Origin of the sequence: Streptomyces sp. NBC_00846 (genome assembly GCF_045207325.1) — a bacterium.
Taxonomy (GTDB): Bacteria; Actinomycetota; Actinomycetes; order Streptomycetales; family Streptomycetaceae; genus Streptomyces.
Map to the genome: position 1 here is coordinate 170366 of NZ_CP108846.1, position 230686 is coordinate 401051.

The following is a 230686-nucleotide window of genomic DNA, read 5'->3' on the forward strand; positions in this document are numbered from 1 at the left end:
ATGCATGAACGTCTCCAACTCTTCGCGAGAAAGAAGTACTTGCTGCATTCGACAGATACTTTCGGGCCCTGAGCGGACCGAGGCAACTGATTGGCAGTGGCGGATCTCCTCCATGTCGCAAACCCGCCAACGCAATCGGCGGGAAAGCTGGCGGAGGGACGTCAAAGTATTCGCAGCCGGCGAAAGCCACCTGCGTCGATGTCGGTAAGGCGGAGCTGCACCGGAGCTGCCGTGCAGCAAGCGAACCGGTGCGGACGTCAGAAACATCGGTTGTGCACCAACTATTCGGGGTTGTTGCCGATTTCGGTAATACGGAGGAGCAGCAAGGTATTTGGTTTCCGGCACAACGGGGTGCGCCCCTGGCGCAAGGGCGTGCCTTGTGCCAGGGGCGCGGTCAGGGAAGGGATGCCGTGCGGGTCAGCGTACGGCGTATGCCTTGATCAGGGTCTGCTCGATCTTGCTGCCGTTGGTGTCCTGTGCCTTGACGCGCAGGGACACGTAGCCCGACGCCGGGTTGTTCACGGATACCTTGTAGCTGCCGTCGCTCTTGCTCTTGACCTTCGCGGGCTGCCAGGTGGCACCGTCGACGGCGGACGCCTCCACCTCGACCCCGTCGATGTCCGGGGTGGCGCCGTTCTGGAGGACGAAGGTCAGGTCGAAGTGGTAGGTGTTGCCGCCCTGGGTGGTGTTCTCCGCGTCCAGGCCCAGGCCGTACCTCGGCCAGAGCAGCGCCAGGTCCTCCTTGCCGTTCGCCGGCCGGGCGGACGTGAACGTCCACACGGTGCTGGCCTTCGTAAACAGCGGGAACCACGCCGGGTGCTCGGTGTCCATGGTGATCCGGTAGGTCGCCGGGTCGAGGCCGACCGGCAGCGTCGTGAGCGTGAACCAGCCCTGCTCCTTGAGGAGTTTGCCGCCCTGGGACAACTGCACCGTCGTCGCGGCGCCGTCATCGCCCTGAAAGTAGGCGCAGTGCACGGGCTGCCTGTCGTCCAACGCCATCATGTTGAGGGTGGCCTTGTCACCGTCGCGGAACGCGCAGATGGTCTCCGCTCCGGACCTCCCGACTCACCATCTTCACCGGCATGGTTGAGGACCTTGCCGATGTACAGATCGGCGCCCGGCGCCACACCCTTGCCGCCCGACGCGGCACCCGAGCCTGCGATGGTCGAGGCGACACGCGTGCCGTGACCGTGGTGGTCGCGCGCGGGAGCGTCGGTGAAGTTCTGCGTCTTCTTCACCTGCCCTGCCATATCAGGTGGTTGGGGTCGACACCGGTGTCGAGGATGGCCACCTTGGTGCCGTGTGCCGTCGTAGCCGGCCGCCCACGCTTCCGGAGCGCCGATCTGCGGCACACTCTGGTCCAGAGCGACATGCACCGGCTTGTCGAGCCAGAGCTTGTCGATGCCGCCGGCGAGCTTCGGTGCCTTCGTCGCGGCGGTGCTGTCGTAGTCAACCGCCTCGCAGAACGTCGCCGCCGGATGCTGGACAAGGACCCGTACTGGGTGAACTTCCCCCAATTCGCCCCCTGGGGCCGGATGTACGACCTATCCCGCCGCTGGCAGCGGGATGACACCTATAGTCGGGTCGCCCGGGGGAGTTTCGCCCCTGGGCTCCCACGGAACCGTACGTGACAGTCTCCCGTCATACGGCTCTTGTCGTCCTGGTCGTCGACCCCGCCGGGGCAGTCCAGGTCCAGTGAGCGAAGTATTTCGGACGCAGCGTGTGGCCTTGGGCCAGCCGCCGCAGGGCCTGTTTCATCCCGACCCGGTACTTCTTCTGAATCCACCGCAGCAGGTAGGCGTTGATACGGTCGAACAGCGGATACAGCGCCGAGCGGTAGAAGCGCCCGTAGTAGTTCATCCATCCCCGGATCACCGGATTGACCATCCGGGCCAGATCGGCTGACTCCTCCGCAGTACGCCTGTGCAGTCGCCAGGACCGCACCGTGGCGGCCTTCAAGCCGCGCCGGTGCTCGCCGTGTCCTCGTGGTCCGCACTGCCGTCGGAGCGGTCCCTGCGCACCGTGCAGTGGAGCGAGTCGTCCAGCACATCGGCGACGATCGTGTCTCCGGGCCCGGCCTCATCGCTGAGCAGCAGTGAGGCGACGCGGTTGTCGAGTTCCGTCTGGATCGTGCGGCGCAGCGGACGGGCGCCGAACTGCGGCTGGTAGCCATGGGCGACCAGCAGTTTCTTTGCCGCTTCGGTGACCTCCAGCTTCATGCCCTGCGCGTGGACGCGGTGCTTGCTCCGGCGCAGGAGGTGCTCGATGATCTCCGACAGGTCTTCCTCGGTGAGACTGTGGAAGACGATGATGTCGTCGATGCGGTTGAGGAACTCGGGCAGGAATCGTCCCCGCAGGTCCTCCATCAACTCGTCCTTGAGGTCGGCCGCGTCGCCCTTGTGGGCGAGGATGCGATGGGCGCCGATGTTGGACGTCATGATGACGACGCAGTGGCGGAAGTCGACCGTGCGGCCCTGTCCGTCCGTGAGACGACCGTCGTCGAGGATCTGGAGCAGTGTGTTGAAGACGTCGGGGTGTGCCTTCTCCACTTCGTCGAACAGCACCACGCTGTACGGGTGGCGCCGAACCTTCTCGGTGAGCTGGCCGGCCTCTTCGTAGCCGATGTATCCGGGGGGCGCTCCGACGAGCCGGGCCACGGTGTGCTTCTCCTGGAACTCGCTCATGTCGAACCGGATCATGCGGTTCTCGTCGCCGAACAGCAACTCGGCGAGTGTCTTGGCGAGTTCGGTCTTGCCGACACCGGTCGGCCCCAGGAAGAGGAACGAACCGACAGGGCGGTTCGGGTCCCCCATGCCCGCTCGATTCCGGCGCACGGCTTCGGACACGGCGGTGACCGCCTCGTTCTGGCCGACGATCCTGGCGTGCATGTCCTCTTCGAGCTTGAGGAGCCTCTCCTTCTCGCCGGCGGTGAGCTGGGAGACCGGAATCCCCGTGCGGCGGGAGACGATGTCGGCGATGTCGGTGGCCGTGACCGAGACGACGCCTTCGCGACGCTCCTCGATTCCCGCGAGCTCGCCCTCCACTTCGGCGATCTGCTCCTTCAGTTCGGAGGCCTTCTCGAACTCCTCGCCGGCGACGGCCTGGTCCTTCTCACGTCGCAGCTTCGCGAGGCGGTCCTCGCGGCTGACGATCTCGGTGGAACGGCTCGCACTGCGCAGCCGCACCCGGGCGCCCGCCTGGTCCATCAGGTCGATGGCCTTGTCGGGCAGGAACCGGTCGCCGATGTAGCGGTCGGAGAGTTCCGCCGCGGCCGTCAGGGCCCCGTCGGCGAAGCGGACCCGGTGGTGGGCCTCGTATGCGTCCCGCAGCCCTTCGAGGATCTGGACCGTCTCCTCGACCGTCGGCTCCGGGATCAGAACGGGTTGGAAGCGGCGTTCGAGAGCGGCGACCTTCTCGACGTGCTTGCGGTACTCGTCGATCGTCGTCGCTCCCACCACGTGGAGCTCGCCGCGTGCGAGTGCGGGCTTGAGCATGTTGCTCGCGTCCATGGAGCCCTCGCCCGTCGCACCGGCGCCGACCACGGTGTGCAGTTCGTCGATGAAGAGGATGATGTCGCCGCTCGCCTCCTGGACGTCCTCGATGACCTTCTTCAGGCGCTCCTCGAACTGTCCGCGGTACTGCGCGCCGGCCACCATGCCGGACAGGTCCAGGGCGACGACCCGCTTGTCCTTCAGCGTGTCGGGCACTTCGCCCGCCACGATGCGCTGGGCCAGTCCCTCCACGATGGCGGTCTTCCCGACACCGGGCTCGCCGATGAGCACGGGGTTGTTCTTGGAGCGCCGCGAGAGGATCTCGACGGTCTGCTCGATCTCCTCGGCCCGGCCGACCACCGGATCGAGCTTCCCCGCCTTCGCTTCCTCGGTCAGGTCCCTGCCTTACTCGTCCAGGGTCGTGGACGGCTGTTTCCCGGCAGCGGGAGCACCACCCGTCGCGCGGGTCGCCCGCTCCGTGAGGCCGCGCAGCTTCTGCACGTCCAGGTCCTCCGCGCGCAGGAAACGGGTGGCACCGGATTCGGGGTCGCCGAGGAGCGCGCCGAGGATGTGCTCGGGGCCGATGTAGGACACCCCTGCCGCCTGCGAATCCGCGTAGGCGGCGGCAAGGGTGCGCTTCGCCGCCGGCGTGAGTCCCGGCTCCGCGGAGGGCTCGCCGGACTCCCGGGGAAGCACTTCGGCGATGTGAGCCGCGAGCGCATCGGGGTCCACGCCCACCTGGGACAGCAGCCTTCGCGCGGGATCGACCTGTGTGGCCGCCCAGAGCAGGTGCTCCGTGTCGAGGTCGGACGTTCCGTCCTCGGCCGCCTTTCGCGTGGCCGTGTTGATAAGTTCGTGCGACGACTCCGTCAGGAGCCGGCCGATGGGTACGCGCTGCACGGCTGGCGGAGACGTTCCGGGCGACATTCCGAAGAAACGATTCAACAGATCGCTGAACGGATCGGCCGAACCGAAGGGTGAACCGAACGCCATCGACATGTGAGCTCCTGATGCGCGAAGGGGGTCCCTCACACTCAAACTCGATGCCCACCGCTCCGCAAACGGAAAGCCACTGTCAGCACCCGACGAGCGGGACGGCATCGGCAGGAATCCCCCACCGGGACGGTGTGGGTGCCGGGCGACGTCGCCCTGCACCCACCACACACACCAGGATCCTGTCCTGCTTCCCTGTCTGCTGACGGGCATGTTCGCACGATGAGGCTTGGGGGTGGAACGGCCCCGGGGAACACGGTCAAGACATCCGATGCAGTTTTCCGTCAAGCGGCCACGGCCATGACGGGGATCTGTGGGGGTGGGAAGGCGGTGGTCTCGTCGTAGGGGACGTTGTTGGTGAGGCAGTGGTGGAGGCAGCCGAGCAGGCGGTTGAACAGGTTGCGTTGGGCGGCGGTGTGCCGTTCTCCGGCTTCGCGTCGGCGGTCGTAGTGGGCTCGTGCGCCGGGTGATGAGAGGGCGGAGAAGGCCCAGAGGTAGCCGGCTGCGGCGAGTCGTTGGTTCTTGACCCGGCGGGCCATGACGGACAGGCTCTTGCCTGACGCCCGGGTGACTGGTGCGGCCCCGGCGAAGGCCTTGAGGCCCTTGGCGTCGGTGAAGCGGGATCGGTCGTCGCCGATCTCGGCGAGCACCCGGGCGCCGGTGAGAGATCCGAGCCCTGGGAAGCTGATGATGATCTCGGCGTCCGGGTGCGTCTCAAAAGACTCCACCGTCGCGGTGGTGAGTTCCTCGACGCTCTCGCAGGTAGCCGCGAGTTGCCGCAGCAGCGCGACGGTTCGCAGGCCCATCGCTTGCTCGACCTGGGGCAGGTGTCTCATCTGCGGGGTGCGGAAGGCTTCGCGGAGGCGGTCCGCTTCGGCGTCGATACCGCGCTTGCGGCCGGCCTTCTTCACCAGGGACCGCAGCTGGCTGCGGGTGAGTCTGGCGGCCTGGGCCGGGGTGGGTGCCGCGGTCAGGACGGTCCGGGCGAGCGGAAGGCATAGTCCTTCGCGGGCGTTTGCGAAGGCGGCGAGGAATCCGGGGAAGTACTCCCGCAGGTGTGAGCGGAGCTTGTTGGCGGCCTGGATCCGGTCCCAGACCGCGTCCTGCTGGGCGCGGGCGAGGATGGCGATGGACTGGACGAGTTCGCTGTCGGCGGGCAGCGGCCGGTGGGCGGCCTTGTCCGTGCGCAGGATGTTCGCCAGGACCATGGCGTCGAGGTGGTCGGACTTCTTGCGGGCGACCGCGTAACGTTCTCGATACCGTGCTGCGGCCATCGGGTTGATGGCGTAGACGGGCCGTCCGGTTGCCCGGAGGCAGGAGACCAGCAGCCCGCGGGAGGTCTCGATGGCCACCGGGATCGGTGTTTCCGCGGTGTCGCCGTGTGTGGTGAGCAGGTCGAGGAGCTGTTGCAGGCCCGTGGCATCGTCGTCGATTCGGGCCCGGCCTAACAGGGTTCCTTCGTGGTCGACCAAGGCGACGTCGTGGTGGTCGCTGGCCCAGTCGATGCCGCAGAACACTTTCATCGTGTGGTTGAGGTCCTCTCGGTCGGGGCGGGTTGCTGCTGGTCGCAGCCGTGCGGGGGCACGCGTCTCCCTAATGGAAGGGCTCGATGGCCCTGCATCCGATTAGCCGTTCGTGACCCCAGCGATCCACAGGGCCCTCGGTCTGTGAGGGAGCTCGTACGGCTCCTGGCTCTTTGAGAGGTGACCCCTGCGAACGGCTCGGACCAAGAACTTCAACGATCCGATCATCGGACTGGATGCGGCGTGGTCGCCGTGGTGGCAGCGGACGGGACCGGAGGCCGGCTCTTGACCAAGGGATCGGATCCCGGGGGTGCCTGACGACTTCCCCGGCACCGACCGCCACCACCACCACGAACACGAGGTGAAGCCGGAGGTCGCACTCTTTTTGTAGACCTCATGGGCCGGGTAACGGGTAGCGATCCACCGGCTTCACCGCCCATTAGGGGTGGGCCTCGCACGCCCCTGCGCGCAGGAGAGGCGACACGCCGACGCCGCGGAGAAGCACCGGTCACTCACGTCGGCCTGCTGTACCGACGCGACCGGCTGCCGTGGTTGCTCACCTCAGTCGTGAGGGACGACGGCGACAGGGCAGCGCGCGTGATGAATGGCGGCTTGGCCCACGGGGCCCAGGTGTGGTGCCAGGGCGGGGCGGTGCTTGCGTCGGCCGACAACCAACAGCCCGGCACCATGAGCGGCCCCTGTAACAGCCCTGGCGGGACTTTCGAGAGCGACGCTGTCGCTCACCTCCACGAGCGGGAACTTGTCACGCCAAGGACGGAGGATCTGGTTGAGGTGCTTCTGCGCGTCCTGAGTGATTTCTTCCGTCACATCGTGATCCACACCCCAGGGCGCGTATGCGACCAGCGGCAGGCTTTGGCCATGGACGGCTCTGAGGGGCACGCCTCGCGCTGCGGCGCTAGCGAAAGCGAATTCGAGCAGGTCGTCGCAGGGGCCGTGCAGTTTCAGTGCGACCACGACGCCGCCCTCCGCAACTGGAGCGGGTCGTGGCCCTTGTCCGCTCGTTTCGGCGCGTACCAGGACCACCGGCCCGTCGGCCCGTACCACGACGGGCATGCTGATGTCTCCGAGAAAATAGCTCTCGACGGGCACCAGTCCGCGCGAACCGAGCACGGTCATCTCGGACTCCGATGCCGCTCGCAGCAGCGCGTGCTGGGCGTCGTCGGCCACCAGGTTGCCGACAATGGGAAGCCCCGGGTGGCGCGCCTGGAGCTCCGCCCGCGCCTTGTGCACGATCCGCCTCGCCCAGTAGTTCTGGTCCATCTCCGCAGGCACGTGGCTCAGTTCCGGAACCAGCAGAGGCCACGCGTGCAGCAGGCGCAGCGTGAGCTTGCGGCGCTCGGCTTCGTCGGCGGCCCAACGGGCAGCGGAAAGGCTCTCGGGTGAGCCGTCGAGGCCCACGGTAACGACTGGCTCCATGGCGACTGCCTCCGTCTCGTAAGCTCGTACAGCCGCGTACAGGTTGGAACGACGGCGGGCGAGTCCGCCTGCGCGGCTTGCCGTCGTCCCTGTGCCCTTGTCTGTACCAGCCAGACGAGGGCACAGAGGCAATCGATGGTGTGCGCATCCGCGCCGACAACGACTTCTTCTCGTTCGAGGAGTACCGCAGATCCCCCGGTGCCGCATGCCGACTCCGCTGTGGCAGAACTCGTAGGGGCGGGAAATCCGCACCCGGCACGAAGAGCCGCTCCCTCCCGCACGGGCCTGCTCCGGGCTCGGTCGGCCTTGCCGTGCGCCGGCGGATTGCGGGGCCCGGATGTCTCACGTGCCGGTGCGGGAAGTCCGGGTGTCGTCGGTCCGGTAGGCGACACGCTCAGCGACGGAGACCACACCGTCACCACTCCGGCACAGCCGTTCGACGATGGGGATCAGGCTCTTGAACTCGACGGATCCGCCGAGGGCGACCTGTCCCTCGCGTACTTCGACCGTCACCTCCGAGGGGGCCAGACCCATCGTCCGCTGCAGGATTTCCCGGTTGATTTCCTCGTGGATGGCGTCGTCACGACGCAGGAAGACCCGCAGCAGGTCACTACGGCTGACGATGCCCAGCAACTTGTCCGTCTCGTCCACGACGGGCAGCCGTTTGACGTTCTGCACCTCCATGAGGCGGGCTGCCTCGACCACGGTCCACTCCGAACGCGCACACACCGCGGGAGCCGACATCAGTTCCTCCGCCCTGGCCCCCTCCGCCTTGGCACGCTCCCACGCCTCCAGATGCGGAATCGGCGTCAGGCCGGACGGATCGGCCTGGTCGGAAGACTTGCGCAGCAGGTCGGCCTCGGACACCACACCCATGGGGCGATCCAGTTCATCGACCACGGGTACCGCTGTGACAGCGTTGTCAGCCAGCAGCTTGACGATCTCTTTGAACGGCAGGTCACGCCGTGCCCGGACGACGTCTCTGGTCATGAGCTCTGCGACTGATCGGTGGTGCATGCGGCTTCTCCCTTCGGAATGTGACGGTCGGTGATGGTCATGTGTCGGCCGGTTCAGGACCCGTCGCCGGGAGTCGCGCAGATGAGCCGGCCAGGCTCGTCGGTGGACCAGTGGGCCCGGTACCAGCCCGCTCGGCCACGCGAAAACACGGCTTCTCATCCCGTGCGGTGACACGCCACGCGTGGCACGTTGGGTACAGCAACATGATGAGGAATTGGCGGCGATCATGCGAGCTCACCTCGGCGATCAGCTTGTTGTCGAAAGCCCGGCCACTGGTGCAGGCAGGCGCGACGGCAAGATTGTCGGACTGCACCACGAGGACGGAACTCCTCCCTACGACGTGCGCTGGTCGGACACCGACCAGGTGACGCTCGTGTTCCCCGGGCCCGACGCGCATATCCGTCACCTTGAGCACAGGCCCGACAGATTCCGCGAGCCGTCCCGGCCTGGCATGGCCGAGGCTGGTGCCGAATCCGCCGGGGTCCGGCTCGATGAGGCACCCAACCCCGGCGACATCGGCCGACGCGTGGCCACGGAACGTGAGCGGCAGGGGCTCAGCCGCGCGGAAACAGCCCGCCGCGCCAGAATGGCGCCGGAGTACCTGGCATACCTCGAACAACAGCCGGCCGACCCGAGTCTGGCGAGTCTCATCAGCCTGGCCGACGCGCTCGGCACCACCGTCGCAGCCCTGCGCGGAGGCGGCATCGATCTGCCCCCCGGGCAGGGCCGGGCGCTCCTGCACCCCCGGCTGCGGGACCTCGACCCCGGCGAATGCCGCGCCCTGCTCTCCACACACGGCGTAGGACGCATCGCGGTGTCAACACCCGATGGCCCGGCAGTCTTCCGGTGAACTACGAGGTCATCGATGACACGATCGCTTTCCGGACCGCGCCTGACTCAGTGCCTGCGACAGCCGGGGGAACAGATGTCGCATTCGAGGTCGACCGCGTTGACGAGGCCATGAGCCAAGGCTGGAGCGTGCTTGCCGTAGGCCCTGCGCGGATTGTCAGAGAGCCCGACGCACTGCGGCGGCTTGCCGATCGCGCCCATACCACGCCCTGGGCAGGGGACGAACGCAATACATGGGTGTCGATCCGTCCCACGCGCCTTACAGGGCGGCGCATCAGCCAGGCTGATCAGTGACCGAGAGCTGACTGCCGCTCGACCGGCGGGCATTCCACGACCACGATCCAGTCCTGACAGCACAGCGGCCCCGACCTCTTTGTCCGACGGGGGGCACGCCGTGCCGGGTCTGCGCGGCGAAGCTCGTTCGGCGCTGACACTTGACTTCGAGCACGGTCTCCTCCATAACGTCATCCCATGTCGGACGAGAAAAGCTCGGGCCAGCGCGGAAAGCTTCCGCGCTCGCTGTACGAGCGGGAGCTGTACCGGCTCCAGACCGAGCTCGTGAAACTCCAGGAATGGGTGCGGGCTGAAGGCGCACGGCTCGTCGTGGTGTTCGAGGGACGTGACGCGGCGGGCAAGGGCAGCACGATCAAGCGCGTCACCGAACACCTGAATCCCCGGGTAGCACGCATCGTCGCGCTGCCGCGGCCCACCGAGCGCGAGCGCGGTCAGTGGTATTTCCAGCGCTACGCCGAGCACCTCCCGGCCGCAGGGGAAGTGGTCCTGCTCGACCGGAGCTGGTACAACCGCGCAGGCGTCGAGCGCGTCATGGGTTTTTGCACCATGGAGGAATACCAGCGATTCCTTCGCCAGTGCCCGATCTTCGAGCGGATGCTGGTGGAGGACGGCATTCTGTTGCGCAAGTACTGGTTCTCGGTGAGTGACTCGGTGCAGGAGGAGCGGTTCCGCCGCAGGCTGCAGGATCCCACCCGTCGGTGGAAACTCTCACCGATGGACCTGGAATCGATCACCCGCTGGGAGGCCTATTCACGGGCGAAGGACGAGATGTTCGTCCATACCGACATCTCGGAGGCTCCTTGGTACGTCGTCGAGAGCGACGACAAGCGCCGGGCCCGGCTGAACATGATCGCCCATCTGCTGTCGACGGTGCCGTACGAAGCGGTCGCCCCGCCGGTGATCGAACTCCCTCGACGGCCTCCGGCCACCGGATACCAACGGCCGCCGAGGGACCTTCAGACGTATGTCCCCGACCATGCGTCTGAACTCAGGAAGTGAGGGGAGGGTGAACAAAAGTTCCCATTTCTTTCAGTGGATATCGGTCATCCTGGGTGAATGACTTGATGTTGTGAAGCTTTCCGAGTGGGCGGCGCGGGCAGGCCAAACGCAACGGTGTTGATCAAAACAACGGGTCTCACACGATCAGGCCGCCAGAGGTACGAGGGCCACCGGACAATCGACATGGTGGAGCAGGACATGGGCAACTCGGCGGTGCTGGTTGCCGCCCGGGCGTCTGGCAGGCTCGCGAGGCGCAGGAAGCCGATAGTGGAGGTAGGGGCGCAGGGTAGTGCGGCTCTCGTGCGCGGGGGCGGGCGACAGTCCCGGAAGGGATGACGCGGCGGGGAAAAGGCGCCGTCGATGTCGAATGCCATGAGCACCGGCCTCGACGAGGTCACGATGGCTCAGTCGTATCTGCGCGAGGGCATGACCCGACGTGTGCGGCCGGCACCCGGATCGGCTTCTCTGCAGATGCCCCCTACCTGGATTCCGCATACAAACTGGTCGACTACGACAGCCGGCCCGTGACGAAACTGTCCTCGGTCAAGGTGACGGCGCCGGGGCGCAAGCAGGTGTTCCGAAGACCGGGATACGCGGATCTCATAGCTCTCGTCGACGAGCAGCCCCCGCCGGACGGCGTCCCCCTGCTGGAGTCGGTCCGGCGGAAGGGGCAACGCGTTTCAGAACGTGCAGAACTGGACACAGCCCGGCAAAGGTTCATGGCCGACCTCGCCGCACTGCCGCCCGGGGCCCGCACCATACGGGCGCCCATCGCGCCACAAGCGGAACTCTCACGACGCCTCGGCTTGCTCACTGCAGATGTCTGCCGATACGTCGAAAGGAACCTGCTGGGGGCACCCACGAAACCGTCTGGTCCGAACTCGCGATCGGACGCAAGGAGTGACTCGGCAGACAGAGCCGCCAAGCGCTCTGAGATCGCAGAGCTTGCCCGCCCGGGGCCGGACGGGACCGCGACAGGGGCCGGTCGGCCCATGTTCGCGAACCGACTGCCCGGCGATGCTGAATCCGAAGGCTACAGAGGAGGCCACCGATGAACGCTTCTGCAACTCGCATCACCGCAGCCCTGCCTGCCCAGTACCGTGCCCGCCTGATGGGGATCGGGCAGGAGGTCAATTTCGCCCAGGGAACCCGTCTCTTCCAAGAAGGAGACCACGCAGACCGCTTCTGGATCCTGCGCTCGGGCACCGTCACACTGGACATCCGCGTACCGGGCGGTTCCCCGGCGGCGATCGAGAGACTCGGCTCCGGCGAACTGGTCAGCTGGGCCTGGCTGTTCGAGCCCTGCATCTGGCACCTCGGAGCAGAGGCGATGACGCCTGTCCGCACCCATGAGTTCGACGCGGCGACCGTACGAACGATGATGGACGCGGATCCCGCCCTCGGTTCAGCCATCGGTCATTGGGTCGGGCAGGTTCTCGCCCACCGCTTGCAGGCCACTCGGATCCGTCTGCTCGATCGCTACGCCCCTCATGGCAGCGGCGGGTTTGTGTGAGTACGCCGTCGTGCCACCACCCATGAGCCACCCCGAGGAGTCTCAATGACGAAGTCAAGCCGCCTGCGCGACCGGCAGGACGGGGGTGAAGACCCGGTCGTCGCGCAGAAGGGCCCACAGAACGCCGGCCCGTCGACGGGCCAGGGCGATGACGGCCTGGACGTGTTTGCAGCCCTCGTCACGCTTCTTGAGCGCCACGGCGTGGAGAGCCGGGCGAGCCGAAACGCTGCGCCCGCACGTAGATCTTGGTCCGCGACGTTCCGAGTGGCTCTTCTTCGTTGTGCCGGAAACACTGGAACGGTTTCTGGGACTGCAGCCGATGGGGGGCCGTGTCCAGGAGGACGCAGATGGCCGCACGACGACAATTCATCAAGGCCGGCCTCGCAGGCGGAACCTGCCTCTTCGTCCCTGCCGGCGGGCCTGCCTCCGCGCCGGCCTGGCCGGGCATCCCCAGCCGCGGTGAGCCCGCGCCGACCGCCGCCTTGTTCCGGGCACTCGTGGCCCGGCCCGGTTGAAGATCGTGCGGCGCCTCGCAGCCGGCGATCGCGGCCCAGCCCCTCGAATGGCCGGACCTGCGATGGCTTCTGCGCGACCCGGCCCACGGCACGGGACACCCGCAGGTGATCATCCGCCTGGGGCAACTCCTCCATCGGTGCGCGCCGTACCGGCGGACCCCACGGGCCGCGCCCCGGTCCTGTGACCCACGCGGTGTTGCACTGTGCACCCTGCCCCGTCGCCGCCGTCCCGGACACCCGCTGAGCGCGGCCGCGACACCGGCCCTCCAGGGGGCGCCTTTCATCAGGGGTGGGGAACGACGACGACCGGGCAGTGCGCGTGGTGCAGGACAGCATGTGTCACGCGGCCGAGCGGAGAACCCATGGAGTGGGAACGCCGACGCGATCCGATGACGATCACGTCGGCGCCGGCGGCCGCTGCCACCAGCACCTCGGAAACGGATCCGGCACGAACGACGTGCTCGGTCACCGTGAGGTCCGGGAACTCCTTGCGCACGAGCTCGACGAGCCGGGCAGTCGCTGTCGCCTGATCCGCGGCGAGCCTGCCCACACCATCGGACATCGCCGCCATGCTGCCGACGTTCTCGAAGAAGACCCATGCGCTCAACACCCGCAGCGAGACGCCCTCGCGCGCGGCCAGACAGGCGGCAACGCGCAGCGTCTCCTTGTCACGCTCGTCCCGTGCCCCGGCCAGGACGACACCTGCTGGTTCACGGTCATCACTGCCGGGCACGACGACAACCGGAACGTGGGAACGCGCGGCCACCCGGAGCGAGTCCGAACCGAGCAGCAAGGATGCGAATCCGCCGCGTCCGCGGGAGCCCACGACGATCGTGGCATCGGGACCGGCTTCACTGAGCAAGCATGCTGTTGTCTCGTCTTCGCACACAGCCGTCGTCACAGCGACGGCGGGAGCAAGCCGACGTGCGAGTGCGGCGGCCTCTTCCAGCACGTCTTCCGCGAAACCGTCGATCTGCTGGATGTCCTCCGGGGAGAGGTACAGCCTTCCGTGGCTCGTCCCGGTGGCGTACACGATCCGCAGCGGCCGGCTGCGGGCAGCCGCCTCGCCCGCAGCCCATCGCACGGCCCGCGTCGCGTGGTCGGAACCATCAGTGCCGACCACGACCGGTCCCGACCCGGTCACGCTTGATCGAGTGCTGTTCATGGTCTCTCCTCGAAGTTGCGAGCGCCGTCTGCCGGCGATTGCGGAACTGCTCGGGCAGCTCGGCTTCCACCCCGTCCCACTCCTTCTCCCACTCCATGCACCTGATGCTGTCCACCAGCTTCGTGAAGACTTTCCACCGGACGATGAAAAGTCCCGCTGCCACTACAAAAGTCCCTGTCGCCGTCATCCATACAGATGCAACGGCCTCACCGGGCGTCGCATTCGCGTGCTCAAGAGCCACGCCGCTCCGACTGGTGGTGGACCCCGAGATCCTCGGCGTGACGCCGCGATGGATCTGCGGCAAGGCCCAAACGCACGATGCCGCAGGTTTTGGCCATCGGTATGCGGCATACCGGCCCAGCATGGATTCCGCATGCCACGCAGCACGGCCGAGCGCCCCTCCAGAAGCGCGCATATCGTTCATAACGGGCGGTCGGGGTACATCGTCAGCCCGGAACGGAGGTTCCATGTCAACGGCCAGGAGTCTGCTCGACGTAATCCCGCCCGAGAGGCGGGCCCGGTTGCTCGACGGGGCAGCCAGCGAAGTGCCGCTGGTCCTCGACGCACGGCTCTTCGAAGAGGGCAGAAGGGCCGACCGGTTCTGGGTCATCCGCTCCGGACAGGTCGAGGTCGACCTCCATGTGCCCGGACGCCGTGCGGCGGTCATCGAGACACTGGGACAGGACGATCTGCTGGGCTGGTCCTGGCTGTTCCCCCCGCACGTGTGGCACCTGGGTGCACATGTGATCCGGGCGGGACGGGCCGTGGAATTCGATGCCGCTGCCGTCCGCTCGCTGTGCGACGCCGATGCGGTGCTGGGCCGGGCAGTCTACAAGTACGTCGCCGAGACAGTAGCGGAACGACTGTACGAGACACGGAAAAGGCTGATGCAGCTGTACGGTCCCGGGGCCGAGGCTCCTGATGACTGAACGGTCCGGAACATGGGACCGTTCGCCCCTGGGATGTTCCTCGATGTTCGCGCCCCACCCCGACGCGCCGTCGTGGCCGCGCAGAGCGGTCGGATCCTCTCCCAGTAACAGCAGGAAGGCCCAACTGGCGGGCAACATCTCCAGGTGCGGTCGGCCTACCTGCGACTCAGTGCGTTGTGGCAAAGGGATCAATGTCCGATGGTCTTGCTTGGATCGCGGATGCCTGGCGGAGCGCGACGCTGAACGCCGGTGACCTGTACATCACCTGCGCCCGCGGCCTGACCCCTGAGCAGCTGGCCGAACGCATGGCCGACCACGAACCTGTCGAGATCGGGCCTGCCCTCACCACTCACGAAGCGTCCCGCATGGTCGACCTCACGCAGATCTACTGCGTCGGACGCGTCGGCCGAAGCGATGACTGGTCGTTCATCGTGGAATGCGGAGGCAGCGAAGGCTGGGTCCTGGACCCGGCAGTCTCCCGCGGCGCCGAAGTCCTGGTCCTCGACCCCCGGCCGGACGATCCGCCCTCCTTCTTCACGTACCTCGCCGACGGGGCGGTACAGCTCCACTTCGAATTGGGGTTCGGCTACGAGTGTGCGCCCCTCCGTCCGGGCACCAATGCAGCACCATGCAACGAGTCCCGGACCCACCCTTCCGCCGGGTGCTTACGCGAATCCATCCAGTGCCGGCTATCCCCGGTATGTGACAACTGAAATCTGTGGTCGCAGCCACTCACCGTCGTACGCGCGGCATCCCCAGGCCGATCCACGAGATGATCTCCCGCTGGATCTCATTGTTGCCACCGCCGAAGGTGAAGATGACGGCGGACCGGTATCCGCGTTCGAGTTCGCCGTGGAGTACGGCGCCCGCCGATCCTTCCTTGAGCGGTCCGGCCGAGCCGACGACCTCCATCAGCCAGGCGTAGGCGTCGCGGCGGGCCTCGGAGCCGTAGACCTTGACGGCGGAGGCGTCCTGCGGGGTGAGGGTTCCGTTCTGGACCGCGGACACCATCTGCCAGTTGAGGAGTTTCATGGCGTCGAGCCTGGTGTGGGTGCGGGCGAGGAGAGTGCGGACCCAGCCGAGGTCGATGACGCGGCGGCCGTCGGCGAGTGCGGTGTCCTTCGCCCAGCGCTGGACGTTGTGGAGGGCGCGGACGGCCATGGTGCCGTGGGCGGCGAGGGTGACGCGTTCATGGTTGAGCTGGTTGGTGATCAGCCGCCAGCCCTTGTTCTCCTCGCCGACGCGGCGCGAGACGGGGACGCGGATGTTCTCGTAGTAGCTGGCGGTGGTGTCGTGCGAGGCGAGGGTGTTGATCAGGGTGCAGGAGTATCCGGGGTCGCTCGTCGGGACGAGCAGCATGGTGATGCCCTTGTGCGGGGGCGCGTCCGGGTCGGTGCGGACGGCGAGCCAGACCCAGTCCGCGGTGTCGCCGTTGGTGGTCCAGATCTTCTGCCCGTTCACGACGTAGTCGTCGCCGTCGCGTACGGCGCGGGTCTTGAGCGCGGCGAGGTCCGTGCCCGCGTCGGGTTCGCTGTAGCCGATCGCGAAGTCGATCTCGCCGGCGAGGACCTTCGGCAGGAAGTAGGCCTTCTGCTCCTCGGTGCCGAACTGCATGATCGTCGGACCGACGGTGTTGAGGGCCATCAACGGCAGCGGTACGCCCGCCTGGGCGGCCTCGTCGAAGAAGATGAACTGTTCCATCGGGGACAGCCCGCGGCCGCCGTACTCCGTCGGCCAGCCGACGCCGAGCCAGCCGTCGGTGCCCAGGCGCCGGATCGTCTCCCGGTAGAAGCTTTTCTGTACGGCGGGGTCGGCATGGCGCGCGTAGGCGTTGTCGGGGACCAGTCCGGCGAAGTACGTACGCAGTTCGGCGCGCAACTGCTGCTGTTCAGGCGTGTATTCGAGGTGCACGGCCCCTCCAGGAGTCTCGCGTTCGCGTCGCCCGTGTGCGGCGGCGCACACAGTAGAACGTGTTGCAAGAATCCGGAAGGGCCGGGGCGTCCCTGGCGGGCGTCAGCTCTTGACGGCGCGCAGGACGACGAACTTCGGGTTGCCCGCGACCGTGGCGCAGTTGCCGAAGGTCCGGCGCAGCTGGGTGTGGTAACCGAGGTGCCGGTTTCCGACGACCCACAACTCACCGCCCGGCCGCAGTGCGGCGCGTGCCGTGTGGAACATGGCGCGGGCCGTCGCGTCGGTGGTGGCCTGGTGGGAGTGGAACGGCGGATTGTTGAGGACCAGGTCCACGCTGGCGGGCGGCAGCCGCGTCAGCCCGTCGCCGACCAGGAACTCGGCCGTGGCGTCCGGGCCGGTGTTGGCCCGGAAGGTCTCCTCGGCGGAGGCGACCGCCTGGTACGACTCGTCGACGAAGGTGACTGTCGCTTCGGGGTTGGCGAGCGCGGCGGACAGACCGACGACGCCATTCCCGCAGCCGAGGTCGACGATCCGGTCGGGGCCGCTGCGCGCGGGGAGGTGGCCGAGGAAGAAGCGGGTGCCGATGTCGAGGCGCTCGGCGCAGAAGATCCCGGCGTGGTTGGTGACGGTCCGGCCGGAGACCGGACCGACGTCCTCGGGCAGGTCGTAGCGGTACGGCCAGGGGCTGGGTGTACGGGGCAGGGCCGGGTCCGGGGTGCAGAAGATGAGCCGGGCCTTCTTGACCGCGAGGGAGGTGCGGGTCGGGCCGATGATCCGCTCGAAGAGCTTGAGGGTAGAAGTGTGGATCTCCTTGACCATGCCGGTGCCAATCACGACGGTGCCCGCGTGGACGGCCGGCGCGAGCCGGTGGAGCTGGTCCTCCAGGAGCGCGAGGCTCTTGGGGACGCGTACCAGCAGGACGTCGATCCGGTCCGGCGGGGTGTCCCTGGCCGACAGGAGGCGTACGGCGTCCGCGGCCGCACCGTTGCGCTCCAGGTTCGCGAGGGTGGCGCGCTGCGCCAGGTAGGAGTCGGTGATCTGTACGGGGCGGTGCGCGGCCAGCACGGTACTCAGGGCGCCCCAGCGGTCGCCCACCACGACCACGGCGCCCGACAGGCCGACCGGTTCCGACCCCTCGCTCCCCTCCAGCCGCCGCAGCAGATACTCATCGGCAGCGTCCCAGGCGCGGAACTGGTCGCGCGGGTCCTCGGGGAAGCGGGCCAGGTCGTACCCGGCCCCTGACGTCGTCAAACGGTTCATTGTGCACCCAGGCTAGCCGAGCCGCGGGGAGTGCCCACACACTCCCCGCGCCGCCCGGACCGCCTGGCCACGGGCTACGGCAGTGCCTTGTCGATCGCGGACCGGCCCTCCTGGGCGAGCCTGCGCTCCGCCCACTGAAGATTCTTCGGGGTCAGGTCCCGCCCGGAGGCGAGTACCAGGTCCTCTGCCGACGGATGGTCGCTCCCGCCGGCGTGCAAGAGGCTGTCGGGAGTCACTCCCCGCAGCGCGGGAGTGACTCCTGGAGCTGCGGATACGGATTCGGGCTCGTCACTCATGCCGCCTCCTCGTCCTTTCGGTCATTCTCGCCCCGTGCCCGGCCCGCCGCATCCGATGCCTCGGCGGTCCACTCCCGGCTCACGGACCAGCCCTCACTTGACCTGCACATGATAGGTACACAGTGTTCACACCGGTGTCACGGTGCGTGTGGAAGGCTCCCGCTGACCACTTACCACACGACCACCGCGGCGCCACCCCCCACCCTGCGACGGCTTCGTGGTGCCCGCATTTTCGGAGAGGACACCCCACATGTCCCGTCGTCACCTGCACTACCGTCGCCCCTTACTGGCAACCCTGGCCGCGTTCGCCGTACTCGCCGGCACCGCGGCCGCCGCACCGGCTGCCACGCCCCGGGCAGCCGAACCCGTGGCCGCGCCGGTCGCCGCGACACCGCTCCGGGCCCTCGACGACACGTACTACGAGAACGCGCTCGGCAAGTCCGGAACCGCGCTCAAGAGCGCACTGCACACGATCATCAGCAACCAGACCAAGATCTCCTACAGCCAGGTCTGGGACGCGCTCAAGGACACGGACGAGGACCCCGCCAACCCCTCGAACGTGCTCCTCCTCTACACCGGGCGCTCCGAGCCCAAGAGCGACAACGGCGGCTCGGTCGGCCAGTGGAACCGCGAACACGTCTGGGCCAAGTCCCACGGCGGCTTCGGCACCGCCACCGGCCCCGGCACCGACATCCACCACCTGCGCCCGGCGGATGTCACCGTCAACTCCATCCGTGGCAACAAGGACTTCGACAACGGCGGCGGCCCGGTCAGCGGCGCACCGGGCAACTACACCGACAGCGACTCCTTCGAACCGCGCGACTCGGTCAAGGGCGATGTGGCCCGCATGATCCTGTACATGGCGGTGCGCTACGAGGGCGACGACGCCTTCCCCGACCTCGAACCGAACGACAAGGTGTCCAACGGCTCCGCACCGTACATCGGCCGCCTCTCGGTGCTGAAGGCGTGGAGCCAGGAGGACCCGCCGGACAGCTTCGAGAAGCGGCGCAACGACGTCATATTCGACAAGTACCAGCACAACCGGAACCCGTTCATCGATCACCCGGAATGGGTCGAGTCGATCTGGTAGACGGTCCGGCCTCGAGCAGGCTCCTCCCCCGCCGTTTCAGCCGGCCGGGCCACTCGCGCACCGGGTCACGGCCTACGGGGGCTGACGGCCGAAGGTCCGCATGCCCCGCCCTGCTCCCCGTCACCGGGGAGCAGGGCGGGGCATGTCCTGCGGCCGTCAGCCGCGTTCGGCCTGCGCGATCCGGGGGAACGTCTTGACTCCGGCCGCCTTGCTGCTGTTGGCGTGCTGACTGACGGTCCGGCCGGGTTGGACGTCCGCGAAGCCGAGCACCACGAAGTCGAGGACCTTGCCGGAGGAGTCGGCGAACTCCACCTTCACGGCGTAGAAGGCTGCCTTGTCCGTGCGGTTGCTGACCCGGACGAGAGCGCTGCGGAACTTCTCGGACTTCTCGACCGGCAGCCCCGTCACCGAGACGTCCTTGACCGCGTTGCCCTGCCCCTGGACACCTTCGAGCTGCCTGACGGCCTTCTGCCGGTCGCGCTCGGCGGCGGCGGCCGAGGCCGCGAACTCCTGCTGGGTGCGCGGGGTGGCGCTCGCGGACCGAGTCAGGGCCGGTTCCGGGGACACCGTACGAGTGCCTCTGGCCGTGCCCGGCGAGGTGGTCCCGGACCCGCCGCAGGCGGCGGTACCGGCGACGATCACCGCGGCCAGCACGGTGAGGGCCGGAATACGGACTGGGCGGCCGCCGAAGGCGTGGCGCAAGGGGCTGGTCGGGTTCACGGACACTCCGTCTGTTCGGAAGCTCGCCGGAATGGCGCGCGGGAGAGATAGGGGAGGCGAGGAGCCGCAGGGCACCTCCTCGGAGCAATAACCAACAACTCGCCCACACTAGGTTCAAACGGTATGAATTAACTCGTTGAATTCACCCGCTTCACTCGGGAGCGGATACCAGCCCCTGGGAGAGAACGATGGACACGGACGCCCTGACCACCGGCCTGTTGAAGGAACTGCGGGCGGCCAGGCCCTATCCGGCCCTGTCCCTGACCATGCCGACGCACCGCCGCGCTCCGGACAACACCCAGGACGCCGTACGGCTGCGCAACCTGGTGGCCGAGGCCGCCGGCCGGCTGGAAGCGGACCCCGCCGTCACCCACGAGGCCGGGAACGCCGTCAAGGAGCAACTCGACCGTGCGGTCACCGAACTGGACCCGCGCCGGGCCCTGGACGCCCTGGTCGTCCTCGTCACCGCCGACGAGCACCAGATCTGGCAGATTCCCCGAACCGCGCCCGAACGGGTGGTGCTCAGCGACACGTATCTGACCCGCAATCTGGTCGCCGCGAAGGCTCAGGCGCAGCCGTTCTGGGCGCTCACCGTCTCGGCCGAGCACGCCGTCCTGTGGAGCGGCGCGCAGGACGTCCTGACCGAGGAGCGGACCGGCGGATTCCCACTGACGGCTCCGCGGGAGGCGCCCAACCCGCAGCGCGAGGAGCAGATCGGTGACACCCCGAGCACCTTCACCGACGAGGAGACGCGCAACTTCCTTCGCACGGTGGACGAGAAGCTGCGCGCGGTACTGGCCGAGGACCCGCGCCCGCTGTACCTGGTCGGCCTCGCGCCCGCGCTCGCCCTTCTGGACGAGGTCGGGGAGAGCACCAAGTCTGCCGTGGGCCGGGTCGCCAAGGGTGTTCCGGCCGACATGACGCCGGGCGACCTGCTGAAGGAACTCCGGCCCGCGCTCGACGAGCGGCGGCAGCGGTTCGCCGCGGAGATCGACGGCAGGCTGGACGAGGCCCGTGGCCGCCGCGCCTTCGCCGGTGGTCTCGACGAGGTGTGGGCCGCGGTACGGGAGGGGCGCGCCGGACTGGTCGCGGTGGAGGAGCACTTCCAGCAGACGGTGCGGGTGGCGGACGAACACCTCGAACCGGTGAGCGGCGAAGCCGCGGACCTCACGGACAGCTCGGTCCGTGAGGACATCGTCGACGAGCTCGTCGAGGCGGCCCTGGACAGCGGCGCCGACGTGGTCTTCCTCGCGGACGACGCGCTCACCGAGTACGGCCGCATCGCGGCGGCCCTGCGCTACTGAGCGGGCCGGGCAACCCGCCGTTCGCCGCACCGGGTACGCGACAGGCGTGCGGGCCCCCGAGGCCGCTGGGACACTGGAGAGAACCCCGATCGGGCCCCAGGGAGAGGAGTGATCGCACCATGCCACGCGGATCCAACCCCAAACGGGAACGGCAGTACGAACACATCAAGGAGAGCGCTCAGGAGCGCGGGGTCAGCGAGGACCGGGCCGAGGAGATCGCGGCCCGTACGGTCAACAAGGAGCGCGCCCGCGCCGGTGAGTCGAAGACCGCGAGCCGCACGTCCATCGAGGACATGTCGTCCTCCCGGCGCGGCGGTCTGCGCTCCCACAGCGGAGCCGGGGGTCCGACGCGCGAGCAGCTCTACGAAGAGGCGAAGGAGAAGAACGTCCACGGGCGGTCGCACATGACGAAGGCCGAGCTGGAACGAGCGCTCGGCCACTGAGCCCTCCCCTCCGACCGGGCCCGGAGTGGTGTCAACCCGCTCCGGGCCCGGGGCACGCGAACCCGGCGTGATCCAAACGAAAGACCCTAGGGTCCGTACCAGACCGTGGTCGCGTTGCAGAACTCGCGGATGCCGTGGCCGGCGAGTTCGCGGCCGTAGCCGGAGCGCTTCACTCCGCCGAAGGGCAGCGCGGGATGGGACGCCGTCATGCCGTTGAAGAAGACACCGCCCGCCTCCAGATCGCGCACGCAGCGGCGGGCCTCCTCCGCGTCGCGGGTCCAGACGTTGGAGCTGAGGCCGAAGGGGCTGTCGTTGGCGAGCTCCACGGCTTCGTCGAGTCCTTCGACGCGGTAGAGCGTGGCGACGGGACCGAAGGTCTCCTCGCGGTGGATGCGCATGGCGGGCGTGATCCCGGTGAGGACGGTAGGGGCGTAGAACCAGCCGCGCTCCAGCTCCGGGCCCAGACCGTCGGGCCGGCCGCCGCCGCACAGCACGCGCGCACCCTGCCGTACCGCGTCGTCCACCAGCTCCTCCAGGTCGGTGCGGCCCTGTTCGCTGGAGAGGGGGCCGACATCGGTGGCTTCCTGGAGCGGGTCGCCGACGGTCAGATCGCGCATGCCCACGGTGAACCGCTCGGCGAACTCGTCGTACACCTCCGTGTGCACGATGAACCGTTTGGCGGCGATGCAGGACTGGCCGTTGTTCTGCACCCGGGCGGTCACGGCGGCACGGGCGGCACTGGCGACGTCCGCCGACGGCAGGACGAGGTACGGGTCGCTGCCGCCCAGTTCCATGACGGTGTGCTTCACCTCGTCGCCGGCGATGGACGCGACCGAGCGCCCGGCCGGTTCGCTGCCGGTGAGGGTGGCGGCGGCGACCCGGCGGTCGCGCAGGATCGACTCGACCGCTCCGGATCCCACCAGCAGGGTCTGGAAGCATCCCGCCGGGTATCCGGCCCGGCGGAACAGGTTCTCCAGGTACATCGCCGTCTGCGGAACGTTGGACGCGTGCTTGAGCAGGCCGACGTTCCCGGCCATCAGCGCGGGTGCGGCGAACCGGATGACCTGCCAGAGTGGGAAGTTCCACGGCATCACGGCGAGGACGGCGCCCAGCGGGCGGTAGTGGACATAGGCCCGGGACGCGCCGGAGTCCCGCACGTCGGCCGCCGACGGGTGCTCGTCCGCGAGGAGTTCCTCGGCGCGGGCCGCGTACCAGCGCATCGCCTTCACGCATTTGGCGGCCTCCGCGCGGGCCGCCTTGACGGGTTTGCCCATTTCGGTGGTCATGGTGCGCGCGATGTCCTGCTGGTCCTCTTCGAGGTGGTCCGCGGCGGCGTTCAGCAGGTGGGCCCGTTCGCCGAATCCAGTGGTGCGGTACTGCCGGAACGCGGTCGCGGCGGCGGCGAGCTTCTGCTCGATCTCGGCCTCCGCGAGCGCGTCGAATGTTCTGAGGGTCTCGCCGTTCGCGGGGTTGACCGTCGCGATGGGCATGGCTCTGCTCTCCTTGCCTCGGTACTGCGACCGTGCCGCGCCGTGCGCCGGGCCGCAAACGCGGGCCCCGCCGGGCGGATACCCGACCGGCGCGGACCGTGCGTGCGGTGTGCACGCCGTCCGCGCCAGGAGGGTGAGCGCTCGGCGGGTTCGAGGGGGTGACCCGCCTCAGACGAGGGCGGGGGCGGTGTCGGACGCCGCCGTCGTCTCGGGAACGGCCGCCTCCGGAACCGCGGCCGGCGGGCAGCGGGACTCCAGTACACCGGGCAGCGGCGCCGTCGGCACCAGCTCGACGGTGCGCGGCTCCTTCGCGTACCGGGTGAACCAGACGACCTTGCCCTCGGAGGTGCGGCAGGTGCCCCAGCTGTCGCTCAGCGCCATGACGCGGCTGAGACCGCCGCCGCCGGTGCTGAGCAGCCGCGGCATCTCGGCACCGTTGTCGGCGACGGAGACCGTGAGATGCCGACCCGACCAGCGGAGTTCGACGACACAGTTGTTGTTGTCACCGACATGCCGGTGGACATTGGTCAGCAGCTCCTCCACACCCCGGCACACCGGCCGGATGTGGAGTTCGAGACTCCAGTGGCGTAGGTGCGCTGCGATTATTCGCCGCAGCTGGCACACACGCTCTGCCGAAACCTGGAGTTCGACCGAGTAGTGCCGGTCGAGTTGAACGGTCATCGTCGAGGCTCCTCACATCGAGGCCCACTCGCTTCGCCTCATTGAACCAACGACCCCCCGAACACGAAGAGTGAGCAGATGTCGCTTCTAGGTCACTCCACAGAGTGACTCGGCAGAGCCGGTTGCGCAACACAAGGGACGGCAAACCGGCCTTACGGAGAGGATCCGCCCAGGTCACAGCAGATACGGCAGCAATGTGTCCGGGGTGATCGGGAGGCTGCGCAACCGGACGCCGGTGGCATGCCGCACCGCGTTGCCGACGGCCGCCGCGGCGCCGACGATGCCGATCTCGCCGATGCCCTTGCTGCCCATCGGGTTGAGATGCGGGTCGATCTCGTCGATCCAGTCCACCTCGATGTCCGGTACGTCGGCACAGACCGGCACATGATAGGAGGCCAGATCGCTCTCGGTGAAGTCACCGAAGGCGGGGTCCATGGTGCTGGACTCGGTCAGGGCCATGCCGATCCCCATGGTCATTCCGCCGGTGAACTGGGAGCGTGCGGTACGGGGGTTGAGGATGCGCCCGGCGGCGAAGACGCCGAGCATCCGCCGCACCCGCACTTCTCCTGTACGGGAGTCGACGGCGACCTCGGCGAAGTGCGCTCCGAACGCGTGCCGGGCGTAGGGGGATTTCGCCGATGTCTCCTGTTCGGTGTCCGCGAAGGCGGTCAGTCCCCCGGCGGGCAGCGGGCCGGTTCGCTCGCGCAGTTGTCGCAGGAGGTCCGTGGACGCCTTGTGCACGGACCAGCCCCAGGAGGCCGTGCCCGAGGAGCCACCGGCCAGCGGGGCGTCGGGCAGTTCGCTGTTGCCGATGTCGATCCGGACGTTCTCGACCGGGGTTTCCAGCACGGAGGCGGCGATCTGCGCGAGTACGGTGCGGGCGCCCGTACCGATGTCGGTGGCGTTGACCCGGATGAGGTACGAGCCGTCGGGTGCCGCGTGCGCCGAGGCGCTCGAGGCCAGGATGTACACGGGGTACGTGGCGGCGGCGACGCCCGTGCCGAGCAGCAGGGGTCCCTCTTCGCGGACCGCGGGGCGGGCATCGCGCTCGTACCAGCCGAATCGTGCGGCGCCCTTCTCCAGGCAGGCCGCGAGGCCGCGGCTGCTGAACGGGCGGCCGGAGTCGGGTTCCGTCACCGGGTCGTTGCGCAGCCGCAGTTCGACGGGGTCCATGCCGAGGGCCGAGGCGAGTTCGTCCATGGCGGATTCCAGCGCGTACAGGCCCGGGGTCTCGCCCGGTGCGCGCATCCAGGAGGGGCTCGGCACGTCCAGGGCGGTCACTCGATGGGCGGTACGGCTGTGGGCGGATCCGTACATGACCCGGGTCGGTACGGCTGCCTGCTCGACGAACTCCTTGATGGTGGAGGTCTGGGTGACGACCTCGTGGGTGACCGAGGTGAGGGTGCCGTCGAGATCGGCGCCGAGCCGGACGTGCTGCACGGTGGGTGCGCGGTGGCCGACCACGGCGGCCATCTGACGGCGGGGCAGGGCGATCTTGACGGGGTGCCCGGTGTGGCGTGCGGCCATGGCGGCGAGGACGGCCTGCGGGCGCGGCGTGCCCTTGGAGCCGAAACCGCCGCCGACGTGTTCGGAGACCACGGTGACCTGCTGCGGGCGGAGTCCGAACGCGATGGCGAGGCTGTCGCGGACCTTGGTGGAGCCCTGGCCGGCGTCGTGGACGGTCAGCCTGCCGTCGTCCGTCCACTGCGCGGTGGAGGCGTGCGGCTCCATGGGGTGGTTGTGCAGGGCGCCGAGGGTGTAGGTGACGTCGACCTGGACGGGTGCGGTGGCGAAGGCCCGGTCGGCGTCGCCGCGTTCGCGGACGGCGGGGTAGTCGCCGTTGACGATCTTCGGGGTGTACAGGCCGGGGTGGTCCTCGGTCAGCAGGACGTCGTGCCCGGCGGGCTCGTAGGAGATCCGCAGCGCCTCGGCCCCGGCGCGGGCCTGCTCGAGCGTGTCGGCCACCACGAGCGCGATGTGCCAGCCCCGGTGCGGGACCCGGTCGTCCTGGAGGACGGCGAGGATCGGGTCGTCGGGCTGCTTGAGCCTCGGGGCGTTCTCGTGGGTGAGGACGGCGCGTACGCCCGGCAGGGCCAGCGCCTCGTCGGTGTGGATGGCGCTGACGCGGCCGCGGGCGATGGTGGCGGGGACGGGCCGGCCGTACAGACAGCCCGGCGGGGTGTGCTCGGCGGCGTAGCGGGCAGTGCCCGTGACCTTGTCCCGGCCCTCGCGGCGAAGGACGGGGGTGCCCAGGGGTGGAGGGGCCTGGCTCATGACGGGGTCCTCACGTCTGCTGGTCGGCGTATCTGCGGTGGCTCAGCTGTCGGCGGCGAGTTCGGTCAGCGCGTCGACGGCCAGGCTGCGGGCGAGGCCCACCTTGAACGCGTTGTCGCGCAGGGGCCGGGCCGTGGCGAGTTCGGCGTCCACGGCGCGGGCGAAGGTCTCGTCGGTGGCCGGTGCGCCCCGGAGCGTGTCCTGTGCGGTGTGTGCGCGCCAGGGCCGGTGGGCGAGCCCGCCGAAGGCCAGTGCCGCATGCTCGATCCGGCCGTCGCGGACGCTCAGCACCGCGGCGACGGATGCGAGAGCGAAGGCGAACGAGGCCCGGTCGCGGGCTTTGCGGTAGAGGGATCCGGCACCGTCGGGGCGCGGCGGGAGGACCACCTCGGTGATGAGTTCGCCCGCCCTGATCTCGGCGTCCAGGTGGGGGCTGTCGCCCGGCAGGCGGTGGAATTCGGCGGCGGGTACGGTCCGTTCGCCGTCCGCCCCGTACAGGTGGACGGTGGCGTCGAGGGCGGCCAGGGCGACGGCCATGTCGGACGGGTGGGTGGCGACGCAGTGCTCGGAGTGGCCGAGTACGGCGAGGTCACGGTGGGCGCCTTCGCGGGCGGGGCAGCCGGTGCCGGGTTCCCGTTTGTTGCACGGTTTGGACGTGTCCTGGAAGTACGGGCAGCGGGTGCGTTGCAACAGGTTGCCGCCGGTCGTGGCGGTGTTGCGGAGCTGCCCGGAGGCGCCGGACAGCAGGGCCTGCGACAGGACGGGGTAGCGGGTGCGTACCGCGGGATGGGCGGCCAGGTCGCTGTTGCGTACGGTCGCGCCGATACGTAGCCCGCCGTCGTCGGTGTCGGCCACCCGGTCCAGGGGCAGCCGGCTGATGTCGATGAGCAGACCGGGGGTTTCCACACCGAGCTTCATCAGGTCGACGAGGTTGGTACCGCCGCCGAGGAACCCGGCGCCGGGTCGGGCGCTGATCTCGCGGACCGCTTCCTCGACGGACCGGGCGCGCAGGTAGGAGAAAGGCTTCATGGCGCCACGTCCTCGATCGCCTCGACGATGCGGGGGTAGGCGCCGCAGCGGCACAGGTTGCCGCTCATCCGCTCGCGGATCTCGGGGGCGTCGAGCGGCACCGGGGCCGCTGCGGGCGCGGTGCGCGCGGTGACTTGGGACGGGAAGCCGTCCGCTGCCTCGCCGAGCATGCCGACGACCGAGCAGATCTGGCCGGGTGTGCAGTAGCCGCACTGCAGGGCGTCGCGGTCCAGGAAGGCTTCCTGGACGGGGTGGAGCCGGTCTCCGTCGGCGAGGCCCTCGACGGTGGTGATGCGGGCGCCGTCGTGGGCGACGGCGAGCAGCAGGCAGCTGTTGGCGCGCCGCCCGTCGACGATGACGGTGCACGCCCCGCACTGTCCGTGGTCGCAGCCCTTCTTGGCGCCAGTGAGGTCGAGGTGTTCGCGCATGGCGTCCAGGACCGTGGTGCGGTGATCGAGCGTCAGGGTCTGCTCGGATCCGTTGATGTGCAGGGTCAGGGTGGAGCGGTCACCGGTTGCTCCCGACTGTCGCGCACCGTCGTCCCGCCCGTGAGAGGGGTCCACTCACTCGCACCTTTCAGAGGTGGCCTTTTGTTCGTTTTCTACCAGATGTGCCCTGCCTTCCCGCTTCATTGCTCCGTCACCGGGCGGTGGCCCGCCGGTCTATCGGCTCCCGCTGTTCCGGTGGCCTTCCAGGCGCAGGCGTACCTCTTCCTCCTGGTCTCCGGAGACCGTGCCGACGACGCGTACGTCGAAGGCGTGCGCCAGACTCCGGCGCAGCCGTTCGACCGCCCAGTAGCCGCCCTGCACATCGATCTTCACGGGTGCGCCGAGTGCGAGCGGTCCGGAGATCACTCTCTCCTCGGTGACGTCGACGGTCGCCACCCATGCCGTGGGGCGCCTCTCCGCGAGCTTCCTCGGTACGTCGACCGAGGCCCGGTCGGTGGTGAAAGCGGCCCGCAGCGCGTCGAAGACCATCCGCGCGTCGCCCGTGTCGCACCCGCTGATGACGACCGTGACCTCCATTCCGTGCAGGCTCTCCTCCGGCTTCCTCTCCTTGATGGTGTTCACCGCGGCTCCTTCCGCTCGGCGTTGTGTGGTTCGTCCCCGCGCTGGGGGCCGACGGTGTGGACGGGGTCCTCGGCGGAGGCGATGCCCGCGGCGAAGATCCCGAAGCGTGTGCGGGCCGAACCCGCGAGCAGCGCGAGCCCGGCTCCTCGGCGGCGGCCGGGGAGCGCCGCGCCCACCGCACCGGCGGCGGTCAGCACGCGGGCGGAGCCCCCGTCGCCGCCGACCCCGTTGTCCGGGTCGTGTCCGTACAGCCGGGCCTTGGCCTCCATCACCCGGGGGACGCCGACGGGGTGGGCCTCGGCGAAGTTGGACTCCTGGAGGTCCTGCATGAAGGTGGTGGCCCCGCCAAGGCTCGCGATACCGAGCGTGCGGGCCGTGCGGACCCCCTCGCGCTCCCACTCCCAGGTCCTGCGCCGGGTCTCGACCTCCCGGTCGGCGACCATGTCCATGGCCTTCTCCAGGTCGAGCGGCTCCCAGTCGCTCGCGTACGGGCGCCGGTACGGCACCTGGTGGCGGCGGGACGGGCCCGTGGTGAGCTGGAGCGTCGCGGATCCCTTGGGGCAGAGCTGCCCGCGGCTGATCGGCGAATCGGGATCACCCTCGATCTGCACGACCCGGTCGTCCTTGACGTACACCTGCTGACCGCAGCCGACCGTGCAGTACGTCCAGACGGACTGCACGACCCGGTCGGACGTGGCCGTGCGGGGCCGGAGACCGGCGGTCGCGGGCGACTTCGCGGCACGCCCTCTGCCCAGCGGATCACCACCGGTCAGTTGCCGGCAGACCGGCCGGCGGCTGATCGGATTCGGCACTCCCATCGCTTCCCTCCAGCGAATTCGGGGATCCTCTCCAGGCTCGCCCCGCTGCCGGGCGACGGCGACACGAGGCCGCCGGCAGGCGGACGGGCCGAGGCGCCGGGCCCGGGGCCGCCGGGTGCCCCGCGCCATCGAAACACTTTTAGTTTTATATCCACTTAAAACATGAATTCGTAGTCATTACCGACTGATGCCTGCCCCTCGGGGTATCCGGGAGGCATGGACGTATCGAACGGAGACCTCGGTTCACTGGCCCTCACCCTCGCCGGCGGGCGCGGCGCGGTCGGCGCGGTGATGGGCATTTTCGGATTGGCGGTCGTGGCCCTGCTGATCGGCGGCTTCTGGCTGGGCAAGAAGCGCCGGGCCCAGGAGCCGCCGCCGCCCCGGCCCGAGGACCAGCCACCGCGGCCGGACCACCGGAGCCACGTCGAGCAACGCGATGTCCACGCCGACGACAGCTTCCCGCCCAATGGCCGGGGGCTGTCCCCCTACGAGCTCGGTGACCGCGGGAACCAGCCCATCCATCGCGACACCGACGAGCAGCGCGACTGATCTCCCGACGGCCGGAAGGCCGGTCCCCGCACCGCGCCGCAGCGCAGTGCGCGGCGCCGCCGCGTGTTGCGGGAGTCGCTGCACGCGGTGAGGCTGGTGAGGCTCCGACGGCCACCGGCACGCGAAGGCCGCAGAACCGATGAAGGCAGTTGGGACCATGACCGGAAGCCATCCCGGGGCGGCGTCGATGCCGGCACCGCTGACCGGATCCGCAGCGCCCTGCTGGGTCAATCTCATGACCCGCGACCTGGGATCGGCGCAGGAGTTCTACGGCGCCGTGCTGGGCTGGACCTTCCGGCCGGGCAAGCTGGGGCAGGAGTTCTCCGTCGCTCGCCGCGGGGATGTACCGGTCGCCGGCATCGGCGCGGTGGCGGCGGCCTACCGGGTGGCCGTCGCCTGGACGCCCTACTTCGCCGTCCCCGACGCCGACGCGGCGGCCTCACGCATCCGTGAGCGCAGCGGCACGGTCGCGGTGGGGCCGCTCGCGCTCGGCAAGGGGCGTGGGGCGTTGGCGGCCGATCTCGACGGCGCGGTGTTCGGTATCTGGGAGCGGACCGAGCCCGCGACGTCGCCCCCGGCGCCGGACGGTTACTCGCACGCCTGGCTGCGGCTGCACACGAGGAACGCCTTCGACGCGGCGATCTTCTACGGTGGGGTGCTCGACTGGGCGAGTGGTCGCCCCGGGTGCTGCGAGGTGTCGTACGAGAAGGACGAGGTCATCGTCGACTGCAACGGGCGCCGGCTCGCCCGGATCAGCTCCGGAGCGGTGGAGGCGGCACCCGATCCGCTGGTCCGTCCGCACTGGCAGGTGCATTTTCCCGTCGCCGATGTGGCGGTCACGGTCGAGGCGGCACGGCGGCACGGCGGCAGCCTGGTCGAGCAGCGTCCGCTCGGGCAGGGCAGCGAGGCGACCCTGCTGGACCCGGACGGCGGGCTCTTCACGGTCACGGACGTCCGGGACCCCACGGCGGGCGATGCGGGCTGATCCGGCCGCCCCGTACAGCGCTGCCCCGCGCAACGGTCATTTCTCGCGTTCACGCGTGGAGCGAGCCAGCGCCCGGGCCGGGATCACGAACCAGCAGACCAGGAACCACAGCGCCATACCGGCGACCAGCACCAGGGCGAGGGAATCGTGCAGGGCCACCCGCAGGATCAGCAGCAGGGTGGAGCACATGGTGCACACCAGCAGGACCAGTCCGAGCACGGTCAGCCGGGCTGCCCAGGTCACCGTCTGCGGCTTGAGCCGCCGTCCGGCGACCAGGCGGTGGTACGAGACGGGCCCGATCAGAGCGGCGACGGTGGCGGCGCCCAGCATCACGGTGACCACGTAGATGATGCGGTCGGTGTCCGACAGTTCGGCGAAGCGCGGCTGGAAGACGACGGCGAGCAGGAAGCCGAACAGGATCTGGACGCCCGTCTGGGCGACCCGCAGTTCCTGGAGCAGTTCCCCCCACCGCCGGTCCGCCCGCTCCTCGGGCGTCTCGTCGCGGCCCGTTCCGGGGTCCCGGCCGCCGGAGTCGTAGGGTGTCGAGGTCACCGTGAGCCTCCGTCCCGATGCGCGGAGTGCGTCGTCTGTTCCACCTCGACCACCGTAGACCTCACGGCGATCACGCGGTGCCCTCGACGAGCCGTCCGGACGCATCTAGGATCTTGAGTACGGCATCGCGCGTCGGTCACCGGCCGGGTGAGGCGTGGAGGTGCCCGTGAGATGCCCGTTGGAGGCATTCCACAGTGTCAGTCGAGTTGAATCACACCATCGTTTCCGCCCGGGACAACCGGGAGTCCGCCGAGTTCCTCGCGGACATACTGGGCCTGGAAGTCGGCACGGAATGGGGCCCGTTCATCCCGGTCGCCACCGCGAACGGCGTCACCCTGGACTTCGCGACCGTTCCCGAAGCGTCGATCGCCCTGCAGCACTACGCCTTCCTCGTCTCGGAGCCCGAGTTCGACAGGGCGTACGCCCGCATCAAGGAGCTCGGGCTCACCTACTACGCGGACCCGCATCGGAAGCATCCGGGCGAGATCAACCACAACGACGGCGGCCGAGGTGTGTACTTCCTCGATCCCGCCGGTCACGCCATGGAGATCATCACGCGTCCGTACGGGGGCTTCCCCTCGTAACTCGGCGTAAGAGAAAGGGGGTTCGGCCGGATACCGCGCACGGGTTCCGGCCGCGCCCTTCTCCCGTCGGTTCAGGCGACCGGCAGCACCAGTTCGGGCCGGTCCCACATCACAACGGGCGGGTCGGCGGCGAGGGTGCCGGTGCGCCGGGCGCCCACACTCCGGTAGAAGCCCTCGGCGGGCGGATGCGAGACGATGCGGACGCCGGTCAGACCGGTGCGCCGCGCCTCCTCGCGCAGATGCCCGATGAGCAGCCGCCCGATGCCGAGGCCCTGTGCGTCGTCGGCGACGAACATGAGGTCGAGTTCCGGCGGATCGAGGATCAACGCGTAGAAGCCGAGGACCCGCTCGGTGCCGGCCCCGACGGCCGCGAAGACCCGGTGGGTCTCGATGTAGTCGGGTCCCACCCGGTATCCGGCGACCATGGCGGCATAGTGACCCTCGTAGGCGCGGGAGGCCCTGACCAGCCGGGTGAGCCGCCGGGCGTCCTGTGCGGTCGCGCGCCTGATCCGTACGTCCTCGCGACGCGCACCGTCACCCGTGCGCGTAATGCCCGATCTCATAGAGGGAGTATTACGCATCCGGTCGTGTGTCCGGGACGTGCACGATCGCTGCGAGGGCTTTGCCCCCGAGCCCCCGGGGACTACGACGAGCGCCGGGCCACGCGCCACTCCTCGACCACCGCGTCGATGTCGAACGGCTCGAGGTTCAGCAGGGGCCCCGGCGGCGGTCGCCGAATGGCCGCCCGGATCTTCTCGTTGACCTCGGCCAGCATGCGCCGCACGTCGGCCTCCGTCCGCGCCCCGGACACGGCCTCACGCACATCCTCCGCCTCCTTGCGCAGGGCCAGGACCGGCGGGAGCACCGACACCCCCTGATGTTGCATCTTCCGCTTGATCCACCAGGTCTCGTCGTACGGCGCGTCAAGGGAGTCGAGCGGCTTTCCGAATCCCGGCAACTGCGAGAAGTCACCGCGCTGCTCGGACTCGCGGATCTGCTTCCAGGTCCAGATGTTTCTACAAACAGTGCCCCTGACCAGCCAGAATGACTGTCCGTAGACCTGGACATGAAACTGCCCCTGGCAGTCAGCACCAGGGGCTCAGCATGGAGGCAGTTGCCGTACCATCATTCTTTCATTCTGTCAACTGCTGCTCCGCTCGCTCCAACCGGCACCCTGCGACGTCGATGACAGCCAGACAGGAGTGAGACAGGAAGAGTAGAGCAGAGATCAACTCCGCCCGGGTGACATCCTTGTCCACTGCCAGGGCCCGCGCTCTGGCCACATCCTCGGCGGCTACCTCTAGCACCTTCTCCTCCGCGGCATAGGCGATCGCTGAGACAAGCCCTCCCGGTTGGCAGTAAGCCGTCTTCCCGCTTCCGTCCACCGGCATCCTCTGTAGCTGCATTGCCTGTCCCCTCTCGGTAGTCCTGGACTCCGAGGCTACGCCACCTTGCTATAGCTCGCTATCCCTCGCCGTAGGTGATCACAGCACGCAGTGTTGACCTATGACAGAGCTTGATCCCACCCGTGCCAAGTGGGTGCAGATGGTGGCCGTGGTTGAGTCCCGTATCAGCGATGGGACCTACCCGCACGGCTCCAAGCTGCCCGGCATCCTCGCCCTGTGCGGTGAGTTCAACGTGGCCCAGGTGACAGCGAGGAAGGCTCTGACGGACCTACGGAACCGGGGCTTGATCCGGACAGAGAACGGTATCGGTTCGTTCGTCGTCTGACTCTCCCTGGTATCCCCATTGAAAGAATGAATGATCTCCTGCCCACTTCTTTCATTCATTCCCTGGCTCATGTCGATCGACAGCCTGCCGCCCGTTATCACTTGGTTCATATGATTGCCGCACCCGGGGTAATGTATATGTACACGATTAAGGAACCCGCCGGGAGGGCACTCCTTCGATCGCGTACGGGTATTGAACTTTACAAAACCGTGACCTGAAACAGAACTCAGAAAACACGAGTAAGCCCCCTGCCTTTCGACAGGGGGCCTAGTCATTTGATCAGTGTTCCCAGTTGTCTCCATAACCCTCAGACTTTGCAGCATGAATACGAGGCTTGTGAGTACGCCAGAATTCGGCCTCAGCCTCTGCCTGCTCATCAACTACCGGAGCCGGCATAACCACGAGACCTTCAACAAGGCCAATTCCTGCAAATCCAAGTTCAGTGGCAGCCTCGGTAGTCAGACGTCCATCCTCTGACAGTTCCCAGTACTCCGCATTGTTGCCGGCGGAGGCACCTTCCAGGGGAAGAGTCTCCACACTGCCCGCAGAGGCACACCAGGTGAACAAGGCCCCGTTACGCTCCAGAGCCTCCCTGGCAGAGACAGCGGCAGCCTCTGCCACCTTCCATGCATCAAGGCACTTCTGAGCAGCCTTAGCAGCCTTCAGGCCCATAGGGACAAGTTCCTCTGTGACAGCCTCTGAGAAGACACTGTGAGCCTGCTTAACAAGGGTCTCCAGTGCCGACACGATACGGTCGTATTCATCAATCTTGGTTTGCACAGTACCGAGGAACACTTCCTTATTGGGGAGTGCCTTACTCTCCCTGACAGCTTCAATTTCCAGTGTCTTAAGTTCTGCCTTGGCATCCTCCAAGGCAGGAGTACTGTAACGGGCCTTGATTTCGCCTACCTGAGAAACGTCTCGGGTACGGTATCGAGCATTCTCCCTGGTGTAATCACCAAGCTTGGTCTTTGAATCCTCGTATGCCTTTCGGAGAGCCTTAACCTTAGGGGAAAGAGGCAGGTCAGCAGGAATGTTGTCAGCAATGAAATTAGCCATGGGAGATCTCCGTCTCGTTGTCTTGGCAGGTCTTGATCCGTTCGAGAAGCCCATTAATAAGTGCAGTGATATGAGCCAGGGTCACTATGATTTCCATTAGGCCACCAACATTCCCTTGTACCGTGCCCCGGTACGGTCACTGACGTTAAACCAAGCAGCCAGAGCAGAAGAGGTCACCTTCTGACCTGTCTTATCCAAGGTGTCCGCGGCTTCACGAATAGCCTGAATAGAAGGCTTGGGACGTCCAATGGGCTTGGGCCGGACAGGAACAGGGATGGCATTGTCAGGGGTACTCACTGAACGAGTACCCTTGTCATCTTCAGACTTATTCTCGATGTCCTGTCCCAGATTCTCGGAAGTGACAGGTACTGGAGCCTTTGCACCGTGTGCCAAATGGAGCATGTGAGCAGCAGCCAGAGCAGGGACAGAAGAGACAGCAGCCACAAGCCAGGGGCCAGACGTCATATAACCAGAGGTGATCAGATGTCCGACTACCTGAGCAGACAGAGCCATACCAAGCGCCACTCCACTACCGACGATGGCAGATGTCCGCCCCTTTGTTCCACGGGGACGGTTGGCAGCAATTACAGCAGATGCAGCAGAGTAAAGGGAGAGGACCAGAGGCATTAGAAGTTCATAGCCACCACTGAAGCCAGAGGCACGGGCTAGCTGTACCTCGGCCGGCATGGATATCAGGAGAGCAGAGATAAGGACAATCTGTCGAGAGACAGCCGCGGTAAGACGTGCATAGAAAGGAGTGTTCATTGTCATGCGTTCCTATCGTTGGGTGTATTAGTCGTTGTTCAGTGCGTAGCGGATGGCACTACGCACGACAGGGTCAACAGAATCGAGTATGTCTACCAGGGGGATGCCAAGCGCCTTGGCAAGCTTGAGCTGATTAGCCAAGGTCGGGTTGATGTCTCCTGCAAACCACTTCTGTGGAATGGAGCGGTAAACGCCACACTCCTTGGCCAGGGTCTCGTAGGTGAGCCCCTTGACCTGTCGGATGGTGGACCAGCTAGCACGGTCCCAGATGGAAACCTTCATGTGTAACCTCCATGGCGCCATGCGGGGAGAAAAGGGGGATGGGTGGCAAATGAAATAGGCCCGATCCCCCCTGGCATGACAAACAAGGGGAACCGGACCTAATCAACCGGGCGTAACCCAACCATGGTGGCCAGACCATGGCTGCTCAGATACCCGGGGCATTGGAGGAGAGAACGAGACAACGTACTGCGGGGAAGTCGAGAGCCTTCTTTGCTCTCTACCTAAGATGTAGTGGCCACAAAGGGGGGTTCTGTGACAGGGATTAGGTCACAAGTAAGTAACGCCTACAGAACCCCAGGTCAGGGAATGGCGTTACGGGACGTCCTGTCCCTGGACCTCTCTACGCCTGCCAGAGAGCCGCGGAACCTCCCAGACGTCCAGAGAAGGCCAGGGAGTAGCAGGCAGAGGCGCACACGGGCACACAGAGCCCTTCTACGTCCCACAGGAGAGCCAGGGTTCCGACCCTCATCAGTAGTGAGGGTTGACCTAGGCAGCTAGAAGCGATTCTTTGGTACCCGGAGAGCCCTGGGTGGGCTCTCCGGGTAAGGAGACCAGGAAGGTACTCCCAGGCCCTCAGAAGGCCGTACAGCAGCCTTGGCGGGGGCGGAACAAGGTATCCGTCGTTGCCACTCCTCCCCACCAATAATTGGTGGGTCTCACTGCCAGTCCCCGAAAAGGGACTGGCTAGTTCGTCTGGTCCCTCTCTCCGTTCGGTCCTGTCGTTCCTTCACTCCGTTCAGTCTCTTGCCTTGGTGTCCTGAATCTCAACTGCTCCTCCTTGGCATCTAGGGAGCCGAGGAGAACTTCCTACTCTCCTATCCCCTTGGCTCATCAGATCGCCAAGGAACCTTCTTCTTACTATTAGTTCTAAAGCTTCCCTACCTCTTTAAGGAGGTAGGGAAGTTAAGTTAGAAGTTAGTGTGCAAGTTCATGCATACACCCCATGCAAGTACGTGCACATAGGTATATGCAAGTACGTGCATACACCCCACCTGACAAGGGGGGTTACTGCGACCCCCCTTGGTTCCGGGTAGTCCCAAGCTTGTAGGTGACAGGCCCGTTGAACACTCGGCTCTGCTCCCGGATGAGATCTGCCTTCCTGAGATCGGCTACACCTTCGGCTACGGTCCTACGCTTCCGCGGGACCATTTCGGCCAAGGTATCGATAGTGGGAAATACGTCCTTGGTGTTCCCTCCACCACCAAAGCTAGCCAGGGCAACCGCAACCCGGACGGCACGATCCGGGATGTCCTGCCGGTTGACAACCTGAATCCATTCGCCGGGGCGCTTAGTCATGTCCTCCCAATTGTCATCCGATGCCGTGGCAGTGTCATTGACCGTGGCCGCAGGTGCTCCCTCTGTCTGCTCCGCCTCGGCACTCGTCTCCCCATAGACTTCTGCCATAATCTGTTCGAGTTCTTCACCGGCGGGGAAAGAGGAATCTTCCTCCGCCGGCTGGGGCTGCTCAGGGATGATCCAGACAGCTTCCTGCTGCTCCTTGGCCACCTTCTTCTTGTATTCCGCAAGCTCATTGCCAAACTCCCAGGCACTGGGAGCACCCCACATGTCATCAGGATCATAACCAAGGGCCCTGATTTCCTCTGCCGTGGCATCTCCGTAAACGTCAGTGTTCAACATGCTTGTCCCCAATCTTCTCTGCAATTCCTGTCATCTCGACAACGGCGCAGTCTCCGAGAATGCCATGGACAATCTCTGTGGCCTCTGTCATCTCCACTTCAAACAGAGCAGCCACAAACCAAATGGCGGCCCTTAGCTCCATGCCGCCGAACCAAACGGCGTATCCAACCTTCTGGACAACCATTTCCTTCTGAGCGTCGGTCATTTCCGCTGTCCTATCCGTTGTCAGACATGGAAAAGGGGCATGTCGTTGATGACATGCCCCTAGGGGTACTGCTGCACTGCGTCACGCAGGTGTTGGCGTAGCGGCGCCACTTGTCAGTTGCGCCTGTCTCTAGCTACATCGTCTGCCATGGCACTGGTATTACAGGGTCATGGTGTGATGTGGATCATGCCTTCTTCATGTAGCCAAGGCGTGTGAGCCTGGCAGTGCGTTCCTGAGGTGTCTCAGGCTCCGGGGTGATGGTGAACGTCTTTCGCCCGATGAGCACCTTGTAACCCGACTTGATGAGTTGGAGCCTCTGCCCCTCCAAGTCCAAGCCGGCCCAAAGCTCTAGGAACGTCTGGCCGGTAGCCTTCTCAGACCATTGACCCTCTACTACCGGTTCTGCTGACAGCTCTGTCTCTCGTGTCCTGAGAGCGTGCATGCGGTCCTTGTACTCCTTGGGGCTGTCATCGAACTCCCCCTCGACGTAGAGGTGTCGCAGACGAGAGATCCTCTTCCTCGTTGACTCAAGTTCCCGGGTGTTGTCAGTGCCGGGCACCCACACCTTTTCAGTGACAGGGTTTGCCCCGTACCGCTGTAGGAACTCAATCTCGATGAACTCCTCTGGTTCCTCGGCACGTACCGAGACGCGACGGCACCTGTCCTCCTTGGGCCAGGCTCCACAGCTGTAGTACCGGTAGTCCACACCAGACGGAGTGTGGTGGGAAGACTTATGGATAGCCTTGCTGCCACACTCCCCGCAGTACACAACTCCATACAGTGGTGAAGTTCCGTTGACTCGACGCACCCTGGTCCGGGTACGTGCTTCAACCGCGGTCTGTAGTACCTGCCATTCATCGTTAGTGAAGATGGGGTCTGCCACCTGGACAGGCAGACCCTGGCTGTCATAGAGCACTTCCCCCTTGTGCTTCTTATGGCCAAGCAAGGCAGGATCACTAAGCAGAGACTTGATGGTTGTCTCACTCCACTGCTCCGGTACGCCTTCTGCTGCGCCCCGTCGGTGTACGGGCTTGCCCTTACGGATACGGGCCCTGTCTCTTGCGGTGTGCTCACCCTTCGCATTAAGGAACTTGGCCACGGCAAAGAAGGATTGACCGGCGACGATCTGACGTCGCATCTCGTGTAGGACAGCTGCCATTGCAGGGTCCTGCTCCAGATACGTGGCTGTCTTGCCCTCCAAGTACCGCTGTACGGGGCGGTAGCCGAACGGAGGGATGCCGCCTGTCCATCGGGTGGTGAACCTACGCCGTTCGTGACTGTCCTTTGTTCGCACCTTGATGCGCTTCAACTCCATAGCGGGCCCAAGGGCCTTGGCATGGAGGAGCAGCAGACCCGTTTCGGTGTGCATCTGCTCATTGAATCCCGGATCGTCCATGACCTGAACAATCTTGTTGTGTTCAATGGCCCAGAAGACGAACAGGAGGAAGTGTTTGTTGTCCCGCGACAACCGGTCCTGAGTTGATACCCAGAGTTCGTCCCACTTGGACAGGTTCTCGTCTGCCAGCCAAGGACCCAGTTCCTTCCTCTGGAACGGGTCAACGTCACCGGACACTGACAGGTCAACCGCGGCCCCAACAACGGTGACGCCTTCTGTCTCGGCACGACGACTTAGTTTGTCGTGCTGACTCTCGATCGAGTCTGACTTCTCGTTACGGTCATCAGAGATGCGCTCTGTGAACAGGACTCTTCTTGTCACGGCCCCTGCCCCTCCCCCGGGGACTCCCTGTCCCCTTGGTTACAAGGGTAGCCGAGTTTTGTCATTCAGTCTGGATCTGCTTGTCGACCCATGATTCGAAGCTGACGCCCGCAGGCTTGCGTTCGGTCAACGTACGCCCCTCTCGGCGGATTCGTATTCCGGGGATTCGCATTCCGGCCCTTTCACCATACCCAGGACCCCGGTAGCGCCGGCCGTGTCCACGGGGTCACGTCGCCGCCGTCGCCGGGCATCCGCGCACGGTTCAGTGCGCGTGCCCGGCGGGTGCCCCGGTCCCGCTCTCGTGCCGGTCGGCGGCACCCTGCCCCGACGCGGGCACCCGGACGGTGAAGGCCGCGGTGCGGACCTTCCCTTCGTGCTGGAAGTCGAGGAAGAGCCGGTACGTGCCCGCGCTGGGCACCGACGCCATGAAGGACACCACGGGCCCCGGCCCGCCCTCGTTCGGGTGGACGTGCAGATAGGCCAGGTCGCCGGAGCGGAGGGCGACCAGGTGCCCGTAAGCGCCGAGGTAGGGCTGCAGGTCGGTGACGGGGCGGCCGTTCCTGCTGACGGTCAGCTTCAGCTCGCCGCTCCGGCCGGCGCGGAGCCGGCCGTCGAGTGCGACGCGGTAGCCGTCCACCTCCGCGACGGCACTCGGAGTCGGCAGAGCCGCGGGACGGTAGGTGCCGGAAACGGCCAGGTCCGCGCCCAGAGTGAGGTTCTCGGCACCCTCGGCCGCGGGGGTGAAGTCGGCGAACGCCCGGTATCCACCGGCCTTGGGCAGGTCGACCGTGGTCGACCAGGTGCCGTCGGCCGCGCGGACGGGATGCAGGTGGCGGAATTCGGTGAGGTCGGTCGAGGCGAGGATGAAATGCAGTTCCTTGCCATGCTCCCGCTGATAGGCCGTGACCTTGCGGCCGGTGTCGTCCACGACGGCGAGCCTGATCGCGGTCCGGGCTCCGGCTCGCACCGTGGGCGTTTCGAGGGCCAGCGTGTAGCCACCGTCGGAGATCTGCAGCCCGGCCACACGGCCTGCCCCACCGGTCGCTCCGCCCTCCTCCCCCTCACCGTGGCCGGCGTGCTGCCCTGCGGGACGGTCCTCCGCGGCCACCAGCGGGTCGACGCCCCTGCCCACGCCGTACGCGGTCCCGAAGGTCGCGGCGAGCGCGGCGGCGAAGGCGGTGATCCTCAGTGCGTTGTTCATGACGGTGTCCTCCATCGGGTCCATCGGAAGGCAGCGCTTCCCGATGAGCCACAACATACCCCCTAGGGGTATCAAGTCAACACGGGAGTGCACCAACTATCGCCGCCTCCATGAGAAACCGGCCGGGGGCGCCGGGGAGGAAACCGGGGGGCCGTTCGACTCAGGCAGACACCATGAGTCCGCCGCGCAGCCGCTCCAGCGCGGCCTCGGGAATCCTCAGTCCGTCGCGCACGTATCCGTCGAGCCCGCCCCACCGCTCGTCCATGGCGTCCAGCGCCATGTCGACATAGCGGGGGCGGACCTCGATGATCGCGGAGGCGATCTCCGGGTCACCGCCCGCGTCCAGAAAGCCCTGTACGTACGGGGCGTAGGCGACCCGCACGACCGGATTCACCGCGAGGAACTCGGTCCGCACCACGTCCCGTTCCGCACCGAGCATCATCAGCAGCAGCGCCGCGGCCCAGCCGGTGCGGTCCTTGCCGGCCGTGCAGTGGAAGAGCACCGGGCGGGCTCGGTCGTCGGCGGCCGTCTCGACGAAGGCCCGGTACGCGGCGGCGGCCCCCGGCGAAAGCACCATCTGGCGGTAGGTCTCGGCGAACATCTCCTCCGCCTTTCCACCGCCCAGCAACTGCTCCGCCTCGACCGGGTCGGCGAGCAGCGCACGCAGCCGGGCGGGCGCCACGCCCGGGTTGTCGCCGAGCACGTCGGCGACGAAGAGCCGAGCGCCCGGAGGCAACCGGTCGGGGGCCGCCTTCCGCTCGTCGGCGGTCCGCAGATCGACGACGGTACGGATGCCGAGCTCGGCAACCGCCATGTCCCGCGCCGCGTCCAGCCCGCTGAGCTGGCCGGAGCGCAGCACGGCGCCCGGCCGGACCTGGTAGCCGGAACCCAGAGAAATGCCGCCCAGATCGCGCAGATTGACGACGGTGGATGCCGGGACGGCCCTGGCGGTCTGCACGATGAACTTCCCCTTTTCCCGACACGTATCCGAATTGATTCGACAGCTGGCCGGATCAAACGTCGCACGCGGTCGGGAATTCGACAAAGTAAAACGCCGCAGGGACGTGGATAGAGGACACCGAGGGAGGCAGCGAGAATGTGAAATCGCCAGCTCTTCTCTTCAGTTCTCCAGTTCTCTCCGGTTCCCTCCGGGTAGGAAATTCTTCTCCAGGCCGGCGGTGCGGGAGCCGGGCGCCTGCCGCGATTCCCGGTATACCGCGACCGGGAACAGTTGCCCGCGCGCGACGGGGCGGTGGTTCTCCCGGGTCCGGCCTCCTGCACGGAGACCGCTTCCGGCGCGGTGATCGCGAGGGCTTGCGGACCGACGTGTACGAGGCGTCGCCCCGCGCCGCCTGCCCGATCGCGCAGGACTGCATGTGCACAAGATATTCGAATGACTCTCGCAGCTGCAATCCATTCGGGTGACTCATGGGGCAAATACCAGCCTCACTGGAGGAAGCACCAAGGAGTGGATCCGGGTCGGCTACGCGACCGTGTGTGAAGGATCAAGTGCGCTCGGAGAGGGCAACGTCACAGACGGAGCGCCTGCTGCTCGTCCGAGACCTGACCTAGCATCTGAGCCATGACGGTCCAGCCTGCCGACGGGCTTTCGTTGGCCGCCGAATTCCCTCACCCCGCCCACGAGCAGTGGCAGAGCCTTGTAGAAGGCGTGCTGCGCAAGTCGGGCAAGGATGTTGCGGGTTCGGCCGCCGAGGAAGCACTGTCCACAACGGTGGAGGACGGGCTCATCACCCGCCCCCTCTACACCTCGCGCGACAGCGCGCCCGATGCCGGATATCCGGGCTTCGCCCCCTTCACCCGCGGCGGCAGGGCCGAGGGCAACGCGGCGGGCGGCTGGGACGTACGACAGCGGCACTCCCTGCCGGATGCCGCCCGCCTCAACGAGGCGGTGCTCGCCGATCTGGAGAACGGTGTCACCTCGTTGTGGCTGACCGTGGGCGGAGCCGGAGGCATTCCGGTGGCCGCTCTGGCGGCGGCGCTGGACGGCGTCTATCTGGATCTCGCTCCCGTGGCACTCGACGCTGGAGGTGAACTCGACGCAGCGGCAACGGAGTTGCTCCGGATCTACGCCGAGCGGGGCGTCGACGCGCAGGCCGCGCGCGGCAACCTCGGCGCCGACCCGCTCGGGCAGGCCGCCCGCAGCGGCGCCGGACCCGACCTCACGGCGGCGGTCCACTGGGCCGGGCGGTGCGCCCGGGAGTATCCCGGCCTGCGGGCGCTGACCGTCGATGCCCTGCCGTACCACGAGGCCGGCGGCTCGGCCGCCGAGGAGCTGGGTGCTTCGCTGGCGACCGGAGTCGCATATCTGCGGGCACTGACGGAGGCCGGGCTCGGCGTCGATGAGGCCTGTGCCCAGCTGGAGTTCCGGTACGCGGCGACGGCCGATCAGTTCCTGACCATCGCCAAGCTGCGGGCGGCGCGGCGGCTGTGGGCCCGGGTCGCCGAGGTGTGCGGGGCCGCCGGGGCGCAGCGCCAGCACGCGGTGACGTCGTCGGTGATGATGACGCGGCGCGACCCGTGGGTGAACATGCTGCGGACCACGCTGGCCTGCCTGGGGGCGGGGGTCGGCGGGGCCGACTCCGTCACCGTGCTGCCGTTCGATCACGCACTGGGTCTGCCGGACGCCTTCGCCCGGCGTATCGCCCGTAATACGTCGACGATCCTGCTGGAGGAGTCGCATCTGGCCCGGGTGATCGACCCGGCGGGCGGTTCCTGGTACGTGGAGCGGCTCACCGCCGAACTCGCCGACGCCGCCTGGGCGTTCTTCCAGGAGATCGAGCGCTCGGGCGGCCAGGCGGCCGCCCTGCGCTCGGGAATGATCGGGGAACGGCTCGCGTCGACCTGGGCGGCCCGCAGCAGGGATCTGGCCCGGCGCAAGGAGCCGGTCACCGGGGTCAGTGAGTTCCCGCAGCCGGCGGAGCGCCCGGTGGAGCGCGAGGCGGCCCCCGCCGACGTGTCCGCCACGGCGCCGGGCGGTCTGCCCCGGGTCCGTCGTGACGAGGCGTTCGAGGCGCTGCGCGCCCGGTCGGACGCCCATCTCGCGGCGACCGGACAGCGTCCGCGGGTGTTCCTCGCCGCGCTCGGCCCGGCCGCGGCGCACACCGCGCGGGCGTCGTTCGCCTCGAACCTGTTCCAGGCGGGCGGGATCGAGCCGGTCCACGACCCGGTCCCGGTCGACGCCGCGACGGCCGCCGACGCGTTCAAGGCGAGTGGGGCCACCGTGGCGTGCCTCTGTTCCAGCGACGCGCTCTACGCCGAGCAGGCCGGGGCGGTCGCCGAGGCCCTGGGCTCGGCGGGCGCGCTGCGGGTGTTCCTCGCCGGCCGGCCCGGCGGGTACACCGGCGTCGACGAGTACGTCTTCGCGGGCTCCGATGTGGTGGCTGTGCTCACTTCCGTCCTCGACCGTATGGGTGTGGCGTAATGCGTATCCCTGACTTCTCCGACATCGGGCTCGGACCGGGCGGCGCCGCCGAGGTGTCCGAGGACCAGTGGCGCGATTCCGTGAAGGAGTCCTCCGGCAGTTCCGACGACGATCTGCTGTGGGAGACCCCGGAAGGCATCACGGTCAAGCCGCTGTACACCGGCCGTGACCTGGAGGGGCTCGATTTCCTCGGTACGTATCCGGGCATCGCCCCGTATCTGCGGGGCCCGTACCCGACGATGTACGTCAACCAGCCCTGGACGATCCGGCAGTACGCCGGGTTCTCCACCGCCGAGGAGTCCAACGCCTTCTACCGCCGCAACCTCGCGGCCGGGCAGAAGGGCCTCTCCGTCGCCTTCGACCTGCCGACCCACCGCGGCTACGACAGCGACCATCCGCGGGTGACCGGCGACGTCGGCATGGCGGGTGTGGCGATCGACTCGATCTACGACATGCGCCGGCTCTTCGACGGCATCCCGCTGGACCGGATGTCGGTGTCGATGACGATGAACGGCGCGGTGCTCCCCGTACTCGCGCTGTACATCGTCGCCGCCGAGGAACAGGGCGTGCCGCCCGAGAAGCTGGCCGGGACCATTCAGAACGACATTCTGAAGGAGTTCATGGTCCGCAACACGTACATCTATCCGCCGAAGCCCTCGATGCGGATCATCTCCGACATCTTCGCGTACACCTCGCAGAAGATGCCGCGCTACAACTCGATCTCCATCTCCGGCTATCACATCCAGGAGGCGGGGGCGACCGCCGATCTGGAGCTGGCGTACACCCTGGCGGACGGGGTGGAGTATCTGCGGGCCGGGCGGGACGCCGGTCTCGACGTGGACGCGTTCGCGCCGCGGCTGTCGTTCTTCTGGGCGATCGGCATGAACTTCTTCATGGAGATCGCGAAGTTGCGGGCGGCCCGCCTGCTGTGGGCCAAGCTGGTCCGGGAGTTCGAACCGAAGAACGCCAAGTCGCTGTCCCTGCGCACCCATTCGCAGACGTCCGGGTGGTCGCTGACCGCGCAGGACGTGTTCAACAACGTCACCCGGACCTGCGTGGAGGCGATGGCTGCCACCCAGGGCCACACCCAGTCGCTGCACACCAACGCGCTCGACGAGGCGCTCGCCCTGCCGACGGACTTCTCGGCGCGCATCGCCCGGAACACCCAGCTGCTGCTTCAGCAGGAGTCGGGCACCGGCCGGGTCATCGACCCGTGGGGCGGCAGTGCGTACGTGGAAAAGCTGACGTACGACCTGGCGCGGCGGGCGTGGCAGCACATCGAGGAGGTCGAGGCGGCGGGCGGTATGGCGCGGGCCATCGACGCGGGCATCCCCAAGCTCCGGGTCGAGGAGGCCGCGGCCCGTACGCAGGCGCGGATCGACTCCGGGCGCCAGCCGGTGATCGGGGTCAACAAGTACCGGGTGGAGACCGACGAGCAGATCGATGTGCTCAAGGTCGACAACTCCTCGGTGCGCACCCAGCAGATCGAGAGGCTGCGCCGGCTGCGCGAGGAGCGCGACGAGTCGGCCTGCCAGGAGGCTCTGCGCGCGCTGACCGTGGCGGCCGGGCAAAACCCCGGACCCGGCCTCGAAGGCAATCTGCTGGCACTCGCCGTCGACGCGGCACGTGCGATGGCGACCGTGGGCGAGATCTCGGACGCCTTGGAGAAGGTGTACGGGAGGCACGCGGGCCAGATCCGTACGATCTCCGGTGTGTACCGCAACGAAGCAGGTGAATCCCCCTCCGTGGACCGTACCCGGGCACTGGTGGAACGGTTCGAGGAGGCCGAGGGGCGGCGGCCGCGCATCCTGGTCGCCAAGATGGGGCAGGACGGCCACGACCGCGGCCAGAAGGTGATCTCGACGGCCTTCGCCGACCTGGGCTTCGACGTCGACGTCGGCCCGCTGTTCCAGACGCCCGCCGAGGTGGCGCGGCAGGCGGTGGAGGCGGATGTGCACATCGTGGGCGTCTCCTCGCTGGCCGCCGGGCACCTCACCCTCGTCCCGGCGCTCCGCGAGGAGCTCGCCGCCGAGGGCCGCGACGACATCATGATCGTGGTGGGCGGGGTGATTCCGCCGCAGGACGTCCAGGCGCTGCACGAGGCGGGGGCGGCGGCCGTGTTCCCGCCCGGCACCGTGATCCCGGATGCCGCGTACGACCTGGTGACGCGGCTCGGTGCCGTGCTCGGCCACGAGCTGTGAGCCGCTGAACCGATGGCTCCGAAGATCGACATCGACAGCTACGCGAAGGGTGTGCTCGACGGAAAGCGGGCGTACATCGCGCGCGCCATCACTCTCGTCGAGTCCACCCGCCCCGATCACCGGTCGCTGGCCCAGCAGTTGCTGCGCGAGCTGCTGCCGCGCTCCGGCCGGGCCCGGCGCATCGGCATCAGCGGCGTGCCCGGGGTCGGGAAGTCCACGTTCATCGACGCCCTCGGCACGATGCTCACCGGGCTCGGCCACCGGGTCGCGGTGCTGGCCGTCGATCCCTCCTCCAGCCGTACCGGCGGCTCCATCCTGGGCGACAAGACCAGGATGGAGCGCCTCGCGGTGGACCCCGCCGCGTTCGTACGTCCCTCCCCCACGGCGGGGACGCTCGGCGGGGTCGCCAAGGCGACCCGGGAGTCCATCGTGGTGATGGAGGCCGCGGGGTACGACGTGGTGCTGGTGGAGACGGTCGGCGTCGGTCAGTCGGAGACGGCGGTCGCCCATATGGTCGACACGTTCCTGCTGCTGACACTGGCCCGTACCGGCGATCAGCTTCAGGGCATCAAGAAGGGCGTCCTGGAGCTGGCGGACGCCATCGCCGTCAACAAGGCGGACGGTCCGCACGAGCGCGACGCGCGCGCGGCCGCCCGCGAACTGGCGGGCGCGCTGCGGCTGATGCACCCGGTGGACGCGGCGTGGACACCTCCGGTCCTCACCTGCAGCGCCCGGGAGTCGACCGGCCTCGACACACTGTGGGAGCGGCTGGAGCAGCACCGTGCGCTGCTCGAATCGACCGGGCGGCTCGCGGCGAAGCGGCGTGCCCAGCAGGTCGACTGGACCTGGACGATGGTGCGGGACGAGCTGCTGGAGAGTCTGCTGGCCCATCCGGAGGTGCGCGCACTCACCCCGGGTCTGGAACAGCGGGTACGGGACGGCGAGTTGACGGCCACGCTGGCGGCCGAGCAGATCCTGGGCGCGTTCCGGGGCACGGTCGCGGTGGCGGAGGCCGGTGACGCCGCGGGCTGACGGGTGACGGCAGTCCGGCGGCCGGCTCCGGCTACAGATCGAGCTGGTATCGAGCGACTTGTGCGTCGGCTCGTAGCCGAGCGCGTCGTTGACGCGCTCGCCGACCAGGCCGGTCTGAGTCTCGCCCGGCTCGCGGTCGCCTGGGTGCTGCAGAATCCCAACGTCTCCGCCGCGATCACCGGGGCCTCCCGGCCCGACCAGGCGACGGAGAACGTCGGGCGGCGGGTGTGACACTCGACGCGGAGCCGCTGAAGAGCATCGACGACATCCTTGAGCCGGTGGCGGAACGGGACCCGGGGCTGACGGTCGGGCACGAGGGCAACGGCTGATGCGGCCGGCCGGGAGTGCGCGCACGGGCCACGCCGCCCCGGAGCGGATGACCGTCCCGATGCCTTCGGTCATGGCGTATCCCGCGTCCTGCCGAGCGGTTACGGGTCAGGTGCCGGTGTGCAGCGAGGCGGTGTGCTGGCGGACCTGTGCCGGGGTGAGGTAGGAGTCCGTGTACTCGAAGTCACGGAGCTTGGCCGGATTCCGGGCCTGGAAACCGGTGCGTACGAAGTCGTCGCCCGCGACGGCGTTGAGCATCCAGTTGGTCATCACCCGCACCTTGGCCACATTGGTGCGCAGCGCCGACCAGTGGTAGCCGCGGGCGACGGCCTGGGCGGCGATTCCGTGCATTTCGAAACCGACCGGCTTGGAGACCGCGTCCTTGCCGCCGAGGTCCACGACCAGGCCGAGGTCCTTGTGGACGTACGGCTTCAGCGGCTGGTGCCGCAGCGTGGCGATGAGGTTGTCGGCGAGCCTGCGGCCCTGGCGCGTGGCGTGCTGCGCGGTGGGCGGACAGACCGCCCCGCCGCCCCTGCTCAGGTCCGGTACGGCCGCGGCGTCACCGAGCGCGAAGATGCCGTCGAAGCCCGGCAGGACCATCTCGGGCGTCACGGCCAGCCGGCCGCGTACCGTCTCCGCGTCGAAGGTGGAGACCAGCGGGCTCGCGGCGACTCCCGCCGTCCAGATCAGGGTGCGGCAGGGCACGACCCGGCCGTCGGTGAAGGTCACCTTCTCCGGTCCGGCCTCGGCGACGGAGACCCCGAGCGACACCTCGATGCCGCGTCCGCGCAGCACCTCCAGGGCGCTCCGGCCGAGTTTGTCCCCGAGTTCCGGCATCAGCTTCGGGGCGATATCGATGAGATGCCACTTGATCAGCTTCGGGTCGAGCCGCGGGTACTGCCTGAGCGCGTTCGTGGTGAGGCGCTGCAGACAGGCGGCCGTCTCTGTGCCGGCGTAGCCACCGCCGACGACCACGAACTGCAGGCGCGAGGCCCGCTCGTTCTCGTCGTGGCTGGCGTCCGCGAGATCGAGCTGCGCGATCACATGGTCTCGTACGAACGCCGCCTCGGCGAGGGTCTTCATGCCACAGGCGTGGTCGAGCAGGCCGGGGATGTCGAAAGTACGGGTGACGCTCCCGGGGCTGAGGACCAGGTAGTCGTACGGCTCGTAGACGACCTCGTCGGTGATCTTCCGAATGATGCAGATCTTCGCCTTGGGGTCCACTCCGATGGAGCCGCCCGGGATGATCCGGGTGCGGTGCTTGCGGCTGCGGCGCAGCGACACCGCGACCGACTGCGGGGTGAGGACTCCTGCCGCCACCTGGGGCAGCAGGGGCAGATAGAGCTGGTACGAGAACGGGGCGACGAGCGCGATCTCCGCCTCGCCCGGGATGAGCCCGCGCTCCAGACGGCGTACGCATTCCACCCCCGCGAATCCGGCGCCGACAACGAGAATCCTGGGTCGTGCCACGGTATTCGTCCCTTCTCGGGCCTGCACGGTCGTCCGTTCGCCTGCCCCGTCGCACGCGCCCGTCATTTCTCATCTTCACGAGCCGCGTGCGACTTCGCCTGCTGAGGACGGCGGACGGACGACGTGACCGGGGTCAGCGCACCAGGAGCGTGACGGCCGTACAGGCGCCGCCGACCGCGCCGACGAGCACGACACCGGCGGCTGCACAGCGCGCCCGCAGTCTGCGATAGCGCGCGTCGTATTCATCGCGCAGTTCGGCGGCGCGGTCACAGATCCGGCAGAGCATGGCCCGCGACGCGGCGACATGGTCCGCGGCGTAGACCCGCTGCACGTCCTCGCGCTGTGCCGTGGTGAGCCAGGGCAACTCGTCGGTGAAGCGGCCCGCCCGCCGTCGTGCCTCCTCGACCTCGGCGTTCCACAGCAGATAGCCCTCCAGTTGTGCCAGGCCGCGGGCAGTGTCCTTGTCGGGGTCCACACGCTCCTCCTCTCCGGGTACCGCTGTGCTCACTGCTGGTCACGGTGGACGGCTTCGTCGAGAGCTCGCACCGTGGGATGGTGCAGGTCGAACGCCGGGGATTCGGAACGGATCCGCGGCAGGGTGAGGAAGTTGTGCCGCGGCGGCGGGCAGGACGTCGCCCACTCCAGCGAACGGCCGTAGCCCCACGGGTCGTCGACCCCGACGTTCTTGCCGTACCTGGCGGTCTTCCACACGTTGTAGAAGAACGGCAGCATCGACAGGCCGAGCAGGAACGAGGAGATCGTCGAGATCGTGTTCAGCGCGGTGAAGCCGTCGGCGGCGAGGTAGTCCGCGTAGCGGCGCGGCATGCCCTCGACACCGAGCCAGTGCTGCACCAGGAACGTTCCGTGGAAGCCCACGAACAGCGTCCAGAACGTGATCTTGCCGAGCCGCTCGTCCAGCATCTTGCCCGTGAACTTCGGCCACCAGAAGTGGAATCCCGCGAACATCGCGAAGACCACGGTGCCGAAGACGACGTAGTGGAAGTGCGCGACGACGAAGTACGAGTCCGAGACGTGGAAGTCCAGCGGGGGCGACGCAAGGATCACACCGGACAGACCGCCGAAGAGGAAGGTGACCAGGAAGCCGATCGACCAGAGCATCGGCGTCTCGAAGGACAACGATCCCTTCCACATCGTGCCGATCCAGTTGAAGAACTTCACCCCGGTGGGCACCGCGATGAGGAAGGACATGAACGAGAAGAACGGCAACAGCACACCGCCGGTGACGAACATGTGGTGCGCCCACACGGTCACCGAGAGGCCTGCGATGGCGATCGTCGCCCCGATCAGACCGAGGTAGCCGAAGACCGGCTTGCGACTGAAGACCGGAAGGATCTCGGTGACGATCCCGAAGAACGGCAGAGCGATGATGTACACCTCCGGGTGGCCGAAGAACCAGAAGAGGTGCTGCCAGAGCAGCGCGCCGCCGTTGGCCGGGGCGAAGACGTGCGCACCGAACTTGCGGTCCGCCTCCAGCACCAGCAGGGCCGCCGCGAGAACCGGGAAGGCCAGCAGGACGAGCACAGCGGTCAGCAGGACGTTCCAGACGAAGATCGGCATGCGGAACATCGTCATGCCGGGGGCGCGCATGCAGATGATCGTGGTGATGAAGTTGACCGAGCCGAGGATCGTGCCGAAGCCGGAGAAGGCCAGGCCCATGATCCACATGTCGCTGCCGATGCCCGGCGAGCGGACCGCGTCGGTCAGCGGGGAGTAGGCGAACCAGCCGAAGTCGGCCGCACCCTGAGGGGTGACGAAGCCGGCCACGACGATGAGCGAGCCGAAGAGGTACAGCCAGTACGCGAACATGTTCAGCCGCGGGAACGCCACATCGGGCGCGCCGATCTGCAGCGGCATGATCCAGTTCGTGAAGCCCGCGAACAGCGGGGTGGCGAACATCAGCAGCATGATCGTGCCGTGGATCGTGAACGCCTGGTTGAACTGCTCGGGCGAAATGATCTGGATACCGGGACGGGCCAGCTCCGCGCGCATGACCAATGCCAGCACACCACCGACGACGAAGAAGGCGAACGACGTGACGAGGTAGAGCGTGCCGATCGTCTTGTGGTCCGTGGTGGTCAGCCACTTGATGACGACGTTGCCCGGTTGCCCGGCGCGAACCGGAATCTCGTTCGCGTACGTCTCCTCTTCGTCGGCTGCCCCTGTTGTGCCCGTCGTCGTCACTGGGACGCTCCTTCGATTGTCATTCGCGGGTGGACCGCGCACCCGCCAGGGCGCCGCCTCCACCGGCCGGCCGACCGGCCGCTCCCGCGCGCGTCACGCCAGATTCCAGGTGCAGCAAATCAGCCGCGGGGCCGCTCTGTGCGGCCCTGCGCCCGCCGTCGCGTGACTTTCACTCGTCAGGGCGCCCTCCGGTCCGGGCCCCAGCTCCGCACGCCCCCGCTCACCTTCGCGCGCTCCCGACGCGGGATTCGGCGGGGGTGACGGACGACGTCATAGTCCGCGGCGCGGGATGCGGAGTTCTCCCGCTCAACCGGCCACGACCGCGCGCCGGTTCACTCCACCGGTTCGCCGCGGCGCCTCGAGGCAACCCGAACTGCCGCACCGGGCAAAGTTGTTACCGGAGAGGGCGGTGAACGCCCGGACCGGTGACCGGTCCGGGCGCCCCGGCGTGCCTCAGACCAGCCCGCCCGTCGCGCGCACGTTCTGGCCGGTGATCCACCGGCCGTCGTGGCCGGCCAGGAAGGCAACCACATCGGCCACGTCCGCGGGTTCGCCCAGTCGGCCGAGGGGGGTCGTACCGGCGACTGCTGCGAGCGCCTCCGGCGGATTGGTGCCGCGCAGCAGCTCGGTGTCGGTCGCGCCGGGCGAGACGGTGTTGACCGTGATCCCGCGTGCTCCGAGTTCGCGGGCGGCGATGGCGGTGAGCTGCTCGACGGCACCCTTGCTGGCGGCGTACGCGGAGATGCCGGGGCCCGGCCGCACGGTGTTCGCGGTGGAGATGTTCACGATGCGGCCGCCGTCCCGCATCCGCACAGCCGCGTGACGGATCGTCATGAAGACCGCTCTGGTGTTGACCGCCATCACCTTGTCGAACACCTCCGGGTCGGTGTCCGCGATGAGGGCCGGGGGGAGACACAGTGCGGCGTTGTTGACCAGGATGTCGAATCCGTCCAGCCGCTCCTCGGCGGCTTCCATCAGCTGCCGGGCCCCGTCCGGGTCCGCGAGGTCGAGACGGATGGCCATGGCCGTACCGCCGTTGTCCCGCACCGTGCGGACGACCTCCTCGGCCGCTTCGTCGCTGGTGGCGTAGTTGAAGACCACGTGCGCCCCGTCGCGGCACAGGCGCTCGACGATCGCGCGGCCGATACCCCGCGATCCTCCGGTGACCACCGCGTTCTTTCCTGCCGGCACGGTCTCTCCCCCTCGACGAGCAGTTGATCCGGTCATTCGAACCTACCGGGGCGGCGGCTCGTCGTACGCGATTACGCGGAGAACGAACCGCCGCGTACGCGACAGCGAAGGCGCTCGTCCGGCGCCGGACGAGCGCCTTCGGCCGTTCCGGCCCCCAACACGCGACCGCCCCGGCCGGGCGTGATGCCGGCCGGGGCGGAAGGGGCGAGAGGTGAGGGGTGAGGGGCGCCGGGACGCCCCCTCCCGTACCGGTCTCGTCAGCTCAGGCCGGCGATGGCCTGGGTGAACGTCGCCGACGGACGCATGACGGCCGACGCCTTGGCCGGGTCGGGCTGGTAGTAGCCGCCGATGTCGACCGGCGAGCCCTGCACCGCGATCAACTCGTCGACGATGGTCTGCTCCTGCTCGCCCAGCGTCTTCGCCAGCCCGGCGAACGCCTGCGCCAGCTGCGCGTCGTCGGTCTGCGCCGCCAGCTCCTGGGCCCAGTAGAGGGCCAGGTAGAAGTGGCTGCCGCGGTTGTCGATGCCGCCCAGCTTGCGGCTCGGCGACTTGTCCTCGTTGAGGAAGGTGCCGGTCGCGCGGTCGAGCGTGTCGGCGAGGACCTGGGCACGCGCGTTGCCCGTGGTCTTCGCCAGGTGCTCGAAGCTGGCAGCGAGCGCGAAGAACTCGCCCAGGCTGTCCCAGCGCAGGTAGTTCTCCTTGACGAGCTGCTGGACGTGCTTGGGCGCGGAACCGCCTGCGCCGGTCTCGAACAGGCCGCCGCCGTTCATGAGCGGCACGACGGAGAGCATCTTCGCGCTCGTGCCCAGCTCGAGGATCGGGAACAGGTCGGTCAGGTAGTCACGCAGCACGTTGCCGGTGACCGAGATCGTGTCCTCGCCGCGGCGGATGCGCTCCAGTGAGAACGCGGTCGCCTTCTCCGGCGACATGATCTCGATCTGCAGGCCGTCCGTGTCGTGGTCGGCGAGGTACGTCTTGACCTTGGCGATCAGCTGCGCGTCGTGGGCACGGTCCTCGTCGAGCCAGAACACGGCCGGGACGCCCGTGGCGCGGGCGCGGGTGACGGCGAGCTTGACCCAGTCCTGGATCGGCAGGTCCTTGGCCTGGCACATGCGGAAGATGTCGCCCGCGCCCACGGCCTGCTCCAGCACGACGTTGCCGCTGCCGTCGACGACCCGCACCGTACCGGTGGTGGGGACCTCGAAGGTCTTGTCGTGGCTGCCGTACTCCTCGGCCTTCTGCGCCATCAGGCCGACGTTCGGCACGGAGCCCATGGTCGACGGGTCGAAGGCGCCATTGGCGCGGCAGTCGTCGATGACGACCTGGTAGACACCCGCGTAGCTGCTGTCGGGGAGCACCGCGAGGGTGTCGGCCTCCTTGCCGTCCGGGCCCCACATGTGACCGGAGGTGCGGATCATGGCCGGCATGGAGGCGTCGACGATGACATCGCTCGGTACGTGCAGGTTGGTGATGCCCTTGTCGGAGTCGACCATGGCCAGCGCGGGGCCTTCGGCGAGCTCGGCCTCGAAGGACGCCTTGATCTCGGCGCCCACGTGCGGCACCGAGTCCAGGCCCTTGAGGATGCCGCCGAGGCCGTCGTTCGGGGAGAGACCGGCCGCGGCGAGCACCTGGCCGTACTTGGCAAAGGTGTTCGGGAAGAAGGCACGGACCACGTGGCCGAAGATGATGGGGTCGGAGACCTTCATCATCGTGGCCTTGAGGTGGACGGAGAACAGCACGCCCTCGGCCTTGGCGCGGGCGACCTGCGCGGTGAAGAACTCGCGCAGGGCCGCGACGCGCATGACCGCCGCGTCGACGACCTCGCCCGCGAGCACCGGCACCGACTCGCGGAGCACGGTGGTGCTGCCGTCGTCACCGGCGAGCTCGATCCGCAGCGAACCGGGCTCGGTGATGACCGTGGACTTCTCGGTGGAGCGGAAGTCGTCGACGCCCATGGTGGCGACGTTCGTCTTCGAGTCGGCGGACCACTTGCCCATGCGGTGCGGGTGCGTCTTGGCGTAGTTCTTGACCGAGGCGGGGGCACGGCGGTCGGAGTTGCCCTCGCGCAGCACGGGGTTCACCGCGCTGCCCTTGACCTTGTCGTAGCGCGCGCGGACGTCCTTGTCCTCATCGGTCTGCGGGTCGTCCGGGTAGTCCGGAAGCGCGTAGCCCTGCGCCTGGAGCTCGGCGATGGCAGCCTTCAGCTGCGGGATCGAGGCCGAGATGTTCGGCAGCTTGATGATGTTGGCCTCGGGCGTCTTGGCCAGTGCACCGAGCTCGGCGAGCGCGTCGTCGATGCGCTGGCTCTCCTGGAGACGCTCGGGGAAGCCGGCGATGATGCGCCCGGCCAGCGAGATGTCACGGCTCTCGACATTGACCCCGGCCGTGGAGGCGTAGGCCTGGACGACGGGCAAGAACGAATACGTCGCCAGGGCCGGAGCCTCGTCGGTGTGTGTATAGATGATGGTCGAGTCAGTCACCCTGTGCTCCGCTCCACGTCTGCAACATTGCTTGACATCAAGATATCTCGTGATCGCAGCCGACTCGACAGGGCCCTGCCCCCTGGTTCGGCGGGAGCCGCCGCGGGTGCCCGATTCAGGGACGCCCCGACGGCGGGACCTCCTCGCCGGGCGGCACCCGCCCGGGCGGGGTGCCGCCGCCGAACGGGCGTCCGCCCAGCTCTTCCCGGTGGTGCGGGGTCAGCCAGCCGGACAGCTCGGGGCCGACGGGCACGATGCCGGTGGGGTTGATACCGGTGTGGACCCGGTAGTAGTGCTGCTTGATGTGGCGGAAGTCGACCGTGTCACCGAATCCGGGGGTCTGGTACAGGTCCCTGGCGTACGCCCACAGGACCCGGTCCTCGGCCAGTTTCGAGCGGTTGCACTTGAAGTGTCCGTGGTAGACGGCGTCGAAGCGCACCAGCGTGGTGAACAGCCTGATGTCCGCCTCGGTGAGGGTTTCGCCGACGAGGTAGCGCCGGTCCGCGAGACGCTCGGACACCAGGTCCAGGCGGCGGAACACATCCTCGTACGCGGCTTCGTAGTCGGACTGCTCCGCCGCGAAGCCCGCGCGGTACACCCCGTTGTTCAACTCGCGGTAGATGCCCTCCATGACCTCGTCGATCTCGTCACGCAGGGCTTCGGGATAGAGATCGGGGGCGCCCGGCCGGTGCAGCGCAGTCCACTCGGTCGCGAAGTCCAGCGTGATCTGCTGGAAGTCGTTGGTGACGAGTCTGCCGCTGGGTACGTCGACGATCGCGGGCACACTGACGCCGCCGGGGTAGTCCCGTTCCCGCGCGTCGTACGCCTCGCTGAGGTATCTGATGCCGAGCACCGGGTCCCGGCCGCCCTCGTCCAGGGTGAAGCGCCAGCTGCGGTCGTCCTGGATCGGATCGGTGACGGCCAGCGAGAGCGCTCCTTCCAGCCCAAGGAGCCGCCGGGACACGAGTGCGCGGCTCGCCCACGGGCAGGCGCGGCTGACGACCAGCCGGTAGCGGCCGGCCTCGACGGGCCAGCCGTCGCGGCCGTCGGCGGTGATCCGGTCGGCGAAGTGGCTCCGGGAGCGTTTGAAGGCCTTGTGCCCGTACGCCGCGTTGCCGTCGGGCTCGATACCGTTCTCTGTGCCGGTGGTGTCCGTGCCGGTGGTGTCCGTGCCGGTGGTGCCTGTGCCGGTGGTTTCGCTCGGCTCGCTGTCCTTCATGGCGTCCTCCCTGCGGATGGGATGCGGACGGATCGTTGTGCACGGCTCCTGCCCCGGCGTTCCCCGAACATGTCTGCCAGCCCTATGACCAGCGCGGCCCCGATGAAGGCTCCCGCGACGACAAGTCCGTGGTCGTACGCGGTGGCCCACCCGTCGCCACCGAGCTGGGCGAAGAACACCGAGCCGACCGCCGCGATACCGATCGCCGAACCGACGCGCTGGCCGGTCTGGAGGGTGCCGCCGGCGCTCCCGGCCGTGGCCACCGGCACCTCGGAGAGGGTCAGCGCCTGGTTCGGGGAAATGACCAGGCCACTGCCCAGACCCGCCAGCAGCAGCGGGGCTGCCATCACCCACCCCGCACCCCGTCCCGGTACCAGGTCCACAGCGAGCGCGGTGCCCGCCAGTCCCACGACCACCGTGATCAGCCCGGCCACGACGAGGGGGCGTCCCAGGCGACCGACCCATCGGCCGCCTGGGCCCGCCGCGACGGCCGAACCCAGCGCGAAGGGCGTGATGGCGATCCCGGCCTGCAGGGCGGAGTAGTGCAGTCCGTTCTGCAGGTAGAGCGTGGTGATGAAGAAGATCGCGGTGAATCCGCAGAAGTACAGCAGGATCAGCAGACAGCCGAGCCAGTAGGAGCGGACCCGGAAGAGCGACAGGTCGACGACGGGTTGCGTGCCGCGCCTGCCGCACCGGGACTCCCAGCCGATGAAGGCGGCAAGCAGGACCGCGGCCAGCGGGATGAGCAGCCATTTCCGGTCGCCCGGCCACTGCTGCGCCTGGACGAACGGCAGCAGCAGCGTCAGTACGCCCGCGCCGAGCAACAGGACCCCGAAGGGATCCAGATCGCGCAGTCGCACCCGGCCGGCCGAGGGGGTGTCCGGGAGCAGCCGCCGGGCGAGGAGGAGGCAGACGGCCCCGAGTGGCAGATTGACGTAGAACACCCAGCGCCAGCCCTCCTGGGCCCCGGCCGCCTGGATCAGCAGCCCACCCGTCAGCGGGCCCACAGCGGTGGAGATGCCGACCACCGTGCCGAACATGCCGAAGGCCCGGCCGCGCTCGTGACCGGAGAACATCTGCTGGATCAACGCGGAGATCTGGGGCGAGATCATGCCTCCGGCGAGGCCCTGGGCCAATCGGGCGACGACGAGCCAGAGACTGGACTGGGACGCCCCGCAGGCCGCCGACGCCAGGGTGAACAGGGCCAGCCCGACCATGAACACCACGCGGCGTCCCCGTGCGTCACCGAGCCGTCCGGCGGGGATCAGGAACAGACCGAAGGCGAGTGCGTAACCGGAGAGGACCCATTGCAGATCGGACTCCGGGGTGTGAAGCCCTTCCCTGATCGACGGCAGGGCGACGTTGACGATGGATACGTCCAGCAAGGTCATGAACCCCGCGATCAGACACACCGTGAGCGCCTGCCATCGGCGCGGGTCGGGGGTTCCGGAGCCTGCGGCAGAGTGATCACCCCACCCCACAGCACCCCGGTGAGCCGCACTCTCTGCCATGGCTCGCACCCTAGGACGAAGCGGCCCGATACTCATCCCGGCAGGGCCGCGACGGCGGTATTTCCGGCATCGGACGGCGGTCCTTCCCGCATCGGACGGCGGTCCTTCCGCATCACACGTCGCGGTGGACGGGCGGCGCTCTCACATATGGCCGGCCTGCTCCGGCAGCGGCCCGGGCAGCCGGTCGTCCCGCGTGCCTCTGCGCGAGTACGCCGACTCCGGCCGACGCAGTGGTGGCCCTGCGGCGCGGCGGGGAACCGCCGAGTGGCGGTGGCCCGCTTCCTGATGGCCCGGGCCACTTCGCCCGCCGCGCGGGGCGAGCCGGCGGTTGCCTCACCTCCGCGCCACTGGGCGCGCACCCGGATACGGCGCGGCTGGTACTGAAGCGCTTGGACGAGGCGTTCGGGGGCACGGCGCAGCGCAGAAGTACCGCCCGGCCGTTCCTGTGACGGACCGGCCGGGCGCGTGGCCGCCGCGTGGCCGTGTACGCCGGACCTTTGGGCTCACCTTCGCGCGGTCCCCGGGTTCTGCCGCTCCGGGGGCAGGGTCACTCCGCGCCTCCGGCTGGCGGTGTGCCTGCGCAGGTTGTCGACCTGCTGGACGAGGTGGTCGACGCGGTCGGCGAGGTCACGATGGTCCTCCAGGTGGAGGCGCGCGTCGGCAAGCGGCCCGATGAGACGGGCGGGGTCGTCGCCACCGAGGGCGTCGTTGAGCTCGCCGACAGCCGCCACGGCCCGCTCGGGGAGGTCGGTGAGGGAGGTGATCCGGCCGGCGAGCCGACGCAGGTCCGCCGCGTTGTCCCGTGCCCAGGCGGCGACCGTGCGGTTGGCGGCGCGGCGGTCGCGGGTGGCCTGTACCCGTTGTTCACCGGTGGTGCCCAGCGGCCCCGTACGCAGCCGCAGGTAGCGGCGCTCGGCGGCCTGCCGGCTGGTGACACCGAGCGGCTGGGCGATCTCGGCCCAGCTGGCTCCGGCCTCGCGGGCGACCTCGATGAGGGACGGCTCCCATGCTGCAAGCCGCCGGCTTACGTCCCGTAGCAGAAGGAGGGCGTCCAGCGCGTCCGCGCGCTCGGGCACGGCGTCCGCGGGTTCCGGGCCGTCGGGTGTGCATGCCTGCCGCAGGACGGCGTCGATCGTGCCGAGAGCGGTGACGGCAGCGAGGAGCGAGGCCGGAACACCGGTGGTGCCCGGGATCTCGGCTGAGGCATGCTCGTCGACTTCGGTCACGGACCAGCCCTCCCGGACGTATGCGTGTCATCGTTCGCATGACATCACACTTGTCATCCTTTGGATGACATGTTACAACCGACTTGAGGCGTATGACGAGAATGTCCTGACTCCTCCCGGAGGTGGTGCGTAATACCGATGCGCACGAACCCCTACCGCGAACTCGATCGGCTCACCCGGGAGATGGCGACCGGCCGGGCGCGTCGGCTCCGACAAGCGGATCACCGCCTGACGCGTTGGATCGGTGGACCGCGGAGGGCGGGGTACACGCCCTTCCCCCTTCCTCGCCCCGCCCTCCGCCCGCGGTCCACGGGCCTTCCTTGACGCACATGCGATGGCAGTCGTTCCTCGAAACGGTCCAGGAACGCGGCGCCTGTCCCACGCTTTGGGAAGCGGAAGGGGCCGCTCGCAAGGTCCGCCGAACCACTCACCCCCGAACGGTTCGTACGCCCTCCGTCCGGCTGAGGGGCCGGCGGTGACCGGTACGCCCTGGACGTTCGAAGACTCCGCGGGCTGCCGGAAACGCCGCACGCACGCGCGGGCGACGCGTCGACCGCAAGGAGTATCGAATGTCGGCCTTCGAACGGATCACGCCGGTGACCGGCGCACCGTGCTGGGTGAACCTGATGACACACGATCTGCCTGCCGCGCAGTCCTTCTACGCGTCGGTCATGGACTGGGACTTCCGTGACAGCGACCTCGGCAGCGATTTCTCGGTGGCAACGGCGCACGGCAATCCCGTTGCCGGAATCGGATCGCGCTGCCCCTGTATCGGCCCGCCGACGGTCTGGACACCGTACTTCGCCGTGAAGCACGCCGATGAGACGGCGAACCGGGTCAAAGAGCGCGGCGCGACGCTCGCGAACGGGCCGCTGGACCTGGGCGAGGGGCGAGCGGCGCTCGCCACGGACCGCGACGGGGCCGTCTTCGGTTTCTGGGAGGGCCCCGCCCTGGCCTGGTCGGTCGGGTACGGCAGCGCTCCCGCCCGGCTGGATCTGCAGACGCGTGACGCCTTCGAGGCCGCCGGCTTCTACACAGCGGTCCTCGGCTGGGCCAGACCGCCCGGCGGTTGCATGGTCGACTACGCGCAGGACCATGTCTTCGTCCAGGTCGGCGGACGTACGGTCGTCACGCTGCGCGGCGGGGGCGTCGAATCCGCCCCCGATCCGTGGATCCGGCCCCGTTGGATCGTGGACTTCCACGTCCCGGACATCGAGCGGACCACAGCGGCCGCGACCGCCGCCGGGGGCGAGGTCTCACCGGTGGCCTCCTCGCACGCCGGTGCCCCGAAGACCGCGTCCGTCATTCGCGACCCGGACGGCGGCCTCTTCACCGTGTCCGAGGTGTAGCGAACGGAGACGTAGTACGGAGACGCAAGAGCGAACCGGAACTGCATCTGCGACGCCAGTAGCTCTACGCGCGGCTCCACCGGGCCTTCGACCTCCTGGGCGGGGACCCGACGGGAACGCCTCGGGCACTGGCCCTGCACCTGGCGCTGCGCATCCACCGCCGGCGCACCTGACCACGGCATCCGGGGCGGACCGCCGTGGAAAGCTTCCGGATCCAGGCGCCTGGTCCAGGTGGCGCACCGCCGGCAGATCGGTGGTGGCACGGGTCGACGAACCGCTCGCCCCAAAGAGCCGGGCCCGGCACCCACACGTCGCGGACCGCATCCCGGTCGTCTACGTGACCGTCCCGCCTGCCGCCACCGCCCGCATGATCGCGACCGAGTTCGCCCGCTTCCTGGGCCTGCCGGTGCGGGCCCGCTCGAACATGACGGACATCATCGAGGCCGTGGTCGGTGTCTGCACCGACACCCGCACCGGGCTGGTGCTGGTCGATTTTACCGACCGCCCGTAGTCCTGCCCGCGATGTCCGTCTGGGACTGTGACCAGCACGTCCCGGGCTTGTTTACCGACCTTGTTCGGGACGTCAGTCATGTTCTGGAGTCGGTACGGAGGACAAGTGGCACGGCACGTCGTGGTCGGGGACTTGCGGGTCCAGCGGATCGAACGGAAGGACGGGCAGCGGTCATGGACGATCGTCTGACCCGAGGGAACGCTGCACACGGAGGCGGACCGGTTCCTGCGTGAGCACGAGGGCTCGGGCACTCAGAAGACCTACGCGTACTACCTGGTGGACCACCTGCGGTGGCTGGAGCGCGAGTGCCTGACGTTCGGCACGGTCCAACTGCGGGATCTGGAGCGGTACATGGGCATCACGGGTGCCGAGGTCCGCATGCCGCTCGGCGAGCCGTGGCGGGTGGGCAAGCGTCCCTACGGACGGTCCGCGCTGTCGACTGCGGCGGCTTGCCTGAAAGGCTTCTACCTGCACCAAGCCTCCCGCGGCGTGAACGGAGAACTCGGCAAGAAACTCGATGCGTCCCGGCTGCCGTCGCAGGTGGACCGGCGCCGTTCTTTCCTCGGGCATGTGAAGTCATCGGTGCCCACCAATCCGCTCGCGCCCTCGGGGCCGCACCGTCGGCATCCGAAGATGCTCCCGGACGGCGCGAGGGAGAAGCTGCTGGCCACGGTGAACGCCGCCCGGGACCGGCTGGTCGTCGACTGGCTCGCGGACGGCGGACTTCGGATCGGTGAGCTCTGCGGGCTTCACCTGGTCGACCTGCACCTGTGTGAGAACGCGGCCTGCGTGAGAACGCGGCCTGCGGCGAGTGCCGCACCCCGCACCTGCATGTCTGTCACCGGCCCGACAACCCGAACCGGGCTGAGGCCAAGACCAAACACCCCTGGCGGGTCGAGCACGGCATCGTGACCGGTGGGCTGATCAAGCGGGTCAGCCCGGCGATGGTGCACTCCTACTTCGAGTACGTCACCAGCGAGTACCCGCGCGGCGTTCGGCACGGCATGCTTCTGGTCCAGCTGCACGGCGCCGATGCCGGCCAGCCGTGGGCGCCGGTCGGGGCCCGGCGGATGCTCGGCCGGGCCGGGAAACGCGCTGATCTGGGGCTGGTGAAACCCCATGCCTTCCGGCACACCTTTACCTCGGCGGTTCTCGACGCCGCTGACGGCAACACCCTGATCGCCCGGGACGCCGGCGGCTGGGCGTCGGCCGCGATGGTCGACGAGGTCTACGGGCACGCTGACGTCCACGATCCGGCGTTCGACGCCGCACTGCGTGCGGTCTGGGGTGAGGCGTGATGCGGCGGCAGGAGTACCTTCGGCCGCTGTTCACCGAGCGTCCGGACCGAGTCGGCCGCGACCGGCTGGAGATCCTGACCGCGCTCATCGGCGGGCCGTCCTTCGACCCGATCTACCGGCCCGACATCATCGAGATCCCGCGCGGCCACGCGATCTACCGGTGGGAGTGCGTCGTCGGCAGCTGTGAACGCACTCGGACGGGCGGGTCGGACCTGTGCTCGGAGCATCAGCGGCAGTGGGTCTGCGACCGCGAGCGCGGCGTGGGCAAGGCCGCCTTCGTGGCCGGCGCCCAGGGGCTGGAGCGACACGTCGGAGCGGAAGAGAGCATCTGCCGGATCTGCCCTGAACGGCCCGCAGCACACAGCGACCTGCGGCTTTGCCAGCGGCACCTGAGCCGGTGGGTCGCGCGCAAGAAGGAGGGAGACGACAGCGACTCCTTCGATACCTGAGTGAGCGGCGAACAGCCGTGCCCCGGCTACGGGCCCTGCAGCGCAGTCGTCTGTCCGAATCTGGCCGACTCCCCGCTGGGGCTGTGCTCGTGGCACGGCAGCCGCTATCGCCGTGACGGCCGGCCCGGAGGCGCCGCTATACCGGACAGTTGGTGGCAGCGATACGAGAAGTTCGGGAAGACGGTCCCGATTGAGTACGGCGACCAGACGGAGTTCCGACACTGGTGCGCTGCCGTTCCCGCGCATCCGTGGCCGGGGCAGATCAACCTGCGCGGGCTACGGCCCCTGGTGCGGGCCGAGATCCAGTGGGGGCTGTTCGTCCACACCCGCCGGGCCCGGCCCAGCCGGTGGGATCTGGGCTGGATCCGGTCGCTGGCGACCACGTGCCGCACGCTGGAAGTGAACTCACTGATCGACTTCGAGTTCGGGACCGGCGGTTCTGCCGCCTTCACCGGGGCGATCGCCAAGGAGATCCTGCACGAGCTGCGATTGGTCTACTTCACCCCGCAGGAGGCCAAGGACGCCGGCTTTCTGGAGACCGAGCACTTCGGAGTGCTGTTCCCGCACCGGATGAGCCACATCGACCTGACCGGCATCCCGCAGCGTTGGCTGCGGGACCTGACGTGGGACTACCTGGCGGACCTCCTGCGCTCACCGCGCTGTCCGCGCTCGGCCGGCCCGATCGACGATCTTCGCCGGGCCGCCATCGAGCTGGGCGCCTTCTTGGAAGTCGAGGCGCCTGGCGGCGGACACGACCCTGCGGTTCTGAGGGAAGAACACGCTCAGCGGTTCGTCGCCGACCAGCGACATCGTGAACGCGAAGGGCTCCCCTCGCTGGCCGTGAAGCGGCCGGACGGGACCGCGAGCATCGTCACCACTGTCACACGGTCGGTCGTGTTCAACGCCGTGCGCAAACTGATGCGCGACGCGCTGGACACCGGCGCTGCCGAAGGGCTGGGCCTGGAGCGGGAGTTCATCACCGTGTTCCCGACAGCCGGCGCCACCACCGGCCGGACCGCACGTCGGCCCTTCCCCGACGAAGTCGCCCGGGCCCTGGCCGACGAGGCGAATCTGGCCGAACTCTCCGTCACCTATGACGCCCACGACAACGGCGTCCGCGATATCTGGGAGACCACCGTCACCACTGGCCGTCGCATCGGAGAGGTGATCAAGGTGCGGTGGGACTGCATCGGCCGCTACGGCGGCCTGGCGATGTTCTGGCACGACCAGACCAAGGTCGGCAACTACGACGCCGCGATCCGCATACCCGAACGGCTCTACGAGCTCCTCGCCGAACGCCAGCGCAAGACTCTGGACCGCTTCACCGCCCGCTACGGCTACCGGCCGACCGGCGCCCAACGCGCCGGGCTGGCCCTGTTTCCCACGATCTACCGCAGCCAGGACGGGACCGTGTCACTGACCCATCAGTGGTTCTACAGCCGGTTGTTCCGGCCCTGGGTGGACGCCATGGACCTCGGCCACTACGTCCCCCACCAGGCTCGCCATACTCTGGCCACCAATCTGTTGCGCAACGGAGCGACTTTGACCCACATCCGCCGTTATCTGGGACAGGTCAGTCCCCCTGATCCCTTTCGGGTACGCCTTGCTGGCGTGAAAACATGATCGCGGTGCCTGCCCGCCGACCCCGATGTCTCGTTGGGACGTTGAGCCCGTAGGTCAGTCTGGCGCCGGGACCGCAGAGGGGCCACGCACTGTTGCCTTCGAGCACGCCGGTCAGATTCTCGCTCCCCCAGCGGTCCCACGGGCAGGCGCCGTTCTGTTCGCGGACACGAGGACTGAGGGGAGCTGTCCATGGCCGAGGCCGAGGACCGTGAGGACGTCGAGGAGATCGAGCAGGCCGCCGAGCTGGTGGAACGCGTCGCCGCGATCGATATCGCCAAGGCGTCCGGGATGGTCTGCGTGCGGGTGCCGCACGAGGACAAGCCGGGCAAGCGCGTCCAGCGGGTCTTCAACACCGTCGCGACATCCGGCGCGATCCTGGAGCTGGCCGACCACCTGATCTGCCAGGGCGTCACCCGGGTGGTGATGGAAGCGACCTCGACATACTGGAAGCCGTACTTCTTCCTCCTCGAATCCCGAGGACTGGAGTGCTGGCTGGTCAACGCCCGGGACGTCAAGAACGTCCCCGGCCGGCCCAAGACCGACCGCCTGGACGCGGTCTGGCTGGCCAAGCTCACCGAACGCGGCATGCTCAGGCCCTCCTTCGTACCCCCGAAACCCATCCGTGAACTCCGCGATCTCACCCGGGCCCGGGCGGTGATGACGCACGAGCGCACCCGTCACAAGCAGCGAACCGAGAAGCTCCTCGAAGACGCCCAGATCAAGCTCTCCACCGTGATCGCCGACATCTTCGGCGTCTCCGGCCGGGCAATGCTCGAAGCACTCATCGCCGGGGAACGCAGCCCCAAGGCCCTCGCGGACCTGGCCCACGGCACCATCAAGGCCAGCCACGCCACCCTGGCCGAATCACTGACCGGCCGTTTCGAAGAACACCACGCCTTCATGTGCCGGATGCTGCTGGACACCGTCGACTACCTCACCGTGCAGATCGACAAGCTCACCGCCCGCATCACCCTGCGCCTGGCCGGACTGTCCACCACCGAGGACGACGAGGGCCCCGGACAGGGCACCCTCATACCGATCACCGACACCGAACGCCTCGACGAAATCCCCGGCATCGGACCGGGCACCGCGCAGGTGATCCTCGCCGAGACCGGCCTGGACATGAGCGTCTTCCCCACCGCCGGGCACCTGGTCTCCTGGGCGAAACTCTCCCCACGCACCATCCAGTCCGGCGGCAAGAACACCTCCGGACCCACCGGCAAGGGCAACCCCTGGCTCCGCGGGGCCCTCGGCGAAGCAGCGATCTCCGCCGCCCGCACCGACACCTTCCTCGGCGCCCGCTACCGCCGCATCGCCAAACGCCGCGGCCACATGAAAGCCCTGGTCGCCGTCGCCCGCTCCATCCTGGTCTCCGTCTGGCACCTCATGAGCGACCCCACCGCCCGCTACCGCGACCTCGGAGCCCACTTCCACACCCGCAACCTCGACCCCACCCGCAAGACCCGCGACCTCGTCCGCCAGCTCGCCGCCCTCGGCCACGACGTCACACTCACCCCGGCCGCCGCCTGACCGAACCCGCCGAAGCCCCCGCAAGCAGCCCCTCGACGTCACCGACCAGGGGCTACCTCGCCGTACCCGTCTCACCGTGGAGTTTTCCGGTCAGTGACCGGATGGCGGAGCACTACGTCCATCTGACCAGCTCCGATCTGGAGAAGGTGCTCCAGCATGTCTGGGTCTCCGGTCCCGGTGCCACCCACCCCGGCGAACTTCTGGCCGGGGACACCACCCCGCTCACCCGCCAGCAGGCTCAGGCTCTGGCGATCGACCTGTCCCGCCGCAGCACCCCGGCCGAGGGCGGGTTCTGCACCTTCCAGCCCGTCGTCGACGGCGGAGCCTGCCCCTGGAACATGGACTGCCACAACTGCGACAAGTTCGTCCTGTCCGGCGCCGACCTCCTCTACTGGCGTCGCAAGCGCGAGCAGTGTGTGTTGACCGAACCAACTCATGTGTCCTCGCAGGTCAGTTGGGGTTTCTGCTACCTTCCCGCCATGCCCGGAGAGCAACATCCCGGAAGGGACCTCAAGAGCTTCGCCCTGCCCGAGATCGGTCAGTTACTGGAGACCGATGACCCCTGGGAGCCCTGCCAGTTGCTGGACCCGTTCGGGAGACCGGTCGAGCCGGCCGCGGTGTACTTCAAGGACCTGATGTCGGCGGACTGTTCGCCGTTGACGCCGCGCTCGTACGGCATGGACCTGCTGCGATGGTGGCGCTACCTGTGGTTCTTCGGGATCGAGTGGGACCGCGCGACACGCGAGGATGCCCGGGACTTCATGCTGTGGATGAAGCTGGCGGACAAGCCAGCACGCGTCCACTGGCGCCACCGCGGCAAGGACCCCGCCGAGATACCCCAGCCCGCCCGGACCGGCAGGCCGGCGCCGGGAACGCCGAACCCGGTGACCGGCAAGCCCACCGTCGGCAAGAAGTACGCGCCCAACACCCGGGCACACTGCGAGACTGTGCTTCGGACATTCTACGACTTCCATCTGGACCGCAACACCGGATCGCTGCTGGTCAACCCCTTCCCGCTCGTCCGCGGCCGCCGCTCCGCACGAGCCAACGCCCACCACGACTCCGACAAGGAACACAAGAAGGAGCGCACCGGCCTCTACCGGCCCAAGATCCCCAAGCGGATCCCGCGCCGCATCCCCGACGACAAGTACACCGAGGTCTTCGCCGGCCTCCGCTCACATCGCGACCGGGCCCTACTGGCCTTCTGGGTCGCCACCGGCGCCCGCGCCGAGGAACTCCTGACCTCCAAGCAGGGCGACGCGATCGTCGGCCAGCAGACCATCGGCGTGATCCGCAAGGGCACGCGCGACTACCAGGAACTGCCCGCCACCCCCGACGCGTTCGTCTGGCTGCGGCTCTATCAGGAAGAAGCCTGGAAGAAGGGCGTCCCTCGCGGCCGCAGGCAGTCGCTGTGGTGGACCCTGCGGCGTCCCTGGCGGCCGTTGGAGTACGACGCAGCCCGCATGATGTTCAACCGCGCGAACGACATTCTGGGGTCCAACTGGTCGCTCCACGACCTCAGGCACACCGCGACGTTCTTGATGCTCGACGATCCGTCGATGCCGCCTGTCTACGTCCAGCACATCCTCGGCCATAAGTACCTATCAACCTTGGACATCTACAGCCGCCCTACCAGGGACGATGTCATCACCGCTGGCCTCGCGCATCATGCACGCCAGCAGCAACGCCGGGAGAATCCGCCGCCAGCCCCGCCCGCGCCGGCCTACAACCCGGACTCCCGCAACGTCCTGTTCGGAGGGCCGCTCACATGACCGACCTCCTCGTCGCACCAGCTCCGCTGGCGCCGGCCACGCACCGGGGAGAAGAGGCCGCAGCACTGCTGCGAGCCTTCCCGCCCCGTGCCTCAGCGACGTCATGGCCTGCCACCGAGGAGACCCTCCAGAACGTCGTCGAACGTCTGCAGGAACCGCCCCTGCGAGCCGACGGCACATCGGCACAGCACCAACGCCTTTACGGAGCCCGCGTGTTGCTGGCTTGGCTGGAATCTCTTCCCGGCGACACCTGGCAGCAGAGGTGGGACACCAGCCCCGCCTCCGCCTCTTACGACGGCTGGCAGCAACACCCGTTGTCATGGGCAGCTACACAAGGCCGGAAGCCTCCCCGCGCGTGCATTGACGCCGGCATGCTGGCTCTGATCTGCGCGGATGCCGTCCGGCCCTGCCTGGAATGGCTATGCGGTAATCGATCAGGGCACTTCCGGATCGCCATCGCCGCGACCCGAGATCCAGAAGGATTCGCCTGCCTGGCAGCCGAGATCCCCGCGCACGAGCGCGAACACCGCTATGGCTCGGAAGCCCTGAAGTGCCTCGCCCAGATCGTTGCTGCCAACGGCGGCGGGATCGACGACATCAGAGTGGGTGACCTGCTCGTCCACCCTCGCCTTCAGGGGCCATCGAGCAACGGCAGGTCGGAGGGGATTCGTCGCGCCTACGCCTGGCTCCGCGATCGTGGACAATTTCCTCCCGACGCCCCCACCACTCTCCACCACCTGGCCGTCCGCACTGGAAAGATCAGTCCTGCCGGGCTCATTGACCGCTATCAGCTCCGTTGCCGGCCCATTCGTGACCTCTTGGTCGACTACCTCACCGAACGTCAACCGGCTGTCGACTACGGAACCCTGAGGATGTTCGCTTCCTACGTGGGCGGCCTGTTCTGGGCTGATCTGGAACGACACAATCCTGGCCTCGACACCCTCCGACTGCCGCAGGACGTCAGCGACGCCTGGAAGGCGCGGCTCGCCGTGAAAACTGTCCGTCGGCCTCGTCCCGACGGCACCACCCACATCGTGGTTGAGCCTCGCAAGAGTGCGTCAGCCGTGAAAATCACAGTGCGAGCCTTCTACTTGGACCTCGCCGAGTGGGCCCTCGATCAGCCCGAACGGTGGGGACGATGGGCTGCACCATGCCCAATCAGCGAAGCCGAATGCGAGACTGGGAAAGAGGACAAACGGAAGAAATCCTGGTCGGACCAGCGCACGCGTGAACGCCTCCCCGTCCTGCCAGTACTCGTCCGCACCGCCGAACGCCGCCTCAGGGAGGCCAGGGCTCGCCTCGACGCCGTCGATGCAGCACCCTTGGGCTCGACCGTCACCATTGATGGCGAGAGCTTCACCCTCCCCAAGGCCGTCCGCCGCACCGACGGAAAACCGGGGCACGTCCTTGACGCAAGTGGGTCCCAGCGGAACCTCCGAAGTGAAGAAAAGAATGCGTTCTTCGCATGGGCCACCATTGAAATTCTGAGACACACAGGCATCAGAATCGAGGAACTCCGGGAACTCAGTCACCACAGCATAGTCCGCTACAAACTTCCCACCAGCGGCGAAATCGTTCCCCTCCTTCAGATCGCCCCATCGAAAACCGATAAGGAGCGGCTTCTTCTTATCAGTCCTGAACTCGCCGACGCTCTCAGTGCAGTCGTGAGCAGGATCCGTAAAGCTGACGGGACTGTTCCCTCGATCTCAATCTATGACAAGTATGAGAAGACATGGAACGCCGCCATGCCCATCCTCTTCCAATGGGCTGTCGATGGCGAATGCCGGCCCATCTCGGAGAATGTAATCCGTAGGTCTCTGAACGACACACTTAAAGCCTCTGGACTCGTCGATAAAAGCGGAGAGCCTCTGCACTTCCAGCCTCACGACTTTCGAAGAATCTTCATCACCGACGCTGTCCTCAACGGCCTGCCCCCTCACATCGCCCAGGTCATAGCAGGCCACGACAGTATCAACAGCACGATGGGCTATGCCGCGATCTACCCTGTCGACGCCATCGAATCACACCGCGCCTTCATCGCCCGACGCCGCCAGACCAGACCATCTGAGGAATACCGTGCAGTCACCCCAGAAGAATGGGATGAATTCCTCAGCCATTTCGAACGCAGGAAGCTCGCGCTCGGAGATTGCGGACGGGCATACGGAACGGATTGCATTCATGAACACGCCTGCGTTCGCTGCCCCGTCCTCATCGTCGGCCCGACTGAAAGACCTCGACTCGAACAAATCAGAAGCAACCTCAACGACCGGATCGCTGAAGCTGAACGCGAGGGCTGGCTCGGTGATGTCGAGCAACTTGGCGTCAGCGTCGCTGCCACAGAAGAGAAGATCGCACAAATCGATGCGCAACTGCGACGCAAGGAATCGCCCGTGTTCCTGTGCATCCCTGCACTCGATCAGATCGCAGGCCGAACCAGTTGAGCAGAGAGGCTCTGGCCCGGCCCATCCCCTTAGAGGCCTCTAAGCCTTGATTGGTGCGGCCGACCTGGCGGCCTGCTCGATCTTCGCGCAGTAGGCTGCACGGGCTTCCTCGTCGATCTGCTTCTCGAGTTCGGCGCGCAACCCGGTCCGGCCGTCGAGGCCCTCGCGCAGGATATCGGCGTGCCCGGCATGCCGGATGGACTCGCCGAGGACATGGACCATGATGGCGAACAGGTTCGTGTCGGCATAAGGCTCCGGCCACCACGGCACGTGGCCGGGGGCGTCGAGGGGAAGCTCGTTGATCGTCGCGTCCGAGTGTTCCCACGTGCGCCGGTAGAACCCGATGATCTGATCGCGGGTCTCGTCCTCGGTCGCCCACAGATCGCTGCCGTTGGAGTCCTGCCACCGGGGCAGCGGTTCCGGGGAAGGGCGGTCGAAGACCTCGCCGAAGTACCTGGCCTCGACGGTGGCCACGTGTTTGACCAGGCCGAGGAGGTTGGTCCCGGTCGCTGTCAAAGGTCGGCGGGCGTCGTATTCGGACAAGCCGTCGAGTTTCCAGAGCAGCGCCTTGCGGTCCCGCCGCAGTCTCTCGTGCAGGTTGTCTTTCGCGAATTCATCGATCATGCGGCATGAGCCTGCCATGGGCTGCTCGTGGTCTCAAGATCCCGTACGTGGTCCCGCAACGACTGGCAGAGCCGGGGCCTGGCCATGGCCGCCGCCCTGACCTGCTACAAGAAGCTCGCGAAACTTGCCACGTGAGACACCCTCTTAAGTTCGGAGAATGGCACCTGCTGGCCGAAGGCGCCCCCGACGACGCGACCGCCGACTACCTGCACCGCTACTTCCAACCCACCGCCCGCGCCATCGACGGCCTGGAGAAGGCCCTGGCCGGCCTCGGCCTCCTCGACGACGCCCTCGCCCTGGACCTGCGCAAACCGCAGGACTACTTCCACCGGGTGTGGTCCACCGCCTTCCGCGCCACTGACCTCACCGACGCGGGCACCGACGAGCCAGACGAGTACGGCGATATGTGCACAGCCAACGGCGACGCCCCCGAACAGGAAGTTGCATGAACACCGCCACCATTCCCGGACTCCGCACTGCGGCAGCCCTGGCCGCCCGCCGCCGCAAGAGCGAGACCGCCCTGGAGCGCGTCCACCAGGCCATCATCCAACTCCGGCGCGAGAAAGCCCAGGTCAGTGTCGCCGCCGTCGCCCGCCGAGCGGACGTCTCGCGCACCTTCCTCTATGACAACGCCGAGGCCAGAACCGCGGTCGCCGCAGCGATCGCCCAGGCCGGCGAACGCCGGTCCCGCACGCTCGCCGAGCAGGACGACGAGCGCGAGGCGACCTGGCGCGAACGCGCCCTGAACGCCGAAGAGGCCCTCAAGGCCGCCCACACCGAGATCCTCGCCCAGCGGGAACACATCGGCGAACTCCTGGGTCAGATACGCGACTTGGAAGCCGAATGGACCCTGGAAGCGATCCAGTGGATCACCACCGAGAACACCACACTCAAACAACGCGTCCGCCAGCTCACCACCGATAACCGCGCCCTCGACGAACGACTCAAGGCCGCCCGCTCCAACCTCCGCTTCCAAGACCGCCGCATGGCCGACCTCGAAGCCCAGATCACCGACCCGGCTTCAACGGTCTGATCCCGTCCGGCTATGACCCGCAGATGTCAGTGGTGCGGGCCATACTCGTGCTGCGGCGCCGCCCGGGCACCGCAGCACGAGGGGAGCGACATGGCTGAGGTGCTGGTTTTCCACCACGGGCACGGGCTGACCGACGGCGTCCGTGAGTTCGCCGAGCAGCTGCGACGGGCCGGACACACCGTCCACGTCCCGGACCTGTTCGAGGGGCAGATATTCGACAGCCTCGAGGAGGGCATGGGTTACGCCCAGGACGCCGGGTTCGGCACGGTCATCGCGCGCGGAACCGCCGCCGCCGAGGGGCTGCCTGCGGAACTCGTCTACCTCGGGTTCTCGCTCGGCGTCCTGCCGGCGCAGAAGCTGGCCCAGACCCGCCCCGGCGCAAAGGGTGCCCTGCTGCTGGAGGCATGCGCCCCAGTCGCGGAGTTCGGCGGCGCCTGGCCCCACGACGTCCCGGTCCAGGTCCACGGCATGGACACGGATCCATTCTTCGCCGGGGAGGGCGACGTGGACGCAGCCCGGGCACTCGTCGAGACGGCGGCGGACGCCGAACTGTTCCTCTACCCCGGCGACAGGCACCTGTTCACCGACAGCAGCCTGCCGTCGCACGACGAACATGCCGCAGCGCAGGCCGCCAATCGCGTGCTGGACTTCCTCGACCGCATCAAATAGCCCGGCATTTCGGCGAGGACTGCCAAGGCCAAAGGCAGCCCGCTCCAACCTCCGCTTCCAAGACCGGCGCGTCGCCGACCTCGAAGCTCGCCTCACCGCCCCGGGATCAGCGACGTGGTCCTGCCTCGCTGACCACCTCACGGCCCGTCCACGTCCCGGTGGACGGGCCGTGCCATGAAACGTCCCAGGCGAGTTACAGCAATGGACCCAACTCCCCGTCGCGGACATGTAGTCTATGAATCGTCGCAGTTCAGAGCCGGTTCATGAGCTCCTGCGGTCGGTAAAATCGACGAACTCCACAACATCTCGCTCACCAGCCGCCACGGCGCCGAAGTCGCTGACACCCTCAAGTGCTTCTCCGAGCGCCTGCCCGCCACATTCGTCTACGCCGGCATCGGCATCGGCATCGGCATCGGCATCGAGGAATCCGGCCTGCTGTCCGGGACACGGGGCGCCCAGATCGCCGGCCGCTTCACCCTGATCCCCTCCCGCCCGTTCCCTTACAACAGCGAATGGAAGGGCCTGGTCGCTCGCGAAGCGCCACGACCTCCGCTGCCGGGACGTCCGCTTCGCCCTAGAGGCCCCACTCCCGACCATCACAGATCAAATGACCGACCCCACCAGAGGCGAACTAGCCGACCTGGTCGAGAGCATGATCGGCAGAGGGCTCAATGGACGGCAGATCTGGACAGAACTCATGGACCACCACGACTATTTGATCACATACAGCTCCGTCCGCCACTACATCAGATACGCACGATCCCGGACCACACCGGCACGAGCAGAGGCCAACAGATCAGCCTCCCCTTGACAGCCCAGGTTCAGAATCCGAGGTGTTGACCGACATCATTCTCGTGAACCGCACTGTGGACTGGGATTCTGGCGTCGGCCTTTGTCCGGTGGGCTACGCTGTGCGGCCATGAATACCGGGACGGCATTGCGCCACACACGGATTGGTGACCCGGTGCTCTTCTGAGCGCCGTACGGGCCGGTGCGGGCCCTCTGTTCGATCGAGGATCTTGCGCTGCTGCGCGGGCTCCGCCTCCGTCGTGTTGATCACAGGCTCGGCACATCAACCACGACAGGAGAATTCATGCCCACCAAGACGCTGCAGATTCCCACCACGGACGGCCAGGCCGACGCCTTCGCCGCCTTTCCCGACCACAGCGAGCGGCGCCCAGGGGTGCTGATGTACGCGGACGGCTTCGGCATTCGGCCCGTGCTGCGGGAGATGGCCCGCGAACTGGCCGGGCACGGGTACTACGTGCTCGTCCCCAACCTCTTCTACCGGCACGGCCCGGCACCGGTGATCGAACTTCCCGAGCACATCGGAGAAGAGGTCCGGCCCGCGCTCATGGCCCAGTTGATGCCCTTGATCGAGGCGCACACCGCCGAACGTGTCCTGAGCGACGCCGACGCCTACCTCAGGTTTCTCACCACCCAGCCCGAGGTCGGCGCCGGACCTGTCGCGGTGACCGGCTACTGCATAGGCGGCCTCCTGGCGACGCGCACCGCCACGGCCCACCCCGGCCAGGTGGCCGCCGTCGCCGGATTCCACGGTCCCGTGGGCGCGGACGGGCCCGACGCCCTCGCCGAGATCACCGCCCAGGTCCACTTCGGCCACGCCGAAAGCGACCTGACGCCTGAGGCCCTGGGCGAGCTCAACCGGGCCCTGGACGCCGCAAAGGTCGACTACACCTCCGAGATCTACCCCGGCACCGTCCACGGGTTCACCATGTCCGACACCGACGCCTTCGATCCCGCCGGACTGCAGCGCCACTGGGACCACCTGCTCCCCCTCCTCGACCGCACCCTGGCCAACAGCTGAGGCTCCGGCTCGGGAACCAAACCTGAAGTACACGGCTACGACCAGCAGACGGTTCGGCGGGCCACACCAATGTCGGCATGGCCGGCCCGCCCGGCCACCGAATGCTGAATGGCCGACGAGCAGGCCGACTTCGTCCGGGAGCTTTCGGCTGGCTCGGCGGAATTGCTCGCCGTCGCCACCGGGGCGTCCCCGGCGAGCGGGGCATCCCGGGTCTTCGAATTTAGTGGGGTGCGCCTCCCGTCGGCTTCGCCGAGTGGTTGCACAGCGTGAGCGTAGGCGTTGGTTCTCTCGGTTCCTCACGCCGAAGGCGTTACGATCGGTTGCCTAGAGAACAACCGTGATCACGAAGGCCCGCGGGCTACTTGATGATGTAGGGAAACTTCCACCGCTGGGGCTTCGGGTGCCTGATGCCGCATGAGCGCACCTCTGCCCTGTTGTTGTGCGACGCGCTGATCGGGAACGAGGCTCGGTCAGCGCGTCGCGGACTGTAGGCGGCGGTATTAGCCGAGGTTCCGGGCGGAGAACCGCAGCGTGCTGTCCAGCTCGAATGTCGGGATCTCCGCATGCTTGCCGGGGTTGGCGTGCGGCGTCTTCTCGGCTGAGGCCAAGGCGTCGAACAGTGCCAAGCTCTGGGCCCGCGGCACCCGCTCATCGTCGCGTCGGCGGCGTAGAAGCCTGCGCCAGGCCCCTACCAGAGGTCACCAGGACCCACCGCCACCGCCACCCCCACCGACGTCTCCGCCGCCACCGGACCCTCCGCCGCCACCTCCGCCACCGCTGGAGGGAGGGACGGCGCTGGAGGTCGAGGCGGCGGTGATCAGGCCGAGGGCGAAGCCCGGGGCGAACCCGGCCACGAGGGTCGAGCGGTGCACGGGAGCGGCCGTCGAGTCGGCGATCGCTCCTTCCCACGCGTAGGCCACGTCCAGGGCCACCGCCCACGCGGTGTACAGCTTCAGTCGTATCTCGTCGGGGTGCTCGTCGTGCCGGGAGGAGGGGTCCATGAGATAGTGCCGGAACGCCTCCGTCCGGAGCCAGAGGGCGGTGCCGCGCGGGGTGCGGGATTGCAGCTCCCCGGAGCGCAGCCACAGCGCGAAGCCGGCACCGACGGCGATCAGGCCCACCACGAGGACCGGCCAGCCGGCCGCGCTCCGGTGGCCGCTGAGCCAGGCCCCGACGGCCGTCGTGACGAAGCCGAGCAGGGTGGCGGCGGTGCCGATGGTGCGTCCGATGCGGGCGCGACGCGCGGCGGCCGCGTCCCACAGATCGCTGTCGGCCTGCCACTGTGTCAGCCCGCGGTTGAGGCTCTCCCATGCCGACCGGAATTGCGGGTCGCGCAGGCCCAGGGTGACCGAGTCGCGTCCCGAGAAAATGCTGCCGAAGACGACCCTGGCGAGCGGGTCCGCGGGTGCGTCGGCCGGATCGCGGCGCGTGAGGGTGGGATGCTGGTCGGTTCCCTCGATGCCGACGTGTCCGTCGATCGTCGCGCCGAGGAGCCAGGCCACCTGGTGGTGGCTCTCGACCCGTTCATCGAGCAGGATCCCGCCCTGTGCCGGGGTCAATTCCGCTGGGGGCACGGGCGACGGCGTGAGCGAGGCGGCGGGCCGGTCGAGGGCGACGCGCCGCGTCCGGCCGGGCGTGCCGTCGGGTCCTTCCTCGACGATCCGGTCACGGCCGAGGAAACGCAGCAGCAAGACCGTCGCGGCGGCGCAGACCAGCGTGAAACCGAACGCGAGCAGACCCACCCGCAGTGGGCTTTCCACGGTCGTGCCGACGGCCTTTCCGGAGGGCGGCGCGGGCAGGGCCACCTTCGCTCCGGTCAGCTTCTGCCCGCGGGAGGCGTAGAGGGTGACGCCCTCGTGCCCCTTCAGCTTGTCGAGGGTCGGTCTTGCCCAGCCGGCCCAGCCACTGCCGTCCGATGTGCTCGCGGAACCCACGGCGCTGTGCCAGTGTGGAGAACAGGTCATCGAAGCGTGCGGCGTAGGCTTCCAGCGGGCCCGGTGCGGGCGGACACGGCAGACGACGGGTCATCACAAGCCCCCAGACGGCGAGGCGACGTTCCTCCGCTACCGGCCTACTACGGTCCTGACCCGCCGTCAACAAACCATCGCTAGTCTCGTCGCGGAGTCCGCGAAGCAGCCCATCCACCGTCGGCGCAAGCGGATCGCCCGGCTGCCACGCTACCGCCGTGTCGAGTTCGGCCCCAGCGAAGCACAACCCTGGTGGGCGAGGTGCTTCGCGCTCGGGCCTGGCGAGGCGCAACTCAGGCGGGCAGGCAACGATGCGGGCGGTGCAGCATGCCGTGCAGACGGCGATGGCGGCCAAACGGGACGTGGGCGCCCATCTCCCGCACGCTCCAAAAGGAGAGGCACTCGCTCAGGCTGCTGAGCGGCGGCCGACCGCCGTTCAGCAGCCGAAGTGGACGAACGGCGCCCATTGGGCAGGGCGGTACGGTTCGGCCTCGCGCAGCCGGAGCAGGACGGTGTGCAGCGCGGTGGCGGCGTGACCGGGGTCGAGGTCGCCGCCGTCGGCGGTGAGGGCGCGGTAGAGATCGTCTGTGACAGCCGCCGCGGTGTCGTCTCCGATCGCCCACAGAGTAGAGACGACTTGCCGGAAGCCGGCGATCTGCAGGGCGCCCGCCAGATGGTCGGCCTCGTCGGGGAGTTCAGGTCCTGCCGTGGCGGTGTGGCATGCGGAGAGCACGGCGAGTTCCGCGTCGGCGAGGTCGAGGCCGGCGAAGTCGGCCATCGTCAGCCGTTCGTCGGCGAGGAAGAGCACGCTCCGTCCCTCGGGGCCGTGGCCGCCGGGGCCCCCGTGGCAGGCGAAGTGTGCGCAGGTGTGACCGGGAAGCAGGGCCATCGCTTCGGCTCTGGTCGCCGCGCCACCGGTGCGGATGGTGGCGTCCGGGACGAGGTCGCGCAGGGTGCTCACCTCGCGCAGCGCCAGTGGCAGGTCGGCCAGGCCGGTGACATAGCGCGGCCGTTGTTCGCAGGCGACCGCGAGGAGGCGGCGGGGGCGTTTCTTGGCCGGGCGTCGGGCGTGCAGCAGTGCGCGCAGGGTGGGGGTGAGGGAGGACACGGCCCTGTCTATGACGGCGGCGGCTCGGTGGCTGTCCTCGGGGTCGTGGTATCCGGCGGTGTGCAGGGGAAGTTGGGTCAGCGCCCCGGTCGGGCACCACCAGATTCTCCTCTGCGGGAGAAGCGCAGTCTCGGCGAGGACGGGTCCAGCCACGGTGTCCCAGAGCCATTCACAAACCGACAGCAGGGCCTGGTCCCGGGGGCCATGGGCCAGGCCGGGGCCCCCGGTCCGGCCCATGGCCCGCAGATGCCGCCGGGCGTATGCCTCGGCCTGTTCGAGGGTGAGTCTGGGGAGCGGGACTACGCGTACGCCCTCCGCGCTCACGACCAGCGCGTCGCACCGGTAGACACTCACGTTTACCAGGACCACCGGTCCTTCGGCGGCGGCTGCCGACAGTTCGGCGAACGGCGTGGGTAGCAGAAAGCCCGCGAACCCGGGGAGTGTGCGGACCGAGGTCACCAGGCGTTCCCAGTCCAGTGCGAGCCGCCGCCGGTGCTCGGCGGCAGAGTGGGCGCCCCGTTCGTCGGTCCACGCCTCGGCCGCGAAGCCGGTGTGGACGGTGTCGAGTTCATTGGCCAGATCCGGCCGCACCGCCCGTAGCGCGGTGAGGTCGGTACGGCCGTCGAGGGCCTGGCCCCAGAGTAAGGACCGTCCGTGGTCGAGGAGTTCGACGGCGCGTTCCGCGTCTCCCAGGTTGATGGCAGCCGCTGCCGCGTCGGACGCGAGCCCGGACCAGCGGGCCAGCAGCCGGGCCCGGTCGGCACGGGACAGCCCGCGCCACACGGACAGATGAAGTTGGTTGACGGCGTCGGAGAACGCGTCGGTCGCGGCCCGCCAGTCGCCGGCCGCCCCGTGGCCTCCCACCCCCGTCCCGCCGTCCGCCGTGTCCCGCCGGGTGTCGGCGTCGAAGGCGCGGTCCGCGAGCAGGCCGGCCCGTGTCCGGGCCGCGTCCATACGGTCCAGACGGCTCCCGCTGCCAGACCGGGTCAGATCGTCCAGCAGGCCGATGGCCTCCTCCCGTCTGCCGAGATCGTTAAGGACCTCCGCGAGCGCCAACTGGGCGTGTCCGTACTGGGGGGAGCCCACGGCTTCGTCCGCCAGGGCCGCTCGGTACAGTGTGGCGGCCTCAGCCAGATCACCTCCGCCGTCGCCGCCCAGAACGCCCCGGTCACGCAGTGCCAGGGCAAGCGCGGTCCGCACGACCGCGGCGCGCTTGTTGTCCCGGTGGGCGAGCGCGGTACGCATCAGGCCGATGGCCGCATCGAGGTCGGCGGGGTCTCCGTCGGCGAGGTAGCGCTGCCGGAGCCGGTTGCCGAGCGTGCCCTGCGCGTGGGCGAGGAGGGACGGTGTGTCCGCGGCGGCCAGCGCGGACTCCCCGACACTGATAGCCTCCCGCAGATCAAGGCCGCTGCCCGAGAACTGTGCGCGATACACCAGGGCGGTACCGAGCGCGTTCAGAGCGCGGGCGAGTTCGGACCGGTCGGAGGCGGATACCTCCGCCCGCCGGGCCAGCGCGATGGCCTCGTCAAGCCCTGCGACGCCTCCTTCGTGCTTGAAGCGGGCGATCAGCACCCCCGAGAGATGCATCAGGTCACTGGACTCCTCGGGCATGCCGCCGGCAGGGCGTCCCACCACCTCACGCAGCAGCTCGACCGCCTCGTGAAGGTCTTCGCCCCGACCGGTCGCCTCAAATCGGCGCAACAGGGCGAGCCCCAAGGGGCGTCCTATCACCCAGCGGTGAGCGTGCGTGGGCGGCAGTGCATCGAGTACGGCGTGTCCGTGCTCATCGATCCGGTCGAGCAGCGCGTTGTCGCCGCCGCGTTCGTACTCGGCGAGCAGATCGGCCAGGAGCACGGCGTGTGCGGCAAGCTCCTCCGGGCGGTGGGCCGCCTCGGCGAGAGGGCGCTTGGGCCGGGACCCTGGGCCCGCGAGGAAGGTGAGCCCGCCAGGCGGCACGGTCATCCTCTCCTCGGGACCTTGCAAGGTGATGGCCTTCGCCAGTTCGGCCTTCGCCGCCGCCAGCTTCCCGGGGTCACGGATGCGTTCGACGGCCATCCGGAAGTAGTGCACGGCCTCGTCGATGTCGGCCTGCTCCTGCCGCGTCTCGTATCTCACGCGGTAGCAGATCCCCAGGTTGGCGAGCATGTCGTGTGCGACCTGGTCGTCGTGCGGCAGGGCGTCGAGCACCCGGCGGTAGCCGTCGATCGCGGCGGTCAGGTCCTCGAACTGCCGGCTGAAGGTGAGCCGCAGGCCGACCAGATCGGCGAGACTGATGAGGACCTCGCGGTAGAAGGGGTCCTCAGGGTGGCACAGGTGCACCGCCCGGCGGATGTCCTCATCGGCGGCCTCCAGGGGACCGGGGTCTCCGGTCACCTTCATCCACCACATCAGGGCGGCACCTCGCGCCAGGACGAGTCTCTTGTGGGAGTGATGACCGGCGGGGAGCCGGTTCATCGCCGTGGTCAGCAACTCGGCGGCGGACATCAGCGGGTCCGGTTCCTTAGCAGCGACACAAGCATCGAGGAGGTCCAGGGCCGCGTCAGCCGCCTGTTCCGCGTGCTCCGGCGCACCGCCGCGGTCGTGCAGAATCCAGTGGGAGACCGCGAGATGATGGGCGCAGATCACACGCAGCTGGGGATGGTTCATGCTGAAGGGACTGTTGAGCACCTCACGGTAGAGACCGGTGCATTCGGCAGCGTCCTGCACTGTGGGGGCGTCGGTGACCCGGCGCCACAGCATCGGCAGGAAGAACACGAGTAGGGATACCCGGTGGTCCGATTCGGGCGGGAGGCCGGTAGTGGCCCGTCGCGCCGCTTCTATCGCGTGGTCACGGTAGGCGGTGTCCCCAGAGGCGTCATAGCGCTTGAGGGCGGCCAGAGCCTCTTCAAGGTCGGGGTCTATCCCGTCGTTCGCACCGGTCCTGGGTGAAGCACCGGGCCCGTCGCGCTCACTGGAGCTCTGCGGAGCGCCGCGTCCTCGCTTCGGTCCGTCTGGTCCGCGCCGTCGGAACATCTTTTTGCTCCTCCGCCCTGGCAGGTACCTGCTCTATGCTCAACTTTAAGCACCGACAGTGCTGTTGGCGTGCTCTTTCCGGCCGCTTGCGGATGCGGGGAACGCACAGCGAGCGAGAAGGGGTTGCCCGGATGGAGACCGGTTCCGACGCTCTCACCCGGTGGTGCGACCAACTGCCGGCTCTGCTGGTCCAGGCACGCCAGGCTGGAGTCCTGGACCGCGTCGAGCGTGACATCGTCCGTATCCAGCAGGGCGGTTCGGCAGCCGGGGCTGTTGAACGCTGGATGCCGCCGGAGCCTGAAGGTCCTGCCCGGAGCTGGTCGGACCGGCCCTCCACCGCGATGGCGGACATCCCCGGCCTGCGCACCACGCCGGGCATCGGTGCCGGGGAGTACGCCTGCCCTCGTGACCGCTGCGAGCGCCGGGAGCGGCGCGACGACCACGGGCATCCGCCCGACTGTGCGGCCTTCGGCCTGCCCATGCGACCGACATGACTCGGAGGAGGCGGCGATGTTCGGGCTGATCCTCACCGAGGTGGGCAAACGGGTCAGCGGGCGGTGGATCACTGCCGTGCTGCTGCCGGGTTTGCTGCTGGCGCTCACGGCGGGGACGGCCGCGACCCTGGGGCATGCCCACGCCCTCAATCTGGACCGGCTGATCGCGCAGACAGCCCGGTTGGGCGGCTGGCTCGGCGTCGAACCGGCCCGCCCCCTCGTGGTCGCCGTGCTGGTCGCGACCGGCGCGGCCCTCGCCGGGACGGTCGCCGGAGGGCTGGGACAGCTGACCCAGCGGTGGTGGCTGCGCGAACGAGCCCTGACCGGTGCCTGGTTCGTGCGCTCCCGGTTCAGCCGGCGCTCCCGGGCGCTGGCTGACGCGGAGCGGGCCGGGATCACGCCGGTCGCCGCTTACCTGCCGCGGCGCCCCACGTGGATGGGTGACCGGGTCCGGTTGATCGAGGTCCGAATCAAGGCTGAGTACCGCCTGAGCGCGGCCGTGGTGTGGCCGCGTATCTGGCTGCTGGTCGGTGAGGAGGCCCGGCAGCCGGTGCTGGACGCACGGGTCCGGCTGTCCGAGGCCGTCGCTCTGGCCGGCTGGAGCATGCTCTATATCTTGGTCGGTGTGGTGTGGTGGCCCGCGCTGGCGGTGGGGGTCGCGATTTGGTTCACCGGGTGGCGGCGGGCCCGCAGTTGTATCGCGGAACTTGCGACGCTGGCCGAGGCGATGATCGACATTCAGCTTCCCGCGCTCGCGGAGGCCGTGGGGGTGGCCGCTCCGGAGACCGGATTCTCCGAGGCCGAGGGCCGCGTCCTCGGCGATCGCCTGGGCAAGTCGGGCCAGCCCTGAGCATCCGCGGACAGCCGTCCCGGGGTTCGGATCGGTCCGGCAGCGGCGACAGACGGCGGAGGCTCGCTCGGACCACCCTGCGGGGATACCCCTTCTCCTTCGGGTAGAGGCGGCTTCCTGAACGCCCCTCTCAGCTGCCAGACGGTTGACCACAGCCTCCCCGGCAGCCCCCACGAGGTGCGTGATCGGCCGCCTCTTAGCCGTAGAAACAGCACCGGTCACGCCAGGCGACGCGCTGCCGATGCATGGCGAAATGCAGCGGAAGTGCACTCACAGCCGTAGTGTGCCGACGCCACCTCCTCGACTGTGCTTCTTTGCCAGTCCCCGTACCGGGGCGTCAGAAGCGGGTCCGCCAAAAATTCGGGTCATCCCGGACCCCCTGTGCGGGACCTGCCTCCGGGCTGGCACGCCCACCGCCTCTTCAGTACCAAGATCCGGACCATACGTGGGCCAACACTCCGCCTGTCGCAGATCCAGCCTGCGTTTTCCCTGGTCACCGCGCCATGCAAGATGTACCACCAGCAGAGGAAGAATCTGCCGGGATGGCACCACGGCCGGTCCGCACAGCGAACGCCGCTTCGCAATCCCTCCCGCCGCAAGCAAGGGGCTGGAACGTCCCCATACACCACGTGCTGACGAGGCCCGGTGTACGCGTAGACACCGACGTCCGGCCACAACCGCACGCATCCTGATTCGGACCTGGGCGCGCCCATGACGTTCTCGCACGTGCCCTTCGCCGCCGCAAGGCCGATACTGCCGACAGGAGCAGGTCAGCCGAGACCCGCCCGGCCATCCGGCCAATCTGGCGGCCCGTCACCAAAGTCAGCATTAAGTCAGCATCAGTACCGCCAGAACTCGCTCACGACCGCCACGGACAGCCAAGATCACGATCTACCCATACTCACTCTGAACAGCGAAAACGCAGGACAACAACCCACCTGCTACCCTGCCTGGGAGATACCTATGAGGATGCTCATCAACGTCCCGGAGACCGTTGTCGCGGACGCGCTGCGCGGTATGGCCGCCGCCCATCCGGAGCTGACCGTGGATGTCGGGAACCGTGTCGTACTGCGACGTGACGCGCCCGTGGCCGGGAAGGTGGCGCTGGTCTCCGGGGGCGGGTCCGGGCACGAGCCGTTGCACGCCGGGTTCGTCGGACCCGGGATGCTCTCGGCGGCGTGTCCGGGAGAGGTGTTCACCTCGCCCGTGCCGGATCAGATGGTGCGGGCCGCAGCGGCAGTCGACAGCGGGGCCGGGGTTCTGTTCGTCGTCAAAAATTACACCGGCGACGTGCTGAACTTCGAGATGGCCGCCGAGCTCGCCGAGGACGAGGGCATTCGGGTCACCCAGGTCCTCGTCGATGACGACGTGGCCGTGACCGACAGTCTGTTCACGGCGGGGCGGCGGGGCACGGGCGCGACCCTGTTCGTCGAGAAGATCGCTGGGGCCGCCGCCGACGAGGGCGCGCCGCTGGAACGGGTGGCGGCCATCGCGCGGCAGGTGAACGAGGAGTCGAGGAGTTTCGGGGTGGCGCTCAGCGCCGTCACCACGCCCGCCAAGGGGTCGCCGACCTTCGATCTGCCGCCCGGCGAGCTGGAGCTGGGCATCGGGATCCACGGCGAGCCGGGGCGGGAGCGGCGTCCGATGATGACGTCCGGGGAGATCGCGGACTTCGCGGTGGACGCGGTGCTGGCGGACCTGCAGCCACGCGGACCCGTGATCGTGCTGGTCAACGGGATGGGCGCGACTCCGCTGCTGGAGCTGTACGGGTTCAATGCCGAGGTGCAGCGGGTGCTGTCCGAGCGGGGGGTCGTGACGGCTCGTACGCTCGTGGGGAACTATGTGACCTCGCTCGACATGGCGGGCTGTTCGGTGACGCTCTGCCAGGTGGACGAGGAGCTGCTGCGCCTCTGGGACGCGCCGGTGGAGACGCCGGCGCTGCGCTGGGGCCGTTGACCCGCCAGACAAGGAGATCACGTGCTCGACGCCGATTTCTTCCACCGTTGGATGACCGCGGCCGCGAATGCCGTGGATCGTGAGGCGGACCACCTCACCGAGCTCGACTCGGCGATCGGGGACGCCGATCACGGCAGCAACATGCAGCGCGGGTTCGCCGCGGTGACCGAGACCCTGGGCCAGGAGCGGCCGCAGACCCCGGGGGCCGTGCTGACGCTCGCCGGACGGCAGTTGATCTCGAAGGTCGGCGGGGCCGCGGGGCCGTTGTACGGGACGCTGCTGCGGCGTACGGGGAAGGCTCTGGGCGACGCGCCCGCGGTGACGCCGCAGCAGTTGGCCGAGGCGCTCGGGGTGGGCGTCGCGGCCGTGGCCCAGCTGGGCGGGGCGCAGGCCGGGGACAAGACGATGCTCGATGCGCTGCTACCGGCCGCCGAGGCGCTCGGGACCTCGTTCGGGGCGGCCCGGGAAGCGGCGGAGGCGGGGGCGCTGGCGACGGTTCCTCTCCTGGCCCGCAAGGGCAGGGCGAGCTATCTGGGCGAGCGCAGCATCGGGCATCAGGATCCGGGGGCGACGTCCTCCGCCCTGCTGATCGCCGCGCTGGCCGAGACCGGCGGCGTGCTCGGGGGTGAGGCATGAGCGACGGGAAGCAGGTCGGGATCGTGCTGGTCTCGCACAGCGGCCCGGTGGCCGAGTCCATCGCCGAGCTCGCCAGGGGGCTGGCCGCCGGTGGATCGACGGCCCCGGTCGCCGCGGCCGGTGGTACGCCCGCGGGTGGGCTCGGGACCAGTGCGGAGCTGATCGCGGAGGCCGCCAGGTCGGTGGACGGCGGTGCGGGGGTGGCGTTGCTCGTCGATCTGGGCAGCGCGGTGCTCACGGTCAAGACGATGCTGGCCGAGGGCGACGAACTGCCGGACGGCTCACGTCTGGTGGATGCGCCGTTCCTGGAGGGTGCGGTGGCCGCCGTGGTCACGGCGTCGGCGGGTGGCGACATCGCTGCGGTGGCGGCCGCGGCTTCGGAGGCGTACGAGTATCGCAAGGTGTAGGCAGGTGGAGTCCCGCGGTCCGTGAGGCCGCCCCGCACCCGTTGTCCGTGGGTGTACGGGGCGGCCTCACGCCCGTCGTCCGGGCGCGATTCGCCGGACGGGTCCTCGGTCGGTGAGACCGGATCCGCGCCGGACGGGACCTCGGTCCGTCAGGCCGCCGACGCGGTCGCGGCCGCCTCGATCCTGATCCGGGCCTGCTGTGTCGTGCCGTTGACCGTCACGGCGAGCGTGATCGTGCCCGGCCGGAGTGCGGTGAGGGTGCCGGTGGACGGGTCGAGGACCGCCGTGTGGCGGTGGCGGGCGTCGCCCCGGTCGCCGATGTGGACGTTCGGGGATCCGGTCCAGTCCGCGACCAGCGGGAAGCCGACCGGGACCCTGCGGGCGCCCTGCGTGACGGTCGCCGTGACCTTCGTACGACTGCCGGTGCCGAGCACCGCCGGCGCCTCGATCTCCAGCGCGTCGACATGCGCTCGGGTCTGTACGGAGACCCAGTCGGGCCCGCCCTGCCACGGCCGTTGCCGCGCTGCGGCCTGTTCTCCGGGCGTGATGTGGTCGGCGCCGACCAGCGACCAGCCGGTGAAGCCACCCTCGTCGGCCGGACCGGCCGGCGCCTTGCCGGAGTTGCCGTTGATCAGATACGGCACTCCGTCGACGTGCGAGGCGTGGAAGACGCCGACGTGGCCGCCGATGAAGGCCGCGCCCTTGCCTGTCGTACGGCGGAAGTCGGCGAGCCACTGTTCGACGAGGGCCGCCTCCTTGCGGTCGCCGAGCTGGCTGCCCTTCTGGACGGTCGGGTCGCGCGGCGGCACGTGCTCGATCAGCATGACCGAGTCGACGGTCCGGTCGTTCGCCGCCGCGTCCAGCTGGGCGCGGAGCTGCTTGATCTGGGCGAAGCCCCCGCCGCGCAGGCTGAGGCCGGAGGTGTCGAGCGTGACGAAGCGGGTGCCCTTGTGGTCGAACGTCCGCTGGGCGGGGCCGAATTCAGTGATGAAGTTGTCAATTTTGCCGCCCATCACCTCGTGGTTGCCCGGTACGTAGTACCAGGGCAGCGAGTCGCCGAGTTCCTGGTCGAGGATCCGGTGGGCGAAGGCCAGGTCCGCGGGTGATCCCTCGTCGACGAGGTCACCGTTGATCACGAGGAAGTCCGGGTGGGCCGCCTTGATCTCGCGCAGGGTGCGCCGTGCCTGGGTGACGATGGCGCTGTCCGGATCCCGGGCGACGAACTGGGCGTCGGACATCACCGCGAACTGCCAGTCCCTGCGCCCGGTCACTGCCGCCGGGTCGATCAACGGGTCCGCGGGGACCGCCTGTTCGGGAAGGTCGACGGTGGGCGGCACCTGGGCGGTGAGTTCGTCGATGACGATCTCACCCGTGTACTGCTGGGCGGCGGCGGTCTCCGCGAGGTAGAAGCGGGACACAGCGAGCGGCATGGCGGCTCCCGGCGGCACGGTGAAGGTGATCTGCCGCCAGCCGGTCCAGGTGACGTACGGTCCACGCAGCAACTGGTCGGAGCCCGCGGCGTCCTTGAGGTGCAGGGTCGGCCAGGCGCCCTTGCCGTCGCCCTTGATCCACAGCTTGAACGACTGCGGCTGGCCGGGCACGGTGACGGGCTGGGGCGGGGACGCGTAGGCGGCGCGGGTCGCGGTCGACTGGGTGAAGTCGTAGGTGAGCCGCAGTCCGGTGCCGGTGTGGCCGTCGGGTGTCGCGGCGAGCGAACCGCTCGCGCGGGCCTGGCTGAACTTCCAGGAGCCCGCGTCGTCGAAGGAGGAGACGGCCTGCTCGGTGAGGCCGACGCTGACGGCGAGGACGGTGGTGGTGCCGGCCACGGTCGCCTTGATCTGTCCGGCGCCGTCGCCGGTGCGTGAGGTGACGGTGAAGGAGCCCTGACCGTCGTCGCGGATGTCGAAGAGCGCGTGGTCGTAGTCGAGGGTGACGTCGCGCGGTTCCACGGGCGCGCCGGCGCCGTGGGCGTCGAGCCCGACGATGCCGAACGTGCCGGTGGCCTCGGCGTCGGCGAGGCCCACGCGCCGGGTGGTCGGTTCGATCCGGGCCAGTTCGTCGAGGACGGTCAGGGTCGTGCCGCCGTTCGCCGGTCCGTGTTCGGCGCGTACGTCGGTGGTGCCGCTGCGGCGCGCGGTGAAGAGCCCGTCGCCGTCGACGGTGCCGACGGAGCCGCGTACCGTACGCCAGCGCGGGTCGCCGTCGGCGGGGCCGTACGTCTCGTCGTATCCGGTCGCGGTGAGGCGGCGGGTGAGCCCGGGGAAGACCCGGTCGGGGTGGCCGCCCTTGACGGGGTCGACGCCTGGTGCGGAACCGGCGGGCGTACGCGGCTGGACCCAGAATCCCTTGAGGCGTCCGCTGCCGTCGGGCGCGGTGAGAGCGAGGCCGTTGGGTACGGTGCGTTCGCTGCCGTCGGACGGGCTGTTCTCCACCCGGAGCGCGTCGCTGCCGGGCTCGCGCGCGACGAGGGTCGACGAGCCGCCGCCGTCCAGGTTGAGTGCGCTGTACGAGCCGGCCCGCCGCATCATCAGCCCGAGTTCGGTGAGGGTGACGCCGCCGCTGTCGGCCTGCCGCCCGTCGACGGTGAGGATCTGCATGGTCCGGCCGTCCCTGGAGAAGCCGACGGCGGTGCGGGGCGCGGCGGTGTTGTTGCCCTCGCCGTCGTGGTTCTGCGCGACTCCGTCGACGACGAGGAGTTCGCGTCCGCCGACAGCGGTGCGCGGCAGGGTTCCGTTGTCGGTGCGTGCCCGGTAGGTCAGGGACACCGGGTCGCCGGGCTTCAGGGCGTCGAGCGCGACGGCCCCGGCCTCGCGGCCGATCAGGACGGTGGTGCCGTCGGGGACGGCTCCTGATCCGGGGGTGTGCGAGACGGAGACGACCTTGCCGTCCCGTACGGCCGCTTCGGCGACGGGGGTCGCGTTGTCCACGGTCAGGGCGCGGTCGGCGGTTCCCCAGGCCGAGGTGTACGCGCCGACTCCCCCGGCCGGGACATTGGCGGCGTTGTACGCGGCGAGGGGCCGCTGCCCGGCGGGCAGGGTGAGCGTCCCCTCGAAGTACAGGTTCAGGATGCGGCCGGCGCTGTCGGGGCCGATGCCGACGGCCCGGTTGGTTCCCGGAGCGGGCGACTGGACGATCGCCCCGTCCTTGACGCCGATGCCCTCGGGCGCGCCGGTCTGGTTGATGTCGAAGAAGTCGGCGTTGATCGCGGCGACGGTGCGGCGGCCGCGGCCCGCGTCGTGGGCGGCGGCGAGTTCGGAGACCGTGTGCCGTTCGGAGACCTTCCCGGAGGAGAGGTAGTCGGCCTGTACGCCGGTGCCCGCGAGGTCGACGGAGAGGGAGTCGACCCGCAGCCACGTGTCGGATTCGAGCCGGTCGTACGAGTCGAGGCGGACACCCCGGGCGATCGGGCGCGACGTGCGGGCGGTCTCGATGCCGTCGCCGTCCGCGACGGACCGGGGCTCTCCCGCCGGGTTGCTCGCGGGTGGTGGGGCGACCGGTCGGAGTGCGTCGGCGGAGGTACGGGGACGGGGGTCGGGCGTCGAATCGGCGAGCGCGGGAGAAATCGCGCCGACCGTCATCGCGGACACCGTCGCCAGCAGCACGAGCGGTCGCGCGAGCGTCCCGTACCGCCGCGCCGCTCTCGCACGCGGTCCGGTCGTCCTGCCGACTATACCGAGGGCCACAAATCCTCCTGGAATCAAGTTGGTTGCCCGGTCCGCTCCACGGGCGGTACACGCTGTCGGCGGACAGCATGGCCGCGCGCGCAGCCCCGCACCAGGGGGCATCGGGAACCTCGGGGGAAACAGGGCAAGTCGGCTCGATGACGGAAATGATCAACAAGGCAGGAGTGTCGTCCGGGGTGGTGTGCGCGGCCGGCCCGCAGACTTGACGGCATGTCGTCCCAGAAGCGCGGCACGCGCAGTGCGGGTCTCCTGCTGTTCCGCCGGCCGGCCGGTGCCGTGGACGACGGCGCCGGTTTCGAGGTGCTCATCGGGCATATGGGTGGCCCGTTCTGGGCGGGCCGGGAGAGCGCGGCGTGGTCGATCCCCAAGGGTGAGTACGGCCCCGACGAGGAGCCGGCGGCCGCGGCCCGCCGTGAGTTCGAGGAGGAGTTCGGCCGTGCGGCGCCGGACGGTGAGTGGGTGGCGCTCGGTGAGTCCCGTCAGTCCGGCGGCAAGACCGTGACGGTGTGGGCGCTGGAGACGGATCTCGATGCCGCGACGGCCGTTCCCGGGACGTTCACCATGGAGTGGCCGAGAGGGTCCGGGGTGCCGCGGGAGTTCCCGGAGGTCGACCGGTTCGCCTGGTGCACGCCCCAGGAGGCGGCGGAGCGGCTCGTCACGGGGCAGCGGGTCTTCCTCGACCGGCTGCGGGAGCACATGGAGGACGGGCGGGCGGCGCCCGCTCAGGACGGGCCGTGAGCGGGCTGTGCGGTTGATCTCCGGGCTGTGCGGGTGGGGTTCGACGCCGCCGTGGCTCACAGCGGTCACAGGCGTCAGTGCTGCGCGCCCTGAGCTGCCTCGATGCTGCTGTGCAGATCGCTCGTCGCGTCGAGCGCGGCGGCTCCGGAGAGGACCAGGCAGGCCAGCAGCGCGGCGGCCGCCACCCGGCCGACGCGGGGCCGCGGGGCGTTCCGGCCGAGCAGTGCGGCGACGCGGCGCGGTACGGGGCCGGCCGCCGCGGCGAGCGCCGTCCGGGGACGGGGCTGCGGGGCTCCTTCGGCGGCGCGGGCGGCGAGGGCGGCGCGGCCGATGGCGCGGGCGGCGATCCGTCGGTCGCCGACGGCACAGGCCGCCGCCTCGTCGGCGCAGCGCTCCAGGGCGTAGCCCATGGGGGCGCGCAGGGAGCGCAGTGCGGGGTGGCAGAGTGCCGCGATTTCGGCGGCTGCGATGAAGAGGTGGTGGCGGCCTGTGAGATGGGCGCGTTCGTGTGCCAGCAGGGCGTCGCGTTCTGCGGGGTCCAGGGCGCGCAGCATTCCCGTGGTGACGACGATCCTGCCCGGCGTGCCCGGACGGCCGGGCAGCGCATACGCGTCGGCGCGGCTGTCGCGCAGGACGGCCAGCTCGCCGCCTGTGTGCTCGGACGGCCGCGCCGCCCGGTACAGCTCCGTCCAGTGGCGGTGGGCGGCGCGGGCGACCGCGGCGGCGCAGCCCGCGAGCAGCGCCAGCGCGGCGGCCGCGAGGGGGACGGCGACGGCGGGAGCGGCGTCGGAGAGCGGCCTGACGAGTTCACCGAAGGCGGAGACAGCGGAGAACCGGGTGGCGCCGGGCACCACCAGCAGGACCAGGGCAAGCAGGCTGCACAGGGCCAGGCCGATGCCCGTCGAGGCGAGCAGCCGTACGGCACGCACCGGCGACAGGGCGTCCGCGAGGCGACGCGCGGCGGGTACCGCGACGAAGGGCATCAGCAGCGGAACCCACACGGCGTAGATCATCTGTTTTCTCCGTCGAGCAGGTCCCGGAGCAGCTGCTCGTCCTCATCGGTGAGTTGTGACACGAATCGCGCCAGCACCGTGCTGCGGTCCTCCTCCTTCCGCAGCTCGCTGTGCATCCGGCGGGCGGTCAGACCCGGCGCGTCCTCGGTGGGGGTGTATGCGAATCCGCGGCCGGCCCGGGTGCGGGTGACCGTACCCTTTTCGTAGAGACGCGACAGGATCGTCGTGACGGTGGTGCGGGCGAGCGCCGCCCCGATGGCGCCCTGCACCTGGCCGGGGGTCAGGGGCGTGCCGGCCGCCCACAGGGCCGCCAGGATCGTGGATTCCAGCTCGCCGGACGGGCGCCGTTCCGATGAGGTGTGGTGCTCCGGCCCGGCTTCCGGTGCCGGGTCATCGTGCGGGCGGGGGGCGGGTTCTCCGCTCGATATCCCCTTCACCTGCGACATGGGAACTCTCCTCCCCCCTTCGGGCGTCTACAGTGACGTAGACCGTCTACATCACTGTAGTCGGTCCGGGCGTTCCGTCGGGTCGCCCGCTCACCATTATGGGAGACCTTCCACCGTGTCCGTATTCTCACTGGCGGCCGCGCCACAAGCGGTGAACGTGCTGGACGCAGGTTCACTGCTCGGAGCGTTCGGTGCGCTCGGCATCGCCGTCGTGCTCTTCGCCGAGACGGGACTGCTCGTCGGCTTCTTCCTGCCCGGCGATTCCCTGCTCTTCACGGCGGGCCTCCTCTGCGTGTCGGGCACCCACGGGCCGGTCGAGCTGTCGTTGCCGCAGGTGCTGATCGCCGCCGTGGCCGGCGCGCTGCTCGGCGCGCAGGCGGGCTACTGGATCGGCCGCCGCGGTGGCCGGGCCCTGCTCGCCCGCAGCCGCGCCAAGCGGCTGCACGAGGGCGCCGCCCGAGCCGAGGAACTGCTCGGCAGGTACGGCCACGCCCGGGCGATCGTGCTGGCCCGCTTCGTACCCGTCGTACGCACGGTGCTCAACCCGCTGGCCGGGGCGCTCAACGTCCCGGCCGGGCTGTTCACGCTGTGGCAGGTCGTCGGCGGAGTGGTCTGGACCGTGGGGCTGGTCCTCGCCGGGTACGGGCTGGGCTCCTCGGTGCCCAACGTCGACCGCTATCTGCTGCCGATCGTCGCTGTCGTGGTCGTGGTCTCCCTCATCCCCCTCGCCGCCGAACTGCTCCGCTCCCGCGGCCGGCGCACCGCAGAAGGAGACAACAGCTGATGCCACTCGCCTCCACGGCCACCTCGATCGACGGTGGCCTGTACACCTGGATCACCGAGCTGGCCCAGCGCTCCCCCGCCGCGCTGGATTCCGCGATCCGCGTCTGGTCGGATTACGGACTGGCCCTGTTCGCCGTGCTGATGGTCATGTCCTGGTGGCGCTCGCGCTCCTCGGGCCCCGCCCGTACCGCCATGGCGCTCTGCACCCCGCTCGTCGTGGTGGCCGCGTACATCGTCAACGACCTCGTGAAGTCGGCCTTCCATGAGCAGCGGCCGTGCCAGACCCTGCATGTCGTCACGGTGGAGGCCTGTCCGGCGCTCGGTGACTGGTCCTTCCCCAGCAACCACGCCGCCATCGCGGCGGCCGCCGCGATGGCCATCTGGCTGACCGATCGCAGACTCGGGGCGATCGCGGTGCCCGCCGCTCTGCTGATGGCGGCGTCCCGCGTGTGGATCGGTGTGCACTACCCCCACGATGTGCTGATCGGGCTGGTCACGGGCGCGCTCGTCGCCTGGCCGTTGACGATCGCGGCGCGGCACTGTGCCCCGGTGGTGGTCCGGCTGCGCGAAAGCCCACTGCGTCCCCTGGTTGCGAACCGGTGACCGAGGGCGCTTCGACGCTCGCGCGTGGCCGGTCCGGACCCATGGGCTCGGGGCTCCGTGCACCGCTGGGAGCCGTTCTTATCGGGCTGCTCGGACTCGTCGGGCTGGCGGCTCTCGTCCTGGCCGCCCGGCACGGCTCCCCGCCCGCCCTGGACCGGGCCGCCCATGACTGGTCGCTGCGGCACCGGCCGTCGGGCCTCGTGGCGGCCGCTCGGGCCGTCACGACGACCGGCACCGGAGTGGTCCCGTACGCGGCGGCGGTGATCGCCGGGCTGATCGCGGGCCGTGACACCCGTCGGCGGCTGGAGTACGCGGTGGGCGCCCTGGCCTTCCTGCTGCTCGCACAGGGTGTCCGCTACGGTCTCATGGAGCTGATCGCCCGGCCCCACCCGCCGCTGGGCGACTGGGCCACGCATGCATCCGGCTTCGCCTTCCCCTCCGGGCACGCGACGACGTCCGCGCTGACGGCCGGCCTGCCGCGACGGGAGGCGGCCGGTGGACCTTCGGCCCGAAAGTCCCGAGCCGAAAGTCCAGGACCGCAGGTCCCCTGCCGGAGCTCACCGCACGGCTGCCGTACGGACACCGCCGGACCCCGGCAGACGGGCCGGCGGGTGCTCCGGTACGAGAGCCGAGAGGAAGGATGTCCGGCGGCGAAGCACGAATCCCAGCGATTCGTAGAGCCGGACGGCGTTGGTGTTGGCGGCGGAGGCGTGCAGGAACGGTGTTTCGCCGCGCTCCCTGATCTCGTGGGCGACCGCGAGGACGAGCCCGGTACCGAGCCCTTGGCCGCGCACGGACTCGTCCGTGCAGACGCCGCTGATCTCGCTCCAGCCCGGTGGGCGCAGACGCTCGCCCGCCATCGCGACGAGCACCCCTTCACGCCGGACGCCGAGGTAGGTGCCGAGCTCGACCGTACGGGGCAGGAACGGCCCCGGCCGGGTGCGGGCGACCAGGTCGAGCATCTCGGGTACATCGGCGGGGCCCAGCCGCACGGCCTGCGGAAACGGGGCCGCCGCGACCCCGGCGTCGACGAGCTGGACGCCCTCGGCGTGGAAGGTGATCTCCCAGCCGGCCGGTGGCGGCTCCCGGAACGCGGTGAGGGTGACCGCGCCGCCGGGGCCGGCGAGGGCCGCAGCGTCGGCCCAGTCCGCGGCCCGGGTCGGGTCCGGGACCGCGACCCAGGGGGCCACGTCCGCCGGGTAGCGCAGGACGCGGCCGCGGTGCTCGGCGAAGTGGGCGTGCGCACCGGTCAGCGCGGCGCGGACCGGGTTGTCCAGCGGGTGCGCGTCACCGGCGGCGGCACGCGGAGCGCTCACGCGGCCACCTTGATCACGGTCTTCCCGCGCGCGTGTCCGCTCTCCACGGAGCGCAGTGCTTCTCCCGCCCCGGAGAGCGGGAAGGTCGCGGTCACCTGCGTCTGCAGGACTCCGGTGACGACGAGGTTCGCCACCTTTTCGAGGACGGCCGCGGTGCGGGCGCGGGCGACGGCCGCCCCTCCGAGCTCCACCGCCAGTGGCTTGCCCCCGGCGCTGATCAGCCTCGCCGGGTCGGCGAGGAGCGGGGCCACGCTCCTGAGGGTGTCGCCGCCGACCAGGTCGAAGATCGCGTCGACGCCGTCGGGCGCCGCCGCCCGCACCCGGTCGGCGAGACCGGGGCCGGATTCGACGTGCACCGCGCCGAGCGACTCGACGAAGTCCTTCTTGGCCGCGCTCGCGGCGGCGACGACGTGGACACCGGCGTGGCGGGCGAGCTGAACCGCGAAGACGCCGACCCCGCCTCCGGCCCCGGTGATCAGCAGGGTCGAGCCGGGGGCGGGATCGAGCTGGCGCACACCGTCGTACGCGGTGGCAGCGGCGACCGGCAGCACAGCCGCGTCGGCGAACGACAGACCGGCCGGCTTGTGCGCGGTCACGGCGACGGGAAGCAGCGTGTACTGGGCGTAGCCGCCGGTCACCGGATTGCCGAAGACCTCGTCGCCGACCGCGAATCCTTCGACGTCCGGGCCCACGCCCTCGACGACTCCGGCCGCCTCGCTGCCGAACACGGTGGGAAACGGCTGCGGCTCGCTGCCGGGCCTGATGTACCCCGTACGCAGCTTCCAGTCGACCGGGTTGACCCCGGCCGCCCGGACGGCGACGAGCAGTTCGCCGGGACCGGGCACCGGCACATCCTGTTCGACGAGGGCCTCGACCTCCGGTCCGCCGTTGCGGGTGAACACGTACGCCTTGGGCATGAGCTTCCTCTCTCCTGATCCATGTTCGTGGCCGTGACCCTGCACGGCGCCCGGGGCCGCGCCGGTCACCGCTCGTCACAGCAGCAGGAAGGCGCCTCCGCGTGCGCGTATTCCCGGACCGCCGGGGCATTCATCGGACCGCAATGCCCGCCGCGACGGCCTCCGTACGGTCTCTCACGTCTCCCACCTCTCCCACGAAGCTCAGCGGACTCCACCCGTGACCGGGTCCACGACCTTGTTCACCAGCAGTTCGAGAAGCCTCCGGTCGTCGCCCGCGGTGCCGCGCTCCGATGGTGTGTCCGGGTTGACGTCGAGCAGCACATGGGTGGCGCCCAGCTCGCCGAGCTCCGCCAGATCGGCCCGGATCCGGTCGATCGTGCCATGCCCGGCGGGGCGTTCACCGCTGAGGAGGGCGTCGGTGACGCGGATCTGCAGCCGGGGCACGAGCGCGGGAACGGGGCGCTGCCCGCGTTCGGCCTCCTCGGTGATCAACGGCAGCCCGGCCCGGATCGCGTCGAGCGGCAGCCGGTACGGGTGCCAGCCCTCGCCGAGCCGGGCGGCGCGGCGCTGGGCGGCGGCCGAATTGCCACCGACCCAGACGGGCAGGCCGGGAGCGGAGGCCGGCGCGGGCGCGGTCCGTACGCCTTGGTACGAGACGTAGTCGCCCCGGAACGTCACGGGGTCCTCGGCCCAGGCGGCCCGGATCGCGGCCAGATATTCATCGGTGATGCGCCCCCGCTCGGCGAAGGGCACGCCCAGCGCGTCGTACTCGGCCCCGGACCAGCCGATCCCCGCACCGAGGATGAACCCGTCGGCGTTCAGGTTGTCGATATTGGCGGCGAGCCGGGCCGTCTGCAGCGGGTGACGGTACGGGATGACGGTGACGGTCGTACCGAGCGCCAGACCGGGTACCCGTCCGGCGATGTGCGCGGCGAGCACGAACTGGTCGTAGAACGGGGCCGGATACGTCTCGTGCACATCGGGGGTGACCGCGATGTGATCGGAGATCATCGCGAAGGAGTACCCCAACTCACGTGCGTCCACAGCCTGTTGGAGGAGGCTTGCCGGGGTGGTGCCGACACCGAAATTGAGTATGTTCACGCCGAATTTCACAACAAGAGCCTAGGCGAACCTTCTTGACGGCAAGTCACCGGGCAAGCCTGGAAGATCCCGGCGACCTGCCGTGGCTCAGTCGGCTGTACGTCGCAGGACCAGAGTGACGAAGCCCAAGGTGTCCCGGTAGACACGCAGCCATTCGGTGCGGCGGACCGCGGCCGTCTCCAGCACCTGCGGGCTGTCCGGGTGGTCGGGGTGGTCCAGGGCCCAGGAGGCGAGCGACCCCCAGCAGGACCACTCGTAGTCGTCCAGTTCGCGGCGCGTGCTGACGTGACCGAGGACCGGAGTCCACCCGTCGGCGGCGACGTGGTCCAGGGTGGTCGCGAGGTCGGCGAAGTCGCCGAGCATCTCGATGGCCTCCTGCGACGGCTCACGTTCCCAGAAGCCGTCACCGATCAGGACGCGTCCACCCGGAGCCAGATGTGTGCGCGCCGCCGCGAGCGTGGGCAGCAGTCCGCCGAAGGCATGCGCGGCCCCGACACTGAACACCAGGTCGAACGAGTGTGCGGATCGGAACTGCGCGGCATCCTCGTGGTGCAGTGCGAGGCGTTCCTGGACGCCGAGACGGCTCGCGGCCTCTCGGGCCTGCCGAAGAGCGTCCTCGGAGGTGTCGACGCCTTCGGCGAACAGCCGTGGGTGCGCGGTCAGGGCACGCAGCAGCCACTCTCCGCCGCCGCAGCCCAGGTCGAGCACCCGCTCGTCCCCGCGCGGGGCGCCGTGCGCCAGGAGTTGTCGCACCGATTCGTCGTCGAGCGGGGACTTGATCGGGTGTTCGGCATGGGCAAGCCTGGAAATCTCTTCACGGTTCACCGGCGCAGCCTGACAGCACCGAAGGCCGTACGCACGTCTTTTTTGCCGGTGCCGGCCGCTGCCCGCTCCCGCCGCTCCCGCCGCTCCCGCCGCTCCCGGCACGGCGCGGGAGCGGATGCGGGAGTGATCGCCCCAACTCCTGGGTCACCGTCAGCGCTTGAGGCCGTCCATGAGGTCGCGCATGTCGCTGATCATCGCGGACTGGTACGGGGAGAGATCGGGGAGGTCCGATCCGTCACCCATCGGGGGTCCGTCGAGGCTTTCCTCGTTCTGCAGGGAGGAGTAGAGAGCCAGTGAGAGGACCGCGCCGCCCTCCAGTACGCGCAGTTCCGCGATGCCGTTGTCCGAAGTCAGCAGATACGCCTTGTCGCCGAGGTCCGCGACCGCCTCCACCTTCACGCCGGGATCGGCGCCGAACTCGGTCACCCCGCGCTTCGCCTCGAACTCGGCAGCGGGGTCGGTCTTCTTGTGCAGTTCCATCCTGACGCCGACGGTGTAGCCGATGGACCAGCCCTTGGTGGAACGCTCCGGCCCGGCGGCGGATCGAAGGGCGATGAAACAGCTGGCCTGATCCAGCGCCGGGTCGTTCAGAACCCCTGAATCCGCCCTGCCCGTTGATCCCGCCTCGCCCGTGGGCCCTCTCGGCGCGATCGCCGTACCGAGTGCCTTCAGTGGCAGCGTCGCACAGGGGGCCTCGTTCAACCGGTATCCGTGCATGTCCGGTTGCCGGTCACCCCATGGGAACAGGAGCAGCGCCACCATCCACACGAGTGAAGCCACCACGGCTCCGCCCAGCGCCCACCGCCACGGCCTGCGCGGCCACGGCTCCCCCATGCGCCCCTGGCCGAAGCCCATGTGCCCCTGACCGAAGGCGTCCAGCACCTCGCCGGCCCCACCCCTGCCCCCGTCCCGCGCCTCGCTGTCCCCGACTCTGCCCGGCTCGCCCGCCATTTCCGGCTCGGAAATCATCACGCCCCCCTTGGTCGCTTCTTCCCCCGCTCTCCTCATGATCCCAGCACCGGCCCCGTCCGGATACGACCACCCAATTTCTGCCCGTCAGAGCGATATACCCCACCCCGGTGTCCACCCTCCGGACATACATTGGGCTCAACCACCTGGTGGCGGTGCCGGCCCAGGAGTCGCTGCCCTCGGTCGGCCATCCGGGAAGCTGAAGCCCGTCCTGGCATCGCCCTGGGAGCAGCCCGATGCCAGGACGTACGTGTACAGGCCGCGCCGCGGTGTCACTTTCACCGACGGCACCCCGTTCACCGCGGACGACGTGGTGGCGTCCATCGAGGCCAGACGATCCGGCTGAAGGCGCCGGACCCGGTGATCGCGTGGACGACGACCGCGGGCGGACTCCTCGTCAACAGCCGCCCGTACTCCTCACTCAATCCGCTCCGTACCGTGGGCTCGGCCCTGCGCGAGGCCCTCAGCAGTCACTACTACGCGACCGAGGACTCCCCCGCGGTCACGCACACCATCGTCGGCTACCCGCGCCACTGACCCCGTCCGGGCAGCGGCCCCGAGTCGGGCCGCCATCGGCTTCGACTCAACTACCGCTGGATATACGAAGGTTGACCCCATTGCGCCGTCGGCTGTGGCAGTCTGGAGACGACCGCCCCACCGGGCTCCCCCGTACCGGTGGGGCGGTTCCGCTGCCCGGCCCGTCCGACCTCCGTACGAACACGACGGCCGATCACGGCGCTTCCCGGCCAATACTGCGGTGTGACCTGATCAACTTCCCCTTTTCCGCATGGGAACCTCCCGCCGGGGCAGACGCATGTACCTCATGGCCTACGACCAGGGGAGCGTGACGAGATGACGGCGCACACTGCGCGGACCGCCGGTGCGGAGCGGGCGGAGGGCGCACGGTCGACGCGGGCCGACATGCCGACAGGAACCGGAAGGTACGGGGTGGTTGCCGTGGAGCCGACGGAGATGGCGGGGTTCGCGGAGGCTGCCGCGGACAGCGGCAGCCTGCCGTGGATCGAGGACGCGGGAAAGGTCGCGCCTTGCGACGCGCGGGAGTTGTCCAGGCTGTTCTTCGAACGTCTGCGGGCCCTGGAGGAGGGGACCCCGGCCCACCAGTACGCGCGCAACACCCTCATCGAGATGAACCTCTCCCTCGTCCGGTTCGCCGCCGGGCGGTTCCGGAGCCGGGGCAGCGGCGACATGGAGGACATCGTCCAGGTCGGCACCATCGGGCTGATCAAGGCCATCGACCGGTTCGATCTCTCCCGCGAGGTCGAGTTCACCTCGTTCGCGGTCCCGTACATCACCGGCGAGATCAAACGATTCTTCCGCGACACCAGCTGGGCGGTGCATGTCCCGCGCCGGCTTCAGGAGTTGCGGGCCGACATCGCCAGGACCAAGGAGTGCCTGACCACGGACCTCGACCGCGAGCCCACCGTCCCGGAACTCGCCGAGCAGTTGGGGCTGAGCGAGGGAGAGGTCACCGAGGGCATCGTGGCGGCCAACGGATACACGGCGGGTTCGCTGGACATGCCGGCCGATCCGGCCGACGCGAGTCGGCGCAATACGGCGGGCCGCACCTTCGCCGACGTCCTGGGCGGTCCGGATCCCGCCATGGAGACAGTGGAGAACCTGCATGCGCTGGCGCCGCTGCTGGGTGGTCTGGACGAGCGTGAGCGCCGCATCGTCGACATGCGTTTCGGTCAGGAGATGACACAGTCCCGGATCGGCGCGGAGCTCGGCATCTCGCAGATGCATGTGTCCCGGCTGATCAACAGGATTCTGCACAAGCTCCGCAGCGGAATGTTCGTCGAGGAGTGATCCCGGCGATCTCGTGGCCACTTGTTCGACCTGTTCAACCTGTTCGACGCCGTGGTCCGGCACGAGGTGCGGGTGGTCCGGCGGCCTCGCGGGGGCCTGCGGTGCCGGAGCGGATCGCTCCGGCACCCGGAGGACCGGCCGACGGGCTCAGTCGCTCTCCTTCTCCGGGGCGCGGCCCGCGTAGTAGGTGGCGATCATGTCCTCGCCACCGTGCCCTGCCGCCTCGGCGCGGGTGAATCGGCCGGCCGACGCCGCGACCAGGTCCAGCCGCACCCCCGACTTCTCCGCCGCGTCCAGGATGAGGCGGGTGTCCTTGAGCGCGGTGGACAGGGTGAAGCTGGGGGTGAGGTCGCCGGAGAGGACGGCGGCGGACTTGCCCTGGAGGTACGGGGAGTCCAGCGGGCCGCCCTTCATGACGTCGAGAAAGGTCTGCGGGTCGATCTCCAGGCCCTCGGCGAGGTTGAGGCATTCCGCGATGTTGTTGACCAGGTTGATCACCCAGGTGTTGACCACGAGTTTCAGCCGCGACGCCGCTCCGGGGACCTCGGCGACCCAGACCGTGCGCTGCCCGATCGCTTCCAGCACGGGGTCCACCGTCGCCCGGACGGTGCTGGGGCCGGAGACGAAGACCGTCAACGCGCCCTGTTCCGCAGGCTGTTTGGTGCCGGAGACCGGCGCGTCGAGGTAGACCAGACCCAGGTCCGCGGCGCGCCGGGCGAGATCGGCGGTGGCCTCGAAACCGACGGTCGAGCTCTGGAGCAGCACCTGGTCGGTGTGGAGCCCCGGCGCCGCGGCGGCGAGCGTGGCGGCGACGGCGGGGCCGTCGTTGAGCATGGTGAGGATGACGTCGGCGCCGCGCACTGCTTCGTCCGCCGTCCTGGTGACCGTGGCGCCGTCGGCGGCGAGCGGGGCCGCCTTGGCCTGTGTCCGGTTCCAGGCCCGGACGTCGAGTCCGGCCCGCAGCAGGCTCCGGGCCATGCCGGACCCCATGATCCCGGTTCCGAGGACGGCGACGGTCGGCCGCTGCGAGGTGGCGTTGGCAGCGCTTGAGGACATGAGGGACTCCCTTGATCGGCCGCACTCCGGTCGGCTCGCGGCGCGGTGGTTCTCAGGATTGCCGCAGCGCACCGTCGAGTACGGCAGCGTGCACGGCCCTGGCGAGTCGCGCGCCCCAGCGCGAACGTGGTCCCGCGAAGGGTTCGCCGAGGCCCGGCCCCGGCGAGGGGGCGGCGACGCAGACGGCGTCGGTGGGGGTGCCCGAGCAGTCGAGTCCCGCGTCGAGGAGTGCCTGGACCTTGGCCTCGGTGGCCGTGGCGACGGCGTTGACGAGTGCGGCGTCGGAGAGCGGCACGGGGAATGTGACGACGATGTTGACCGTGCCGGGCCGAGGCGGGCCGCCGGTGCCCTCGGCGGGGGTGGCCGCCCAGCCGCGTACGCCGAGTCCGCAGGTGGCGGTGGCCGTGACGCCCTCGTCGTCGGCGACCGTGTACGCGGTGACATCGGCGGCCGTCATCAGCCCGGCACCGGGTCCCGTGAGGTGTTCCGCGGCGGCGATCAGGGCGAGGTGGCGGTCGGGGTCCATGCGCGGATAGCCTCCGGGCACCTGGGCGTTGAGGATCCAGTCGCGCGGGCCGATGCCGCCGCCGAGCACGGCACTGCTGCACACCCGCCATCCGTGCCCCAGCCGCCACACCAGATGGTGCAGGTCCTCCCCGTCCTCGCGCCGGGTCAGCAGTTCGCCGCGTTGTTGGGGCAGCCGGATACGTACGGAACTGATGGGGCACCTCCGGTGGCGCGGCAGGACGACGGTCGGCACCAGGGTCTGCCCGGCGGATCATGGCGGGACGGACCCTGAGCCGGTCGATCATATGCGGTCAGCAGTGCGTTCTCGGAGGCGAAGGTGGCGGCGGAGATGGCGCCCTGGGCGAGGTTCTGTCGGTGCACGGAGCCCATCCGGCGCAGGAAGCCCAGCGGGATGCGGGATGCGAGCGGGTGTCATCGACGTCGGGGCCCGGCGGCGAGGCAGGGTCCGGGGCGGTATCGGCGGGTGCGGTCGTCGCGGTCTGCAGGACGCAAGGGGCCCGGGTTCCGTTCGGCCGGGGTGCCGGTGTCCTTGCCGTGCTCCGTCATGGGACGGCCCTCCTTCGTCCATGTCATCCCTCTGCCGGTGCGGAAAACGCAACGCCAATGCGTTCTCCGGCGAAGGGATGCCGGTGCCCCCAGCGGGCGTCAAGGGTTTCCCGCGAATTCGCCTCCGCGGCACGAGTGTGCTGCTCACAGGCGGTGGGGGGACAGGTCACAGCGGTGGCGCCGGTGCGAAGGCGTACCGCCGGAGCGCGTGCGTTCTTCGCGCGGTCAGGAGTTCACGCACAGGGCGCACACCCTTCACGCCTCACCCGATTGGCCTAACGGAAGGGGGGCGTCCGCACCGGCGTGACGGGCGGCCATTGCCCAAGCGCCGCACATGTGACGGCGGGACTGCGCAGCCGGGGAGGTTGCAGCGTCCATCCGGGTGAGGCGCGATGGAAATCGGACGCGCCTCCCCTGATGGATCCAGCCACAGGACGCGCCCGGGCGAGGAGGGATCGGCCATGGGAGCCGCTGACGGTTTCACGGATTCCGGAGAGCTCGACGGCCTGACGGTGTACGACACCGCGGGCGAGAAGATCGGCAGTGTGGGCCGGGTGTACATCGACGACAACACCGGCCGCCCGGACTGGATCACGGTGAAAACCGGCCTGTTCGGCATGAAGGAGAGTTTCGTGCCGCTCGCCGGGGCCCGTCGCGTGGGCTCCGACCTGCACATCACGCATCCGAAGGACCGCGTCAAGGAAGCCCCACGGGTGGACGCGGACGCGCATCTGTCCGTGGCGGAGGAGGAGGAGCTCTACCGCCATTACGGCCTCGCCAGGAACACCACCACCCGGCTCGGCGGACGGTCCGGCACCACGACGTCCGGGACCGGCACCACGGCCGCGGGCGCGGCGGGAGCCGCCGGCACCGGAGCCATGGGCGCGGCCGGCACCTCCGCCTCCGGCACGGACGCCTCCCGCACCACCACGTCGGGCACGACCGGCATGGCCGGCGCGGGAACCGGTACGGGTCCGGGCAGGCACCGCGACACCGGGACGGCCGGCACGGCCCGGCCCCTCGTCGGCGCCGGGGCGGGTGCCGAGCGGACCGCCGCGGACCTCGGCGGCAAGGAGGAGTTGATCCGCTGCGAGGAGCAACTGCTCGTCGGCACCGAGGAGTACGAGAGCGGCAAGGCACGCCTGCACAAGTACGTCGTCACCGAGAACGTGACCAGGACGGTGCCGGTGATGCACGAAGAGGTACGGGTCATCCGTGAACCGCTGCGGCCCGGCGACAGGGCGACGGGGCCCACGGACATCCGCGAGCAGGATGTCGAGGTGACCCTGCACGCCGAGCGCGCCACCACGCGCAAGGAGACCGTGCCGGTCGAGCGGGTGCGCATGGAGACCAAGAAGGTGACCGAGCAGAAGGAGGTGTCCGCCGAACTCCGCAAGGAACAGATCGACTACGCGGACGACAAGAGCATCGGGGGCGGAGACATCGGAGGCAAGGGCATGGGTGGCGAGTCCGGCCGAGGGCGCCGCCACTGACCCCCGCGCAGAGCGGCCGACAGCCGCACGAGAACGCGAGTGAGGGGCGGGCCCCGTGAGGTGCCGGGGCCCGCTCTCTCGCCGTCAGGGCTCCGGCAGGAAGCGCACCGTGGGCCGCCCGTCGGGGCCGTCCGGAGTGACCAGCGCCCGCACCCGGTAGACGTCGGCGATGAGTTCCTCGGTGATCACTTCGGTGGGGCTTCCGGCGGCCACCACACGTCCCTCCTCCAGGACGACGATCCGGTCGCAGAACATCGCGGCCAGGTTGAGGTCGTGCAGTGCGATCACGCAGGTGAGGGGCAGCGAGGTGATCAGTGACAGCAGTTCCAGCTGGTGCTGGATGTCGAGGTGGTTCGTCGGCTCGTCGAGGAGCAGTTCACGTGGTTGCTGAGCCAGTGCGCGCGCGATCTGGACGCGTTGCCGCTCGCCTCCGGAGAGGGTGTGCCAGGACTGGCCGGCCCGGTCGGCGAGACCGGTCCGCTCGAGGGCCTCGCGCACCGCGTCGTCGTCCGCCCGGCCGGGCGCCGACCAGGCCCTGCGGTGCGGGACGCGCCCGAGGCGCACGACGTCCAGGACGCTCAACTCGACCTGGGTGACGGCATGCTGGTCGACCACGGCGACTCGCTGGGCCACGGTCCGGCGGCCGATCTCGTCGAGCCGCCGGCCGTCGAGGGTGACCACGCCCGTCTCCGGGGCGAGCACCCCGGCGAGCACCCGCAGCAGGGTGGACTTGCCGGAGCCGTTCGGCCCGATCAGCCCGACGGTCGCGCCGGGCGGCGGGGCGAGGTGGACCCCGTCGAGGACGAGGCGGCCGCCCGCCGCCCGTCCGACCCGCTCGGCACGCAGCCCGTCCGTCGCTCCCCCCGTCATGTGATCCTCCGGGTGCGGTACAGGACCAGGACGAACGCGGGCACGCCGATGAGCGCGGTGACGACACCCACCGGCACCTCCTGCGGATCGAGGACCGTCCTGGCGAGCGTGTCGACCCAGACCAGGAACACGGCTCCGGCCAGTGCGGTGACCGGCAGCAGCCGCCGGTGCCCGGAGCCGGCGAGTGCCCGGGCGGCGTGCGGCAGTACCAGTCCGACGAAGCCGACGGCGCCCGCCGAGCTGACGAGCGCGGCGGTCAGCAGCGCGGTCGTGCAGAGCAGCACGATCCGGGTGCGGGCGACCTGGACGCCGAGCGCGGCGGCGGCGTCCACGCCGAACGCGAAGGCGTCGAGCGTACGGGCGTGTCCGAGGCAGACCAGCAGCGTCAGGACGAGAACGGCGGAACAGACCCACACATCGGTCCAGCCGACCCCGCTGAGCGAGCCGAGCAGCCAGAACAGCACCCCACGGGTCTGCTCGGCATCGGCGGAAGTCATCACCACGAAGGAGGTGAGCGCGGAGAACAGCTGCATGGCGGCCACACCGGAGAGAACGACCCGGTCGGTCGTGCCGCCCAGGGTGTGGCTCAGCAGCAGAACCAGGGCGAACGAGCACAGTGCGCCGATGAACGCGCCGGCCGAGAGCGACACCACTCCCCCACCGGCCCCGAGGACGACGACCACGACCGCGCCGGTCGACGCACCGGAGGAGACGCCGAGGACGAACGGGTCGGCGAGCGGGTTGCGGAGCAGGGACTGCATGACGGTGCCGCACACCGCGAGCCCGGCGCCGCACACCGCTGCGAGCAGGGTGCGCGGCATGCGCAGGTTCCAGATGATGCCGTCCCGGATCGGGGTGAGCCGCGTCCGGCCCCAGCCGAGGTGGGCGGCCACCGTGGACCAGACGTCGGCGACGGAGATTCGGGCGGGGCCGATGGTGACGGCGACCGCGACGGACAGCACGAGCAGCGCGACGCCGCAGGCCCACAGGATCCCGCCACGCAGCTTCCGTACACCGTCCCCGCCACGCAGCTTTCGTGTCTCGTCCCCGCCGCGCAGCTTCCGTACACCGTCCCCGCCGCGCAGCTTTCGTGTCTCGTCCCCGCCGCGCAGCTTCCGTACACCGTCCCCGCCGCGCGCGGTCGGTTCGCAGGCGCGTCGCTCGTCCGCCGCCGTGGTCCGCCCGGTGTCCGTCACCCCGCGAGCCCGAACGTGCGCAGCCCGGCGGCGACGCGTTCCACACCCTCGACCGTCCGGATGGACGGGTTCATGGCCTGGCCGCTCAGCAGGATGTACCGCTTGTGCCTGACGGCGTCCATGTTCTTCGTGACGGGGTTGGACTCCAGGAATTCGATCTTCTTCGTGGCGCTCTCGGCGGTCTGTGCCTTGCGGGTCAGATCGCCGATGACCAGGACGTCGGGGTTGCGGTCGGCAACGGTCTCCCAGCTGATCTGCGGCCATTCCTCGTGTGTGTCGTCGAAGACGTTCTTCGCGCCGAGTTCCCCGGTGATGATGCCGGGTGCTCCGCAACAGCCGGCCAGGTAAGGGGCCTTGGAGTCGGAGAACCAGTAGAGGAGGGTGGCACCCGAGGCGTCGATGGACCCGGTCGCCTTCTGCACCCGGGCCCGCAGCCGCGCCACGAGCGTGTCGCCGCGCTCCTGCACGCCGAACACCCTTGCCAGGTCGCGCACTTCGCCGTAGACGCTGTCCATGGTCAGTGGCTCGGTACGGGCTCCGTCGCCGCCGCCGCTGTTGTCCTTGCCGGTGCAGTCGGCGGGCGAGACGTAGGTGGGTACGCCGAGTTCCTCGAACTGTTCGCGGGGGGCGACGCCACCCTTGGCGAGGGTCGATTCGAACGACGCGCTGATGAAGTCGGGCTCCTGGTCGAGGACCTTCTCCGACGAGGGCCGGTTGTCGGCGATCCTGGGGACCTCGGCATTGGCCTTCTCCAGGCCCTTCATCACCGGGTCGGTCCAGGTCGCAGTGGCGGCCAGCCGGTCGGCGAGGCCGAGCGACAGCAGGATCTCCGTCGACCCCTGGTCGACGGAGACGGCGCGGCGCGGCGGGGATTCGACGGTGACGGTGCGTCCGCAGTTCTTCAGCGTCACGGGATATCCGTCGGCGGAGCCGGACTTCGCGGCGGAGTTGCTCGTTCCGCCGCCGCAGGCGGTCAGCAGGACGAGTCCCGCCGTGAGCAGGGCGATGGTGCGGACGGGGCTGGCTATGGACGGCACGGAGTCCCTCTGCGTCTCTGGGCCCATGCGCGGAGCCCGTTGTACGGAGTTCTGCGCCCGGTAGCGGGTCGCAGCCGCCAGCAGGTCTTCGGACTCGGGTTCTGTCGGACGGGACGCCTTCCCAGGACACCCGAGGGTGGTTCCCAGTGGCCGTGGCCCCGCCCGTCCCCCTCACCGCTGCGCGTCAGTTCCGGATTCTCACCGGATTCCCTGACCCCTACGTGGAGTTCGACTGGCCCTGGCAAGCTATCACGCGCATCTGCGCAGTTCATGGGCGGTGTGGCCGGTGGTACGCCGGGCTGTGCTCCCCGTCGCACCACCTGCCTGATGCCTACGGACGCTGTAGAGCGATCACGGCGTTGTGTCCGCCGAAGCCGAAGGAGTGGCTGACGGCGCGCCGGACGGGCAGCCGCAGCGGTTCTTCGGTGACGCAGTTGATGTCGAACTCGGGTGCCGGGGCGTCCAGGTTGGCGATCGGCGGTACGACTCCGCGCTGGAGCGTGAGGACGGTCAGTCCGGCCTCGATCGCTCCGGCCGCCCCCATGCAGTGCCCCAGTACGCCCTTCGGGGCGGTGACGGGCGGCCGGTGCGGGTAGACCCGGCCGATGAGGGCGGCCTCGGTGGCGTCGTTGATGAGTGTCGCCGTGCCGTGCGCGTTGACGTGCTCGACGTCCTCGGCCGCCCAGCCCGCGCCGCGCAGCGCGGCCTCGACCGCCGCCTGGGCGACCGCGCCGGACGGGTGCGGGCTGGTGGGGTGGTGGGCGTCGGTGGTGGCGCCGGTGCCCGCGAGCAGCGCCCGGGCTCCGGCGCCCCGGGCCGCGGCGTCGGCCGCCCGTTCCAGCACCATGACGGCGGCGCCCTCGCCCATGACCAGCCCGGCACGGTCGGCCGCGAAGGGCCGGCACCGCCTGGCCGGGTCGCCGTGCGCCCGGGCCGCGGCTCCGGACCGGGCGAACCCCGCCATGGCGGCCGGGTAGACGATCGACTCGGTGGCTCCGGCGATCGCGATGTCGCACTGCCCGGTGACCAGGAGATCGCGGGCGACGGACAGGGCGGTGACACCGGACGAACACGCGGTGCAGGGTGCCATGCTGGGACCGGTGGCCCGCAACTGGATCGCGATCTCGGCCGCCGGCATGTTCGGGATGGTGAGCAGGATGCCCGACGGCGAGACGGCGTCCGGTCCGTGCCGGTCGAGTACGACGGCCTGCTCGGTCAGCGAGGCGGAGCCCCCGCTGCTGGTGCCGACGACCACCGCGACCCTGCTGCCCTCCCACCGCGCCGGGTCGAGTCCGGCGTCGGCGACCGCCTCCCGGGCGGCGAGGACGGCGAACTTGACGTACCTCCCCATCCGGAAGGACGTACGGCCGCCGATCGCGGCGTCCAGATCGATCCCGTCGACGGTGCAGGCAAAGTCGATCGCGCACCCTTCGAGTGCCGCGACGGTACGCACCGGCGAGACTCCGGCGCACACACCTTTCCAGGTGGATTCGGTGTCGTTGCCGACCGGGGTGATCATTCCCAGGCCGGTGACTGCAACGGCGGGCCTGTTCATCGGGCGTTGCTCACCGGTGCCGAGCCGCTCACCGGCGTCCCGCGGCCCGCTGTCGCGTCGATGAAGCGCGTGATGTCGGCGAGGGTGGCGTTCTTGGGGAGCCTGTCGAAGTCCCCGTCGGCGCCCGCCGTCTCCCTGATGAGGACGGCGAACTCCGCGACGGCGAGGGAGTCCATCTCCAGGCTGTCCATCGTGGAATCCGGGCGGATCTCGGCGGCGGGCACTTTGAAGGTGTGTGTGAGCACCTCGGTGATCTTGGGATGAATCGTACTCATGAGCTTCCTCTCCATCATTCGGTACGGCTGCCGGGGACGGTGGGGGCGTCATCCCGACGCCGGATCAACTGGGTGGCGTGCCTCCAGTTACGCCTTGTGGCGAACCGATTCGGCACCGTTCTTCCGCGGGGGTCCGCACCACCGGGCCAGGACGGCCGCCGTACCCCAGAAGGCGAGCAGCACGCCCCGGACGCCGAGGGCCCCGGCCGCCTCCCGTACCCGGCCGGTCCGCGGGCCCGTTCCGGTCCTGGTCACGGCCCTCATCGGGGTCCCTGAACCGTCGTCGGGCCGCCGTGCCGCTGCCAGGCGGCCGTCGGGTCGTCGTACGCGTCGACGTAGTCGGCCCCCGCGATGGGCCAGTCGGCGAGCAGTTCCTGCGGCAGCGCGAAGGATTCGACGAGGGCCGGCAGCCGGGGGGCGACGGCGGTGATGAGCTGATCCACGGTCGCGGGCAGCCGGTTGACCTGGTCACCTGTCAGATGACCGGCGGCCAGCAGATCGCCGCTGTTCCTGGCGATCCAGTCGAGCGCGAACAGGCGTTGCAGTGTGATGAGTTGCTCCCGGGCGGGCCCGTCCGGCAGACCGGCCACCGCGTCCGCGTACGCCTCGGCCGCCTGCCGGTGGGCGTGGGCCTCGACGCCGCGCAGGGCGGGCCCGGCCGCGGCGTTCCACCGCCCCAGCGGATCGCCGTGCGGTGCGCGGCCCATCCGCTCCCTGGCCCGGCCGAACCAGATCTCCTCCAGGGCCGCCAGGAGCCCGCCGAGGAACCGTGGGTCGGCGAGATCACCGGACGCTCCGCCGGAAGGGGGTGCGCACCCGGCGGTTTCGGTGGCGAAGAGCATTTCCGCGGCCGCCTTGGCGTGGATGGCCAGGTTGTCGCCCTCGGCAGTGATGGCGCCCTCCACTCCGGTGAGGAGTTCACTCATGCCGTTGTTCTCCAGGAGCGCCTGGGCGCCGCACCGTTCACGGCATTCGACGATCACGGACCTGGCCCGCCAGGTGATCCATGCCTTGGCCACGGCGACCAGCCGCTCCGCCGCCTCCGGGCCCGCGCCCGAGCCGTCCTCCCGCCGCTCCCAGCGGTCCAGGGCCCGGCGGTGCAGCAGGCTCATCGCGAAAACGGTGGCCATGGCCACGGCGAGGGGGCCGTGGTGGCTGCGGTGGGCGATCACCGGTACCGGCCGCGAGCCGCGCGGCCCGGAGATGTACCGGTGGCCGCCGTAGCGCACGGCGACGGCGAGTGTCGCGCGCGCGGAGCCGACCGCGCACGCGCTCATCGAGATCTTCCCGGAGGTGACGCGCCCGATCGACATACGGAGTCGATGCCTCCGGTTGCCGATGGTGCTGCTGAACCCGCCGTCGTCGCCGATGCGTCCGTGGTCCCCGCCGAGCAGCGCGTCGCGCCCCACAAAGACCTGGTCGAAGGAGGTCAGGCAGTGGTCCACCGGGCTCCCCATGCGTGCGGGAAGCCTGCGGACCCGTACACCGGGCAGGGCCCGTACGGCATCGGTGAGCGGTACGAGAAAGAGGAAGACCCCCTGATCCGTCCCGTCGACGAGCAGGCGGGCGGCCACGAGCCCCGTCTTGGGGCCGCCCGCCGTACTGGTGTTGGGCATGAATTTCTGGGCGCCCGCGTGCGGGGTGCGCAGCACGAAACCGTCGCGTGCGCGGTCGTAGGCGGCCACGGTCTCGACGGCCGCCACATCGTTGCCGTGCGCCACCTCCGTACAGAGAAAGGTGCCGATGCTGCGCAGCCGGAGGAAGTCCGACAGATCGCGCCGGGTGTCGCCCTCGTGGTCGAGGAGGGTGCCGAGAAAGAGGTTGTAGTGGATGCCCGCCACCGTGGCGAGTGCCGGATCGACCGGCCCGAGCCATTCGTGCAGGGCCGCGAGGGCGCGTGGGTCGGCGGCGAGCCGGGCGCCGCTGTCGAGGCAGTCGTTGAGGACGCGCAGCCGCTCGTACGTGAGACCCAGGCGCTCACCAGGCGTGCGGCGCTCCGGGCGGCGGAACGGTTCCGTGCTGATCAGCCGTTGCCAGAAGCCGTGCTCGCGGCGGTAGTTGTCGCCGAGGAGCACGGCGGTGAGGAGGTCCGTGGACGGTTCGGTGGAGGGGTCGTCGATCATTGCGGTCATGCGACAAGAACGACTCAGCCGACGGCGAGGACACCGGGGGCCGTGCGCCGCGGACCGTCCGGTTCGACGCGCTGGAAGGCGAGCGCGACATTGTGTCCGCCGAAGCCGAAGGAGTGGCTGAGCGCCCGCTCGACGTACTGCGTGCGGGGCTCCTCGACCACGCAGTCGAGGTCGAACCCGTCCGGCGACGAGTCCAGGTTGGCGATCGGCGGGACGAGCCCCTGCTCCAGGGTCAGTACGGTGGCCACCGCCTCGATCGCCCCGCCGGCCGCGAGGGTGTGCCCGAGCACGCCCTTGGGCGCCGTCACCGACGGCCGATGCGGGAACAGATCCGCGATGAGTTCCGTCTCCATAGCGTCGTTCAGTGGCGTCGACGTGCCGTGCGCATTGATGTGATCGATCTCGTCGGCCGCCCAGCCCGCCTCGTGCAGCGCCGCCTCCACGGCCCTGCGCGGGCCGGCTCCGTCCGGAGCGGGGGCCGTGGGGTGGTGGGCGTCGGTGCCGGAGCCCGCACCGGTCAGCAGGGCGCGCGGCCGCCCGCCGCGGGCGTACACGGCGGGTGTCCGCTCCAGCACGAGCGCGGCGGCACCCTCACCGATCACGAATCCGTCCCGGTCCGCGGCGAACGGCCGCGATGCCCGGGCCGGATCGCCGCTCCGCCGGGAGAGCGCGCCCATGCCCGCGAAGGCGCTCACCACCAGCGGAGTCAGGACGGATTCCGCGCCGCCCGCCACCACCACATCGCATCGGCCACTCATCAGCAGGTCGCGGGCCACGGCGATCGCGGTCGCCCCGGACGCGCACGCGGTGGCCGTTGCCAGGCTCGGGCCGTGCGCCCGCAACGCGATGGCCACCTCCCCGGCGGCCGCGTTGGGCATCATCATCGGGACCAGGAGCGGCGACACCGCTTCCGGTCCCTGGCCGTCCAGCCTGCGCACATTGTCGACGAGCGCGGACACCCCGCCCACACCGACACCCAGCACCACGCCGACCCGGCCGCCGTCCCACCGCTGCGGTGACAGCCCGGCGTCCGCCACCGCCTGCCGGGCAGCGACCAGCGCCATCTTCACGAACCGCGCCATCCGCCACACCGCACGTCCGCCGACGGCCTCGTCGAGATCGATCCCGTCCACCGGACAGGCGAAGTCGACGGGCAGTCCCGCCAGTTCGTCGCAGTGCCGGGCCACGGACACGCCGGCGCACAATCCCGTCCAGAAGGTGTGCTCGTCCGCGCCCGCCGGAGTCACCAGCCCCATTCCCGTCACCGCGACACCCATGTCCGCCCGCCCCATGTTCCGCCCCTCCGCCGTAATCGATCACGCCTACCGGTTGTCGAACGGCAGTAGCCCCGGCGAGGATGCGCTCACTGGGCCGAACGGGTCACCGATGGGCCGGGTGGACCCATCCGCGCGGCACGTCCGGTGCGCGCGTTCACCCGTCCGCAGCAGCCCACCGCGCTGTGCGCACCGGTGGAGCATCCCCTTGGGTCATGGAAGCGGACGACAACCGGTCGAAATCCCCCGACGCGCACACGGAACCGACGGAACTGGAGGCGCTGCGCGCCCGGGTGACGGCACTGGAGGCCCGTGCCCCGACGCGGCACCGACTGCGGGCCCGTTCGTTCCTCGCCGTGCTGCTCATCCTCGTCGCGGCCGTCCTCACACCGCTGAGCATCGTGTCCACCTGGGCGAAGAACCAGATCGGCGACACGGACAACTATGTGGCGATGATGGCGCCCCTGGCCTCCGATCCCGATGTGCAGGCCGCGGTGAGCGACCGCGTCACCGGCGCCGTCATGAAGCACCTCGACGTGAAGGCATTACTGGCCGATGTCGCCCCCGCGGACCGGCCGGTGGTCGACAAGGCGCTCACGCGCCTCAGCGGCCCCCTCACCACGGGAGTCACGGGCTTCGTCCACGCAACCGTGGAGAAGTTCGTCACGAGCGACGCCTTCGCGACGATCTGGACCGATCTCAACCGGGCCGCCCAGTCCGCGGCGCTCAAGGCGCTGACCGGCAGCGGCAACGGGGCCGTGAAGCTCACGAACGACACCGTCACCATCGACCTGGCGCCCGTCATCGACCGGGTGAAACAACGCCTCGTCGACCGGGGGCTGACGATCGCCGCGAAGATCCCCGAGATCCACACCGACTTCACGGTGCTGACCTCCGACGCGGTCGGCAAGGCCAAGAAGGGGTTCCGGGCACTCCAGATCCTCGGCTTCTGGCTGCCGCCGGTCACCCTGGTCCTGGCCGCGGGCGGGGTGCTGCTCGCGGTACGCCGCCGGCGTGCCCTGGTCACGGCGGCGCTCGCGGTCGCGGCGGGTGCCGCGGTGCTCGCGGTGGCCATGTGGCTGGGCCGCGCGTTCTATCTCGACAGCCTCCCGCCCGACGTGTCGCAGCCGGCCGCCGGTTCCGTCTTCGACGCGCTGGCCGGCCCGGCACGCACCCTGGTCCGGGTGGTGATCACGCTCGGCATCGTGGTGGCGCTCGCCGCGTGGCTCACCGGGGCCGGCCGCGCCGCCACCCGCGTCGAGGCCATGTGGAGCGGCGGCATCGGTGCGGTACGGGACGCGGCCGGTGTCACCGGCGGCCCGGCCGGCAGCTGGGTGCACCGGGCCAGGGTCTGGCTGAACTGGACGGTGGTCGTGGTGGCCGCCGCGGTCCTCGTCGTGTGGGACCGGCCGACGGGCCTGGTCACCGTGTGCATCGCACTGTGCGCGCTGTTCGCTCTCGCCGTCGTCGAGTTCCTCGGCGACGACAACACGCCGCGTCCGGCGGTGCCCGGACTCCGGTGAGCTCGGAGCAGGCCCTGCGGCACCGTCGTGTTCAGCTCCGGGCGAGGGCCGCCTTCAACTCCGCCTCGTCCGGCGGGTTGGCGCCGGCCCGTGCGACGGTCACGGCGGCACACGCCGCAGCGTGGCGCAGGACCTCGGTCACCGTGGCCCGGTCCAGCGAACGCAGCCGTTCACGGCTGTCCGCGCCGAGCAGTCCGTGCGCGGCGAGGGCGTGCAGGGTGCCCGACATGAAGGCGTCGCCCGCCCCCACCGTGTCGACCACGTCGGTGGGCAGCGCGTCGACCGTCACCTGCCCGCCGGGGAGGACGGCGAGGGCACCGTCGCGTCCCCGGGTGACGAGGACGAGGGCCGGGCCACTGGCGAGCCACCGCTCGGCGACCTCCCGCGCGTCCCGGCCCGGGTAGAGCCATTCCAGGTCCTCGTCGCTGGCCTTGACCACGTCGCTGAATGCGACGCAGCGCTCCACCTGGCGGACGGCTGCATCGTGGTCCCCCATCAGTTCGGGTCGCACATTGGGGTCGTAGCTGACGGTCGCGGACGTCCGCAGCGACTCGACGGCGGCGAGGACGGTGGCCGCACCGGGTGCCATCACCGTCGCGAGGGATCCGGTGTGGACATGGTGCGGCGGCCGGTCCGGGGCCACCGGGACGAGCGTCCAGGTGATGTCGAAGGTGTACGCGGCCCGGCCGCCGTCGTCCAGAGTCACGGCGGCGGACGGGGTGGGCGCGGTGGCACCGTCCGTGCGGACCTCGACCCCGGCAGCGGCCAGGTGGTCCCTGATCAGCCGTCCGTTGTCGTCCGGGCCGAGCTGGGTGAGCAGGGTGCTGCCGTACCCGAGCCTGGCCAGGCCGTACGCCACGTTGGCCGGGCTGCCTCCCGGGTGGACCTGATCGGCCGCACCCGGCAGCCGGACGATGTCGGCGACGCATTCGCCGATGACCAGCAGGTCGAGTCTGTCGAGCATGAGGGTGGGGTCTCCTGGAGTGCGGTGCCGAAGGTGTCCTGGTCCCGGGCCCGGATGTTGTGGGCAGGTCACGACGGCCGGACGGTATCAAGGGCGTGACGGACGAAGTCCCCCGGCCCTGTGGGGGGCCGGGGGACTTCGTCCGTACGGGGTCGGGTTCAACTCCGTACGCGGGTCGCATTCAGGTCCGTACGCGATCGGGTCCAACTCCGTACGCGGGTCGCATTCAGGTCCGTACGCAGATCAGGAGGCGTCCTTGCGCCCCTCCTCCCCGTACCGCCGCTCGAACTTGGCCACCTGTCCTTCGGAGTCGACCACACGGGCCTTCCCGGTGAAGAACGGGTGGCTCTCCGCGGAGATCTCCACGTCGATGACGGGGTAGCTGTTGCCGTCGTCCCAGTCGATCGTCTGCTCGCTCGACGCGGTGGACCGGGTCAGAAAGGCGTAGCCCGCCGAACGGTCGCGGAAGACCACGGGACGGTAGGGCGGGTGCTTGTCCTGCTGCATGCCTGCTCCTGGGGACGTACGGGATCGGCTCGGGGCGCTCCTGGCCAGCCTCGCGAACCGGGGCGCCCGGCGCGATCGCTGACGTCCGTACGGGGCATCGCCACACGGGGACGAGGGGCGGCGACTCCCTGGGCCGCGTACGTCATCGCGGGTGGGCGGCGGCCTCCAGCGCGTCGGCCACGAGTGTCAGGAATCGTGCGTGGGCCTGCGGGCTGCAGACCGGCTCCGGGTTCCAGGGCAGTACGTGGGCGGCGCGCTCGATCGCCGCCCACTCCGCGTTTCTCCGGAGTTCGTCGAGGGGGGTGGCGTTGGACCGGATGTCGGCGAGCACGACGGCGGGGCGCAGCACCGCGGCCTCCGCCCAGCCGACCGTGGACCAGTTCACTCCGGGCCCGTCCGCCGGTTCCACGAGGTCGACGCCGAGTTCGGCCAGCACGCGCAGTTCGGGCCACATGCGGGGGCGGGCGAGATGCGTCCGGTCGTCCCCGGCCGGGGAGAGGGCGACCACCCGGGGCCGGTCGGGTCCGGCGGAGAGCATGCGCAGCCGCTCCCGGGCGGCGTCCAGGTCCCTGGTCGCCGTCGTGGCTCGCCCGGCGCCGAGCGATCGGGCCAGTTGTGCGAACCGGTCGCCGATCTCCGCGAGGGTACGTGCCTGGCCGACGTCGATGGCGACGACCGGGACGTGCTCCTCCAGATGCTTGGCGGTCTCCGGGGCGAGCCCGTAGACCTGCCCGCCGCCGTAGCTGACGGCCACCACAAGATCCGGGTCACCGCCCAGCAGGGTGTCCACGTCCAGGGTGCTGCCCGCGCCGAGGTAGCGGACCTCGGCCAACGACAACGATCCGGTCTTCGCCGGGTCCGGCACGGTGCGATCGTCATGATCGGAGCCGAATATCGCGCTCGGGCGTATCCCGTGGTCCCACAGGGTCGCTCCGGCCTGGACATAGGCGAGCACCCGCGTCGGGCGCCGCCCAGCGGTCGACAACTGTCCACGATCGTCGGAGAACTGCCACACGGTCTGCTCCCTCACGTCACACGTACCTCGCCGGCGGCCACTGCGCCCCGTCTTCCGGGCCGTACACCAGTACCTGCCCAGCGAACCCTCGCGGCACCCCCCTGCGCGGCCCGTCCGACGCATGTGACGCGAAGACTTCCGCGCATGGCCGGGACACGGGGCCTCGCCCCGCCGATGGCGACGGTCCGCTACAGATCCGCTTCGGTGGTGCGCCCCAGGTAGGTGAGCGGCCCCGGGTCCGGTACCTGGAGCTCGACGAAACCGAGCCGGTCGTAGCAGGCTCTGGCCGGGGTGTTGGCCGTGAGCATGGACAGGTGCACGGCCTCCACTCCCTTGGCCCGCAGGGCGGCCAGGAACCTGTGCATCAGCGCCTTGCCGTACCCCTTCCGCTGCCACCCGGGCAGCAGATCGATGTGCAAGTGGGCGGGGTGGGCAGCCAGTTCGGGAATGATCATCCGCTCCGGGGCGTGCAGGAGGACTGTCATTTCCTCGCTGGGCGTGCGCGGCGGGCCGTCCGGTTCCGGGAAGCGGTCCGCCACGAGGGGCAGCCACCGTTTGCGGAACTCCGTCACGAAGCGCGCCGTGTCGGCGGTCCCCAGGATGTAGCCGACCGCCCGGCCCGTACCGTCGTCGATCACGAAGGTCAGATCGGGTTCGAGGTACGCGTACGGCGCGGCGAAGATCGACGGCATCAGCTCCGGGTCCGGGTACAGATGCCGGGAGTCGCCGCCGTTGTCGGCCGTCCGGACGCAGATGTCCGCGAGGGCCGCGCGGTCGTCGGGGTGGTAGGCCCGTGGGCCGGCGGGCTGGGTCATCGCCTCATCCTGCCGATCCCGGGAGCGCTCCCACAAGCCTCGGGGACAATTTCTTCGTACCGGGCCGTGTTCTGTGTCGATCCGGGCGGCAGCCGTTCGTACAGAGCGTGAGAGGCCGGCACGGCGCCGGCGTCACAGGCAAAAAGGAACACCTTGACTTCCTCCCCCTCGTGAACGAGGGGGATTCCTACGGCTCGCGCCGTGGGGGTTTCTGCTTCGTCGCCGACTGCCTGCCCGGAGAACTCCGTTGAGGTCTTACACCAGCTCCACAGACTGTTACCGCCAGCCCGGCGGCCAGAAGGTTCTTCGCTGCGTTCACGTCCCGGTCGTGGGTCGTTCCGCAGTCGCACGTCCAGGTACGGACGTTCAGCGGCATCTTCTCCGCGAGGGTGCCGCAGGCGGAGCACAGCTTGGACGAGGGGAACCATCGGTCGACGGCGATCACCTCGCGCCCGTACCAGGCGGCCTTGTACTCCAGCATGGAGCGGAACTCGCTCCAGCTCGCGTCCGAGATGGCTCGGGCGAGCGTGTGGTTCTTGACCATGTTGCGCACGGTCAGGTCCTCGATCACGAGCGTTTGGTTTTCACGCACGAGCCGAGTGGTCAGCTTGTGGAGCAGGTCACGGCGACGGTCGGCGATCCTCGCGTGGATCTCGGCGACCTTGCGCCGGGCCTTGGCCCGGTTGGCGCCCTCGCCCCTGGCCTTGCGGGACAGTCTCCGCTGAGCTTTGGCGAGTCGGGCGCGGTCCCGGCGTTCGTGCCGGGGGTTGGCGATCTTCTCCCCGGTGGACAGGGTCAGCAGGTGGTCCAGGCCGACATCGATTCCGACCGCGCTGTCGGTGGCGGGGAGGGGCTGGACGGACGGGTCGTCACACAGCAACGAGACGAACCAGCGTCCCGCCGCGTCCTGGGAAACGGTCACCGTGGACGGCCTCGCCCCCTCGGGGAGCGGCCGGGACCACACGATGTCCAGCGGTTCGGTCATCTTCGCCAGGGTCAGCTCCCCGTCACGGAAGCGGAACCCGCTGGTGGTGTACTCCGCCGACTTCCGCGACTTCTTCCGCGACTTGAAGCGCGGGTACTTCGCCCGCTTGCCGAAGAAATTGGTGAACGCGGTCTGCAGGTGCCGCAGCGTCTGCTGGAGCGGCACCGACGAGACCTGGTTGAGGAACGCCAGCTCCTCGGTCTTCTTCCACGCCGTCAGCATCGCCGACGTTGCGTTGTAGTTGACCCGCTCCTGCCGCACCCATGCCTCCGTGCGGGCGGCGAGCGCCAGATTGTAGACCTTCCGCACGCAACCGAACGTGCGCGACAGCTCGGCTGCCTGCGCATCGGTCGGATAGAAGCGGTACTTGAACGCCCGCTTCACACAGCCCGTGGTCACGCTCACAAACTAGCGGTGCTGCGAGTTAAGATCAAATCTGCGGGTCACAGCACGGCCTTTCGCCCTGGGGGCGAAACTCCGCTCCTTGCCCTGCTCCGCAGAAGTCCGTTTCCTCCCCGCCCTGAAGGGCGGAGTATCCACGGAGGAATCCGATGAAGCACTACCTGCTCAGCGTGGTCACACCGTCCGACGGCGAGCCGCCCTCCCCCGAAGCGCTGGAACAGATCATGCGGACCGGCCGTGCCCGCCGCGGACATCGGGCGTCTCTTCCGCGCGGAGTACGGCCGCACGGTCGCCGTACTCGTCCGCGCCTTCGGCGACGTCGACATCGCGGAACTGGCGCGCGCGTTCCTGGTGCCGGAGCCGGCCATGGCACAGTGGCTCGTGCGGGCCAAGGGCAAGATCCGCGATGCCCGCATCCCCTACCGGGTGCCCGCCGACGCCGACCTTCCCGAGCGGGTCCGCTCCATGCTCGCCGTGGTGTATCTCATCTTCAACGAGGGATGCACGGCGAGTTCGGGCGACCAGCTGGTGCGCGAGGACCTTTGCGCGGAGGCGGTCCGTACTGGCCGCCACCGACCGGGGGCAGGTCCTGCGGTTGTACGACCAGTTGCCGGCCTTGAGCCCGAGCCCGGTGGTGGCGCTGAACCGCGCGGTGGCGGAGGTGACGGGACCGGAGGCCGCGCTCGGGCTGGTGGAGCAGCTCGACCTCGACGGGTACCACGTGTTCCACGCCGTCCGGGCCGATCTGCTGCGCAGGCTGGGCCGTACCTCGGACGCGCCGCGTCGGCGTACGACGCCGCCGCCGACCGTACGGAGAACTCGGCCGAGCAGGACTTTCTGCCGCGTCGCCGCCGGGCGCTGCCGCAGGACTGAACGAAATCCTCAGCCGGTATCGACACCAAGCCCGGTCAGGAACGCCGCAGCGGCCGGGGCGGGGCGGAAGCGGCTCCAGACCAGCCGTTCCGTGCGGGCGGGCGCGTCACGGACGGGCAGCACATGTACGCCGGGCAGTTCCGCCGCGAAGGCGGCCGGCAGCATGGCGATGCCGAGCCCGCTGCGGACCAGCCGGACGATGAAGTCGGTGCCGCTGACCTCGAACGCCACCTCGCGGGTGAGCCCCGTCGCAGCGAAGGCCTCCTCCGACTGCGCCCGGGCCGCCGTGCCGTCGGGGTAGTCGACGAACATCTCCTTCGCCAGCCGTTCCAGCCCCACTTCCGCCTTCCCGGCCAGGGGGTGGGTGGGGGCGACGACGGCGACCAGTTCGCCCGTGGCGAGCTCGTGATCGCTCACGCCTTTCGGCCGGTAGCTCGGCAGCACGCCCAGGAACGCCACGTCGAGCGTCCCGTCCCGTACCTCCTGGACCAGGTCCTTGCTCGCCCCGTCCCGCAGGACGATGTGCACCTTCGGGTAGCGGTGGTGGAACGCGCGCAGCGCGGCCGGGATGTCGACCGCGGAGACGGTCGGGATGGCTCCGACCGCGAGGCGGCCGTGGACCTCCCCGGTCGTGGCGGCGACCTCGGCCCGGGCCCGCTCCGCCGCGTCCAGCGCCTGCCTGGCCTCCGGCAGGAACGCCTCGCCCGCCGCAGTAAGCCTCACCTGACGGCTCGTGCGGTCGAAGAGCCGGGCCCCCAGCTCCTTCTCCAGCCGGGCGATCTGATGGCTCAACGCGGACTGGACGACCAGACACCTCTTCGCGGCGCGGGTGAAGCTGCCCAGTTCCGCCACCGCGACGACGTACCGCATCTGCTGAAGTTCCATCCATCCATCGTGAACCACGATCGATGGAATGAAAAACATGTGTTGGACTCATCGATGACGGATCCCCGACGCTGAGGGACATGGCTCATTCCACCCACGGGACCCGCAGTCGCGCCGTCCCGCGCACGCTCCCCGATCCACCCGCGCCCGGTCGCGGCCTGGTCCTGCTGATGGCCCTCGCCGCCGGGCTCTCGGCCGCCGGAAACTACTTCGCGCAGCCGCTACTCGACGTCATCGAGGTGAATCTGCACATCGGTGTCACCACGGCGGGGCTGATCGTGACCGCCGCCCAGGCCGGGTACGCGCTGGGCCTGATCCTGCTCGTACCCCTCGGGGACGTCATGGACCGCCGGCGGCTCGCGGTGATCCTGTTCGCGCTCACCGCCTTCTTCCTCCTGGTGACGGCCGCGGCCCCCACCGGCCCACTGCTGATCGCCGGAACCCTGCTCACCGCGCTGACCTCCGTCGGGGCGCAGGTCGTGGTGCCGTTCGCGGCGGCCCTCGCGGCTCCGGCCGAACGCGGCAGGATCGTCGGGGTCGTCATGTCCGGTGTCCTGCTCGGCGGCCTGTTCGGACGACTGGCCTCCGGTGCGCTGTCCGAGCTCGGCGGCTGGCGGACGGCGTACTGGGTGAACGCGCTGCTCATGGCCGTCATGGCGATACTCCTGCACAACCGGCTCCCCCGGCTGCCCCGGCCGCGCGACGCGGCGCCGATGCCGTACACCGGATTGCTGCGCTCCACGCTGGCCCTGTTGCGGCAGGAACCCCTGCTGCGGTGGCGGGCGGCCATCGGCGCGTTCTCCATGGCCTCGTACAGCGTGCAGTTGACCGCGCTGACGTTCCTGCTGACCCGGCCCCCCTTCCACTGGAACGCGGCCGCCATCGGGCTGTTCGGGCTGGTGGGCGTCATCGGTGTCGTGGGCATGAACATCGCGGCGCGGCTGAGCGACCGCGGCCGGGTGCAGGCGGTGTCGGGCACGGCGGCCGCGCTCCTCGCGCTCTCGTGGCTGCCGCTGCTGGCGGGCGAGTCCTCGCTGCTGTGGCTGGCGGTCGGAGTGATCTCGCTGAACATCGCCCAGCAGGCGGGGCTCAACAGCGGTCAAACCGTGATCTACGCGCTCCGCCCGGAGGCCCGCAACCGGATCAACTCCGGATTCATGACGCTGTTCTTCCTGGGCGGTGCGACCGGAGCCGCCCTGGCTTCGCTGGTCTGGTCGCGGGCGGGCTGGAGCGGCATCTGCCTTCTGGGTGGTTCGCTGGCCGCCGGAAGTCTCGTCCTGTGGGTTCTGGAGCGTGTCCGGATGGCCTGCGCCGCACGTCCCGGGGCGGGCTCCGTCACTCGTTGACGGCTGTCAGCAGCACCACGGCGTCCTCCAGCGCCAGCAGGCCGTGCCGCTCCTGCGGAACCGGCTGGAGCTCTCCGGCGTTCAGCTCCACATCGCCCGAGGCCGCCGTGACGCGCACCCGGCCACGGAGCACCTGGAGGGAGGCCGCGGCGGGTGCGTTGTGCTCGTCGAGCGCGAAGCCCGAGGCGAGGGCGATGACCGTCTGGCGCAGGGGTTCCTGATGCAGCAGGCGGTGGGCGCTGCGGCCGTGCGCGGAGGCGCGGGCAGCGGCCAGATGCTCGTCGGCGAGGGCATTCAGATCGTCCATATGCCCACTGTGCCGCAGCCGCCGCGCCCCCGCGTCCCCGGAACCCGGTTCTCCCGTGCCGCGTCGGCCGTGCCGCGTCGGCCGTGCCGCGTCGACGGCGCCGACGGCGGGGCAGTCGCGGACCGGTGCGGGCCACCCGCGAAAATGGCGCGGGGAAGACCGCAACGACCGACCGATACGGAGGAGTGGCAGATGCCGCACGAACGAGCTGGACAGCCGGCCCGGCCGGAGGATCTCACGGATGTGGCCCGGCTGGTGACCGCGTATTACACGCTGCACCCGGATCCGTCCGTGCCGGACCAGCGGGTGGCGTTCGGTACCTCCGGCCATCGCGGGTCGTCCACGGCCACCGCGTTCAACGAGGACCACATCGCCGCCACCAGCCAGGCCATCAGCGAGTACCGGGCGCGGCAGGGCACGGACGGGCCGCTCTTCCTCGGCGCCGACACCCACGCCCTGTCGGAACCTGCCAGGATCACGGCCATCGAGGTGTTCGCCGCCAATGACGTGACCGTACTCATCGACCCGGCCGACGGCTACACCCCGACCCCGGCGGTGTCGCTCGCCGTCCTCACCCACAACCGGGGCCGGACCTCGCGGCTCGCCGACGGTGTGGTGGTCACGCCGTCCCACAACCCGCCCGGCGACGGCGGGTTCAAGTACAACCCGCCGGGCGGTGGCCCGGCCGGGTCCGAGGCCACCGGCTGGATCCAGGAACGGGCCAACGAGATCATCGCGGCCGGCATGAAGGACGTACGCCGGCTGCCCTACGTCCGCGCTCGGGCGGCGTCGACCACCGGGACGTACGACTTCCTCGGCAGCTACGTCGCCGATCTGCCGTCCGTGCTCGACCTGGACGCGATCCGCTCGGCCGGGGTGCGGATCGGTGCCGATCCGCTGGGCGGCGCGTCGGTCGCGTACTGGGGCCGGATCGCGGAGCAGCACCGGATCGATCTGACCGTGGTCAATCCCCTGACCGACCCCACCTGGCGGTTCATGACGCTGGACTGGGACGGGAAGATCCGGATGGACTGCTCGTCGCCGTACGCCATGGCCTCGCTGATCGGCCGGCGCGACCGGTACCAGATCGCGACCGGGAACGACGCGGACGCCGACCGACACGGCATCGTGACGCCCGACGCCGGACTGATGAACCCGAACCACTACCTCGCCGTCGCCATCGACTACCTGTACACCCACCGCGAGCAGTGGCCGGCCGCCGCGGGCATCGGCAAGACGCTGGTCTCCTCCGGAATGATCGACCGGGTCGCCGCCGGTCTCGGCCGTGAACTGGTCGAGGTGCCGGTCGGCTTCAAGTGGTTCGTCGACGGACTGGTCGGCGGATCGCTCGGGTTCGGCGGCGAGGAGTCGGCCGGGGCCTCGTTCCTGCGCCGCGACGGATCGGTGTGGACGACCGACAAGGACGGCATCATCATGGCGCTGCTCGCCTCGGAGATCCTCGCGGTGACGGGCACGTCGCCGTCGGAGCACTACGCGGCGCTCACCGGCCGGTTCGGCGAGCCGGCGTACGCCCGGATCGACGCCCCCGCCGACCGGGAGCAGAAGGCGGTTCTCGGGCGCCTGTCCCCCGAGCAGGTCACGGCCGACACCCTGGCCGGGGAACCGGTCACGGCCGTGCTGACACAGGCGCCCGGCAATGGCGCACCCATCGGCGGCATCAAGGTGACCACCGAGAACGCCTGGTTCGCCGCCCGCCCCTCGGGCACGGAGGACGTCTACAAGATCTACGCCGAGTCGTTCCTCGGCGGCGACCATCTCGGTCGCGTGCAGGAGGAGGCCAAGGCCGTCGTCTCCGCGGCCCTCGACGCCTGAGTCCGGCCGGAGCCGCCCCCGAGCCTGTGCCACGGCAGGGTCGACGACAGGAATCGGGAGGCTCCGGCCGTTCGGCGCGATCAGCGGCGGTTCACCCGTCTGCCACCCGCCGGTGGCACGGCACGCGGGCTGCGTCGACGCTTGTCCCTACCCGCCGATCCAGCAGGCGGGCAGAACCTCATGGGGGTGGATCCGTGTCGGACGCCGCTGCACCGGACCCCGTGTCACGAGCGGTCGAGGGCATGAGGGCAGCGGTCCTCGACACCCTGTTCGCCCAGTCGGCGGTGGGCCTGCACGTGCTGGACACCCGGCTGCGGGTGGTGCGGGCGAACACCCTGGCCGGCGCCGTCCCCGACGAGCGCCTCGTGGGGCGTTACTTCACCGAGGCGTACCACCTCGAAGAACCGGACGATGCGGAGCGCATCCTGCGCAAAGTACTGGACAGCGGTGTGCCCGTGCACGACTGGATGATCCGCGGTCGGCCCGCCGACTCCACCGGCCGCAGCCGCAGTATCAGGGTGTCCGTCTACCGGCTGAACGATGCGGACGGTCGCACCCTGGGGCTGCTCGCCACCGTCGTCGACGTCGATGAGCAGGAGAAGGCCCGCATCCGGGCGGCCTGCCTCACCGCGGTGCGCACGCGGGTGGGCAGGTCACTCGATGTGGCGGCCACCTGCGAGGGACTCGTCGAGGCCGTCGTTCCGGCGTTCGCCGACCTCGCCGTGGTCGAGGTGGTGGATGACGTCCTGCGCGGCTCGGATCCGATGCCGGGGCCGCTGGAGCCCGATGTCCCCATGCTTCGCGCGGCCGTTCGAGGCCTCGGCGCGGACGAGTACCGGAGCGGCCTCGTAGGAGAGATGCGCCGGCTCCCCGACCGTACGCCGTACGCCCTGGCCGCATCCGACCTGAAGCCCCGTCTCGTCCAGATCGACGCCCGGACGCCGTGGCTCGAAGCGGACCCCGACAGCGCCCGGCTCGTCGAGGCGACCCGGGCGCACTCCTTGATCGTGGTCCCGCTGAAGCTGCACGGCACGGTTCTCGGCCTGGCGAGTCTCTTCCGGTGCCGGGGGGCGGAACCCTTCGAAGAGGACGATCTCCCGCCGGCTCTGACGGCGGCCGCTCACGTCGCCCTGAGCATCGACAACGCGCGGCGCTACGCACGCGACCACGCGATCGCGTCGATGGTGCAGCGCCGGCTCCTTCCCCAGAACAACGGCGGCGGCATCGCCGTGGAGACAGCACATGTCCTGCTGCCCGGGCGCAACAGCGGCTGCTGGTTCGACACCATCGGCCTTTCGGGCGCGCGCACCGCTCTGATCGTCGGCAATGTCGAGGCGCCCGGCCTCCAGGCAGCCATCACCATGGGGCAGTTGCGGACCGTCATCCACGCGCTGGCCGGTCTCGATCTGGAGCCGGACGAAGTGCTGGCCAGACTGGCCGACACCGCCGGCCGGCTGGCCGACGAGCGGGCCGCGCTGCCGCCCGGCGACTGGCTGCACAATCAACCACCCACGGCAACCTGCATGTACGCCGTCTACGACCCGTTCTCCCGTACCTGCACCGTGGCCCGGTCCGGTCATCCGTCACCCGTCCTCGTCACCCCCGACGGCACCACGACCGCCCTCGATGTCCCCGACGGGCCCCCGCTCTTCTCCACCGACACTTCGCCGTTCGCCGCCGCTGCGTTCGAGCTCGACGAAGGCAGCGTTCTGGCGTTCCTCACCGGAACCCTCCCCACCGACGGGGACTCCGCGGATCAGGTACGGCAGGCACTCGCGCGACCCGGCCGGAATCTGCAGGACCTGTGCGACGACGTGGTCTACAACCTGCCGGCCGAGGCATGCCCGGAGGGCGCCATGCTCCTCCTCGCCCGTACCGGCGTCGTTCCCCCCGACCGGGTCGCGACCTGGGAGCTGGCCCATGACCGGACCACTCCCGCCATCTCCCGTACGCTCGTGCGCGACCGGCTCGACGGCTGGGGCGTGGACGAGGCGACGACCGACGCGACCGAACTCATCGTGAGCGAACTGATCACCAACGCGGTCCGTTACGGCACCCCTCCGATGAAGCTGCGGCTGATCCTGGACCGCACGCTCATCTGCGAAGTACACGACAGCAGCCGGGTGTCGCCCCATCTGCGCCATGCACGCACCGTCGACGAGGGCGGCCGCGGACTGTTCATCGTCTCCCGGCTCGCCGCCCACTGGGGCACCCGGTACAGCAGCGACGGCAAGGTCATGTGGACCGAACAGGAGCTCCCGTCCGGCAGAGACGACCCGTCCGTGGCCGGCGATTTCTGACCTCGGTGTGCGGCGCCCCGTGGCCGGGTGGGCCACGGGGCGCCGCGATCAGGGTGGTGGCGGCCGCTCCGGGGACGGGGAGCGGGCGCCGGTCGGGTCAGTCGCGACCGTCGTGGTGGTGGTGACGGCCGTCGCGGTTGTCGCTGCCTCCGTGGTTGCGGCTAGTGACCGTTACGGCCGTCGTGGTCGTCGTTGCGCCCGTGATCGCGGCCCTGGTGACCGTTACGGCCGTCGTGGTCGTCGTTGCGCCCGTGATCGCGGCCCTGGTGACCGTTACGGCCGTCGTGGTCGTCGTTGCGCCCGTGATCGCGGCCCTGGTGACCGTTACGGCCGTCATGGCCGTCGTTACGCCCGTGATCGCGGCCCTGGTGACCGTTACGGCCGTCATGGCCGTTGCGGCCGGCCCGGTCGCGGTCGCGGCCCCAGGACTTCGAGTCGACTCTGCGGCCGTTCGCGTCCCGCAGTGTCGCCGTGTCGCAGGCGTCCCATACGTGCCGGCGGAGGTCCTGGTAGACGTCGCGGTCGGTGTCGCGGCCGATTCCGGTGTGCACGCGCACGGAGGAGCGGCCGGCCAGGCGCAGATTGAACCGGTAGGTGCGGCGGCTCTCGTCGCTCAGGGTCCAGCCTCGGAGATTCACCGCGTGGCGGCCGGTGTTGGTGACGGTCACCCATTCGCTGTTGAGGCTGCGGTTGGAGCCGCTGTAACGACCGGGGCTGTTGTACTGGATCGCGCCCAGAACCACCGCCTGACGCTCGTTGGTCCGGCGGTGACCATGGCCGTGTTCGTCTGCGGTCGCCGGGAGTGCGGCGGCGGCCACCAGGGCGCCGGAAGCGAGAACGGCGGCGGTGAACCGCCGTGCGGAACGGGACATGAATACCCCTCGGGTACGGGCCCGGACCCCTGCGGTCCGAGCGTTGTTCGGTCCCGGCCTGTTGCCGAGAACGCACACTGTGGCCCGGTGGCCCGAGCCACGGAAGGCGCCCCGATACGTGTGACGAAGTACGGACATTTCCGTCACACGCGTCTGCACCGGGCACACATTCCGGCCGCCCGAGTACCTGTCAACCACTGCCCGCTACATCCACCCGCCCGGCACCGCGCCGGCGCAGTCGGCGGTGGCCCCGAGCGCGGGGCGCACGGCTGCGCACACTCCGCTCGAGCCGCCCGGGAATTCCGTAACAGCCGCCGCCCGCACAACCTTGAACTCCCGTTCCCTTACCCGCGGAAACGAGAACGGCAGTTCTGCGACAGGGCCGTTGCGCGGTGCGAACAACAGTGGTTCAGTGGCAGAGGAAGATATGAATCGAGGTTCAGAACATCATGGCCTACCGTCCCACCGCCCGCACGGAGGCGACCCGGCTCGCGCACCGCGACCGGTTGCTGGAAGCCGCCCGGCAGCTGCTGGCCGAGGGCGGTTACGCGGCGGCCGGCATCTCCGCGATCGCCGACCGGGCCGGCGTCGCCACCGGCAGCGTCTACAACCACTTCGCCTCCAAGCAGGAACTGCTCGCGGCAGTCTTCCGCCATGTCGCAGGTCATGAACTCGGCGCGGTGCAAGAGGCGGTGCGGGCGCGGAGCGGTGCCGCCGAGCAGTTGCGCGCGCTGGTCGAGGCCTTCGCGTACCGTGCGCTGCGCAACCCACGTACGGCCTGGGCGTTGCTGGCCGAACCGGTCGATCCGCTGGTCGAGCAGGAGCGGCTGACGTACCGGCGCGGCTATCACGCCCTCGCCGAGTCGGCCGTCGCCGCAGGAATCGCCTCGGGTGAACTGCCCGCGCAGAACGCGCGGTTGTCGGCCGCCGCCGTGATCGGGGCAGTCGGCGAGGCACTGCTCGGCCCGCTGTCACCGGTCGGCGGGCGGACCGAACCGGAACCGGTCGTGGCAGGCATCACCACGCTGTGCCTGAGAGCGGTCGGAGCCCACGGCAGCTGATCGCGAGCCGCCCCTGCTTTCCCGCTTCCTCGCCGCCCCCGCCCACCTCCCCAGGACAGGAACCCGCGATGACCGTCACCCCGCACCGGACCGGCCTTTGGTCCGACGCCCCCGCACCGCACCCCACTCACGAGGTCACCAACCAGGCCCCGCCCAGGAAGGATCTCGACGAGTACGGCACCAACCTGCCCCTCACGGAGGCCGTCCGGGCGTTCGGCGCGGCCTGGCACGAGAAGGAGCTGCACGAGATCGGCACCCTGGTCGGTTCCGAGCGGTTCCAGATCGACGTCGAGCTGGCGCACACCTCCCCGCCCGTCCTGCGCACCCATGACCGTTACGGCAACCGCGTCGACGAGATCGACTTCCACCCCGCGTACCACGAGGTCATCGGCGCGGCGGTGAACCGCGGCACGCACACCGCGGGCTGGGCCGACCCGAAGCCCGGAGCGGCGGTGGCGCGGGCGGCCTCCTTCATGCTGTTCGCCCAGATCGAACCCGGCCACGCCTGCCCGATGTCCATGTCGCATGCCGTGGTCCCGGTCCTGCAACGCGATCCGGACGTGGGGCGGGACTGGCTGCCGGGCCTGCTCAGCCGCTCGTACGACCCCCGGCTGATCGCCCCGGGCCGCAAGTCGGGGCTCACGTTCGGCATGGGGATGACGGAGAAACAGGGCGGCTCCGACGTCCGCGCCAACACCACCCGGGCCGTCCCGCTGGCCTCCGGCCCCGAGGGCCGGGCCCATCTGCTGACCGGGCACAAGTGGTTCTTCTCGGCCCCGCAGTCGGACGCGTTCCTGGTCCTGGCCCAGGCCGAGGCCGGCCTCACCTGTTTCCTCGTGCCGCGTGTGCTGGCCGACGGCACCCGTAACACCGTCCGTATCCAGCGGCTGAAGAACAAGCTCGGCAACAAGTCGAACGCCTCCTGCGAGGTGGAGTTCGACGGCACCTGGGCGGTACGGGTCGGCGAGCCCGGCCGCGGCGTCCCCACCATCATCGAGATGGTCAACCACACCCGGCTCGACTGTGTGCTCGGCACCACCGCGGGCATGCGCCAGTCGGTGTCCGAGGCGATCTGGCACGCGCACCACCGCAGCGCGTTCGGTGCCCGGCTGGTGGACCAGCCGGCCATGACGGCGGTCCTCGCCGATCTGGCACTGGAGACGGAGGCCGCGACCTGGACCGCGCTTCGCCTGGCCCATGCGTACGAGGCCGACAGCGGAGAGTCCGAGGCGATGTTCCGGCGGCTGGCCACCGCCGTGGCCAAGTACTGGATCTGCAAGCGCGGTCCGCACCACGCCTACGAGGCGCTGGAGTGCCTGGGCGGCAACGGCTACACCGAGGACTGGCCGCTGGCCCGGCGCTACCGCGAGCAGCCGGTGATGGCGGTGTGGGAGGGCTCCGGCAATGTCATCGCCCTCGATGTGCTGCGGGGCATCGCCAGGACCCCGCAGTCGCTGGACGCCTTCTGGGCCGAGCTGGAGACCACGTCCGGTGCGAGTTCCGTGCTGGACGCGCACCTCCGCCGGGTGCGCCGGGAGCTGGCCGAGGACCTGCGCGACCCGCTCGCCGCGCAGACCCGCGCCCGGGCGACGGTCGAAGGCATGGCCCTGGCCCTGCAGTCCTCGCTGATGCTGCGTCATGCCCCGGCGGCGGCCGCCGAGGCATTCGTCGCCGCCCGGCTCGGCGAGGAGCGTGGCCACCAGTACGGCATCCTGCCGCGCGGCACCGACGCCGCGTCGATCGTGGAGCGGCACTTCGGCCGGGCCGGCTGAGACGGCCACCGGTGCCCGCGAGCCCGCAGCCCTCGCGAGGAGCCGTCGGCGGACCGGCCGACGCGTTCGCCGCTCACCGGTGGATCGCCCCGGTCGTTTCCGTGAGCGGGCTGCCGGTGCCGCCCCAGCGCAGTGCGACGATCTCCGCCGCGATCGACACGGCCACTTCCTCGGGGGTGCGCGCGCCGAGGTCGAGACCGATGGGCGCGCGCAGCCTGGCCAGTTCCGCTTCGCCGAGACCGGCCTCGCGCAACCGGGCCAGGCGGTCCTCGTGGGTCCGCCGGCTCCCCATCACCCCGATGTACGCGGCCGGGGTGCGCAGGGCCACCTCCAGTAGCGGGACGTCGAACTTCGGGTCGTGGGTGAGTACGCACATCACGGTCCGTGCGTCGGTCTCCGTGTCGCGCAGATACCGGTGCGGCCAGTCGACGACCACCTCCGCACCGTCCGGGAAGCGGCGGGGGTCGGCGAAGGCGGGGCGGGCGTCGCAGACGGTGACGCGGTAGCCGAGGAACGCGCCGATCCGGGCCACCGCCGCGGCGAAGTCGATCGCGCCGAAGACCAGCATCCGGGGCGGCGGGGCGAACGACTGGAGGAACACGCTGACATCGTCCTCGCGCCGTTCGCCGCCGGGGCCGTAGTGCCGCAAGCCGGTTGCGCCGCGGGCGAGTTCCCCTCGCGCGTCGGCGGTGACGGCGGCGTCGAGTCCGCTCGCGCCCAGCGAGCCGGAGACGGTGTCCGGCCCGACGGCGAGGGCGGCGCCACGCGGGGCGGGGCCGTCGGTCACGACGGCGGCCACCACTGGGCGGTGAGCGGCGACCGATGCGGCGAGTTCACCGAAGGAGACGTCGTACGCGGCCGTCACGGGGCGCACCAGGAGAGTGATCTCTCCGCCGCAGGTGAGACCGACGGCGAAGGCGTCCTCGTCGCTGTAGCCGAAGGTACGGAGCTGGGCATCGCCGGTCTCCATGACCTCCTTGGCCAGTTCGAAGACCGCACCCTCGACGCAGCCGCCGGAGACGCTGCCGACCACCTCGTCGTCCGGGCCGACGGCCATCGCCGCCCCGGGGCCGCGCGGCGCACTGCGGCTGACCGCGACGACGGTGGCGAGCCCGAACGGCGCCCCGGCGGCGTACCAGCGGCTGAGCGCCGGAAGAATCTCCCGCATCGGCCACCTCCGCCAGGGCCGGGATGTCTGCGGTCCTGCCCGCGCCCGCTGTGCCCTCGTGGCCCGGCGGCCGGTGCGGTGCGAGGCTCAGGCCGTGGTGTCGGACCACGCGTACGGCGGTGTGACGGGCCCGGTGGCGGGTCCGGCCCCGACCGATTCCAGTTCCTGGTCGGCGGCCTTCATCAGCTGCGCGGCGATGTCCTTCATGGCACGGCTCGCCGCGAGTTCGTCGCCGATGGCGGGGACGTCCACGTCCTGCGGGTTGCAGCGGGCGACCCCGTGTCCCACGAGCTTTTCGGAGCCGGTGTCCAGCACCGCCTCCGCCCTGGTCGTACCGTCCTCCTCGGAAAGGCCCACCCGGACCTTCCATTCCAGCCTGCGAGTCATCGCGCACCTCCTGCGACCGCGCGCGGACTCGGTGCGCCGCCACGACGCGGTCCTGTGACCAGGATCCCCCCGGCCGGGCCCGTCCGCGCGTTCCGGACCGTCCTGCCGGGATCATGGCGCCGCTTCTCGTCCTGCGGGGCTCGTGGCGCCGAAATAGGATGCGGGAGTCACTTCCCCCGAGTGCGGAGCCGCCCATGAACCGGCGTCGTCCTCCCCGTGCGGCGAGCGCCGGCGAACTGCTCACCACTCTGCAGCAGCTCACCTCACAGGCGCGCCAGGAGGTGGAGCTGCACCGGGCGCGGGTGGAACTGGCCGAGGCCTTGCAGCGCGAAATGCTCCCTTCGGCGCTGCCCGCCCTGCCGGGGCTGCAGACAGCTGCCCGGTACACGCCGGCCCGCAACGGGCTGGACATCGGTGGTGACTGGTACGACGGGTTCGTGCTGCCGGACGGCGCGCTGGCATTCGCCATCGGGGACGTTCAGGGCCATGACGTCGAGGCGGCCGCTTTCATGGGCCAGATCCGCATCGCCATGCGGGCGATAGCCGCCACCGCCACGGATCCCGGCGAGGTCGTGGGCCGGACCAATGATCTGCTGCTCTCGGTGGACTCGGGCCTCTTCGCGACCTGCACCTTTGCCCGCTTCGACCCGGTCACCCGGGAGCTCCGCAGTGCCCGCGCCGGGCATGTCGCCGCTGTCTGGGCCACCACGGACGGGCGCAGCGGTGTCACCGACGACGAGGGCGGCCTGCCCCTGGGGGTCCGGGCGGGCGAGCGCTATCCGGTCACCCGGCGGCGCCTGACGAGCCCCGGTGCGTTCGTCCTGGTCACCGACGGGGTGATCGAGGGTCCTTCGTGCCCGATCGACGAGGGACTGGACGCGGTGACGCGGCTGGTGGTCTCCCGGGTGGCCGCCGACGCCGACGAGCTGGCCGACGCGGTGCTGCACGCGGCGGCGCGGACCGGGCACCAGGACGACGCGGCCGTTCTCGTCCTGCGCCACGGGGCGGCTCCCGGCGGGAACTGACGCCCGGGTCCGGGGTGAGCGTGTCAGACAGCCGCCACCCGTCCGGGTCGGTGTCTGATGAGATGTGTGATCCGCAGCAAGGTGTCAAGCAGCGAGAGAACGATAGCCACGGCCTCGGCCGTACTGCGCGTCCTGGCCGTCGCCGCCGCCTACTACCTGGCCGGTGGGCTCGGTCTGATCCGCGGGGTGTCCGTCCACGGCGCGGTCGTCACCCCGCTCTGGCCGCCCACGGGCATCGCGCTGGGTGCCCTGCTCTTCCTGGGACTGCGCGCCTGGCCCGGTATGGCGCTGGGCTCCCTGTCCGTCGTCGCCACGCTCAGCGACTCGGTCTCGCTGCTCACCGTCGTCGTAGTGGCGGGCAACACCCTGGCTCCCGTCTGCTCGTACCTGATACTGCGGGGGGCCGGTTTCCGCTTGGAGCTGGACCGGCTGCGCGACGGCGTCATGCTGGTGTTCCTCGGCGCGCTTGCGGGCATGGTCATCAGCGCGACCGTGGGCACGTGCATGCTCGTGGCGGACGACAATCTGCCGCCGAGCGGTTTCTGGCCGGTCTGGACGGCATGGTGGTCGGGGGACGCGATGGGTGTGCTCGTGGTCACCCCGCTGCTGCTCGTGCTCCGCAGAGTGCGGATGCCGCGGGCCACGGACCGGTGGATCGAGGCGAGCGCGCTGGCGGTGGCCTCCATGGCTGTCTCCCTGGTGGCAACCAGGACCTCGCTGGCGATGATCTACCTGGTGTTCCCGCTGATCATCTGGGCGGCTCTGCGCTTTCGGCTGGCGGGGAGCGCGCCGTGCGCCTTTCTGGTGTCGGTCACGGCGGTCGTCGCGGGAACGCAGGGCGTGGGGCCGTTCGAGGGTCACAGCATCCTTCACGTGATGGTGAATCTCGCCGTGTTCAACGGTTCGGTGGCCCTGACCGCGCTGGTGCTCGCGGCCGTCGTCACCGAGCAGAGCGACATCCGCCTCAGAATCCAGCGTGCCTGCGAGGAGCTGGCCGAGGTGGTGGAGCGGCTGGCGCCGGGACGGTCCCCGGCCGGCCGGCCGGCCGGCCCGGCCCGACGACGAGCCCGACGGCCTCTGACCTCGGTCCCACGGACGGCCGGGCCACGGCCGCCGCGGGAGGCGGGGCGGTTCACCGCCGGAAGTGGCGTACCAGGAAGTCGTTGCGGAACGTGCCCTCCGGGTCGAACCGGGCCGTCAGCCGCTCAAAATCGGCGTACTTCCCGTACAGCGCGCGCAGGCTCTCGGGGGCGGTCGTGAACACCTTGCCCCAGTGCGGTCGCGCGCCGAACGGTGCCAGGGCCTCCTCGATCGCCCCGAGCACGGGGGTGACGGCGGCGGTGTCCGGTACCCAGGTGAAGTGGAAGGTCACCGATTCCCGGCCGGACGCCGGGCTGAGCCACAGCTCGTCGCGGGCGACGGTACGGATCTCGGAGATCTGCAGCAGCGGCGCGATCCGGTCCCGGAGCCGGGCCAGTGCCTCGTACGCCGCGGCCGCGTCCCGCCGTGCCACGAAGTACTCCGACTGCAGCTCGTCCCCGCTGCTCGGGGTGAACTCCGGGCGGAAGTGCGGAAGCCGGCGGTGCCACGGCCCGGCGACGCCCTGCTGACGGGTGCAGTTCTCGGCCGGCATACCGGCGATCGGATGGCGGGGGCCGTCCGCGAGCCGCGCGCCGAGCCACTCCCCGGGCGCACTCCGTGGCCCCTCGGGGCCCACCCGTTGCTTGAGCCACACCTGGTTGAGCGGCCCCGCACGCCAGTCGGTGAAGACACTCACGCTGTACGCGGCCGCCATCACCTCGTCGAACCCGTCGGTGAACCGGGACTCCGGCAGCTCCTCGTAGACCCACTGCTGTACGTCGAAGGCGGGCACCAGGTCCAGCGTCAGCGCGGTCACCACGCCCAGCGCGCCCAGCGCGACCACCGCTCCGGGAAAGTCCGCGTCGCCGCGCCCCAGTGACACGGTCCGGCCGTCGGCCGTGACCATCTCCAGCGCCCGGACGGCGCCCGCTATGGAACTGTTACCGAGCCCCGAGCCGTGCGTTCCGGTGGCGCAGGCCCCGGCGACCGAAATGTGCGGCAGCGAACCCAGGTTGTGCAGGGCGTACCCGTTCTCGTGCAGTACGCCGGCGAACTCCCCGAAGCGCAGCCCCGCGGCGACGGTGACCGCCCCGGCCTTCGGGTCGATCTCGATCCTGCGGGGCAGCCCCGCCAGGGACACCAGCTCACCCCGGGTATCGGCGACGGTGTTGAAGGAATGCCGGGTGCCGAGCGCGTGCACCGCGGTCGCGGCGGACACCGTTTCCCGCAGCTCGGCCTCGGAACGGGGGGTGCTCAGCCGCCGTGCTCCGAAGGTGATGTTTCCGGCCCAGTTCTTCTCCACGGGAGTCACCGCACGTCCCCACTCTCGTTCCTGGCCGGGTGACCTGATCCCGACGGTGCATCCTCCCAGACGAGCCTGTTGATGGGACCATGCAACTGGACCTACATGTCCGCACACCATCCGATTCCAGCACCCTCCAAATGCGAACAGTCACCTACAGACCCAGCGATCCGGCGCGGAACGGGATGAGTTCAGAGTCAGTGCACATGTCTGAACTTCACTGGAACTCCAGCGAAATGGCACGTGTGTGGATATCGTGCACCGAGCGCGGGCGCATCCGTCAGTCCATGGGATCGGCGGATGCGTCCCGTTTGTGGCGATGCAACTGTGACTGGGGGGTTCATGGGGCATGTCGAGCTACCCGATTCGGACAGATCAGGACCCGTGGGACTGGCGGGGGCGCCGCGTCCACTGACTGCTTCAAATCGGCCTCGCGGCAAAGAACTTGACGATGCATGGAGGGCGCCTGCAGGACAACGCGAACGTTCGGGGCCGGCTGCGGCCAGGAGACGGTCGGGCCGGCGCCTGCAGGTCGTCATCGGCACCGAACTGCTCGGCCTGGGGATTCCGGCATGGCTCGTCCTGTGGGCGGGCGGCCAGCCGCGGCCCGGGGTCGCCGCGGCGGTGGCCGCGCTGGCGTGGTCGGGTGTGCGGGCCGCGCGCGGCCGGTACACGGGCCGGTCTCCGGGCGATCCGCCGGGGGTGCTGACCACGGCCGGCGACTGGCTGCTGCTCATCGGCGTACTCGCCGTGCTGCGGACCATGACCGGTGACGCGGTCGATCCCGCGACGGCGGTCGTGGCACTGCTGCCCGGTCTGCCGGCGGGCCTGGCCGCGTGGGGGGTACGGCGGTTGCGGCGGCATCGGACGGTGCGGCGGGTACTGGTGGTCGGTGAGGCTTCGAGGGTGGAACGAACGGTGCGGCTACTGGGTTCCCGCGCGGACCATCCGTACCGGGTCGTGGCCGCCGTACCGGTGGGGACCGCGCCGCTGGAGTGCGAGGTCCAGGTGCCGGGCCGGCTCGCACCGGCACCGGCCGACGACGACGCGTCGACGGTGCTGGGCGGCGCCTTCGCCCATGACGCCGACCTGGCTCTGGTGGTGCCCGGGCCGCAGCTCTCCGAGGAGCGGCTGCGCCGGCTCTCCTGGGGACTGCACGACGGCGGGCTTCCGCTCTCCGTGCTGTCGGAGCTCTCGGGCATAGCGGCCGGCCGGATACGGCCGTCCGCCGCCGCCGGGCTGACCCTGCTGCACGTCGCACCGCCGGTGCGCCGGGGACCGCAGATGATCCTGAAGGCCCTGGTGGACCGCATCGGCGCCGCGCTCGGCCTGCTGGTCCTGGCGCCCCTGCTGCTCCTGATCGGGGCGGCGGTGCGGCTCGGCTCCGACGGGCCGGCGCTCCACCGTCAGATCCGCCACGGGCAGCACAGCCGGCCGTTCACGATGTGGAAGTTCCGGACGATGGTGGTGGACGCCGAGAGCCACAAGCAGCAGCTCATCACGGCGAACGAGAACGACGGCCCGATGTTCAAGATGCGCCGCGACCCCCGGGTGACCGGAATCGGCCGTCTGCTGCGCCGGACGTCTCTGGACGAATTGCCGCAACTGCTCAATGTGCTCCGGGGCGACATGTCCCTGGTCGGTCCACGGCCTCCATTGCCGGAGGAGGTGTCCCGCTACGACGAACGGGAGCTGAGGAGGCTCGCCGTCAAACCCGGGCTGACCGGCCTGTGGCAGGTCAGCGGACGTTCGGACCTGTCCTGGCAGGAGACCGTCTCGCTCGACCTGTGGTACGTCGACAACTGGTCGGTGGCCACGGACATGGGACTCATGGCCCGTACGCTGCGCGCCGTCACCGACGGCCGCGGGGCGTACTGAGAGCGGCGGCCGTCGATGCGAGGAGTGCGGGACAACCGGCCGTTCGGCGCCGGTGGGACGGGCGGCCGTCGCGTTGCGGCGGCCGGCCCGTGCCCGTGGACCGGCCCGTGCCGGTGGACCGGTCGGCTCCGCTCAGACCCGTTCGGTCCGCTGCTCCAGCCACCACGCATACGTGCGGGCGATCCCGTCGCGCAGCGGGATGCGCGGTGCGAAGCCGAGGCCGGTGAGCCGGGAGACGTCGAGCAGCTTGCGCGGGGTGCCGTCGGGCTTCGACTTGTCCCACGCGATGGAACCTTGATAATGCGTCACATTCTTTACAGTTTCGGCGAGTTCGCGGATCGTCAGGTCCTGGCCGCAGCCGATGTTGACGGGTTCGTCGCCGTCGTAGCGCTCCAGCAGCAGGAGGCACGCGTCGGCCAGATCGTCGACGTGCAGGAATTCGCGGCGCGGGCTGCCGGAGCCCCAGAGCGTGACCGTGGGCGAGCCGTCCCGCCGCGCCTCGTGGAAGCGGCGGATCAGCGCGGGCAGTACGTGCGAGGTCTCCAGGTCGAAGTTGTCGCCCGGACCGTAGAGGTTGGTGGGCATGGCGCTGATGTACGCGGCGCCGAACTGCCGGCGGTAGGACCGGATCTGCACGATTCCGGCGATCTTGGCCAGTGCGTATGCCTCGTTGGTCGGCTCCAACGGGCCGGTGAGCAGGGCGCTTTCCGGGATCGGCTGCGAGGCGTGCCGGGGGTAGATGCAGGACGAGCCGAGGAAGAGCAGCCGCTCGACCCCGGCGCAGTGCGCTCCGGCGACGACGCTCAGCTGGATGCGCAGATTGTCCTCCAGGAACTGCACCGGATATGTGCTGTTGGCCATGATCCCGCCGACCTTGGCGGCGGCCAGCACCACGGCGTCCGGACGGGTCTCGCGGAGGAATGTCTCGGTCCGCGCGGCGTCGCGCAGATCGAGGTGGTCGCGATCGCGGGTGATCACCTCGTGGCCGGCGGCGGTGAGGCGGCGTACCACCGCCGAGCCGACCAGGCCGCGGTGGCCCGCGACGAATATGCGGGCACCGGGCCGTAGGAGGGGGCGGACGGATTCCTGGGGAGGGCCGGGGAGATCAGTCGTCATGGCTCGGATTGTGCCAGCAGCCACGGACCAGGGTGATGTTTTGCCGTAGATCGCTCAATTGCGAAATTTCGGTGCGAAGCAATTTCGGTGGGAACCAACAGCCTTTCAGGCGAACACAGAGGGGGTAGTCGTGGCGAAGACCGCGCTCATCACCGGCGTGACCGGACAGGACGGTTCGTACCTGTCCGAGCTGCTGCTCGACAAGGGGTACACGGTCCATGGACTGATACGCCGCTCGTCGAGCTTCAACACCGAGCGGATCGACCACATCTACCAGGGACCGGAGGAGAACGACCGTTCTTTCGTCCTGCACCACGCCGACCTCGCCGACGGGGTCGCTCTGGTGAATCTGCTGCGCGACATCCGGCCGGACGAGGTCTACAACCTGGGTGCGCAGTCGCATGTCCGCGTGTCGTTCGACGCCCCGCTGTACACCGGTGACATCACCGGTCTCGGAACCATCCGGCTGCTGGAGGCCGTCCGCGCGAGCGGTATCGACACCCGGATCTATCAGGCGTCGTCGTCGGAGATGTTCGGCGCGACACCGCCGCCGCAGAACGAGAAGACGCCGTTCCACCCGCGGAGCCCGTACAGCGTCGCCAAGGTGTATTCGTACTGGGCGACCGTCAACTACCGTGAGGCGTATGGGATGTTCGCGGTGAACGGGATTCTCTTCAACCACGAGTCCCCGCGCCGCGGCGAGACCTTCGTGACCCGGAAGATCACCCGTGGGGTGGCCAGGATCAAGGCGGGTCTGCAGACCCATCTCCATCTGGGCAATCTCGACGCCGTGCGCGACTGGGGGTACGCCCCCGAGTACGTCGACGCGATGTGGCGGATGCTGCAGCGCGACAGCCCGGACGACTACGTGGTGGCCACCGGCGAGGGTGTCAGCGTCCGGCAGTTCCTGGAGTACGCCTTCGCCCACGCGGGCCTGGACTGGCGGGAGCACGTCCGCTACGACGCCAAGTACGAGCGTCCCAGCGAGGTCGACGCGCTGATCGGTGACGCCGCGAAGGCCGAGGAACTGCTCGGCTGGAAACCGGCGGTGAAGTCGCAGGAGCTCGCCAGGATCATGGTCGAGGCGGACATCCGCCAGCTCTCCGACCAACTCGCCGGAACAGCCGTGCGGGTGGACCGATGAGACATCCGTACCTGTCCGACGGCCGGACCGGCACACCGGCCGGCCCTGCGGTCACCCACAACACCCGGCAGCCGCTTCCGGTGGCCCCGCCGGGGAGCGACCCGGGCGCGATCCCCGCCTCCACCGGCTGCCCGGTGGAGGCGAGCACGTCCGCACCGGTCCGGGCCCCCGGCCCGGTCCGCCCACTCGTCCCGGCCGGCAGCGGACCGGACCGTCCCCGCCGTCGGCCGGACGAGGCAGAAACCGCGGTCCCAGGGCCGCAGCTCGTTCTCACCTTCGGAGCTGAATGATGAACGGAAGTACGTGGCGCAGACCCGCCGGACGCAGAAGGGCACGGGCTACGGCCGCTGCGCTCTGCCTGCTCGCCGGAACCCTGACCGCCGCCGCGTCCGGGGGCTCCCCCGCCGCGGCCCTCACCCCGCCGGTCTCGCTGACCGCGGACGATCTCACCACCTGGCAGACCAACGGCATCGTCTGGTCGATGGCCGCCTCGGACGCCGGTGTCGTCTACACCGGCGGCACCTTCTCCACCGTCCGGCCGCCGGGCGCGCCCGCCGGCACCTCCGAACAGCCCGCGGTGAACTTCGCCGCGTTCGACGCGGCGACGGGTGCGCCGACGGGGTGCACGCTGTCGTTCACGCTCTCCTCGGGAACGGCGACGGTACGGACCCTGGCGCTCTCGCCCGACCAGAAGACCCTTTACGTCGGTGGGCAGTTCGGGGCGGTGAGCGGGGTCGGGGTGAGCAATATCGCCGCGATCGACACCGCGACCTGCACCCCGCGCCAGGACTTCAAGTTCTCCGTCTCCGCGACCGTACGGGCCCTGGCCGTCACCGCCGACACCGTCTACCTGGGCGGTGACTTCAACACCGTGGCGGGACAGACCAGGAACAAGTTCGCCGCGGTCACCACCGCCGGCGCGTTGAAGCCGTGGACGGCCAACGCGGACGAGATCGGCCGGGCCGTTGAGCTGACACCCGACCGGAAGAACGTGCTGCTCGGCGGAAACTTCTTCACCGTCAACGGCACCACCTCGCACGCGCTGGCCGTGGTGGACGCCACGACCGGGGCCGTGACCAAGAGCTATCCGGCGGGATTCATCCCGAACACGTCCACGGTGCAGGACATCACCACCGATGCCACCGGCTTCTACACCGCCAACGAGGGCACCGGAGGCGGTGTCTTCGACGGCCGCATCGCGCTGAACCTCAGCAATTTCGAGCAGCGCTGGCGGGACACCTGCCTGGGCGCCACCCAGGCCGTCCTCGTGCACAACGGCGTTCTGTACAGCGGCAGTCACGCGCACGACTGCGCCAGCATGGGTGAGTTCCCCGACCAGCCGCGCAAGCATCTGCTGGCCCAGTCCGTCGACGATCCGAAGCTGCTCCCCTGGTTCCCGGACACCAACGACGGCATCGGGGAGCCGGTCGGACCGCGGGTGATGACGCAGACCGACAAGGGCGGTCATCACTATCTGTGGGTGGGCGGCGAGTTCACCACCGTCAACGGCTCCGCGCAGCAGGGCCTCACCCGGTTCGCCGACGGCCCGGACACCGGGGCGCCGTGGGTGCCGAACGTCAGCCTGTCCACCGTTGCCGCGGGCAAGGTGGAGGTCAACTGGCAGACGAGCTTCGACGCCGACGACGGCGAGCTCACCTACCGGATCTACAAGGACGGTGCGAGCACCCCGGTGTACACCACGACGGGATACTCGCTGTTCTGGGACCGCCCCCAGCTGAGGTGGACCGATACGGACGTGGCGGCCGGTGAGACCCACTCGTACCGGATCAGTGCGAGCGACGGGACCAACACCAGTGCCAAGTCGCCCGCACTGTCCGCCACCGTGGCGTCAACGGCCGAGAAGTACCCCGCCAAGGTGCTGGCGGACGGTGCTTCGCTGTACTGGCGGTACGACGAGGGCACCTCGACCTTCGCCGGAGACACCAGCAGCGGGCTGGACAACGGATTCCTGCGCAACTCCCCCGCCTACCGGCAGACGCCGGCCGCTGTGGCGGGTGGCTCGACCGCGATCGGCTTCAACGGATCGAACCAGTACGCGTACAGCAACAGGCGCCATGAGCAGCCCACCAGGTTCTCGGTGGAGACCTGGATCAAGACGACGACCACCAAGGGAGGGAAGATCATCGGCTTCGGCAACGTGATCATGCAGAACAGCAACCAGTACGACAAGCATGTGTACATGGGCAATGACGGGCGGCTGATCTTCGGGGTCTACAGCGGCGGAACCAAGACCATCACAACGCCCGCTGCCTACAACGACGGTACCTGGCACCATGTCGTCGCCACACAGGGCACCGGCGGCATGGCGCTGTACGTGGACGGGCAGCTGCGTGCCTCGAACGCCCTGTACACCGGCAACGAGAACTACAGCGGCTACTGGAGGGTGGGCGGGGACAACCTGAACAGCTGGCCGAACCGGCCGACGAGCAACTTCTTCGCCGGGCAGATCGACGAGACCGCCGTCTACCCGACCGCACTGAGCAGCGCGCAGGTGAGTGCCCATTACGCACTGAGGACGGATGGATGAGGTATCCGTTTCCGGCCGGCGCCGCCGTCGTCGTACTGACGGCGGCGCTGGCCGCCTGCGGCTCGTCCTTCGACGGGCACACCGCGGCAAGCGAGGGAAGGGCACCGGCCACCCGGGCCCCTGTCACGGCCCCTTCGGCAGGTCCCGGCGCCACCGCTTCCAGCGGCGCCCCGGCACAGCGGACGAGCGAACCACCGAAGCTGCCCACCGATGAACTCACCCCGGCCACCGGCTCCTTCGACAAGAAGCAGAAGGAGTATCTGGTCGACCGTGTGCCCAAGGGCATGGACCCGGCTGCCGTGCTCCAGACCGGTCAGGAGACCTGCGACAAGCTGACGTACCTCGTGAAGGTCGACCGGGACACGGCGGTCGGCGCGATCGTGACAGGTGAGATCGCGGATGCGGAACCCGCCGTCGAGCACCTCTGCACCCAGCACGAAGAGCTGGTGCAGGAGGCCTCGCGGGGGTACGCGGACGGCACGTACAAGGACGAGCAGATCCGGCCCGGCAAGTACCACGACGTCACCCCCACTGAGAACTGCACCTGGCAGATCACCGGGGCGAACGGCAAGAACCTGGTGTCGGGCTCCTCCACCGCCGGGAAACGGGCCGGGATCACCCTCCCCGACGCGGCCCGCGCCTTCACCTCCACAGGCTGCTACGCCTGGCTGCCCGAAGGAGAGCACGAATGAGCAAGCTGCCGATAGCCGTGGCGATCCCCACGAAGAACGAGGGACTCAACATCGCCGAGGCGGTGAAGTCGGTGCTCGGCCACTTCGAGGCGGTCGTCGTCGTCGACTCGCACAGTACGGACGACACGGCGAAGATCGCCGAGGAGTGCGGGGCCGAGGTGATCACGTACACCTGGGACGGCGGTCATCCGCGTAAGAAGCAGTGGTGCCTGGACCATGTCCGCACGGATCTGGACTGGATTCTGCTGCTCGACGGGGACGAGCGGCTGAGCCCCGGGCTGCTGGCCGAACTGCGCCGGATCTTCGCCGATCCCGGCGCGCCAAGACCGGCCGCGTACGACATACCACTGGGCTACTGGTTCTCCGGGAAGCGGCTCCGGCACGGCTACACCATCCGCAAGCGGTCACTGACCGACCGCACCCGCTGCCGGTACCCGGAGGTCGGGGATCTGGACGCACCGGGCATCGGCGAGGTCGAGGGGCACTACCAGCCGGTCGCCGAGTCGGCGGCCCCGCTCCGCAATCCGATCGAGCACCAGGATCTCGACCCGGTGACGGCCTGGTTCGAGCGGCACAACCGGTACTCGGACTGGGAGGCGTGGCTGGAGCACCACCCCGAGGTCAAGGAGCAGGTACGGAGGGTGAAGTCGCGCCAGGGGCAGCTGTTCCACAAGGCGCCCTTCAAGCCCCTGGTGTCGTTCGCGTACATGTATGTGTACCGGCGGGGATTCCTCGACGGGCGGGCGGGCTTCGACTTCGCGCTGGCGATGAGCTTCTACCGCTGGCAGATCGCGCTCAAGTCCCGCGAGCGGAAGCCCGTTTGACTCAGTGCGCCTTCCGGCGGACCACGTCCTCGTAGGTCCGCCGGAGGGTCCGGGTCACGGCCTCGATGGTGAATTCCTTGTTGACCAGGTCCCAAGCCGCCTTCCCCGCACGGTCGTTGGCTGCGGGTTCGAGGAGTTCCAGAATCGCCCCGGCCACCTTGAGCGCGTTCTTCCCGTCCTCGCCGACCCGGCTGTCGATCACCCGGCCGGCCCCGGCCCGCGCGACATCGTCCCCGAGGCCACTGGTGCGGGTGATGACCACGGGGGTGCCGACCGACATCGCTTCGAGGACGGAGACGGCCAGGGGTTCCTCGATCGACGGCAGTACGTACACATCGGCCTCCCGGTCCGCGGCCAGAACCTCTTCGTGGCCGAGCGGTCCCCTGTGGTGGAGGGAGCCCATCACCCCCAGTTCGCGGGCGAGTTCGAGAGTCGCCGACAGCGCTCCGGTGTCAGGTCCGGCCAGCACGAACCGGGCGTCCGGGTGCTCGGCCAGGACCGTCGGCATCGCGGCGACGAAGTCCTGCGGACGCTTGCGCTCCTGGATCCGGCCCAGGAAGAGGACCGTCGGCGGCCGCCCCGGCGCGCGGGCTGGCTTCGGCTTCTGCGGCCGTACACCGTTGACCAGCCGTACGGTGCGGGTCAACGGCACCGGTGCGGCAACGGCGTTCACATCGAGACGCTCCATCTCGGTCAGATGCAGCACGGCGTCGGCTTCGCGCAGCACCTTGCGTACGCCCAGCAGATCGGTCAGCTGGGCGACCCGCTTCTCGGTCGGATCCACCATGCCGTGGGTCTGGACGACCAGGGGCGTGCGGGAGGCCAGCGCGAGCAGCGCGGTGGGGAGCGTCACCAGGTCGCGCATCAGATGGACATGGACGAGATCGGCGCCGCGCATCATGCGCCGGGCGGCGAGCAGGAGCGCGCCGGAGGTGATTCCGCTGACCTCGAACATGGGAAGCAGATGACGGGCACGGAAGAGAAGGACCGGGACTCCCTCGACCTCCCGCGGCAGTCGCCCCTCGAAGCCGTCGCCCAGTGCCATGATGCGGGCGTCGTCGCCGCCGGCCCGCTGGACCTTCGCCAGGTTGAGCGCCACTCTTGTCGGACCGCCGAACGCGTGGTCCGGAGTGTGCAGTGTGACGACGTGCAGGATCTTCACCAGAGTTCCCCTCAGTCTCGGCCAGTCTTTTACAGACTAGTCATCCAAACCCCCCAAGTGGGTTGATTCGTTAGAGTGTTCACAGATCCACGGAACGGGGGGGGCAGATGACGTCCGTGCACGAGGCGGCTCCGTCCGCCCCCGTACCGGAGCACGGCCCGCAGGACCCGGGCCGGCCGCCGGCGAAGCCCCTGTCGTGGGCCATGCTGTCGCGCGCCTTCGCCGTGCCGCTCATCCTCGGCCTGGTCTGCTTCCTGCCCGCGGTGATCGCCGCGCAGCCAGGCACCGGAGTCCGGGACAGCGCGTACTGGCTGCAGCTCGTGCTGACCTGCTATGCGGGGGCCCGGCTCGCCACGATGATCCTGTCCACCCGGCGCCGCCTGTTGCAGGGCGTCTTCTGGATGTTCGTGTACATCGCGATGGGGGTGGCGCCGTTCGCGCAGGTGGTCATCGGGCAGACCCCCACCCCGATGGTCGGGCCGCGGTCGGATCTGGTGACGGCCATCGCGCTGGTCCTGGTGGGATGTGCGGCGTTCGACCTGGGGGCGCTGCTGGCGTCCCGGCGCCCGCTGCGCCGCCGGGCCACCACACGCTCCGGGAGCGGTCCGGCGACGGCGCACCGGGGCCGGCTCAGGCTGTTGGTGGTGCTGGCCTTCGCGGCGAGCGGCTATTACATCGTGAAGCTCGGCGGGCCCGCCATCTTCTTCACCAGTCGCCAGGAGATCAGCGCCTCGGTCGCGGCCAGCGGGGTGGTGTCGGACGAGTCCCATGTGGGGTCGGCCTTCCTCAAGGGCTTCGGTACGGTACCCGCGCTGCTCGGGCTGCTCTTCTGGACCCGTCGGCTGGTGACCTCGCGCCGGGCCCGGCGCTCCCCCTCGACGGTGCTTGTCTGGTGTGCGTTGCTGGCCCTCAACGTCATCGTCAACAACCCTATTTCCAATGCTCGTTACTGGTTCGTAACTGTACTGGTCTCGCTCCTGTTCACCGCGTTCCCGAGCAGCGCGGCGATGTACCGCTCGGTGCTCGCCATGGGGGTGGTCGGGGCATTGGTGCTGTTCCCGTACGCGGACCGGTTCCGCTACGACAGCTCCGGGTACCGGCCGGTGGATTCGTCGTCGGTCTTCGAGCCGCTGGCCACCAAGGACTACGACCAGGCGGTGATGTTCGCCAACACCGTCTCCTGGGTCGACACCCGGGGCCACACCTATGGGCGTCAACTGGCGGGCTCCGCACTGTTCTTCGTGCCCCGGTCGGTGTGGAGCGGCAAGCCGGAGGACACCGGGGTGCGTGTCGGCCAGTGGATGGGGATGAACATGACCAACCTGTCGGCGCCGCTGTGGACCGAGCTCTGGGTCGACTTCGGGGCTCCGGGCATGGTCGGTGCGTTCGCACTGATCGGGTACGCCGCGGCACGCACCGACCGGCGTTACGCGCGCGCCGTCTCCCGGGACGGTCCGGGCCCAGGCAGCGTTCTGGCGATCGCCGCTCCGCTGATCGCCGGGTACACCTTCATCCTGTTGCGCGGGCCGCTGTTGCAGTCCGTCGGGAAGCTGGCGATCGCGGCCCTGTGTCTGCTGCTGGTCACCAGTTTCAGGAGCCGGAACGGATGGCGCGCGCGCTGACGGGCGGCTGGTCGCCCGCGGTGCGGCGGCTCAGCCGGGTCACCCGGGTCCAGGTGGCCACCGCCTTGCAGACGGATCCCAGGCACAGACCCCAGGCCGCGCCGGGCACCCCGCCGAGCACATAGCCGCCGGTGAGGAAGGCCACGGCGACGAGTGAGAAGACCACCTGGATGGCGAGGGTGGTACGGGGGTCGAGCATCCGCAGGGCCAGCAGTCCGCAGGTGCCGACGGCCATCGCCGCGTACTGGCTGCCGGTCGCGGGGAGCAGGGCGGCCGCCGTGGGCCAGGTGTCGCCGAGCAGATGGCGGCCGATCCCGTCGGGCAGCAGGGCGAGCGCGGCGGCCCAGGCGGCGGCCGTGGCGGCCAGGACGGCGGCGAGGGTCGCCGTGGCGCGTACCCTGCGCCGTTCGGAGGAGAGCCGCCCGAGCAGCGGCGGGCCGAAGCCGGTGGCCGAGGTGAACAGCACGTTCAGCGGTCCGAAGAGGGTGGTGGCGCCACGCAGGGCGCCGACCACCAGCGGGTTGCCGACCGTGCCCAGCGCGAGTACGGAGAGCTGACTGGTGGCGTTTCCCACGCCGAACTCCACCACGAAGCGCCACCCCAGATGTCCTCGCCGCAGCAGGGCCGTGAGCCGCAGCGGTGTTCCGGCCACTCTGCGGTGCAGCAGGGCGGCCGACAGCAGCAGGGCCGGCAGCGCGGACAGTCCCCAGACGGTGACGAGCCGGGCGGCCGGGGCGCCGTGGGGCTGCGTGGCCAGCGCGCCGAGCACACAGGCCAGTCTGAGCACGTCACCCGCCAGTGCCAGGTGCGGCAGGTGCAGGGTGGAGAAGGCGTACCGCATGGTGTCCTGCCCCAGCACCACCGGCAGGACCAGTCCCAGCATCATCAGGGCACGGGCGGTGGCGCCCGGCAGCGGCAGGCAGACGGCGGCGAGCAGGGCGCCGAGCCCGGCCGCGGCGAGCAGGGTGAAGGTGACCGCGGACCGGCACGCGCCGCCCACTTCGTCGCTCTCGCCGCGCCGCAGGACGAGCGGCTGCCCCGTGTAGGCACCGAAGACGCCCAGCAGGACGGTGAAGACCAGATAGACCGCCGAGAAGCGGGCGAAGTCGGCCACGGTGGAGAGCCGGGCGGCGGCCACCAGCACCAGGATGTTGGTGAGCGCCGCGACGCCCTGGTCCGCGACCGAGCAGAGGATCGCGGTCCGTGCCCTCATCTGTGTTCCGCGGTGGAGTCGAAGGTGCGCAGGCCAAGGGTCTCGGCGGGGTCACCGGCGTGCTCGGGGCCGTGGCCGTCTTCGGCCCGGCCGGGCCGGTCCGTGCCCGCGCGGCGCTTGCCGGCCTTCTTGCGGGCCTTCTTGCGGGCCCGGCGCTCGTGGCGGCCTTGGCCAGGGTGCAGCAGGGCGCCGAGCACGGTGCCGCCGGCCGCTCCGATGATCTCGCCGATCCGTTCCAGGTCGCTGCGGTGCACCTCGCGGGGGTCGCAGACCACCATGACACCCTCCACCCGGTCGATCAGCGCGACGGCGTCGGCGTACGACAGCACGGGCGGGGCCAGCACGATGACGACGACGCCCGGCCGGTCGCCCTCGGAGACGATCCGTCCGACGGGCGCGGAGGTCAGGGCCCGCGGCACGTTGTCCGTGCGCCGGCCCGCTATCAGGGTGAAGGCGCCCGATCCGGGGACGTCCACGTTCATCCGGCTCTCCGACGGCCAGGGCCGTTCGCCCTCCGCCGCCCAGCGCGGCCGGGCGCCCTGCACGGCCGGGCCGAGGGCCCTGGCCAGGGACGGGGTACGCAGATCCGCCTCCATCAGGAGTACGTCCCGTCCCATCTCGGCGAAGGCCGCGGCCAGGTTGACGGCGGCGGCGGCCGGCGCGTCGCCGTCCCCGCGCGGGGACGTGACCAGGAGTCTGCGGCGCTGGGCGAACGACGGATCGTAGGCGAGCCGGAAGGCGACCGCCCGGTACTCCTCGGCGAGCCGGCTCCCGCTCCGCCCGATGGCGAGCAGCGCGCCCGCCGCTGCCCGCTCCCTGGGCAGGGTGCCGAGCAGCGGGGCGCCGAGCGAGCGGACCAGCTCCCGGGTGGAACGCACGGCCGGGTCGAAGACGAGCCGTACCCAGGACAGCAGCAGTCCGAGCGCGAGACCGACGACACCGCCGAGTCCCAGCAGCAGGGGAAGTCCCGCGCCGGTGGGCTCGGTGGGCGCGGCGGGCTTCTTGGTGAGGTAGCCGGGGGTCGTGTCCAGGGCGCGCAACTCGGAGATCTTCCGGCTCAGTTCGGAGATCGACACGACGAGGTTGGCGCGGGCGCTGGTCACGTCGTTGCTTCCGACGGACTGCTCGGCGAGTTGGTCGCGCTGTTCGGTGAGCGGCTTCAGCTGGGCGCGGTAACCGCCGACCATGTTGGCGATGCTGTCCTCGGTGCGTTGCCGGCGGATCTCCAGGTAGGCGTCGGCGAGCGCCTGGGCCCGCGCCTTCGCGAGGGCGGGGGTGCGGCCGGTGTACGTGAAGCGGAGCACGAGGGTGTTGGGCGGGTTGGTGACCTGGAGGCCGGACAGCAGGGTCCCGACCTCCACCCGGTCGCCGCTCCTGGCCAGGGACCCGATGGCCAGGGTGCCTACGGTGTCGCTGACGGCGGTCTGCCGCTCGGAGCCGATGTTGATGCCCTTGTCGGCGGAGGCGCCCGCGGCGAAGGGGTCGGAGGCGGCGGACCGTACGACGACCTCGCCCGTCGATGTGTAGCTCTCCTCGCCGCTGAGGGCGAGCCAGCCGCCGCCGAGCAGTCCGAGGGCCACTCCGGAGGCGAGCAGTGTGCGGTAGCGCAGGAGCTGGCGGAACTGGTCCCGCAGCAGCGCGGGTTCGTCCTGGTCCTCCAGGGCGCGGATCGGCTGGGTCATCGGCGTGGTCTCCCTTGTGCGTCCGCGAGGACCTCGGTGAGCAGTGCGTCGAAGCGGGCGAGGCCCGCCTCCCGGCTCAGGTGTCGTGCGACGTACCGCGGCCCGTTGGCGCCGAGCCGGTCCGCCTCGGCCGGTGTTTCGACGAGCTTGCGTACGGCCGAGAGCAGCGCGGCGGGGTCCTCCGGCGCGACGAGGATCCCGGCGCCGGACCGGTGGATCTCCTGGGCGGTGCCGCCCCCGTCGGCGACCGAGGCGACGACGGGGCGGCCCGAGACGAAGTACGAGGTGAGTTTGGACGGGACGCTCATGTCGAGCACGGACGCCCGCTGGGTCACCGCGAGTACATCGGCGGCGGCGAGGATGTCGGTGAACTCCTCGGAGGCGGCCGACGGCAGGAAATCGAGGTTGCGCAGGCCCGCCGCGCGCCCCAGCAGCGCCGCGCGCTGGTTCCCGTCCCCCATCAGCACGAAGCGGATCCCCGGTGCCAGCCGGGCCGCGTCGACGAGGACTTCCAGGCCCTGCTTGAGCCCCATGTTCCCGGAGTGCAGGACCACGGGGGCGCCCTCGCTCCAGCCGAGTCCCGCCCTCGTCCGGGCCCGGTCGGCCGAAGGCGCCTGCACGTGCGACCAGTTGGGGACGAGACGGATGCGTCCGGGGTCCACTCCGTACGCGGTGACGCGCGGGACGAAGGTCTCGTGGATGACGCCGACGAGGGCGGCGCCGCGCAGCGCGTAACGTTCGGCCGCCGACGCGACGGCCGCTGCCCGGCCACCGCCCCGGATTCCGCTCTGCGCGGCGGCGGCGCCCATCAGATCCTGCACGACCGGTATATACGGCACGTTCCGGCGGCGGGCCAGCCGGGCCCCGATGACGCCGCCCGCGAGACTGGGCAGCTGGGAGATCACCGCGTCCGGCGGGCGCGGAAAGGGTGGCCCCAGCAGTCCGTGCCCGAGCACCGTCGCCTCGAACGCGGCCCGGCGCAGGGCGCTCTGCCGGGACGGCACATAGTGTCTTCGCCGGTGGACGGTGACCCCGGCCCGCTTCTCGGTGACCCGCCACACGCCCCGGTACCCGGCCTCGGTCCGCCAGGACGGATAGTGCGGCATACCGGTCAGTACATGGGTCTCGGCCCCGGACGCGGCCCAGTGCTCGGCGAGCTGCGCGGCGTACGGGCCGATGCCCGTCAGCTCGGGCGCGTAGTTGGTCGAGACGAGCAGCAGCGTACGGCCCTCGAACGGTGTGTGACGGTCGGCATCGGACATGGACGCTCGCCTTCCCCCCGGAAAATCTGTGTTCCCCCAAGGAACAGCCCCAAAAGTGAGCTTATCCGTTCACGTGATGCGCAAGTGGTCTTCACAGTAAGGTCGTTGCACCATCAAAACCGATACCGATATCCCGCTCCACCGGATGCCATGTCCGGACAACCGCCGCGGGACACGGACATCAGGTTCACCGTGGGGGGAGAGAACGGATGGTGCACAGGGTCGGCTACGCGCCGGGTGTCTACGACCTGTTCCACATTGGGCACCTGAACATCCTGCGGCATGCCCGCAGCCAGTGCGACTACCTCGTCGCGGGCGTCGTCTCGGACGAGATGGCCGCGCTCGCCAAGGGCCACAAGCCGGTGATTCCGCTGCCGGAACGGCTGGAGATCGTACGCAGCGTCCGGTACGTGGACGCGGCGTTCGTCGAGACGGTGCCCGACAAGGTCGAGACCTGGCAGCAGGTCAGGTTCGACGTCATCTTCAAGGGGGACGACTGGCGGGACACGGAGAAGGGCAAGCGGCTCGAGCGCGACTTCGCCGAGGTCGGCGTGGAGGTGGTCTACTTCCCGTACACCGTGCACACGTCCAGCACCCAGCTGCGCCGGGCGCTGGACACGCTCGTCAGTCCGCAGCCCGGAGCGCTTTCAGCTCCCTGAACCACTTGGCGAGGAACGCCACCAGGAACAGCGCGTGCACGACGGCGAGCACCGCGTATCCGACGCGGAACGCGGTCCGGTCGCCGAGCAGCAGGAACACCAGGCAGAACACCCCGTAGTCGGCGGGCAGCAGCGCCACGGCCCGCACCCGGGACACCGGGCCGCTGCCGCCCGCCGCCGACCGGACGGCCGCCTTGCCCAGCTGCTCACGCAACAGCCCCGCGCAAAAGGCCAGCACGGCGGCGAACAGGAAGCCCAGCGGCAGGAGCAGCCAGCCCTGGGACGGCAGACCGAAGAAGCGCTGGAACGAGATCAGGACAGCGGTGTGTACGAGAATCATCTTGGCGCAGTCCACGACATGGTCCAGCCACTCGCCGTCCGGCCCTCCCCGCCCGGTCAGCCTGGCCAGCTGCCCGTCGGCCGAATCGAGGGCGAAGCCGACGGCGAGGCCCGCGTACACCCCACCCGCGAGCCCCCAGGACGGCCGGACGAGCGCCACCGCGGCGATGGCGGCGAAGGTGAACGCCGCACTGATCAAGGTGACTTGATTGGGCGACAGCCCGATACGGTACGCGGCGGCGGCGAACACCCGGCCGGCCGGCCGGTTCACGTACCGCGAGTACAGCGACACCCCCTTGGCCGTCTTCTGCGCACCACGCAACTCACGCAGAACCGTGCCCGTGCTTCCCATACGCCCCCCAGCGTGTCGCGGTTGCCTCCGGCGGCACCGGCAGGGCACCGGTGGTGCGCCGCGGTTGCCGCCGCCGGAACCGCATCATGGCACGCGGCCGGTGTCGCGCGTGGCCACTCGCCCGCTCCCGCAGCCGTCGATCGGCGCCCGCCGGGCCCGCGCCGGGTGCGCGGGCCCGGCGCGACCGCGCTTCAGGCGGACACGGTGCGGCACTCCGGGTGGCCCCAGCCGTTCGGGTTCTTGGCGATCATCTCCTGGGCCGCATAAGACTTTCCGCAGTGGCAGCGGCCGGCGAACCGGGCCCGGATGGTTCCACCGGAACGCGCCGCACCTCCCGCCTTCTTCGCCGCAACGCTCTTGCTCCGCCCCTCCGTCGCGCGGGCGGGAGCGGGCTTCGGCAACTGCGAACCGTGCGCGGTACCGGCCGGCCGCTGCGCCACAGCGGCCTCGCTCGCGGCCTGATCGGCAAGGGCGTTGAGCGGGTCCCCGTCCACCTGGTGGGCGGGGACGTAGACGAACTTCACGGCACGGCCGGTCAGCAGGGCGTCGATACCCGCCACCAGGTCACGGTTGGCCACCGGCTTTCCCGCCGAGGTCTTCCAGCCGTTGCGCTTCCACCCCGGCAGCCACTTCGTCACCGCGTTCATCGCGTACTGCGAGTCCATCCGCACCTCGACCGGCACGGACGGGTCCGTGGACTCCAACAGCTCCCGCAACGCGGTGAGTTCGGCGACGTTGTTGGTGGCCGTCCCCAGCGGGCCGGCCTCCCAGCGCTCCGGTCGCCCCTGCGCATCGGCCACGACCCACGCCCAGGCCGCAGGCCCCGGATTGCCCTTCGATGCCCCGTCACACGCGGCGATGATGCTCTCGTTCATGCCCCCGATCATGCCAGCGCCGCACCACCCCCTCGGCACACGGTCACAATGAGTGACGATTCGAGGTGCGGTGGACCGGCGGCGCTGGTTCTCTGATGGAGCCCGCTCTTCCCAACCGCACAAGGAGCGATGATGAGCGTTGCACGTGAATCCGGTGACCGTGCGCAGCAGCTGCGCGACAAGGCCCGGCAGATGAACGAGGCCGCTGAGCGCACCACCGACCCTGAGCAGCGCCAGCGGCTCCAGGAGAAGGCCCGCAAGCTGCAGGAGCAGATCGAGCAGCAGGGCAACATGGGCAGCGGGAACATTCGCCCGCCCAAGTAGTACCCGCTTCACGTAGTACCTGTCTCACGCGAACGGCCGACGTCTCGCCGCTCTTCCATGAGTGAGTGGCAGCCGTCGGCCGCTTCGCTGCGCCGGGGCCGCGCGAGGTGGCGGGCGAGTGGTGCGGCTGCGGCTGCGGCCGTTCCAGATCATGACCCTGCGGCTCACGCCGGGCGACAACGTGTGGGGCGTTCGGGGCGAGTGCGCACCGCTGTGAGCCCGCCCCGTACCCTCTTTTCCATGAACGCTGGGGGGCCTGTGCGCCGTGTGATCGACGACCGTTTCGAACTGGTGAGCAGGCTCGGCAGTGGCGGTATGGGCATGGTGTGGCGGGCTCATGACCTGGCTCTGCACCGCGATGTGGCGCTCAAGGAAGTACGGCCTCCGGACCCCGCGCTCGCCGAGAACGACCCGGAGTCGGCCCGGCTGCTGCGCGAGCGGGTACTGCGTGAGGCCCGTGCGCTGGCCCGGCTCGACCACCCGGGTGTCGTCACGGTGCACCACATCGTGGACGGCGGCGATCACCCGTACCCGTGGATCGTGATGGAGCTGGTGCCCGGCGCCTCGCTCGCGGAGCGCCTCGCCGAGGGCACGCTCACCCCGGTCGAGGCCGCGGAGCTCGGCCGCGGGGTGCTGTCGGCGCTGTGCGCCGCCCACGCCGCGGGAATCCTGCACCGGGACGTCAAGCCCGCCAACGTACTGCTGCGGGCCGACGGCAGCCCGGTGCTCACCGACTTCGGCATCGCGGCGATCCGCGAGTCCACCAGTCTGACGGCGACCGGCTCCATCATCGGCTCCCCCGACTACATGGCGCCGGAGCGGATCCGCGGTGCGGAGGGCGACCCCTCGTCGGACCTGTGGTCGCTCGGCATGATGCTGTACGTCGCGGTGGAGGGCCGTCATCCGCTGCGCCGGGCGACGACGCTGGCGACGCTGGCGGCCGTGCTCGACGAGGAGATCCCGGCGCCCCGGCAGGCCGGTCCGCTGGCTCCCGTACTGACCGCGCTGCTGACCCGGGACACGGCGGCCAGGCCCGGCCCCGAGGAACTGGACCGGATGCTGGCGGCGGTGAGCGCGCCGGCCGTGACGCCGCCCGGGCGGGACCCCCGCCTCCCGCGGGATGCCGTACCGTCGCACCGGGAGCCGCTCACGCTGCGGGACGCGATACCGTCCGGCCCGACGGCCGTCCTGCTCACCGCCCCCGTCCGGCGTCCGGCCGGCGCATCCGGGCCCGGTCGCCGGTCCGTCCCCGCTCCCCCGCGTCCGGAGCCCGCGACACTGGGCGCCCAGGAGATCCGTCGCCGGATCCGGCGGGGCCGCGCCGTCGCGATCACCACCGCTCTCGCCGGGACCGCCCTGACCGGCGTCCTGGTGTGGTCGCTGGTGCCCGACCCGGACACGAAGACTTCCGGCAGCACCCCGTCCGCCCCGGCCCGGGCCTCCAACGGTCCCTCGGCCGCCGGGAACGACGGGGCGAAGGAGGCGAACGAGGCGCGGACCAAAAATCTGCTGACACCCGCCGGGGCCCGGTCCGTCATCGCCGCGCTCAAGCCGGTGATGGGCGGCACCCGGATCACCTCGTTCACGCTGTTCGAGGAGCACGCGCGCGTCGAGGCCCCGGTCGCGAAGAACAAGAACCTGTACGACGTCTACGCGTACCAGGACGGCGAGGCCACCCGCGAACGGGCCGGCGGCACCCTCGCGCCGGGTGCCAAGTCCGTGGACCTGGAGAAGATCGACTGGGACGCCCTCCCGGGGCTGATCCGCCGGGCCGACAAGGAGCTCGGTGTCGCCGAGCCCACCAGCCACTACGTGGACATCGATGCGGCCTCCCCGTTCGACGACTACCGGCCGACCCTCAGCGTCTACGTCTCCGACGAGTACGGCGGCGCCTATCTGCGGGCCGACATCAACGGCAAGGTGCTCAAGAAGTACCCGCGCAACGGCTGAGTTCGGCTCAGCCCAGCACCCATACCAGCACCAGCAGCACGGCCGCGATCACCACGCCCGACGCCAGCGCGCGGAAGCCGGCCGGAACACCGCCGGCACGGCGCTTCACCTCGGCCGTCGGCGGGACGAGGCTGTTCGCGCGGGCCAGCCACTCGCGCGGCGGGTTGTTGGGGATGACGACCCGCCAGGGCTGCTCGGGGTCGTACTCGACGACCGCCCTGGACCTGTGCAGCAGCCCCTGCAGGTCGAGGGGGTGACGGACCTCGATCCGGTACGGGGGCAGCTCGTCGGTCACCACGGTCAGGTCGAAGGCGAACACGGACTTCACGGCCTGCCCGTCGGCGACCGGCCGGCCGTTCTCCTTGTTCACCGCCTTCACCCCGTTGACCACGGCGGGCGCGAAGGCGCGCGGGCCGCCGGAGCGCAGCCCGGGGGCGGCGATGCCCGACTTCATGTCCTCGGCCGCCTTGCCGTACGCCGTCAGGGCCAGGGCCGTCACGGGGAGCGCGAGCATCAGCAGCCAGCGGGGGCCGTCCACGGCGCCCTGGACCACTGCGGCCAGCGCGAGGCCGGTGCCGAGCGCGGACACCACGGTGAACAGCCTGAAGAAGCCGCGCAGGGAGGACGTGGAGGAGGTCGACGTGGTCATGAGAGGCGCAGCACCTTCCGGCGGGGGATGACGACCCTGGTGAGGGCCGGGTCGTCGGGGCGGTCGGCGTCGTACAGGGCGAGGACGTCCCGCTTGAGGGCGACGCGTTCCACGACGGCCGGGACCTCCTGGCGCACCCCGGCCGTGTCGTCGAACACCACGGTGACCTCGCCGTACTTGCGGCGACCAAAGCAGGCCGGTTCCGGTCACCGGGACCGGCCTGCTCCGGGGTCTCCTCAGAGAGCCGTGCCGGTGCCGTCGGCGTCGGCGGCACCGGCACGGCGTCTGCGTGCCGCCGCAGCGAGGCCCGCGCCGGTCAGGATGCTCACGCCCGCGAGGGCGCCCAGGGAGGTCAGGACCAGGCGGCTGGTACCCGTCGGGGCCATCGGCGAGTCCGCCGGTGTCCGGTCTCCGGCGGCCTGCCGGATCAGATCGGCGACGACGTCGGGGTGCGAGATCATCGCGGCGTGGGAGGAGTCGACCTCGACGGTGTGCGACTTGGCGCGCTTGGCCTCGAAGCGTTCGAGGTCCGGGGCGATGGCCTTGTCCCGGGTGGCGACCAGCGCCCAGGACGGGATGGTCCGCCAGGCCGCCGCGGTCGCCTTGTCCATGAACGCGGCTCCGCTGATGGGGTGTTGGGCGGCGGCCAGCGCGGCCGCGGTGTCCGGCGGCACGTCCGCCGCGAAGACGTCGTGGAACTTCTCGGACCGGATGTACAGGTCGGTGCCCTCCTTGCCGTCGGAGCCCAGGGTCGGCACCGGCTTCAGGGCCGTGTTCAGGTCGCTGCCCGCGAACTTCGTGCCCAGATCCGCGAGCCCCTCGCCCTTGTCCGGCATGAACGCGGACACGTACACCAGTGATGTGACGTTCGGGTTCCCGGCGGCGGCGTTGCCGATCACCGCACCGCCGTAGGAATGCCCGGCCAGCACGATCGGTCCCTTGATGGTCTTGAGAACGGCGGCGAGGGACGCGGAGTCACCGGCGAGCCCACGCAGCGGATTGGCCGGGACCGTGACCTGGTACCCGTGACGTTTCAGGCGTTCCACCACGCCGTTCCAACCCGAGGCATCGGCGAACGCGCCGTGCACCAGCACCACCGTGGGCTTGGCGGCGGCCTGATCGCCGCCGTCGGCTGCGGCGGCGGGTACGGGGGCAGTGGTCAGGGCGGCCGTGGTGAGCGCTGCGGCGAGGGTCTGCGCGCGACGCCCGCGTATCCGTCTCCGCGGGGCGAGGAAGGTCGAGACGGTCATGCTGTTCTCTCTTCGTCGTGGACCGGTTGATTGGGCTCAGCGTCGCCAGGCCCGGCCCGAACAGCTCGACACGAGGAGCAGGAGAGTGAAGACCGCCGACGTTCGGGTGAGAAGTGAGCGACGCGGAGTGACGATGCGGGAGGGTCCTGCCACTCCTCGTACGCCGTGGTCACCGTCCCACGAGGGGCGGTGGCGGACCGGGTGGGGTATTCCGGAAGCATGGTGTCCCGGCGATTCCTGCAATCGTTCCGCGAGTCCGGAAGACGCAGGAACTCACTCGTGGCGGTACCGTTCGTGCTGATCGCCCTCGTCACGATGGTGGACATCGTCACGCCGCCGGATGTCCATCTCGGCCCGTTCCTGGTGGCGGCACCCGCGCTGGCCGCGTCGTTCGCCGGGCCGCACCTGACGGCGTTCGTCGGCGCCGTCGCCGTTCTGACCCAGTCCCTCGTGGCCGTCAGGCACACCGACGTCAGCGACCTCAACCACACCTACCAGATCGTCGCGCTCATCCTCATCTCCGCCTTCGTCACCTTCTTCGCCCACCTGAGAGAACGCAACGAGCTGGCGGTGACGCAGTTGCGTTCGGTGGCCGAGGCGGCGCAGCGTGTGGTGCTGTGGCCGCTGCCGGTACGAAGTGGCCCGCTGCGCATCGCCTCGGTCTATCTGGCCGCGGAGGCGGAGGCGCAGATCGGGGGCGATCTCTACGCGGCCGCCCGCACCGGCGACGGCACCCGGCTGATCATCGGTGATGTACGCGGCAAGGGGCTGTCCGCGATCGGTGAGGCAGCAAGTGTGCTGGGTGCCTTCCACGCGCTGTCCCGCCAGGAGTCGCGGCTGCCGGATCTGGTGGCGCATCTGGAGGCGAGCGTCACCCCGGAGCAGAACTTCGCCGTACATGACGCGGACGACGACGAGGATCTCGCGGAGTCCTTCGTCACCGCGGCCATTCTCGACATCCCCGATGCCGGCACCGAGCTCCACCTGGTCAGCTGCGGTCATCCACCGCCGTTGCTGCTGCGGGCGGGCGAGGCGATCCCGCTCCATGTGCGGGTGCCCGCCCCGCCGCTCGGTCTGGCACAACTGGTGGTCACCGAACACATGACGGAGACGTTCGCCTTCGGCGTCGGCGACACCCTGCTTCTGTACACGGACGGTGTCATCGAGTCCCGGGACCGGTCGGGAGTCTTCTATCCGCTCCGGGAACGGGCCGCTTCGCGATGCGGCCAGGGCCCGGAAAACCTGCTGAACTCGCTCTGCGCCGACCTCGTCCGCCATGCCGGTGGCCGGCTGGGCGACGACGCGGCACTGGTCGCCATCGAACGGCTCCCGACTCCGGGGTGACCACCGACGGTCTCCGCGCGACGGCCGGCGTCTCACGCCGGCTCAGTTCTGGCGGCCTCGCAGCCGGCGCGACACGGCACGCAGCCAGGGGTGGCGTTCGTGCACGTGCGCCGAACGCCGGTCGAGCTCCTTGCCCAGGCGTTCCGTGCGCTTGTCGATGTCGAGCTCGTCCAGAATCCGGTCCACCTCGGCAAGCAGAGCTCCGTGCAACTGCCACTGTCCGGGGTGTTCCTGAACGGCCTCGAGAAGCAGGTCCGCCACCCGGTCCCGGGTCGTGCGGCTGACGGCGAGTGCGCGGGCCAGCCGGTCCTCCGCCTCCTCGGCGTTCTCCGCGACCGGAGTGGTGATCAGCTCCGAGAAGCTCTCGATGGCTCCGGCCATCTGCCCGAACAGCTCCTTCAGGGATGCGGCGACGTCGGCGGGGAACAGCGTCTCCTCGGTACGGGCCTTGGCCAGGTCGGTCAGCGTGCGGGACAGCACCCGCAGCACCACGGCGCAGATCTCCAGGGTATCCAGACCGGTGCGCAGCACGACCCGGTACAGCAGTCCCTGCCGGACGCGCGGATTGAGCGTGAGGCCTTCCTCGGCCTGCCGGAGGGAGGCGTCGACCTCCACGATGTCGTGGTCCAGCCGGCGAGCCTCGTGGAGCCGGCCGGCCGCCCGCTGGACCGAGATGTGACCCGTGACGTCGTCCCCCATGGCACGGAACATGTGTCCCATCGCCCGGGCCAGGCTGTCGATGGAGGCGCCCGCCGGCTGTACCCACACCGGTGGCGCGAAGAGCAGGTTGAACAGCAGTCCCACGCCCGCGCCGATCAGGGTTTCCAGCACGCGGTCCCATGCGGTGTACGCGACCTGCGAGACGCCCAGGACGAGCATCGCGCTGATCGCCACCTCGGGGACGAACTCGTCGACCCGCACCAGCCGCCCGATGATCAGCGAGGCGAAGATCGTCAGTCCGAGGCTCCACCAGCTGAGGCCGACCAGGGCGCTGAGCGCGGTGGCGATGAGCACCCCGACCACGACCGAGTTCACCCGGCGGATCCCGGTGGTGAGGGTCGCGTAGAGGGTGACCTGTACGACGAGGAGGGCGGTGAGCGGTGCCGTGAGCGGTGCGGGATTCGGCAGGGTCCACACCGCGACGACGTAGGCGATGACGGCGGCTGCCGTGGAGCGCAGGGTCTGCGCCCCCACGGGTTCGGTCGTCCGCCGGACAAGCTTGATCACGGGCTCGGATACGGACACTGCTGGCATCTCTGTCCCATGCCCGCCCGCACGCCGTCACACCGCCTCGGCGCACCGAACCCCACCGTACGGCCGTGCCCGTACGCATCGGATGCGCCACGGGCGCGGCGGCCGCACCTGCCCGCCGCCCTCTTGCCGCCTCTTTCCGGCGCTTCAGCTCGCGAATCCCACGTGCACGTGGTCGTGATGGGTGGCGTCGGTGAAGAACTGATTCGCCATCGCGCCCCCGGTGAGCCGGATCGGTCCGCCGACGTTGTACGAGCCGGCCGCTGCCGCGTCCCGCATGAACGATTCGGTCAGCCGGTGCGGGGTGGCCGGATCGACGACCTCGTGCCCGTCGATCCGCCATACGTCGAAGGCGCGGCCCGGTGGGTGGTCGCTGGGCCGGTCGGTGCCGAACACGTACAACGGATGTCCGGAGCGGAACACGGTGATGTCCATCCGGTACGCGCCGGCCAGTCGCAGCAGGGCCCGCAGGACGGACGGGTGAATGTGTCCGCTGCGGATGTCGGCCTCCGCCGCGGGCGGCAGGCCGATCCGCGGGTCGTCCAGCACCTGCCGCGCCACCGCGGGCAGCGACGCGGCGGCGGCACCGGGGCGGCCCGGGTGGAGCGCGGTGACCTCCCAGCGGGGCCGCGCCCGGCTCAGGCGTACGTCGACGGTCGTGCCGCCCGCGTGCCCGGGGGTCCATTGCCGGCAGACCACCATCACGCTGGCCGTGTCCGCCAGAATCCCGCCGTACTGCGCGTCGATCACCTGGAGCGCGGCACCGTCGGTGGTGGACTCGTCGGGCCGCAGCGGGCCCGCCGAGTCCACCAGTGACGGTGCGGCCCCCAGCGCGGCCACCCGCCTCTTCGCCGCGGCCGCGCTCCCCTGCCCGGCGGGCCACGCGCCGATTGCCTCCACCACCTGTACGGCGCGGAGTTTCACGTCGGGGTCCACGTCGTCGCGGTCGGGACGCCAGGCAGTGGTCGTGGGCAGCGGCGGCGGGGAGGACTGCGGCGGGGACGCGCGCGTGGACGGTCCGGCCGCGGTCCGGGAGGTTGCCGTACAGCCCGCGGTGCCCACGAGCAGACCACCGGTGCCGAGCAGCAGGGCGCGTCGGCCGAGTGGTTGGCGCATGCGATCGCCCCGTTCCCGTTCGGGGCCCACGTCACGGGGACGGGTGCCCGTGACAGATGGTGCCCGTACAGATGTCGATGGTCCGCCACCGGACTCAGCGTCGCCGGGACCGGCGGTGACGGCGCGGCCCCGACAGCAACGGAGTGACGCGGACCGCCCGCCCGGGTGAGCGCAGGGCCCGGCCGCAGCACCGCGTTGGCCGGGCCCGGCCGGGGCGGTGCTGCGCCGCGTCGGCCTTCTGTGGTCAGGGCTGACGACCGGGTGAGGTCGTAAGCATGAGGTTCTGACCGGTCCTCACCTGGTCGGTGCGCAGCGGCCGTCTCCCGCTGGGGTCGACGGCGGCCCCGGGCTCCCTGCCCGGCTGGGCTCCCGGGGGCCTCCGTACGGTGGAACCTGCCTCGTCCTCTCGTCTCCAGGAGCACGCATGACCTTCGACGTCGACGCTGTCCGCGCCCGGATCCCCGCCCTGAAGTCGGGCTCCGCCCGGTTCGACGCCCCCGGCGGCACCCAGACACCGCAACCGGTGATCGACGCCATCGCGGACGCACTGGCCAACCCGCTCGCCAACCGGGGCCGTCTCACCGAGGGCGAGCGCAACGCGGAGGCGGTCGTGATCCGCGCCCGCCGCGCGCTGGCCGACCTGCTGGGCGCCGATCCGCGGGGCATCGTGTTCGGCCGCAGCTCCACCCAGCTGACCTACGATCTGTCCCGCACCCTGGCGAAGAACTGGGGCCCGGGCGACGAAGTGGTCGTCAGCAGTCTCGACCACGACTCCAACATCCGCCCCTGGATCCAGGCGGCCGAGGCCATGGGCGCCACGGTCCGCTGGGCGGAGTTCGACCCGGCCACCGGTGAACTGACGGTTGATGACATCGCCGCCGTACTCTCGGCGCGCACCCGCCTGGTCGCCGTGACCGCGGCGTCCAACCTGATCGGTACACGCCCCGGCATTCCCGCCGTCGCCGACGTGGTGCACCGGGCAGGAGCCCTGTTGCACGTCGACGCGGTGCACTACGCCTCGCACGCCGCCGTCGACCTGCGCGGTCTCGGAGCCGACTTCCTGGTCTGCTCGCCGTACAAATTCCTCGGCCCGCACCTGGGCGTCCTGGCGAGCCGTCCCGAGTTGCTGGAGACGCTGCGGCCGGACAAGCTGCTGCCCTCCACCGACGTGGTTCCCGAGCGCTTCGAACTGGGCACCCTTCCGTACGAACTGCTGGCCGGGGCCGCTGCGGCGGTGGACTTCCTCGCCTCGCTGGCCCCCGGGATCGACGGCACCCGGCGGGAACGGCTGCTCGCCGCCTTCGCGGCGATCGAGGCCCATGAGGACGCCCTGCGGGCCCGCATGGAGAAGGGACTGGCGGGCCTCGGTGGCATCACCGTGCACTCCCGGGCCGCGCACCGAACGCCCACGCTGCTGCTGACCCTGGCGGGCCGCAGCGCCACCGCCACCTCGCAGTACTTGGCGGAGCGGGACATCGTCGCCCCGGCCGGATCCTTCTACGCACTGGAGGCTTCCCGCCGGCTCGGGCTCGGGGAGGCGGGCGGAGTGCGGATCGGCCTGGCGCCCTACAACAACGAAGCGGACGTCGACCGCCTGCTGGACGCCCTCTCCGGCCTCCTCGGCACGGCACCCGCCGAGGGCTGACCCGGGCGCATCGGTGGGCCCGGTCCCGCTGCGCAACATGCTGGTCGACGCGGTGCCGGAGGTACTCAGGCGATGAAGGGGCGGTCGTAGGGAGCGATGGGGGCCGGGAGCACCGTGGAGCCACTCAGATAGCGGTCCGTCGCGGCGGCGACGGACCGTCCCTCCGCGATGGCCCACACCACGAGGGACTGGCCGCGGCCCGCGTCACCGGCGATGAAGACACCGCCGTTCCCGGCGCGGGCCGCCCGCGCGCGCAAGCCCTCCGGGACCGCCCCTTCAGCTGTCTCGACTGCTTCCACTGATTCCGCCGTCTCAGCGGCGAAGGTGGCATCCCGGGCGAAGTTTCCCCGGCCGTCCAGCGTGAGTCCGAGCTGCCGCACGAGGCCGGTGTCGCGTTCGGGACCGAAGAAGCCGAGGGCGAGCAGGACGAGATCCGCCGGCAGCACCTGCTCCGTCTCCAGCAGCGGCCTTCTGCCCTCGGGCTCCACCTCGGCCAGGCGCAGCACGCGCACATGGCCGGTCCGGTCGCCTTCGAAGCGGAGGGTGGCGGAGGAGAACAGTCTCGGATCCACGCCGTCCCGCCCCCGGGCCTCCTCGTGGGCGTGGGATATCCGATAGACCTTCGGGTACACGGGCCAGGGCTCGGTGTCCCGCCGGGCGGCACCGGGCTCCGGGTTGATGTCGAGCTGTACGGCGGAGGCCGCGCCCTGGCGCAGGACAGTGCCCAGACAGTCCGATCCGGTGTCCCCGCCGCCGATGATCACCACGTGTCTGTCCTCGGCGGTCACGACCGGCACGTCGCGGTCGCCCTCCACGGCCCGGTTGGCCAGGGTCAGGTACTCCATGGCCTGGTGGATGCCGTACAACTCACGGCCCGGGACGGGCAGCTCCCGTCGCCCGGTGGCTCCGACGGCGACGACGAGCGCGTCGTACCGGTCCGCGAGCTCGGCGGCGTCGAGATCGCCCCCGATGTCCACGCCCGTAAGGAACTTGGTGCCCTCCGCGCGCATCTGCTCGACACGGCGGTCGAGGTGGCACTTCTCCATCTTGAACGCGGGGATGCCGTAGCGCAGCAGTCCGCCGACGCGGTCGGCGCGCTCGTAGACGGCGACGGTGTGTCCGGCGCGGGTGAGTTGCTGCGCTGCCGCCAGTCCCGCCGGTCCCGACCCGATGACGGCGACGGTCTTGCCGCTGAGCCGCTCGGGCGGCTGCGGCGTGGTGTACCCGCGCGCCCAGCTCTCGTCGGCGATCGCCTGCTCGACATTCTTGATCGTCACCGGATCGGCGTTGATGGTGAGCACGCAGGCTTCCTCGCACGGCGCCGGGCACAACCGCCCGGTGAACTCGGGGAAGTTGTTCGTCGCGTGCAGCCGCTCGGCCGCTGCCCACCAGTCGCCCTTGCGCGCGTACGCGTTCCACTCGGGGATGAGGTTTCCCAGCGGGCAGCCGCTGTGACAGAACGGTATGCCGCAGTCCATGCACCGCCCCGCCTGCTGGGACACAAGTGGAAGCCTGGCCTGCCCCGCGTAGACCTCGTTCCAGTCGCTCAGCCGTTCCTGGACCGGGCGCGCCGGGACGGGCCGGCGGGGGGCCCTGAGGAAGCCATGGGGATCGGTCATCCGCCGCCTCCGTCGCTGACTCGCGGTGCACAGGCGTTACGCCCAGACTACGCCCGCAATCACCCCTCGTTCCTGGCCGGGCCACCGGCCGGACGACGCGATACGCTCGTTTTTGTAGGCACGCGTTCCGACCACGGAGGCGGCCATGAGCGAGTACGACGAGTACCCGACGCCGTCACAGGCAGAGGGCGAGCGGCTGGAAGAGGACATGAACCCGGCCGAGGAGCGGCACCCCGCCACGATGCGGACCCAGCCGTCGCAGGCCGAGGGTGAGCGCCGAGCGGAGGATGCCGAGAGCTGAAAGAGGCGGCAGCTGTACGGTGGCGGCTCCTTGCCGGTTCGTGCCGGAGCGAGTTCCACACGTACAGCTGCTGCGGCGTACGGCGCCTCGGGGAAGTCCGCACCCGGCGGTCCGGCGCGGCACGTATACGCCCCTGGGGGTGGTGCGCGTGTCCGTAGGCGAAGGAGGTCCGCCCGTATGGATTCGGATCGTGCCGGCCGGTTGGTGTCGGCGCTTCGTGACCGCAATGTGATGGCCCACCTCGTGGAGGCGGGTGTCTACGAGTTCGGGATCCGGGTCGTCCTCGACGAGGGAATCGAGGCGCTGTGGGACGTCGACGGGGCCTCCGGTCTCGACGCGGAGATCGTCAGCGACGGGGTACTCATCGGCTTCGTCCCTCATGTACCCGGCTCGGAGAGTTTCACCGAGGAGCAGCTCGTGGAGAGCATCGCGACGACGCGGTACTCGACGGAGGGGCTCGGTCCGCCCAGCGGCACTCCTGCCCCGGCCGTACCCCCGGCCGCCGAGACCGCGTCCCTCCACGAAACCGCGCCGTCGCCCACTCCCCCGGTCACTCCGCCCGTCGCCCGGTACCAGCGCCGGTCCCACTGGATCCGGCGGGGCAAGGAGAGCGGGCCCCGGCACTGACCGGACGCCCGTCCAGCCCGCATCGCCCGGCACGCGGGGCCGGGCCAAGGCTGGACGGGGTGCGCCTCGCGGGCCGGATGCCGTCGCGCCCTTGTCAGACGCCCGCGGCCCGCGCCGTCTCGTACACCTCGGTCGCCACGTCGATCAGCTCCGCGGCGTCGCGCGTCGTGCCCTGGAGGTCCAGCAGGATCTCCAGTACGCCCGTCGCGGCGTGTGCCACCAGGTCTTCGACGATCTGCGCCACGCTCCCGTGGAAGGGCTGCCTGTCCGCGCCCTCGAACGGCTTGGCGGTGTACCGCGCGTTGGCGCGGGCGCAGACGTCGAGCGGACGCTCCCGGCCACGCTCGGCGGCCATGTCCCGTACCCGCTGCCATTGCTCGGTCAGCTGGGCGGCGCCCATGGCCACGGGCATCCAGCCGTCCGCCCGGTCCACCAATCGGCGGGTGGCACGGGTGCTGTTCGCGGGCAGGTAGACCGGGATGGGACGCACCGGCTTCGGGCCGACCTCGGACGGGGCAATGGTGGTCAGCTCGCCCTCGTACGAGACGGGGTCCGGGCCCCAGACGGCCGCGCACACGTCCAGCAGCTCGTCCAGGACCGCGCCGCGCTTCTCGAAGGGCGCGACGGAAGCGGCCGCGTACTCGTCCAGGGACCAGCCCGTGCCGAGGCCCGCGATCACTCGTCCCCCGCTCGCGACGTCCAGCGAGGCGAGCGACCGGGCCAGCTGGAACGGCACGTGCAGCGGCGCGACCAGGACGCTGGTGCCCAGCCGCGCCCGGCCGGTGGCCGCGGCGGCCAGCGCGAGCGTGACCAGCGGGTCGGCGACGCTGCGGTACTGATCGGGCCACGGCAGCCCCGGTACGCCGTACAGCCCCTGGGTGGCCGGCTCGGGGAACAGGACCCGCTCGAAAACCCAGAGGCTCGCGTATCCGGTCTCCTCCGCCGCGCGGGCCACGGTGGCCACATCGCGGCCGATGTCGTACTGCTTCATCTGCGGGAGTCCGAGACCGAGTGGGATCGGCATGAATGCGCTCCTTCATGATGGCTGCGGAAACAACTACCTCAGAACACTTACGTCCTTCCCGCCCGGTGGCCGTCGAAAGACACGGCGTGCGGGGCCTCGTCGTCGTCCGCCGCACGGCCCGCTCCCGGACGGCGCCGGTGAGGCCGGGCAGCGCGGCGGTACGTGGTCGCGGGCCGATCGGTTCAGGCCGGTCGCGCCAGGGCCTGCAGAGGGAGCACTCCCGCGCCGGAGAACAGGCCGCGGGCCGCGCTGACGCGCCGTTCGCGCGCCGGGCCCGGTGCGGTCAGGCGGTCCAGGGAGCGCAGCAGCGCCCGGGGGTCCGTCGCGTAGTCGGTGAGACCGTGCTCCGCCATACGTCGGACGCCTTCCCTGCCATGGCCCGGAATGGCCCGGTAGCCGATCACCGGAACTCCGGCGGCCATGGCTTCGAGTGCCGTTTGGCCTGCCGCGTTGTCGATGAGTGCGCGGGAGGCGCTCATGAGGCCCGGCATGTCGTCGACCCAGCCCGCCGCGCGTACATGCGCGAGGCGCGACAGTTCCCGGCGCAACCAGGTGTTCGTACCGCAGAGCACGACCGGTACGTATCCCGCCGCGGCCACCAGGCGCGCGGTCCCGGCCACACGCGATCCGGCCCCCCAGGCGCCCGTCGAGATCAGCACGGGCGGCCGGCCCGGCAAGACGAGACGTCGCCGCCAGTCCGCCGCCGGCGGTGCCGGGGCATGGAACCGGGGTGCCACCATCGCGCCGGACACGACCGTCGGACGCCGTACCGCTCGCCGTACCTGATGTGCGAGATCGGACGTGAGGCACAGATGGAGATCGTTGCCCGGGTGCAGCCACTGGCGGTGAACGGCGAAGTCGGTGATGACGACGGCGCTCGGGATCGTGAGCGCGCCGCGGGCGCGGAGCCCGCCGGTGAGCTGGGCGGCGAGGTGGAAGACGGGGACGATCACGTCCGGCCGCTGCCGCGCGACGAGGTCGAGCAGCCGTCGCTGCGCGAGGACCGCCAACGGGGAACTGCCGGGCCGGGGACCGCCGCCGGTCCGGAAGAAGGCCGCGTACAGCGCGGAATAGACCACGGGCGTGCGGCAGACGGCCGTCCGGTAGAAGGAGCGCAGTGCGCCGCCGATTCCCGGGGGCAGCAGGTCGAGGACATCGACCGTCGTCGTCCGCTCTCCGCCGGCCTCCAGTCTGCGGGCCAGTTCGGCGGCCACCACATGGTGACCGGAGCCCATGCCGGCGCTCAGGATCAGGAAGCGTCCTGGCGCCGCGTTCATCGGACGTACGCTCCGGGTACTCCCTGCTCGCCGTCCGGCGCGGGGCCGTTTTGACGGGACCTCCACCGGTAGCAGCAAAAGCCCTCCGGGCGGCGGAGCGCTCCGCACGGGTCCGGTAGCTCGGTCGGACGAGCGGCAGGCACGTGATCACCTCTGAGGTCGGCAGCCCTCGGAGTATCCGTCGGGACGGGCGCGGAACCCGGTACTTCCGTCCTGTCGGTGCGTTCGGTGCAGTGAGGTGTCGGCTTCAACGGTTTTACGGGAGCCCACTCGGGCTACCCCTAACCAGACCCGACACCGCAATGCCCGCGTCCGTGGTCTTCGAGGGGCGGGCCACCGTGCCGCACAGTACTGAGACAGGGAGAGGCCATGCCACGTGTTCCGTGCATCGCTCGCGGCGTGCCGGGTGGCGACGCGTCGGACGGTCATGACGTCGGGGCCGGGGTGGCCCTGGTGACGGGGGCCTCCTCGGGTATCGGGGCCGCGGTGTCACAGCGGATCGCCGCCGAAGGCGGCTGGCGGCTTCTGGTGAGCGGGCGCGACCGGCAGCGGCTCGACGGTATCGCGGCGACGACGTGCTCGACGCCGCTGTACGCGGACCTGATGTCGCTCGAGGGTACGGAGCAACTGGTCGAGGAGGCCCTCGACACCGCCGGTCGGGTGGACCTGCTCGTCGCGGCGGCCGGGGTCGGCTGGGCGGGCTCCTTCCACGCGATGCCGGCTGCCGCCGCCGACCGGGTCCTCACCGTGGATCTGGTGTCCGTCGTCCATCTCGTACGGCTGTTGCTGCCGCACATGCTCGCGGCGGGGCGCGGACACATCATGCTGATCGGGTCGGTGGCGGGATCCACCGGCGTCCGCGGTGAGGCGGTCTATTCGGCGGCGAAGGCTGCCCTTGCCGCCTTCGCGGACGCTCTGCGCTACGAATTGAAGGGAACCGGTGTGCGCATCACGCACATGGTTCCCGGTGTGGTGGACACGCCGTTCTTCGAACGACGAGGGATGCCGTACGCCCGTTCGTGGCCCCGGCCGATGGCGCCGGAACGCGTCGCCGACGCGGTCTGGGAGGCCTTCACGGCGGACCGTGAGGAGGTGTACGTCCCCGGTTGGCTGCGCTTGCCGGGGTGTGTGCGCTCCGTGGCTCCCGGGCTCTATCACCGGCTCGCGGCCCGCTTCGGCTGATCGGCGACATGAACGTCCTCGCCGTGGTTCTGGCGCTGTGGGCGGCCCTGGCCAATGGGGCGGCATCCGTGCTGCAGCGGCGCGCCGCCATGGAGCAGGCGGAGTCCGAGGCGGTGGGCGGCGGGCCGGCGGTGTGGCAGGGGATGCGCGGTCTGGCGCGGCTGGTGCGCCGGCGCTTCTGGCTGGCCGGTGTGACGGTGCTCGGGCTGTCCGCGCTCCTGCAGGCGGGGGCGCTGGCGGTCGGCAGCCTGTCGGTGGTGCAGCCGCTGATGGCGAGCGAACTCCTCTTCACCCTGCTGCTCGGCACCGTGGTCTTCCATCACCGTCCGGGCGGCCGCACCTGGCTGTCCTTCCTGATGCTCGCAGCAGGTCCGGCGCTCTTCCTGGCCGCCGTCGGCCCGTCGGCCGGGGAGGGAACCGGAAAGGCCGGTGCCTGGCTGCCTGTCGGAATCCTCGCCGCCACCGCAGTGCTCGCGCTGTTCCTGGTGGCCCGTACGCTCAGCGGCGCCGCCGGCGCCGCGGTGCTGGGCTGTGCCACGGCCGTCTCCTTCGCCTGCACGGCCGCTCTGATCAAGGAGGTCACCGGCCGGGTCCCGGAGGGAGCGGCCGTGGTCTTCACGACGGGGTACGTGTACGCGCTGGGCTGCGCCGGTCTGCTGAGTCTGCTGCTGTTGCAGAACGCTCTGCGTGCCGGGACCCTGGCCGCTTCCCAGCCGGCGCTCACGCCAGGGGACGCGCTGGTGAGTGTGGTGCTGGGGAAGGCCCTGTTCGGCGAGCGGATCGCGCTGGGTGATCATCTGCTGCCGGCCACGCTGGGTGCGTGCCTGGTGGCTGCCGGCACGGTGGGCCTGTCGCTCTCCCCGGCGGTCGCGGGTCACTGGGATGCGACGAGAACGAGCCGGCGGCACGGCGGCGCCGACCGACTGACGACGGCCGCCGACGACGAAGGGACAGAAGCCCGTTGAACCCCCGGCGCAGCAGGATCCTCCTCGCGCTCCGTGCCCCATTGACCGTGTCGGCCCTTGTGCTGACCGCTCATGTCGCCCCGGCCGGCACATGGCTGCCGGGGCTGCGCCGGACGTGCTTTCCCGCCCTGGCCGGACTCGGCCACCCCGGGCATGTCGCCCTGACCTTCGATGACGGCCCGGACCCGCGCTCCACCCCGCTCTTCCTCGACGCACTGGACCGGCTGTCCGCCCGCGCCACCTTCTTCGTGCTCGGGGAAAGTCTGCTGCGCCATCCGGAACTCGGCCGTGACATCGTCCGCCGCGGCCATGAACTCGCCGTTCACGGCTGGACACACAGCCGCCCATGGCTTCCCGCCCCCGGCCGGGACCTGCGCGAGGTCTCCCGTGCCGCCGAAGCGGTGCGAAGGGTCTCGGGCGTCCGGCCGTTGTGGTACCGGCCGCCGTACGGAATCCTGACCGGCGGCCGGTGGACCGCCGCACTGGCCTGCGGGCTGCGACCGGTGCTGTGGTCGGCCTGGGGGCGGGAATGGGCGAAGGACGCGGCGTCCGAGGGGGTTCTGGCGACCGTACGCGGCGGGCTGCGCGGCGGCGGGACGGTCCTCCTGCACGATGCCGATCAGTCGGCGTCGTGCCAGTGGCAGCCGGTACTCACGACGCTGCCGGAACTGATCGACGGCTTGCGGACGGCCGGGCTGACCGTCGGCCCGCTCGCCGACCACGGCCTTGCGCCGGCACGGCGGACGGGGTTGAGCGCGCCGGTTCCGACGGAGAAACCTCACGGCCGCCCTTCTTCCTCTCCCGGACGCAGGAACCACTGACGCGCCGCATCCGCGACGTCTTCCAGGGCACCGGGTTCCTCGAACAAATGTGTGGCACCGGGAATCACGTGGAGCCGGTGCGGCACACGCAGTCGCTCGGCCGCCTCCCGGTTCAGCATCAGTACGTGCCCGTCGTCGCCGCCCACAATCAGCAGCACAGGGGATCGCACCCGGCTCAGCGCCTCAGCAGCCAGGTCGGGGCGGCCGCCACGGGACACGACGGACCGGATACGGCCGGGCCGCTCGGCCGCCGCCACGAGGGCAGCGGCGGCCCCGGTGCTCGCGCCGAAGAGCCCCAGAGGCAACTCCGCCGTGTCCGGCCGGTCGCCGAGCCAGTCGACCGCGGACACCAGGCGTCGCCCGAGCAGGCCGATGTCGAAGCGGTACTGCCCCGACACGGCGTCCAACCGCTCCTCCTGCTCGGTCAGCAGGTCCAGCAGCAGCGTGCCCAGCCCCGCCTCCCGCAGGGACGCGGCCACGGCCCTGTTGCGCGGGCTGTGGCGCGAACTGCCGCTGCCGTGGGCGAAGAGCACCACCCCCGCGGCCTGCTCGGGAATCACCAGGTCGCCGACGATCGCCGATCCGTCAACAGGCAGGGAAACCGCTTCGGATCTCATCACTGTCATCGTCTCCTTCCCGAGGTGCGCCGAGGTGCGCCGAGGTGCGGCCGACCCGCGCACGGAGCGGGATCAATGGCGTGCACGGTGCGACGTCGTATCTACGCTCCCCCACGCGTCCGGGTCCGTGTTCCCACGGTCGCGCGAGCCGTCGCCGCAGGCCACCCTGGAGTCATGGCGACACCACCGATCACCATCCACGCACCGACGCCGTCCGGCGGCCGGCTCGTGACCGTGCACATCAACGGCCGCGACGAGACGCTCGGCATGGCACACAGCGATCAGGACCTCGTCGTGTTCCACGCCGACGCCGGGTCGGCGAACCCGGAGCTGATCCTCAACAACCCCGCCGTGGTCCAGTGGCAGGGCACCGCAGCGCATCGCTACGAGAGCGCCTGACCCACCGCGAGCGTCGGTGCCCGCGCGGGCGCATCCTGGGGGCATGGGTGCTCCGATCGTCGTGCACCGCCCGGCACCGGGCACGGGCGGCCGGGCGGTCACCATCAACGGTGGTCTCGCCGGCCTCGCACACAGCGACCGCGACCTGATCGGTTTCCTGCGGCGGGCCGGGGTCTACGATGCCGAGCACCTCCTCGACGACCCGGCCTGGATCGAATGGCGCGAGGGCCGGGCCCACTGCTACGAAGCAAAATGACCGGCGGGACGAACGTGTGCGCGCTCGTCCCGCCGCGCCGGGACCCGCCTTCGCCGAAGCGACGGGGCCATCACGGTGCGCGTCGCGAGGCGCGGGCGGCTACCGGATGATCGTCTCTTCGAGCACCTACGCGTTACCCGGCCCGAAGGGCTCCACCAGGCAACGGAAGCGGGCCGGGTCCACCGCCGGCGGTTCGCTGCCGTGCCACGCGACGGTGCGCCGAAGCCGATGAGGCGTTCCGGTGCACGAGGGGCGGCTCATTGCTCGTCCTCGGTGGTCCCGACCGGGTCGGCGGTCCGTGCCGGAAAGAGCACGGACCAGCGAGCTTCCTCCTCACGCTGCTCCTCGCTCCGTCGCAGCCATGCCTGGACGGTCAGGGACACCACGGCGGTGGTGCCCGCGACCGCCAGCAACGCGGCCATGCCCGGATCGACCGGTATGAGCAGCAGAAACACCGTGAGGGCCGCCGACACCCAGCCGGTCAGCACAGCGGCCGCGGCCAGTCGCCGGGAGCGCGGCCGGTCCTGGCCGGCCCGCAGATCGATATAGGCGGGCAGGTACCAGACGTTGCCGGACGCGAAGAGCACGACGACACCGACCGCCAGAACACCGTGGGACATCGGGGAGCACTCTCCTGAGAGCGGGGTTGCGGAAGGGGGAGAGGGAAGGGTCAGTGCGGCACTGCGGGTTCGAGTTCAAGTGCGGCGATCTCCGGATGGTGCAGATCGAAGGCCGGGGACTCGCTGCGGATGCGGGGCAGGGAAGCGAAGTTGTGCCGGGGCGGAGGGCAGGACGTGGCCCATTCCAGGGAGCGGCCATAACCCCAGGGGTCGTCGACGGTGATCTTCCTGCCGTACTGGCTGGTCTTCCAGACGTTGTAGAAGAAGGGCAGGAACGACAGTCCGAGGAGGAATGAGCCGATGGTGGAGAGGGTGTTGAGAGCGGTGAAACCGTCAGCGGCAAGATAGTCCGCGTACCTGCGCGGCATTCCCTCGGCTCCGAGCCAGTGCTGCACGAGGAACGTGAGGTGGAAGCCGACCGTCAGCACCCAGAACGTGATCTTGCCCAGGCGCTCGTCGAGCATTTTGCCGGTGAACTTCGGCCACCAGAAATGGAATCCGGCGAACATCGCGTACACGACCGTACCGAAGAGCGTGTAGTGGAAGTGGGCGACAACGAAGTACGAGTCGGAGACATGGAAGTCCAGTGGCGGTGAGGCCAGGATGACTCCGGTCAGTCCGCCGAAGACGAATGTGATCAGAAATCCAGTGGTCCACAGCATCGGTGTCTCGAAGGACAGCGACCCCTTCCACATCGTGCCGATCCAGTTGAAGAACTTCACTCCGGTCGGTACGGCGATCAGGAAGGTCATGAAGGCGAAGAAGGGCAGCAGTACGCCACCGGTCACATACATGTGGTGGGCCCAGACGGTGACGGACAGGCCGGCGATGGCGATCGTCGCGGCGACGAGACCGATATAGCCGAACATCGGCTTCCGGGAGAAGACCGGAATGATCTCGGAAACGATACCGAAGAACGGCAGAGCCAGTACATAGACCTCTGGGTGGCCGAAGAACCAGAAGAGGTGCTGCCAAAGAAGCGCGCCTCCGTTGGCGGGATCGAAGATGTGTGAGCCGAACTTCCGGTCCATCTCCAGCGCGAAGAGTGCCGCGGCCAGGACCGGGAAGACCATGAGGATGAGTACGGCGGTCAGCAGTACGTTCCAGGTGAAGATCGACATCCGGAACATGGTCATTCCTGGGGCACGCATGCAGATGATGGTGGTGATGAAATTAACCGCTCCGAGGATGGAACCGAAACCGGAAAGCGCCACGCCCATGATCCACATGTCGGCGCCGATGCCCGGCGAATGCGTGGCGTCGGACAACGGGGCATAGGCGAACCATCCGAAGTCGGCGGCGCCCTGCGGAGTGAGGAACCCTGCGGCGGCGATCAGTGAACCGAAGAGGAACAACCAGTACGCCAGCATGTTCAGTCGCGGGAACGCCACATCGGGTGCGCCTATCTGAAGCGGCATGAGCCAATTGGCGAATCCTGTGAACAGCGGCATCGCGAACAGGAGCAGCATCACCGACCCATGCATGGTGAATGCCTGGTTGAACTGCTCGTTGGAAATGATCTGCGTCCCGGGACGGGCTAGTTCGGCACGCATCACGAGTGCCATCGCGCCGCCGATCAGGAAGAAGACGAACGCGGTGACGAGATAGAGCGTGCCTATCTGCTTGTGGTCGGTCGTCGTGAGCCACGAGACGACGATCCGCCCGCGGGACGAACGGCCCGGCAGATCGGTACCGGGTCGCATCGCCGGCTCTTTCGCGTCGGCCCGGGTGGCCCGGCGACCGTTCCTGGTGGAGTGCGCGTCGACGATGGCGGCTCCGGGTCCGGGGGGCACCGGCCCTTGTGAGGGGGCGGCTTGACTGCCCTGAGATTCCATTGCGTCCACCGGACCGTGTCCGGCGGATCGCGAGGGGACGGACCGGACCTTCCCGACCGCACCATGCTGGCCATGAGCGTCGAAGCCCCCCAGGGACCGACAGGTACCTTCCACGGGGCCGACCGGCCCTACTGCCGACCCGTCAGGCGGCCGACCGGCCTCACCCGAGCCGGTTCCGGGGGCGACAGTGCACCGGCGGGCCCTTCGGCCCCGTGGCTGCCGTAGGCTGACCGTCCGTGGACCGGTCCCAGCCGTGCGGTGATCCGGTGAGCATTTTCCCGGTATACGGCACACGGACCCAGAGAGCGGCGCCCCGATGACAGAGACAGCACCTACCGCGCCCGACTCCTCCTTCGGAGTTCCCTCTCCCGGCTCCGCCTCCCCCGCCCCCGACTCGCCCGGAGCCCCCTGCCCCGGTCCGGCCATCTGGCCTCAGCCCAGTCGGCCGGACAGGATGCGCAGTCTGCTGGACGCCGTGATGAGTCTGGGGCGGGGCCTGGAATTGCCCGAGGTGCTCCGCGGGATCGTGGAGGCCGCGGTGACCCTGACCGACGCGGAGTACGGAGCGCTCGGCATTGTCGGGGACGGGCAGAAGCTGCTGGAGTTCCTGCCGGTCGGCATATCGGAGCAGCTCGCCGCCGTGATCGGCCAGACGCCGTGCGGGCGCGGAATCCTCGGTGAGCTGATCCATCACCCGGAACCGCTGCGGCTCACCGATCTGAGCCGCCATCCGCGCAGCTTCGGATTTCCGCCCCATCACCCCCCGATGCGCACCTTCCTCGGGGTGCCGGTGCGGGTCCGCGACGAGGTGTTCGGCAACCTCTACCTCACCGAAAAGCGGGGCGGAGTGAGTTTCGACGCCGACGACGAGGCGGTGCTGACCACCTTGTCGATCGCGGCCGGGGTCGCCATCGACAACGCCCGCATGTACGACGAGAGCCGTCGCCGGGAGCGGCGTCTGGAGGCACTGGGCGAGATCACTCGCGCCCTGCTCTCGGGGACGGACACCGACGAGGTGCTGCATCTGATCGCCGAGCGGGCGATGGAGGTGGCGGGGGCCGACCGGGCCGCGATTCTGTTGCCGACGCCCCCCGCGTCCCTCTCCGGAGTTTCGGAGACATCCGGGGCCGAGGCACGTCTCACCGTGGTCGTCGCCCACGGCAGGGACTCCGAACGCGTGGCGGGGCTGTCCGTACCCGCGCGGGGATCACTGGCCGGACTCGCCGCCCGTACCGGGACACCGGTGCACTGCGCCGATGTCCGGACCGATCCCCGGGCGCACCCGTTCGGCGACGGTGCCGAGGACGGTCTGGGGCCGGTGGTGACGGTGCCTTTGCGAGTCGACACGGGGGCAAGGGGCGCGCTGCGCCTTGGGCGGCCGGTGGACCGCCCGCCGTTCGACGACACCGAGGTAGCGCTCGTCTCGGGCTTCGCCGACCAGGCGGCCATCGCCCTGGAACTGGCCCGTAGGCGGGCCGAGTCCGAGGAACTCGCCGTCATGCACGACCGGGACCGGATCGCCCGCGATCTGCACGATCTGGCGATCCAGCGTCTCTTCGCGACCGGGATGACTCTCCAGAGCACCACGCGTGCCATCGCGGACCGGCCGGACGCGGCCGAGCGGGTCAGCCGGGCGGTGGATGATCTGGACACCACGATCCGGATCATCCGGTCCACCATCTTCGATCTGCGGACGGCGGACGGTTCGGGCCGCGGCGGGCTGCGGCACCGGATGACGGAGACCGCTCGCACGGCGGCACACGCCCTGGGTTTCCGGCCCTCTGTGCGGATCGACGGGCCGGTGGACACCACGGTGCCGGACGAACTGACCGAACACGTGCTGGCGGTCGCCGCCGAGGCGGTGTCCAATGCCTCTCGCCATGCCCGTGCCACTCGTATCGGCATCGTGCTGTCGGCCGACGACGCGGTGACCCTGACCGTCACCGACAACGGCATCGGAATCCGGGACGGTGTCACGACCGCGCCCGGGACGGGGGCAGCGGCCGATGCCGACGAGCCGACGGCCGGGCGCCTCGGAGGGCTGGCCAATATGCGTACGCGGGCGGAGCTGTGCGGCGGCACACTGGCCATCGAACGGCCGGCGGACGGCGGCACCCGGATCATCTGGCGCGTGCCGCTCCACGACTGACGCCTGAGTGCCCGTCAGCTTCCCGGGGCCGGGGGCCACCCCTGGCGGTCCTTGATCCGACCGACGAGCATCGCGGCCTGGATTCGGCGGGCCACGCCCAGTTTTGCGAGGATCGAGGAGATGCGGTTCTTGACGGTCTTCTCGGCCAGGAAGAGACGTTCCGCGATCTCTCGGTTGGTGAGGCCCTCGCCGATGAGATCCAGGATCTGCCTTTCCCTGGGCGTGAGTCCGTCCAGTTCCGATGCCTCCGGCGCCTCGGCAGGGGTGCGCTGGGGGCCCCGCAGCCGTGCCATCACGCGGGCGGTCGTCCGTGGATCGAGCATCGAGGTGCCTGACGCGACCGTGCGTACGGCGGCGATCAGATCGGCTCCGTTGATCTGCTTCAGCACGTACCCCGCAGCGCCCGCCATGATGGCGTCGAACAGCGCCTCGTCATCATCGAACGACGTCAGCATCAGGCAGGCGAGTTCGGGCATCAGGGCACGCAACTCCCGGCATACCTCGATACCGGCGTGGTCACCGCCCTGGTCGTCGCCGAGACGGACATCCAGTACGGCGACCTGCGGCCTGCTGGCCGGTACGCGGGCCAGCGCCTCCCGGGCGTCGGACGCCTCGCCGACGACCTCGATGCCGTCCTCGGCTTCCAGCAGGTCGCGTACGCCGCGCCGTACGACTTCGTGGTCGTCCAGGATGAAGACGCGTACGGGGGCCGCGGACTGCGACGGGGGCGTGCTCAGTGGGGTGGTGCTCAGTGGGGTGTTCGCGAACTCATTCACATCATGCTCGATCGGTTCGGGGAGAGGGCCGGAACCAGTATGTGCCGGTCCGCAGGCCTGTTCCCGCCGGGGTGCCAGGGCATGGCAAACGGCGTCCGAACAGGGCCGAAAGGCCCTGTCACCGGGGGCCGGTCAGCGGGCATGACGCGGTGCCATACTGACGCCGCCAAGATCGTCCGGGCACCCCGGACATCCCCTTCCGGCCACCCCACTGCGCTGCACCGAGGAGTCATCGGCCCATGAACACCCCGAGCGAGGACTACCACGCACTGCTCGCACGGCATGACGCGATGCGGCTGCGACGACGCATCCTGACCCCGTCCGACAGCCGCCCCGAACCGTGGAGCGCCAAGGCCCCGCAGGCGTACGACGGAACCGCCGACCAGCGTCTGATCAGCGACTTCCTGCCACTGGTGAGCCCGCTGGAGGAGCTGATCGCCGAACTGTACCGGCTGCTGTTCGAGCGGCATCCGTATCTACGCTCATTGTTCCCCGAGTCGATGGCGTTCCAACAGGTCCATCTCGTAGGAATCTTCCGCTATCTGATCGGCAATCTGCACCGTACGGACGAGATGATGGGCGTCTTCGAGCAGTTGGGGCGCGACCATCGCAAGCTCGGTGTGCGCCCCGCGCATTTCGAGGCCTTCGAGGCGGCGCTGATCGAGGCACTGCGCGTGCGCGCGGGCGCCCGGTGGACCAGCGCGCTGGAGGACGCCTGGCTGCGGATGTTGCGGCTGGCTGTTTCGGCGATGGTCAGGGGCGCGGACCAGGCGATCGCCGAACCGCCCAGCTGGGAGGCGACAGTGACCTCGCACGAACTCCGCACGCCCGATCTCGCGGTGCTGCGGGTACGGCCCCACCAGCCCTACGCCTTCGAGGCCGGACAGTACGCGTCCATGGAGTCGCCGCTGCTGGAACAGGCGTGGCGTCCCTACTATCTGGCCCGCGCGCCGCATCCGGACGGTGAGCTGGAGTTCCATGTACGGGCCCGGGGCGCCGGCGGGGTGAGCGATGCGCTGGTGCACGGTACACGGGAGGGCGGCACCGTCCGTCTCAGCGCCGCGCGCGGCTCGCTGGCGCTGCCCGATCACATTCCGTCCGCAGACATTCTGCTGATCGCCTCCGGTACGGGCTGGGCTCCGATGAAGGCGCTGCTCCAGCGGATCGATGCCGACCGGTCCCGTGCGCACCGGGTACGGCTGCTGCTCGGTCTCGCCGCGCCGCAGGACAGGGCGGCGGTCGAAGAGATGTACGACGCGGCATATCTGGAGGCGTTCCGGCGCGGACGCCCCTGGCTGACCGTCATCGCGGCTGATACGACGGATGCCCGCTTCGCGGGCGCCGGGCTGCGGGCCCTGAACGGAATACTGACCCCACGGCGTGGAGCCGCCGCCCGGCAGCACGCCATTCTGGCCCTGGCCCCCGAGGCCTCCACGACCGGGACGGTGCAGGCCCTCACCGCGCGGCTGGTCGCCGCCGGAGTACCGGTCGCACAGATCCATCACGAGACCACCGGCATCGACGCGGTCACAGAAACGTCTGCCAGTACGACCAGAACCGGGTTGCTATCAGCATGACGAGGGCCAGGCACCAGGTCACCGGCACCACGAGGGGGAACTCCAGCACCACCGCGACCAGGGCGCGTGGGGCAGGCAGGACACCATGGCGCAGATTGTGCACCGTGGTGTGGCAGAAGAGGAAGATGGTGGCCACCCACACGAGCACGCACCACAGGCAGAGGGCGCCTATGTCGTACAACGCCTGCGTCATCAGCCACATGCAGAAGCCGACGCCGAACAGCGCGCCGAGGTTCAGCCCCAACCAGTACCAGCGCCGATAGCGTGCGCCTGCAAGCAGGCCAGCGCCGGTCCCCATCACCACCCCGAAGGCGACAAGCCCGATGAGCGGATTGGGAAAGCCGAACACCGACGCCTGCTCGCTGCGCATCACATTCGTGCAGGACACCACGGGACTCAGCGAGCAGGCGGGCACGAAGCCGGGGTCGGCGAGCAGTTCGAACTTGTCGATCGTGATGACGAAGGAGCCGAGCAGCCCGAGCGCGGAGGTGATCACCAACAGCCACCCGAACCCCTGCCTCGCCCCGGCGCTCTCCCGGCCGTAACCCGCCCCGGACACACTGGACCGGTCGTCGGTCTCGGGTTCTTCCGCCGCCCTCCCCGCCCCACGTTCCGACGGTTTCATGTCCGCCCCCGTACGCAACCGTCCGGCCAGACGACCTCCACCCGGATTCCTCGCGCACGCGCGAAGGCAACCAGATGTGCGGTGGCGTCCCGGCCGTCCGACGGCGATCCGTCCCACACGGCGAGCACGGTCCGGCACGTCTCCACCAGACGTTCATCAGCGCTGACACACGCGTTGCGGTCGGCCGGATCGAGAGCCACCAGCCGTACGTGTTCGGCCAGGACCAGCAACTCGCCTGCGGCCGACCGGTCCCGCTCAGGCAGCACGGCGGGAACAGCGCCCTGGACCGGCAGCAGCACGGTCAGCTTCCGCCCGGCCTCCCTGGCGGCCCGCCCGAACACCAACGGCAGCCCCGCCCCGACCCGCACCAAGGCGGCCGCACCCTCTGCCAAGCGGTCCAGTCGCGCTCTCAGTTCATCTTCCACCAGATCCAGGGTTCTCTTGCCGAGGTCTTTGTGCCCGACGACTGCGATCACCACGTTTCCCTTCTGCTCTCGCACCCGCACCGTCCGAACGCTCCCGCATGCCACGTCACGGCCCGCCCAGGAGCGGTTACTCGACCGGTCCGCAGCATGTGATGCACCGCAGTGAACCCATCGGAGGTCAGACGCCGATAGGGCCGTTCGGCCCTGGGGCCGTTCGGCCCTGGCGTGGGAACGGGCCACACGATGTACTCATGCGGCAGGTGAGCAGACCAGGAGACGAGGCAGCCCCCATGAGCCACTCATGCCATCAGTCGCCCCAGCCGTCGGTGCGCACGGCTGTGACCACACCACCGGAGGCGGCACCGTTCTCGGGTCCGGCGGCCACCGGGCCGCGCCGCACGGTCGAGTTGACGGGTACCGAGGCACTGAGCCTGCTCGGCAGGACGTCGCTCGGGCGGATCGTCTTCACTCAGCGCGCGCTGCCCGCCATCCGACCGGTGAACCATCTGCTGGACCACGGTCAGATCGTCATCCTGACCCATCAGGACTCGGATCTGTTCGCCCAGGCCCACGGCCATGGCGATCGGGGAGTCGTGGTCGCCTACCAGGCCGATGACATCGATCCGCTGACCCATCTGGGCTGGAGTGTCGTCGTCACGGGGTACTGCCGCCCGGTCGGCGATCCGGAAGCGCTGACGCGCTACCAGCGGCTGCTGCGGCCCTGGTCGGGCCCGGTGATGAACTGTGCGGTACGCATCCGTCCGCATCTGGTCACCGGAATCCGGCTGGCCGGCCTTGGCCCTTCATGAGGCACTCAGTGCGTCTCGGGCTCCGCAGCCCCTTCCTTCCGGTCCGGACCGAACTCCTGCTTCGCGCTCCGGAAGCATTCCTCGAAGCCCAAAGACTCCGGGCTGTCACCCGGCCGAGGCGGGCGGGCCGTTCACGGAAAACCGGGCTCGCGCTCGTGCGATCAGGACGGCCGGGTCAGGGCGCGCCTGCAGCACGTTCAGGATCAGGAGCCACCACTGGTCCAGCCGGGACCCGAGTTCCTGCTCCCTCGCCACCTCGTCGGTGAGGTTGTACAGACCGTACAGCGCGCACACGAGCGTTGTGGCAGTACCCGATGGCTCGATCCCCTCGGCGAGTTCACCCTTGGACCGGGCCTCGGCCAGAAGCCGCGTGACGGCCCCGGTCCAGGCGGCAAACGGTGCGGGCACGGCCGCGTCGATGCTGCGGCGCTCGGCCCACAGGCGTGCGCCTGCGCGGGCTACGACGTCCTCGCGCAGGACTCTGGCGACTTCGAAGCTCAGGGCGACGAGTTTCTCGAGCGGCGGGACGTCCGGGTCCGTGTAGTACGGGGTCAATTGCGGCCATGCGGCGAACTGTTCGCGGACGACGGCGAGGGCGAGCTTCTCCTTGCTGGAGTAGTGAAAGTAGACGGCCCCACTGGTCTTCCCCGAGCGGCCGCTTATGTCATTGATGCTGGTGCCCACATATCCCCGTTCGACAAAAAGATGTGCTGCGGCTTCCAATAGGGATCTCCGGGTTGCCCGCGCCCTGTCTTGCACGTATGTTCCACCTTCGTTCATTTATTCGAAACGATGGACGCAGGGAGGTAGTGCGCCCGCACATTGACGACGCTTCGCCGCCAACCGCACAACTTTTATTATCTTCGACCGTGCGTGCATACGGGTGACATCGATAAATCGCGGCCACATCCGGATGGATCCGCGAACGGGACTGCTCCATACGGTCACTGGCACATGATGCACCTCAACTGACCTGACTTGCAGTCCAGTTGATGCGACCTACGGCGCTCCACAGCCGGTCTCCGGCGCGCTCCGCCCCTGCGCGCCTAGCCTGCAACCGGCCTGCCGTCAAACACTCGAAGTAGTGATTGCGCCCCTCTTCCCACAAAATTAACGTAGCGATCACGATGTTTTCCGGCTCGACCCATGCGGCGGATGGCGCCTGCAGCGGTGGGCCCCACGGAGGCGAATCGATCGCCTCAGCGCGCGGTCAGGAAAGACCGCTCGGCATCCCAGTCCCAGCAGTCGAGCGCATCTCTCCCGCAGTCCGACATCTCACCGAACTCAGCGGCACAGCGGGAATTGCACTCTCTCCGAGAACGGCAGAGAAATGACAGCTCATAGCTTCTTCGACTGGTCTCCGGCCGCCATCGTCTTCGATTGCGACGGAACCCTGATGGACACCGAACGTCACTGGCAGGACGCACGCAACAGAGTCTTCAGAGAGTTCGGTCTCAAGCCCCCGGCCGGATTCGCCGAGCGAGCCAAGGGAGTGCATTACACCGAGTGCGGGAGCCTCATGGCCAGAGAGACCGGAAAGCCCGACCTCACCGGCGATATGACCCATTCGCTTCTCCGACACTTCACGGCGCTGGTCGCCGCAGACCCTGTCACCATGCCGGGCGCGGCGGCGCTGGTCCGTCTGGCCGCCCGCCACCTGCCGCTCGCGGTCGCCAGCAACTGCCCGCTGGACATGGTGGAGTCAAGCCTGGATCGAGCCGGACTGCTGGGCCACTTCGGCCACATCGTCGTCGCGGGCGCCGGATTGCGGCCCAAGCCCCATCCCGACGTCTACGCCTCCGCGGCAGATCTCTGTGGCGTGCGGCCGCAGGACGCGCTGGCAGTGGAGGACTCCGTCATCGGTATCGACTCGGCGCGAGCCGCCGGCCTACGCGCTCTGGGTGCCGGCCCTCGCCCTGCCGGACGGGGTGCGGACCGGGCCGATTTATGGGTCAGCACCCTGGCCGACCCGGAGCTGGTGGCCTGGGCCAACGCCTGGATCGCCGGCTGATCGTTACGGAATGAGATTCGCAGGCGTCTCAAGCAGATGATGCCGCAGGCGAGTTGGAGCATGCCGGGATGGAGGCCGGCGCGTGTCTCGTAGGGATGCGGAGCCGTTTGAACTCGTGGAGCCAGGCGGCGCTCAACGACCCACCGTGTCCTGCCCGGGCCCGAGCCGTGCGAGTCACCGCGGTGGGCGTTCAGCGAGTCCCGGGTGCGGCCCCACCGGATCTGTGCCCGCTTGTCGCGCTGCGGCGGAACGTCGATCCACTTGTCGTCCGGCGGGACTTGCGTCGCCACACCGTCGACAACTCGGACAGGCACCCGCCGGCCCTCCACGCGGTTCTCGGAGCGGCACCCGTGGCCCTCACGGCTCAGCATGCCGTGAGGGCCACGTCGACGCCCGTGCGACGCAAGGCGGACGGACTACGCGGGAAGCATGGCGCGGCGTCCGGGTGCGGCCGAGGACTGCATGGTCATGCCGCCGTCCACCACGAGGAGCTGGCCGGTGAGGTAGCGGGACTCGTCGGAGGCGAGGAAGACCATGGTGTGGCCGATGTCCTCGGGCGAGCCGAGGCAGGGAAGGGCGTTTCCGCTTTTCAGGCTGTCGACGTGGGGGAGGTTGTTCTCCAGGGAGGGGGTCATCACGGCGCCGGGGGCGATGGCGTTGCAGCGGATGTTCTTGGGCCCGTACTGCGTGGTGACCGACTTGGTGATGCTGACCACCGCGGCTTTGACGGCGCCGTAGGAGGTCTGAAGGACGTCGCCGACGAGTGCGGCGACGGACGCCGTATTGATGATCGAGCCGCCGCCGGAGCGGACCATGTGCGGGATGGCATGCCGGGAGCCCAGGAGGGTGCTGCGCATGTTGAGGCTGACCGCTCGGTCGAACTCGGCCATGTCCATGCGGAGCAGGTCGAGGTCGGTGCGGGGGTTGGTGCCGCCGACGTGGTTGCACAGGATGTGCAGGGCGCCGTACTCCTCGACGGTGGCGTTGATCATGTCGGCGATGGAGTCCTCTTCGAGGACGTTCACGGTGAGGGGCAGGGCCTGGCCGCCCGCGGCGGTGATGAGGTCGGCGGTCTCCTGGGCGGCCTGGGTGTCGTAGTCGGCTACGACGACGCGGGCGCCTTCCTTGCTCATGAGTTCGGCTGCGGCGCGGCCGATGCCGCTTCCGGCTCCGGTGATGACGGCCACTTTGTCCTGCAGGCGGTTCATCGTGGTGCTCCTTGCTGGTGGGCGGGGGCCCGTGAGGGTTCAGTGGTTCCCGGCGGTGGCCGGGGCATCGGCCGGCCGGGACGCTTGGTGGCCGGCGTGCCGGGCCGCCGTCCCGGCGCGGGGGATAGCGAGGGTGAGCAGCAGGCCGACGACCGCGGCGAACACGGCCACCACGTAGGTCATGCGGAATCCGTGCCCGGTCGGGATCTGCGCCGGCCCCAGCTGCGTGGTCATGTTCGCCAGGATGGCTGCCATGACCGCGCTGGCGGTGGAGGTGCCGATGGAGCGGTCCCTGGCCCGTCCCGAAGAACGGTGGGCGCGAACGACTCGCGGCCGACCGCGCCATCAGCCTCGAGGGCACCGCCCGGCTGATCGACGCCACCGGATGGAAGCCGGAGACGACCCAGCGGTTCCTGACCCTGCTGACCCAGTTCAATGAAGGCATCGCACAACTCGAAGGGCTCTCCTGGCCCGGAACATCACAGGTCGACGCCGCTGGCCCGAAGGGCTGATGGGCCGCACCCCTCCGTGGCGGCGGAGTGACTCTTGCGAAGGATTCGCCCATGAGTGAACGCGGCGAGCCCGACTTTCCGGGGAGCCGTCCCGCGAGCTGAGGGGCGAGCGGCTCAAGGAGCGCCTCTACGCCTCGCCGACCCTCCTCGCGGTCCTGGTCGGGCCGGCGCAGAGTGGGCATCCCACCCAACAAGGGAGCGGTCACCTCGGTTGCGGCGACCGCGCTAGGTGTTCTAGGTCAGTGACGGATTGCACGGTTGGGTGATCTTGAACGAGTGAGGGCCCAAGTCTCATCGGGACCACGATCGAGTGGTACGACAACTCATCCGATCAGAGCTACGACCTGCTGTTTTCCCGCCACTGACCCGCTGAAGTCAGCACCGAACCAGCACCGGAGATTCTCGTACTGGGTGAAGGATCGAGAAAAGTACGCTCAAGCCGGTTCGGAACTCGGCCACAGGCCCTGAAGAAGGTCACTCACCGTAGCAAGCTCACCCAGTCAGACGCCGAACCGTGCTTGGACGACAACATGGAGCAGGCCCCTACTCGGCGACCAGGCTCGGGCCCCACCGTCCACACGTGATCCGCCCGCCCCGAGCCGTGGAGACGCATATGCTCCTGACATAATTCGCGCATGTCGAGCCGAGACACGATCCAGTACGCCCCCGACGCGGGACTCCTCATGATCCCGGGCGATCCGGCGAAGGACTTCGCCCCGGGCTTCGCGGTCTTCGACGACTCCGTCCCCGCTCTGCGCGCGTTCGTCCTGGGCTGGCTGCGGAAGGAAAACGTCAGGCCGGCACCGCCCAAGGCGAAGTGCGATGCCGTCCTACCCGTACGCGTTGGTCTCGTCCCCCGGCCCGACAACGACTACGACACGCGTGCTGTGTCGGTCGCCGCCCCGCCCCACCACGGCGGGTCCGTTCTCGACCGGCACATGGGCTATCTCTACAGCAGCGCGCTGCACGTCACGAGCGAGAGCATCCGCGATCTCACCGAGGAGGCCGGGACGCCCGTCGGCTGCCACGGATGGATAGAGCTCCACGACCTCGAAGCCGATGGCCGCTTCTACGACGACGAGGACGACGACGACGGGGATGGCGAGGACGAGGACGACGCGGACTGGGAACCCAGCCGCCACGAGCTGGTGTCGTGGACGGAGCAGAAGGCCTTCGGGTATGCGGTCGGTTCCGTACGGGTCCTGCTGCCCGAGCGTCAGACCGTGCGCGCCCTCGTGGACTCGTACCTGGCCGCTCGTCGGCAAGAGGCCGACCGGTGCACGGAGAAGGAGCCGGCCCCGACCGGTGTCGAGCAGGGCCTGCGCCGGGCGCTCGCCGAGCGGCTCGCCATCCGGCTACGGACCGGTCTGAGCCATCGCGCCGCCGGCGGGGCCTGGGGCCAGGAGACCGAGCGTGACCGCGCGCGGCAGCGCCGGGACGCCGAGGCACGGCCGCTCCTGCGCGCCTGGGCGACATATCAGAGCTCGCCACACGGTTTCCGTGACCTGCGTGCCGTCACCCGGTCCGTCTTCCACCACACCCGAATCCTCGTCCTGGACGGGTCCGGCGTGGAGGTCGGGCAGTACCACCAGCCGGACGGCCCGCTCACCCTGGTCGACGAGCGGGTGCGCGCCGAGGCACTCGACGCGCTGCGCGTGCACGGGGTGGACGTGGATACGTCCGAAGACCTGGTGACCCTGGGCGGCTTCCCGGACGCGGTGGTCGTCGCGGGCGGAGGCAGGTGGTCGCTCCGGCTCTCGAAGCCGGGGGTGTCGCGGGGCGGACTTCCAGAGGCCGGCTGGTTCGACCCGGACTCGGGCACGCTCACGGTATACGCCGCGTCGCTCGCCGAGCCGTTGACGGTGCTGCTGCGCCGGCACGGCGTACGGCCACTGCTCGTGACCTGGGGCACGCCGCGCGAGGAGGTGGAGCGGCACAACCTCCGTGCCGCGGTCGCGCCGGCCGGGATCAGCCCGGTCGGCCGCTCCAGCCGGGTGACGGCCGCCGCGCAGCGGCTGGTCCCGGAGCCCCACCGCCGCTGGCTCGGCGCGAAGCCCGACGCCGGGGAGGCTCTTGCCGCGAAGGCGGGGAGCCTGCTGCCGCCGCTCGTCGACGACACGGTGGAGAACCCGTACTACCGGCGAGCCCTGGAGGCGCTCTTCGGTGCCCCCGTGGACCTGGCGGGGCGCGGGCCGTGCCGGCTCTGCGGGCGCTCCTCCCAGTCGGCACGCCAGGGGCTCTTCTACTGCCACGGCTGTTGCGCCCTGGCGAGGAACGGGGTGCTGCGGGACACGGGAGCGGACGGAGCGTGGACGGAAGCGATCGTGTACGCGCTGCGCAGGCTCGCGGAGATCGAGTTCTCCGGGCCGCCGTCCCTCGCCCAACTGGACCGTGTCTGTGTCCCGTTCGAGGACTCCGATCTGGTCGACGAGGTGATGCTCTGCCGTTTCCTGGTGCCGCGTCCTGGCTCCGCGCTGCTGAGTGCGCGGCCGTCGCGCCCGGCCCGCACTTGGACGGAGTGGCTGGGACACGCAGGGCTCCTCACGGACGGGGTCCGCACCTCGATGGGTACGGCGACCACGGCCACGGACGGGCATCTGTGCCGCTCCCTGTTCGAACGGCACGTGGACGACTTCCTCCACCACTGGGGCGTGGCCCATGAGCCGGAGCCCGCCTACCCCCGCCACCCGGAACTCAACACGACCGGCCTGCGGGCGGACTGGCGTCTGGCGGACGGCACGTTCGTCGAAGCCCTGGGCCTCATGGCGAAGGAGGCGTACGCGGCGAAGGTCGCGCGCAAGCGGGAACTGGCACGCCACCACGGTCTGCGTCTTGTCACCGTCACGGCCGAGGACCTGGGCCGCCTCCCGGAGGTCTTCGCGGACTGGCTCCCCGAGGACTCGGCCGGCTGAGACCGGGGAAAGCCGGTTCCGTCGACTTGGAAGAGCCCGATGCAGCAGCGCTGGCCCATGGACTTGACCATGGTAGGGAGCATCATCGATCACTGCATGTCGCCCTCACCAGGGCACGGCACATTGCTCTGGCCGTCTGACAGCCGGGTATGGCTACCTGATTTCGTTGCCGAGCGGGAGCCCGCCTGCCAGTGGTGCGGAACGAAGGAGGATACGTCATGGTTCACCGATCGCGCCCCCGCGTGCACCTGCTGACGGGCGGGCCCGACTGGGAACAGCGGCGAGCCACCGTGAAGTCGGTGCCGTTCACCAAACGGCAGAAGGAGGCCCGCAAGCCGCTGCTGGCGCTGATGGAAGAGCTACGCGAAGCCGTCGCGAGAGGTGACTGGGCCTCCGCCCGCGCGGCCCGGTCGGCGGCCTGGGGCGAGGTGAACCGCCTCGCGGACAACCTCACGACGGAGGAACGCAAGCAGCTGTGGCGGTACAAGCGACGCATCGTCGCCGGTGAGGCCCGCGACCGTGCTCGACGCGCCAGTCAAGGCTGAGACCGGCGCACCGTCACGAGGTCAGCTCAAGGCGAGCAGGTGTCGTAGTGTCAGCTCCTGGGCGTCACGCGCGGACCCGTTGAACGCCCGGCGCACAATGGCCCTACTCTCATTACGGCATAGCGCGGCCAGCACGTCCCAGGTGGCCAAGCAGTCACCAAGAGCACTGTGCGAGGCGGTGTTCCCAGGAGAGTACAGAAGCGCCAGATCGGCCAGCCTGCTGCTTCCCCCACGACGCTGAACGCTCTGGTGGATCCGCATGGGGTCCACGACCTTCAACGGCCGCCCCACTCGGTCCTCCAGAGTAGGCAGGCCGTGGCGTCGGCACTCCGCGGCAAGGAACGGCAGGTCGAAGGTCCGATTGAACACGACCAGAGTGGCGCCGTCGACGATGTGCTTGGCAACCGCCCCAGTCACCTCGTCGATGGTCTCCCGAGGATTACGGCCGTGGTGGAGGGCTGTCACGTCGTCTATGCCGTGGATCCGATAGGAGTCCTTCACCGGTACGCCGGGATTGATGAGAACGCTGTCCCAGGCCAGCGCCCGTCGGTTCGCCAGCAGCCAGGCCGCCTCCACGATCCGGTCCTGGTGTTCGTTCAGGCCGGTCGTTTCCAAATCGAGGACGATGATCCATTCTTCAGGGAACCATCCGGTCGGGTAGCGCGTGTCAGAGGCAGCCTCGTGAAGGATGTCGTCGACCACACGCCGGTCGGCGGCGCGACTCGACTGGCACAGGGCGTGCGCGACTCCCGCTGGTGTGGTGTTGGCGGGCAGCCGGTGAAACTCCTGCTGTTTGTCGACGGGGCCGCCGGGCGAGGACAGGAACAGCGACGAAGCGGCACCAGGCCCCTGCAACAGTCCGATCGTGAGGCCGTACCGGGTGGACATGTCCTCGGCTTCCAACCCGATCAGAATCCGCTCTCCAGGTGACGTCGCCTCGCCCGGGCGCAGGAACTCCGCCCAGACGAGAGCATCGCCAGTCATCTCCCGCAGTCGCAAGTCCTCGTACTCGCCGCCTTCCGGATAGGGCTTCGTACACGTCCCGCTCCATCCGTCAGGAAGGGCTTCCAGCAGAGCTTGGAGAAACGGTTCGGGGGACCACGGGTCGAAGTACATGCGCCTACCCTGAGCAGCCGGCCACACGGCCGGGAAACTGGATTACGGACAGGATCGTAAAAGGCGCCCCACACCGCCGCGAACGCGGCCAGGCTGAACTCATCATCTGCACGACCGCGCCGTCGCGTACACCCGGCGCAGCGGAGACATATCGCCCTACGAAATCGGCAAGCCTCAAGGGCTTTTGGGATCCACGACCAAGCCCGCCTGCTGCGGCCACGTTTCCACACAGCACCTGGTGCATCATCCAGATAGCCAGCTTCATGAAGGTCGTGTTCCGCGGACACACCCCACCAAGGTGAAGACGGGGGCAAATGAACAGACGCCAGTCATGGACCTGGTGTTAGCAGCCATGATCGAGGGTGGCCAGATACCCGAGCGCGGAGCAGACCCCCTTGGTGACGACCCGGTCGGAGCCTACCGGTCCTCCAGCGCTTCACTGCTGGCCGCTTTCTCCCGTCCCGGGGTGCTTGAGCGGAGATATCGCGGACCCTTGGGGAGCGCCACGGGCGCCGAGCGATTGCAGATCCGCCTGTACGACCTGCTCGCTCACGGATGGGACCTCGCCCAGGCCACCGGAATCCCTGCCCTGCTGCCCGAAGACCTTGCCGAGCAGAGCCTGGCGTTCGTTCGGGTCCAATTCTCCGCTCAGTCCCGAACGGGACGATTCGCCGAGCAGCAACCCGTCGAGGAGACCGCTCCGGCCATCGATCGGCTTGCCGCGTTTCTCGGCCGATCGGTCCCACCGCAGCTGTGAGACCAATCGATGGCAACACGACTTCACCCAGACTGAAGGAATCCCGACAGGGATGAGGGTTGCGCACTACGGACGAGGTTGGGTCAGAACGGCCTGCGGTCACCCGGACGAGGTAACAGGTCCAGGTCCAGGCACTCTCAGCGGCGCCAAGGAGCTACGGACGAACGCGGAACTCGGGGACTATTGCTCACCCGTGTCCCAGACGGCCGACCTTTGATGGACTCATGCCATGACGACATTGCTGCCCCGCATCCTTCGAGCACTTGAACAGTTCCATGCCGCCCATCCCTGGGACCACAACGCCCACTACCACCGGCGGATCCTGCGCCAGCTCCCGAGACGCTTCAACAGCGCCTTGGACGTCGGATCGGGCAGCGGTGACCTTGCCAGGCTCCTGGCCTCACGGGCAGGAGGAGTGGTGCACGGCATCGATGTCGACGCCGCCATCGTCGCTCGCGCGCGGGAGCTCACAGCCCCGACAGCCCCGGTGACCTTCACCGTCGGAGACGTACTGAACGAGATACCGCTTGGCCTCTACGACGTCATCACATGCGTCGCCACCATCCATCACCTGCCGTTCAGCGACGCCCTAACCCGCTTTCGACAGCACCTGGCGCCCGGCGGAACACTGGTCGTCGTCGGTCTCTACCGTCCACAATCTCGGAGCGACTACCTGATCGACGCCGTCGCCATTCCGTCGAATGTCGCCATGGCATGGATCAAGAACAGGGGCCGCAAGTCACCGCGACCGACCTCGATGACTGCCCCGACCCGACCGGCGACCATGAACTTCGCAGACATCGTGCGCGAGGCTCGCCACGAACTACCCGGCGCACGGCTCCGCCGGCGACTGTTCTGGCGCTACACGCTGGTCTGGCACCAGCGCTGAACGGTCAGCGCGCCACGGTCTGGCATCGGAACGAGTTGAAGCTGTCGAACTCGTGAACATCTGGACCGTCCACCAGTCGCTGCCTCCATCCACGACATCTGTCGCGCACACGGCACCGAACGAGTCATGCCACTGAGCTGGGAAAACGTGGTGCCCTCCGCGTCCACTCGCCCCTCAAGCCCGAGAGAAAATCCGTGGTGAAGGCATGCTTTGCGGCCGTCGGTCGTGCCGTGCGACGTCTTCGTCTTGGTTTCCGGGTGCCCGTACTCCACCGGGGCGGCGTCACAGGCGCCCTCACGCGGGCGCAGAAGTCGTTCTGCACCCAGAAGTCTCCGATGGCGGATCCGGCACGTCCGAGGCCGAGTACAGCGGCGAACACGGCAGCGTTGCGGTGTGACATGCGGAAGGTCCTTGTCTCTGGGGTGTTCGGGGCCGGGCTGTCCGGTCCTCCGCGCCACCCCGACCACGCGGGCCGGGGCGCCACGGGGAGCCGTCAGGCGCTCACGGGAGCCGGGGAAGGTATGTCGAGGTCAGTGCCGCGCGGGGCGCTGTCGAGTCCGGCACCGAGCGGCAGGCCCGGATCGACTGCTCGTACTCCCCGGAGCGGATCCGGTCGTGCAGGAGCTGGCCGGCGACCATGCCATGCCCGCAGGCGGATCGCGGTGAGGGCCTCGGTGTCGGCGCCGGCGTCGGTCGCGGCCTGTGCGGCGGCGGCATCGGCAAGCTGGTCGGCCGACTTGAGGCCGGCCGTGCGTCGGGAGTGCTGCGCCCGGTAGTGCGCCCACCAGTCCAGGGCGTGGGTGTCGGTCACCCGCTCGTCCCAGGTGGCGTACGTGCGGCGGGTGCCCTCGGGGTCGGTGGCCCACTGGGCGGCCCATAGCCGGGCGAGGTCGGGCAACTGGGCAATGACCGCCAGGACCTGCGCGCCGCGGTGGCCGAAGGCGCGCCAGGCGTCCGTCTCCTCGACGACGCGGATCCGGTGGGACATCAGCCAGTACGGGGCGAAGTCGGCGCCCCAGTTACCGATCTCGCCGTGCGGCTCCACGACGAACAGCCGCACAGGCCAGCCCGACTCGAGGCGCTCCAGGATCTCGCCGGGCCGGGTGTACATGTGGAAGTAGCTGAACGGCTTGTCCGTGTACCACTTCTGCCCGGGCCGGGGTGATCGATGGTCCGGCCGATGTGGTCGGCGATGTTGACGGTCGGGACGGCCTCGCCCTGCCGGATGGCATACCTGGCGTGGTCCTCGCAGGTGGGCGGCAATGTGGCCAGTTCCTCGGCGAACTGCGGGGCGATCCCTGCGGCATGCCTCCGCAGTGCGAGAGGTGCCGCGATCTGGTTCCCGAATGCCGAAGTTCAACACTGCGTAGTCAGCACCAAGTCAGCACGGGACAGGTGATCAGGGGTGCTGACATGCGGTTTCAGGTCAGCACCAAACCAGCACGGGAGTCAGCACCAGGGCAATAAACCATGCCTAATAGCGCAATCCTGACAGGCGCCTGCCGACCTTCAATACGGTCCTCGAAGCAGTCTCGACGTGCCTGTCATAGTGGCCCCGCGCACACCCGGCCCGAGAACTATGGTGTCCCGCCACATGTGCCTCTGACCTGCCCATTCCTACGGTGTGGCGACACGAAACCGTCCCCGCCAACCGCCCGGAAGTGGTGTTCATGGCTGCCTCGGCATCCGCCCCGCCGACCACCCGCTCGCTCAAGCGCATCGTCGCAGCAAGTCTCATCGGGACCACCATCGAGTGGTACGACTTCTTCCTGTACGGGTCAGCTGCCGCGCTGGTCTTCAACAAGCTGTTCTTCCCCGAGTCCGAACCGCTCGTCGGCACTCTGCTCTCGTTCCTCACCTACGCGGTCGGTTTCGCCGCCCGGCCGCTCGGTGCCCTGGTGTTCGGCCACTACGGCGACCGGCTCGGCCGCAAGAAGCTGCTGGTGCTCAGTCTGCTGATGATGGGCGGAGCGACGTTCGCCATCGGGCTGTTGCCGACGCATGCCACGGTCGGGGCCGCCGCTCCCGTACTGCTCACCCTCCTGCGCCTGGTGCAGGGCTTCGCCCTCGGTGGTGAGTGGGGTGGGGCCGTGCTGCTGGTGTCGGAGCATGGGGACGCCAAGCGGCGCGGATTCTGGGCCTCCTGGCCGCAGACGGGGGCGCCGGCCGGGCAGTTGCTCGCCACCGGGGTGCTCTCCGCGCTCACCGCGCTGATGTCGGACTCTGCCTTCGGAGCATGGGGCTGGCGCATACCGTTCCTGCTCTCCGGAGTCCTGGTGATCATCGGCTTGTGGATTCGTCTCTCTGTCGATGAATCACCGGTGTTCAAGGCCGCTCTGGCGCAGGCCGAGGAGCGCAAGGCGGCCGCCGCGGTCGCCGAGAAGATGCCGCTCGTCGCCGTGCTTCGGCACCACTGGCGCGATGTGCTGATCGCCATGGGCGCCCGGATGGCGGAGAACATCAGCTACTACGTCATCACGGCGTTCATCCTCGTCTACGCGACCACGGCAGCGGATCTGGACAAACAGACGGCCCTCAACGCGGTGCTCATCGCCTCGGCCATCCACTTCGCGGTCATTCCGCTGTGGGGCGCGCTGTCGGACCGGGTCGGGCGCCGGCCGGTCTACCTGGTCGGTGCGATCGGCGTGGGGCTGTGGATGTTCCCGTTCTTCGCGCTGATCGACACCCGGAGCTTCGGAAGTCTGCTGCTCGCCGTCACCGTCGGGCTCGTCTTCCACGGTGCGATGTACGCGCCCCAGGCGGCCTTCTTCTCGGAGATGTTCGCGACCCGGATGCGGTACTCGGGCGCGTCGATCGGGGCGCAGTTCTCGTCCGTCGCGGCCGGTGCTCCGGCGCCGCTGATCGCCACCGCGCTGCTCGCGGACTTCGACAGCTCCGTGCCCATCTCGCTGTACGTCATCGCGGCGGCGCTCATCACCGTGGTGGCGGTGCTCTGCGCCAAGGAGACCAGGGACCGGGATCTCGGGGACATCGAGGGATCCGGCGCGAAGCCGGTCGCACCCACGGTGGCGGCGGCCGACGCCCGTAGCGTCTGAGCCGTGAGCGCCGGGTGCGCCGGACGGGGCCGGGGGTACCGGGCCCCGTCCGCGCACCGTGGTATGTCAGTGCTGGCCGGTGGGTTCGAACCAGGTGGGTTCGTCGGTCAGGGACTGCTTGATCCTGAAGAGGGAGAACCCGTTCAACGGCGGCAGCGCGTCCACCGGGAACCAGTCCACCTCCAGCGACTCGTCGTCGTTCACGCGGGCCTCGCCGCCGGTCGCCCGGCAGCGGAAGGTGACGTCCAGGTACTGGCAGCGGTCGCCGTTGGCGTACTGCACCGGTGCCAGGGCCTGCGTGAGGACCACCCGCTCCGCCACACAGCGCACGGCGGTCTCTTCGTACACCTCGCGCTCCGCCGTCATCGCCGGCTGCTCACCCGGCTCGCAGATGCCGCCGATGACCGACCACTTGCCGGTGTCGGAACGCCGTCCGAGGAGCACGCGACCCTCGTCGTCGAAGACCACGGCGGTAACTCCCGGCAGCAGGAGCAGCTGTTGGCCCGCGGTGGCGCGGATCTCGCGGATGAAGTCAGGAGTACTCATGGGCCCGACCCTACGTGGCGCGCGAGTCGCTCAGCGGTTGCGCCGGACCCGTACCGAACGGGCGGTGACCCAGCCCAGCCCCACCACGGCGAGCAGGGCGAGGACTCCCTCGGGGAGCGTGCCCATCCGGGTCGCGGGCGTGAGCGAGGACCTCAGCGGCACCTTGTCCACGAGCGCGTCCGGGGTGAACAGCTTCGTCTTCTGGACGATGGTCCCGTCCGGGCGGATGACGGCGCTGACCCCGCTGGTGACGGGCACGACGACGGACCTGCTGTGCTCGACCGCCCGCACCCTGGACATGGCCAACTGCTGGTAGGTCATCTCGCTGCGCCCGAAAGCGGCGTTGTTGCTGGGTACGGCGATCATCTGGCCGCCGTGCATGACCGTGTCCCGTACCGCGTCGTCGAACGCGGCCTCGTAACAGGTCACGAGCCCCACGTTCGTACCCGCCAGGTCGAAGACGCCGACCTTCTTTCCGGGGCCGAAGTCGCGCCGTACCCGGTCCACGTCCGAGCTGAAGAGGCGTGCGAAGGACCGCATCGGAATGTACTCGCCGAACGGCTGGACGTGGCGCTTGTCGTACGTATCGCCGGGCCCCTCCTTCGGATCCCACTGGATGAGGGTGTTGCGCAGCTTGCCGGTGTCGGGCGCGACCACCGCCCCGATCACGGTGGGTACGCCGATGGCCTTCACCGCGTCGTCGATGACGATGCGGGCGTCGGCGTTCCGGTACGGGTCCAGGTCGGAGGAGTTCTCCGGCCACAGGACGAAGTCGGGCTGCGGCACCTTGCCCGCCTTCACGTCCTGGGCGAGCTGCTCCGTGCGGCGCGCGTGGTTGTCGAGGACGGCGCGGCGCTGGGAGTTGAAGTCGAGTCCGAGTCGCGGCACGTTGCCCTGGATCGCGGCGACGGTCGCGGTGCCGTCCTCGGGCGAGTCGTCCACGAGCGGCAGGGCGGCGAAGGCGGCGGCGACGGGGACCAGGACGGTCGCGGCCGCCGCGACGACGGCGGCCCGGGGTACCTCGCCCGTGGTGCGGTAGGTACGGAACCGGCGTACCGCTTCACCGAGCCCGAAGCCGCACAGGACCACTGCGAAGGAGAGCAGCGGTGTGCCGCCCACGGCCGCCAGCGGCAGGAACACGCTGTCCGCCTGGCCGAAGGCGATCTTCCCCCAGGAAAAGCCGCCGAACGGCACCCTGGCCCGGATTCCCTCGTCGAGGGCCCACACCGCGGCGGCCCACACCGGCCACCAGGCGAGCCGGGAGACGGCGGCGATCCCGATGCAGCCGACCGCGATGAACAGCGCCTCGGCCGTGGCGAGCGCCAGCCACGGCACCGGACCGACCTCCTCGCCCGTCCAGTACAGCAGCGGCAGCATGAAACCGAGCCCGGCGAGGAGGCCGAGGCCGAATCCGGCGCGCAGTCTGCGTTCGTGCAGCACCCAGCCGAGCAGGGCGAAACCGGGCAGAACCAGCCACCACAGGGGTCGCGGCGGGAAGCTCAGGTACAGCAGCACTCCCGCGATCACGGCGGCGGCGGGCCGTACGAGCCGCCGCACCGGCCGTCTCCCCCCTGACGCGGGGGCGGCTGCGGGCTGTTGCGGGTCGTCGACTGACGTGATGGTGGCGCTCACCCGGCGGAGTCTACGGTGGTCGGCTGTGTGCCGGGCAGCCCCTCGAGGGTGACGGGACCCTTCTTGCCGGATCGTTTCGCCGCTTTCCCGCACAGATACGGGCCCCTGCCGCTACCGTGTCCGCCAGTCCCCGACGATGGACCGGATCCGGCCATGGCGAACGGGACGGTCACAGGTCGGGGGCGCACGTGACGACTGCACCAGCGGGACAGAACCGGGCGCGGGCACGCGGGAACGCTTCCGACGGGGCCGGGGCCGTGATCCTCGCCGCCTGCGCGATCTGGTCGTTGATCAGTGCCGCCGGGCGGGAGACCGGTCCGGAGGGCGTTCTGCTCGCCCTGCTCGCCGTCGCCGCGGGTTTCACCTGCGGCCGGATCTGCGGCACGCTGCTGCCGGTGGCGACGGCCACGATTGCCGCCGCCGGGGCGCTCCTCATGGGGCTCCTCTCGCGCCACGGCATGCCGGGCGCCACCGCGACGGTGGACACGGCGCCCGGTCACGCCGGGGCCGCCGCCGCGCTGCTGGTACTCGCGGCGGGAGCCGCCTGCTGCGCGGCGGCGGCGGCCCGGCAGGCCCCGCTGCGGTGCACGCTGCGGGTGCTGGCGCTGGGCGCCGCGTGCGCCGCGCTGTCGCTGCGTTCGGTGGCTGGGTTCGCCGCGGCGCTCGGAGTGCTGCTCTGTTCGCTGGCCGCCGCCAGGATGCGGCAACGGCTGCTCGGCCTGGCAGGACTCGCGCTGGCCGCCGGTCTCGCCGTCGCAACGTCATGGGCGGTCGCCGCCGACGCGCTGCCCCAGGGCCTGATGGTGTCCCTGGAAGGTCCGCTCACCCCGAACCGGGTGCTGCTCTGGCAGGACGCGCTGGAGCTGGCCGGAGAACATCCGGTACTGGGCGTCGGCCCCGGACGGTTCGCCGAACTGAGCCCCACCGTGGAGCAGACCGTTCACTCCGACGGCAAGCCGCACTCGGCACCGTGGCAACAGGCGGCCGAACAGGGCGTGGTGGGGGTGGTGCTGCTGGGGTCGGCCTTCGGCTGGCTGCTGTACGTACTGTGGCGGTCGCCCCGCACCACGGCCGTCGTCCTGGCAGCCGGCGCCGCGCTCACCGCGCTCGCGATGCTGGCGAGCGTCGGCAATGCCCTGAGCTTCACTCCGGTGACCGCGGGGGCGGGTCTCCTCGCGGGGCTCGCATCGGCCCGGCGGCCCATCGGCTACGACTCGGCGGGGCCGGACGATGAGTACGGGACGGACGGGACGGACGGGACGCGTCGACCGGGCGATGGCCGTCAGGCACCTGGTCCCAACGGTGTTCCCGGGCCCCGGAGGCCACGGACCGAGTCGCGGATCAGGCTCCGGCCGGCGCACCGCTCGTCGACAGGTGCAGGCGTTCGCGGATGAACCGTACGCCCGTCTCCGCGTCGTCGACCGTGATGGTGAACGTCCGGCCGTCACCGAGCCGGAGCACCAGGCCCTCGCCCCTGCGGACCACCACGGCCGTGCCCTGCTCGGGGCGCCAGCGGTAGCCCCAGCCGCCCCACTGGCGCGGGTTGACCTGGGGTACGAACTCCGCACCCACGACCTGGGTCAGCAGAATGCGGCGACGTGGGAGGCCCATGTGTCCGCAGCGCACTTCGAGGGCGTCCCCGTCGACCCTGACGGCCACGTTCACGAAGGCGAGGGTGCCGAACAGCATGAGCAGTCCGGCGGCGACGCAGCCGACCACGGCCATCAGCAGCGGGGCGACTCCGGACGTCCAGTTGGAGGTGACGGCCAGCTGGACGCCGAGCGCCAGGCAGGCGGCGCCCGCGGCGGCGAGCACCCACTGGGCCCGGTTGGTGGCCCTGCCGATCCATACGGCGGAGTGCGGGTCGGCTCCGGGGCGCCTCGGTTTTCGGGGGTGGTCCCTCATGTCAAGCAGCGTACTCAAGAACCCGCCCGCCGGGCATGGGTCCGGTGGCCCCGCGCCGGGTCAGCGGGCGGTGCTGACGGCCCCCAGCAGCCGCCCCTCGGCGTAGGCCAGAGCGGCTTCCGGCAGCTCGGCGGTGCGGCCGCCGAGGAGCACGGTGAGACTTCCGGCCGGTTCCGCCGACGGAGCGGGTGCCACCCCGATTCGGCGCAGCGCCTGGGCGGCGACGGCGCCGGCGGAACCGTGCAGCACGACGGGTGGCAGACCGGGCTGCCGCACGGCGGCGCGGATCCGTTCGGCGACCAGCTCGTAATGGGTGCAGCCCAGGACCACGGCCCGCACCTCGCGCGGGGTGCGCGCGGCGGCCGCGGCGATGGCCCGGTCGATCGCCGGCTCGTCCGCGTGCTCCACGGCGTCGGCGAGACCCGGGCACGGGACCTCGGTGACGGCGACGGAGCGGGCGAAGTCCCGGATGAGTCCGCGCTGGTACGGGCTGCCGGTGGTGGCGGGCGTGGCCCAGATCGCGACGGGGCCGCCACCGGCGACGGACGGCTTGATGGCGGGAACGGTGCCGATGACCGGCAGCGCGGGTTCCAGCTCGGCGCGGAGCGTCGGCAGGGCGTGGACGGAGGCCGTGTTGCAGGCGACGATCAGTGCGTCGGGCCGGTGGTCGGCGGCCGCGCGGGCCACGTCCAGCGCGCGGGCGGTCACGTCCTCGGGTGTACGCGGCCCCCAGGGCATGCTGCCGGGGTCACTGGAGAGCACCAGATCGGCGTCGGGCCTCAGCCCGCGTACCGCGGCGGCGGCCGCGAGCAGGCCGATTCCGGAGTCCATGAGCGCGATCTTCACCCGGTCACCATAGTCGACCGCCCTTGCGGTTCCGTCACGGTGGGGCAGACTGCGCCGGATGAGTGCCATTGCCTGGATCGCCGTGGGTTCGCTGGCCGCATGGGTGTGGCTGCTGCTGGGACAAGGGTTCTTCTGGCGGACCGACCAGCGGTTGCCGCCCCGGGAGGCCCCGGAGCACTGGCCTTCCGTGGCGATCGTCGTGCCCGCACGTGACGAGGCCGACATGCTGCCGGTGAGTCTGCCGTCGCTGATGGCGCAGGACTATCCGGGGCTCGCGGAGATCTTCCTCGTGGACGACGGCAGCGCGGACGGCACCGGGGACGTCGCCCGTGCGCTGTCCGTACGATACGGGGGCCTGCCGGTGACGGTGGCGTCGCCCGGTGAGCCGGAGCCGGGCTGGACGGGCAAGCTCTGGGCCGTACGGTACGGGATCTCGCTGGCCCGGGCCCGGGAGCCGGAGTATCTGCTGCTGACGGACGCCGATATCGCGCATGAGCCGGACAGTCTGCGGGAGCTGGTCGCCGCTGCCGTGCCGGGCGGGTTCGACCTGGTCTCGCAAATGGCCCGGCTGCGGGTGTCGAGCGTCTGGGAGCGGCTGGTCGTGCCGGCCTTCGTCTACTTCTTCTCGCAGCTCTATCCGTTCCGGTGGGTGAACCGGGCGGGGGCGCGGACGGCCGCGGCGGCGGGCGGATGTGTGCTGCTGCGGACCGCGGCGGCGGAGCGGGCGCGGGTGCCGGAGTCGATCCGGCGGGCGGTGATCGACGACGTCTCGCTGGCGCGGGCGGTGCAGCGCAGCGGCGGGCGGATCTGGCTGGGGCTCGCGGAGCGGGTGGACAGTGTGCGGCCGTATCCGTGCCTGGCGGATCTGTGGCGGATGGTGTCGCGGAGCGCGTACGCCCAGTTGCGGCACAGTGCGCTGCTGCTCCTGGGGACGGTGCTGGGGCTCGCACTGGTCTATCTCGCGCCGCCGCTCACGCTCGTCGCCGGGCTGCTGGGCGGTGCTCCGGTGGCGGCGTGGGCGGGCGGGCTGGCGTGGGCGGTGATGGCCGGGACGTACATGCCGATGCTGGGCTACTACCGGCAGTCGCTGTGGCTGGCGCCGCTGCTGCCGTTCACCGCTGTGCTGTATCTGCTGATGACGGTCGATTCGGCGGTGCAGCACCACCGGGGGCGGGGCGCGGCCTGGAAGGGACGTACGTACGCCCGTCCCGAGGCCGCGCCGGACCGGTGAGCGGAGCCGGCGGGGGCCGATGGCAGTGGTGACGGCCGGACCCCCGGGGGGTCATTTACGGCCGGGTGTCCAGTTCATGCCCCACCCGTAGGCGTAGTCGATGGTGCGCTGCGGGCTCACTCCTCGCTCGGGCACGAGGTAGCGGGCCTCGCGCTGCACCGTGAGGTCTCCCCCGTTGTTGGTGAGGAGCGCGAGCGCGCAGACGGTGGACGGGACGGTGCATTCGTCGAGCGAGAAGTCGATCGGGGCGCCGTGCTGGGGCTGGAGGGTGACGGTGGCATGGAGATCGGCGAAACTCCGGGCGCCTTCGTAGATGGTGACGAAGATCAGGACGCGGCGGAGCTTGTCCTTCTGGTCGAGGTTGACGGTGAGGTTCTCGCCGGTGGCCACCGCGCCGGTACGGTCGTCGCCGTCGAGATGGATATAAGGGGGCTGCCGGAGCGCGCCGAACGCGTTTCCAAGTGCCTGTACGACTCCCTTGCGGCCGTCGGTGAGTTCGTAGAGGGCGCAGAGATCAAGGTCGAGGTCCGCGTGGTTGGCGACCGCTCTGCCGAGTTTGCTTCCCCATCCCTTGAACTGTTTGCGCACTTCCCAGTTGAGATTGACCCGGAGGGCTCCCGAAGTGCCGCCCTGTTTGGCGAGGGAGACGGATGGCGCCTCCTTGGTGAGAGTCACCTTGGAGAGCCGGACGGGCGGGGCGGCGGGAGGCACGGGAGGAGCCGGAGGTGATACCGGAGGTGCGGGCGGAAACAGCGGTGCGGGCGGTGCCGGATGATCAACCCGCGTTTCCTTGCGGGGCTGTTGAGGCGACGACGGTTGGTGATACGGCTGGGGCCGCTGTGGTTCATCGACGGAAATACCGAAATCCGTCGCGAGACCTTCGAGGCCGGTGTCGTACCCCTGGCCGACGGCGCGGAATTTCCACGCGCCCTGGCGTCGGTAGAGCTCGCCGAGAATGAACGCGGTCTCGACCGTCGCGTCCGCGCTGTCGAAGCGGGCGATCTCCGAGCCGTCCCCCGCGTCCGCGATCCGTATGTACAGCCCCGCCACCTGCCCGAAGGTGCCCCCGTCCGCGGAGGCGGCGAGGACCACGCGGTCGATGGCCGGCTCGACGCGCGCCAGATCGACGGCGAGGCTGTCCATCACCGTGTCACCGGCGGTTCGCTTGCCCTCGTGGCGTACCGCGCCGGATGCGTGCGAGGGCTGGTTGTAAAAAACGAAGTCGGTGTCGCCGCGCACCTTTCCCGACACGAGAAGGAGCGCCGAGCCATCCACGTCCGGCGAGCCCGGGGAGGTGCGCCACCCCATTTCGACCCGCACGGCGCGAGCCGCCACCGGAACATTGGCACCTTTTAGCATGGTCATGCTCGCCCCCATCGTGAGTCCGGCTGCCCGGAGGTTTTCTCCGCCAACCTAATCCCCCGGCGCCGACTGCCGCACCTGAGGCAGTCGGCCGACCGGCTGCTGGAGGAGTTCGTCGACGGTGGGCAACCCGGCGACCTGGTCGCCGGGTTCCTGGAGCCCTTTCCGCTCCTGGCCATGTGCGATCTGGTGGGCATCCCCTACGAGGACCGCGCGTACTTCCTGCCCAGGGCGGATGCCGCCCTCGGGGCCATGGTCACCCTGGACGAGGGCCGCGAGGTCACCACCCAACTGCGCGGGTACATTTCCTCGCTGCTCGACCACAAGCGACGAAAGCCCGCCGACGACATCCTCACCGGGTTGGTCCACGAGTGCGGGCACGGCGCCCTGGACGGGGAGAGCGTGGTGGACTTCGGGCTCTCCATGCTGGTCGCCGGCTACCGGACGAGCACCATGTTCCTGGCCGACGCTGTGGTGGCCCTGACCTGACCGTGCCAGGTCAGTACGCCCGGCTGCGCGACGACCGCGGCCTCATGCCCGGCGCGGTGGATGAACTTCTGCGCTACATACCGGTCATGAACGGTGTCGTGGTCCTCCAGGCCGTCAAGGACTTCGAGTTGCACGGCCAAAGGATCCACACGGGCGACGCCGTGCTGCCCGTCCTCGCCGCGGCCAACCGCGACGAGCGGGTGTTCACTGACGCCGAACGGCTCGACCTGTGCCGCACGGACAACCCTCACCTCACCTTCGGCCGAGGAGCGCACAACTGCATCGGCGCACACCTGGCGCGGGCCCAGATGACCGTGTGCCTGGAGGCACTCCTCGACCGCTTCCCGGCCCTGCACCTGCCCCATGGACACTTCCCCACCTGGGACGACGAATCCCCCAGCAAGTCCCCCCTCACCCTCCCCGTCGGCTGGTGAGCGGCTCCTTGCCGAAGTCGCCCCCCGCCCGTCCGACGGATCGCGGTGTCGGTAGGCCCCCGGGCGTGAGGGACGCCCGAGGGCGGCGGATCGACTGACGTCGAAGGGGCCGCGCGGGAGCACCGATGGACTCCTCGCGGGCGCCTTCGACGCGGACCCGGCCGCCTGCGCGACGGCCCGGCTTCCGCCGTGTCCCAGGATCCGGGCCCCGGCCCCCGTCAACAGACGGCGCCGGCACTCGTCCGGGTGCGGAAACAACACCGCGAATCCCACAGGCGCGGTCTCGTCTGGAGCTTCCGTACCGTAGGCCAGGGCTACGACCACGGCCTCGACCACCCTTGCGCGCAACTACGGAGTCGATGTGACCGACCGAGGCCGTCGGGTCGGACGACGGACGGAAACGCCAGGCGACAGAATGAAACGTCAGACGGCGGACGGCGGCATCATCCGACGGGTCTCGCTACCAGCCGGCCTTTACCCCGTTGTAGGCCTTACGGCAGTCGGCGTTGGTGGCCTCCACGGCGAGCTTCTGCATGGCGTTCTGCCAGACCTTCTTGGCCGCCTTCTCCAACTCCCTCGTCTCGGCCGGGATGTTCGGGGCGTACTTCTTGATCGTCCCGATGGCGGAGGTGGTGAACTTGTTGCACGCGGGTCCGGCCGCGTTCCGGTAGCGGGTGTCCAGGTCCGTGGCCACCGCCTGGCCGTTCTTGGTGGCCCAGTTGTTCCAGGCCGCGCAGGCCTTCTCGGTGAAGGCCTGCTGGTCGGCCTCGCTCAGGTTCCCGACCTCGTTCAGCATCGCGTTCTGGACCTTGTCGGGGACCGTGAAGTCCGCGACGGGGAACTTGTCGAGGGTGGTGAGCAGCGCCTCCTGACACGCGGGAGGCAGCGGAGCCGCCTGCGCGGAGGCGGGGAAGACCAGGGCGGAGGAGGACAGAAGAGCCGCGGTGAGGAGCGTGCTCCGGACGGTGCGCGAAAGGGTCATGAGGGGTGATGCTCCTTATGTGACAAATGTGGTGGTCGGGCGAAGAATCAACGCCCGGTTGCAGAACGATCTCCGGCTCCCGCAGGTCACGGCGGCTGTCAGGCCGAACGTCCGGCGGCCCGCCGGTCAGGTGGGTCGTACACGCTGTGCGGCTGCGCCGGGCTCCGGCCTGTGCGCGGGCGGGTCCGCGTTCACACCGGGCCCGGAGTGGTCCGGGGTACGTCGCTTCCGTTCCGGTGGGAGTGCGTCGCGGGTACGTCGGCGGAAGACCATGAACCCGGCCAGCGCCGCCCCCAGGAGCCAGAGCAACTGGATCACGAGGCCCTGGGCCACGGGAGCGTCGGAGAAGGCCGCGGACATGCTGGCCTGCACCGCTCCGTACGACGGCAGGAGGCGCACGACGGCGCTGTCCGACCCGGAGCTCGACAGGGGGTTCTGCAGGGCGACGTCGATGATGCTGATCATCAGGATGGCGAACATGCCCTCCACCTCACGGCGGAGCACCGAGCCGAAGACCACTCCGAGCGCGCCGTAGGTCAGGGCGGCGCAGAACAGCGCGGCAGCGAGCATGAGGGGCTGCCGGGGGGACCAGGCGAAGCCGGCGGCGGCCGTGGCGTATGCCGCGACGGCCGCGCAGACCAGGGTGAGCGCGGCGAGCTTGGCAAGGACCAGGTGGTGACGCGGGTACCCCGCCATGGCCAGGCGCCGGTCGAAGGCACCGCCCGTGAAGGTGGCGGCGAACATCATGAACCCGGCGATCAGGGTGACCGCGTTCAGCGCTCCGGTGATCTGGGTGAGGTGATTGCCGGGCGGGGTCAGGACCTCGCCCGTGGCCCGCAGCCGGAACGGCGCCGGCCGGTCGGGAATGGTCAGGTAGGCCAGGGCGATCCACACGGGGATGTACAGCACCACCAGCAACATCGCGAACCGGTTGCGGGCGTGACCGATCAGCGCGTACCGGGAGGCCGTGGTGAACAGGGACCAGTGCCGCCTCATGCCGCCGCCTCCGAGCACCGGTCCTGGCGGTGGAGGCGCCCGTCCTCCAGGCGCCACAGCTGGTCCAGCCGCTCGATGTCGTACGCCAGGTGCGAGACGACCAGCACCGAGCGTCCGGCGTCGCGCAGCCTTGTCGCCAGCTCCCAGAAGCGCAGGTACGTCTCCCAGTCGAAGCCCTGGTAGGGCTCGTCGAGCAGCAGCACGTCCGGGTCGTGCATGAGCGCGAGGGTCAGGTTCAGCTTCTGCCGTGAGCCGCCGCTGAGCAGACCCGCGCGCTGGTCGAGGTACTCGGTGAAGGCCAGGGTCTCCATCACTTCCTCTGCTCGCCGCAGGTCCGTCAGCCCGAAGGCCTGCCGGAAGAAGTCCAGGTGCTGGCGGACGGTGAAGGAGTCGTCCAGGACCACGGACTGCGGGCAGTAGCCGAACCTGCCGCTGTGGTGCACCGAGCCCCGGTCCGGCCGGAGTTCACCGGCGAGGATCCTCAGCAGCGTTGTCTTGCCGGCACCGTTCTCCCCGACGATCCCGGCGAGGACGCCGTGCCGCAGCCGGAGGTCGACGCCCCGTAGAACGGCGTGCTGCCGGTAGGAGTGGTGCACATCTGTGACGTCCATCGCGCTGCTCCGTCGTACCAGGTCTTCCGGATTGCCACGGAAGCGGTACGCGTCTTCCGATGGGCGGCGGAACCGGTCCGCCCGTGCCCAACGAGCAGGCAGTGCAACGGAAACGGCGCCAGGAGCGGTTCCGTTCCACGGCGTCAATCCGGCGCACACCGCGTCACACGTGCGGCGGCTTTGCCGACGGAAACAGGTTTCGGGGCGACCGGGGCGAGATGCTGCTCGGCCGTCCAGCGGACCATCTGGTGTGGAGCCCGCTGTCCGATCTCCCGCGGTTCCTCAAGGGTCCGGCATTGCGGCTCCTCCTGCGGCACGCCCGCGGTGCCCCGGCTCGTTGCGGGCTCCCCGAACCGGTCCGCGGACCGCTCGCAGGCCACCCCTCCACCTCCGACGAACTCCTCGCCCAGCCGGCCCGGGGCGCGGTCACACCGAAGCCCGGCGTCAGTTCCTTCGGCCGGGACACAGCGGTCGAGCGGAGGATGCACACCTCCCGCGCTCTCATGCGGCGCGCGCCACGTCCGGTGAGCCTCGGCACGCTGCGGCTGCTCATGCGTCCGCGCCACGCCTCCCTCACCGGCACCTACTTCCCCGCGGCCGTGCCACAGCCGGTCCTCGGTGAGGCACGGTGGGACGGCGCGCTCGGGCTGGGCGCTCCCCTGCCCGGTCAGCTCTGCCATCTGACGCTGCTCAGGTACCGGGCCGAGTGCACGCTCTCCGTCGTCCACGGCACGGCCTTCGCCCGCGGCGCGGACCCCCCGGGGCTGTGACTGACGGCCCTGGCAGAACCCGAAGCGGTGGTCTGACACAGACGGCTCGCCCGGGGCCGCACCCGAGCGATCGGTACGGCCCCCGGCGCCTCGGCGTTCACACCGGCGCAGAGGTTCCCTCCAGTTCACCCACGGCCTGCTCCCACAGTTCCGGAAGCAGCTCCCCGAGCGGAAGGGCGCGGTCACCCACGAAGGACGACTCGGTCCAGTTACCGAAGAACGACAGGCCCACTCCGAAGAGGTGCCCGGGCACGAGCAGGGGGAGCAGGGCGACGCCCGTCACCCGGCTGTCCCCCAGACTTCCCTTCTCGGCGACCGGCATGGAAGTGGCCATGACGTCGGTGACGCGTGGGGAGAGCATCCTTCGCATGTACCACTCGGTCGGGCGGTCCGGCATGTAGTGGACCAGGTCCTGAATGGCCTGCCGCCAGGCCTCGCCCCGCAGTCTCCGGGTCGTGGCCATGACGTGCTCCAGGCGCCGCAGGGGCGAGTCGCCGTCCCGGGATCCGGTCCCGCGTTCCGGGGCGGTCCGCACGGGCAGCTCCAGCGGCAGGGCGAAGCAGCGGTTGCCCCAGGTCTGTTCCTCGTCCGGGCGGCGTGCGTCAACGGGCAGCAACGCCGTCACCCGAGGAAGCGGTACGCCGGACCGGGCCGACCAGGCCGACAACGCCCCGGCGAGCGCGGCCAGATGGACGTCGTGGGCCGATCCGCCATGTGCCGCAGCGATCCGGCGGAGGGCGTCCGCCGGTACGCGGCCCCGCCACAGCCGCCGCTCTCCCGTGGGGACGAAGGGGACGGCCGGACGGTGGCCGCGAACGGCGAGGGAGCCGGCCAGGAACATCGTGGTCAACCCGACTGCAGTGCCCACCCGTCGGGGCAGACCGGCCAGGCGGCCCTTCCTCGGCACCGGGCGGGCCGAGGGCTCCCCCTCGCCCAGCATGGCCCGGAAAGTCATCGCGGCGGCCGAACCGTCCTGGCAGGCGTGGTGGAAGCGGTAGCACACGGCGTACTCGTCAGGCACATGGCCGTGGACCAGCCAGATCCCCCAGTAGGTGCCGGGCGCGAACGGCGCGTCGAGCGCGGCGTGCAGGGCGGCGTCCCACCCTGCGGGGCCCTCTGCGACCACCTCGTGGACGTGCCGGTCGAGGGTGAAGTCCGCGTCCGGCCGCCACCGGGGGCGCCGTGAGCCGCCCTCGACCCGGCTCATGAGCAGCGGCAGCCGGCCCAGGCGTGAGCCCACGTACGCGCGGAAGTCCGCCAGGCTCGGGGGCGGACCGCTCAGGTACGCGACACCGCCGGCGTCCCAGCGGACGTCGGGGTGGCGGCGCTCCATGCTGAGGAACGCGCGGTCGACCGAGTGGGCGGGCTGACCGGGGAAGGGAACGGACCGGGCTGACGGATCGGACACAGGCATCGGAGAACTCCAGTTCGTGCCAGGGAACAGGCGGGCGGGGCGAGACCGGGCGCTCGGCCACCCCGACCGACCGGGACGGACCACTGCTCGGAAGGGCCGCCGACCCGTGCGCGTCCGCAGCGACGCCGAACGCGTCACCTCGGCCTGAATAAGTACGGTTTATATCCGGCAGCGGTGAACGGCCCTACTCGCCCGCAGCCCCCGAAGTACGCGCTCCCCGACCACCCCGCCGGGCTCGACGCCCGTCACCGCACACCCGCGGGGACACGGAGCCGCCCGGGACCGCCTGCCGGCCACCGCGCGCAAGATCACCCGAATGGGGGACAGTCCTCCGGGCGGCCCGCTCGGCCCCGACTGCTTCCGTTGCGTCCGTACGACCGGGCGCCCGGCTCGCGGCGGGAGCCACGACGAGCCGTCCGGGACACACACGGACCGTGGCGTGGGTACTTCATTCGGGTGAGCCCGTGCGATCGGGTGCTCCATCACCGTCCGCCGTCTGACACTGTGTGCGGAGCGCCAGTGGTCATCAAGCCCGTGAGAGGGCCTGAGCGGCCCCGGGCGGGGCCGGAGGAACCGGGGGGACCGGCGGACGCCCGTTGCACCGGGTCGGCCGGACGAGTTCAGGCCGCGCACGCCGCAACCGCCGGTGTCATGCCGTGCCGTGGAGCGGCCGGATACATCTCGCCCCTCCCCGGCCGCCGCAACGGCCCGGGCGTTCACCGCCCCCGCACGCGGCAGTGGTCCTGTCCCCTTCGGAGCCCTTGGAGCCAAGGTCATGCACGTCGCCCTCACCGGCGCCACCGGATTCCTCGGACTGCGCCTGCTGCGCCGTCTGCTCGACACGCACCGGTCGGTGACGGTCCTGGTCCACGCGGGGTCGGGTGACGCGCTGCACCGCATCACCCGGTTCTTCGCACTGACCGGCGTGCCCGAGACGTTCGTCGCCGAACTCCCCGACCGGCTGCGGGTGGTGGAGACCGAGTTGGCGCAACCCGGGCTGGGGCTGTCCAGGCGCGCGTTCCAGGAGTTGGCCGACGGTCTCGGCGCGATCTGGCACAGCGCGGGCAGCATCAACCTGGAGGGGGACCTTCCCGAGCTGCGCCGCACCAACGTCGAAGGAACCCGGCATGTACTGGAGTTGGCCGCCACCGGACGCGAGAGACCCGTGGTCCACCACGTGAGTACCGCTTTCGTCGCCGGGAGCCGGCGTGAGGGGGTGGCGTACGAGGACGAACTGGACGACGCGTACGGCTTCGAGAACGCCTACGAACGCTCCAAGTACGAGGCGGAGGTGTTGGTCCACGCGTGGTCGCGGGAGCACCGCCGCCCGGTCGTGGTGCTGCGGCCGAGCATCCTCGTCACGGACCTGCCGCCCCACCCGGAACTGCCCTCGCATCCGCTTCAGGTCATCGAGCGGATCCTGCGCGACGCACGGCGCACCGCCGGCCCCGGAATCCCGGGCCACGACGGCGACGGACCCGATGACCCCCACGGCACCGACCCGGGCCGCCGTCCCCGCGTCCGGTTGACGGGTCATCCGCACGGTCGGCTGAACCTGATGCAGGTGGAGCACGCGGCCGAGGTCATGGTGCGGCTGGCCGGCCGGACGCCCTCGGGCGGAGTCGACACGTACCACGTCGTCCACGACCGCGACGTGCCCGTGCTGACGATCACAACCCTGCTGGAACGGCTGGTCGAGTTGTCGATCGACCTGGTCGCCACGGAGCCGGACGACCCGTCGGCGCTGGAGGCGCTGGTGGACTTCTACCCGGGTCTGACGGCCTACCTGACCCACCGACGGCGCTTCGACGACACCCGGGTCCGGGCCCTGTTCGGGTCGTCGGCGGCCTCCGACCGGGTGGACCTCGACTACCTGTGGTCCGGCCTGGTCCCGAGGGACCGGGTTCCCGCCGGGCCGTCGCCCACCGCCGCCTTCCCGTCCGCCCGCTACGCCTGACCCGCACACCTCCTCTCCCGCTGGAGCCCCTCCGTGTCCGTCCTCTCCGCTCCCGTCGCCCCCGCCGCGTCCCCGCCGGTCTTCTCCCTGGAGGAGATCGCCGCCCGGGCCCGACGGATCCGGGAACCCGTACACATCGTCAGCGGGCCGAGCGGCCGTGAACTGGGGCTCGCGGCCGGTCCCGTACCCGACGGCCCGGTGCTCGGGACGCTGCCGCCGCTGTACCCCGAGTGGCTCGGCGGGCGCACCTTCTGCGAGGCGCACGGCGTCCGTTTCCCTTATGTGGCGGGCGAGATGGCGAACGGCATCGCGACCACCCGGATGGTGTCCGCGATGGCCCGGGCGGAGATGCTCGGGTTCTTCGGCGCCGGCGGTCTGGCGTATGCCGATGTGGAGCGGGCCGTGCACGCGCTGGCCGGGGAGCTGCGGTCCCGTTCGAACTGGGGCGTGAACCTCATCCACTCACCGGCCGAACCCGCGCTGGAATTCCGCGTCGCCGAGCTGCTGCTGCGCTGCGGTGTGCCCCGGATCTCGGCGTCGGCGTTCATGGAGCTCACCCCGGCCGTCGTGCTGTGCTCGGCCCGGGGACTGCGCCGCGGCGCCGACGGCGGAATCGTCCGGCGCACGCGGATCCTCGCCAAGGTCTCCCGGCCCGAGGTGGCCGAGAGGTTCCTCTCGCCCGCCCCGGCCGCGCTGCTGGACCGGCTCGTCGTCCAGGGGAAGCTGACCCCGCAGGAGGCCGGCCTGGCGGCCCTGGTGCCGGTGGCCGAGGACATCACCGTGGAGGCCGACAGCGGAGGTCACACCGACAACCGGCCGTTGTCGGCCCTGCTGCCGAGGATCGCCCTGCTGCGCGACGCGCTGTGCCGGCGATTCGGCTACCGCCGACCGGTCAGGATCGGCGCGGCCGGCGGGCTGGGCACGCCGGCCGCGGTGGCCGCGGCCTTCGCCCTCGGCGCGTCCTACGTGGTCGTCGGATCGGTGAACCAGACGGCAACCGAGGCGGGCCTGTCCGAAGAGGCCAAGACGATGCTCTGCGAGGCGGATGTCGCCGATGTGGCCATGGCACCGGCGGCGGACATGTTCGAGCTCGGTGTCACGCTGCAAGTACTGTCCCGCGGGACGATGTTCGCCCAGCGGGCCGGCAGGCTCCACGCGGCCTACCGGGCGCACGGTTCGCTGGAGGAGATCCCAGCCGCGGTGCGCGCCGCGATCGAACGGGACGTGTTGCGCGCCTCGTTCGACGAGGTCTGGCAGCACACACGCGCGTTCTGGGAGCGGCGCGATCCCTCGGAGATCACGCGTGCGGAGGCCGATCCGAAGCACCGTATGGCGCTGGTCTTCCGCTGGTACCTGGGCAGTTCCAGTCGGTGGGCGATCAACGGCGAGGCGGCCCGGCGTACCGACTACCAGATCTGGTGCGGGCCTGCGACGGGCGCGTTCAACCGCTGGGTGGCGGGCACGTTCCTGGCCGAACCGGCGAACCGGTCCGTGGTGCAGATCGCGCTCAACCTGCTGGAAGGCGCCGCGTTGCTCACCCGAGCCCATCAACTGCGCACCTATGGAGTTCCGTTGCCATCCGAGGCATTCGTCTACACTCCGCGCGAGCTGGCATGAGCGGCCACGGCGCCCCGGAGGCGTCAGCGGCAGCCGTCCGGCCCCGAGGAGACAGCGTGTCCGCCCGCACCCGTGGGCAGGTGCCCGTCGCCGTGGTCGGTGTCGGCGCCCTGGTGCCCGGCGCGACGGACGCGGCAGGCTACTGGCGGATCCTGACCGGCGGCCGGGACCTGATCACCGAGGTGCCCGCCTCCCGCTGGCTGGTGGCGGACCACTACGACCCCGACCCGGCCGCCCCCGACAAGACGTACGCCCGCCGCGGCGCCTTCCTGCCGGAGGTGGACTTCGACCCGTTGGCGTACGGTGTGCCGCCCGCCAACCTGTCGGCGACGGACACCTCCCAACTGCTCGCCCTGATGGTCGCCGACCAAGTGCTGACCGACGCCGGCGGTCTGTCGGGCATGGACCGGGACCGGGTCGGCGTCGTCCTCGGGGCGGCCTCCCTGGAGCTGCTCCCCCACATGTACGGGCGCGCACATCGCCCGGTGTGGCTGAAGGCGCTGCGGGAGAGCGGTCTCGCCGAGGCCGAGGCGCAGGCCGTGTGCGACCGTATCTCGGCGCACTTCAGCCCGTGGCAGGAGTCGACGTTCCCCGGCCTGCTCGGCAATGTCGTCGCGGGCCGGATCGCCAACCGGTTCGACCTGCACGGCACCAACCACACCACCGACGCCGCCTGTGCCAGCTCCCTGGCGGCACTGTCCACGGCGGTCGGTGAGCTGGCGCTCGGGCGGACCGACCTGGTGATCAGCGGCGGTGTGGACACCGGGAACGACATCGGCATGTTCCTGTGCTTCTCCAAGACGCCCGCGCTTTCCCGCACCGGTGACTGCCGTCCGTTCTCGGATGCGGCGGACGGCACCATGCTCGGCGAAGCGGTCGTCATGTACGCGCTGAAGCGGTTGTCCGACGCGGAGCGGGACGGCGACCGGATCCACGCGGTGATCCGGGGCATCGGCACCTCGTCCGACGGCAGGAGTACGGCGATCTATGCGCCGCTTCCCGACGGTCAGGCACGGGCTCTGCGACGCGCCTACGAGGAGGCGGGTTACGGTCCGCAGACCGTGGAACTGGTCGAGGCCCACGGAACCGGCACGAAGGCCGGGGACACCGCCGAACTGACGGCGCTGCGCGAGGTGTTCGAGGCGTCGGGACGTACGGACGGGCAGTGGTGTGCGATCGGCTCGGTCAAGTCGCAGATCGGCCACACCAAGTGCACGGCGGGCGCGGCGGGGCTGCTCAAGGCGGTCATGGCCCTGCACCACAAGGTGCTGCCGCCGACCATCAAGGTCGACCGGCCGATGCCGGCGGCCGCCGCCCCGGACGGCCCGTTCTACGTCAACACCGAGGCCCGGCCGTGGGTGCGTTCCGCCGGTCATCCGCGCCGGGCGTCGGTGTCGAGCTTCGGGTTCGGGGGCAGCAACTTCCACGTCACACTGGAGGAGTACGTGCCCTCGGGCACCCTGGCGCGGGTGCCGCCGCGCCATCGCTCCGCACCGAGCGAACTCGTCCTGTTCAGCGGCGCGTCGCCGTCCGACCTGGTGCCGCCGGAAACGTACGGCGACCGTCCGCTGTCCGCGCTCGCCCGGGAGAGCCACAGCGCGTTCTCACCCACCGATCCGGTGCGGCTGGCCGTCGTCGCCACGGACTCCGAGGACCTGAGGGAGAAGTACGCGCAGGCGCTCACGCTGATCCGGCAGCGGCCCGGCACGGCGTTCTCGACACCGAACGGTGTCCGGTACGCCTTCGGGGACCCCGTGCCCGGCCGTCTCGCATTCCTGTTCCCGGGGCAGGGATCCCAGTACGTCGGGATGGGCACCGGCCTCGCGATGCTGTCACCGGCCGCCCAGGCCGTGTGGGACCGGCTGGGCGGCACCAGCTTCGACGGACGGCCCCTGCACCGGGTGGTGTTCCCGCCGCCCGCCTTCGGCGACGAGGAACGCGCGGCCCAGGCTGCGCTTCTGGCCGCCACCGAGTGGGCGCAGCCCGCTCTCGCGGTGCACGCGCTCGCCTTGCTGGCCGTACTGCGGGGTCTGGGCCTGCAACCGGACTGCGTGGCGGGCCACAGTTTCGGTGAGCTGGTGGCGCTGCACTGCGCGGGTGCCCTGGACGCCGATGCGCTGGTCGGTCTGGCCCGCAGGCGCGGTGAGCTGATGCGGGACGCGGCCGGTGTACCGGGCGCGATGCTGGCCGTGGCGGCGGATCGCGAGCACGTGATGGCGGTGCTGGCCGGTGACGAGTTCGGCGACATCTGGCCGGCCAACCTCAACTCCCCTCTTCAAGTGGTGCTTTCGGGCTCGGGGGAGGCTGTCGCGCGCGCCGAGAAGGCGTTCGCGGCCAAGGGTGTCGGCACACGCCGGCTGACCACTTCGACCGCCTTCCACAGCCCGCTGGTCGCCCCGGCCGGTGAGCCGCTCGCCGCGTTCCTGCGCACGGTCCCGCTCACGAAGCCCCGGATCGAGGTGTACGGCAACGCGGACGCGGAACCGTACCCGTCGTCGCCCGACGGGGTACGCCGCCGGATCGCCGACCACCTGGCCTCACCCGTGCTCTTCCAGGACCAGATCGAGGCGATGTACGCGGCAGGGGTGCGGACCTTCGTCGAGGTCGGCGCGGGCACCGTGCTGACCGGCCTGGTCGGACAGATCCTGGGTGACCGCGCGCACGCGGCCGTCCCCCTGGACCGGGCGGACCGGTCCGGGGTCGGCACCCTGCACACCGCGCTCGGTGAACTCGCCGTCCGCGGTATCCCTCTCGACTTCGATCCCCTCTGGGCGCCGTACGCCTCGCCCGGAACCTCAGTGAAGGAGCGCAAGCCCCGGATGACCGTGAAGATCAGCGGAGGCAACTACGGTCAGCCCTACCCGCCCCGCACCGGAGCCGCCGAACCACAGCCGCCCGTGCCCGCGCCGGAACGCGGGCCGGAACACCACCCGCAGCCCGCCCCCTCGTCCGACATCCTGGTGGTTCCCATGTCCGCGTACGCACCCGTTCCCGCCCGCACTCCGGAGCCGTCGGCCTACGGGACGGCACCCGTCCAGGAACCGGAGCCCGCGTACGGGGCCGAGCCGTCGCACGACCCCGAGCCCGCGTACGGCGCTGAGCACGATGTCGCCCTCGGCCCCGAGTGGTACGCCGCGGTGGAGAGCGTCCAGCGGCAGACTGCGGAGGCCCACGCGGCCTGCCAACGCATGCTGACCGACAGCCATATGGCTTTTCTGCGGATGACCGAGACCACCCTGGCCGCGATGCTCGGGGCACAGGGCGTCGGCGCCGTGCCCGACGCCCCGGCTCCCCCGGCACCGCTGCCGCTCCCCCGCCCTTCGGCACCCGGGCGTGCCCCGGCACCCGCGACACCGCCCCCGGCAGCGGTCGGCGTTCCCGTGACCGTGCCCGCCTTCGTACCCGCCGGGCCCGGCGCGGTCCCGTCGCCCGCACCGGTCGCCGCCGAGGAACGGGCCCCGGCCGCGGTCCCGGTGGCCCTCTCGGCACCGGCCGCCGATGCCGCGCCCCTGTCGGTGCCGGAACTGGAGAAACTACTGCTCTCGGTGGTGGCCCGGCTCACCGGCTACCCGACGGAGATGCTCAACGTGGACATGGAGTTGGAGGCGGATCTGGGAGTCGACTCCATCAAGCGCGTCGAGATCCTGTCGGCCGTACGCCAGAGAGTGGGCGACGTGGCGACGGGAGACATCGCACAGCTCGGCAGGCTCCGCACGCTGCGCGAGATCGTCGAGGCACTCACCGCGGCCGGCCGGACGCCCGGGGCCCCGGCGCCGGAGGCCCCGGCCGTGACCGGACCCCCCGCCGTCCCAAAGATCCCCGCCATGCGCACCGGGTCCGGGTCCGGGTCCGGGTCCGGGTTGGGGCAGGAGACGGTGCTGACGAGGCTGGTGCAGCGCGCGGTGGAGTCACCGGCGTCCGGTCTGGCGACGGCGGGGCTCCTGGACGGGCCGCTCGTGGTGGCGGGCGGGGGCGCCGACGGCGACGCGATCACCGCCCTCGTCGCACGGAAGCTGGCGGAGCACGGCGTGGACGCCACCGCCGTGGCGGAGGTGCCCGAGGACGCGCGCGGAGTCGTGCACCTCGGCGGGCTGACCGGTGGCAGCACGCCGGACGATGCGCGGGAGGTCCACCGGTCGGTGTTCCGGGCGGCGCGCGCGGTGGCGGCACAGGCCGCCGAACGGGGCGGACTGTTCGTGACCGTGCAGGACACCGGAGGCGACTTCGGGCTCGACGGCCACGCACCCGACCGCGCGTGGCTGGGCGGCGTCGCCGGTCTGACCAGGACCGTGGCGAAGGAGTGGCCGGGTGTCCCGGTCAAGGCCGTCGACTGCGAGCGGGGCGGTCGGAGCGACGAGGAGGTCGCCGAGGCGATCGTGCGGGAACTGCTGGAAGGCGGCCCTGACCAGGAGTCAGGTCTCCGCGCGGACGGCACCCGCACCACCCTGCGGACGGTACCCGCGCCGGTGACGCCCGACAGCACCCGGCGGATCACCTCGGAGTCGGTGATCGTGGCCACCGGAGGGGCGCGCGGGGTGACCTCCGCCGCGCTGCTGGACCTGGCCAGGACCCACCGTCCGCGGATCGTGCTGCTCGGCAGGACGGCACCGGCCCCTGAGCCCGCAGGGCTCGCGTCCGCCGCCGACGAACCGGCGCTCACCCGTCTGCTCGCCGAGCGTTCGGCCGAGGGCGCGGAGAACTCCTCGCCCGCCCGGATCGCGGCGCGGGCCCGGGAGATCCTGGCCGCGCGCGAGGTGCGGGCGACGTTGGCGGCCCTGGAGGCGGCGGGATCCCCCGTCCGGTACGTCCAGGTGGACGTCCGCGACGGCGACGCCGTCGCCTCCGCACTGCGTGACGTACGTGACGCGTGGGGGCCGGTCACCGGCATCGTGCACGGTGCGGGAGTACTGGCCGACAAGCGGATCAGCGACAAGACCGACGAGCAGGTCGAGCAGGTGATGTCGACCAAGGTGGACGGTCTGCGCGCGCTGCTGGCCGCGACGGCGGACGATCCGCTGGACGTGATCTGCCTGTTTTCCTCGGTGGCCGCCGTGTTCGGCAACGCGGGGCAGAGCGATTACGCCATGGCCAACGAGATCCTGGGCCAGGTCGCCTCGGCGGAACAGGCCCGCCGCCCCGGCTGCCTCGTGCGGTGCGTCGCCTGGGGACCGTGGCGCGGCGGCATGGTCACACCTGCTCTGGCCGGGCATTTCGGCCGGTCCGGGGTTCCGCTGATCCCTCTGGAGGAGGGGGCTGCCGCTTTCACGGCCGAGCTGGACGGCACAGCCGGTGAGGCCCGCGTCGTCCTGGTGGCCGGAGACGATCCGGCGGCCCTGTCCCCCGCCGGCGATCCGTGCCCGGCGCAGCTGCTGGTCCGGGTGGACAACCTGCCGCAGCTGGCCGACCACGCGCTCAACGGAGTTCCCGTGCTGCCCGTGGCGATGGTCCTGAACTGGTTCGCGGGGGCGGCCACCGCCTGGCTGCCGAATACCGGCCCACTCGTCCTGCGCGATCTGCGGGTGTACCAGAAGTGCACGCTGCCCGAACTGGCCGGCACAGGCCACCGGCTCACCGTGCACGGCAGCCGGGGCGCGGCCGGTTCGTCGACGGGGCTGGAGACGGAACTGCGCGGGGAAAGCGGGGTGGCGCACTTCCGGGCCGTGCTGGACACCGGGAACGAAGAGCCGGATCCGGCCGCGTGGGGCAGCCCGGACGACCTCAAGCCGCTGGACCGCACCGAGTTGTACGACGGGGAGAGCCTCTTCCACGGCCCCCGCTTCCACTCCGTCCGCTCGCTGCACGGTGTTTCGGAGCACGGAGCCGAGGCGACCGTCGCGGGCGTGCGCGACTTGGAATGGTCCGGTGGGCACTGGCCGCTCGACCCGGCCGCCATGGACGGCGCGCTCCAACTCGCCCTGCTCTGGGCGCAGGAGGTACTCGATGCGGCCACGCTGCCGATGGCCGTCGCGGAGTGCAGGGTGTACCGGCGCGGCCCGGTGGACGGCACGGTGCGGTGTGTGCTGCGAGCCAGGAAGGTTCACAGCACGGGGGCGCGCTGCGATGCGGCGCTGATCGACGCCGATGGAGCCGTCCGTCTGGAACTGCTCGGCGTGGAACTCGTCCGCCGCCCCTCCTGAGCCCGGCCCCTCCCGCCCAGCCCCGCCCTGCCCTGCCCTGCCGTGAAGTGAGACCTGCATGGAATTCGAACCGATCGCCGTCGTCGGCCGGGGCTGTGTGCTGCCCGACGCGCTCGATCCGGACACGTTCTGGGACAACATCGCCGCGGGCCGCACCAGCCTGTCGGCCATCCCGGAGGGCCGGTGGCGGCTGCCGCGCCACTGGGCCATGGGCTCGGTGGACGACCATCTCGACCGCACCTGGACCGATGTCGGCGGGTACGTGCGGGGGTTCGAGTCCGTCTTCGACCCCGGCGTCTTCCGCATCGCCCCGGAGCGGATCCTGTCGCTGGACCCGCTCTTCCACTGGGTCATGTACGGCGTCCGGCAGGCACTCACGGAGGCGGGCCGCGAGGGCCCTCTGCCGCGCGCGGGGCTGGTGCTGGGAAACCTGTCCTATCCCACGCCCACAGGGGCGGCTCTTGCCGAGCACGTCTGGCTGTCCGCCCAGCGGCCCCCGCTCCGTGACGCCCTGCTGACGGGAGAGCACCGGCAGCGGCCCGATGCCCGGAATCGCTTCTCGTCCGGGCTGCCCGCCCGGCTCGCGGCTCGAGCCCTCGGGCTGGGGGCGGGCGCGTGGTCCCTCGACGCCGCCTGCGCGTCGTCGCTGTATGCCGTCAAGCTGGCGTGCGACCGGCTGCACGACGGCACGGCGGACCTGATGGTGGCCGGTGCGGTCAGCCGGGCGGACCCCCTCTATCTGCACGTCGGCTTCTGCGGGCTGTCCGCGACGAGCCGCACGGGGCGCAGCAGGCCCTTCCACCGGGACGCGGACGGGCTGGTGCACGGAGAGGGCGCCGGGTTCGTCGCCCTGATGCGGCTGTCCGAGGCCCGCACCGCCCATCTGCCCGTGCTCGGTGTGATCCGCGGTGTCGGGTTGTCCAACGACGGGCGCGGCGCCGGGCTGATCAGCCCGTCGGAGGAGGGCCAGGTCCGTGCCATGCGCCTGGCGTACGACGCGGCGGGCGTCGCGCCCGGGACCGTGTCTCTCGTCGAGTGCCATGCGACGGGGACGCCGGTCGGGGACGCGGTGGAGGCGCGCGGCATGGCCCGGGTCTTCGGCACCGGTGACGACGTGCCCATCGGTTCGGTGAAGTCGAACGTCGGGCACCTGCTGGCCTCGGCGGGCATGACCGGGCTGCTGAAGGTGCTCGGCGCGCTGCGTGCGGGGATCCGTCCGGCGACGCTCGGCGCGCATCGGCCGCTGGAGGCGCTGGCGGGCACGCCGCTGCGGGTGCTGACCGCGCCGGAACCGTGGTCCGGGCCGCGCCGGGCGGCGGTGAGCGCGTTCGGGTTCGGCGGGACCAACGCCCATCTGGTGGTGGACCTGCCGGACTGCGACCCGGTGTCCGCCGTACCGCGGCCGATCCGCCCGGCCGCAGCCGTGCCCGCCCCGACCTGGGTGCGGGAATCGCCGGGCGGCCGTGCGCCTGTGGCGATCGTCGCTCTCGGCGCCCGAGTCGGCGACGGGACCTGTACGGAGGACTTCCGGCGGGCGGTGCTGGGCGGTGAGCGACGTGGCCCCGCCCCCGGGATCGCCGTGGAATTGAGGGACCTGTGCTTCCCGCCACTGGCCCTGGAGCGAACGGTGCGCCATCAGCTCCTGGTGCTGGAGGCCGCCCGGGAAGCCGTCCGGTCGGTGTCCCTGCCCCGGGAGCGGACCATGGTGGTCATCGGCATGGGGGTGGACCCCGAGGTGGCCCGTGCGGGCGCCCGCTGGAGGGTTCCCCACTGGCTGGAACGGGCCGGGCTTGCCGCCACGCCCGAGTCGGCGGACCTCGCCCGGAACGCATTCCTGCCGCCCATGACCGCGGAGGGAGTGGTGGGCACCCTGCCGAACCTGGTGGCGAACCGGATCAGTACCCAACTCGACCTGGCCGGACCGGGTTTCGCGGTCTCGGCGGAGGAGGCGTCCGGGCTGGTGGCGCTGGAACTCGCGGTCCGGGCCGTCCGGTCCGGGGAGGTCGACGCCGCGCTCGTCGGTGCCACCGACCTGTCCTGCGAGGCGGTGCACCGGACCGCCCAGCGGGATCTCGGCCGCGAGGACGAACCAGGGGACGCCGCCATCGTCCTGGTCCTCAAGTCCGTGGACACCGCGCGCAGGGACGGCGACACCGTCGTCGCCCTGCTCGACGAGGACGCCACCGGCGCACCCGACGTGGTCATCGGGGACGGCCCTGACGCGGTGTTCGACCCGGCGTCGGCCTTCGGGCGCGCTCACGCCGCGTACGGGCTGGTCTCCGTCGCGGTCGCGGCGCTCTCGCTCCAGCACCGTGCGGTGCCGCGTCCGGGCGGACCTGCGGATACCGCGACCGTCGCGCACACCGCGAAGGCCGCGGTGACACCGTTGGAAGGGCCCACCGCCAGTGTCCGGCTGCGCGCGGGGGACGCGCGGCCGTGGCTGCGGGGCCCGGCTCCGCGCCTGCACGTCTTTTCCGGGGCCGACCGCCGGGAGGTGCTGGCCGCGCTGGAGTCCGGTGCGGAGTCCGACGCCGGACCGGCCCGGCTGGCGCTCGTGGCCGACGACGACTTGTTGCCGGGCCGCAAGGAGGCCGCCCGCCGCTGGCTGGCCGAGGGCGGAGCCCGTCCGGCCGATGTGCTGTACCGGGACAGGCCGGTCACGGGGCAGACCGCGTTCGTGTACACCAACGGCTCGGCAGCGTATCCGGGTATGGGCCACGAGCTGATGCTCGCGCTGCCGTCGCTCGGCGAGGCCGTCCGTGCCAGGCACGGGGCGACCGGTGCACGACAGCGGTCCCGGGCGGCGCGCGGAGTGCTCGACCAGATCTGGGGTGCCGCCGAACTCGCCGTCCACCACACCGTGTTCACCCGGGATGTGCTCGGGCTCCGGCCGGAGGCCGCTCTCGGGTACTCCTCGGGCGAGTCGGCCGCCCTGGTGGCGCTGGGGGCCTGGCCGGACGCCGCAGGGCTGTACGACGCCACCCGGGACAGCGGTCTGTTCACGACCGAGCTCACCGGTGAACTCCGGACGGTGCGGCGCCACTGGGAGCGTCTGGGCGTCGAGGGCCGACGCTGGTCGAGCTATCTGGTCAGTGCGCCCCTGGAAGCGGTCCGTGCCGAGCTCGCCGCCGAGGTCGCCGTCCATCTGATGGCGGTGAACGCCCCCGGAGTCTGCGTCATCGGCGGCGAGTCCCGCGCGTGTGCGGCCGTCGTGGCCAGGATCGGCGCCGACCGCGCGATCGAGCTCGACTACGACATGGCCGCCCACGCACCGGAGTTGGCGGAGATCCGAGAGGTATGGCGTGCGGTCCATCGTCGCCCGACCGTCGACGTGCCCGGTGTGCGGTTCTACAGCGGGGCCACCGGGCAGTCGTACCGGCCGACGGCCGAGCGGGCCGCCGAGGCGCTCACCGCGCAGGGACTGAACACGATCGACTTCGCGGCCACGGTCGAGCAGGCGTGGGCCGACGGTGTCCGGGTCTTCGTGGAGCACGGGCCGCGCAAGCTGTGCACCGGCTGGATCAAGCGGGTACTCGGCGACCGGGACCATGTGGCCGTCGCCCTCGACGCCCCGGGCGACACCCGGCTGCGGCAGCCCTGCCTGGCGGTGGCCGAACTCGTCGTGGCGGGCGTGCCGGTACACGCCGACGAGTGGTTCGCCCGGCTCGCGGAAGCCGCCACCGAGACCCCGCGTCCCGGGCCCACCGTCACCGTGCCCGTACCCGCGCCTCCCTGTCTGCCGCCACTGGAGCCGGCCCCGGTAACCCTGCCCCGGGCCCCCGAGCTGGCGCCGGTACCGGACCGGGAGGCCGAACGGTCCGACACACCGGCCGGCGCTGCCGTGCTCTGGCCCGGTACCGCGGGGCCGCGCCCCCTGCCGGACGTCCGGCCGACAGGCTGGGACGGGCGCGATCCGCGGGCGGCGGGCGCCCGCGCCGCAGTCCTCCGTCAGAGCCTGCGGGTCGCCGCGCTGCACCAGGAGATCACCGCCGGACACACCGAGGCCCATCAGCGGTTCCTGCGGGTGTCCGCTCTCGCCGTCACCGCGCTGCGCAGCACCGTGCCCGTTTCCGTACGGCCACCGGGCCTCCCTGCCCCGCGTCCGACCGGGCCGCCGCCGGTCCCGGTACGGCCCACGCCCCGCTCGGCGTTCCTGCCCGCTCCCCCGCCGGAAGTGGCACCCGCACCACTTCTGAGGCCGGGGCCGAAGTTCGACCGCGCCCAGCTGGAACACCTCGCCTCCCGGGAGATCTCCACACTGTTCGGCCCGCGGTTCGCCGAGCAGGACGGGTACGCGGTGCAGACGCGGATGCCCGAGCCGCCGATGCTGTTCGCGGACCGGGTCACCGGCATCGACGCCGTGCCGGCGGCGCTCGCCGCGCCCGGCCCGGTGCGCACCGACGGGACGATCTGGACGGAGACCGATGTACGGCCCGACAGCTGGTACCTGGACTCCACCGGACGTATGCCGGCCGGGCTGCTGATCGAGGCGGGCCAGGCGGATCTGCTCCTGCTCAGCTGGCTGGGCGTGGACCTCCTCAACCGGGGCGAGCGCGCCTACCGGCTGCTCGGCTGCGAGGTGACGTACCACGGCAGCCCGCCGCAGCCGGGCGAGACCCTGCGCTACGAGATCCACATCGACGGCCACGCGGAGCACGACGGCATCCGGCTGGCCTTCTTCCACTACGACGCTTACGTGGACGGCGAACTCCGGCTCAGCGTCCGCGAGGGCCAGGCCGGGTTCTTCACCCCCGAGGAACTGGCGGGCGGCGGAGGTGTGCGGTGGGATCCCGCCGAGCGTCCGCCCGGCGACGACCTGCCACTCGATCCGCCGGCCGTGCGTTGCGGACGGACCCGCTTCGACGCGGACCGGGTACGGGCCCTGGTCCGGGGGCTGCCGGTTGACTGCTTCGGCCCCGGCTGGGAGGCGACGGCGGCCCACGTCCGCTCACCTCGGCTCGACGACGGCAGGCTGCGGCTGATCCACGAGGTGACCGCGTTCGACCCGGCCGGAGGGCCGTGGGGCCGCGGCTATCTGCGGGCCGAGACCCCGCTGTCGCCGGACGACTGGTTCTTCGCGGGGCATTTCAAGAACGACCCCTGTATGCCGGGCACCCTGATGCTCCAGGGCGGTCTCCAGGCGATGGCGTTCTACCTGGCGGCCATGGGCTTCACCGTGGACCGGGATGGCTGGCGTTTCGAGCCCGTCGGCGGTCACCCCTGCAAGGCGATGTGCCGCGGCCAGGCGACTCCGGCCGGCCGGCGGGTCGTCTACGAGGTGTTCGTGCGCGGTGTCTCGGCCGGGCCTGTGCCGACGCTGTACGCCGATGTGCTGGGCTCGGTGGACGGGGCGAGTGCGTTCCTGGGCCGGGACGTGGCGCTGCGGCTCGTACCCGACTGGCCGCTGTCGCACTGGCGGCACTCGGGCCCGCCCGTCGTGCAGGGCAGCGGTACACCGGTGCCGCTCCCCCTGCTCGGCGGGCTGGCCGGGCACCGGGAGAAGAAGCCGGTGGCGACGGCGGCGGATGGATTCCCCTTCGACTACACCTCGTTGCTGGCGTGTGCCTGGGGCAGACCGAGTGAGGCGTTCGGTACCGCGTACGAGCCGTTCGACGGCACCCGTAAGGTCGCGCGGCTGCCCGGTCCCCCCTACCACTTCATGAGCCGGATCGTCTCGGTGGACGGTCCGCAGGGCGGTATGCGGGAGGGCAGCGGTGTCGTCGCGGAGTACGACGTGCCCGCGCGGGCCTGGTACTTCGAGCAGAGCGGCGGCCGTTCGATGCCGTTCGCGGTCCTGATGGAGATCGCGCTGCAACCCTGCGGGTGGCTGGCCTCGTACGTGGGCAGCGCGTTGACCACCGAAAGGGATCTGCTGTTCCGCAACCTCGACGGGGCGGGAACGGTCACCGGTGAGGTCACTCCGGCGACGGGTGCGGTCCGCACCCATGCCGAACTGACGCGTGTCTCCCGGAGCGGGGACATGATCATCGAGTCGTTCCGGGTGAGGTGCACGGCCGACGGCGTGCCGCTGTTCGAACTCTCCACGGTCTTCGGCTACTTCCCGCCGTCGGCCTTCGACCACCAGCAGGGCCTCACGGCGTCGGCCCAGGACCGGGCCCGTCTCGACGAGCCCTGCGACCGTGTGGTCGATCTGACCGCCCGGCCCGCTCGTTACTGCGCCGGGGAACCGCGGCTGCCGGGCCCCATGCTGCTGATGCTCGACCGGATCACCGGTTCCTGGCCGGACGGGGGCAGCATGGGGCTCGGGCGGCTGCGGTCGGAGAAGGACGTGGTCCCGGACGAGTGGTTCTTCCGGGCCCATTTCTTCCAGGACCCGGTGCAGCCGGGGTCGTTGGGCGTCGAGGCCATGTGCCAGCTGCTCCAGTACCACCTGCTCGAGCGCGGCGCGGCGGACGGCATTCCACGCCCCCGGTTCGAGCCGGTGCTGCCCGGCCGCGAGACGACCTGGACGTACCGCGGCCAGATCACCCCGGCCAACCGGCTGATCCGGGTGGACATGGACATCGTGGAGAACGGCACGGACGCGTGGGGGCCCTACGCGACGGCGGACGCGTCGCTGTGGGGCGATGACACGTGCATCTACCGGGTGCGCGGGCTGGGCATGCGTGTGGTGTCCGATGTGGCTCCCGGACCCTCACCCACTCCATGACGACCTTCTCCGTCGGCGGGCGCGACACCGTGGTGAAGCTCAGGGCGTCCAGCCGTCGCGTGCACCCCTCGGCCCGCGCCGGCCGGGTGGCGACCTCTTCGATCGCACGCTCTTCGGCCTGGTGGAGGGCTGAGCAGACAATGGTGGTGACCTGGTCGGCCGTGGGCGGCTCGATCAGTGCGGTGCGCATCTGCTTGAGCAGTCGGCGCGGATCGGCTCCTCGCGGCGCTCGTCGCGCCAGATCTCATCGACCAGCCATGAGGTGAGCTCCACCATGCGGGTGCGGGTGCGCTCGTGACGGCCGGTCAGCTCCCGCAAGCTCGGTGCCGAGGGAATCGGCTTCACGGGCGGCGGCCTCGTCCTTGCCGACGTCCGCTCTGCCTTGCCGCAGGACCTCCAGTACCTGTCCTTCGTGCTGCCGTGCGTGATCGTTGTCTTGGTGGAGGCGGGTGGTGCTGTCGGTGTCAGGAGCGGCGGACCTCGTCGTATGAAACCACGGCCTGCTCACTGGGCCGGTGGAGGCGATCGCGTCGGCGCGGGTGGCACTGACGTCTGTGGGCCGCGGAGCGTGCGCGGCGAAATGAGACGCGAGCGTCATCGAAGATCACGACTGGGCGCCGTGTAGATCATTTAGGGTGAGGCATCGTCGTAGCGTCCCCCGTTCAACTTTCACATGATAAAGCCCAGTTCGAGTGTGCGGGCGGTCCGCGTGGCCGCTCGTTCGCAGGGCGGGGGACTCTGCGCTCCGTCTCCCGAAAGGAAGCACATGCCTCAGCACGTCCGGTTCGACCTCCCCTTCAACACTCCCGTCAGCCCGCATCTGGAGTACGCCCGCGACCGCCATCTGCTCTGGGTGCGGGAGAGGGGGCTGGTGCGCAGCCAGGCCGGCTTCGAGGAATACCAGTCCTGGGACCTCTCACAGGCCGCGGCCCGCACCTACCCGCACGCCTCGGCGGACGACCTGGTTGTTCTGATGAATTGGTTCTCCCTGGCCTTTCTCTTCGACGACCAGTTCGATGCCGGCCGGGCGGACCGGGCGGACCGGATAGCGGAGGTGGCGCGGGAGCTGATCGCCACGCCACTGCGTCCGGCGGGCACCGCGCCACGGGTGGTCTGCCCCATCACCCTGGCCTGGGTGGAGGTCTGGGAGTATCTGTCGAATGGGATGTCCCTGACATGGCAGGCACGGTTCGCCGCCTCCTGGGGGCGGTTCCTGGTGGCGCACTGTGAGGAGGTGGACCTCGCAGCCCGCGGGATGGCCGCGACGCTCGGGCTGGACGCGTATGCCGGCTTTCGGCGCCGCACCGTCGGCATCCATCACAGCATCGACGCGGGCGAGCGCAGCCGCGGCTTCGAAGTGCCGGCTGCGGCGATGGCGCATCCGCTGATGGAACGGATGCGGGATCTGGCCGCGGACACCATTGGGTTCATGAACGACATCCACTCCTTCGAGCGCGAACGGCGTCGCGGGGACGGCCACAACCTCATCGCCGTCCTGCGCCGGGAGCGGGACTACTCGTGGCAGGAGGCCTCTGACGAGGCGTACCGCATGACGACCGGCTGCCTCGACGAGTACCTCGGTCTTGAGGCCCGCGTCCCGCAGATGTGCGACGAACTGGGCCTCGACGCGGATGAGCGGGCCCGGGTGGGGATGGGCGTGGAAGGCGTCCGCCACTGGATCAACGGCAACTACGAGTGGGCGCTGACCACCGGCCGGTACGCCGCGGACAAGGACGGCCCGGTGGCCACCGCCGAGTTGGCCGGGCGGGGATCGGTGGACGACCTTCTGACCATGTGAGGCGAGCGCACCGCCCTGCCGGGCGGGGATCGGTGGACGACCTTCTGACCATGTGAGGCAAGCGCACCGCCCTGCCGGGCGGTGCGGTCAGACGGCGAATTCGACCGGCAGGCTGTCCAGCCGCGACTCCCAGGTGGAGGCCGTGGAGGTGAGTTCCGACGGCGACACCGCCAGGCGCAGCCCCGGCAGCCGGTGCAGCAGGACGTCGACCGCCGTCTCGATGATGGCCTGGCCCAGGTTCTGTCCGGGGCATTCGTGCGGGCCGGCGCTGAAGGCAAGGTGCGAGGCGTTGCCCTGGACCGAGATACCGGTGTCGGGGCGGATCTCGGGGTCGTGGTTGCCGGCCGCGAGGCCCAGCACGAGCAGATCGCCCTCTTTGACCGGGCAGCCGCCGAGTTCCAGGTCGGCGGTGGCGAACCGCCCCGGCAGCACCGCGAGCGGCGGGGAGTTCCACATCACCTCCTCCACGACCGCGGACAGGTTCAGCTGCCCGCTCACGAGACCGGACAGCCAGGAGGCGTCGGTGAGGACGAGCTGGAGCGCCCGGGCCAGCAGGTTACTGGTCATGGTGTGGGCTGTAATCAGCACCAGGCGCAGGTGGTTGACGATCTCCTCCTCGTCGAGACCGGAGTGGTGCTCGATGAGGCCGGAAGCGAAGTCGGATCCGGGTTCCGTGCGCTTGCGCGCGGCGAGTTCACCGAGGATGCCCATGATGCGCTCGTTGTGCGTGAGGGCGTCCGCGCCGCCCTTGATCACCTGCTTGCTCGACTCGGCGAGGTTGCGCCCTTCTCTCTCGGCGAGTCCGAAGACGCGGGTGAGGACGAGCATCGGCAGGTATTCGGCGAAGTCGGCCACCAGGTCGGCCCGGCCGGTGTCGGCGAACGCGTCGATCTGCTTGTTCGCGAAGTGCGTGATATGACGTCGGATGCCCCGGCCGGCTACGGCGTACAGGTTGTCGGTCACCGCCCCGCGCAGCCGGCGGTGCGGTTCGCCGTCCTGCGAGACGCAGTCCGGGCGCCATCCCACCATCTGCATCAGCGGGGACGTCGCGTCGATCCGGCCCTCCCTGAAGTCCCGCCAGATCCGCGAGTCGCGGCTGAACTGCAGGGGGTTGTCCAGCACCCGCCGGTTCTCCCGGTAGCCGAGCACCAGCCAGGCGGGGACGTCGCCCTCCAGCAGCACGGGCGCGACGGAGCCGTACTCCCCCCGCAGCCGTCTGTAGATGACGTGGGGATCGGTCGACACCGCGGGGCCGTAGAGCCGGATGACGTCCTCTCCGTTGACGACGGGGCATCCGCCGTCAACGGGTCCGGGCAGGGTCTGGTCGTTCATCGGAGCTCCAGGGCGGTGACCGAGCGGTCCTTCAGATGCCGGATCAGGGTGACGAGCACATCACGGCTGGCGGCCCGGTCGCGGGCGTCGAAGGAGACGACCGGCGTATGCGGGGGGATGTCCAGGGCGTCGCGGATCTCATCGACCGGGTAGTCACAGGAGTCAGGGAAGACATTGAGCGCGATGACGAAGGGAACCTTCTGCCGCTCCATCTCCTCGATCGCCCGGAAGCTGGAGGCCAGCCTCCGGGTGTCCACCAGGACGACCGCACCGAGCGCACCCTTGAACAGACCGTTCCACAGGAACCAGAACCGCTCCTGGCCGGGCGTACCGAACAGGTACAGCATCAGCGAGTCGTTGAGGCCGATCTTGCCGAAGTCCAGGCTGACGGTGGTCTGTGTCTTCTCGGCGACGCCGATGAGGTGGTCGACGTCGGCGCTGGCCTCGGTGAGAGTCTCCTCGGTGGTCAGCGGCTTGATATCGCTGACCGAGCGGACCATGGTGGTCTTGCCCGTGCCGAAGCCTCCGGCGATCATCACCTTCACCGAGCGGGTGCCCCCGGCACCCGACCGCCCGGGTTGGTCAAAGCCTTTGAAGTCCACTGAGTACCTCCTCAAGGAGCGCCAGGTCGGGGCCGCGCCCGGCGTCGTGTGCCGGGATGGGGTCACGGGCTTCGATACGGCCCGCCTGGAGCAGGTCGGACAGCAGCACCGCGAGAATGTTGAAGGGCAGATGGAGGTGGGCACCGAGTTCCGCCACCGCCAGCGGATCGCGGCATCGCCGAAGGATCTCCTCGTGCTCGTGCTGCATACCCGGCAGGGGGACAGCCCGTGAGACCACGAGGGTCGCCACGTCGAGAGTCGAAGCCGAACCGCCCGGTCCGCTGCGCCCTCCGGTGAGGACGTAGTAACGCTCAAGACCGGACGGGTCGGCCGGCCCGCGGAGAGCACTCATCCAGAGCGCTCCTCCAGGCGCGGCGTGGTGCCGAGGAGTTCACCCATTCTGCGGGCGAGGTCCCTCATCTGGTGACCGAGCAGGCCCTGGTCGAGGCCCTCGCGGGCCAGGACACCGAGATACGCCTCCATGCCCGCGCGGACCACGAAGAGGTGCCCGCCGTCCACTTCGATCATCGCCAGTCGCAGCTGCCCCGCGTGCTGCGGGAACTGCTCGGCAACCGGTTGGGCCAGGGCCTGCAGCCCGGCCACCACGGCGGCGAAGCGGTCCACGTCGTCGGGGTCTTCGGCGCCGTGGGCGGTGATGGCCTTGCCGTCGCTGGAGGCCACGAGGGCGAAGCGGATCTCCTGGATGCTCTCCACAAGGTCGCGCAGCGCCCAGCTCACGTCTGTTCCCTGGTGCGTCATGGGGACTAGTCGCTCTCTTCAGTACGGTGCTCGGTGGACGCTCCACCGACGGTCGTGTCACGGTCGCCCGCGGCCTCGGGTGTCGGGGAGGCGCAGGCCGACGGGCCGGGGTCGCGTCCAGCTGCGGCAAAGGCAGCGAGGCCGGCGAAGGAGGCGTCCGGCGGAACGGCGAAGACGGCAGCCCGGTCGGCGCGCTCTGACGGCGTCGATCCGGTAGCCGGCTCACCGCGTCGGCTCCGGCGCCGGGGCAGACCGCCCGGCGTGGTGTCCACGGCCTCATCGGCGGGGGCAGAGACTGCGGTCGGTCCGTGCTCCGGGGCCGCCTGTGCGACGGCGGGCGGGGCGTCCCCGGCCGACGCGGTCTCCGGAGCGGTGACGGCGGGCGCCGGGGGCGAGGCGAGAGTCGGCAGCGGGCTGAAGTACTTGTGCGGTACGACGACCACGACGGAGGTGCCCAGCCACGGCGAGTCGGCGAAGGTAACGCGGATGCCGTAGCGGCGGGCGAGGATACCGACGACGCGCAGGCCGATGTTCGCGTCCTCCGAGATACCGCCGAGGCCCGCGCCGGGCGCGGAGCCCGCGAGGGCGTGTTCGGCCTCGCTCTTCTTCTCCTCGCTCAGGCCCTTGCCGGAGTCCTGGATCTCGATACCGACGCCGTTGGGGACCTCCTTGCCGGAGACAACCACCGGCTCGGCGGGCGGCGAGTACCGCGCGGCGTTGTCCAGCAGGTGGGCGAAGATCAGCGTCAGATGGTCCACCAGGCCGCCGTCGACACCCAGTTCGGGCAGATGGCGCACCTGGACGCGTTGGAAGTCCTTGATCCGGCCGATGCCGCCGCGCACCACACTCAGCAGACGCTGCGGATCCTGCCACTGCCGGCCCGGGCGGTCGGAGCCGCCGAGCACGCCGATGCTGGCGGCGAGGCAGTCGGCGGGGCCGATGGCCTGGTCGAGTTCCATCAGGCCCCCGGCGACGGCCGGCAGCCGGCCATGCTCGCCCTGCATGTCGTGCAGCCGGCCACGGAGCTTGCTGGTCAGGACGTGGATGCGGTTACCGACACCGATGACCGCCTGTTCGGCGGAGGTCGAGCGGTCGATCTCGGCCTCGATACCGATCAGCGCGGTCCTGATGACCTTGCCCAGTTCGGCCTGCAGGTCGGCACCGGCCTTCACGCGCTGCTCGACGTCCGGCAGAATGTCGTCGATGGCGTCGCCGGCGCGCAGCCGCCGCATCGCGTCGGGCAGTTGCTCGTCGCCTAGCCGGGACACCGCGGCCAGATGGTGGTCCACGCGCTCCTGCAAGGACTCGGCCTGCTCAGCGAACCGGGTCTCGAACGCCGTGACCTGCTCCGCCAGCTGCGCCTCGTACGTCCGCGCCTGCTCGGCGAGCTGTCCCTCCCGGGCGGCGAGCTGGGTGCCGAAATTCCGCTCCATGCCGGCCACATGCTGCTGCCACTGCTGAGAGTGCTCGGCCTGTGCGTTGCGGTGAGCCTCCTCGGCCCGGCTCAACTGCGCGCGGGTGCGCAGGAGAAGGCGTACGCACACGGTGCCGGCGGCCGTCGCCGCAAATCCGGCGACGGCCACGGTTATCCGCTCCGAGCTCATGAACGTGGCGGCTATCGTCCCGCCTCCCAGGCCCAGTGGCATCAGCCACCAGCTGCGCCAGGCGACAGGGGCCCGCGCAGCCGGAGGCGGAGTGGCGAGTTCCATCTGCATCCTTCGAAGCAAAACAATCGAACAGGGGAGTGCGCGTGGAGACCGCACTGATGAGTACGCACCACGAGCCGATCGGTTACGATCGGTCAACTCGTGGGCACCACCGGGAGCTTATCGGTTACGAACCCTAAAAGATCAATTCCGCGAAGTTGCAGGACTGAGGATCCCGCCGCAGGTCGCCGACCAGCACCAGCCGCACCAGCCGCCCTGATTCCGAACGCGAACCGGTGTTCAGGCCGTACGCCTCGGAGCGCACCGACCACAGCCCCACAATGGCCCCGTCGCCGAACGCCCGCCGGATCGACGTGCTCCAGGGCGTGGGAAGGGGCAGCGGCAGCAGGGAACGCACGTCCCGCAGCGCCGGCGACATGGGCTCGCTGATGACGCTTTCAACCGCGGCTGCCGACGCGCCTGAACGCACCGGCACGAGCCCCTGACCGTGACGGGCGCCGGCTACCTGCTGCGGCCGGGATGTGGCGTTCTGTGACAGCCGGTCATACGGGCTGCCGCTGGTGAGAGCGCGGACACCTCCCGCGTGCAGGTCGTGCTCAAGGGGGCCGGGACCAGCGGCCCGAACCTGAAGGCGCTGTTGCAGTACGTCTGTTTCCGCAGTTCATTGATATCGCCCACGGCTGGCCGGTCGCCGCGCGGACCGGGCTGCTCGGCATGCCGCACCTGACCGCATGCTCCGTTGTCTGCCTTGCCGTCGGTGTCCTGGCCCGCGCAGTCCTGAAGACCCGGCCTCGGCCGCCCGGGCCGTCACCCGCATCAGCGGTGCCATGATGATCGCCATCGGCGCCTTCCTGCTCGTGGAACGCCTGGCCGGCTGAGGAACTTGTCCCGCTCCACCCGACACGGACTCGAAGGAGAGCATGTACGTGGAAGACCAGACGCAGCAGGAACAGGCAAGCCCCGCCGTGCAGAAGCGTGTTCAGGACAGCTTCGACCGCCAGGGCCTCATGGCCCACCTCGGCGCGCGCCTCGCACACATCGGCCCAGGCCGCGTGCACATCGTTCTTCTGGCCCGTCCAGAGGTGTCCCAGCAGCACGGCTACGTCCACGCGGGAGCGACCAGTGCCATCGCGGACAGCGCCGGCGGTTACGCGGCGCTCACGCTGTTCTCCGAGGACTCCGACGTCCTCACCGTCGAGTACAAGATCAACCTCCTCGCACCCGCCGTCGGCGACCGCCTGGAGGCGATCGGCACCGTCCTGAAACCCGGACGCACCCTGACTGTCTGCCAGTTGGAGGTGTACGGTGTCCGGGAAGATGGCGAGCGCAAGCTCGTCGCCAACGGGCAGCAAACGCTGATCCGCATCAGCAGGCCTGCCCAGTGAGCCCCCAGTCGTCTCTTGCGATCTTGTGCGGCCTCTTGAAGTCATTACCGCCGTTCGGGAGCCTCGTTCTTCCTCCGCTCAGTCCGAGCAGTCGCAAACGCCGTCAGTCCGCTGCCCAGCAGAGTGCCGACGATCGCGATGGCCGTGGCCATCAAAGTGCTCGTCACAGGCAGACATTGCGAGGCAGGGCCCCGCATCCGCGCTCGCCCCCGCAGGTAACACTGCACGCCATCGGCGGCCCGGCAGCGGCCGGCCATGCCATATGTGTAGACGACCGGCCTGCCGCTGCCCGGTCCGTCCGTGCCCCTCACCACAGCCCTGTCCGGCCCCGGCCTGTTGCTGGTCACCGGCCCCAACGGCAATCGTGTGCGGTGGGGAACGCTGGGCGCCGGCCGCACGGGCGTCATGACTGTGCGCGCACGGGATCGATTCCTCCAGCGCCCGTCTCGGGCGAGTCTGCGTCATGCGCTGCTGTGTGTGACGGATGGTTACCGTCGGGGCCGGCTTCGGATCCGATGCCCCGCTGCAGAGAAGGGATTTCATCCATGGCGCATGAGCAGATCCTGGTGCTTGCCGCGACGGGCGGGCAGGGCGGTGCCGTGACCGACGCGCTGCTCGTCCGCGGGGCCCGGATCAGGGCGCTGGTCCGCGACCCCGGCCGGAGTGCCGCGCGGCAACTGGCCGACCGGGGTGTGGAGGTGGTTGCGGGTTCCCTGAACGATCCCGGGTCGCTCGCCGCGGCCATGAAGGGGGTGGCCGGTGTCTTCGCGTTCACCACCCCCTTCGAGGCCGGCGTCGAGGCGGAGGTGGAACAGGGGCGGGCGATCCTCGCCGCAGCGGCGCAGGAACGCGTTCCACATCTCGTGTTCAGCTCGGTCGCCGGGGCCGGCCAGGACAGCGGGGTACCGCATTTCGAGAGCAAGGCGCGCATCGAGGCGGAACTGGCCGCGGGCGATGTGCCGTACACAATCCTGGGGCCGACGTACTTCTTCGACAACGCGCTCGGCGGAGCGCGGCGCATCCTCGACGGCGTGCTCGATCTCCCGCTGCCGCCCGATCGGCCGTTGCAGCAGCTCGCCCGGCCCGACCTCGGCGCGTTCGCCGCGGACGTGCTGCTCGACCCCGCTCCGTACATCGGACAGCGCATCGACCTGGCCGGCGACGCACCCACTCCCACGCAGATGGCGACCGCGCTCGGCGCGGCGCTGGGACGGGAGGTCCGCCACGAGTACGTCCCGCTGACGGCCATCGGCAATCCGGACATGCACGCGATGTGGACGTTCCTGAACGGCCCCGGCTACCGCGTCGACATCCCCGCCCTCCATGCCGCCCACCCGCAGATCCACTGGACGGGCTTCGCCGACTGGGCGCGCCGCACCTGGGCCACCGGGGGCTGAACCGGGCCGTCCGCAGGCCGCCGGCTCGCCGGGCCGCGCGCACGAGCATGCCCGGCGAGCCCCGCCGCCCCCGGGTCTCACGCATCCACGCGATGTGGCGAACATGCCCCACTGGCGCGGTATGTCCGGAAAGCGCACTGACCGAAGGGCGGAGGTCATGTCCCCGGATTCATCCCTGCCGGAACCCGGGCCCTCGCGCACCCCTGCACCACGCACGCGGTGCCCACCCACCGACGCGCTCCGGCGAGAGCGCTGTGGTTGGAGGAAGTTCCCTTCTCCTCTCGAATGTGACCGAGCCCTCGACAGCGTCCGCCCGGAACGAGCGAGCCGCTCGCGTCCGATTCGCCTGGCAGCGTGCCGGTCACAGCCATCCGCAGCGCTGGGCCTGCAAGGCCAGCTGGAAGCGGCTCTCGGCGCCCAGGTGAGCCATCAGGATCTGCAGGCGGCGGTGCAGCGTGCGGCGACTGATTTCCATCTCACGGGCGATGACTTCGTCGCTCGCTCCACCCGCGAGGAGCCAGAGCAGGCGGCGGTCGGCGGGCGGCAGACCGCCTGGGCGGGTGGTGCGGCCATGGAACGGCAGGGCGCTCTGCCAGCACTGTTCGAACAGTGCCACGAGCGCGGAGAGCAGGCCGCACGGCTGCACGACCAGCATGGTGTTGTGCACGTCGGCCTCTTTGATCGACAACGACACGAGCGCGTACGCCTCGTCGATGATCACGAGTTTGACCGGCACCGACGGCATCACTCTGACCTGCTCGCCGGCCTTGACGCACGGTTCGATGACCTCCCTCAGATGGCCCGGATGCTCCAGGGACTCCCGCGAGTACACGACCCGCTGCGTCACCCCGCGGGCGAGCGTGGCCAGCGCGTCGTCCGTGGCCTCGGACAACGGGAAATACGGTGGCGACTCGAACTGCCGAATCTGATCGCGGGCGCTCGCCCAAGCATGACGAATCCTGGGGCCGATGGCGTCGCCGGTGACGACCTCGACGAGATTGTCGTTGTACGCGGCGAGCCGCTGTCGCCGGAACGACTCGAACGCGCCCCCGACGGTGATACGCGACTCCTCGAGTTCGGCTGCCCGGTGCCGGGCGAGGATCTCCAGGCCCGCGGCGGGCGGAACCGGGGCCACCACGTCCCCGCCCTGCTCGGCGGCACTGGCCAGACCAGCGTCCACCAGCACGCCGTACGCCGTGTCGAGTTCCGCACCGTCCAGACCGGCCGTGGTTCCGATCACACTCAACGGAGCGGGGGCCAGCTCCAGCAGCGCCAGATAGACCTGGCCCGCCGCCTGGTCGATGCCCAGAAGCCGAAGGGCCTCGCCGAGTTTCACGTTCTTCATACGCCGAATTATCGACGACTCCTCGCGTCGCTGTGGCCGATCTGTGCCAGTGGCGGTCCTCGGCACCAAGGGCGTGCGGTGCGGGTTACGGTCCGAGAGCCGCCGGCGACCGGCGGCAGCGAGGGCGTCCGGGCCGCACCGGAAGGGAGCCC

199 protein-coding genes, 9 pseudogenes and 1 riboswitch are annotated in these 230686 nt (G+C 70.1%); of the genes and pseudogenes, 91 read left to right on the forward strand and 117 right to left on the reverse strand.

The features are described from left to right. Positions 1–417 precede the first annotated feature (417 nt). The 7 genes and pseudogenes from OG936_RS00845 to OG936_RS00875 all read right to left on the reverse strand — a co-directional run bounded on the left by OG936_RS00845 (position 418) and on the right by OG936_RS00875 (position 8461). Complete coding sequence (locus OG936_RS00845; protein WP_406491789.1) at positions 418–993, reverse strand: hypothetical protein; 576 nt, start codon at positions 991–993, stop codon at positions 418–420. Between the two features lie 5 nt (positions 994–998). Next, on the reverse strand, positions 999–1517 hold the full coding sequence (locus tag OG936_RS00850; protein WP_406491791.1) for a S8 family serine peptidase: 519 nt from the start codon (positions 1515–1517) through the stop codon (positions 999–1001). A 124-nt stretch (positions 1518–1641) separates the two neighbouring features. Next, the gene (locus tag OG936_RS00855) at positions 1642–1959 is read right to left on the reverse strand and encodes a group II intron maturase-specific domain-containing protein (protein WP_406491793.1); all 318 of its coding nucleotides are present in this window, start codon (positions 1957–1959) and stop codon (positions 1642–1644) included. Next, positions 1956–4490, reverse strand: a pseudogene (locus OG936_RS00860) (ATP-dependent Clp protease ATP-binding subunit). Before OG936_RS00860 ends, OG936_RS00855 begins: the two are co-directional and overlap by 4 nt. Before the next feature lie 278 nt (positions 4491–4768). After that, positions 4769–6007: an IS110 family transposase gene (locus OG936_RS00865; protein ID WP_331755202.1), complete on the reverse strand. Its 1239-nt coding sequence runs from the start codon at positions 6005–6007 to the stop codon at positions 4769–4771. 561 nt (positions 6008–6568) lie between these two features. Then, positions 6569–7444 carry a universal stress protein gene (locus tag OG936_RS00870; protein ID WP_406491794.1) on the reverse strand — a complete coding sequence of 292 codons (876 nt, stop codon included), beginning with the start codon at positions 7442–7444 and terminating at the stop codon, positions 6569–6571. Between the two features lie 342 nt (positions 7445–7786). After that, positions 7787–8461: a CBS domain-containing protein gene (locus OG936_RS00875; RefSeq protein ID WP_406491796.1), complete on the reverse strand. Its 675-nt coding sequence runs from the start codon at positions 8459–8461 to the stop codon at positions 7787–7789. A 226-nt stretch (positions 8462–8687) separates the two neighbouring features. On the opposite strand from OG936_RS00875, the pseudogene OG936_RS00880 reads away from it, so the two are divergent. From OG936_RS00880 to OG936_RS00890, 3 genes and pseudogenes are all read left to right on the forward strand, one after another. Continuing rightward, a pseudogene (locus OG936_RS00880) lies at positions 8688–9604 on the forward strand (pyridoxamine 5'-phosphate oxidase family protein). Between the two features lie 177 nt (positions 9605–9781). Then, positions 9782–10603 carry a polyphosphate kinase 2 gene (gene ppk2, locus OG936_RS00885; protein ID WP_406491797.1) on the forward strand — a complete coding sequence of 274 codons (822 nt, stop codon included), beginning with the start codon at positions 9782–9784 and terminating at the stop codon, positions 10601–10603. Between the two features lie 1051 nt (positions 10604–11654). Further along, the gene (locus OG936_RS00890) at positions 11655–12116 is read left to right on the forward strand and encodes a cyclic nucleotide-binding domain-containing protein (RefSeq protein ID WP_406491799.1); all 462 of its coding nucleotides are present in this window, start codon (positions 11655–11657) and stop codon (positions 12114–12116) included. 54 nt (positions 12117–12170) lie between these two features. On the opposite strand, the pseudogene OG936_RS00895 reads toward OG936_RS00890, so the two are convergent. Then, positions 12171–12308 (reverse strand): annotated as a pseudogene (locus OG936_RS00895) (IS110 family transposase); the annotation flags it as partial. A 606-nt stretch (positions 12309–12914) separates the two neighbouring features. After that, complete coding sequence (locus OG936_RS00900; protein ID WP_406491801.1) at positions 12915–13796, reverse strand: universal stress protein; 882 nt, start codon at positions 13794–13796, stop codon at positions 12915–12917. 467 nt (positions 13797–14263) lie between these two features. Between OG936_RS00900 and OG936_RS00905 the strand changes: the two genes are divergently transcribed. Further along, a complete protein-coding gene (locus OG936_RS00905; RefSeq protein ID WP_406491803.1) occupies positions 14264–14725 on the forward strand; it encodes a Crp/Fnr family transcriptional regulator in 462 nt (153 codons plus the stop codon). A 191-nt stretch (positions 14726–14916) separates the two neighbouring features. Continuing rightward, positions 14917–15438, forward strand: a complete 522-nt coding sequence (locus tag OG936_RS00910; protein ID WP_406491805.1) for a DUF6461 domain-containing protein — start codon at positions 14917–14919, stop codon at positions 15436–15438. Positions 15439–15457: 19 nt separating this feature from the next. Here OG936_RS00910 and OG936_RS00915 read toward each other — a convergent pair whose 3' ends face one another. From OG936_RS00915 to OG936_RS00925, 3 genes are all read right to left on the reverse strand, one after another. Further along, positions 15458–16636 carry an acyl-CoA dehydrogenase family protein gene (locus tag OG936_RS00915; protein WP_406491807.1) on the reverse strand — a complete coding sequence of 393 codons (1179 nt, stop codon included), beginning with the start codon at positions 16634–16636 and terminating at the stop codon, positions 15458–15460. A gap of 102 nt (positions 16637–16738) precedes the next feature. Next, positions 16739–17896: a methyltransferase gene (locus tag OG936_RS00920; protein WP_406491809.1), complete on the reverse strand. Its 1158-nt coding sequence runs from the start codon at positions 17894–17896 to the stop codon at positions 16739–16741. 74 nt (positions 17897–17970) lie between these two features. After that, on the reverse strand, positions 17971–18192 hold the full coding sequence (locus OG936_RS00925; RefSeq protein ID WP_383757994.1) for a hypothetical protein: 222 nt from the start codon (positions 18190–18192) through the stop codon (positions 17971–17973). 250 nt (positions 18193–18442) lie between these two features. Here OG936_RS00925 and OG936_RS00930 point away from each other — a divergent pair, with 250 nt between their 5' ends. Beyond that, positions 18443–19282: an endonuclease I family protein gene (locus OG936_RS00930; RefSeq protein WP_406491810.1), complete on the forward strand. Its 840-nt coding sequence runs from the start codon at positions 18443–18445 to the stop codon at positions 19280–19282. A 156-nt stretch (positions 19283–19438) separates the two neighbouring features. Here OG936_RS00930 and OG936_RS00935 read toward each other — a convergent pair whose 3' ends face one another. Further along, positions 19439–20002, reverse strand: a complete 564-nt coding sequence (locus OG936_RS00935; protein WP_406491811.1) for a hypothetical protein — start codon at positions 20000–20002, stop codon at positions 19439–19441. 188 nt (positions 20003–20190) lie between these two features. On the opposite strand from OG936_RS00935, the gene OG936_RS00940 reads away from it, so the two are divergent. Both OG936_RS00940 and OG936_RS00945 read left to right on the forward strand, forming a co-directional pair. Next, a complete protein-coding gene (locus tag OG936_RS00940) occupies positions 20191–21306 on the forward strand; it encodes a chemotaxis protein (RefSeq protein WP_406491813.1) in 1116 nt (371 codons plus the stop codon). A 119-nt stretch (positions 21307–21425) separates the two neighbouring features. Beyond that, on the forward strand, positions 21426–21749 hold the full coding sequence (locus tag OG936_RS00945) for a plasmid stabilization protein (protein ID WP_406491814.1): 324 nt from the start codon (positions 21426–21428) through the stop codon (positions 21747–21749). Positions 21750–21835: 86 nt separating this feature from the next. On the opposite strand, the gene OG936_RS00950 is transcribed toward OG936_RS00945, so the two are convergent. The 7 genes and pseudogenes from OG936_RS00950 to OG936_RS00980 all read right to left on the reverse strand — a co-directional run. Next, entirely contained in the window at positions 21836–23239 is a 1404-nt protein-coding gene (locus OG936_RS00950) for an NADP-dependent succinic semialdehyde dehydrogenase (RefSeq protein WP_406491815.1), read from the reverse strand. Between the two features lie 168 nt (positions 23240–23407). After that, positions 23408–23920, reverse strand: a complete 513-nt coding sequence (locus tag OG936_RS00955) for an ATP-binding protein (protein WP_406491816.1) — start codon at positions 23918–23920, stop codon at positions 23408–23410. A 174-nt stretch (positions 23921–24094) separates the two neighbouring features. Next, the gene (locus OG936_RS00960) at positions 24095–26194 is read right to left on the reverse strand and encodes a xanthine dehydrogenase family protein molybdopterin-binding subunit (RefSeq protein WP_406491817.1); all 2100 of its coding nucleotides are present in this window, start codon (positions 26192–26194) and stop codon (positions 24095–24097) included. A gap of 42 nt (positions 26195–26236) precedes the next feature. Beyond that, complete coding sequence (locus OG936_RS00965) at positions 26237–27223, reverse strand: FAD binding domain-containing protein (protein WP_406491819.1); 987 nt, start codon at positions 27221–27223, stop codon at positions 26237–26239. Beyond that, positions 27220–27786, reverse strand: a complete 567-nt coding sequence (locus OG936_RS00970; RefSeq protein WP_406491820.1) for a 2Fe-2S iron-sulfur cluster-binding protein — start codon at positions 27784–27786, stop codon at positions 27220–27222. The genes OG936_RS00965 and OG936_RS00970 overlap by 4 nt, the downstream gene beginning before the upstream one ends. Before the next feature lie 99 nt (positions 27787–27885). Next, the gene (locus tag OG936_RS00975) at positions 27886–28248 is read right to left on the reverse strand and encodes a hypothetical protein (RefSeq protein WP_406500286.1); all 363 of its coding nucleotides are present in this window, start codon (positions 28246–28248) and stop codon (positions 27886–27888) included. A 296-nt stretch (positions 28249–28544) separates the two neighbouring features. After that, a pseudogene (locus OG936_RS00980) lies at positions 28545–29111 on the reverse strand (formate dehydrogenase); the annotation flags it as partial. 216 nt (positions 29112–29327) lie between these two features. Here OG936_RS00980 and OG936_RS00985 point away from each other — a divergent pair. Together OG936_RS00985 and OG936_RS00990 are read left to right on the forward strand one after the other, a co-directional pair. Next, complete coding sequence (locus OG936_RS00985; protein WP_406491822.1) at positions 29328–29660, forward strand: DUF6479 family protein; 333 nt, start codon at positions 29328–29330, stop codon at positions 29658–29660. Between the two features lie 157 nt (positions 29661–29817). Continuing rightward, positions 29818–30645 carry a VOC family protein gene (locus tag OG936_RS00990; protein WP_406491823.1) on the forward strand — a complete coding sequence of 276 codons (828 nt, stop codon included), beginning with the start codon at positions 29818–29820 and terminating at the stop codon, positions 30643–30645. Between the two features lie 36 nt (positions 30646–30681). Here OG936_RS00990 and OG936_RS00995 read toward each other — a convergent pair whose 3' ends face one another. After that, positions 30682–31197 (reverse strand): DUF6328 family protein, encoded by a 516-nt coding sequence (locus OG936_RS00995; protein WP_406491825.1) that lies wholly within the window; start codon positions 31195–31197, stop codon positions 30682–30684. A gap of 194 nt (positions 31198–31391) precedes the next feature. On the opposite strand from OG936_RS00995, the gene OG936_RS01000 reads away from it, so the two are divergent. Next, on the forward strand, positions 31392–31781 hold the full coding sequence (locus OG936_RS01000; RefSeq protein ID WP_406491827.1) for a VOC family protein: 390 nt from the start codon (positions 31392–31394) through the stop codon (positions 31779–31781). Positions 31782–31852: 71 nt separating this feature from the next. Here OG936_RS01000 and OG936_RS01005 read toward each other — a convergent pair whose 3' ends face one another. The 3 genes from OG936_RS01005 to OG936_RS01015 form a co-directional block, all read right to left on the reverse strand. Further along, entirely contained in the window at positions 31853–32344 is a 492-nt protein-coding gene (locus OG936_RS01005; RefSeq protein ID WP_406491828.1) for a GNAT family N-acetyltransferase, read from the reverse strand. 80 nt (positions 32345–32424) lie between these two features. Continuing rightward, the gene (locus tag OG936_RS01010; RefSeq protein ID WP_406500287.1) at positions 32425–32820 is read right to left on the reverse strand and encodes a DUF1992 domain-containing protein; all 396 of its coding nucleotides are present in this window, start codon (positions 32818–32820) and stop codon (positions 32425–32427) included. A 94-nt stretch (positions 32821–32914) separates the two neighbouring features. Continuing rightward, entirely contained in the window at positions 32915–33166 is a 252-nt protein-coding gene (locus OG936_RS01015) for a hypothetical protein (protein ID WP_406491830.1), read from the reverse strand. A 121-nt stretch (positions 33167–33287) separates the two neighbouring features. Between OG936_RS01015 and OG936_RS01020 the strand changes: the two genes are divergently transcribed. Beyond that, positions 33288–33512 (forward strand): GntR family transcriptional regulator, encoded by a 225-nt coding sequence (locus tag OG936_RS01020; protein ID WP_406491831.1) that lies wholly within the window; start codon positions 33288–33290, stop codon positions 33510–33512. 279 nt (positions 33513–33791) lie between these two features. Here the strand turns inward: OG936_RS01020 and OG936_RS01025 are convergent, their stop codons facing one another. The 8 genes from OG936_RS01025 to OG936_RS01060 form a co-directional block, all read right to left on the reverse strand. After that, positions 33792–34571: a hypothetical protein gene (locus tag OG936_RS01025; protein ID WP_406491832.1), complete on the reverse strand. Its 780-nt coding sequence runs from the start codon at positions 34569–34571 to the stop codon at positions 33792–33794. Between the two features lie 96 nt (positions 34572–34667). Next, positions 34668–35342: a hypothetical protein gene (locus OG936_RS01030; protein WP_406491833.1), complete on the reverse strand. Its 675-nt coding sequence runs from the start codon at positions 35340–35342 to the stop codon at positions 34668–34670. 21 nt (positions 35343–35363) lie between these two features. Further along, a complete protein-coding gene (locus tag OG936_RS01035; protein ID WP_406491835.1) occupies positions 35364–35618 on the reverse strand; it encodes a multiprotein-bridging factor 1 family protein in 255 nt (84 codons plus the stop codon). 1005 nt (positions 35619–36623) lie between these two features. Beyond that, entirely contained in the window at positions 36624–37256 is a 633-nt protein-coding gene (locus OG936_RS01040; protein WP_406491836.1) for a hypothetical protein, read from the reverse strand. Beyond that, the gene (locus OG936_RS01045; protein WP_406491838.1) at positions 37243–37461 is read right to left on the reverse strand and encodes a hypothetical protein; all 219 of its coding nucleotides are present in this window, start codon (positions 37459–37461) and stop codon (positions 37243–37245) included. The genes OG936_RS01040 and OG936_RS01045 overlap by 14 nt, the downstream gene beginning before the upstream one ends. A 184-nt stretch (positions 37462–37645) precedes the next feature. Further along, the gene (locus tag OG936_RS01050) at positions 37646–39178 is read right to left on the reverse strand and encodes a recombinase family protein (RefSeq protein WP_406491840.1); all 1533 of its coding nucleotides are present in this window, start codon (positions 39176–39178) and stop codon (positions 37646–37648) included. 262 nt (positions 39179–39440) lie between these two features. Beyond that, entirely contained in the window at positions 39441–40379 is a 939-nt protein-coding gene (locus OG936_RS01055; protein ID WP_406491842.1) for a hypothetical protein, read from the reverse strand. A gap of 160 nt (positions 40380–40539) precedes the next feature. Then, the gene (locus OG936_RS01060; protein WP_406491844.1) at positions 40540–41337 is read right to left on the reverse strand and encodes a tyrosine-protein phosphatase; all 798 of its coding nucleotides are present in this window, start codon (positions 41335–41337) and stop codon (positions 40540–40542) included. Positions 41338–41961: 624 nt separating this feature from the next. Here OG936_RS01060 and mutA point away from each other — a divergent pair. Genes mutA through OG936_RS01080 form a run of 4 tightly spaced genes read left to right on the forward strand, consistent with a single transcriptional unit; the run spans position 41962 to position 47285 of the window. Further along, a complete protein-coding gene (gene mutA, locus OG936_RS01065; RefSeq protein ID WP_406491845.1) occupies positions 41962–43821 on the forward strand; it encodes a methylmalonyl-CoA mutase small subunit in 1860 nt (619 codons plus the stop codon). After that, positions 43821–46022, forward strand: coding sequence for a methylmalonyl-CoA mutase (gene scpA, locus OG936_RS01070; protein WP_406491847.1), 2202 nt, complete (start codon positions 43821–43823; stop codon positions 46020–46022). The genes mutA and scpA overlap by 1 nt, the downstream gene beginning before the upstream one ends. Positions 46023–46034: 12 nt before the next feature. Next, positions 46035–47054 carry a methylmalonyl Co-A mutase-associated GTPase MeaB gene (gene meaB / locus OG936_RS01075; RefSeq protein WP_406491848.1) on the forward strand — a complete coding sequence of 340 codons (1020 nt, stop codon included), beginning with the start codon at positions 46035–46037 and terminating at the stop codon, positions 47052–47054. 60 nt (positions 47055–47114) lie between these two features. Beyond that, positions 47115–47285, forward strand: coding sequence for an aldo/keto reductase (locus OG936_RS01080; protein ID WP_406491849.1), 171 nt, complete (start codon positions 47115–47117; stop codon positions 47283–47285). Between the two features lie 204 nt (positions 47286–47489). On the opposite strand, the gene OG936_RS01085 is transcribed toward OG936_RS01080, so the two are convergent. The 8 genes from OG936_RS01085 to OG936_RS01120 all read right to left on the reverse strand — a co-directional run bounded on the left by OG936_RS01085 (position 47490) and on the right by OG936_RS01120 (position 58680). Further along, entirely contained in the window at positions 47490–48851 is a 1362-nt protein-coding gene (locus OG936_RS01085; RefSeq protein WP_406491851.1) for an NAD(P)/FAD-dependent oxidoreductase, read from the reverse strand. A gap of 133 nt (positions 48852–48984) precedes the next feature. Then, positions 48985–49326, reverse strand: coding sequence for a hypothetical protein (locus OG936_RS01090; protein WP_406500288.1), 342 nt, complete (start codon positions 49324–49326; stop codon positions 48985–48987). A gap of 29 nt (positions 49327–49355) precedes the next feature. Continuing rightward, on the reverse strand, positions 49356–51053 hold the full coding sequence (gene ctaD, locus OG936_RS01095; RefSeq protein ID WP_406491853.1) for a cytochrome c oxidase subunit I: 1698 nt from the start codon (positions 51051–51053) through the stop codon (positions 49356–49358). Positions 51054–51506: 453 nt separating this feature from the next. Next, a complete protein-coding gene (locus OG936_RS01100) occupies positions 51507–52280 on the reverse strand; it encodes a glucose 1-dehydrogenase (RefSeq protein WP_406491855.1) in 774 nt (257 codons plus the stop codon). 221 nt (positions 52281–52501) lie between these two features. Then, positions 52502–54724, reverse strand: a complete 2223-nt coding sequence (locus OG936_RS01105; protein WP_406491856.1) for an NADP-dependent isocitrate dehydrogenase — start codon at positions 54722–54724, stop codon at positions 52502–52504. Between the two features lie 115 nt (positions 54725–54839). Continuing rightward, on the reverse strand, positions 54840–55943 hold the full coding sequence (locus OG936_RS01110; RefSeq protein WP_406491858.1) for a glutathione S-transferase family protein: 1104 nt from the start codon (positions 55941–55943) through the stop codon (positions 54840–54842). Further along, on the reverse strand, positions 55940–57454 hold the full coding sequence (locus OG936_RS01115) for an MFS transporter (protein WP_406491859.1): 1515 nt from the start codon (positions 57452–57454) through the stop codon (positions 55940–55942). The genes OG936_RS01110 and OG936_RS01115 overlap by 4 nt, the downstream gene beginning before the upstream one ends. Positions 57455–57957: 503 nt before the next feature. Further along, positions 57958–58680 carry a hypothetical protein gene (locus OG936_RS01120; protein WP_406491861.1) on the reverse strand — a complete coding sequence of 241 codons (723 nt, stop codon included), beginning with the start codon at positions 58678–58680 and terminating at the stop codon, positions 57958–57960. A 569-nt stretch (positions 58681–59249) separates the two neighbouring features. Between OG936_RS01120 and OG936_RS01125 the strand changes: the two genes are divergently transcribed. The 9 genes and pseudogenes from OG936_RS01125 (at position 59250) to OG936_RS01165 (ending at position 69653) form a co-directional block, all read left to right on the forward strand. Continuing rightward, positions 59250–60029, forward strand: a complete 780-nt coding sequence (locus OG936_RS01125) for a VOC family protein (protein ID WP_406491863.1) — start codon at positions 59250–59252, stop codon at positions 60027–60029. Between the two features lie 292 nt (positions 60030–60321). Further along, a pseudogene (locus OG936_RS01130) lies at positions 60322–60522 on the forward strand (ATP/GTP-binding protein); the annotation flags it as partial. A 294-nt stretch (positions 60523–60816) separates the two neighbouring features. Then, a complete protein-coding gene (locus OG936_RS01135) occupies positions 60817–61452 on the forward strand; it encodes a hypothetical protein (protein WP_406491864.1) in 636 nt (211 codons plus the stop codon). Beyond that, positions 61449–61838, forward strand: coding sequence for a hypothetical protein (locus tag OG936_RS01140; RefSeq protein WP_406491866.1), 390 nt, complete (start codon positions 61449–61451; stop codon positions 61836–61838). The genes OG936_RS01135 and OG936_RS01140 overlap by 4 nt, the downstream gene beginning before the upstream one ends. Next, positions 61838–62287: a hypothetical protein gene (locus tag OG936_RS01145; protein WP_406491868.1), complete on the forward strand. Its 450-nt coding sequence runs from the start codon at positions 61838–61840 to the stop codon at positions 62285–62287. The genes OG936_RS01140 and OG936_RS01145 overlap by 1 nt, the downstream gene beginning before the upstream one ends. Beyond that, the gene (locus OG936_RS01150; RefSeq protein WP_406491870.1) at positions 62288–63910 is read left to right on the forward strand and encodes a tyrosine-type recombinase/integrase; all 1623 of its coding nucleotides are present in this window, start codon (positions 62288–62290) and stop codon (positions 63908–63910) included. It abuts the gene before it with no gap. A gap of 189 nt (positions 63911–64099) precedes the next feature. Then, positions 64100–65440: an IS110 family transposase gene (locus OG936_RS01155; RefSeq protein ID WP_406491871.1), complete on the forward strand. Its 1341-nt coding sequence runs from the start codon at positions 64100–64102 to the stop codon at positions 65438–65440. A 101-nt stretch (positions 65441–65541) separates the two neighbouring features. After that, a complete protein-coding gene (locus OG936_RS01160; protein WP_406491873.1) occupies positions 65542–67212 on the forward strand; it encodes a tyrosine-type recombinase/integrase in 1671 nt (556 codons plus the stop codon). Continuing rightward, positions 67209–69653, forward strand: coding sequence for a tyrosine-type recombinase/integrase (locus OG936_RS01165; RefSeq protein WP_406491875.1), 2445 nt, complete (start codon positions 67209–67211; stop codon positions 69651–69653). The genes OG936_RS01160 and OG936_RS01165 overlap by 4 nt, the downstream gene beginning before the upstream one ends. Positions 69654–69692: 39 nt before the next feature. On the opposite strand, the gene OG936_RS01170 is transcribed toward OG936_RS01165, so the two are convergent. Continuing rightward, positions 69693–70277, reverse strand: coding sequence for a DinB family protein (locus OG936_RS01170; protein WP_319285695.1), 585 nt, complete (start codon positions 70275–70277; stop codon positions 69693–69695). 131 nt (positions 70278–70408) lie between these two features. On the opposite strand from OG936_RS01170, the gene OG936_RS01175 reads away from it, so the two are divergent. From OG936_RS01175 to OG936_RS01195, 5 genes and pseudogenes are all read left to right on the forward strand, one after another. After that, positions 70409–70726: a hypothetical protein gene (locus OG936_RS01175; RefSeq protein ID WP_406491876.1), complete on the forward strand. Its 318-nt coding sequence runs from the start codon at positions 70409–70411 to the stop codon at positions 70724–70726. Beyond that, positions 70723–71310 carry a DUF6262 family protein gene (locus OG936_RS01180; protein WP_406491878.1) on the forward strand — a complete coding sequence of 196 codons (588 nt, stop codon included), beginning with the start codon at positions 70723–70725 and terminating at the stop codon, positions 71308–71310. The genes OG936_RS01175 and OG936_RS01180 overlap by 4 nt, the downstream gene beginning before the upstream one ends. A 90-nt stretch (positions 71311–71400) precedes the next feature. After that, positions 71401–71979 (forward strand): dienelactone hydrolase family protein, encoded by a 579-nt coding sequence (locus tag OG936_RS01185; protein WP_406491880.1) that lies wholly within the window; start codon positions 71401–71403, stop codon positions 71977–71979. 285 nt (positions 71980–72264) lie between these two features. Continuing rightward, a pseudogene (locus tag OG936_RS01190) lies at positions 72265–72510 on the forward strand (ATP/GTP-binding protein); the annotation flags it as partial. A 562-nt stretch (positions 72511–73072) separates the two neighbouring features. Next, on the forward strand, positions 73073–73807 hold the full coding sequence (locus OG936_RS01195; protein ID WP_406491882.1) for a dienelactone hydrolase family protein: 735 nt from the start codon (positions 73073–73075) through the stop codon (positions 73805–73807). A gap of 500 nt (positions 73808–74307) precedes the next feature. Here the strand turns inward: OG936_RS01195 and OG936_RS01200 are convergent, their stop codons facing one another. From OG936_RS01200 to OG936_RS01210, 3 genes are all read right to left on the reverse strand, one after another. Then, on the reverse strand, positions 74308–74451 hold the full coding sequence (locus tag OG936_RS01200; RefSeq protein WP_406491883.1) for a hypothetical protein: 144 nt from the start codon (positions 74449–74451) through the stop codon (positions 74308–74310). 54 nt (positions 74452–74505) lie between these two features. Further along, on the reverse strand, positions 74506–75771 hold the full coding sequence (locus OG936_RS01205) for a DUF2207 family protein (RefSeq protein ID WP_406491884.1): 1266 nt from the start codon (positions 75769–75771) through the stop codon (positions 74506–74508). 439 nt (positions 75772–76210) lie between these two features. Further along, positions 76211–79528 carry a CHAT domain-containing protein gene (locus tag OG936_RS01210; RefSeq protein ID WP_406491885.1) on the reverse strand — a complete coding sequence of 1106 codons (3318 nt, stop codon included), beginning with the start codon at positions 79526–79528 and terminating at the stop codon, positions 76211–76213. Positions 79529–80025: 497 nt separating this feature from the next. Between OG936_RS01210 and OG936_RS01215 the strand changes: the two genes are divergently transcribed. From OG936_RS01215 to OG936_RS01235, 5 genes are all read left to right on the forward strand, one after another. After that, the gene (locus tag OG936_RS01215; RefSeq protein ID WP_406491887.1) at positions 80026–80388 is read left to right on the forward strand and encodes a hypothetical protein; all 363 of its coding nucleotides are present in this window, start codon (positions 80026–80028) and stop codon (positions 80386–80388) included. 16 nt (positions 80389–80404) lie between these two features. Beyond that, positions 80405–81238 (forward strand): hypothetical protein, encoded by an 834-nt coding sequence (locus OG936_RS01220; RefSeq protein ID WP_406491889.1) that lies wholly within the window; start codon positions 80405–80407, stop codon positions 81236–81238. Positions 81239–82201: 963 nt separating this feature from the next. Next, on the forward strand, positions 82202–83194 hold the full coding sequence (gene dhaK / locus OG936_RS01225) for a dihydroxyacetone kinase subunit DhaK (RefSeq protein WP_266744460.1): 993 nt from the start codon (positions 82202–82204) through the stop codon (positions 83192–83194). A 21-nt stretch (positions 83195–83215) separates the two neighbouring features. After that, entirely contained in the window at positions 83216–83830 is a 615-nt protein-coding gene (gene dhaL, locus OG936_RS01230; protein WP_406491891.1) for a dihydroxyacetone kinase subunit DhaL, read from the forward strand. Continuing rightward, complete coding sequence (locus OG936_RS01235) at positions 83827–84237, forward strand: PTS-dependent dihydroxyacetone kinase phosphotransferase subunit DhaM (protein ID WP_406491892.1); 411 nt, start codon at positions 83827–83829, stop codon at positions 84235–84237. The genes dhaL and OG936_RS01235 overlap by 4 nt, the downstream gene beginning before the upstream one ends. A gap of 149 nt (positions 84238–84386) precedes the next feature. On the opposite strand, the gene OG936_RS01240 is transcribed toward OG936_RS01235, so the two are convergent. Next, positions 84387–87815, reverse strand: coding sequence for a phosphodiester glycosidase family protein (locus OG936_RS01240; RefSeq protein WP_406500289.1), 3429 nt, complete (start codon positions 87813–87815; stop codon positions 84387–84389). A gap of 315 nt (positions 87816–88130) precedes the next feature. Between OG936_RS01240 and OG936_RS01245 the strand changes: the two genes are divergently transcribed. Next, complete coding sequence (locus OG936_RS01245) at positions 88131–88658, forward strand: NUDIX domain-containing protein (RefSeq protein WP_406491893.1); 528 nt, start codon at positions 88131–88133, stop codon at positions 88656–88658. Between the two features lie 74 nt (positions 88659–88732). On the opposite strand, the gene OG936_RS01250 is transcribed toward OG936_RS01245, so the two are convergent. Then, positions 88733–89671 (reverse strand): M56 family metallopeptidase, encoded by a 939-nt coding sequence (locus OG936_RS01250; RefSeq protein WP_406491894.1) that lies wholly within the window; start codon positions 89669–89671, stop codon positions 88733–88735. Next, positions 89668–90117: a BlaI/MecI/CopY family transcriptional regulator gene (locus OG936_RS01255; RefSeq protein ID WP_266744465.1), complete on the reverse strand. Its 450-nt coding sequence runs from the start codon at positions 90115–90117 to the stop codon at positions 89668–89670. Before OG936_RS01255 ends, OG936_RS01250 begins: the two co-directional genes overlap by 4 nt. 115 nt (positions 90118–90232) lie before the next feature. Between OG936_RS01255 and OG936_RS01260 the strand changes: the two genes are divergently transcribed. Next, positions 90233–90901, forward strand: coding sequence for a DedA family protein (locus OG936_RS01260; RefSeq protein WP_406491896.1), 669 nt, complete (start codon positions 90233–90235; stop codon positions 90899–90901). Further along, entirely contained in the window at positions 90901–91503 is a 603-nt protein-coding gene (locus OG936_RS01265; RefSeq protein ID WP_406491898.1) for a phosphatase PAP2 family protein, read from the forward strand. Before OG936_RS01260 ends, OG936_RS01265 begins: the two co-directional genes overlap by 1 nt. A 557-nt stretch (positions 91504–92060) precedes the next feature. On the opposite strand, the gene OG936_RS01270 is transcribed toward OG936_RS01265, so the two are convergent. The 5 genes from OG936_RS01270 to OG936_RS01290 form a co-directional block, all read right to left on the reverse strand. After that, positions 92061–92819 carry a GNAT family N-acetyltransferase gene (locus OG936_RS01270; RefSeq protein ID WP_406491900.1) on the reverse strand — a complete coding sequence of 253 codons (759 nt, stop codon included), beginning with the start codon at positions 92817–92819 and terminating at the stop codon, positions 92061–92063. Continuing rightward, positions 92816–93736, reverse strand: coding sequence for an NADP-dependent oxidoreductase (locus OG936_RS01275; RefSeq protein ID WP_406491901.1), 921 nt, complete (start codon positions 93734–93736; stop codon positions 92816–92818). Before OG936_RS01275 ends, OG936_RS01270 begins: the two co-directional genes overlap by 4 nt. Before the next feature lie 201 nt (positions 93737–93937). Beyond that, entirely contained in the window at positions 93938–94837 is a 900-nt protein-coding gene (locus tag OG936_RS01280; RefSeq protein ID WP_406491903.1) for a TIGR03619 family F420-dependent LLM class oxidoreductase, read from the reverse strand. 87 nt (positions 94838–94924) lie between these two features. Next, on the reverse strand, positions 94925–95662 hold the full coding sequence (locus OG936_RS01285) for an SAM-dependent methyltransferase (protein WP_406491905.1): 738 nt from the start codon (positions 95660–95662) through the stop codon (positions 94925–94927). 150 nt (positions 95663–95812) lie between these two features. Further along, a complete protein-coding gene (locus OG936_RS01290) occupies positions 95813–96631 on the reverse strand; it encodes a hypothetical protein (RefSeq protein WP_406491907.1) in 819 nt (272 codons plus the stop codon). A gap of 250 nt (positions 96632–96881) precedes the next feature. On the opposite strand from OG936_RS01290, the gene OG936_RS01295 reads away from it, so the two are divergent. From OG936_RS01295 to OG936_RS01305, 3 genes are all read left to right on the forward strand, one after another. Next, a complete protein-coding gene (locus OG936_RS01295; RefSeq protein WP_406491908.1) occupies positions 96882–96977 on the forward strand; it encodes a hypothetical protein in 96 nt (31 codons plus the stop codon). Positions 96978–96991: 14 nt separating this feature from the next. Beyond that, entirely contained in the window at positions 96992–97168 is a 177-nt protein-coding gene (locus tag OG936_RS01300; RefSeq protein ID WP_406491910.1) for a hypothetical protein, read from the forward strand. A gap of 315 nt (positions 97169–97483) precedes the next feature. Continuing rightward, on the forward strand, positions 97484–98458 hold the full coding sequence (locus OG936_RS01305) for an RNA polymerase sigma factor SigF (protein ID WP_406491911.1): 975 nt from the start codon (positions 97484–97486) through the stop codon (positions 98456–98458). Between the two features lie 147 nt (positions 98459–98605). Here the strand turns inward: OG936_RS01305 and OG936_RS01310 are convergent, their stop codons facing one another. Further along, positions 98606–99514 (reverse strand): NAD(P)-dependent oxidoreductase, encoded by a 909-nt coding sequence (locus OG936_RS01310; RefSeq protein ID WP_406491913.1) that lies wholly within the window; start codon positions 99512–99514, stop codon positions 98606–98608. A 52-nt stretch (positions 99515–99566) separates the two neighbouring features. Continuing rightward, positions 99567–100274 carry an adenosylcobinamide amidohydrolase gene (locus OG936_RS01315; protein WP_406491915.1) on the reverse strand — a complete coding sequence of 236 codons (708 nt, stop codon included), beginning with the start codon at positions 100272–100274 and terminating at the stop codon, positions 99567–99569. A gap of 775 nt (positions 100275–101049) precedes the next feature. On the opposite strand from OG936_RS01315, the gene OG936_RS01320 reads away from it, so the two are divergent. Beyond that, a complete protein-coding gene (locus OG936_RS01320; RefSeq protein WP_406491916.1) occupies positions 101050–102081 on the forward strand; it encodes a DUF2382 domain-containing protein in 1032 nt (343 codons plus the stop codon). Positions 102082–102165: 84 nt separating this feature from the next. Here OG936_RS01320 and OG936_RS01325 read toward each other — a convergent pair whose 3' ends face one another. From OG936_RS01325 to OG936_RS01360, 8 genes are all read right to left on the reverse strand, one after another. Next, positions 102166–102951, reverse strand: a complete 786-nt coding sequence (locus OG936_RS01325) for an ABC transporter ATP-binding protein (protein ID WP_406491917.1) — start codon at positions 102949–102951, stop codon at positions 102166–102168. Then, complete coding sequence (locus OG936_RS01330; protein WP_406500290.1) at positions 102948–103982, reverse strand: FecCD family ABC transporter permease; 1035 nt, start codon at positions 103980–103982, stop codon at positions 102948–102950. The genes OG936_RS01325 and OG936_RS01330 overlap by 4 nt, the downstream gene beginning before the upstream one ends. A 161-nt stretch (positions 103983–104143) precedes the next feature. Then, positions 104144–105184: an ABC transporter substrate-binding protein gene (locus OG936_RS01335; protein WP_406491919.1), complete on the reverse strand. Its 1041-nt coding sequence runs from the start codon at positions 105182–105184 to the stop codon at positions 104144–104146. A 61-nt stretch (positions 105185–105245) separates the two neighbouring features. After that, positions 105246–105436, reverse strand: a riboswitch (cobalamin riboswitch). A gap of 79 nt (positions 105437–105515) precedes the next feature. Then, entirely contained in the window at positions 105516–106739 is a 1224-nt protein-coding gene (locus OG936_RS01340; RefSeq protein ID WP_406491921.1) for a beta-ketoacyl-[acyl-carrier-protein] synthase family protein, read from the reverse strand. Next, positions 106736–107014 (reverse strand): acyl carrier protein, encoded by a 279-nt coding sequence (locus OG936_RS01345; RefSeq protein ID WP_406491923.1) that lies wholly within the window; start codon positions 107012–107014, stop codon positions 106736–106738. The genes OG936_RS01340 and OG936_RS01345 overlap by 4 nt, the downstream gene beginning before the upstream one ends. An 87-nt stretch (positions 107015–107101) precedes the next feature. Further along, positions 107102–107269, reverse strand: a complete 168-nt coding sequence (locus OG936_RS01350) for a hypothetical protein (protein WP_406491925.1) — start codon at positions 107267–107269, stop codon at positions 107102–107104. A gap of 5 nt (positions 107270–107274) precedes the next feature. Then, a complete protein-coding gene (locus OG936_RS01355; RefSeq protein WP_406491926.1) occupies positions 107275–109146 on the reverse strand; it encodes an acyl-CoA dehydrogenase in 1872 nt (623 codons plus the stop codon). Between the two features lie 14 nt (positions 109147–109160). Beyond that, entirely contained in the window at positions 109161–110438 is a 1278-nt protein-coding gene (locus OG936_RS01360; RefSeq protein WP_406491927.1) for a beta-ketoacyl-[acyl-carrier-protein] synthase family protein, read from the reverse strand. A gap of 197 nt (positions 110439–110635) precedes the next feature. On the opposite strand from OG936_RS01360, the gene OG936_RS01365 reads away from it, so the two are divergent. Continuing rightward, a complete protein-coding gene (locus OG936_RS01365) occupies positions 110636–111943 on the forward strand; it encodes a hypothetical protein (RefSeq protein ID WP_406491928.1) in 1308 nt (435 codons plus the stop codon). A gap of 31 nt (positions 111944–111974) precedes the next feature. Here the strand turns inward: OG936_RS01365 and OG936_RS01370 are convergent, their stop codons facing one another. From OG936_RS01370 to OG936_RS01390, 5 genes are all read right to left on the reverse strand, one after another. Further along, a complete protein-coding gene (locus OG936_RS01370; RefSeq protein ID WP_406491929.1) occupies positions 111975–112907 on the reverse strand; it encodes a carbohydrate kinase in 933 nt (310 codons plus the stop codon). Between the two features lie 243 nt (positions 112908–113150). Further along, on the reverse strand, positions 113151–113414 hold the full coding sequence (locus tag OG936_RS01375; protein ID WP_266744486.1) for a type B 50S ribosomal protein L31: 264 nt from the start codon (positions 113412–113414) through the stop codon (positions 113151–113153). A 142-nt stretch (positions 113415–113556) separates the two neighbouring features. Then, complete coding sequence (locus tag OG936_RS01380; protein WP_406491931.1) at positions 113557–114444, reverse strand: ABC transporter substrate-binding protein; 888 nt, start codon at positions 114442–114444, stop codon at positions 113557–113559. A 173-nt stretch (positions 114445–114617) separates the two neighbouring features. Beyond that, positions 114618–115244 carry a GNAT family N-acetyltransferase gene (locus tag OG936_RS01385; protein WP_406491933.1) on the reverse strand — a complete coding sequence of 209 codons (627 nt, stop codon included), beginning with the start codon at positions 115242–115244 and terminating at the stop codon, positions 114618–114620. A 187-nt stretch (positions 115245–115431) separates the two neighbouring features. After that, positions 115432–116634 carry an RNA-guided endonuclease InsQ/TnpB family protein gene (locus OG936_RS01390; RefSeq protein ID WP_406491934.1) on the reverse strand — a complete coding sequence of 401 codons (1203 nt, stop codon included), beginning with the start codon at positions 116632–116634 and terminating at the stop codon, positions 115432–115434. 285 nt (positions 116635–116919) lie between these two features. Between OG936_RS01390 and OG936_RS01395 the strand changes: the two are divergent. Further along, positions 116920–117504: pseudogene (locus OG936_RS01395) on the forward strand (DUF6596 domain-containing protein); the annotation flags it as partial. Positions 117505–117513: 9 nt separating this feature from the next. Here the strand turns inward: OG936_RS01395 and OG936_RS01400 are convergent. Continuing rightward, positions 117514–118389, reverse strand: a complete 876-nt coding sequence (locus OG936_RS01400; RefSeq protein WP_406491936.1) for a LysR family transcriptional regulator — start codon at positions 118387–118389, stop codon at positions 117514–117516. An 80-nt stretch (positions 118390–118469) separates the two neighbouring features. Between OG936_RS01400 and OG936_RS01405 the strand changes: the two genes are divergently transcribed. Beyond that, on the forward strand, positions 118470–119735 hold the full coding sequence (locus OG936_RS01405) for an MFS transporter (RefSeq protein ID WP_406491937.1): 1266 nt from the start codon (positions 118470–118472) through the stop codon (positions 119733–119735). Here OG936_RS01405 and OG936_RS01410 read toward each other — a convergent pair. Next, positions 119725–120042 (reverse strand): cupin, encoded by a 318-nt coding sequence (locus OG936_RS01410; protein WP_383758236.1) that lies wholly within the window; start codon positions 120040–120042, stop codon positions 119725–119727. The genes OG936_RS01405 and OG936_RS01410 overlap by 11 nt on opposite strands. Positions 120043–120234: 192 nt before the next feature. Between OG936_RS01410 and pgm the strand changes: the two genes are divergently transcribed. Both pgm and OG936_RS01420 read left to right on the forward strand, forming a co-directional pair. Further along, positions 120235–121875: a phosphoglucomutase (alpha-D-glucose-1,6-bisphosphate-dependent) gene (gene pgm, locus OG936_RS01415; protein ID WP_406491939.1), complete on the forward strand. Its 1641-nt coding sequence runs from the start codon at positions 120235–120237 to the stop codon at positions 121873–121875. Between the two features lie 242 nt (positions 121876–122117). Further along, entirely contained in the window at positions 122118–124175 is a 2058-nt protein-coding gene (locus tag OG936_RS01420) for a SpoIIE family protein phosphatase (protein WP_406491940.1), read from the forward strand. 161 nt (positions 124176–124336) lie between these two features. On the opposite strand, the gene OG936_RS01425 is transcribed toward OG936_RS01420, so the two are convergent. Continuing rightward, on the reverse strand, positions 124337–125047 hold the full coding sequence (locus tag OG936_RS01425) for a lamin tail domain-containing protein (protein ID WP_406491941.1): 711 nt from the start codon (positions 125045–125047) through the stop codon (positions 124337–124339). A gap of 449 nt (positions 125048–125496) precedes the next feature. Here OG936_RS01425 and OG936_RS01430 point away from each other — a divergent pair, with 449 nt between their 5' ends. Next, entirely contained in the window at positions 125497–126108 is a 612-nt protein-coding gene (locus tag OG936_RS01430; RefSeq protein ID WP_406491942.1) for a TetR/AcrR family transcriptional regulator, read from the forward strand. Between the two features lie 68 nt (positions 126109–126176). After that, positions 126177–127880 carry an acyl-CoA dehydrogenase family protein gene (locus OG936_RS01435; RefSeq protein ID WP_406491943.1) on the forward strand — a complete coding sequence of 568 codons (1704 nt, stop codon included), beginning with the start codon at positions 126177–126179 and terminating at the stop codon, positions 127878–127880. A gap of 73 nt (positions 127881–127953) precedes the next feature. Here the strand turns inward: OG936_RS01435 and OG936_RS01440 are convergent, their stop codons facing one another. Continuing rightward, positions 127954–129048, reverse strand: coding sequence for an XdhC family protein (locus tag OG936_RS01440; protein ID WP_406491944.1), 1095 nt, complete (start codon positions 129046–129048; stop codon positions 127954–127956). A gap of 87 nt (positions 129049–129135) precedes the next feature. Beyond that, complete coding sequence (locus tag OG936_RS01445) at positions 129136–129435, reverse strand: DUF1876 domain-containing protein (protein WP_266744496.1); 300 nt, start codon at positions 129433–129435, stop codon at positions 129136–129138. Between the two features lie 194 nt (positions 129436–129629). On the opposite strand from OG936_RS01445, the gene OG936_RS01450 reads away from it, so the two are divergent. Both OG936_RS01450 and OG936_RS01455 read left to right on the forward strand, forming a co-directional pair. Then, positions 129630–130460: a PP2C family protein-serine/threonine phosphatase gene (locus OG936_RS01450; protein ID WP_406491947.1), complete on the forward strand. Its 831-nt coding sequence runs from the start codon at positions 129630–129632 to the stop codon at positions 130458–130460. A gap of 57 nt (positions 130461–130517) precedes the next feature. Continuing rightward, a pseudogene (locus tag OG936_RS01455) lies at positions 130518–131351 on the forward strand (MASE1 domain-containing protein); the annotation flags it as partial. A gap of 241 nt (positions 131352–131592) precedes the next feature. Here the strand turns inward: OG936_RS01455 and OG936_RS01460 are convergent. Next, entirely contained in the window at positions 131593–132852 is a 1260-nt protein-coding gene (locus tag OG936_RS01460; protein WP_406491948.1) for an FAD-binding protein, read from the reverse strand. Positions 132853–133185: 333 nt separating this feature from the next. On the opposite strand from OG936_RS01460, the gene OG936_RS01465 reads away from it, so the two are divergent. Beyond that, positions 133186–134721: an exopolysaccharide biosynthesis polyprenyl glycosylphosphotransferase gene (locus tag OG936_RS01465; protein WP_406491950.1), complete on the forward strand. Its 1536-nt coding sequence runs from the start codon at positions 133186–133188 to the stop codon at positions 134719–134721. Positions 134722–134853: 132 nt separating this feature from the next. Here the strand turns inward: OG936_RS01465 and OG936_RS01470 are convergent, their stop codons facing one another. Then, positions 134854–135837 (reverse strand): GDP-L-fucose synthase family protein, encoded by a 984-nt coding sequence (locus tag OG936_RS01470; protein ID WP_406491952.1) that lies wholly within the window; start codon positions 135835–135837, stop codon positions 134854–134856. A 130-nt stretch (positions 135838–135967) separates the two neighbouring features. Here OG936_RS01470 and gmd point away from each other — a divergent pair, with 130 nt between their 5' ends. Genes gmd through OG936_RS01495 form a run of 5 tightly spaced genes read left to right on the forward strand, consistent with a single transcriptional unit; the run spans position 135968 to position 141045 of the window. Continuing rightward, positions 135968–136981: a GDP-mannose 4,6-dehydratase gene (gene gmd / locus OG936_RS01475; RefSeq protein ID WP_383758250.1), complete on the forward strand. Its 1014-nt coding sequence runs from the start codon at positions 135968–135970 to the stop codon at positions 136979–136981. After that, a complete protein-coding gene (locus OG936_RS01480; RefSeq protein ID WP_406491954.1) occupies positions 136978–137271 on the forward strand; it encodes a hypothetical protein in 294 nt (97 codons plus the stop codon). Before gmd ends, OG936_RS01480 begins: the two co-directional genes overlap by 4 nt. After that, positions 137271–139529 (forward strand): LamG-like jellyroll fold domain-containing protein, encoded by a 2259-nt coding sequence (locus OG936_RS01485; protein ID WP_406491956.1) that lies wholly within the window; start codon positions 137271–137273, stop codon positions 139527–139529. Before OG936_RS01480 ends, OG936_RS01485 begins: the two co-directional genes overlap by 1 nt. Then, positions 139526–140221 carry a hypothetical protein gene (locus tag OG936_RS01490; RefSeq protein ID WP_406491958.1) on the forward strand — a complete coding sequence of 232 codons (696 nt, stop codon included), beginning with the start codon at positions 139526–139528 and terminating at the stop codon, positions 140219–140221. The genes OG936_RS01485 and OG936_RS01490 overlap by 4 nt, the downstream gene beginning before the upstream one ends. Next, positions 140218–141045 (forward strand): glycosyltransferase family 2 protein, encoded by an 828-nt coding sequence (locus tag OG936_RS01495; protein ID WP_406491959.1) that lies wholly within the window; start codon positions 140218–140220, stop codon positions 141043–141045. The genes OG936_RS01490 and OG936_RS01495 overlap by 4 nt, the downstream gene beginning before the upstream one ends. A 1-nt stretch (position 141046) precedes the next feature. Here the strand turns inward: OG936_RS01495 and OG936_RS01500 are convergent, their stop codons facing one another. Beyond that, positions 141047–142207, reverse strand: a complete 1161-nt coding sequence (locus tag OG936_RS01500) for a glycosyltransferase (RefSeq protein WP_406491961.1) — start codon at positions 142205–142207, stop codon at positions 141047–141049. 107 nt (positions 142208–142314) lie between these two features. Between OG936_RS01500 and OG936_RS01505 the strand changes: the two genes are divergently transcribed. After that, positions 142315–143829, forward strand: a complete 1515-nt coding sequence (locus OG936_RS01505) for a hypothetical protein (protein ID WP_406491963.1) — start codon at positions 142315–142317, stop codon at positions 143827–143829. Here the strand turns inward: OG936_RS01505 and OG936_RS01510 are convergent. Genes OG936_RS01510 through OG936_RS01520 form a run of 3 tightly spaced genes read right to left on the reverse strand, consistent with a single transcriptional unit; the run spans position 143798 to position 147986 of the window. Further along, positions 143798–145042: a hypothetical protein gene (locus tag OG936_RS01510; RefSeq protein WP_406491965.1), complete on the reverse strand. Its 1245-nt coding sequence runs from the start codon at positions 145040–145042 to the stop codon at positions 143798–143800. The genes OG936_RS01505 and OG936_RS01510 overlap by 32 nt on opposite strands. Then, positions 145039–146724: a lipopolysaccharide biosynthesis protein gene (locus tag OG936_RS01515; protein WP_406491966.1), complete on the reverse strand. Its 1686-nt coding sequence runs from the start codon at positions 146722–146724 to the stop codon at positions 145039–145041. The genes OG936_RS01510 and OG936_RS01515 overlap by 4 nt, the downstream gene beginning before the upstream one ends. Continuing rightward, the gene (locus tag OG936_RS01520; protein ID WP_406491968.1) at positions 146721–147986 is read right to left on the reverse strand and encodes a glycosyltransferase; all 1266 of its coding nucleotides are present in this window, start codon (positions 147984–147986) and stop codon (positions 146721–146723) included. Before OG936_RS01520 ends, OG936_RS01515 begins: the two co-directional genes overlap by 4 nt. Positions 147987–148195: 209 nt before the next feature. Between OG936_RS01520 and OG936_RS01525 the strand changes: the two genes are divergently transcribed. Beyond that, complete coding sequence (locus tag OG936_RS01525) at positions 148196–148645, forward strand: adenylyltransferase/cytidyltransferase family protein (protein ID WP_266744512.1); 450 nt, start codon at positions 148196–148198, stop codon at positions 148643–148645. On the opposite strand, the gene OG936_RS01530 is transcribed toward OG936_RS01525, so the two are convergent. Continuing rightward, complete coding sequence (locus OG936_RS01530) at positions 148611–149336, reverse strand: CDP-alcohol phosphatidyltransferase family protein (RefSeq protein ID WP_406491969.1); 726 nt, start codon at positions 149334–149336, stop codon at positions 148611–148613. The genes OG936_RS01525 and OG936_RS01530 overlap by 35 nt on opposite strands. A gap of 191 nt (positions 149337–149527) precedes the next feature. After that, positions 149528–150211, reverse strand: a complete 684-nt coding sequence (locus tag OG936_RS01535) for a ribonuclease H (protein ID WP_406491971.1) — start codon at positions 150209–150211, stop codon at positions 149528–149530. 132 nt (positions 150212–150343) lie between these two features. Here OG936_RS01535 and OG936_RS01540 point away from each other — a divergent pair, with 132 nt between their 5' ends. Next, positions 150344–150535 carry a DUF6381 family protein gene (locus tag OG936_RS01540; protein ID WP_266744515.1) on the forward strand — a complete coding sequence of 64 codons (192 nt, stop codon included), beginning with the start codon at positions 150344–150346 and terminating at the stop codon, positions 150533–150535. A gap of 240 nt (positions 150536–150775) precedes the next feature. Then, positions 150776–152485: a protein kinase domain-containing protein gene (locus OG936_RS01545; protein ID WP_406491973.1), complete on the forward strand. Its 1710-nt coding sequence runs from the start codon at positions 150776–150778 to the stop codon at positions 152483–152485. Positions 152486–152492: 7 nt separating this feature from the next. Here OG936_RS01545 and OG936_RS01550 read toward each other — a convergent pair whose 3' ends face one another. From OG936_RS01550 to OG936_RS01560, 3 genes are all read right to left on the reverse strand, one after another. Continuing rightward, positions 152493–153134, reverse strand: coding sequence for a hypothetical protein (locus OG936_RS01550; protein ID WP_406491975.1), 642 nt, complete (start codon positions 153132–153134; stop codon positions 152493–152495). After that, positions 153131–153292 carry a hypothetical protein gene (locus tag OG936_RS01555; protein WP_406491977.1) on the reverse strand — a complete coding sequence of 54 codons (162 nt, stop codon included), beginning with the start codon at positions 153290–153292 and terminating at the stop codon, positions 153131–153133. The genes OG936_RS01550 and OG936_RS01555 overlap by 4 nt, the downstream gene beginning before the upstream one ends. 78 nt (positions 153293–153370) lie before the next feature. After that, positions 153371–154384 (reverse strand): alpha/beta fold hydrolase, encoded by a 1014-nt coding sequence (locus OG936_RS01560; RefSeq protein WP_406491979.1) that lies wholly within the window; start codon positions 154382–154384, stop codon positions 153371–153373. Positions 154385–154663: 279 nt separating this feature from the next. Here OG936_RS01560 and OG936_RS01565 point away from each other — a divergent pair, with 279 nt between their 5' ends. Then, positions 154664–155728 (forward strand): PP2C family protein-serine/threonine phosphatase, encoded by a 1065-nt coding sequence (locus OG936_RS01565; RefSeq protein ID WP_406491980.1) that lies wholly within the window; start codon positions 154664–154666, stop codon positions 155726–155728. Positions 155729–155770: 42 nt separating this feature from the next. Here the strand turns inward: OG936_RS01565 and OG936_RS01570 are convergent, their stop codons facing one another. Both OG936_RS01570 and OG936_RS01575 read right to left on the reverse strand, forming a co-directional pair. Then, entirely contained in the window at positions 155771–156982 is a 1212-nt protein-coding gene (locus OG936_RS01570) for an FUSC family protein (RefSeq protein WP_406491982.1), read from the reverse strand. A gap of 144 nt (positions 156983–157126) precedes the next feature. After that, positions 157127–158095 (reverse strand): hypothetical protein, encoded by a 969-nt coding sequence (locus OG936_RS01575; protein WP_406491984.1) that lies wholly within the window; start codon positions 158093–158095, stop codon positions 157127–157129. A gap of 424 nt (positions 158096–158519) precedes the next feature. On the opposite strand from OG936_RS01575, the gene OG936_RS01580 reads away from it, so the two are divergent. Beyond that, entirely contained in the window at positions 158520–159740 is a 1221-nt protein-coding gene (locus OG936_RS01580) for a cysteine desulfurase-like protein (RefSeq protein WP_406491986.1), read from the forward strand. Positions 159741–159805: 65 nt separating this feature from the next. Here the strand turns inward: OG936_RS01580 and OG936_RS01585 are convergent, their stop codons facing one another. After that, positions 159806–161359, reverse strand: coding sequence for a glutamate synthase subunit beta (locus OG936_RS01585; RefSeq protein WP_406491987.1), 1554 nt, complete (start codon positions 161357–161359; stop codon positions 159806–159808). Between the two features lie 145 nt (positions 161360–161504). On the opposite strand from OG936_RS01585, the gene OG936_RS01590 reads away from it, so the two are divergent. Both OG936_RS01590 and OG936_RS01595 read left to right on the forward strand, forming a co-directional pair. Beyond that, complete coding sequence (locus tag OG936_RS01590) at positions 161505–161660, forward strand: hypothetical protein (RefSeq protein WP_266744527.1); 156 nt, start codon at positions 161505–161507, stop codon at positions 161658–161660. A gap of 177 nt (positions 161661–161837) precedes the next feature. Then, entirely contained in the window at positions 161838–162287 is a 450-nt protein-coding gene (locus OG936_RS01595) for a hypothetical protein (RefSeq protein WP_406491989.1), read from the forward strand. 94 nt (positions 162288–162381) lie between these two features. Here the strand turns inward: OG936_RS01595 and OG936_RS01600 are convergent, their stop codons facing one another. Both OG936_RS01600 and OG936_RS01605 read right to left on the reverse strand, forming a co-directional pair. Beyond that, the gene (locus OG936_RS01600; RefSeq protein ID WP_406491991.1) at positions 162382–163311 is read right to left on the reverse strand and encodes a TIGR03619 family F420-dependent LLM class oxidoreductase; all 930 of its coding nucleotides are present in this window, start codon (positions 163309–163311) and stop codon (positions 162382–162384) included. A 182-nt stretch (positions 163312–163493) separates the two neighbouring features. Further along, the gene (locus OG936_RS01605; RefSeq protein WP_406491993.1) at positions 163494–164588 is read right to left on the reverse strand and encodes an MGDG synthase family glycosyltransferase; all 1095 of its coding nucleotides are present in this window, start codon (positions 164586–164588) and stop codon (positions 163494–163496) included. Positions 164589–164957: 369 nt separating this feature from the next. Between OG936_RS01605 and OG936_RS01610 the strand changes: the two genes are divergently transcribed. The 3 genes from OG936_RS01610 to OG936_RS01620 are packed head-to-tail and all read left to right on the forward strand — an operon-like array spanning position 164958 to position 167556. Continuing rightward, entirely contained in the window at positions 164958–165770 is an 813-nt protein-coding gene (locus OG936_RS01610) for an SDR family NAD(P)-dependent oxidoreductase (protein WP_406491995.1), read from the forward strand. 8 nt (positions 165771–165778) lie between these two features. Next, the gene (locus OG936_RS01615; RefSeq protein ID WP_406491997.1) at positions 165779–166735 is read left to right on the forward strand and encodes a DMT family transporter; all 957 of its coding nucleotides are present in this window, start codon (positions 165779–165781) and stop codon (positions 166733–166735) included. A gap of 41 nt (positions 166736–166776) precedes the next feature. Then, the gene (locus OG936_RS01620; RefSeq protein ID WP_406491999.1) at positions 166777–167556 is read left to right on the forward strand and encodes a polysaccharide deacetylase family protein; all 780 of its coding nucleotides are present in this window, start codon (positions 166777–166779) and stop codon (positions 167554–167556) included. Here the strand turns inward: OG936_RS01620 and OG936_RS01625 are convergent. Continuing rightward, positions 167514–168173: a dienelactone hydrolase family protein gene (locus OG936_RS01625; protein ID WP_406500291.1), complete on the reverse strand. Its 660-nt coding sequence runs from the start codon at positions 168171–168173 to the stop codon at positions 167514–167516. The two genes, OG936_RS01620 and OG936_RS01625, sit on opposite strands and share 43 nt — an antisense overlap. 174 nt (positions 168174–168347) lie before the next feature. Between OG936_RS01625 and OG936_RS01630 the strand changes: the two genes are divergently transcribed. Beyond that, the gene (locus OG936_RS01630) at positions 168348–168572 is read left to right on the forward strand and encodes a hypothetical protein (protein ID WP_406492001.1); all 225 of its coding nucleotides are present in this window, start codon (positions 168348–168350) and stop codon (positions 168570–168572) included. Between the two features lie 43 nt (positions 168573–168615). After that, positions 168616–168828: a hypothetical protein gene (locus tag OG936_RS01635; protein ID WP_266744535.1), complete on the forward strand. Its 213-nt coding sequence runs from the start codon at positions 168616–168618 to the stop codon at positions 168826–168828. Between the two features lie 257 nt (positions 168829–169085). Here the strand turns inward: OG936_RS01635 and OG936_RS01640 are convergent, their stop codons facing one another. Then, entirely contained in the window at positions 169086–169448 is a 363-nt protein-coding gene (locus tag OG936_RS01640; RefSeq protein WP_406492003.1) for a hypothetical protein, read from the reverse strand. A 50-nt stretch (positions 169449–169498) separates the two neighbouring features. Then, positions 169499–171151, reverse strand: coding sequence for a cytochrome c oxidase subunit I (gene ctaD, locus OG936_RS01645; protein WP_266752057.1), 1653 nt, complete (start codon positions 171149–171151; stop codon positions 169499–169501). A 586-nt stretch (positions 171152–171737) separates the two neighbouring features. On the opposite strand from ctaD (OG936_RS01645), the gene OG936_RS01650 reads away from it, so the two are divergent. Then, positions 171738–173432, forward strand: coding sequence for a GAF domain-containing protein (locus OG936_RS01650; RefSeq protein WP_406492005.1), 1695 nt, complete (start codon positions 171738–171740; stop codon positions 173430–173432). A 14-nt stretch (positions 173433–173446) separates the two neighbouring features. Here the strand turns inward: OG936_RS01650 and OG936_RS01655 are convergent, their stop codons facing one another. Next, on the reverse strand, positions 173447–174169 hold the full coding sequence (locus OG936_RS01655) for a response regulator (RefSeq protein ID WP_406500292.1): 723 nt from the start codon (positions 174167–174169) through the stop codon (positions 173447–173449). Positions 174170–174447: 278 nt separating this feature from the next. Between OG936_RS01655 and OG936_RS01660 the strand changes: the two genes are divergently transcribed. Beyond that, positions 174448–175785, forward strand: a complete 1338-nt coding sequence (locus tag OG936_RS01660; protein ID WP_406492007.1) for a globin domain-containing protein — start codon at positions 174448–174450, stop codon at positions 175783–175785. On the opposite strand, the gene OG936_RS01665 is transcribed toward OG936_RS01660, so the two are convergent. Continuing rightward, positions 175736–176410 (reverse strand): vitamin K epoxide reductase family protein, encoded by a 675-nt coding sequence (locus tag OG936_RS01665; RefSeq protein WP_406492008.1) that lies wholly within the window; start codon positions 176408–176410, stop codon positions 175736–175738. The two genes, OG936_RS01660 and OG936_RS01665, sit on opposite strands and share 50 nt — an antisense overlap. Beyond that, a complete protein-coding gene (locus OG936_RS01670) occupies positions 176407–176886 on the reverse strand; it encodes a hypothetical protein (RefSeq protein WP_406500293.1) in 480 nt (159 codons plus the stop codon). Before OG936_RS01670 ends, OG936_RS01665 begins: the two co-directional genes overlap by 4 nt. 239 nt (positions 176887–177125) lie before the next feature. Here OG936_RS01670 and OG936_RS01675 point away from each other — a divergent pair, with 239 nt between their 5' ends. After that, positions 177126–177644: a pyridoxamine 5'-phosphate oxidase family protein gene (locus OG936_RS01675; RefSeq protein ID WP_406492010.1), complete on the forward strand. Its 519-nt coding sequence runs from the start codon at positions 177126–177128 to the stop codon at positions 177642–177644. A 105-nt stretch (positions 177645–177749) separates the two neighbouring features. Here OG936_RS01675 and OG936_RS01680 read toward each other — a convergent pair whose 3' ends face one another. Then, positions 177750–178424 (reverse strand): ScbR family autoregulator-binding transcription factor, encoded by a 675-nt coding sequence (locus tag OG936_RS01680; protein WP_406492011.1) that lies wholly within the window; start codon positions 178422–178424, stop codon positions 177750–177752. A 550-nt stretch (positions 178425–178974) separates the two neighbouring features. On the opposite strand from OG936_RS01680, the gene OG936_RS01685 reads away from it, so the two are divergent. Then, entirely contained in the window at positions 178975–179655 is a 681-nt protein-coding gene (locus OG936_RS01685) for an HAD family hydrolase (RefSeq protein ID WP_383758312.1), read from the forward strand. Positions 179656–179672: 17 nt separating this feature from the next. Here the strand turns inward: OG936_RS01685 and OG936_RS01690 are convergent. The 3 genes and pseudogenes from OG936_RS01690 to OG936_RS01700 all read right to left on the reverse strand — a co-directional run. Further along, positions 179673–179843, reverse strand: a pseudogene (locus tag OG936_RS01690) (IS5/IS1182 family transposase); the annotation flags it as partial. Between the two features lie 228 nt (positions 179844–180071). Next, positions 180072–180863, reverse strand: a complete 792-nt coding sequence (locus OG936_RS01695; protein WP_406492014.1) for an SDR family NAD(P)-dependent oxidoreductase — start codon at positions 180861–180863, stop codon at positions 180072–180074. 39 nt (positions 180864–180902) lie between these two features. Further along, entirely contained in the window at positions 180903–181097 is a 195-nt protein-coding gene (locus OG936_RS01700) for a hypothetical protein (RefSeq protein ID WP_406492015.1), read from the reverse strand. A gap of 913 nt (positions 181098–182010) precedes the next feature. On the opposite strand from OG936_RS01700, the gene OG936_RS01705 reads away from it, so the two are divergent. Then, positions 182011–184287, forward strand: coding sequence for a hypothetical protein (locus tag OG936_RS01705; RefSeq protein WP_406492017.1), 2277 nt, complete (start codon positions 182011–182013; stop codon positions 184285–184287). A 218-nt stretch (positions 184288–184505) separates the two neighbouring features. After that, complete coding sequence (locus OG936_RS01710; RefSeq protein WP_406492019.1) at positions 184506–184832, forward strand: hypothetical protein; 327 nt, start codon at positions 184506–184508, stop codon at positions 184830–184832. A 21-nt stretch (positions 184833–184853) separates the two neighbouring features. Here the strand turns inward: OG936_RS01710 and OG936_RS01715 are convergent, their stop codons facing one another. Further along, entirely contained in the window at positions 184854–185948 is a 1095-nt protein-coding gene (locus tag OG936_RS01715; RefSeq protein WP_406492020.1) for an exonuclease domain-containing protein, read from the reverse strand. A 352-nt stretch (positions 185949–186300) separates the two neighbouring features. On the opposite strand from OG936_RS01715, the gene OG936_RS01720 reads away from it, so the two are divergent. Together OG936_RS01720 and OG936_RS01725 are read left to right on the forward strand one after the other, a co-directional pair. Further along, positions 186301–186705, forward strand: coding sequence for a TIGR03086 family metal-binding protein (locus OG936_RS01720; RefSeq protein WP_406500294.1), 405 nt, complete (start codon positions 186301–186303; stop codon positions 186703–186705). Between the two features lie 229 nt (positions 186706–186934). Then, complete coding sequence (locus tag OG936_RS01725; RefSeq protein ID WP_406492022.1) at positions 186935–187594, forward strand: class I SAM-dependent methyltransferase; 660 nt, start codon at positions 186935–186937, stop codon at positions 187592–187594. 493 nt (positions 187595–188087) lie between these two features. Here the strand turns inward: OG936_RS01725 and OG936_RS01730 are convergent, their stop codons facing one another. Then, positions 188088–188705 carry a hypothetical protein gene (locus tag OG936_RS01730; protein WP_406492023.1) on the reverse strand — a complete coding sequence of 206 codons (618 nt, stop codon included), beginning with the start codon at positions 188703–188705 and terminating at the stop codon, positions 188088–188090. A 559-nt stretch (positions 188706–189264) separates the two neighbouring features. Here OG936_RS01730 and OG936_RS01735 point away from each other — a divergent pair. Beyond that, positions 189265–190650: an MFS transporter gene (locus OG936_RS01735; RefSeq protein WP_406492025.1), complete on the forward strand. Its 1386-nt coding sequence runs from the start codon at positions 189265–189267 to the stop codon at positions 190648–190650. A 66-nt stretch (positions 190651–190716) separates the two neighbouring features. Here the strand turns inward: OG936_RS01735 and OG936_RS01740 are convergent, their stop codons facing one another. After that, entirely contained in the window at positions 190717–191196 is a 480-nt protein-coding gene (locus tag OG936_RS01740) for an NUDIX hydrolase (RefSeq protein WP_406492027.1), read from the reverse strand. Between the two features lie 30 nt (positions 191197–191226). Continuing rightward, positions 191227–192828 (reverse strand): apolipoprotein N-acyltransferase, encoded by a 1602-nt coding sequence (lnt, locus tag OG936_RS01745; protein WP_406492029.1) that lies wholly within the window; start codon positions 192826–192828, stop codon positions 191227–191229. A 188-nt stretch (positions 192829–193016) separates the two neighbouring features. Here lnt and OG936_RS01750 point away from each other — a divergent pair, with 188 nt between their 5' ends. Beyond that, complete coding sequence (locus OG936_RS01750) at positions 193017–194222, forward strand: O-antigen ligase family protein (protein WP_406492031.1); 1206 nt, start codon at positions 193017–193019, stop codon at positions 194220–194222. On the opposite strand, the gene OG936_RS01755 is transcribed toward OG936_RS01750, so the two are convergent. Then, a complete protein-coding gene (locus OG936_RS01755; protein ID WP_406492033.1) occupies positions 194170–194733 on the reverse strand; it encodes a hypothetical protein in 564 nt (187 codons plus the stop codon). The genes OG936_RS01750 and OG936_RS01755 overlap by 53 nt on opposite strands. 60 nt (positions 194734–194793) lie before the next feature. Continuing rightward, entirely contained in the window at positions 194794–195579 is a 786-nt protein-coding gene (locus OG936_RS01760; RefSeq protein ID WP_406492034.1) for a glutamate racemase, read from the reverse strand. 58 nt (positions 195580–195637) lie between these two features. Here OG936_RS01760 and OG936_RS01765 point away from each other — a divergent pair, with 58 nt between their 5' ends. Then, the gene (locus OG936_RS01765) at positions 195638–196810 is read left to right on the forward strand and encodes a glycosyltransferase (protein WP_406492036.1); all 1173 of its coding nucleotides are present in this window, start codon (positions 195638–195640) and stop codon (positions 196808–196810) included. 51 nt (positions 196811–196861) lie between these two features. Here OG936_RS01765 and OG936_RS01770 read toward each other — a convergent pair whose 3' ends face one another. After that, positions 196862–198187, reverse strand: a complete 1326-nt coding sequence (locus tag OG936_RS01770; protein ID WP_406492038.1) for a TerD family protein — start codon at positions 198185–198187, stop codon at positions 196862–196864. Positions 198188–198349: 162 nt separating this feature from the next. Here OG936_RS01770 and OG936_RS01775 point away from each other — a divergent pair, with 162 nt between their 5' ends. Both OG936_RS01775 and OG936_RS01780 read left to right on the forward strand, forming a co-directional pair. Further along, positions 198350–198661, forward strand: a complete 312-nt coding sequence (locus OG936_RS01775) for a hypothetical protein (protein ID WP_406492039.1) — start codon at positions 198350–198352, stop codon at positions 198659–198661. Positions 198662–198663: 2 nt separating this feature from the next. Beyond that, complete coding sequence (locus tag OG936_RS01780) at positions 198664–199095, forward strand: cytochrome P450 (protein WP_406492041.1); 432 nt, start codon at positions 198664–198666, stop codon at positions 199093–199095. Between the two features lie 460 nt (positions 199096–199555). On the opposite strand, the gene OG936_RS01785 is transcribed toward OG936_RS01780, so the two are convergent. The 3 genes from OG936_RS01785 to OG936_RS01795 all read right to left on the reverse strand — a co-directional run bounded on the left by OG936_RS01785 (position 199556) and on the right by OG936_RS01795 (position 201684). Beyond that, positions 199556–200077: a hypothetical protein gene (locus OG936_RS01785; protein WP_406492043.1), complete on the reverse strand. Its 522-nt coding sequence runs from the start codon at positions 200075–200077 to the stop codon at positions 199556–199558. Positions 200078–200203: 126 nt separating this feature from the next. Beyond that, the gene (locus OG936_RS01790) at positions 200204–201073 is read right to left on the reverse strand and encodes an ABC transporter permease (protein WP_406492045.1); all 870 of its coding nucleotides are present in this window, start codon (positions 201071–201073) and stop codon (positions 200204–200206) included. Beyond that, entirely contained in the window at positions 201070–201684 is a 615-nt protein-coding gene (locus OG936_RS01795) for an ABC transporter ATP-binding protein (RefSeq protein ID WP_406492047.1), read from the reverse strand. The genes OG936_RS01790 and OG936_RS01795 overlap by 4 nt, the downstream gene beginning before the upstream one ends. A 218-nt stretch (positions 201685–201902) precedes the next feature. Between OG936_RS01795 and OG936_RS01800 the strand changes: the two genes are divergently transcribed. Continuing rightward, positions 201903–202454 (forward strand): hypothetical protein, encoded by a 552-nt coding sequence (locus OG936_RS01800; protein WP_406492048.1) that lies wholly within the window; start codon positions 201903–201905, stop codon positions 202452–202454. Positions 202455–202551: 97 nt separating this feature from the next. On the opposite strand, the gene OG936_RS01805 is transcribed toward OG936_RS01800, so the two are convergent. Then, on the reverse strand, positions 202552–203868 hold the full coding sequence (locus OG936_RS01805) for a wax ester/triacylglycerol synthase domain-containing protein (protein WP_406492050.1): 1317 nt from the start codon (positions 203866–203868) through the stop codon (positions 202552–202554). A 775-nt stretch (positions 203869–204643) separates the two neighbouring features. Between OG936_RS01805 and OG936_RS01810 the strand changes: the two genes are divergently transcribed. Genes OG936_RS01810 through OG936_RS01825 form a run of 4 tightly spaced genes read left to right on the forward strand, consistent with a single transcriptional unit; the run spans position 204644 to position 220249 of the window. Then, entirely contained in the window at positions 204644–205825 is a 1182-nt protein-coding gene (locus OG936_RS01810; protein WP_406492052.1) for an SDR family oxidoreductase, read from the forward strand. A gap of 33 nt (positions 205826–205858) precedes the next feature. Then, positions 205859–207442: a PfaD family polyunsaturated fatty acid/polyketide biosynthesis protein gene (locus OG936_RS01815; protein WP_406492054.1), complete on the forward strand. Its 1584-nt coding sequence runs from the start codon at positions 205859–205861 to the stop codon at positions 207440–207442. After that, positions 207439–213579: an SDR family NAD(P)-dependent oxidoreductase gene (locus tag OG936_RS01820; protein WP_406492056.1), complete on the forward strand. Its 6141-nt coding sequence runs from the start codon at positions 207439–207441 to the stop codon at positions 213577–213579. The genes OG936_RS01815 and OG936_RS01820 overlap by 4 nt, the downstream gene beginning before the upstream one ends. 58 nt (positions 213580–213637) lie before the next feature. After that, the gene (locus OG936_RS01825; protein WP_406492057.1) at positions 213638–220249 is read left to right on the forward strand and encodes a beta-ketoacyl synthase N-terminal-like domain-containing protein; all 6612 of its coding nucleotides are present in this window, start codon (positions 213638–213640) and stop codon (positions 220247–220249) included. A gap of 174 nt (positions 220250–220423) precedes the next feature. On the opposite strand, the gene OG936_RS01830 is transcribed toward OG936_RS01825, so the two are convergent. After that, the gene (locus OG936_RS01830) at positions 220424–220594 is read right to left on the reverse strand and encodes a hypothetical protein (RefSeq protein ID WP_406492058.1); all 171 of its coding nucleotides are present in this window, start codon (positions 220592–220594) and stop codon (positions 220424–220426) included. Between the two features lie 421 nt (positions 220595–221015). Between OG936_RS01830 and OG936_RS01835 the strand changes: the two genes are divergently transcribed. Then, entirely contained in the window at positions 221016–222047 is a 1032-nt protein-coding gene (locus OG936_RS01835) for a 7-epi-alpha-eudesmol synthase (RefSeq protein ID WP_406492060.1), read from the forward strand. 87 nt (positions 222048–222134) lie between these two features. Here OG936_RS01835 and OG936_RS01840 read toward each other — a convergent pair whose 3' ends face one another. The 6 genes from OG936_RS01840 to OG936_RS01865 form a co-directional block, all read right to left on the reverse strand. Further along, positions 222135–223379 (reverse strand): cytochrome P450, encoded by a 1245-nt coding sequence (locus OG936_RS01840; protein WP_406492062.1) that lies wholly within the window; start codon positions 223377–223379, stop codon positions 222135–222137. Further along, a complete protein-coding gene (locus OG936_RS01845) occupies positions 223376–223981 on the reverse strand; it encodes a GTP-binding protein (RefSeq protein ID WP_406492064.1) in 606 nt (201 codons plus the stop codon). The genes OG936_RS01840 and OG936_RS01845 overlap by 4 nt, the downstream gene beginning before the upstream one ends. Beyond that, a complete protein-coding gene (locus tag OG936_RS01850) occupies positions 223962–224333 on the reverse strand; it encodes a DUF742 domain-containing protein (RefSeq protein WP_266744636.1) in 372 nt (123 codons plus the stop codon). The genes OG936_RS01845 and OG936_RS01850 overlap by 20 nt, the downstream gene beginning before the upstream one ends. Then, positions 224330–224740: a roadblock/LC7 domain-containing protein gene (locus OG936_RS01855; protein ID WP_266744637.1), complete on the reverse strand. Its 411-nt coding sequence runs from the start codon at positions 224738–224740 to the stop codon at positions 224330–224332. The genes OG936_RS01850 and OG936_RS01855 overlap by 4 nt, the downstream gene beginning before the upstream one ends. 5 nt (positions 224741–224745) lie before the next feature. After that, complete coding sequence (locus OG936_RS01860) at positions 224746–226449, reverse strand: ATP-binding protein (protein ID WP_406492065.1); 1704 nt, start codon at positions 226447–226449, stop codon at positions 224746–224748. A gap of 133 nt (positions 226450–226582) precedes the next feature. Continuing rightward, positions 226583–226825 carry a hypothetical protein gene (locus tag OG936_RS01865; protein WP_406492066.1) on the reverse strand — a complete coding sequence of 81 codons (243 nt, stop codon included), beginning with the start codon at positions 226823–226825 and terminating at the stop codon, positions 226583–226585. Positions 226826–227327: 502 nt separating this feature from the next. Between OG936_RS01865 and OG936_RS01870 the strand changes: the two genes are divergently transcribed. Continuing rightward, positions 227328–227792, forward strand: a complete 465-nt coding sequence (locus OG936_RS01870) for a PaaI family thioesterase (RefSeq protein WP_406492067.1) — start codon at positions 227328–227330, stop codon at positions 227790–227792. A 545-nt stretch (positions 227793–228337) separates the two neighbouring features. Continuing rightward, the gene (locus tag OG936_RS01875) at positions 228338–229189 is read left to right on the forward strand and encodes an NmrA/HSCARG family protein (protein WP_406492069.1); all 852 of its coding nucleotides are present in this window, start codon (positions 228338–228340) and stop codon (positions 229187–229189) included. A 361-nt stretch (positions 229190–229550) separates the two neighbouring features. On the opposite strand, the gene OG936_RS01880 is transcribed toward OG936_RS01875, so the two are convergent. Further along, positions 229551–230534 carry a LuxR family transcriptional regulator gene (locus OG936_RS01880; protein ID WP_406492070.1) on the reverse strand — a complete coding sequence of 328 codons (984 nt, stop codon included), beginning with the start codon at positions 230532–230534 and terminating at the stop codon, positions 229551–229553. Positions 230535–230686 lie beyond the last annotated feature (152 nt).

Excerpts from the sequence above, each read along its gene's own strand:
- OG936_RS01865 (WP_406492066.1), bottom strand. The coding sequence starts at position 226,825 with ATGTCGCCGGCGCTGCGGGACGTGCGTTCCCTGCTGCCGCTGCCCCTT.
- OG936_RS00865 (WP_331755202.1), bottom strand. The coding sequence starts at position 6,007 with ATGAAAGTGTTCTGCGGCATCGACTGGGCCAGCGACCACCACGACGTC.
- OG936_RS01440 (WP_406491944.1), bottom strand. The coding sequence starts at position 129,048 with ATGCGGGAGATTCTTCCGGCGCTCAGCCGCTGGTACGCCGCCGGGGCG.
- mutA (WP_406491845.1), top strand. The coding sequence starts at position 41,962 with ATGACGGTCCAGCCTGCCGACGGGCTTTCGTTGGCCGCCGAATTCCCT.
- OG936_RS01055 (WP_406491842.1), bottom strand. The coding sequence starts at position 40,379 with ATGAACAACGCACTGAGGATCACCGCCTTCGCCGCCGCGCTCGCCGCG.
- OG936_RS01160 (WP_406491873.1), top strand. The coding sequence starts at position 65,542 with ATGGCGGAGCACTACGTCCATCTGACCAGCTCCGATCTGGAGAAGGTG.
- OG936_RS01155 (WP_406491871.1), top strand. The coding sequence starts at position 64,100 with ATGGCCGAGGCCGAGGACCGTGAGGACGTCGAGGAGATCGAGCAGGCC.
- OG936_RS01145 (WP_406491868.1), top strand. The coding sequence starts at position 61,838 with ATGCGGCGGCAGGAGTACCTTCGGCCGCTGTTCACCGAGCGTCCGGAC.
- OG936_RS01435 (WP_406491943.1), top strand. The coding sequence starts at position 126,177 with ATGACCGTCACCCCGCACCGGACCGGCCTTTGGTCCGACGCCCCCGCA.
- OG936_RS01850 (WP_266744636.1), bottom strand. The coding sequence starts at position 224,333 with ATGAGTGCTCTCCGCGGGCCGGCCGACCCGTCCGGTCTTGAGCGTTAC.
- OG936_RS01210 (WP_406491885.1), bottom strand. The coding sequence starts at position 79,528 with ATGAACCATCCCCAGCTGCGTGTGATCTGCGCCCATCATCTCGCGGTC.
- OG936_RS01485 (WP_406491956.1), top strand. The coding sequence starts at position 137,271 with ATGAACGGAAGTACGTGGCGCAGACCCGCCGGACGCAGAAGGGCACGG.
- OG936_RS00870 (WP_406491794.1), bottom strand. The coding sequence starts at position 7,444 with ATGGAGCCAGTCGTTACCGTGGGCCTCGACGGCTCACCCGAGAGCCTT.
- OG936_RS01340 (WP_406491921.1), bottom strand. The coding sequence starts at position 106,739 with ATGAACAGGCCCGCCGTTGCAGTCACCGGCCTGGGAATGATCACCCCG.
- OG936_RS01540 (WP_266744515.1), top strand. The coding sequence starts at position 150,344 with ATGAGCGTTGCACGTGAATCCGGTGACCGTGCGCAGCAGCTGCGCGAC.
- OG936_RS01245 (WP_406491893.1), top strand. The coding sequence starts at position 88,131 with ATGTCGTCCCAGAAGCGCGGCACGCGCAGTGCGGGTCTCCTGCTGTTC.
- OG936_RS01630 (WP_406492001.1), top strand. The coding sequence starts at position 168,348 with ATGGCGACACCACCGATCACCATCCACGCACCGACGCCGTCCGGCGGC.
- scpA (WP_406491847.1), top strand. The coding sequence starts at position 43,821 with ATGCGTATCCCTGACTTCTCCGACATCGGGCTCGGACCGGGCGGCGCC.
- OG936_RS01615 (WP_406491997.1), top strand. The coding sequence starts at position 165,779 with ATGAACGTCCTCGCCGTGGTTCTGGCGCTGTGGGCGGCCCTGGCCAAT.
- OG936_RS01115 (WP_406491859.1), bottom strand. The coding sequence starts at position 57,454 with ATGGCAGAGAGTGCGGCTCACCGGGGTGCTGTGGGGTGGGGTGATCAC.
- OG936_RS00990 (WP_406491823.1), top strand. The coding sequence starts at position 29,818 with ATGACCGGAAGCCATCCCGGGGCGGCGTCGATGCCGGCACCGCTGACC.
- OG936_RS01035 (WP_406491835.1), bottom strand. The coding sequence starts at position 35,618 with ATGAAGGTTTCCATCTGGGACCGTGCTAGCTGGTCCACCATCCGACAG.
- OG936_RS01045 (WP_406491838.1), bottom strand. The coding sequence starts at position 37,461 with ATGACCGACGCTCAGAAGGAAATGGTTGTCCAGAAGGTTGGATACGCC.
- OG936_RS00890 (WP_406491799.1), top strand. The coding sequence starts at position 11,655 with ATGAACGCTTCTGCAACTCGCATCACCGCAGCCCTGCCTGCCCAGTAC.
- OG936_RS01020 (WP_406491831.1), top strand. The coding sequence starts at position 33,288 with ATGACAGAGCTTGATCCCACCCGTGCCAAGTGGGTGCAGATGGTGGCC.
- OG936_RS01585 (WP_406491987.1), bottom strand. The coding sequence starts at position 161,359 with ATGACCGATCCCCATGGCTTCCTCAGGGCCCCCCGCCGGCCCGTCCCG.
- OG936_RS01240 (WP_406500289.1), bottom strand. The coding sequence starts at position 87,815 with ATGACGGTCGGCGCGATTTCTCCCGCGCTCGCCGATTCGACGCCCGAC.
- OG936_RS00920 (WP_406491809.1), bottom strand. The coding sequence starts at position 17,896 with ATGAACCGTTTGACGACGTCAGGGGCCGGGTACGACCTGGCCCGCTTC.
- OG936_RS00955 (WP_406491816.1), bottom strand. The coding sequence starts at position 23,920 with ATGACCGTTCAACTCGACCGGCACTACTCGGTCGAACTCCAGGTTTCG.
- OG936_RS01715 (WP_406492020.1), bottom strand. The coding sequence starts at position 185,948 with ATGTACTTCGACCCGTGGTCCCCCGAACCGTTTCTCCAAGCTCTGCTG.
- pgm (WP_406491939.1), top strand. The coding sequence starts at position 120,235 with ATGCCGCACGAACGAGCTGGACAGCCGGCCCGGCCGGAGGATCTCACG.
- OG936_RS01345 (WP_406491923.1), bottom strand. The coding sequence starts at position 107,014 with ATGAGTACGATTCATCCCAAGATCACCGAGGTGCTCACACACACCTTC.
- OG936_RS01880 (WP_406492070.1), bottom strand. The coding sequence starts at position 230,534 with ATGAAGAACGTGAAACTCGGCGAGGCCCTTCGGCTTCTGGGCATCGAC.
- OG936_RS01215 (WP_406491887.1), top strand. The coding sequence starts at position 80,026 with ATGGAGACCGGTTCCGACGCTCTCACCCGGTGGTGCGACCAACTGCCG.
- OG936_RS01720 (WP_406500294.1), top strand. The coding sequence starts at position 186,301 with ATGATCGAGGGTGGCCAGATACCCGAGCGCGGAGCAGACCCCCTTGGT.
- OG936_RS01740 (WP_406492027.1), bottom strand. The coding sequence starts at position 191,196 with ATGAGTACTCCTGACTTCATCCGCGAGATCCGCGCCACCGCGGGCCAA.
- OG936_RS01375 (WP_266744486.1), bottom strand. The coding sequence starts at position 113,414 with ATGCAGCAGGACAAGCACCCGCCCTACCGTCCCGTGGTCTTCCGCGAC.
- OG936_RS01605 (WP_406491993.1), bottom strand. The coding sequence starts at position 164,588 with ATGAACGCGGCGCCAGGACGCTTCCTGATCCTGAGCGCCGGCATGGGC.
- OG936_RS01610 (WP_406491995.1), top strand. The coding sequence starts at position 164,958 with ATGCCACGTGTTCCGTGCATCGCTCGCGGCGTGCCGGGTGGCGACGCG.
- OG936_RS00900 (WP_406491801.1), bottom strand. The coding sequence starts at position 13,796 with ATGAACAGCACTCGATCAAGCGTGACCGGGTCGGGACCGGTCGTGGTC.
- OG936_RS01625 (WP_406500291.1), bottom strand. The coding sequence starts at position 168,173 with ATGAGATCCGAAGCGGTTTCCCTGCCTGTTGACGGATCGGCGATCGTC.
- OG936_RS01810 (WP_406492052.1), top strand. The coding sequence starts at position 204,644 with ATGCACGTCGCCCTCACCGGCGCCACCGGATTCCTCGGACTGCGCCTG.
- OG936_RS01710 (WP_406492019.1), top strand. The coding sequence starts at position 184,506 with ATGGTTCACCGATCGCGCCCCCGCGTGCACCTGCTGACGGGCGGGCCC.
- OG936_RS00925 (WP_383757994.1), bottom strand. The coding sequence starts at position 18,192 with ATGAGTGACGAGCCCGAATCCGTATCCGCAGCTCCAGGAGTCACTCCC.
- OG936_RS01255 (WP_266744465.1), bottom strand. The coding sequence starts at position 90,117 with ATGTCGCAGGTGAAGGGGATATCGAGCGGAGAACCCGCCCCCCGCCCG.
- OG936_RS01650 (WP_406492005.1), top strand. The coding sequence starts at position 171,738 with ATGCGCAGTCTGCTGGACGCCGTGATGAGTCTGGGGCGGGGCCTGGAA.
- OG936_RS01195 (WP_406491882.1), top strand. The coding sequence starts at position 73,073 with ATGCCCACCAAGACGCTGCAGATTCCCACCACGGACGGCCAGGCCGAC.
- OG936_RS01325 (WP_406491917.1), bottom strand. The coding sequence starts at position 102,951 with ATGACGGGGGGAGCGACGGACGGGCTGCGTGCCGAGCGGGTCGGACGG.
- OG936_RS01635 (WP_266744535.1), top strand. The coding sequence starts at position 168,616 with ATGGGTGCTCCGATCGTCGTGCACCGCCCGGCACCGGGCACGGGCGGC.
- OG936_RS01265 (WP_406491898.1), top strand. The coding sequence starts at position 90,901 with ATGCCACTCGCCTCCACGGCCACCTCGATCGACGGTGGCCTGTACACC.
- OG936_RS01250 (WP_406491894.1), bottom strand. The coding sequence starts at position 89,671 with ATGATCTACGCCGTGTGGGTTCCGCTGCTGATGCCCTTCGTCGCGGTA.
- OG936_RS01675 (WP_406492010.1), top strand. The coding sequence starts at position 177,126 with ATGAGCCACTCATGCCATCAGTCGCCCCAGCCGTCGGTGCGCACGGCT.
- OG936_RS01680 (WP_406492011.1), bottom strand. The coding sequence starts at position 178,424 with ATGAACGAAGGTGGAACATACGTGCAAGACAGGGCGCGGGCAACCCGG.
- OG936_RS01310 (WP_406491913.1), bottom strand. The coding sequence starts at position 99,514 with ATGTCCTCAAGCGCTGCCAACGCCACCTCGCAGCGGCCGACCGTCGCC.
- OG936_RS01685 (WP_383758312.1), top strand. The coding sequence starts at position 178,975 with ATGACAGCTCATAGCTTCTTCGACTGGTCTCCGGCCGCCATCGTCTTC.
- OG936_RS01445 (WP_266744496.1), bottom strand. The coding sequence starts at position 129,435 with ATGACTCGCAGGCTGGAATGGAAGGTCCGGGTGGGCCTTTCCGAGGAG.
- OG936_RS00940 (WP_406491813.1), top strand. The coding sequence starts at position 20,191 with ATGGACACGGACGCCCTGACCACCGGCCTGTTGAAGGAACTGCGGGCG.
- OG936_RS01825 (WP_406492057.1), top strand. The coding sequence starts at position 213,638 with ATGGAATTCGAACCGATCGCCGTCGTCGGCCGGGGCTGTGTGCTGCCC.
- OG936_RS01170 (WP_319285695.1), bottom strand. The coding sequence starts at position 70,277 with ATGATCGATGAATTCGCGAAAGACAACCTGCACGAGAGACTGCGGCGG.
- meaB (WP_406491848.1), top strand. The coding sequence starts at position 46,035 with ATGGCTCCGAAGATCGACATCGACAGCTACGCGAAGGGTGTGCTCGAC.
- OG936_RS00945 (WP_406491814.1), top strand. The coding sequence starts at position 21,426 with ATGCCACGCGGATCCAACCCCAAACGGGAACGGCAGTACGAACACATC.
- OG936_RS01410 (WP_383758236.1), bottom strand. The coding sequence starts at position 120,042 with ATGGACGATCTGAATGCCCTCGCCGACGAGCATCTGGCCGCTGCCCGC.
- OG936_RS01725 (WP_406492022.1), top strand. The coding sequence starts at position 186,935 with ATGACGACATTGCTGCCCCGCATCCTTCGAGCACTTGAACAGTTCCAT.
- OG936_RS01290 (WP_406491907.1), bottom strand. The coding sequence starts at position 96,631 with ATGATTTCCGAGCCGGAAATGGCGGGCGAGCCGGGCAGAGTCGGGGAC.
- OG936_RS01405 (WP_406491937.1), top strand. The coding sequence starts at position 118,470 with ATGGCTCATTCCACCCACGGGACCCGCAGTCGCGCCGTCCCGCGCACG.
- OG936_RS01580 (WP_406491986.1), top strand. The coding sequence starts at position 158,520 with ATGACCTTCGACGTCGACGCTGTCCGCGCCCGGATCCCCGCCCTGAAG.
- ppk2 (WP_406491797.1), top strand. The coding sequence starts at position 9,782 with ATGTCGGACGAGAAAAGCTCGGGCCAGCGCGGAAAGCTTCCGCGCTCG.
- OG936_RS00960 (WP_406491817.1), bottom strand. The coding sequence starts at position 26,194 with ATGAGCCAGGCCCCTCCACCCCTGGGCACCCCCGTCCTTCGCCGCGAG.
- OG936_RS01695 (WP_406492014.1), bottom strand. The coding sequence starts at position 180,863 with ATGAACCGCCTGCAGGACAAAGTGGCCGTCATCACCGGAGCCGGAAGC.
- OG936_RS01420 (WP_406491940.1), top strand. The coding sequence starts at position 122,118 with ATGAGGGCAGCGGTCCTCGACACCCTGTTCGCCCAGTCGGCGGTGGGC.
- OG936_RS01870 (WP_406492067.1), top strand. The coding sequence starts at position 227,328 with ATGTACGTGGAAGACCAGACGCAGCAGGAACAGGCAAGCCCCGCCGTG.
- OG936_RS01100 (WP_406491855.1), bottom strand. The coding sequence starts at position 52,280 with ATGACCGGATCAACTGCTCGTCGAGGGGGAGAGACCGTGCCGGCAGGA.
- OG936_RS01640 (WP_406492003.1), bottom strand. The coding sequence starts at position 169,448 with ATGTCCCACGGTGTTCTGGCGGTCGGTGTCGTCGTGCTCTTCGCGTCC.
- OG936_RS01820 (WP_406492056.1), top strand. The coding sequence starts at position 207,439 with ATGAGCGGCCACGGCGCCCCGGAGGCGTCAGCGGCAGCCGTCCGGCCC.
- OG936_RS01490 (WP_406491958.1), top strand. The coding sequence starts at position 139,526 with ATGAGGTATCCGTTTCCGGCCGGCGCCGCCGTCGTCGTACTGACGGCG.
- OG936_RS00985 (WP_406491822.1), top strand. The coding sequence starts at position 29,328 with ATGGACGTATCGAACGGAGACCTCGGTTCACTGGCCCTCACCCTCGCC.
- OG936_RS01795 (WP_406492047.1), bottom strand. The coding sequence starts at position 201,684 with ATGGACGTCACAGATGTGCACCACTCCTACCGGCAGCACGCCGTTCTA.
- OG936_RS01320 (WP_406491916.1), top strand. The coding sequence starts at position 101,050 with ATGGGAGCCGCTGACGGTTTCACGGATTCCGGAGAGCTCGACGGCCTG.
- OG936_RS01550 (WP_406491975.1), bottom strand. The coding sequence starts at position 153,134 with ATGACCACGTCGACCTCCTCCACGTCCTCCCTGCGCGGCTTCTTCAGG.
- OG936_RS01025 (WP_406491832.1), bottom strand. The coding sequence starts at position 34,571 with ATGGCTAATTTCATTGCTGACAACATTCCTGCTGACCTGCCTCTTTCC.
- OG936_RS01755 (WP_406492033.1), bottom strand. The coding sequence starts at position 194,733 with ATGAGGGACCACCCCCGAAAACCGAGGCGCCCCGGAGCCGACCCGCAC.
- OG936_RS01525 (WP_266744512.1), top strand. The coding sequence starts at position 148,196 with ATGGTGCACAGGGTCGGCTACGCGCCGGGTGTCTACGACCTGTTCCAC.
- OG936_RS01775 (WP_406492039.1), top strand. The coding sequence starts at position 198,350 with ATGTGCGATCTGGTGGGCATCCCCTACGAGGACCGCGCGTACTTCCTG.
- OG936_RS01770 (WP_406492038.1), bottom strand. The coding sequence starts at position 198,187 with ATGGGGGCGAGCATGACCATGCTAAAAGGTGCCAATGTTCCGGTGGCG.
- OG936_RS01125 (WP_406491863.1), top strand. The coding sequence starts at position 59,250 with ATGTCGGCCTTCGAACGGATCACGCCGGTGACCGGCGCACCGTGCTGG.
- OG936_RS01465 (WP_406491950.1), top strand. The coding sequence starts at position 133,186 with ATGGGGCATGTCGAGCTACCCGATTCGGACAGATCAGGACCCGTGGGA.
- OG936_RS01765 (WP_406492036.1), top strand. The coding sequence starts at position 195,638 with ATGAGTGCCATTGCCTGGATCGCCGTGGGTTCGCTGGCCGCATGGGTG.
- OG936_RS01110 (WP_406491858.1), bottom strand. The coding sequence starts at position 55,943 with ATGAAGGACAGCGAGCCGAGCGAAACCACCGGCACAGGCACCACCGGC.
- OG936_RS01235 (WP_406491892.1), top strand. The coding sequence starts at position 83,827 with ATGAGCGACGGGAAGCAGGTCGGGATCGTGCTGGTCTCGCACAGCGGC.
- OG936_RS01730 (WP_406492023.1), bottom strand. The coding sequence starts at position 188,705 with ATGTACACCCGGCCCGGCGAGATCCTGGAGCGCCTCGAGTCGGGCTGG.
- OG936_RS01355 (WP_406491926.1), bottom strand. The coding sequence starts at position 109,146 with ATGACCGCAATGATCGACGACCCCTCCACCGAACCGTCCACGGACCTC.
- OG936_RS01855 (WP_266744637.1), bottom strand. The coding sequence starts at position 224,740 with ATGACGCACCAGGGAACAGACGTGAGCTGGGCGCTGCGCGACCTTGTG.
- OG936_RS01370 (WP_406491929.1), bottom strand. The coding sequence starts at position 112,907 with ATGCTCGACAGACTCGACCTGCTGGTCATCGGCGAATGCGTCGCCGAC.
- OG936_RS01535 (WP_406491971.1), bottom strand. The coding sequence starts at position 150,211 with ATGAACGAGAGCATCATCGCCGCGTGTGACGGGGCATCGAAGGGCAAT.
- OG936_RS00910 (WP_406491805.1), top strand. The coding sequence starts at position 14,917 with ATGTCCGATGGTCTTGCTTGGATCGCGGATGCCTGGCGGAGCGCGACG.
- OG936_RS01495 (WP_406491959.1), top strand. The coding sequence starts at position 140,218 with ATGAGCAAGCTGCCGATAGCCGTGGCGATCCCCACGAAGAACGAGGGA.
- OG936_RS00965 (WP_406491819.1), bottom strand. The coding sequence starts at position 27,223 with ATGAAGCCTTTCTCCTACCTGCGCGCCCGGTCCGTCGAGGAAGCGGTC.
- OG936_RS00930 (WP_406491810.1), top strand. The coding sequence starts at position 18,443 with ATGTCCCGTCGTCACCTGCACTACCGTCGCCCCTTACTGGCAACCCTG.
- OG936_RS01590 (WP_266744527.1), top strand. The coding sequence starts at position 161,505 with ATGAGCGAGTACGACGAGTACCCGACGCCGTCACAGGCAGAGGGCGAG.
- OG936_RS01735 (WP_406492025.1), top strand. The coding sequence starts at position 189,265 with ATGGCTGCCTCGGCATCCGCCCCGCCGACCACCCGCTCGCTCAAGCGC.
- OG936_RS01595 (WP_406491989.1), top strand. The coding sequence starts at position 161,838 with ATGGATTCGGATCGTGCCGGCCGGTTGGTGTCGGCGCTTCGTGACCGC.
- OG936_RS01185 (WP_406491880.1), top strand. The coding sequence starts at position 71,401 with ATGGCTGAGGTGCTGGTTTTCCACCACGGGCACGGGCTGACCGACGGC.
- OG936_RS01515 (WP_406491966.1), bottom strand. The coding sequence starts at position 146,724 with ATGACCCAGCCGATCCGCGCCCTGGAGGACCAGGACGAACCCGCGCTG.
- OG936_RS01505 (WP_406491963.1), top strand. The coding sequence starts at position 142,315 with ATGACGTCCGTGCACGAGGCGGCTCCGTCCGCCCCCGTACCGGAGCAC.
- OG936_RS01700 (WP_406492015.1), bottom strand. The coding sequence starts at position 181,097 with ATGACCACGCAGCTGGGGCCGGCGCAGATCCCGACCGGGCACGGATTC.
- OG936_RS01040 (WP_406491836.1), bottom strand. The coding sequence starts at position 37,256 with ATGTTGAACACTGACGTTTACGGAGATGCCACGGCAGAGGAAATCAGG.
- OG936_RS01805 (WP_406492050.1), bottom strand. The coding sequence starts at position 203,868 with ATGCCTGTGTCCGATCCGTCAGCCCGGTCCGTTCCCTTCCCCGGTCAG.
- OG936_RS01220 (WP_406491889.1), top strand. The coding sequence starts at position 80,405 with ATGTTCGGGCTGATCCTCACCGAGGTGGGCAAACGGGTCAGCGGGCGG.
- OG936_RS00905 (WP_406491803.1), top strand. The coding sequence starts at position 14,264 with ATGTCAACGGCCAGGAGTCTGCTCGACGTAATCCCGCCCGAGAGGCGG.
- ctaD (WP_266752057.1), bottom strand. The coding sequence starts at position 171,151 with ATGCGACCCGGTACCGATCTGCCGGGCCGTTCGTCCCGCGGGCGGATC.
- OG936_RS01660 (WP_406492007.1), top strand. The coding sequence starts at position 174,448 with ATGAACACCCCGAGCGAGGACTACCACGCACTGCTCGCACGGCATGAC.
- OG936_RS01530 (WP_406491969.1), bottom strand. The coding sequence starts at position 149,336 with ATGGGAAGCACGGGCACGGTTCTGCGTGAGTTGCGTGGTGCGCAGAAG.
- OG936_RS01360 (WP_406491927.1), bottom strand. The coding sequence starts at position 110,438 with ATGGGGCGGGCGGACATGGGTGTCGCGGTGACGGGAATGGGGCTGGTG.
- OG936_RS01005 (WP_406491828.1), bottom strand. The coding sequence starts at position 32,344 with ATGAGATCGGGCATTACGCGCACGGGTGACGGTGCGCGTCGCGAGGAC.
- OG936_RS01385 (WP_406491933.1), bottom strand. The coding sequence starts at position 115,244 with ATGACCCAGCCCGCCGGCCCACGGGCCTACCACCCCGACGACCGCGCG.
- OG936_RS01705 (WP_406492017.1), top strand. The coding sequence starts at position 182,011 with ATGTCGAGCCGAGACACGATCCAGTACGCCCCCGACGCGGGACTCCTC.
- OG936_RS01470 (WP_406491952.1), bottom strand. The coding sequence starts at position 135,837 with ATGACGACTGATCTCCCCGGCCCTCCCCAGGAATCCGTCCGCCCCCTC.
- OG936_RS01840 (WP_406492062.1), bottom strand. The coding sequence starts at position 223,379 with ATGAACGACCAGACCCTGCCCGGACCCGTTGACGGCGGATGCCCCGTC.
- OG936_RS01510 (WP_406491965.1), bottom strand. The coding sequence starts at position 145,042 with ATGAGGGCACGGACCGCGATCCTCTGCTCGGTCGCGGACCAGGGCGTC.
- OG936_RS01600 (WP_406491991.1), bottom strand. The coding sequence starts at position 163,311 with ATGCCGATCCCACTCGGTCTCGGACTCCCGCAGATGAAGCAGTACGAC.
- OG936_RS01575 (WP_406491984.1), bottom strand. The coding sequence starts at position 158,095 with ATGCGCCAACCACTCGGCCGACGCGCCCTGCTGCTCGGCACCGGTGGT.
- OG936_RS01520 (WP_406491968.1), bottom strand. The coding sequence starts at position 147,986 with ATGTCCGATGCCGACCGTCACACACCGTTCGAGGGCCGTACGCTGCTG.
- OG936_RS01180 (WP_406491878.1), top strand. The coding sequence starts at position 70,723 with ATGAACACCGCCACCATTCCCGGACTCCGCACTGCGGCAGCCCTGGCC.
- OG936_RS00975 (WP_406500286.1), bottom strand. The coding sequence starts at position 28,248 with ATGGAGGTCACGGTCGTCATCAGCGGGTGCGACACGGGCGACGCGCGG.
- OG936_RS01400 (WP_406491936.1), bottom strand. The coding sequence starts at position 118,389 with ATGGAACTTCAGCAGATGCGGTACGTCGTCGCGGTGGCGGAACTGGGC.
- OG936_RS01165 (WP_406491875.1), top strand. The coding sequence starts at position 67,209 with ATGACCGACCTCCTCGTCGCACCAGCTCCGCTGGCGCCGGCCACGCAC.
- OG936_RS01305 (WP_406491911.1), top strand. The coding sequence starts at position 97,484 with ATGACGGCGCACACTGCGCGGACCGCCGGTGCGGAGCGGGCGGAGGGC.
- OG936_RS01665 (WP_406492008.1), bottom strand. The coding sequence starts at position 176,410 with ATGAAACCGTCGGAACGTGGGGCGGGGAGGGCGGCGGAAGAACCCGAG.
- OG936_RS01430 (WP_406491942.1), top strand. The coding sequence starts at position 125,497 with ATGGCCTACCGTCCCACCGCCCGCACGGAGGCGACCCGGCTCGCGCAC.
- OG936_RS01570 (WP_406491982.1), bottom strand. The coding sequence starts at position 156,982 with ATGCCAGCAGTGTCCGTATCCGAGCCCGTGATCAAGCTTGTCCGGCGG.
- OG936_RS01450 (WP_406491947.1), top strand. The coding sequence starts at position 129,630 with ATGAACCGGCGTCGTCCTCCCCGTGCGGCGAGCGCCGGCGAACTGCTC.
- OG936_RS01480 (WP_406491954.1), top strand. The coding sequence starts at position 136,978 with ATGAGACATCCGTACCTGTCCGACGGCCGGACCGGCACACCGGCCGGC.
- OG936_RS01205 (WP_406491884.1), bottom strand. The coding sequence starts at position 75,771 with ATGACCTGTTCTCCACACTGGCACAGCGCCGTGGGTTCCGCGAGCACA.
- OG936_RS01800 (WP_406492048.1), top strand. The coding sequence starts at position 201,903 with ATGCTGCTCGGCCGTCCAGCGGACCATCTGGTGTGGAGCCCGCTGTCC.
- OG936_RS01875 (WP_406492069.1), top strand. The coding sequence starts at position 228,338 with ATGGCGCATGAGCAGATCCTGGTGCTTGCCGCGACGGGCGGGCAGGGC.
- OG936_RS00875 (WP_406491796.1), bottom strand. The coding sequence starts at position 8,461 with ATGCACCACCGATCAGTCGCAGAGCTCATGACCAGAGACGTCGTCCGG.
- dhaK (WP_266744460.1), top strand. The coding sequence starts at position 82,202 with ATGAGGATGCTCATCAACGTCCCGGAGACCGTTGTCGCGGACGCGCTG.
- OG936_RS01365 (WP_406491928.1), top strand. The coding sequence starts at position 110,636 with ATGGAAGCGGACGACAACCGGTCGAAATCCCCCGACGCGCACACGGAA.
- OG936_RS01560 (WP_406491979.1), bottom strand. The coding sequence starts at position 154,384 with ATGACCGTCTCGACCTTCCTCGCCCCGCGGAGACGGATACGCGGGCGT.
- OG936_RS01425 (WP_406491941.1), bottom strand. The coding sequence starts at position 125,047 with ATGTCCCGTTCCGCACGGCGGTTCACCGCCGCCGTTCTCGCTTCCGGC.
- OG936_RS01275 (WP_406491901.1), bottom strand. The coding sequence starts at position 93,736 with ATGCCCAAGGCGTACGTGTTCACCCGCAACGGCGGACCGGAGGTCGAG.
- OG936_RS01835 (WP_406492060.1), top strand. The coding sequence starts at position 221,016 with ATGCCTCAGCACGTCCGGTTCGACCTCCCCTTCAACACTCCCGTCAGC.
- OG936_RS01790 (WP_406492045.1), bottom strand. The coding sequence starts at position 201,073 with ATGAGGCGGCACTGGTCCCTGTTCACCACGGCCTCCCGGTACGCGCTG.
- OG936_RS01860 (WP_406492065.1), bottom strand. The coding sequence starts at position 226,449 with ATGGAACTCGCCACTCCGCCTCCGGCTGCGCGGGCCCCTGTCGCCTGG.
- OG936_RS01545 (WP_406491973.1), top strand. The coding sequence starts at position 150,776 with ATGAACGCTGGGGGGCCTGTGCGCCGTGTGATCGACGACCGTTTCGAA.
- OG936_RS01030 (WP_406491833.1), bottom strand. The coding sequence starts at position 35,342 with ATGACAATGAACACTCCTTTCTATGCACGTCTTACCGCGGCTGTCTCT.
- OG936_RS00950 (WP_406491815.1), bottom strand. The coding sequence starts at position 23,239 with ATGCCCATCGCGACGGTCAACCCCGCGAACGGCGAGACCCTCAGAACA.
- OG936_RS01785 (WP_406492043.1), bottom strand. The coding sequence starts at position 200,077 with ATGACCCTTTCGCGCACCGTCCGGAGCACGCTCCTCACCGCGGCTCTT.